This window comes from Ruegeria sp. G12, assembly GCF_056533565.1.
The window spans coordinates 1-223,196 of record NZ_JBQFOO010000002.1; the positions used below are offsets into that span (position 1 = coordinate 1).

The following is a 223,196-nucleotide window of genomic DNA, read 5'->3' on the forward strand; positions in this document are numbered from 1 at the left end:
TAAACACCCGTAACACCACCCGTCCCAATCGTGATAAACTCCTCTGCATACGCAGCAGGCGCGAGAAAAGCAGCCGTGGCGAAGGCGGTGAGGCCGACTTTAACGTTGTTCTTCATTTCTGTTCTCCCTGTCGTCTTTTTTCGGCAGACTTGACGAAAACCGAAGGCAGGCACTTGTGCCGCCCTGGAAACATAAAGCATGTCAGTATTTGATTTTTTCCAAAGTCTCCCAACGAATACGAGGTTTCATTCAGAGACAGCACTTGTCAAGTGTAGCCCCGGCATGCGCCCCCAAAAGCCTCAGTTTTGAAGGTATCCGGTGGATTTTCCCCGTCAGCCAAAGGGGAAGATAACCTTTAGGCGCGCAGTGATCCATGCGAATGTTGAGCCGAGAAATCGAAATAACGCTGGATGTGGTGCCCAAGGAGAGACTCGAACTCTCACGCCCGTGAAGGCGGGGGATTTTGAATCCCCTGCGTCTACCATTCCGCCACTTGGGCCACGCACATTGGATTAGCGCCCAAAAAAGAGAAGGTCCAGAGGCAAAAATAAAGCAGTGAACTGTTTGTTTCTGTGACGGTGGTTGACGGGTCTGCAGGCGCATGGTTTGGCTTGCACGGTTAGAGAACGGGATTTGAGTATCATATGTTACGAGCGCTTTACGATTGGACTATTCGACTAGCCGAACATCCGCATGCCCTTTGGGCGCTGGCGATTGTGGCCTTTATCGAAAGCTCGTTCTTTCCAATTCCCCCCGATGTTCTGATGATCCCAATGATTATCGCGCGGCCTTCGCGCGCCTGGCTGATCGCTGGGGTTGCGCTGGTAGCCTCGGTTCTGGGGGGCTTGCTGGGATACGCCATCGGCGCGTTCGCTTACGAGAGCATCGGTCAACCCATCCTCGAATCCATGGGCAAGGCGCATGCGATGGAGGAGTTCAACACTCGCTTCAATGATTTCGGCTTCTGGGCCGTTCTGGCCGCTGGGGTCACGCCCTTCCCCTACAAGGTCATCACCATCATGTCCGGCTGGACCGGGATGCCGCTTGGTACATTCATCGCAACCTCGATTCTGGCGCGGGCGATGCGGTTCTTTCTGGTGGCTGGTTTGCTGTGGAAATTTGGCGAACCCATCAGGGAATTCATCGAAAAACGTTTGGGCCTGATGTTTACGCTGTTCATCATCTTGCTCTTCGGCGGGTTTTTGGTAGTGCGTTACCTATGACAAAACGAACAAGCTATGTGCTGTTGGCCGCCGGGGGATCGGCGGCAATGCTGCTGGGTGCCTTGGCCTTTCAGTATCTGGGCGGGCTGGCGCCCTGCAAGATGTGCATCTGGCAACGTTATCCGCATGGGGCCGCGGTGTTGATCGGGGCTTTGGCCCTGTCTGCGCCACACGTTCGGCTGCTGCCCGCGCTGGGGGCGATGGCCGCGTTGATCACCGCTGGCATCGGCGTGTTTCATGCGGGGGTCGAGCGTAAATGGTGGGAAGGCCCCTCTAGCTGTACGTCGGGCGATATCGGCGGGTTGTCCACGCAAGAGTTGATGGACCAAATCATGTCCGCCCCGCTGGTGCGCTGCGATGACATCCCGTGGGAGATGCTGGGCCTGTCGATGGCGGGATGGAACGCAGTGATTTCCGCAGGGCTGGCCCTGATTTGGATCGCGGCCTGGCGCGCGCGTTAAGCGTCCAGTTCGGCGTCCCAGTACAGGAAGTCGATCCAGCTGTCGTGCAAGTGGTTCGGCGGGAACTTCCGCCCGATATTGCGCAAGGCCTCGGCATCCGGCTGGCGCGGTGGCTTGCGCAGGGTCATCCCGGCCTGTCGCAGCGATTTCGACCCTTTGCGCAGGTTGCAAGGGCTGCACGCCGCGACCACGTTCTGCCAGCTTGTGACACCGCCGGCGGCGCGCGGCACGACATGGTCAAATGTCAGATCACCCCGGCTGCCGCAGTACTGGCAGCAGAACTCATCCCGCAGAAATAAATTAAAGCGCGTGAAGGCCACGCGCTTTCTGGGTTTTACATAGTCTTTCAAAACAACGACCGAGGGTATTCGGATCTCGGTACTCGGGCTTCGGACGACCTCGTCGTACTCAGCCACGATGTCGACCCTGTCCAGCCAGGCGGCCTTGATCGCCTCTTGCCAGGGCCACAGTGACAGCGGGTAATAGGACAAGGGGCGGTAATCGGCATTCAAAACCAACGCCGGGTGATGCTTGAGCGCACCTGGCTCCCTGACAAATTCGGTCCTGAAGTCTCCGTCCATCGCAGAATCGCTCCTCGCTCTCAGCTGCCCGTTTGTGACACCAGAGCGGGGAGCACCCGCCCCGGCCTTATGATGACTATATATCGTGGTAAAACTCTGACAAGCCCTGATTTTCCACTATATGTCGCAGACTGGGTACGCCTGTTCCGTAACAGACACGTGACAGTTATCCACAGGTTGCGCCTGCTGTGCCCTTCGGGCTATGGGCGGGTCATGTCCTGGTTCATTCGCTTCAACAAACCCTTTGACGTGCTGCCGCAGTTCACCGACCGCGCGAATGCGGAGTCGCCGCGCCGAACCCTGTCGGATTTCATCGACCTGCCCGGCGTCTACCCCGCCGGGCGGCTGGACCGCGACAGCGAGGGGTTGATGCTGCTGACCGATGTCGGGCGGCTGCAGGCGCAGATTTCGGACCCCAAGCACAAGATGGCCAAGACCTATTGGGTGCAGGTCGAGGGCGAGCCCGATGCCGCCGCGCTGAAGGCCCTGCGTGACGGGGTAGAGTTAAAGGACGGCCTGACCCGACCCGCCAAAGTCCGCCAGATCGACGAACCCGAGGGGCTGTGGCCGCGCACCCCGCCGATCCGTGAGCGCAAGACCGTGCCCGACAGTTGGATCGAGTTGACGATACGCGAAGGCAAGAACCGTCAGGTGCGCCGGATGACAGCGGCCGTTGGCCTGCCGACGCTGCGCCTGATCCGCTATCGGACCGGGGATTGGACGCTAGACGATCTGGAGCCGGGTCATTGGGACAGTCTGCCGATGCCTGCGCTAAGCACGGCTCCGCAGCGCAAACGCGACCGTCGGGCTCGGCGGTGACACATTAGGCCCTGATCTGATAGACTGTGGCTATGAAAGTCGCGCCCCAAACTCCTGTTCCGTTGGCCATTCTGGAAGCAGCGTTATATGTTGATGATCTGGACGCCGCCGAACGGTTCTATGGCGAAACGCTTGGGTTGGAGCGCGTTCAGCGCGTCGCGGAACGCCATGTGTTCTACCGGGTCGGCGGTTCCGTTCTGTTGCTGTTCAACGCGGATGAAACGGAGCAACCACCCCAGAACCCGGACCTGCCTGTGCCGCCACACGGCGCACGGGGCGCGGGGCATGTCTGCCTTGTGCTGACACGGGATGAGATCGACCTAATGCGCAAGCACCTGCTGAACTGGAACATTCCCATCGACGCTGAATTCGACTGGCCCAGCGGAGCGCGATCCCTGTACGTGCGCGATCCGGCAGGCAACTCGGTTGAGTTTGCCGAAGCGCACCTATGGGGCTAGGGCAACTCGTAACGCTTTGAGATGCGGTTAACCGGCGTGCCATCACGCAGCGGAACGCCGTAAGCGACGGAATAATCCCGAAACCCCATCTTGTCGTAGTAACTCAGGCCCAGAACGTTGTCCGCCCGGATGGTCGCGTTGATCGCCGTTAGCCCCAGTGCACCGGCTGTTTTCACCGTCTCATCGAACAACGCTCGCCCCGCCCCGCGTAGGACGGGGTGGCGGCGGGTGAAGGTTGCGATATCGGCGCAGGTGTCGGGCAAATCTTCGTGGGTTCCCAGCCATTGGAAACCGGCCACGTCGCCCTGATCATCCAGCGCAACGTGGCAGCAAATCTTGTCGGCCCCGTCCAGATAACTCTGCGCAAACAGGATGTCCGAGAACGGGATTTCATGCGCTGTGGTGCCTCCAGCGGCGATGATGTCATTCAGGATGCGGCAGGCCTCGGCCACATCTTCTCGCATCATCGGGCGGACAGCGATCATGGTCACAGGCTCAGCTTGTCGCGCATGAAGGCCAGCGCCACGCTCAGGCCATCGGGGGCGATGCCGTGGCCGGTGCCTTTCATGACATGGGCGTAGACCTCTTTGAACCCTGCGCCCTGCAGAGCCTCGGCGGCTTCGGGCAGCGATTGCGGCGGCACCACGTCGTCCACATCGCCATGCACCAGCAATACGGGCATCCGGCTGACCACTTCGTCGGGCAGTAGATCGGGTTCCAGCAAACGGCCCGAGAAGGCAACGATCCCCGCCACCGGGTCTTCACGGCGCGGGGCCACGTGCAGGCTCATCATCGTACCCTGAGAGAAACCGAACAGCACGACCTGCTCGGGCAGTACGTCTTCGTCGACCATCAGCGCGTCCAGAAAGGCGTTGAAATCCTCGACCGCCATCTCCATGCCCCGGCGCGCCTCTTCCTCGGACGAGCCGTCGATCCATGGGATCGGGAACCACTGAAATCCGTTGGGCATACCGGGGATCTGCTCGGGCGCATCGGGGGCGACGAACAGCGTGTCGGGCAAATGTTCGCCCAGCGGATCGGCCAAACCCAGAAGGTCGGCGCCGTTCGCGCCATAGCCATGCACGAACACCACGACCGAGCGTGTATCGCCCGAAACCGGCTCTTTTCGGAGCGCATTCAAAACTCGAGTCATCTGATCCCTTCTCGTTCCTTGGCCACCCGGTAATAGGCCCACAGCACCCGCGCCGCAACCGATCGCCAGGGCGACCACGCCTCGGCCATTTGCCGCAACTCTTTGTCCGTGGGCCGCTTGGGCAGACCGTAGAGAATCCGCGCGGCCTCTTGCAGGGCCAGATCGCCAGGCGCGATCACATCGGCCCGACCAAGCGAGAACATGGCGTAGATTTCTGCAGTCCACACGCCGATGCCGGGGACTTCGGTCAAAACCGCCACCAATTCTGCATCAGGAACGTCACGCAAAGCCTTGTAATCAATACGCGCTTCGGCCAGTGCGCGGGCATAGCGGATTTTCTGACGGCTCAACCCCACGGCCCGCAGGTCGTCATCCTTGGCCCACATGATCTTGCGCGGCCCGGTCAATTTCGCGTCTTTCAATCGCTTCCAAATCGCATTGGCCGAGGCCACACTGACCTGCTGGCTGACGATCGCGCTCAGCAACTGGGCAAACCCATCAGGCTTACGGCGCAAGGGCAGCGGGCCGGTCTGATCCATCGCATAAGCCATTCGCGGGCATGCCCCGGCCAGCCATTCGGCCCCTTCGGCAACGCAATCCGGCGTTTCGATGATACGTCCAACGGTCATGCGCTCTCCGCTTTGTGAATTTATCCGCACGTTAGGCGGCTGTGCCACATATGCAAGCCGCTTGTACGCGGGACTTTTCGCGGCTACCCATGGCGCATGACATTGACCACCGCGACCCCGGACAATTCTCAGGCCAAACGCAACGTTGCGGTTCTGGTTGCGGCGCAGTCCATTCTGGGCGCGCAGATGCCGATGATTTTCATCGTCGGAGGGCTGGCCGGTCAATCCCTTGCCAGCAACCCCTGCCTTGCCACCCTGCCGATTTCGCTGATCGTTCTGGGCTCGATGCTGGCGGCCACACCGATCTCGGCCATCATGCAGCGCTGGGGCCGCCGGGCGGGCTTTCTGGTGGGCGCAACCGCAGGGGCCTGTGGTGGACTGGTCGGGGCCTATGGCCTTTTTCTGGGGTCCTTCCCGATCTTCCTGCTGGGCAGCCTGCTGACCGGCATCTACATGAGCGCGCACGGCTTCTACCGGTTCGCCGCCGCCGACACGGCATCCGATGACTTCCGCCCCAAGGCGATCTCTTACGTCATGGCCGGAGGGCTGGCCGCCGCGATCATCGGGCCTCAGATCGTCAAGCTAACTTCACAGGCCTATGTGATCCCGTTTCTAGGCACCTACCTTGCGGTGATCGCGCTGAACGTCTTCGGCTCGGCCCTGTTCTTTTTCCTCGACATTCCAACGCCGCCCAAACCGACCGAAGACACCCCCACAGGCCGCACGCGGCTGGAGTTGCTGAAAACGCCGCGCATTGCCGTGGCCATCATCTGCGCCATGGTGTCTTACGCGTTGATGAACCTGGTGATGACCTCAACGCCCTTGGCTGTCGTGGGTTGCGGGTTTTCGGCCAATGACGCGGCGGATGTTGTCACAAGCCACGTTTTGGCGATGTATATCCCCAGCTTCTTCACCGGACACCTGATCGCGCGGTTCGGGGTGGAAAAGATCGTGGCCCTCGGTCTGGCCATTCTCGCCGGGGCCGGAGTTGTTGCCCTGCAAGGAGTCGAGTTGGGCAATTTCTTCGCCGCTCTGATCCTGCTGGGCATCGGCTGGAACTTTGGTTTTATCGGAGCCACCACCATGCTGGCGGCCTCGCACGAACTTCACGAACGCGGGCGGATGCAGGGCCTGAACGACCTATTGGTGTTTGGCGGAGTAACGGTCGCGTCACTGGCGTCGGGCGGGTTGATGAACTGTTCCGGCGGCTCGCCGGTCGAAGGGTGGACGGCGGTGAATCTAGCCATGATCCCGTTGCTGACATTGGCGGGCGGCGCGTTGCTGTGGCTGGTCCTCAAACCAGCAGACACCAGAACCGCCTGATCACCACCGCCCCGTGGCCGCCATCCACATCAGCGACAATCGTCGGCGCACCTCGCTTTGGATCAGTGCGCCCGAGGCGACCCGATCCGGTCGCGCGATGGCCTGTCGCAAAATCCACTCGGCCTGCCATCCAACATACATCGCCGGACGTGCTTTTCCGGATACGGCACTTCGCTGCGTACGCGTCTTGATCAAACGTTCAAGTGCCGATTGCGCCAAACTCCGTACACCCTCAGGCGTGCCATCCAGTAAGGGAATGCGTCCACGCGCCTCAAGTTCGGGAATAGCCCGCAACCAGTTGGCAACGCCAACGCCGTAGCCGAAATCGCGTACAACCTCTTCATCCGCCGTCCCCAAAGCCTGTGTTGCCGCGACCAACAAAGACCCAGAACTGTGGTTGATATACGCGTCGAAATGTGCCTGATCCTCAAACGGATCACGATAGATATCCCAACGTCTTACGGCCACATATTCATCCAGCATAGCCGCCAAATGCGGCGACAACACACGGGACAGAGGCGTCACGACCTCATGCCGCCGCGCCCTCGGGCCTTCGGCAATCTCCTGCAGCGCATCGCGCCACCATTGCAGGCGCATCTCGGCGATCATGGTCTCTTGCGTTACCCAGGGGGCCCGCGCGACCTCGACATTCAACGCGTAGATCGGGAACAGGATCGGGCGCGCGGAGATCGGTGCTGCCATGACGGCGAGAAACCGGTCAGGGTCGGCCTTGTGCACCAACGCGGCGCAGGCTTTGACGTCTTCGTCAAAGGAAACACTCACTCGGCTGCTGCCTTTTGCGGCCCGCAGTCCCGGACAAGCTTCCACTGTATCGCATCCAGCAGCGCCTCGAACGAGGCGTCCACTATGTTCGCACTAACCCCCACCGTGGACCACCGACGCCCCTGTCCGTCTTCGCTGTCGATGATCACGCGGGTGACGGCCTCGGTGCCGCCCTGCGTTATGCGCACTTTGAAATCGACCAGATGCATGTCGTCCAGTATCCGCGAATATTGCCCCAAATCCTTGGCCAACGCCTTGGCCAGAGCGTTCACCGGGCCCCGGTCGCTGCCCTGTTCGTCATGAGATTCACTGACCGATAGCTTCTTCTCGCCATCCACCTTCACGACAACAACTGCCTCCGACAGGCTGACCATCTTGTTATACTTGTTCTTGCGGCGTTCGACCGTCACTTTATATCGCTTGACCTCGAAGAACTCGGGCAATTGTCCCAACTCATCCCGCGCCAGCAATTCGAAACTGGCCTGCGCGGTGTCGTAGGAATAGCCCTCGGCCTCGCGCTGTTTTATCCGCTCCAGAATACGCCCAAGCGCCGGATCACCGGCTTCGACCGTCAGCCCCGCTTCGGTCAGGCGCTTGCGCAGGTTCGACTGCCCCGCCTGGTTCGACATCGGAATGATCCGCGCATTGCCGACCGTTGCAGGATCGACATGCTCATAGGTCGAAGGGTCCTTGAGAATCGCGCTGGCGTGCAACCCTGCCTTATGCGCAAAGGCTGAAGCCCCGACATAGGCCGACTGCTTGCTGGGCACCCGGTTCAGGATATCGTCCAACATCCGGCTGATCCGTGTCAGCCCGGCCAGCGCATCGGGGCTCACCCCGATCTCAAAGCCCGAGGCATAGGGTTCCTTTAACAACAGCGTCGGGATCAATGCGGTCAGATTGGCATTGCCGCAGCGCTCGCCCAACCCATTCAACGTGCCCTGAATCTGCCGCGCTCCGGCATCCACCGCAGCCAGCGAACAGGCCACCGCGTTTTCCGTATCGTTGTGGGTGTGAATCCCAAGCCGATCACCCGGCAATCCCGCCGCGATCAGGTCCGAGACGATACGCCCAACCTCGGCAGGCAAGGCCCCGCCATTGGTGTCACAAAGAACGACCCACCGCGCGCCCGCGTCCAGCGCAGCGCGACAAACCTGCGTAGCGTAATCGGGATTGTCCCTGTAGCCGTCGAAGAAATGCTCGGCGTCGAACAACGCCTCGCGCCCCTGCGCCACGATATGCGCGACCGAGGCGCGCACGTTTTCGACGTTCTCCTCCAGCGAAATACCCAGCGCATGGGTCACGTGATAGTCATGCGACTTGCCCACCAGACATACCGCCTGCGTCCCTGCATTCATCACCGCAGCCAGCACATCGTCATTCTCAGCCGACCGGCCGGATCGCTTGGTCATCCCAAACGCCGTCAAACGGGCAGAGGTCTTGGGGGCGGTATCGAAAAACGCGCTGTCGGTGGGGTTCGCCCCCGGCCATCCGCCTTCGATGTAATCGACCCCCAGCGAGTCCAAAGCCTGCGCGATCTGCACCTTCTCAGCGGTCGAGAACTGCACGCCCTGCGTTTGCTGCCCGTCCCGCAGCGTGGTGTCGTAGAGGTAAAGGCGCTCTTTGCTCATCAGACTTCTTCCAGCTTGGCCGCGTCGAACCCGGTTCCGGGCACCAGCTCGACACCCTCCTTGCTCATCCGCACTTCCAGCCCGGCGGCAATATACGCGGATTTCAGACGATCAACTTCCGAGAAATCCTTGTTCTGCATCGCCTTTGCCCGCGCATTGGCCAACCGCTCGGCGTGCGAGGTCAAATCGACCGTACCGGTTTCCGCCCAGGCTCCCATCTCCTCCGATAGCAACCCAAGCACCTGCGCGCTGGCCAGCAACACCGCCGCATCCCCCTCCGCCGCGATCCGATGGAGCTCTGCAAGGGCACCCGCCGTGTTCAGGTCATCGCCGAGCGCTGCAATCACCGAGGGTGCCGCGCTGGCGGCGGGCTCGATGCCCGCTGTCAGTGCCCGCCACTTGCGCAGCGTTGCCTCGGCCTCACGCGCCTTATTCTCGGTCCAGTCCATCGGCTTGCGATAATGCGTCTGCAGGAAGACAAACCGGATCACCTCGCCCGGCACGCCTTTCTCCAACAGATCGTGCACGGTGAAGAAATTGCCCAGCGATTTGGACATTTTCTTCCCCTCGACCTGCAGCATTTCGTTATGCATCCAGACCTTTGCGAACTCTCCATTCGGATGAGCGCACCGGCTTTGGGCGATCTCATTCTCATGATGCGGGAACATCAGATCGTTGCCACCGCCGTGAATATCGAAACTCTCGCCCAGCAACTCATAGCTCATGGCCGAGCATTCGATATGCCAACCCGGACGCCCACGACCCCACGGGCTGTCCCACCCCGGAAGCTCGTGCGTCGAGGGCTTCCACAGCACAAAATCCATCGGGTTCTTCTTGTAGGGCGCAACCTCGACCCGAGCACCTGCGATCATGTCATCGACAGACCGGCCCGACAGCTTGCCGTAGTCCTCTTTCCAACTATCGACCGCAAACAGCACATGACCTTCCGCCGCATAGGCATGACCCTTGGCGATCAGATCCTCAATCATCGCGACCATCTGGTCGATATACTGCGTTGCGCGCGGCATCTCGTTCGGCTCCAGCGCGCCCAAAGCGCCCATATCGTGCAGATACCAGCCAATGGTCTCGTCCGAACGTTCCTGAACAAGCTGCTCCAACGACCCCTCGGCCCCGGACTGTTTGCGCGCCAGCGCCGTGGCGTTGATCTTGTCATCCACATCGGTGAAATTGCGCACATAGGTCACGTGATCGGTGCCATAGACGTGCCGCAGCAAGCGGTAGAGAACATCGAACACCACCACAGGCCGCGCGTTGCCCAGATGGGCGCGGTCATAAACGGTGGGTCCGCAGACATACATCCGCACGTTTTCGGGATCAATCGGAACGAAATCTTCCTTCGTCCGCGTCCTCGTATTGTGCAGCTTGATGTGTGTCATCGGTCTTGCTCCTAAAGCTTGCGCGTTGGCGCGGGCTTAGCAACTTGTCTCAGAGATGAAAACGAAAGAAACCGGCCCGCTTGATAAATCAGCAGGTAATGCAGCAGGTAATGATGCAGCTCATGCGGTTCATGCCCCTCGCTTAGCACGAGACGCGCCCAACGCCAAGGCTTGAGTTCGCGCGCGCCGACCGGCACTCTGTCGCTATGAGCCGTGATGCCGTTAACGCAATCTGCCGCGAGTTGCCCGGGGCCGAGTGGTCGGACCCTTGGGGTGGCGGGCATGATGCATGGAAAATCGGGAGCAAGATGTTTGCCTGTATCGGCACGGCAAATGACGGGGTTTCCGTCAAAACGCCCGATGTCGAAACGGCGCAGATGCTGATTGACGCAGGGATCGCGGTCAAAGCGCCTTATTTTCATCGAAGCTGGGTCCGCCTGCCCTTTGACGCCGACTTGGATGAGTTGCGCCACCGTTTAACCGCCTCCTACGATCTGGTGCGCGGGTCTCTGACCAAGAAACTGCAGGCAACACTGCCGCCGCGAAGCTGATTGACAAATCCGATCTGCGGTGCCCCATTCGGCGGTGACTTTACAAGGGGCTAAGGCATGAAATTGTCTCAGCGTATCACTCAGCTTAACGACGGCGGCAGCGACGGGTGGGATGTGTTTTACCGCGCGCGGCGCATGGTCAGCGAAGGTCGTGCGGTGACCGAGCTTACCATCGGCGAGCATGATGTGCTGACCGATCCGTCGATCCTCGAGGCGATGGATATGTCGGCCCGCGCCGGGCATACCGGTTACGCGATGGTGCCGGGAACCGATCTTTTGCGCGACACCGTGGCCGCGCGGGTTCAGATGCGAACCGGCGTGCCGACGACCCGCAACAACGTCATGATCACCCCCGGCGGCCAGTCCGCGCTGTTCGCGTCACATGTGGCGCTGTGTGACCCGGGCGATGTGGGCCTGTTCCTCGACCCGTTTTACGCCACCTATCCCGGCACGATCCGCGGTGCCGGAGCGGTTGCGCGCGCAGTTCAGACCTCTGCCGCGGACGCGTTTCAGCCGCGCGCTGCGCAGATTGACGCGGCCGCAGACGGGGCCGTCTCACTGTTGATCAACACGCCCAACAATCCGACCGGAGCCGTCTATTCACGCCAAACGCTTGAAGACATTTCCGAAATCTGCCGCAAACGCGATCTGTGGCTGATCTCGGATGAGGTCTACGACACTCAGGTCTGGGAGGGCGAGCACATCTCGCCCCGCACCCTGCCCGGCATGGCTGAGCGGACACTGGTGATCGGCTCCATGTCGAAATCCCACGCCATGACTGGCTCGCGTTGCGGTTGGATCGTCGGCCCCGAGGAGGTCATCGACCATTTGATCAACCTCGCCACGCATACCACCTATGGCGTTCCGGGCTTCATTCAGGATGCGGCCAGTTTTGCGCTCAGCTCAGGTACGGCACTCGAGGATAACATCGCCGCCCCCTTCCGCCGCCGCCGGTCCCTGGCCGTAAAACTGCTTGAGGCGCAAAACACCGTCGGGCTGGTCCCAGCGCAGGGCGCGATGTATCTGATGCTGGATGTCCGCGCGACTGGTTTAGACGGCGAAGGTTTCGCCAACGCACTGCTCGACGCGCATTCCATCGCCGTGATGCCGGGTGAAAGCTTCGGCAAGGCCGCCGCCGGACATGTTCGCGTTGCGATGACAGTGGATGATGATCGGTTTGCATCTGCCCTGCAAACCCTGTGCGATTTCGCCACCAAACTGGCCAGCCGTCACGCGGCAGAGTGAGGCGGATCAGAACCGGAACGTGGTGCGCAGGTTAAAGACGTTCGAATCCAGGCTGCCGTTCGAGCGCGTCACATCGTCGAAGTTCTGCCGCAGTGCTTCGCCGCTGATGACGAAGTTATCGGTGATCGGATAAGCAACGCCGATCCCGTAAACAGCCGCAGTATCATTATCGACTGACGTATCGGCCCGCGCCGCGCCCACGACCACATATCCCAGCGCACCGCCGAAATCATACCCGCCGCGCAACTTGACGCTGGTCATGCTGTCCAGACTTCCCTGATTCTGGCTAAGGTTGAGAGATAGGCGGTTGTACTCCAGTTCTCCGCCCAGAACGAAATTACCGAAATCCCGATCATACCCAAGATGCGCGCCAAAGGCCGTGTCATCGCCGCTGGACCCGGCAGGACCACTGGCGTCAGCATATCCAAAGCTGAACCCGGCATAGGCCCCTGTCCAATCCTCGGCCAAAGCCGGTGCGGCGCTTGTCACAGCCATCGCCACAATCAGGGCCGAACAGAGTTTCATACACGTCTCCAAGACACATTGCCCGGGTTTTGGCTGCTTTCGGACATCAGGGAACCACTGCCTTGAACGTGGCCTCTAATTCCCAAAATTCAATTAACATCACAGGTTATTCCAAACTAAGTGATCCAACTATAACAGATTTCTCCCATATCGGGAAAAAAACTCAGACTTTTTCTCAGGTTGCCCGCCGCAACACCGCGTCCCAACAGGTTTTTCGCCTGCAAGTCGCAAACAGAACAGATTACGACGGTCTGTGCCCGGATACTGAAGGCCAGAAGTTGAGGGCATGTATGCACAACGAAGTCTGGAAAATCCGACTGATCAGCCGCACAATCGGGGCAGATCGGGGCCGTGCTGCGCGTGGGCGTCCGTGCGGGGCATAGCATCTGCCACCCCTAGGACTGCTCAACTATCGGATTTCAGACTATGAACGATCAACCCCGGAACACTTCGCGCAGCGGTGGACGCGCCGCGCGCCGCGCTGCCCGCGCCTCTGCCCTGCCCGACCATCTGCGTCCGGTGCGGCCTGGGCTGGAGGGCGGGACATATAAACCGCTGACCCAACCTCAGGTAGAGCGAATCCATCAGGCTGCGCTGCAGGCGCTTGAAACGATCGGGTTGGCCGACGCCCCCCAAAGCGGCATCGACTATTTGGTCGGCGCGGGCTGTACGTTGGGCGATGATGGCCGCATCCGCTTCCCCCGAGCTCTGGTTGAGGACACGATTGCCAAAGCAAACCGCTCGGTCACACTGTTCAGCCGCGATGGCCAAACCGATCTGGACCTATCGGGGTCCAAGGTACATTACGGAACAGCCGGGGCCGCCGTCAGCATCGTCGATGTTCATGGCCGCGAATACCGGGATTCGACCGTGCAGGACCTGCACGATGCGTCGCGGATCAGCGATCAGTTGGACAATATCCACTTCGTTCAACGGCCCATGGTTTGCAGGGATATCCTCAACAATATGGAGATGGACCTGAACACGGTTTACGCTTGCTGTTCAGGGACTTACAAGCATATAGGAACGTCGTTCACCGACCCGAGCTACGTTGCCCCGGCGGTGGAAATGCTGCACATGATCGCGGGTGGCGAGGATAAATGGCGCGCGCGTCCTTTCGTCTCGAACTCGAACTGTTTCGTTGTCCCGCCGATGAAATTCGCGACCGAAAGCTGTCAGGTCATGGAGGAATGCATCAAAGCCGGTATGCCGGTCCTGCTACTGTCCGCCGGAATGGCCGGGGCCACCGCGCCTTCGACAATCGCGGGCGCGATCACCCAGGCGACGGCGGAATGTTTGGCCGGGTTGGTTTATGTAAACGCCGTAAGTCCCGGAGCACCTGCGGTTTTTGGCACATGGCCCTTCGGTCTGGACCTGCGTACGGGGGCCATGTCGGTCGGATCGGGCGAACAGGCGCTACTGAGCGCGGGCTGCGCCCAGATGCACAAGTTTTACAACCTGCCGGGCGGTGCCGCCGCCGGAGCATCGGATTCGAAACTGCCTGACATGCAGGCCGGGTGGGAGCAGATGTGTTCAAACGTCATGACCGGGCTGGCCGGGTTGAACATGGTCTACGAGGCGGCTGGTATGCATGCCTCGCTTCTGGGTTTCTGCCTTGAAAGCCTGATCTTAGGCGACGATCTGATAGGACAGGCGCAGCGCTGTGTCCGGGGGATCGAGGTCAGCGATGAAACGCTAGCGCTGGACCAGATGGCCGAGGTGTGCCTTGGCGGCCCCGGTCACTACCTGGGAACCGACGCGACGCTCAGCCGGATGCAAGCAGACTACGTCTATCCAACGCTCGGCGACCGTACCTCGCCCAAAGAATGGGCCGAGTTGGACAAGCCGGATCTGATTGCAAAAGCCACTGCGCGGAAAGAAGAGATTCTGGCGCGCCCGTCAGCGGCCAAATTCGACCCGCTTCTGGATGCGGAGATTCGCGGCAGGTTCAACATTCACCTGCCCGCGTAACTTATTGAAAAAAGGCGGCCCGAACGAATCCGGGCCGCCGTTTGCGTTAGCCGTTGCTGGGCGGCAACAAGCCTGCCTCTTGCGCAACGGCAATTTCGTCCGCGTCCAAGGCACCGTCGCCATTCGCGTCCATCGCCGAGAAGCCCTCAGCATCCACGTCGGGCAGCACGGCCTGCACTTCTTCAATGGTCAGAACCCCGTCTCCATTTGCGTCGGCTGGGGATTGGGCCGTTGCCAGAGTCGGAAGTGCTGCAACAGCGACGAAAATAGCGGCCAGATTTTGCGGTTTCATTTGTTTGCCTCCTGAATGGATTTTTGATGTTTGCGTCCGGACAGGGATCACAAACACCCAAGCGCCTTGGGGCGTCACCCGTTTTGCGGGATTTCAGAGAATTCGCGCCAATCTTTGCGTGTTTGGCCGAGTCGCATTCGCAACCATCCGCCGCGTGAAATCGGCCTTCGCCCTGTCGGCGGGTCTTACCCGATCCGGCGCAGGTGATCCGGCAAGGCTCTGCCCACGCGTCGCAAAAAGAAAGGGGGCCGAAGCCCCCTGTCAGTTTCGCCATCCAGGCTCATATCGTTGACCGCCCGGTGTTTTTTTGCCTGCGGCCTGGACGTCGTCTGGGACGAGCGCACCCGTCCCCTGAAAGAGTGGGAGGGAGCAAATATTCCGCCCCACCCTGTTCCCGGCCAACACGGGCATGTCGGCCGAGTGGATCAAGGCGAACTTGGTAAGTCTCGGCGCCTTGATCCGTATTCGTCGGGGTCGGTGCCTGTGGCAGCTTTCCGACCCCTGCACCCCGGGTTGCCGGGGCGCTAAACTCAGCTACACCCGCTTGTCGCGCCGCAGGTGTTGCATTTCATGCAGGTACCGTTGCGCACCAGCGTGTAGTTGCCGAGTTTTTTCAAGCAATCTGCACTCAAAGCACAACCCTTTCGAAATTTGGTCGCGGTCGACGCAATTCGCGCTGAAAGACATCAAGCTGAACATATCTCTGTGCCTTTTTAACGTAGTTAACATCAGAGAATGCTCGATGAGCTAGTTGAAGCGCTTCTGTTTCAGTATCCTCCAAGGACACGCCACACTGGAAGAACACAGCTGCCAAATTGGCTTCCAGCTCCTCCGCCGTTGGAGGCAAATTGGACATGCCGTTTGGACCAGAATAAAGCTGAAAGTTCTTTATCTTTCCGCTCTTAGCGTGATGGTCCAAAGCCAAATGACCAATTTCGTGCGCTAAGATAAAGTTTGATAACTTACACCCTTTTCTTGCATTTTCTATAAGTCGTTCGTCCGCACTCAACGTGACATGATCATCAAAAACTATGATTCCAGCTTTCCGCTTGAAGTCTTCGATACCTTCGGTGCGATAAGTTTTAGTCTTCCAGTTGTCGTTTCCTTCACATATGGCATCCCAGGCCTCAGGTACTTTGAAGAAAACACCGTCTTCGTACAGATCGCGCCTCAGCGACAGCATTTCACTGTAGATCTCAACTGCACGATACGTTGTTAGAGTCGGCTTTCTCCGTTTCATCTTTAGCAACCCTCAGCTACACCCGCTTGTTGCGCCGCAGGTGTTGCATTTCATGCAGGTGCCATTGCGCACCAGCGTGTAGTTTCCGCATTCGCCGCACGGATCGCCTTCGTACCCTTGCATCTTCGCTTTGGTGCGGGCGTCCATTCCGGTCGCAACCGCCGTCTCGGCAGGTGCCTCGAACGTGGCGGCGGTTTCTGCCATGCCAGTCAGATCGTTCTGTCCGCCATTGAACACCATCAAGTCTTGCGGCAGACGCTTGCGCAGATAGCCGGTCGAACTGATTTGTTTCAGCACTTCCAAGGACTTGGTCGCCGCACTTTCACTGATTTCCGAGACGTTCGACAAACCGTCCTCTTCGCCCCGACCCAGATCGTCAAAGGTCGCGCCCTCGGGTTTCACATGCGCCAGATCGGTGCGGTCCAGATAGGACACGGCCAGTTCGCGGAAGATGTAATCCAGGATCGATGTCGCGTTCTTGATCGAGTCGTTGCCCTGCACCATCCCAGCCGGTTCGAACTTGGTGAAGGTGAAGGCGTCGACAAACTCTTCCAGCGGCACGCCGTATTGCAGACCGACCGACACGGCGATGGCAAAGTTGTTCATCATCGCCCGGAAGCCAGCGCCTTCCTTGTGCATGTCGATGAATATCTCGCCCAGCTTGCCGTCTTCGAACTCGCCTGTCCGCAGATAGACCTTGTGGCCGCCCACGATCGCCTTCTGGGTATAGCCCTTGCGACGATGGGGCAGTTTCTCGCGATGGCTGCGGATCATTTCTTTGACCACAACCTTCTCGATCACCTTCTCGGCCAGAACGACAGCTTTCTCCTGCGTCGAGCCGCTTTCCAAAACTTCCGCCGCCTCATCGTCATCCTCGACCAGCGCTGCGGCCAGAGGCTGCGACAGTTTCGAGCCGTCACGATAGAGCGCATTGGCTTTCACGCCCAGCGACCAGCTGAGTTCATAAGCCTTCTGGCAATCCTCGATGGTCGCATCATTCGGCATGTTGATCGTTTTCGAGATCGCACCCGAGATGAAGCTCTGCGCGGCGGCCATCATGGTGATGTGGCTATCAACCCCAAGGAAACGCTTGCCTTTCTTGCCGCACGGGTTGGCGCAGTCGAAGATCGAATAGTGCTCTTCCTTCAGATGCGGTGCACCTTCCAGCGTCATGGTTCCGCAGACGTGGTCGTTGGCCGCGTCGATATCCGCCTTGGTAAAGCCCAGATGGCGCAGCAGATCGAAGGTCGGGTCATTCAGCTTGGTCGCCGGGATGCCCAGAACGCCGGTGCAGAAATCCTCACCCAGCGTCCACTGGTTGAAGACGAACCGGATGTCGAAGGCGCTTTCCAGCGCGGCATCCACTTTCGCCAACTCGTTGGGGCCAAAGCCATGACCCGTCAGCGAAGTATGGTTGATCCCCGGCGCGTTGCCGATGGTGCCGTGACCGACGGCATATCCCACGATCTCTTCGATCTGCGCCGACGAATAGCCCAGCTTTTCCAGCGCCGACGGCACCGAGCGGTTGATGATCTTGAAGTAACCGCCACCGGCCAGTTTCTTGAATTTGACCAGCGCAAAGTCCGGCTCGATCCCCGTGGTGTCGCAATCCATCACCAGACCGATGGTGCCGGTCGGCGCGATCACAGTAGCCTGCGCGTTGCGGTAGCCGTTTTTCTCGCCGAGGCTCAGTGCCTCATCCCAAGCGGACATGGCCAGATCGACCAAGCGCTTGTCCGGGCAGTTGCCGTGGTCCAAAGGCACCGGCTTGACGGCCAGTTTCTCATAACCCGTCGCGACGCCCTGCGACGCGCGGCGGTGGTTGCGGATGACGCGCAGCATGTGGTCTGCGTTGCGCTCATAGCCTTTGAACGCGCCCAGCTCACCGGCGATCTCAGCCGAGGTCGCATAGGCCACACCCGTCATAATCGCGGTCAGCGCGCCACAGATGGCCCGACCCTCATCCGAGTCATAGCTGTAGCCCATGTTCATCAGCAGCCCGCCGATGTTGGCATAGCCCAGACCCAACGTGCGGAAGTCGTAAGACAACTGCGCGATTTCCTTCGACGGGAATTGCGCCATGGTCACCGAGATTTCCAGCGTCAGGGTCCACAGGCGCGAAGCGTGCATGTAGTCCGCCGCCTGGAACTCACCATCCTTGAGGAAGGTCAGCAGGTTCATCGAGGCAAGGTTACAGGCCGTGTCGTCCAGGAACATATACTCCGAGCACGGGTTCGAGCCGCGAATCTCGCCATCTTCGGGGCATGTGTGCCATTCATTGACAGTGTCGTGGAACTGGATGCCCGGATCAGCGCAGGCCCACGCGGCGTGGCCGACCTTTTCCCACAGATCGCGCGCCTTGACGGTTTTGGCAACCTTGCCATCGGTCCGGTTGATCAGCTCCCAATCGGCATCTTTCTCGACAGCAGTCAGGAACGCATTGGTTACACGGATCGAGTTGTTCGAGTTCTGGCCCGAAACCGAGCTATAGGCTTCCGAATCCCAGTCCGTGTCGTAGGTCGGGAATTCGATGCTGTCATGACCCTGCTTGGCGTAATCTAGTACGCGCTTGATGTAAGTCTCGGGGATTGCGACCTTTTTGGCCTCGCGAACCGCCTTCTTCAGCGCGTCGTTCTTGTTCGGGTTATAGGCGTCATCGGCGGAGCCGTCCCACGAGCGAATGGCCTCGAAAATGCCGTTCAGCATCTTCTCGTGCATCTTCGATCCGGCAACGATCGAGGCCACTTTCTGTTCTTCGAGCACCTTCCATTCGATGAACTGCTCGATATCGGGGTGATCTGCGTCGACGATCACCATCTTTGCTGCTCGACGGGTTGTCCCGCCTGATTTGATCGCGCCAGCGGCGCGGTCGCCGATCTTGAGGAAGCCCATCAGGCCCGAGGACTTGCCGCCACCTGACAGCGCCTCGCCCTCGGCCCGCAGATGGCTGAAGTTGGTGCCGGTGCCCGAGCCGTATTTGAACAGGCGCGCCTCGCGCACCCACAGGTCCATGATGCCGCCTTCGTTCACCAGATCATCATCGACGGACTGGATGAAGCAGGCGTGCGGCTGCGGATGCTCGTATGCGGATTTCGACTTGGTCAGCTTGCCGGTCTTGTAGTCGACATAATGGTGCCCCTGCGCCGGGCCATCGATACCGTAAGCCCAATGCAGGCCGGTATTGAACCACTGCGGCGAGTTCGGTGCGGCGCGCTGGGTCGCCAGCATATAGCGCATCTCGTCGAAGTAAGCGCGCGCGTCTTCCTCGGTCGAGAAATAGCCGCCCTTCCAGCCCCAGTAAGCCCATGCACCCGCCAGGCGATCAAACACCTGCTTGGACGAGGTTTCGCCCTCGAATTCAGCGCCTTCTGCGGGAACCGAGCGCCACAGAAATTCGGGAACGTCCTTCTCTTTGACCTTTTTCAGCTTGGACGGAACCCCTGCCTTGCGGAAGTACTTTTGCGCGATGACGTCGCTGGCGACCTGGCTCCAGCCTGAGGGGACCTCAATCTCGTCGAGCCGGAACACAATCGTGCCGTCCGGGTTGCGGATTTCGGACGTGGCCGACACGAAATCAAGCTCTGCGTATGCATCCTGCCCTGTCTTAGTAAATTTCCTGTCAATCTTCATGTCCGCCGCCCTATATTCAAAAGCCTTTTGTCCAAGCTTCGAGCCCGAAAATACCGAGCTATCCACCATGCCAAAAATGACGGACGCAGAGGACAGGGCGCTGCCGATAACAGCGCAGAACCGGCTAAGCGGCTGCACGATAGTCTGGTGTGCTTTCCGTCCCTTGCCCTGTACCCATCCCCGGCTTTTCTACCAGATGTAGTGGGGTCACTTTCGGCTCATACAATCTGGCGTATGAACCCATACGAGGTCAACGGCCTTTTTCAGTCATTTTTGAAATCTTTTCGGTTGACCCGACTATCAGAGTGGAACCGGTTTCTTGCGGACACGATTCCTCCACAACTTCATCCACGGCAAAATTCCGCCTATTTTCGAGGGTTCCAGATGAAATTGCCGTTTTTACCAGCATAGTTATCAGCGTTTGATCAACCAGTGGCCGACTGGGTAGGCTTGGACAGAATCACTCCAAACCCGGTGCATTGGCGACCCAAAAACCCTGTGCGATGTGCAAAGAATTGAGGGCAAACAAACAGATGCTGGTATTTCGCTTCATTCCCCTACTGGCTGTTTTAGTGTCCTGTGCACAACAAGATGTGCCGCCTGCGTCACGTAGCGCTGAGTTCGACCAACACCCCAAGCGGTTGTTCGACACTTTCGAAACCGGTTGTTCCGGACCCGGTGAGTCCTTTCGAAAACTCGGCAACCGAACCTATGAGTGCCGTGAATTGTTGCCGCCGGACGCGACTGCCTATCTGATTCTGAACTATGACGGCGACCCGCAAGACCTGCCCCAAAGCGTGATGCGCCTGACATCAACAAAGACTGATGGCGGTTATCGGGTGGATGCGCGGCTTTTCTTCGATGTGCCGCAGAGAAACGGTGCGACGGTAGAGGTGCCCGTAGAAAGCGAGGCCGTGGATCAGGCCTTGGGCGCGCTTTATCAGCACATGGGTGGTTCACCGACGTTGTAGGAAAAGTGGTCGGGGCGGCAGGATTCGAACCTACGACCCCCTGTACCCAAAACAGGTGCGCTACCAGACTGCGCCACGCCCCGGACCGTGCGCCTTCCTAAACGGGCCAATCTGATTTGAAAAGCCCTAACAGGGCCAAATTGCAGGGCCTTGTGAAAAAATCTCATGCCGCATCTGGGTTCCCGGTGTGATCAGGTACCGGGCCGCCAGACCTGCGTTGATTTCCAGTACCGCAAAGACCGACTCGCCCCCTTCGATCATGCTCAGATCGCCGGGAATCGCATTGGCATGCACGCGCGTCACCGTCCCGGTGCGGTCCAGAAAAATCATGTCCAGAGCAATCAGAGTGTTCTTCATCCAGAACGCAACCGGTTGCGGTGGGTCGAACACAAACAACATTCCCGAGCGGCTGGGCAGCGATTCCCGAAACATCAGACCACGCGAGCGTTCCTGCGGCGTAATCGCAAGCTCAACATCAAACCGAATCTGAGACTTGTCGTTGCGCAGATCAACCCGCCCAGCACTGCAGGCGGCCATAGCACCTCCGGCCCAAAGTACTGAAAGCAGAGCCAGAAGTGTCAGACGCAGCCTCATGTTGATCAGTCGTCCAGAGCCGCTTCCCAGGCCAGCACCTGCGCCGCCATGCGCCCGCGTTTGCCGTCGATCACACGCATCGCCAGCGCCTCGCCCGGTTGCAGATCGGCAAGGCCGGACCGGCGCAGAACCTCGATATGCAGGAAAACGTCCTCACCCCGGCCAAACACATTCGCAAAACCGAATCCCTTGCCCTTGTCGAACCATTTGACCCGCGCGGCTTCCAGCGGGGCCGCTGCAATCTCGGCCGGATCCAGTTCGGCAAAGTCCGCCAGCAGCATGGTATCGGCCCGCGCCGGAGGATCGACCGCGATCACCTCAACCGCCTGAACGCCCCGGTCGGTGCGATGGGTCATTATCTCGATCCCGGCCCCGTCAGCGACCGAGCTCTGGCCGAAATTCCGTAACACATTCACATGTAATAGAATATCCGGCCCGCCAGTGTCAGAGACAACAAACCCGTACCCCTTGGCGGGATCGAACCATTTAACGTGTCCACGTACGCGGTACATGCTGTTCATATCGTCAGGCACGGTTGTCCCATCGCGAATTTTATCGTTTCGTTAAGGGTTTGTTGTTTATGGGAATGGCAGGTAAATTCAAGCTGAAAAAATCTTTTGTTTTCCGACCATTGCATTTCGCGACACGTGAACGTCATGGATTCAACCTCTGTACCTGCCACTTGGAACCTGGCGCATCCCTTTGCCACCTGAACCGGTCGTGCAAACGAAACGCACCATCGGCCCAGAATTCGATTTCAGTCGGCGTCAACCTGTACCCGCCCCAGAATGGGGGACGCGGTGGATTGGCACCCAGTTTCGCCGTCACCTTGGCAACCTCGGCCATAAGGGCTGTCCGGCTGCTTAGGGGTTGTGACTGGCGTGAAGCCCACGCCCCCAAACGACTTTTGAGCGACCGCGATGCATAATACTCATCAGCCTTTGGTCCACTTTCGCGGGTGATTGTACCACGAACACGTAGCTGGCGTCTCAAAGATTTCCAATGCATTACAAATGCAGCTTTACCAGCGCTGTCCAACTCGGCCGCCTTGGCACTCTCGTAATTGGTGTAGAACACAAACGCGCCCGGCTCGATTTCCTTCAGCAAAACCATCCGCGCATTTGGCATACCGTCGGAATCAACGGTCGCCAGCGCAATCGCATTCGGGTCATTCGGTTCCGTCTTTTCGGCCTCTTCCAGCCACCGTGCCGCTATTTCAAACGGATCGGTGCCGGCAAAGATGCCATCGCGTTCGCCCATTTCCATCCCCTGGAACGTCCTGAACCGGAGCCTAAGGCGATAACCCGCTGCGGGCAAGAGCGCACGGCCTTGATGCAGCGCATCCAATGGCATAAACCAACGCAACACATCGCGAAGGACAGGCGGAGAACCAAACATGTCAAATCAGTTGATGGCCGGGAAACGCGGCCTCATCATGGGACTGGCCAATGACAAATCAATCGCATGGGGCATTGCCCGCGCCCTGTCCGACGCGGGGGCCGAGCTGGCCTTCTCGTATCAGGGCGATGCGCTGAAAAAGCGGGTTGATCCGCTGGCGGCGCAACTGGGCAGCGAAATCGTACTGCCCTGCGATGTAAGCGACGAAGCGTCGATTGATGCGCTGTTCACATCGCTCGAGGAAAAATGGGGCAAGCTGGATTTTGTCGTCCACGCCATCGGTTTCTCGGACAAGAACGAGCTGCGCGGTCGCTACGTCGACACCAGCCGGGCGAATTTCAAGCTGACGATGGATATCTCGGTTTATTCCTTTACCGCCGTCATGCAGCGCGCCGAGAAAATGATGTCCGAGGGCGGCAGCGCCGTCACGCTGACCTACTACGGCGCGGAACAGGTCATGCCCCATTACAATGTCATGGGCGTCGCCAAGGCCGCGCTTGAAGCTTCGGTCAAGTATCTGGCCGAGGATCTGGGCAAGGACGGCATCCGCGTCAACTCGATCTCGGCCGGTCCGATCAAAACGCTGGCCGCCAGCGGCATCGGTGATTTCCGCTACATTATGAAGTGGAACGAATATAACTCGCCCCTGCGCCGCAACGTGACCATCGATGACGTGGGCAAATCGGCTTTGTACCTGCTGTCCGACCTCAGCAGCGGCGTCACCGGGGAAAACCTGCACGTAGATTCGGGCTATCACATCGTCGGCATGAAAGCCGTCGACGCGCCTGACGTCGAAAAGGGCTAAGATCATGAGCGCCAAGGACCGACTGCCCCACGAAAAAGGCTTCCACATCAGCTGGGACCAAATTCATCGCGACTCGCGCGCCCTCGCCTGGCGCCTGGACGGCCAAGGCCCGGATGATGGCGCATGGAAAGCCGTCGTCGCGATCACCCGCGGCGGCATGGCCCCGGCAATGATCGTCAGCCGTGAACTAGACATTCGCACCGTCGATACGGTCAGCGTGAAATCCTACCACCATCAGGAACAGGGTGAGGCCGAGGTGCTCAAAGCGCCCAACGCCGATCTGATGGGCGACGGCGAAGGTGTCCTGATCATCGACGATCTGGTCGATAGCGGCAAAACGCTGGAACTGGTGCGCGACATGTATCCCAAAGCCCATTTCGCCACCGTCTACGCCAAGCCCAAAGGCCGCCCGATGGTCGACACCTATATCACCGAGGTCAGCCAGGACACCTGGATCTTCTTCCCGTGGGACATGGCATTGCAATATGTCGAGCCCTACCGGGGCACGGACTGACCCCAGTACTTCTTCTGTTCAAAAATACCTCGGAGCGCGAGGCAGAGCCTCGCAAAAGCCCCCTCATGACTCAGACTCGCACCAGCGCCACCTTTCCCCCTCCGGTGATGGAGGCACGGCGCTGGCTCGAAGGCGTCACCTTCCCTGCCGACCGCCCACTGATCAATGTCAGCCAGGCAGCCCCGGTTGATCCGCCGCCGCTGGCGCTGCGGCAGGCCATGGCCGACTTCGCGGTGAACGAAGACAGCGCGCATCTCTATGGTCCTGTTTTGGGCAACGCCGACCTGCGCGCAGCGCTGGCACAGCAGATCGGCGCGCATTACACCGCGCAGATTGCGCCAGAACAGATCGGCATCACCTCGGGGTGCAATCAGGCATTTGCCTCGGTCATCTCTGCCCTCACCGACGAAGGGGATGAGGTCATTCTGCCGACGCCTTGGTATTTCAACCACAAAATGTGGCTGGATATGGCCGGTGTTCACACGGTGGACCTGCCGACCGGCGATGACCTTCTGCCCGACCCCGAAGCCGCGCGGCGCTTGATCACTGACAAAACCCGCGCCATTGCGTTGGTCACGCCGAACAATCCGGGCGGGGTCGAGTACCCCTCGGACCTCGTCAAAGCCTTCTACGATCTGGCTCGCGAAACCGGCATCCGGTTGCTGGTGGACGAAACCTATCGCGATTTCGACAGCCGCAGCGGCCCGCCGCACAACCTGTTCCAGCAACCCGGCTGGGACGAGACGCTCGTTCACCTCTATTCCTTCTCCAAGGCCTATCGCCTGACCGGGCACCGCGTCGGGGCCATCGCCACAAGCGCCGCGCTTTTGGCTGAGGTCGAGAAATTCCTCGATACCGTCGCCATCTGCCCCGGCCAGATCGGACAGTTCGCAGCGCATTGGGGGATGGAAAACCTGTCGCAATGGGTGGCTGGTGAACGTGACGAAATCCTCGATCGGCGCGCGGCGATTGCTGACGGCATGCCAAAGCTGACCGCCAAGGGCTGGCGGTTGCTGGGGCTTGGCGCCTACTTCGCCTATCTGGAACATCCCTACGACATTCCCTCGGACGAACTGGCCCGCCGCTTGGTGGCCGAGGCCGGTATTCTGCTGCTGCCCGGCACCATGTTCATGCCGGACCACGACCCCGCAGGGCAGCGTCAGGTTCGGGTCGCGTTTGCCAACCTTGATCGCGCGGGCATCGACCAATTGTTCGACCGTTTGCAGGCGCTGTCCTTCTAAGCTTGCCCCCCGGCGGCGCGCATCGTATTCAGGGCCGCAACCGACAGGGCAGCAACCTGCCAATAAACAAGAGGGCACCATGGCCGCAGGCGTTAAAAGTCTTTCGAAAACCTTTGTCTGGATTCTGATGGGCCTTCTGTTTCTGGGCCTTGCCGGATTTGGTGCGACCAGCCTGACCGGCACTATCCGCACGGTTGCGCAAGTTGGGGACGAAAGTGTGTCCGTCGATGCCTATGTCCGCGAATTGCAGCGCGAAATCCGCGCGGTTGAGGCACAGACCGGCCAGACCATGCAGATGTCACAGGCGCGCGAACTGGGCCTTGAACAACTCGCCCTGTCGCGGCTGACAGCGGTGGCAGCTCTGGATAATGAGGTCGCACAGCTTGGAATCTCGATTGGCGACGAAAACCTGCAAGAGGAAATCGTCTCAATCCCTGCTTTTCAGGGCGTCAACGGCACGTTCGACCGCGAGACCTATCGCTTCCAACTTGAACAGGCCGGGATGACCGATTCCCAGTTCGAGGATGATCTGCGCAAGGAATCGGCCCGTACCATCGTTCAGGGTGCACTGATGGGCGGGGTGACGATGCCTGCCACGCTGACAGACACTCTGACCGATTACATCGGCGCACGGCGCAGCTTTACCGTTGCAACAGTCGGTGCCGATGCACTGACCACGCCCGTCGCCGACCCCACCGACGCCGAAGTTCAGGCCTTTTACGAAGAAAACACGGATCGCTTCACCCTGCCCCGCACCAAACGCCTGACCTATACCCTTCTCTCGCCCGAGATGTTGGTGGACACGGTCGAGGTCGACGAGGACTCGCTGCGTCGTCTATATGACCAGCGCATCGCCGAGTTCCAGCAGCCCGAACGTCGTCTGGTCGAGCGCCTGAACTTCCCCGATGAAGCGGCTGCAAACGACGCCAAGGCCCAGCTAGAGGTCGGCGGGACGACCTTTGAACAGCTAGTGCGCGACCGGGAACTAGAACTCAGCGATATTGATCTGGGCGATGTGACGCGGGAAGACCTCGGCGATGCTGCGGACGCGGTGTTTGCCGCCGATATTGATGCCGTCGTCGGCCCGCTCCCCTCGGTGTTTGGCCCCGCCCTGTTCCGCATCAACGGATCGCTGGCCGCAAACAACGTGCCGTTTGAGGAAGCCGAGCCTGCCCTGCGCGAAGAACTGGCATCCGACCGCGCCCGCCGCCTTATCGAGGCGCAGTCCGAGGACATCAACGACATGCTGGCCGGTGGCGCGACGCTGGAAGAACTGGCCGCCGAGACCGAAATGGAACTGGGCCAAATCGACTGGACCCGCAACAGCTCGGACAGTGTTGCCGCCTATGACGGCTTCCGCACCGCTGCCGAAGCCGTGCGTGACGGCGATTTCCCCGAGATTGGCTTCCTCGAAGACGGCTCAATCTTCGCGCTGCGTCTGAACGAAACCCTGCCCCGCCGTCCCGAACCGCTGGACAGCGCCCGCGACCGGGTTGCCGCCGCCTGGGTGCAGGAGGAAACCGGCAAGGCCTTGCAGGAACAAGCGAATTCCGTTCTAACACAACTGGCCACAGATGGGGACTTCGCAGAGACCGGTCTGCCCTTCCGTGTTGAAAACGCCCTGACACGGACCGCGTTCCTTGACGATGTTCCGCCAAACTTCATGACCGAAGTCTTTCAGATGGAACCCGGTGAGTTGCGCGTAATTGGCGGAAACGGCGCGGCCATGATCGTACGTCTGGACGAAGTTCTGCCCCCCGCCGAAACCGACGAGCTGCGCCAGATGCAACAGGCGCTTTCCGCCCAGTTGGATCAGGCCTTGGCGCAAAACATCTTCGACGCCTATGTCCGCGATGCCCAGACCCGCGCGCGCCCGGTCATCGACCAGCAGGCCCTGAACGCCGTGCAGGCGAGCTATTAACACGAGGCCCACATGGCGCTGACCCCCGATTTCGACACGTTTGCGCGCGCCTATGAGGCGGGCGAAAATCAGGTCGTTTACACTCGTCTGGCGGCCGATCTGGACACGCCGGTCTCGCTGATGCTCAAGCTGACCGGCGCGCAGAAAGACGCGTTCATGCTGGAATCCGTCACAGGCGGCGAGGTCCGCGGGCGGTATTCGATCATCGGGATGAAGCCCGACCTGATCTGGCGGTGCCGGGGTGAGGCGTCGGAACTGAACCGTTCGGCTCGGTTCGACGCTGACGCCTTTGCGCCGCAGGACGGCTACCCGATGGACAACCTGCGCGCTTTGTTGGCCGAAAGCCGGATTGAGTTGCCTGACGATCTGCCTCAGGCGGCGGCGGGGCTGTTTGGGTATTTGGGCTATGACATGGTGCGGCTGGTCGAGCATTTGCCCGACGTCAACCCCGACCCGCTGGGCCTGCCCGATGCGATCATGCTGCGCCCGTCGGTTGTGGCGGTGCTGGATGGGGTTAAGGGCGAGGTGACCGTTGTGTCCCCCGCATGGGTCAGCGACGGGCAGTCGGCCAAGGCGGCGTATGCGCAGGCCGCTGAACGGGTGATGGACGCGGTCCGCGATCTGGAACGTGCGATGCCCGCCGAAACCCGCGATCTGGGTGATGCCTCTGAGGTCGCGCCGCCGGTGTCGAACTTCACCAAACCGGGCTATATGGAGGCGGTTGAAAAGGCCAAGGAATACATCCGCGCGGGCGACATCTTTCAGGTCGTGCCCGCGCAGCGCTGGACGCAAGATTTCCCGCTGCCGCCCTTTGCGCTCTACCGCTCACTACGGCGCACCAACCCGTCTCCGTTCATGTTCTATTTCAATCACGGCGGTTTTCAGGTCGTGGGCGCAAGCCCCGAGATTCTGGTGCGCGTGTTCGGCAACGAAGTCACCATCCGCCCCATCGCAGGCACCCGCCCCCGCGGCGCAACGCCGGAAGAGGACAAGGCGAACGAGGTCGATCTGCTGGCCGACAAAAAAGAACTGGCCGAGCACCTGATGCTGCTGGACCTTGGCCGCAATGACACGGGCCGCGTGGCCAAGATCGGAACCGTGCGCCCGACCGAGGAATTCATCATCGAACGTTACAGCCACGTCATGCACATCGTGTCCAACGTGGTGGGCGAGTTGGCTGAGGGTAAAGACGCGCTGGATGCCTTCTTTGCCGGGATGCCTGCGGGCACCGTCTCAGGCGCGCCGAAGGTCCGCGCGATGGAGATTATCGACGAGCTAGAGCCCGAAAAGCGTGGTGTCTATGGCGGCGGTGTCGGCTATTTCAGCGCAGGCGGCGACATGGATATGTGCATCGCCCTGCGCACGGCCATCGTGAAAGATCACAAGCTCTATATTCAGGCCGGAGGCGGCGTTGTTTATGACAGCGACCCCGAGGCCGAATACATGGAAACCGTGCACAAATCCAACGCCATCCGCCGCGCTGCTGCGGATGCGGCGCGGTTTACCGGCTCGGGCAACAGCTAAGAAAAGGGCGGTCGGTCCGTTGACCGCCGCCCCTCAAACTGTTTTTCGCAGTCGGTACTACTGAATTTCCCGCATCATGACTGCCGAAATCGGAGCCATCGCCACCCGGCTGCCGCGATCTTCCAGACCCCACAACAACAGGGCCGAAATGGTCTCGGGGCGCACGCGGCCCAGCATCACGACCGTCCCCTCCTGGCCGGCGCGGAAGGCGGCCTGATCCAAGAAGCGGCGCATGATCTTCGGATCCTGCCTCGCGCCATCAATGTCGCGGAACACCACGCCCGAGGGCACACCGTTGCGGGCCGCCAGCTTCTGCACCGTGTTCAGACCATTGTCTTGCGTGATCAGGCCGCGCCCGGTTCCACCGGCAATCGCGGCAACCTGATCGGCCAGTTTACGGTTGCCCTGAATACCGGTGCTGGTCCCTTCCAGAATTCCGACCGTCTCGGGCAGAGTGTCCAGCCAGACGGCCATCGACACCTCGGCATCCTGCGCGCTTGCGGCCTCGGGCAGGTCGGCCATCGCCAGAACTTCGAACCCGGCGGCGCGGTGGCGGGCCATCTTTTCGGCGGCGGCGGGGTCAGATGGACTGACAGCAAAGCTGATCGGATATGGGAAATCCTGCAGCGCCTCGGCCCCGAACGCGCCTTCGTCATCAATCAGAATGATCGACATGAGCGGTTTGGCTTCAGGGTTCTGGAAAGACGCGGCGAACGCTTCAATCGGTTTGCCAACCGGCACTTCGGCAGGTGCTTCGGTTGTGATCGGTTCTTCGTCCCGTTCCGTCAGAGGTACCACCCTGGTTCCAACGGTGGAGTTGCCCTCGGCAGCCTGCTCTCCGCCGATCTGCGGCAAAGCGGCGATCCGGGGCAGCTTGCGCGGCAGCGCGTCTTCGTCGCCTTCAACCGCAATCGGGCTGTTTTCGAACGGGTTCTCTTCCTCAGGCTCCTGCGCGGGTTCCGAGACCTCGGGCAAAGCAACAGGCTCCGGCTGAGGCTCGGGTTCAGGCTGCGGCTCGGGCTCAAGCAAAGCGACCTCGGTCGTTTCCGGCGCGGGCGGCTCAGGTGCCTGATCGATGACAACCGGCTCCACCTCTTTTTCAAGAGAAGCCGGAACCGCAACCGGGGCCGGAGGTGCTACGGGCGCGTCGGTGGCAACGGCAACCTCGGTCGTCTCGGCCAAGTCAGGCTGGTCAAGCGCCTGAACCTCATTCTCCAGCGCGGGTTGGCTGTCGGGGGCCTTTTCGACCCCGGCCAGATCGGCCAGATCATCCGTTTCCTCTTCGGCGACTTTTGGCCCACGGGGCGGCAATTCGACCAGATCGGCGTCTGATCCAGCCGCTGCGACCTCATCCGGCACCTCTGCCGGTTCGACCGGCGCAGGTTCAGGCGCTTTCGTTGCGATCTGGGGTTTGCTGTTCAGCGGAGTGTTCAGTGACAAAACCGCGCCCGCAATCAAAACAACGACCGCGCCAGCGATCATTCCTCCGATAAATCCGCCCATTACTTTTGCCTTTCGCCTCATCTACTGCTCTGCTCATCCCTGCGCCGTCTCCCGCGACGCTCGACCTGATGGTGCGTCGAAGGGGGATGTCCTCTTGACGCTGCCGCACAAGCCTGAGCATGTATGTCCCGACATTATACCGTGGCCCGGGGCTGTACCGCCAGCCCGAAATGCCCAAGCCGAGATAAGTGCCCAAATGCTGCTGCTGATCGACAACTACGACTCGTTTACCTACAATCTGGTACATTATTTGGGCGAACTTGGCGCCGAAATGGTCATTCGCCGGAACGATGCGCTGGATGTGCAGGAAGCGATGGCGATGAACCCCGCTGGCATCCTGCTGAGCCCCGGCCCCTGTGACCCGGATCAGGCCGGGATTTGCCTGGCCCTGACCGAAGCCGCAGCCGAGACCAAAACGCCGCTGATGGGCGTCTGCCTTGGCCATCAAACCATCGGTCAGGTCTTTGGCGGCAAGGTGATCCGCTGCCATGAGATCGTGCATGGCAAGATGGGCACGATGCATCACACCGGCAAAGGCGTGTTCGCCGGGCTGCCCTCGCCATTCGAGGCGACGCGCTATCATTCTCTGATCGTCGAACGCGAAACCCTGCCCGACTGCCTGGAGATCACGGCAGAGCTGGAAGACGGCACGATCATGGGCCTGCAGCACAAAGAGCTTCCGATCCACGGCGTCCAGTTCCATCCAGAATCCATCGCCTCGGAACACGGCCACGCCCTGCTCAAGAATTTCCTACAAGAACTGAAAGTCCCCGCATGAGCGACATTCTAAAACCGCTGATCGGAGCCGCCGCCGACCGGCCCCTGACCCGTGCCGAGGCTGAACAGGCCTTTGGCATTCTGTTCGACGGCCAGGCCACCCCCAGCCAGATCGGCGGTCTGCTGATGGCCATGCGCACGCGCGGTGAAACGGTGGATGAATACGCCGCAGCCGCCGCTGTGATGCGTGCCAAGTGCAACGCGGTTTCGGCCCCGGCCGGTGCGATGGACATTGTGGGCACGGGGGGCGACGGCAAGGGTACGCTGAACATCTCAACCGCGACTGCCTTTGTGGTGGCGGGTGCGGGTGTCACCGTTGCCAAGCACGGCAACCGGAACCTCAGCTCCAAATCCGGGGCGGCGGATGCGTTGGGGCAGATGGGCATCAACGTGATGGTCGGCCCTGAGACCGTGGAAAAGGCGCTGAGCGACGCGGGGATCTGCTTCATGATGGCCCCGATGCATCACCCGGCGATTGCCCATGTGATGCCCTCGCGGCAGGAACTTGGCACACGCACGATCTTCAATATTCTCGGGCCACTGACCAACCCGGCGGGTGTGAAACGCCAACTAACCGGGGCCTTTAGCCGCGAGTTGATACGCCCGATGGCGGAAACGCTGGGCTTGCTGGGCTCGGACCGCGCGTGGCTGGTGCATGGCTCGGACGGTACGGACGAGTTGACGATCACCGGCGTCAGTTGGGTCGCCGCGCTAGAAGACGGTAGGGTCAAAGAGGTGGAACTGCACCCGGAAGACGCGGGATTGCCGGTTCATCCCTTCGACGACATCGTCGGCGGTACTCCCGAGGAAAACGCCAAGGCCTTCCGCGCATTGTTGGACGGCGCACCCTCGGCTTATCGGGACGCTGTATTGCTGAACGCGGCGGCGGCCCTGGTCGTTGCAGAAGCGGCAAACGATTTGCGCGAAGGTGTTGCAAAAGCTGCACAAAGCATAGACAGCGGTAAGGCCAAAGAGAAGATCACCGCCCTGGCCCGCATCACACAGGAAGCCGCATGACCGAGACTGTTCTGGACAAAATCAAAGCCTATAAGCTGGAAGAAGTTGCAGCGGACAAGGCGCAGAAATCGCTGGACGAGGTCGAAGGCGAAGCCCGCAGCGCATCCGAGGTGCGCGGGTTTGCCAAGGCGCTGCAGGCTGCTTCCCGTCGGGGGTACGGCCTGATTGCCGAGGTCAAGAAAGCCAGCCCGTCCAAAGGTCTGATCCGCCCCGATTTTGATCCGCCCGTACTGGCAAAAGCCTACGAAGAAGGCGGCGCGGCCTGCCTGTCCGTTCTGACCGATACGCCCAGTTTCCAGGGGGCCAAGGACTTTCTGACCGAAGCCCGCGCGGCAACGTCGCTCCCCGCGCTGCGCAAGGACTTCATGTACGACCCCTATCAGGTGGTCGAAGCCCGGGCGTTGGGGGCAGACTGTATTCTGATCATCATGGCCTCGGTCGAGGATGAACAGGCCGCCGAACTGGAACAAACCGCCTTTGACTGGGGCATGGATGTTCTGATCGAGGTTCATGACGAGGCCGAACTGGAACGCGCGACACAGCTGAAAAGCCCCTTGATCGGGATAAACAATCGTAATCTCAAGACGTTCGAGACCACTCTTGATACCACGCGGCGGCTATCGAAACTGGTCCCGGGCGACCGGACCATCGTCTGCGAAAGCGGCCTGAGCACGCCCGAGGATCTTTCGGATATCGCTCGCTACGGTGCCCGTTGCTTCTTGATCGGTGAAAGCCTGATGCGGCAGGACGATGTCACCTCGGCGACCCGGCACCTGCTGACTAACCCCCTGATACCCGGAGTGATGTGATGCCGCTGACCCATTTCGACGCGCAAGGACAGGCGCATATGGTGGATGTTTCGGATAAGGCCGTTACGGATCGTGTGGCCGTTGCCGCAGGGCACATCAAAATGGCACAGGAAACTTTTGACCTCATCTCGGAAGGCCGCGCCAAAAAGGGCGATGTCCTGGGCGTTGCACGCCTGGCGGGCATCATGGGGGCAAAAAAGACGCCGGATCTGATCCCGCTCTGCCATCCGCTGCCGGTGACCAAGGTTGCGGTGGAGCTGACCCTCGATCCCGACCTTCCCGGCGTGCAGATCGAGGCGACAGTCAAAACCTCGGGCCAAACCGGGGTTGAGATGGAGGCGCTGACAGCAGCCTCGACCGCCGCGCTGACGGTTTACGATATGACCAAGGCGGTGGACAAAGCGATGGAGATCGGCGGTATCCGCGTTCTTTTGAAAGACGGCGGCAAATCGGGACGTTACGAGGCAACATGATTAGCGTAGAAGAAGCCCGCGCGCTGCTGTTCGATCTGGCGTCACCCCTGCCGGTTGAACATGTTCCGCTGGAGAAATCTACCGGTCGCGTTCTGGCGCAAGACGTGATCGCGACGCTGGATCAACCTCCGTTCGCGGCGTCTTCAATGGACGGATATGCCGTCAAAGCGGCCGAGGTCGAACTGCACGCCATGTTCAAAGTCATAGGCGAGGCGACGGCGGGCCACAGGTTCGACGGGGCCGTTGGTGCAGGACAAGCTGTTCGCATCTTCACCGGGGCCCCCGTCCCGGAAGGTGCGGACTTCATCGTCATTCAAGAAAACGTGGACCAAAACGGCGATCTGATCACAATCAGCGAAACGCCCAGTGCCAAATCCAATATCCGGCATGCTGGTGTGGATTTTACCAAGGGCACACGCGTCCGGGCCCCACGTCTGATCCGGGCTGAAGATGTTGCGTTGATGGCGGCGATGAACATCCCGCAGGTCCCCGTGACGCGAAAACCGGTTGTCGCTTTGATCTCGACCGGGAATGAGCTGGTGATGCCCGGGGAAACGCCGGGCCCCGACCAGATCATCGCATCAAACACCTTTGGCCTTCAGGCCTTGCTAGAAGGTTTGGGGGCCCATGTCAGGGTCTTGCCGATTGCGCGGGACACGATCAGTTCGCTGGAAACGGCCTTTGGTCTGGCCAAAGGGGCCGATCTGGTAGTGACAATTGGCGGAGCCTCAGTTGGTGATTACGATCTGGTCTCGGAGGTATCGCAGAGTTTGGGAATGGAGAGGTCCTTCTACAAAGTCCGCATGCGCCCCGGTAAACCTCTAATGGCGGGTCGGATGGGCGATACGGCGATGGTTGGACTGCCCGGAAATCCTGTCAGTGCAATGATTTGCGGGTATTTGTTCCTTGCACCGATGGTGCGTCGCATCCTGGGGCTGACTCAGGTGCTGCCGCCGCTTCAGCAGGCTGTGCTGTCGGAACCGTTGGATGCAAATGGCCCTCGTGAACATTATATGCGCGCCAACCTGGACGAAAACGGCATCCGCGCCTGTGCGGATCAGGACAGCTCGCTGCTAAGCGTGCTGGCTCAGGCCGATGCGCTGCTGGTGCGTCCCCCGAATGATCCGCCGCTAAAGGTCGGGGATCAGGTTTCATACCTACCAATTTGACATCGCGCCAAATCCGTTGACACAAAACGTGAACATGCGTAGAACAAAAGAAAACGCATGAGCGACGAGGTATGAGCGATGTTGACCAAGAAGCAGTTGGATCTACTGGAATTCATCCACAAACGCGTGCAGGCGGACGGTGTTCCGCCCAGTTTTGATGAAATGAAGGCGGCGCTGGACCTGCGGTCGAAATCCGGCATTCACCGGCTGATCACCGCGCTGGAGGAGCGCGGCTTTATCCGCCGCCTCGCCCACCGCGCCCGCGCCATCGAGATTGTGAAGCTGCCCGAAAGTCTGGGTGGCGAACCCACAGCCGGGTTCAGCCCGCGTGTGATTGAAGGGGACAAGCCCTCTGGCCCGCGCCCCGCCAATTTTGAGCCGGTTTCGGTGGATGCGATGGAATTGCCCGTGATGGGCCGGATCGCCGCCGGTGTTCCGATTGAGGCGATCAGCCATGTCTCGCACCGCGTTGCCGTGCCGGGAACGATGGTGTCGGGCAAAGGGGAGCACTACGCGCTTGAGGTGCGGGGCGACTCGATGATCGACGCCGGTATCAATGATGGCGACGTGGTTGTCATCCGCGAAACTGGCGTTGCCGACAACGGTGACATCGTCGTTGCGCTGGTCGAGGATCAGGAAGCCACGCTGAAACGCTTCTTCCGCCGCGGCAACGCCATCGCGCTGGAAGCCGCGAACCCGGCCTATGAAACGCGGGTCCTGCCCGAGGATAAGGTCAAGGTTCAGGGGCGACTGGTGGGCCTGATCCGCACCTACTGATCCTGTTTCCCGCGTCGGACCGCCGGGGATTTTGGAGACCACAGACGGTGCCCGGTCATCTGGGCGCTTGTCGTCAGCTTTCCACCTGAAAACGCCAGACTGCCGGTTTCAAGCAGGCGCTCGGGGTCGAACAACCCGCATTTGCCCTGCAGGTTCAATGATACTGAGGACACGATGATCTGATCCTCGCGGCATTCATCGAACCCGCGCGCCGCCCGCTTTCCGGTGATGTGAACCAGTTCTTTACCCTTAAGCGCAAAGCGCTGAACCAGCCCATCCTCTCTCGGCCATCGTTGCGAGGCCTGCGCTTGGTCCACACCGTCACCGTCGTTCTCAAGCCACACGGTGGCGACAAAGCCGCTGCCTTTTTCCTTGCTCAGCGCCCGTCCCTGCTGGGTCATGACCCCGACCAACCCACCGGATTCTGCCACCAGAACAACAGGCCGGCTGGTTGGCTGCCACAGCAGCAGCGCGCCAATCACCGGCATAACCCCGACCCACCGCGCCCGGCCCTGCCACAGCGCCAGCCACAAGCCCCCCATCACGAGGACCGGCAAGACAAACCACGGCGGGCTGACGACAAAGCCCTGCGCGCCGTCCAGGCCAGAAACCCACTCGGACACAAAGAGAATCCAGCGCAATCCGACGCTCATTAGGGTCAGGGCCACCGCCTCCAGCCCGAACGGTGCCAAGAGCGCGGCGAGAACAGCAGAGGGGACCACAATGCTGCCCATCACCGGCACGGACAGGATGTTTGCCAGCAAGCCGAAATGCGACATGGTGTTGAAATGCGCAGCTCCAATTGGGGCCGTCGCCAGCCCTGCGATGGCCGAGGACATCAGAACGCCAATGACGGGTTTTAACCATTTCGGGCCGGGCGCGGGGCCCCAGTCGCGCAATGCTCCGAACACGGCGACCAGCGCGGTTGTGGCGGCAAAAGACATCTGGAACCCCGGGCTGAGCAGGGATTCGGGCCTTAGAAATAGGACGATCAGTGCGGCCACGGCGACCGCCCGCAGCGATATCGCGCGGCGGTCGATCAGGACCGCTGCGAACATGACGCTGACCATGATGAACGCGCGCTCTGTCGCGACATTGCCGCCGGACAGCATCAGATAAATGACCGCAGCGGACAAAGCGCAAACGGCCGCGATCTTGCGCACTGGCACGCGCAGGGCCAATGCAGGAATCGCCGACAGGCCAATCCGGCATGCGACAAAGACGAACCCGGTCAGCAGGCCCATATGCAGGCCCGAAATAGCCAGCAAATGGGCAAGGTTTGAAACCCGAAGTGCGTTCAGCGTCTCCTGCCCCATGCCGCTGCGGTCTCCGGTGGTGACCGCGGCCGCAAAGCCCCCGACCTCGCCCGGAAGCACCTCGCGCACCCGGTGCGAGATGGCCATGCGCCATGCTGTGATCCGGACGCCCTCGATCCCATTCTCGGGCGGCGCGACGGTCAGGATCGGTACCCGCGAATATCCCACTGCGCCCAGTCTCTGAAACCAGGCGTGACGGCGGAAATCGAACCCGCCAGGTTCGACCGGCCCCTGCGGTGGCGACAGGTGCGCGGTTGTCATGATCCTTTGGCCCGGGCTGATCGGCCCCGAGCCGCCGTGAACCGACAGGCGGACACGCTGCGGCCTGCGGTCCGGCGGGACATCCCCAATGCGCACCCGGTCCAGCGTCAGCCGCAGCGCGTCCGAGGCGGAACGGTCGATGGCAACGACCCGCCCCTCGACCGGGCCGTAGTATCGCCATGACAAAACCGGTTCTGCCATCTGATGCGCCCGTGCGCCTGCCAGAGCGAACCCGGCGATGACCAGAGCGCCCGCGATCATCGGCGAGCCCCACCCTGACGGTAGAACAAAGCGCAGGCCGATGAGCACCACCGCAAGTGCAACCAGACCGGCGTAGACCAGCCAATCAGGCTCGAACCGCAGGCCGAAATACAGGCCGATGCCAATGGCCAGACAGACCGGAGACCATGGAAACAGATACCCGGCCTGGTACAAAAGCGCGGTCTCGACCCGTGCCAGAACACGCATGGTTGCCCCCGTCTTTCGGGCTGGTTAGATAGTCGCCAAACTATGCCCAACGCGGTTACCAAAAGGTTAATCAACACAATGTCCGATCAGGTCGTCACTCGTTTTGCCCCCTCGCCCACCGGTTTTCTGCATATCGGTGGCGCGCGCACCGCGCTGTTCAACTGGCTGTTTGCGCGCGGGCGCGGCGGTAAGTTCCTGCTGCGGATCGAAGACACCGACCGGGAACGCTCGACTCCTGAGGCCACTGCCGCGATCCTTCAGGGCATGGCGTGGCTGGGGCTGGATCACGATGGCGACGTTATTTCTCAGTTCGAAGGTGCCGCGCGTCACGCCGAGGTCGCGCATCAGTTGCTGGCCGAGGGCAAGGCGTACAAGTGCTTTGCATCGCAAGAAGAAATCACGGCGTTCCGCGAAAACGCCCGGGCCGAGGGCAAATCAACTCTGTTTCGCAGCCCTTGGCGCGACGCTGACCCTTCGACCCATCCGGATGCCCCGTTTGCGATCCGCATAAAAGCCCCGCAAGACGGAGCGACCGTCATCCGCGATCAAGTGCAGGGCGATGTGACCATCCGCAACGATCAACTCGACGACATGATCCTGCTGCGCTCGGACGGAACGCCGGTCTATATGCTGGCCGTTGTAGTGGACGACCACGACATGGGGGTGACACATGTGATCCGCGGCGACGATCACCTGAACAACGCCGCGCGTCAGATGATGATCTATGAAGCGATGGGCTGGGATGTCCCCGTCTGGGCGCACATCCCGCTGATTCACGGGCCTGACGGCAAGAAGCTGTCCAAACGTCACGGAGCACTGGGCGCACAAGAATATCAGGCCATGGGCTATCCCGCCGCTGGTATGCGCAACTATCTGGCGCGATTGGGCTGGAGCCACGGTGACGAGGAATTCTTCACCGACGAGCAAGCCAAAGAATGGTTCGACCTGGGGGGAATCGGCAAAAGCCCCGCGCGTTTCGATCTGAAAAAGCTGGAAAACCTGTGCGGCCAGCATATCGCGATCTCGGATGATGCTGCATTGCGGCAGGAAATCGAAGGATATCTGGCTGCAGCGAACCTGCCGCCTCTCACACAGACACAATCCGGTGATCTGGAACGTGCGATGTATTGCCTCAAGGATCGCGCGCGCACTTTCCCGGAACTGCTTGAAAAGGCTCATTTTGCACTGACAGAACGCCCAATCGCCCCGGATGAGAAGGCGGCTAAGGCCCTTGGCTCAGTATCCGACGGTATACTGGAAGAATTGACGCCGCAGTTGCAAAATGTTAGCTGGTCTCGGAACGAACTGGAGGAGGCCTTGAATTCCTTTGCCGAGGCAAAGGGGCTAAAGTTCGGTAAGCTGGCGGGGCCACTTCGGGCTGTGCTGGCGGGACGCGCGGTTACTCCTTCGGTGTTTGACATGATGCTAGTACTGGGTCGGGATGAAACCTTGGCCCGTCTTTCTGACGCAGCGAATTAAACCCAATCTTCATAATCGGGTAACGCTGCTCCAATAACACCCGGACTGCGCGTCAAACGCGCAGCCGTTGCCCGCTAGGTCGGACAGCGTGCCGAACTGCGCATGAATGAAGAAGGGACAACCATGACTGAAAGCAACAAAACAGCCACTCTGACCGTTCATGGCAAAGAGTATGAGTTGCCGGTCCACTCACCGACCGCTGGCCCTGATGTTGTTGATATCCGCAAGCTGTACAGCGACGCGGGCGTGTTTACCTACGATCCCGGCTTTACCTCGACTGCAAGCTGCGACAGCACCATCACCTATATCGATGGCGAAAAAGGAGAGTTGCTGCACCGGGGCTATCCGATCGACCAACTGGCCGAGAAGTCTCATTTCCTCGAAGTCTGCTATCTGTTGCTGTACGGAGAGCTTCCGGTCGCCAAGGACCTGGAAACATTCGAAACCACCATCACGCGCCACACCATGCTGCACGAGCAGATGCAGTATTTCTATCGCGGGTTCCGCCGCGACGCGCATCCGATGGCGATCATGGTTGGGGTCGTCGGCGCAATGTCGGCCTTCTATCACGACTCGACCGATATCGCCGACCCGCGCCAGCGCGAAATCGCCTCGCACCGGCTGATCGCGAAAATGCCGACCATTGCGGCTTGGGCCTATAAGTATCACACCGGTCAACCCTTCGTGTATCCGCGCAACGATCTGGATTATGCGTCGAACTTCCTGCGCATGTGTTTCAGCGTCCCGGCAGAGGAATACGAGGTTAATCCGATCCTCAGCCGCGCGATGGACCGCATCTTTACCCTGCATGCGGACCACGAGCAGAATGCCTCGACCTCGACCGTGCGTCTGGCGTCGTCCTCGGGTGCGAACCCGTTTGCCTGTATCGCGGCCGGTATCGCCTGTCTCTGGGGTCCGGCTCACGGCGGTGCCAACCAAGCCTGTCTGGAAATGCTGGAAGAGATCGGAAGCGTCGATCGCATCCCTGAATACATTGCGCGCGCCAAGGACAAGAGCGATCCGTTCCGCCTGATGGGTTTTGGCCACCGGGTTTACAAGAACTTCGACCCGCGCGCCAAGGTGATGAAGCAATCGGCGGACGAAGTGCTCGATCTGCTGGGCATCGAGGACAATCCCAAGCTGCAGGTCGCCAAGGAACTGGAACGCGAAGCGCTGGAAGATCCGTATTTCGCCGAGAAGAAGCTGTTCCCGAATGTCGATTTCTACTCGGGTATCATCCTCGAGGCGATGGGCTTCCCGACCTCGATGTTCACGCCGATCTTCGCCCTATCGCGTACGGTTGGCTGGGTCAGCCAGTGGAAAGAGATGATTGCCGATCCGCAGAACAAGATCGGCCGTCCGCGCCAGTTGTATCTGGGCGAAACACTGCGCGACTACGTCGATATCGAAAACCGCTGACACAGTCAGGTACAACGCAAAACCCCGCCATTCGGCGGGGTTTATTTGTTTCTCGGTAGGTGGAAATTCCTGCAACGGCCCGTGAGCGGCGGGCGCGTTCCGGCAGGAAAAATGTCTACTTGGGCATAACCTTGGACAGCGCCTTGATCGCTTCATCCATCTTTTTCTTATTGTCTATGACCTTCTTGTGCAAAGTTCCGAGTTTGGTCGCGATCTTTGACAATTCAATTGTCGCAGGGGCCATCTGCGAGATATTCCCACCCTTTATGATGGAATCGTATTTCACCAAATCCCGGTTGGCCTTCTCCAGTTCCTGCTGCGATTTGTGGTAGGCCGCCGTTGCCGCCTGCATCTTCTTCGCTGCTGCTTCGATTTCCCTAGGGGTCCCCATCTTTTTCTCCTTCAAGTTACCTCTGCTTCGGGGTGTAAACCAGCGTGCCCGCGATAACTGTGATTGAGTTCACGAACGGATTAAAAATTAATCAGGTTTTAGAAAAACATGAAAAAGCAAAGGCTTTGACCAGGGGGCGGCCTTGATCTTCTTACTTCAGAACAGGCTGAGTTGATCTCCGGATTGCGGCGGTTTCGCGAACAGATCACACCGCAGAGGGTCAGACTTTGTGGCCAGTCCAAACCGTTTCACCGCCAGTTTGAAACGCTTGGCGACCATCCCGGCATACTCGCCCTCGCCCCGCATTCTGTGACCCCAGCGCGGGTCATAATCCCGCCCGCCATGCATGTCGCGCAACCGGGACATGACCTTTTCCGAGCGCGCCGGTTCGTGCGCTGCTAGCCACTCCTGCCAAAGGGCCGAGACCTCGCGCGGCAAGCGCAGCATGATCCAACTGGCGGCATCCGCGCCGGCGTCTTTTCCGGCCTGAAGCAAATCCTCCAGCTCATGATCCGTGAGCCCCGGAACAATGGGTGAGGTCATCACGCGGACCGGCACTCCTGCCCCGGTCAAGCGTCGGATCATGGCCAATCGACGCTGCGGCGACGGCGCGCGCGGCTCCATCTGGCGCGAGAGGCCCGCATCCAGCGTTGTCAGAGAAATCCCAACCCGCGCCAGACCTTTGGCGGCCATATCAGCGAGGATATCCAGATCCCGCTCGATCAGCGCACCTTTGGTCACGATCGCAATGGGATGGTTGAAGGCTTGCAGAACCTCCAGGCATGACCTTGTGATCAAACGCGTTTTCTCGACCGGCTGATACGGGTCCGTATTCGTCCCCAGCGCAATGGGCGCGACGCGGTAGGCCCTGGCGGACAGTTCCCGACGCAGGATATCAGCAGCATTTGGTCGCGCGATCAGGCGGGTTTCAAAATCCAGACCGGGGGACAGCCCAAGATAGGCATGACTTGGACGAGCGAAACAGTAGACACACCCATGCTCGCACCCGCGATAGGGGTTGATCGACCGGTCAAACGGCAGATCCGGTGAGCGGTTATAGGTGATCACGCTGCGCGCGATTTCATCCCGAACCTCGGTGCGCAGCGAGGGCAGATCCTCCTCAAGATCCCACCCGTCATCCGCCGCGACGGTGGCAAACCGTTCGAACCGGCCAGCATTATTGGACGCTGTGCCCCGGCCACGGATATTGGGTTGTTGGGTCATTAATTTGTTCGCTTTTTGTTCTAACTCATCAGTAAGCGAAATCGGCTTATCGCACAAGGGGTTCAACGGGGGTCAGTGGAACACGCGGCGGGTCCGGTGCAAATAGCCACCCTTCCCGGAAAGTTGATGAATCCTGAGCCAAATGCAGGATGATCATGCATATGTTTCCATCGAATGCTCAAATAAAGTAACGTATAGGTCGGTCCCGAAACCGCCGAGGTCGCAATCGTCACAGTCAGGCTGCGACGTTTTGGCCAAAACGGAAAAAATGCCACCACGGGCTATGGCCCGCACAGCTCAGGGAAATGCCCATGTCTGAAGAAGAAGACATCGTCCTGTCCGAACTGAACGACGAAGAACTTGTCGAACAGATGTTCGACGATCTTTATGATGGCCTGAAAGAAGAGATCGAAGAAGGCGTGAACATCCTGCTGGAACGCGGATGGATGCCCTACGATGTTTTGACCAAGGCGCTGGTTGGTGGCATGACGATTGTTGGCCATGACTTCCGCGACGGTATCCTGTTCGTGCCCGAGGTTCTGCTGGCCGCCAACGCGATGAAGGGCGGCATGGCGATCCTGAAGCCTCTGCTGGCCGAAACCGGCGCGCCGCGTGTCGGCAAGATGGTGATCGGCACCGTTAAGGGCGACATTCACGACATCGGCAAGAACCTTGTGTCGATGATGATGGAAGGCGCAGGGTTCGAGGTCGTCGATCTGGGCATCAACAATCCCGTCGAAAACTATCTGGAAGCGCTGGAAGCCGAACAACCCGATATTCTGGGCATGTCCGCCCTGCTGACCACCACCATGCCCTATATGAAAGTCGTGATCGACACGATGGTCGAACAGGGCCTGCGGGATGATTACATCGTTCTGGTAGGCGGCGCGCCCCTGAACGAAGAATTCGGCAAGGCCATCGGTGCCGACGGATACTGCCGTGACGCTGCTGTGGCGGTGGAAATGGCAAAGGATTTCGTTTCGCGCAAGCACAACCAACTGGCGGGCTGACGGTACGCAAAAGTCGTTCAAGGGCCGCTCGTCACCGGGCGGCCTTTCTCGTTTCCGCCTACGCGACCTGAAAGAGGACGTTGATATGCAACAGGACCACTTGCCGGATGACGCCAGCCTGACGACTGATGGTTTTCAGGAACAGGGTAAGAAAGGCCAGATCCTGTTGCTGGCCTGTGGCGCTCTGGCGCGTGAGATTCTGGATATCAAAAAACGTAACGGCTGGGATCACATGGCGTTGACCTGCCTTCCAGCGATCCTGCATATCCACCCAGAAAAGATCACGCAGGCCGTGGAAGAGGCCCTGGAAAAGCACCGCGACCAGTACGATCAGATCTTCGTCGTCTACGCCGATTGCGGCACCGGAGGCCTATTGCAAAGCGCGTGTGAACGTCTGGGGGTCGAGATGATCAAAGGCCCGCACTGCTATTCCTTCTTCGAGGGCAACGAGGCTTTCGCGGACCGTGGGGATGATGAAATCACCGCCTTCTACCTGACGGATTTTCTCGCCCGGCAGTTCGATGCGTTTGTCTGGAAACCGATGGGTTTGGAACGGCACCCCGAGCTGCGGGATATGTATTTCGGCAATTACACCAAAGTGGTCTATCAGGCGCAGCTAGATGACCCCGAATTAACTGCGCGGGCAGAAGAGATTGCGGATCGGATGGGTCTTGCCTTTGAACGTCGGCTGACAGGGTATGGCGATCTTGAGGTCACTCTGGCGGATTGGGCCACACGCGGCGCTCAGGACTGACCCGAGTGCAGGATCAGGCGTTTTCCTGCGCCACCTCACGAATGCGTTCGATCATGGCACGCAACCCGTTGGAGCGCTGCGCGGACAGATGATCATTCAGCCCAAGCCGCGCCAGTTCGCCTCCGGCATCGACCTTTTGCACTTCGGTCACGGGCAGGCCATTGTAAAGCGACCTCAGAACCGCGATCAGCCCCCGCACGATCAGCGCGTCGCTGTCGCCGTCGAACCGGAACTCGCCGCCTTCGATCAGCGGATGCAGCCAGACCTGACTGGCGCAGCCATGCACCTTGGTGGCCGGCACTTTGAACGCATCGTCCAGCGGCTCCATCGCTTTGCCCTGCTCGATGACGTGGCGGTACCGGTCTTCCCAGTCCTCCAGAAACTCGAAATCCTCGACGATGTCTTCAAAGGCGGGCGTTGCCATGATGCGGCGGTCCTTCCGTTTCGTTCACAATTTGTGACCTATGCCTAGGATCACCCCCTGTCCAGCCCCCGGCGTGGCTTTTCAAGGCACGGAATTTGCGCTAACCCATTGCTTGAATGAGTGCCAATAGCCGTGGGTCCATGCAAAAATCAGTTTCTGTTCTCGTTATCGCCACGTTGACCCTATCTGCCTGCAGCGGCTGGCGCGACTCGCGGGTGAACCCGTCAAACTGGTTCGGCTCAAGCACCTCTGCGCCGGTCGAAGTATCGCCCGACGATCCAAACCTGCTTGTGCCCCAGCAAAGCCAGGGCGGCGGCTTGTTTACGCGACCCGACGCGGAAGACACAAGCATTCCGATTGCCAAGATTGACGAGTTGCGCATTGATCCAACGCCCACGGGCGCGATCGTTTATGTCTCGGGCACCGCGCAGCGTCAGGGGGCCTATAACGCACGGCTGGTTCTGGTGCCGTCGGAAGAGAACGAAAAGAACGGCGTTCTGGAATACACATTCCGCGTGAACTACCCCAACTATCAGACCGCACAGGGGTCCGAGCGGACACGCATGGTGTCGGACGCCATCAACATCTCAAGGCAGGAATTGGAAAGCGTTCGGCTTGTGCGCGTTGTCGGGCAGCAAAACGCGCTGGAATCGCGGCGGCGTTAAAGCGCGACGACCTTGACCGCCTGCCCTTTTGCCGCCAGCGCGATCTTGCCCTCGCAAAGTTTCAGCGCGTCTTCGCCAAAAACCTCAAACCGCCAGCCGGACATGGCCGGAACCGCGCGCTCACCCGCCGCGATCTGATCCAGTTCGGCGCTTGTGGCGATCAGCTTGGCGGCAACGCCCGAGCTTTCGGTTTTTGACTTGAGCAGGACCCGCAGCAAATCCGCCAGCGCCGGATTGACCTTCAGCTTGTCACGGCTGTTGTCGACCCGGGGCAGATCATCCGCTGGGCAGTTCACGCCTTTTTTGACCGCAGTCAGAATGCCATCGGCAATCGCGCCCTTGCGCGCCTCGCGCAGCAACAGGCGGGACCCGCCTAAGTCGGATTGCGATTTGGGTTTGGTCGAGGCCAGTTCGATCAGCGCATCATCCTTGAAAACCCGGTTGCGGGGGACGTTGTTTTCCTGCGCATAGGCTTCCCGGAAATGCGCCAACTCGCGCACGACCGCCAGAAACTTGGCCGAGTTGGTCCGGGTTTTGATCCGCTTCCACGCATCGGCGGGCTGGATGTCATAGGTGCCGGACTGGGTCAGAATATGCAGTTCCTCGGCCACCCAATGGCTGCGGCGCGTCTTTTCCAGTTCCGCCGCCAGATGTTCGTAGATTTTTCGCAGATGGGTCACATCCGCCAGCGCATAGGTTTTCTGCGCATCCGTCAGGGGACGCCGCGACCAGTCGGTAAAGCGCGAGGTTTTGTCCACCCCCTGCTTGCAAATCTTGCGCACCAGCGTCTCGTACCCGACCTGCTCGCCAAAGCCGCAGACCATCGCGGCGACCTGCGTGTCGAAAAGCGGTTTGGGGAAAACGTTGGCCTCGACCCAGAAAATCTCAAGATCCTGCCGTGCGGCGTGGAACACTTTGACCACGCTTTCATCCCGGAACAGGTCATAAAGCGGGTCCAGTGACAGCCCATCGGCCAAAGGATCGACCAGAACCGCGTTGTCTTCACCCTCGGACGGGACGGCGAGTTGCACCAGACAAAGCTTCGAGTAATAGGTGCGTTCGCGCAGGAACTCGGTATCTACAGTGACATAGGGATGGTCCGAAGCGGCCTTGCAGAAATCGGCCAGCTCTTGCGTCGTCGTCAGGGTTTTCATGCGCCGTACTAGTCTTGCTTTTGTTCTTGGGGTTTGCCCGATTTTTCCTCGTCCCGAGCGGTAAGCGCGACCATAGGACGAATAGCGGCCAAGTGTAAATCACCCTCGGGCGATCAGGGCAGCAGAACAGGCGACCTGTCTCCGATCGCATAACGGCGCAGGACGGCGGGGTACAGCTTGTGTTCCCACACCAGAACGCGGGCAGCCAAGGCATCGGGCGTGTCGCCGGATTCAATGTTTACACGGGCCTGACCCAGAATTGGGCCGTCATCCAGAGCCGCGGTTACCTCGTGCACGGTGCAGCCATGTTCAGCGTCGCCTGCCTCAATCGCGCGGGTATGGGTGCGCAACCCCTTGTATTTTGGCAACAGCGAGGGGTGAATATTCAGCATTCTCCCCTGAAATTGTCGGACGAAATCGCCGGTGAGAACCCTCATGAAGCCGGCCAGACAGACGATATCCGGTTGCGCCTGAAGCAACGGTTTCAGCAGTTCGGCCTCAAACGCGGCACGGTCGCCCTTGTAGGGGCGGTGATCCACGACTGCCGTCGCGATGCCCCGATCCGCCGCCTTCTTCAGCCCCCCGGCCTGCGCGTCATTCGACAGCACCAGACAGGGCCGCGCCGGGTGGTCGCCTTGCATGCTGTCGACCAGCGACACCATGTTGGACCCGCCACCCGAAAGCAGGATCGCGACGCGCTTGTGGCTCACAACAACTTGCCCGAATAGGCGACGCCGGGCGTATCGATGATCGACCCAATGCGCGAGACGGTCTCGCCCGCCTCGGACAGCAGGTTCGTCAGTTCATCTGCCTGATCCTCGGCACAGACGACGATCATGCCAATGCCACAGTTGAAGGTTTTCAGCATCTCGGCCTCGGCAATCCCGCCGGTCTGCGCCATCCAGCCAAAGACCGGCAGCAGGTTCCAGGCGTTCAGGTCGATTTCCGCGCCCAGCCCTTCGGGCAGAACACGCGGCAGGTTTTCGGTCAGGCCGCCGCCGGTAATATGGGCCAACGCATGCACGCCCCCTGCCCGGATCGCGGCCAGAGCGGGCTTCACATACAGGCGCGTCGGCGTCAGCAACGCCTCACCCAACGACCCCTCGCCAAAGGGCGAGGCATCATCCCAGTTCAGGCCCGATATCTCGACCAGCTTGCGCACCAGCGAGTATCCGTTCGAGTGCACACCGTTCGACGCCAGCCCCAGCAGCACATCACCCGCCTGAACCCCGTCGGGCAGATCACCGCCACGTTCCATCGCCCCGACCGAGAACCCGGCCAGATCGAAATCACCATCGGGATACATGCCCGGCATTTCAGCCGTTTCACCGCCGATCAGGGCGCAGTCAGACTGCGCGCAGCCTTCGGCAATCCCTTCGATGATCCGCGCAGCGGTATCGGTGTCCAGCTTGCCGGTCGCGAAATAGTCGAGGAAGAACAGCGGCTCGGCCCCCTGACAGATCAAGTCATTCACGCACATCGCCACCAGATCAATGCCAACGCCATCCACCACGCCGGTATCAATCGCGATCCGCAGCTTTGTGCCGACCCCGTCGGTCGCCCCCACAAGGATCGGGTCGTCATACCCGGCGGCCTTCAGGTCAAACAGCGCACCGAAACCACCCAGACCGCTCATCACTCCGGGCCGGTTGGTGCGCTTGGCAGCGGGCTTGATCCGGTCGACCAACGCGTTGCCTGCATCGATATCCACGCCCGCATCGGCATAGGTGATTCCGTTCTTGCCCGCTGTCATGGCCAATCCCTTTTGAATGCTTTGCGGGCGGGTTAGTCGATTGTGCAACATGTTGCAACGGTCAGGCTTGACGCGGGCGTTCACCGTGATACCCAAGGCGCTCAGGCGGGCCTGTAGCTCAATTGGTTAGAGCAGAGCGCTCATAACGCTTTGGTTGGGGGTTCGAGTCCCTCCGGGCCTACCAGAAGAACCGCCAGATCGTTGATTTCGCTACGTAATGGAAGCTTCCTGCTGTTGGCAGAACTGAGTTCCAGACCCCATTTCTAAGCGTGGACGTACCCGTTGGTCGCCGCACGGGCAAAATGGCCCGAAATACGCTATTCTGATTGGCAGCCATGTACTCATCGCGTGTGCAGCGCGGTTTTACGTGAGGGGGCCGAAATGACAGCAACTGAAAAGCCTGCCGCAAGAAGCTACTTCTCGCCCAAGGCCGTGGTTTTCATTGCCTGGAGCAAGGAAACCGAGAAAGCCGCGCACATTCTGCGCGACATACTGGATGCCCGGGGCCTGTCGGTCTGGATGAGCGAACAGATCACCGCAGGCCGAAAGTTCCGCGAAGAGATCAGGCGATCCGTTCTGGACGCGCACTTGATGCTTGCCATCTTTCCAGAGAAGCCCTCACCCTGGCAGATCGCCGAATCCGGTCTCGCCTATTTCGAGAACAAGCTGATACCGATCGCGATCGACAGCGACGAGGTTATCGAGCCGTTCAGCGAATTCGAGACACACAACCTTCGTTCCGAGGATCTTGAGGCTGGGAAAGGTCACAGCATTGACGCGTTGGAGGCAACCTTGCGCAGCCGAATAGGTGCGCAGCGCAAGGATGTCATCACTCTCGGATTGGTCACGCTCTTGAACCGGGTTTTCCTGTTGGCGGTTCCGTTTGCCGGCGTCCTGGCGATATTGATAGTTGTGGCTCTTGGGTCCCGAGCTCCGTCGGAATACCTTACCGGGCACGTTTGGAGAGCCGGGCACACTGCCTTTGGAGCGATGGTCTATGGCGGGGCGGCATTTGTTGCGTTGATGTTTGCGTGGGCCGCTACTGCGGCCAGCTATTCCGCCCGAAGGTTCGGTTTTGTGGTCGCAAAATCTCTGCTCCGCATCTGGTTCCTCGTCGCCTTTCTTCAATTCTTGTTGGGATCGCTGCTGTGGTACGAAATCCATGAAGCGATTTCAGATCAACTCTGGCTTTTGCTTTCGGTTGCCTTCTTTTTGATGGCGATCATCTTTGCTCTGACTGCCTTTATCTGCCACAGCACAGCATTCCGTAAGGACCGAAATCAGGGACAGATGAAAACGATCCAGACTTCCGTTTTCTGGGGCAACTTCTGCTTCGCTGTTACCTTGGTGCTCTTGACGCTTGTCATTCTTCTGATGAGCCTCCAAACGGATTTCGGCGCTCTCTTTTTCCCTGAAAACTGATGCCATGTCCGGCAGCGGCTCACAGAGTGAAAAATAGAACCAAATACTTATACAGGTTTCGAGGTTACTTCTTGGTCGAAACCGGAGACTACCGTCCGATCACGATATCCGCACACAAACCGCCCAGCCGCTCGCTTTCAGCCAGTCGCAATGTCCCGCCATGCGCGCGGGCGATGTCGGCTACGATGGCCAGCCCAAGGCCCACGCCGCTGCCCTTGTTCTGATTGCGGGCCGGGTCCAGCCGGGTAAAGGGTTTGACGGCTTCGGTGCGCTGCTCGGGCGGGATGCCGGGGCCGTCATCTTCGACCCGGATGCGCATTGATCTGGCGCTGAGGGTCAGGCTGACCTCTGCCTTGCTGCCATACCGGACCGCGTTCCCGATCAGGTTTTCAACGGCGCGGCGGATAGCTGTAGGGCGAAAAGTTGCGGTGCCGTCGCCCTGAATGCTGACCAACTCGGCCTGATAACCGGCCCGCTGCGCGTCATCGACGATCTGACGCAGAAAGGCCTCGGGCTCGACCTCTTCGGGGGCACCTTCGGCGGCTCCTCGGGAAAATTCCAGAAACGCGTCCAGAAGCGACTGCATCTCTGTGACATCCTGTTGCAAGGGTGCGGCTTCGTCCTCGGGTAACATGGACAAGCCAAGCTTCAGGCGCGTCAGCGGGGTACGCAGATCGTGGCTGACACCGGATAACATCAGCGTGCGCTGCTCAATCTGCCGTTCGATCCGGGCGCGCATATCCAGGAACGCATTTCCGGCGGCTCTCACTTCAATCGCGCCACCGGGTGTGTAGGGCACAACGCGCCCACGACCAAACGCCTGCGCCGCGTTGGCCAAACGGGTGATCGGGCGCAACTGGTTGCGCATGTAAAGGAATGAGATTGAGGTCATGACAATGGCAAAGAACACCATCGTCACCATCAACTGATGTGGGGCCGTCGGCGACAAGCGCCGCCTGTCAAAGGTGAGTTCGAGCAGGCCCAGATGTGTCCGGATATACAACCGGACGTCCGCACCGCTGGGCAACGCCACGGCCTGCAGGTCAGGCAGTTGAGAGTGCAAGTCCATTTCGACCTGCGGAGCGATAAAATCATACCAACGCCGTTTGCCGATATCCGGCATTTCGTTGAGCCCCAGAAAACGCACCTTCATTTCCAAAGCAGCCAGATCGGGGCGCACGGCCGCCAGCGCCTGCTGCTGCGTTTCCACATCGGCCATGGCGTTTGTGATCAGATCGACCTCACGCACGGTCGCGCGGACCATCTGCGCTGTCACATCCTCTAAGTGCCGCTGCAGGAAGGCATTTCCGACCACCAGCAGCAGTACGATCACCGGCAGAACCAGAATCAATGCGGCCCGGGCGTACAGGCTGCGCGGCATATAGGGTTTGAGCCATTGCGACGACATAGGCTAAACCTAACGGGCTGCCCCGGCGAGAGGAAGAGGACAAGAATGCAAGCCCCTGACGATTTCAACCCGCCGCCGGGTCAGGCGATCGCATTGCAGCCTGGGCTGCGTCGTATTCTGGCACCGAACCCATCGCCCATGACCTATCGCGGCACAAATACGTATCTGCTGGGGGACAGGGACATCGCCGTGATCGACCCGGGCCCGCTGAACGACGCGCATCTGCGGGCGATTCTGGACGTGCTGCAGCCCGGGCAGCGGATCAGCCACATCTTCGTCACGCACAGCCATTTGGATCACTCGCCACTGGCTGGCCCTCTGTCGGCTCGGACAGGTGCTCCGGTTCTGGCGTTTGGCGGGCCTGAAGCGGGGCGCAGCGACGTCATGACCCAACTGGCCCACAACGGTCTGGCCGGAGGTGGCGAGGGCATCGACACCGCGTTCCGACCGGATATCGAGGTCGCTGATTCACAGGTGATCGAAGGCGATGACTGGCAGCTAGAGGTCATCCACACCCCCGGCCATCTGGGCAATCACATCGCCCTGGCTTGGGGCGATACCTGCTTCACCGCAGATCACGTGATGGGCTGGGCCAGTTCACTGGTCTCGCCCCCTGACGGGGACCTGACCGATTTCATGGCCGCCTGCCACCGCCTACGGGCGCGAGACTGGTCGGCCTTCCACGCCGGACATGGCGCGCCGATCACCGACCCTGCGGGGCGGCTCGACTGGCTGATTCAGCACCGGTTGGGGCGCGAGGCGCAAATTCTGGCGGCCTTGGAACAGGCCCCCGGCGCCGCCCGTCAACTTGCCGAGCGGATCTACACCGACACCCCAGCCGCCCTTCTGCCCGCAGCCGAGCGCAACGTCTTCGCCCACCTTGTTGATCTGACAGGAAAATCTCAGGTAACGCCAAACGGTCCGTTGTCTGCAACTACCGTATTTCACCGCACTGCATGACCCAAAGAAAATTTTCTCGAATCCCGCCTTTCCCCTCTGGACGCCGAAAATCCGGGTTGTTATACGCCCCTCAGTTCCGGCGTAGCTCAGCGGTAGAGCAGTTGACTGTTAATCAATTGGTCGTAGGTTCGATCCCTACCGCCGGAGCCAAAATTCCCCAAATTTCAGGCAGATCGCCGACGCTGGCATCGGGCGAGTTTTTTCGTCGAAAAAACTCTGCAGCACCTCTGGACGTCACAGAAGCAGATTGCTATACGGCGCGAACCGTTCCGGCGTAGCTCAGCGGTAGAGCAGTTGACTGTTAATCAATTGGTCGTAGGTTCGATCCCTACCGCCGGAGCCATTCCTCCCAGACTGTTACTTATTCCATCAGAATATCGCTGAAATCCGCACGCAGGGTGCGTTTCAACACTTTCCCCGTTGCGTTCAGCGGCAAAGCATCCACGAATACAACCTTGTCCGGGACCTGCCATTTGGCGATTTTGCCATCGAAAAAGCCCAGCAATTCGTCTTCGGTCGGCTCTTCGCCCTCGGCCTTTACCGCAACCAGCAGTGGCCGCTCGTCCCATTTCGGGTGCGGCACGCCCACAACCGCAGCGGTGGCGAGTTGAGGATGCGCGACGGCGATGTTTTCCAACTCGACCGAACTGATCCATTCGCCGCCCGATTTGATGATGTCCTTGGACCGGTCGCGGATGGTCATGTAGCCATCGGGGTCAAGGGTCGCCACGTCGCCGGTGGCGAACCAGCCGTCTTGCAGCAAGCCCTCATCCCGCAAGTGGAAGTAGCTGTCGAGAACCCAGTGACCGCGCACCATCAGATCGCCCTGCGTCTCGCCGTCATGCGGAAGGTCGTTACCGTCGTCGTCGACGATCTTCAACTCGACCCCAAAGGGCGGACGCCCCTGATTTTCGCGCAGTTTGTGCTGGGCCTCAATCGGCATCTCCAGATGCTTGGCCATGGGGTAGTTCGTGGTGCCCAGCGGGCTCATCTCACTCATCCCCCAGGCGTGGACGGTGTCAACACCGTAGGTCTCGCGGAAAGTTTCGATCATCGAGGGCGGGCACGCCGCGCCGCCGATCACCGTGCGGTTGAGGCTTTCAAGCTTGGTGCCGCATGTTCCGGCATGGGCAAGCAGGCCTTGCCAGATAGTGGGCACACCCATCGCCAGCGTCACGCCGTAGGTGTCGATCAGATTAACCAGCGCCTCGCCATGCAGGTCCGGCCCCGGCAGCACCATTCTTGAACCGGACATGGCGCAGGCATAGGGAGAGCCCCAGGCGTTGACGTGGAACATTGGCACCACAGGCATCACCACATCCATGGCGGAATAGCCGATCACATCGCGGGTGTTCGACGCAAAGCTGTGCAGCAACGTAGATCGGTGTGAATAAAGAACACCCTTGGGATGCCCCGTCGTACCCGATGTGTAACACAGGCTCGAGGCCGTGTTTTCATCAAAGCTGGGCCACGCAAAACCTTCATCGCCGGTTTCAATCAGTTCATCAAAGAAGATCAGCCCCGGCACCTGAGACAGCGCGGCCTCGTCCCGGGCCCCCATCAGCACAAAATGCTGCACCTCGGTCAGATGCTCTTTCAGAGCGGCGACCAGAGGCAGGAAGGTTGCATCAAAGAACAGAACCCGGTCCTGCGCATGGTTGATGATATAGGTCAGTTGTTCCGGGAACAGGCGCGGGTTGATCGTGTGACAGACAAAGCCCGCGCCCGAGACCGCATAATAGATCTCCAAATGCCGACGGTTGTTCCAGGCCAGCGTGCCGACGCGATCCTGCGGCTTCAAGCCCAGCTTCAACAGCGCAGAACCCATCCGGCGCGCGTTGCGCGCAATCCCGGCCCAGTTGGTCTGAGCCACAGTGCCGTCTGTTTCAACCGAGATGATCTCGGTCTGGCCGTGATAGCGTTCGGCGTGATCAATCAGCGACGAAATCAGCAAGGGCTGCGTCATCATCTGTCCCAGCATGGACATTCCTCCCATCGTCAGCGCGTGGCTGCGCCGGTCTGCCTTGGTCGCGAGCCTGCCAATGTTTCAATTTTCTGACAATATTAGAATGCGGTCAGCCGCGATGGCGCAAAGCGTAATCCACCAGGGCGGCGGTCGATCCATCCTTATCGCTGGCGCTTTCGTCCCCATCCACAATCGGACCCAATGAAGTCGCGAGTTCCTTGCCCAATTCCACGCCCCATTGATCGAACGAGTTGATACCCAACAGAACGCCTTCGACAAACACGCGGTGTTCATACAGCGCAATGATCTGGCCCAGAACAAACGGGGTGAGTTGGGGGTAGATCAATGTGGTTGACGGTCGATTTCCGGGAAACACGCGGTGACGCGCCTGCCGTTCCAGTTCGTCGCCTTCCAGCCCTTTCTCGGCCATGCGGGCACGCGCCTCGTCCAGCGAGCGTCCACGCATCAGCGCCTCGGATTGCGCCAGACAATTGGCGAGCAACAGGCGGTGATGATGGGCCAGTTCGGGCTCGTGGCCCTCTGCTGCGACCATGAATTCGCAGGGGATCACGTCGGTCCCCTGATGGATCAGCTGGTAAAAGGCGTGCTGCCCGTTTGTGCCGGGTTCGCCCCAAACCACCGGGCCAGATGACACGGTCAGCGCGCTGCCATCCATCGCGACGGACTTGCCGTTCGATTCCATCTCTAACTGCTGAAAATACGCAGGCAGTCGCAGCAAGCGTTGATCGTAAGGTAGAACGGCACGGCTGGCATGGCCCAGAACCTGACGGTGCCAGACCCCGACGAGGGCCAGCATGACGGGGACGTTCTCAGCCCATTCGGCGGAGCGGAAATGCAAGTCCATCGCTTGCCCGCCGCGCAGGAACGCATCAAATGCGTTAGAGCCGACGGCAATCATCACCGGCAGGCCAACCGGGCCCCAGACCGAATATCGCCCTCCGACCCAATCGGCGAAACCGAAAACGCGCCCCTCGGGGATGCCGAAAGCCTGCGTCTTGTCCAGCGCACTGGACACGGCGGCGAATTGCGTGGACGGGTCCCCGCCGCCATCCGTCATCCAAGCCCGCGCGGTGCGCGCGTTGGTCATGGTCTCAATCGTGGTGAAGGTTTTCGAGGCCACGATCACCAGCGTCCGCGTCGGGTCCAACTGCCGCAACGTATCCGCGATATGCGCCCCGTCCACGTTCGATACATAGTGCAGCCGCGGCCCATCGTGATACGGAGCCAAAGCATGGGTCGCCATCACCGGCCCCAGATCGGAGCCGCCTATACCGATATTCACAACATCGGTGAAACTGCCCCCTGCCCCGGTAACCGCCCCGCCGCGCACCTCTTCGGCGAAGACCCGCATCCGCTGCAGAGTGTCCAGAACCTCCGGCATGACGTTTTGTCCATCGACCTGAACCGCGCCGCCATCCAGATTGCGCAGCGCGGTGTGCAGCACGGCGCGCCCTTCGGTTTCATTGATCTTCTGGCCGGTGAACATCGCCTCGCGCCGCCCCGCCAGATCGGCCTCGTCGCACAACCGGATCAGGGCGTCGCGCACCGCATGATCAATCTGCGTTTTCGAATAGTCGAACAGCAAATCACCGGTCGAGGCCGAGAAGCCTTGCGCCCTGTTCGGATTGGCATCGAACAAGTCGAGCAAGCGCCGGTCTTGCTGAGATGCGGCCAGAGATTTCAACGTGTCCAGTTGCATGGTCCTACTCCGCCCAATGTACCGTCATGCTGCTCAGCACCGCCGCGATCGGCGCCTGTTCAGGTGGCAGAGACATAGCGCGTTCCAAGGCCTCGCGTTTTGCAGCACCATAGATGATCAGGTGTTTCGACAAGGCCCCATCCAAAACCGGCGCGGTCAGGGTGATGCGCGGTTCGGGTTGAACATCGGTCCGGGCCACCGCCAGCATCGGCGCATGCGCATCCAACGCAGCCTGTATTCCCTCCATCCCCGGGAACAGCGACGCGGTGTGCATATCCTCACCCATTCCCAGCACCAGAACCGACAGCGGCATGACCGGAGCGATCAGGGATTCGATTTCCGCCAAAGCCGATTCAGGGGCGGAACCCGGCACGTACAAAGGAACATATTCCGCAACCGAGGCCCGGTTGGTCAGCAACCTCTCTCGGATCAGGCGTTCATTCGACCGGTCGCTGTCGGCAGGCACGCAACGTTCGTCTGTTGGCAAAACGCGCACGCGGTCCCAGTCCAGGTCAGCGGCGCACAACACGTCAAACACCGGACCCGGAGTCGTGCCGCCCGGAACGGCCAATGCGACCTTGTCGTGGTGCAGCAACGCGGCCTCCAGCTCTCCGGCAAGCGCATTTGCGACATCAATGGCCAACATGTCCTGGTCGGCGTATTCCTGAATTTTCATGGATTTATTCCCTGCCAGCGGCGACCGTCTCGTTTCATCAGCAGTTCGGCGTCGCCGGGGCCTGTACTGCCGCTGTCATAAGGTTTGGGCACATCACCGCGCGCCTGCCAGCCCGCGATGATCGGATCGGTCCAGGCCCAGGCGGCCTCGACCTCGTCCCCGCGCATGAACAGGGTCTGGTTGCCCCGGATCACGTCCATCACCAGCCGTTCGTAGGCATCGGGCGGGTCCTGATTTTCGGGCCCGAGCGCTTCGGCAAAGCTCATGTCCAAAGGTACGTCAACCAACCGCATCCCGCCCTGACCGGGTTCTTTGATGGTCACCTTCAAGGTGATCCCCTCGTTCGGTTGCAAGCGGATCGACAGCACGTTGGCATGCCGCCCGGCGTCTGCCCCAAAGATCGAATGCGGCGCGTCCTTGAACATCACATTGATGACCGACGACCGCGCCACCAGCCGCTTGCCGGTGCGCAGATAGAACGGGGTGCCCGCCCACCGCCAGTTGCTGACATGCGCCCGCAGCGCCACATAGCTTTCGGTGGTCGAGCGCGGATTGCCCACGGTGTCGCGATAGCCCGGCCCGTCCGAGCCTGCCGCGAACTGACCGCGCACGATGTGATGGGGTTCAACCTGATCCAGCGCCCGGATCACTTTCAGCTTCTCGTCCCGCACTGCGTCGGGGTCAAACTTGGCAGGCGGTTCCATTGCGATCAGGCAGAGCAGCTGCATCAGGTGGTTCTGCATCATGTCCCGCATCGCGCCAGCGCGTTCGTAATAGTCCTCGCGCCCGTCGACACCCACGGTTTCGGCGACGGTGATCTGGATGTGGTCGACATACTGGCTGTTCCACAACGGTTCGAACAGCATGTTTCCGAAGCGAACCGCCATCAGGTTCTGAACAGTTTCCTTACCCAGATAATGGTCGATGCGGTAAATCTGGCTTTCATCGAAATGCGCCGCCAGCGTCGCGTTCAGTGCCCGCGCACTTTCCAGATCATGACCGAACGGTTTTTCCACCACGATCCGCGCCTGGTCCGAGGCCAGATCGTGCAGCCTGATCCGCTCGGCCAAAGGGCCGAACAGGCCGGGGCCGACCGAGAAATAGAACGCGCGAATGCGGTTGTCCCGCAGCTTTTCGGCCAGGTCGCCCCACCCATCCCCGGCCATTGCGTCCAGCGGCACGTAGTCGATCCGCTGCAGGAATCCGTTCAGCGCGTCGCTGTCCTTTGCCCGCCGGGGCGCATGCTGGCCCAGCGAATCGGCGACCATCTTGCGAAAGGCGTCCGGTGTATGATCCCCGCGCGCCGCACCGATAATTTGCGCGTCATCCGGCCACTGACCCGCGCAATACCTGCGAAACAAAGCGGGCAGGATCTTTCGCTGCGCCAGATCACCGGTGCCGCCGAAAATGACCAGATCGAATGGATCAACGGGTATGACGCGAGAAACCATGAGTTGTCCTTACCTTGCCCCCATCGCCATGTCCAATGTTAGCGCAATCATGTCCGTTATTTTCTGCCCATCAAAACTCTGTCAGGACCGGCCTGAGGCCCTTACCAATTCCATCGCAAACGACTAAGTCAGAGGCATGACGTCAAAGAACCGGATGCGGGAATGAAAGACAACGCCCCTCAGCTTGCTAATGTCGGCAAGTTTCAAAACAAAATGGTGACAGCGGATGGCCAAACCCGGGCCTCGGTTGCGCTGACAAATCCCGAAACGCTCTGGTTCAACACCGGCACGCTGTGCAACATCGAATGCGTAAACTGCTATATCGCCAGCAGTCCGACCAACGATGCGCTGGTTTACATCACCGCCGATGAGGTCTCGGATTACCTGGACCAGATCGAACAGCGCAACTGGCCCATCCGCGAGATCGGTTTCACCGGTGGCGAGCCCTTTATGAACCCCGAGTTCATCGAGATGACTCGCGCGGCGTTGGCACGGGGGTACGAGGTTCTGATCCTGACCAACGCGATGCAGCCCATGATGCGCCGGAAAATGCGCGAAGGGCTGCTGGATCTGCAGCGCGACTATAACGACAAGCTGACCCTGCGGATTTCGGTCGATCACTATCGCCCCGACCTGCACGATGAAGAACGCGGTGCTGGCAGCTTCGAAAAGACTCTGACGGGGATGGAGTGGTTGCGCGACAACGGCTTCAGCATGGCCGTCGCCGGGCGCACCGTTTGGGGTGACACGGACGCGGACACCCGTAAAGGCTACGCTGCATTCTTCGCCGAACATGACTTTGACATCGACGCCAACAATCCGGGCCAGACCGTCCTGTTCCCCGAGATGGACGAGACCGTCGAAGTACCCGAAATCACCACCGCCTGCTGGAGTATCCTCGACAAATCCCCAAGCGCCGTGATGTGTTCGAACGCGCGCATGGTCGTCAAACGCAAAGGCGCGGACAGGCCTGCGGTTCTGGCCTGCACCCTGCTGCCCTATTCGCCCGAGTTCGAGATGGGCACGACCCTCGCCGAGGCCGAGGCTGACGTGCACTTGAACCACCCGCACTGTGCCAAGTTCTGCGTGTTGGGCGGCGCAAGCTGTTCCGGCTGACCCTCAGTTCAGTTCCGGCGATTTCCAGTATTTTGTGCCAGAGGCTCCGGCAGAAACGCGCCAGCCTTTTTTACTGAGAACAAAGAACGATCGTCCATCGGTGAACCTGATGGTATCGGCGCTGCTATCGTCCCCATACATCGCCCCGGTTTCCGCTGTGGCGTCGTACCCGTGGGCGATAAATTTCTCCAAATTCGCCTGTGTTTCGAACAAGATGACGAACTTGGTTTCAAAACCACCTATGCCAACCGCCGCGCCGACCCCGCCTGTACCCATGTTCATGTAGGTATGCTGATCGGTTTCCATCGATACCGCCACACCGCGACCATACCCTGCTGAGACGGGAAAAATCGTGACCTTGCGGGAATCGAACACCGCATATCCAGCGCTGATCTGATACAGCGCATCCGCTTCGGGATTTTCGGCCAACAACTGGGCGAGCACCTCATCCGCCATAAGATCCAGCTTGGCGCGGGTTTCCTCTGCCGTCGCTTCGTTTGTGACCAGATCGGCTGTGGAGTCGACAGTATTCCCAACCGCATCGACCCCTTTGCCGACAGTCTGCCCGATCTGTTCAGCGCCTTTTTTCAGGTTTCCAAGAAGCCCCTCAGCCAGCGCCGAACCACAAAGCGCACATGCGGCAACCACCGCGAAGCAAAGCCTGATCATTTGGTGTTCCCCCCAACAAGTGCTCATCTCGCGCGATCATAAACAAGCCAGCTTCAAAAGCTACGATCACGTACTTTCATCCATTGGCAGGGAAAATCGTGACTGTAACCGAAATCACTGAACGCTCGGGCAATATATCGCTATGTTCCGCATAGATTGACGTTTGGAAGGCTGCCAAGATGAGATGGTTTTGGGTTATTTGTTTCACAATGCTTGCCGCGCCGCTTTGGGCGCAAGAGCGGCTGGCGTTGGTCATCGGCAATAACCAGTACGATTCGGTGTCGACCCTGCAAAAAGCCGTAGCTGATGCCGAGGCCGTGTCGCAGCGCCTTCGCGGCCTAGGGTTTGAAACCATCGGAGGGCTGAACCTTGACCGGCGCGGCATGAACCAACGAATTTCCGAGTTCACTTCGCGGCTTGAGGCCGGAGATACAGCCTTCGTCTTCTTCGCCGGTCACGGGGTCGAAATTGACGGTGAGAACTACCTGCTGCCCACCGATATCGAAACGCCATTGTCTGGCGAAACGGATTTCGTCAAATCCGAATCCATCGCGCTGTCGAACCTGCTCGACCGGGTGCGGGCCACCGGGGCGCGGACCTCAATCGCGATCATCGACGCCTGCCGCGACAACCCGTTTGAAACCACCGCCGGGCGCAGCATCGGCGGCACGCGCGGTCTGGGCCGGATCAATGCGCCGCAGGGGATGTTCGTGATTTTCTCAGCCGGCGCGGGCCAGATGGCCCTGGACCGGCTGCACGATGACGAGGCCGAGCCGAACTCGGTCTTCACTCGCGCCCTGCTGCCGCGCCTGAGCGAGCCGGGGCTGGAACTGCGCAGCATGGTGGCCGACCTTCGGCGCGAGGTGCGGGATTTGTCCCGAACCGTGCAACATACTCAGATTCCAGCGTATTATGACGAGTTGCTGGGTGAGTTTTATTTTACACCGGCCGTCGGAACTGCGCCCGATGCCGAGATTGCGTCACAACCAGTCGAAAAAATGCGCGCCGATCTGGAACTGGCCCGGTCTGTCGGCACCGCCTCGGCTCTGGACACTTTTCTCAAGAAATATGCGGACCAGTCCACCGACTACACCTATGAAATCGCCCTGCAACTGCGGGCCGGTCTGAGTGAGCCTGTCGCCGCTCCAAAAGTCGATTTACCGGTTCAACCTGCGCCTACCGCCAAAGTGATCACGGATTCCAAAGAGGTCATGCGCGCCACCCAAACCGCCCTGAACGCGTTGGGATGCAGCGCCGGTGGGGCTGACGGGGTTGCAGGTCCCCGGACCCGACAGGCTTTTGCGAACTACCGCAAGGCCAGCAAATCCAATCTCGGGGCCGACGATCTGGGCACCCAACATGCGTTGGAAGAACTGGAAAGCAAAAGCGGCACCATCTGCACCACACCGGCACCGACCACAGCAGCGTCCAGAACCACAGGCGTATCACTGACCGGAAGCTGGAGTTTCAAGGCAACCTGCGCCCTGGTGGTCAAGGTCACGGGTTCGGTGCGCTACGCCCGCGCGGGTGACAACAAATACACCGGCAGCCTGACGGACTCTCTAGGGCAAAAGGCAAATACGGTGGTGTACCTGAACGAACAGGAATTGAACGGAACGGACTACTTCCCTGCGATCACCGTCAATTGGCGCGGCAGGCTGGCCGAGGATGGCAACAGCTTCACCGGACAGGGCTCAACTGGTTGTTCGGTCTACGCCTGGCGCGTTGGCTGAGGGTTTAACTGACGCGAAACTCACCCACCATGTTACGCCACTCCCCGGGCGCGATCATCTTGCGATGGGTGAAGCGGACCGAATGCAGCGGTCCTTCGATCTCTCGCTGCCAGAAATCGATGAAATCGAACAGCTTTGGATGGTCCGGCGCCAGATCGTAATCCTGCCAGATAAACGTGTTCAATACGTGAATGTAATCGGGCATGTGATAGAAGAATTCCGCCGTCGTCAGCCCGTACCCTTTGAGCATCAATTCTGTTTCGCTTTGCTCCATTCAGACCTCCAATTTCGTTCAAGGTCTCTTCAGACTAGCATGAAACCGGCCTAACTCTTATTAAAACAATGTGTTAACGTTACGTGAACAATGATAATGGTCCCCAATTAGGTTGCTTGCTTGCACCTTATGTGCCGGGTCTGATAAGGTGTATCCACAAGATATAGACCCAAGCCAAAGATCGGGCCGTTTACGTGAGCGATACGCCAGAAACCCCAGAAAACATGGATGAAACCCCGCCCGAGCGCCCCGTTTACGACGGCCCGACGGTGTCTATCGAATCCGAGATGCGTACGTCCTATCTGGACTATGCGATGTCGGTCATCGTCTCACGCGCGATCCCCGATCTACGCGATGGCTTGAAGCCTGTGCATCGGCGGATTTTGTACGCCATGCACGAGACCGGGAACACTCATGACAAGGCATACCGTAAATCGGCCCGCCCGGTCGGTGACGTGATGGGTAAGTACCACCCGCATGGCGACAGCGCGATCTATGACGCGTTGGTGCGGATGGCGCAGGATTTCTCGATGTCGCTGCCTTTGCTGGACGGTCAGGGCAACTTTGGCTCGATGGACGGGGATAACCCGGCGGCCATGCGCTATACCGAAGTGCGGATGGACAAACCCGCCGCCGCCCTGCTGGCCGATATCGAAAAAGAGACGGTCGATTTTCAGGATAACTATGACGGCAAGGATCAGGAACCCACTGTCCTGCCCGCACGTTTCCCGAACATGCTGGTCAATGGCGCCGGCGGTATCGCCGTCGGTATGGCCACGAACATTCCCCCGCACAATCTAGGCGAAGTGGTCGACGCCACGCTGGCCTTAATCGACGATCCGGACCTGACCTCGGAACAACTGATCGAATACGTTCCCGGCCCCGATTTTCCGACCGGAGGCGTCATGCTGGGCCGTTCGGGCGCGCGCAAGGCCTATCTTGAGGGTCGTGGCAGCGTCATCATCCGCGCCAAGACGCGCGTCGAAGAAATCCGCCGCGACCGCTACGCCATTGTCGTGGATGAGATCCCCTATCAGGTGAACAAAGCCTCGATGATCGAAAAGATCGCCGAAGCGGTGCGCGAGAAGCGTATCGAAGGCGTGGCCCATGTGCAGGACGAATCCGACCGCAACGGCGTGCGTGTGGTTGTGGAATTGAAACGCGACGCAACGCCTGAGGTAGTGCTGAACCAACTCTATCGTTTCTCGCCGATGCAAACCTCGTTCGGTTGCAACATGCTGGCCCTGAATGGTGGTCGGCCAGAACAGCTGACCCTGCGCCGGTTCCTGACCTCGTTCATCGACTTCCGCGAAGATGTCGTGGCGCGCCGCACCGCCTATGACCTGCGCAAAGCGCGCGAGCGCAGCCATATCCTATGCGGTCTGGCCGTGGCTGTTTCGAATGTGGACGAAGTGGTTGCCACCATCCGGTCCTCTGCCGACGCCGCCGAGGCGCGCGAAAAGCTGATGACCCGCCGCTGGCCTGCGGCCGAGATCGAAGGCTATCTGCGCCTGATCGACGATCCCTTGTCCAAGATGAACGACGACGGCACCTATAACCTGACCGAGGTTCAGGCCCGCGCCATTCTGGAACTGCGCCTGCAGCGCCTGACCCAACTGGGCGTCAAAGAGGTCACGGACGAGCTGGAGCAACTGGCCGCCAAGATCAAGGAATACCTTGATATCCTGTCCTCGCGTGAACGCATCATGTCAATCATCGGCGATGAGCTGCGCGAAGTGCGCGATCAGTTCGCCGTGCCACGCCGCACCGAGATCGTCGACTGGTCCGGCGACATGGAAGACGAAGACCTGATCGAACGCGAAGACATGGTCGTGACCGTCACCTCGGGTGGCTATATCAAGCGCACGCCGCTGGCCGATTTCCGGGCGCAGAAACGCGGCGGCAAGGGCCTGTCGGGGATGCAGACCAAGGAAGAGGATGTTGTTACCACCCTTTTCGTGGCCAACACCCATACGCAACTGCTGTTCTTCACCACCGATGGCATGGTCTACAAGCTCAAGACCTGGCGCCTGCCGCAGTCGGGGCGCACCGGCAAGGGCAAGGCGATCGTCAACATCCTGCCGATCCCGACCGGCGTTTCCATCGCTGCGATCATGCCCGTCGATGTGCCGGATGAAGAGTGGGAGAACTTGCAGATCGTCTTCGCCACCAGCGCGGGCGACGTGCGGCGTAACCGCTTGTCAGACTTCACCAATGTCCGCCGCAACGGCAAGATCGCCATGAAACTGCCCGAGGACGTGGAACTGGTAAACGCCCGCATCTGCTCGGAAGACGAAGACGTGATGCTGGTGACCAATTCGGGGCGCGCGATCCGCTTCCGTACCACCGATGTTCGGGTCTTCAACTCGCGCGAGTCGACCGGTGTACGCGGCATCAAGCTGACCAATGGTGATCGCGTCGTCTCGATGTCCGTGATCCGTCATTTCGAGGCCGGACCTGACGAACGCGCCGCCTATCTCAAGATGCGCCGTGCCGTGGCCGGGATCGCTGATGATGGCGAGACCGATGAGGACGAAGCAACACCCGGCACCATCACGCAGGAACGCTATGCCGAGATGTCGGCGGCCGAGAACCTGATCCTGACCATCACTTCGGGCGGCGCAGGCAAACTAAGTTCCAGCCACGACTACCCAGTCCGCGGACGCGGCGGCATGGGCGTGGCGGCCATGGACAAGGCGATGCGGGGCGGCGAGCTGGTGGCCTCGTTCCCGGTCGAGATCGACGATCAGATCATGCTGGCCACGTCCAAAGGCCAGTCGATCCGAGTGCCCGTCGATGGAATTTCCTTCCGGTCACGCAGCGCCGGTGGCGTCAAGGTCTTCAACACCGGCAAGGGTGAAGAGGTTGTCAGCGTCGCCTGGATCGCCGATCAGGGCGACGAAGAAGCCGAAGAATAGGTTTTCGTGTGGCTTTGTGGGGCAAACCCATGAAGCCACACGGGTTTTCAGCCTTGCCTGACCCGGCTATGGTTCTCGCATGTACGTGTTCATCGCAATTCTGCTGCTCGTCGCCGGGGTCTTTGGCTACCGCTATTGGTCCAGACAACAGGCGCGGTCGAAATTGCTGGTGTCGCCTCTGACCGACCACCAACGTGCGATCATTGACGCCGAAGTGCCAATGATCAAACGCCTTCCGCCGCGTTTTCGGACAGCGCTGGAGGGCAAGGTGAACCTCTTTCTGGATCAGGTCCGCTACTATGGCTGCGATGGCTTGGACGTGACCGAAGAGATGGAGCTGTCCATCGCGGCGCAGGCCTGTCTGCTCGTCGTGAACAGTGATCTGTGGTACGACAATCTGACCACGATCCTGATCTATCCCAACGCCTTCAAATCCCGCCAGCAACGTCACAGCGGTTATGTCGTCACCGAGAAAGAGATCGTACGCACCGGCGAAAGCTGGGATCGCGGGCCGGTGATCCTGTCCTGGGCGCACAGTAAGATGGGCGCGATGAATGACCGCGACGGCCAGAATGTCGTGCTGCACGAATTCGCGCATCAGATTGACGATTTGTCCGGTGGCACAAATGGTGTTCCGATCCTTGGCGAAGGGCAGAGTTTCGCAGAATGGGAGCGCGTGTTCCTGACCGCCTACGACGCCCATGTGCGCGCTGTCGAGACCGGGCAACCGACGGTTATCGACCCCTACGGCGCGGAAGGCCATGAGGAGTTCTTTGCCGTCTCGGTCGAGGTTTTCTTCGAACGCCCCCGCGCCCTAAAGGCCGAAGCCCTGGATGTTTACGACCAATTGTCCAAACTGTTCCGCCTGGACCCGGTGACGTGGCACTGACAGCCAGCGTTCAAAGACCATAAAGCGCGCCGAACTTCGCTTCCAGATAGTCCAGCAAAGGCTCGGGCCCCGGCTCCATCCCGCTAGCGCGTGCGATCACCTCGCGCGGGGCATACAGGCCACCGAATTGCTGCACGTTCTCGCGCAACCAACCGGTCGCGCCGGATGTGTCTCCCTGCGCCAGTTGCGCGTCCAGATCAGGCAAAGCCTTGCGCAGCGCCTGATGCAGGCATCCGGCATAGACGTTGCCCAGCGAGTAGGTCGGGAAGTACCCGAACAGCCCGACCGACCAGTGCACATCCTGCAGGCACCCGTTCGAAGGCTTATCAACCGCATAACCGAAATCGGCCTTGAACCGGTCATTCCACGCGGCCTCCAGATCGCCGACCTGCAAATCGCCCGCCATCAGCGCGCGTTCCAGATCGAATCGCAGCATGATGTGCAGGTTGTACTGCACCTCATCCGCCTCGGTCCGGATGTAGCCATTGTGGACCCGGTTGACCGTGGCGTAGAACGTATCGGCATCCGCAATGCCGAAATCGCCGAAAACGTCGCGCATCTGGCCAAACAGCCAACCGGTGAAAGCGCGAGACCGGCCCAGTTGGTTTTCATAAATCCGGCTTTGACTTTCATGCACACCCATGGAAACCCCGCTGCCCAGCGGCGTCAGCGCATAGGCCGGGTTGATGCCCTGTTCATAGGCAGCATGGCCGACCTCGTGAATGGTCGAGTAGAAGCAGTTGAACGGATCGGTCTCGCTGGTGCGCGTGGTGATCCGCACATCGGACCCGCTGCCGGAACTGAACGGGTGTACGGCCTTGTCCACGCGCCCCCGGTTCAGGTCGTAGCCGAAGGTGGTCGCCAGTTTCTGAGACAGGCGCATCTGGTCCATCTCATTGAAAGACCTGTCAAGCGCGGGCGGCGCGGGACGGTCTAGCAGAGCCCCCCGCAGCGCGACAAGGCGCGGGCGCATCTGATCGAAGATCGCGGCGATCTGGGTGCCGGTTGTGTAGGGTTCATAGTCCTCGACCAGAGCGTCGTAGATGTCGCCGCCTTGCGCCAGCGCGGCCCCTTCTTCGCGCCTGAGCGCAACCACCTCTTCCAGTACCGGCAGGAAGGCGGCGACATCCTCAGCCGCGCGGGCCTGCGCCCATGTTCCTTGCGCGGCCGACGTGACGCGGGCAATGGCTTTTGCCAGATCGGCCGGGACTTTGACGGTGCGCTCATAAGACCGGCGGATTTCACGCAGTTGTGCCTGCCCGGCTTGATCCTCGGATTCCGCCTTATCCAGCCACTCCGCCACACGCGGGTCGGATCGGCGGGCGTGCAAAACCGCCTCGATCGCCGCCATTTCCTCGGCCCGTTGCGGGGCCGCACCACGCGGCATGACCGTTTCCTGATCCCATCCCAGCCGCCCGGCGATCTGCCCAAGGGCCGAGGTTTCGCGCTGAAACGCCATCAGATCGTCAAAAGCTGTCATCGGGTCAGGCTCCACGAAGCGAGGTTGCAATGGGATACGCGGTCAGGAACCGCGCGCGCAGGATCAAGGTCCAGAAGACCACCGCCAGGAATTGGTGCAGAATGGCGATCTGCCAAGGCGCGCCGTAGACGACCGTCACGATCCCCACCACAACCTGCAGCAACAGCGCAGCAAAAGCGGCGTTGAAGGCAAAGCGGGTCTGCGGATGGGCGCTGGTGCCGCCACGCCGCCAGACGACGACGCCGAAGGCCAGCAGAAGATACCCGACGCAGCGGTGTATGAACTGGACCAAGCCGGGGCTCTCAAAGAAGTTCCGCCACATCGGTTCCAGCATCGTCGCGTCGGGCGGCAGGACTTGCCCGCCGATCAGAGGCCAATCGGTGTAAGACCGCCCGGCGTCGATCCCGGCGACAAGCGCGCCAATGAGAATTTGTAAAAAGGCGAAGTGCATCAGGCCGGTCGACAGCGAGAACAGGTTCGCTTCTTTGGCGCGGCGGGCCTGCATCAGGTCGCGCTCGTCCCTGCCCAGCTCAAAGATGTACCACGCAAGGAAACCGAGGATCACGAAGGCCAGCCCAAGGTGGACCGCCAGCCGATAGCTGGCTACGGCGGTCATCCCCTCGCCCTGCGTCACGCCCGAGGCGACCATCCACCAGCCAACTGCGCCCTGCACGCCGCCAAGGATGCCGGGGATCAACAGTTTGCCGTTCCAACCGGTCGGGATTTTCCGTGCTGCAAGGAAGCCAAAGAACCCAACGGCCCAGACCAGACCGATCACCCGGCCCAGTTGACGATGGCCCCATTCCCACCAGTAGATCGTCTTGAAGTCCTCCAGTTCCATCCACTGGTTCTGGATGCGCCACTGGTCGATCTCTTTGTATTTGTCGAACTCAGCCTGCCAGTCGGCCTGGCTCATCGGCGGGATCGCCCCGGTGATCGGACGCCATTCTGTGATCGAGAGGCCACTGTCGGTCAGGCGCGTCAGCCCGCCCACGGCAATCATCACCACAACCAGCGCGAAAAGGATCATCAGCCACACGCGAATGGCACCGCGCGCGCCGCCCCGGCCCCGGTCGATCATGCCGGGTTGCACCGCTTGTTGCTTCTCGGTTTCCGAGACCTCTTCGAAGATGCTGCGCTTACCGCTCATGCCGTCCTCATGTCTTTGAATTGCCTGCAAGCTAGGGCCATGGCGGGACAACGTCCAGACTCAGCCCTTCTCCTTCCAGCGGACCATCTGACGCATGATCCCGTGCAACATCTGCACATCCGCCCGCGTCATCCGCATCCGTGACCACAGATTGCGCAGGTTGACCTTCATCCCTTCGGCCTTTTCCGGCGGGTAGAAGAACCCGGCCTCGTCCAGCCGATCCTCGTAGTGTTCAACCAGCTTCTCAACCTCGATCCCCGTGGCCCAGTCGCCCTTACCCAGATCGGTCGCCTCATGCACCACATCCCCGGTCTGGCGCATCCACTCATAGGCGGTCAGCAACACGCATTGCCCAAGGTTTAATGAGGCATATTCCGGGTTCACCGGGACCGAGATTATGGCGTTGGCCTTGGCAATATCCTCATTCTCAAGCCCTGCCCGTTCTGGCCCGAACAACACGGCCACCTTCTCGCCCGCCGCGACTTTTTCAGCCGCGATCTGCATCGCACGCTCGGGGCTGAAAACCGGCTTGGTCAGGCCGCGCTGCCGCGCGGTGGTGGCAAAGACATAGGTGCGATCCCCCAAAGCACCCGCCAGATCGTCGAACAATTGCGCCTCATCCAGCAGCCGCCCAGCCCCGCTGGACATCGCCACCGCTTTGGGGTTTGGCCACCCGTCGCGCGGGGCCACGATCCGCATCCGGTCCAGCCCGAAATTCCACATCGCCCGTGCGGCGGCACCGATGTTCTCGCCCATCTGCGGGCGCACAAGCACGAAAGACGGCTGGGATATATCGCTGGGCATGGCTTACTCCGAAAATATCCGCCCGCTCTAATCCGCCTGTCTGGTCAGAGCAACCCGATCCCTCTTCTTCTGTTCCCAAATACCCGCTCGGCAGGCAAAAAGTTTGCTTCCCCCACGCAATCCGCTAAACCGCGCCTAAGAACAAACTCCGAAGGACGCGCCATGGACACCCCCGAGCAGCCGCAGATTTACCTGATCACGCCTCCGACAATCACGCTCAGCAGCTTTCCCGATCAACTGGCCCGCGTTCTGGACGGGGCCGAGATTGCGTGTATCCGTCTGGCGCTGGCGGGCAGTGACGAGGACACCATCGCCCGCGCCGCCGATGCCTGCCGTGAGGTCGCCCACGCCCGCGATGTAGCGCTGGTAATCTCGAACCATGTCCTGCTGGCGCAACGGCTGGGGTTGGATGGCGTGCATCTGGACGATGCAGCGCGCTCGGTTCGGGCAGCGCGGAAAGAGCTGGGCGCGGACGCCATTGTCGGAAGCTTTTGCGGTGCGTCCAGCCATGACGGCATGACCGCTGGTGAGATTGGCGTGGATTATGTCGCCTTTGGTCCGGTCGGGGCCTCGTCTCTGGGCGATGGAACGCTGGCCGAGAAAGACCTGTTCCAATGGTGGTCCGAGATGATCGAGGTGCCCGTCGTTGCCGAAGGCGGCCTGACCCCAGAGCTGATCCGCGACCTTGCCCCCTGCACCGATTTCTTCGGCATCGGGGATGAGATCTGGTCGGGTGACGATCCTCTGGCCGCGTTGAAAACGCTGACTTCTGCGATGTCCTAAGCGAACAGAAGCGGTTTGACGATCCAATAAATGCCGACACCCGCGATGAGCATCGAGGCCAGAACCGAGATTCGGCCCCGCAAACGGTGCGAATTGCCGGAGATCAGCGAAGCAACGGCAAATACACCCACGGCTATTGCTATGGTTGTCCCTGCAACTCCGGCCCAGTATCCCAGAATGGCCGGGGGCAAATGATCGGGCGGCACTCCGACTGCAGCAAGGGATTGCGCCAGACCGAAACCAGCAAAAAAACCAACCGCCAAAACCGCCAGCAGTCGCCAAATCTGCACCCGTCGCCAGATCAGATTCCAGAGGGCAAGAACCACAATGGCTGCGGAAAACGTTTGCGCGTCGATGACGAGCGTCAGCGTCGCGACATCGTAAACCGCTAGTCCCATGCCAACCAAAACACCCAAAGACAGGGTTACCAACTGAGTTAAAACCGGCCTGACACGCAGCGACAGAAATACCAACGTCAGGGCGAGCAGGATCAGTTTTGGCCCATTCGGAAAAACGCGTGTGACCCCTTCTGCGAAGAACACCCGCAAGGTCTGTTCCACACTCAGCGAGGCTCCGCCGTGCAGCGGTATCAAGGGGCTGGTCTCTCCAGCGGCAAGATAGGCGGTGTACGGGGCCGAGACATTCTGTTGTCGCAGCACAGCAGGTCCAAACCCCTCGGGCCAGTGCAGGCGCAGGCTCGCCGCCCCATCCGGCAACGCGCCGGTCAAAAGCAGCTTTGAAACCCGCGAGGTCTGCGGATCACCGACCACCGGAATACGCACCCCCTCGTAGGACAGCGCGACCGGCCCTGCGGCATCAACCTGCAAGGTTTGCATCCACGGCAGGACAAACTCTCTGATCTGAGGTTCCAATTCAGACGACACCAGCCTGCGCAGGTTTCGATATTGCGCGTTGTCTACAGGCGCGGCGGGGTCGATCCCGGCCAAAAGTGCCTCGGCATTCAGGCTGAGTTCCAGAAACAGCGTGTCGGATTTGGTCCAGAAATCAATGACCGTCGGCCCCGAGCCTTGCGCGACGCTTTGCTCCGGAAGCGCTGCAAACGCCACAAAAAGACCAAACAGAAAACCCGTAATGCGATTGAGGATGGTCGAAACGACACCACCCGCCATCAAAAACTCTCCACCAAACAAATCAAAATACCAATCATCTGCAGAGATAGTTTAGCCGAATCCGCAGGATGGCAAGTCAAATCAGGCTTTGTCGGGATTCTGCCCTACCGCACTGGTTCGCCCTTGCGCGGGCACCGGGGCTGCGGCATGACTGCGCCATGACGAAGAACAGCGAAATCCTGTGTATCGGGTCTGTCCTTTGGGACGTGATCGGACGTTCAGCCAGCGCCATGCGGCAGGGATCTGACGTGCCCGGGCGCATTACTCGCCTGCCCGGCGGTGTGGCGATGAACATCGCCATGACACTGGTCCGGTTCGGCATGACCCCGACGCTGCTGACCGCAATAGGCCGCGACCCCGAAGGCGATGAGCTTGTGCACGCCTGTTCCAGGCTTGGCATGGTGACGGACCACATCTACCGCTCACAGGACCTGCCGACCGACCGCTATATGGCAGTTGAAGGGGCCAACGGCCTGATCGCCGCAATCGCCGACGCCCATTCGCTTGAGGCGGCGGGCGCGAAAATCCTGCGCCCTCTGATGCATGGACCGCTTGGTTACGAAAACATGCCGTTCGACGGCCCCATCGCGCTGGACGGCAACCTGACCCTGACCCTGCTGGAAGAGATCGCACAAAGCCCGGCTTTCGCCCGCGCCGATCTGCGGGTCGCCCCGGCCTCGCCCGGTAAGGCCGAGCGGTTGCTGCCCTTCCTGAAACACGCCCGCGCGACGCTGTATGTGAACCTCGAAGAGGCCGGGCTACTCTGCCAGCGCGATTTCGCGGATTCCGAAAGCGCCGCCAAGGGCCTGCTGGATCGCGGCGCACTGCGCGTGCTGGTGACGGATGGCGGCAACTCGGCCACCGTCGGCTCGGGCTCTGGCGTGCTGACCCAGACACCCCCATCCGTGCTTGTTACCCGCGTAACGGGTGCGGGCGACACCTTCATGGCGGCCCATATCGCGTCCGAGGCCAGCGGCGCGGATGACGAAACGGCCCTGACCCGCGCCCTGCGCGCCGCCGCAACCTACGTTTCCGGAGAGACCCCACTGTGATCGACATCCATTACTCAGCCGAGGTCCGCGCGGCCAAAGATGCAGGCCAACCCATCGTTGCGCTGGAAAGCACGATAATCACGCACGGCATGCCCTACCCGCAGAACATCGAGGTTGCGGCGCAGGTCGAACAGGACATCCGCGACGCAGGGGCCGTTCCGGCCACGATGGCTGTGATTGATGGCGTACTGAACGTGGGCCTTGAAGCAGATCAGTTGAAGGCGCTTGGGCAGGCGCAGGGCGTCGCCAAAATCTCGCGCGCAGATATGGCCGCTTGCATTTCGACCGGCGGCACCGGGGCGACCACCGTGGCAGCCACCATGATCGCCGCGGACTACGCGGGGATCGAAGTGTTTGCCACCGGCGGTATCGGCGGCGTGCATCAGGGGGCCGAAACCTCATTCGATATCTCGGCTGACCTGCACGAACTGGGCCAAACCCCGGTCACAGTGGTTGCTGCCGGGGCCAAAGCCATCCTCGACCTCGCCAAAACGCTTGAAGTGCTGGAAACACTGGGCGTCCCGGTCATCGCCTTCGGTCAGGACGAATTCCCGGCCTTCTGGTCCGCCAAATCCCCCTACGGCGCCCCGCTGCGCATGGACAGCCCCGAGGCTATAGCCAAAGCCCATGCAACCCGCCGCGCGCTGGGGCTGCCCGGCGGACAACTGATCGCCAATCCGATCCCTGCAGAAGATCAGATCGCAGCTGAGGAGCTGGCCCCGATCATCGCCTCGGCCCAGGCCGATGCCGAAGAACACCGGATCACCGGCAAAGCCGTGACGCCCTACCTGCTGCAACGGATTTTCGAGCTGACCGAGGGCCGTTCCCTGACCGCCAACATCGCGCTGGTGCGCAACAACGCGCGCCTGGCAGCCGGGATTGCCAAAGCACTTGTGAAAGGTGTGTAAACCTGCCCTATTGTACCAACGCCCCGGATTGCTTACCTAATTCCGCAAACCACTCGGAAGCGCAATGAACACACCCTTCGACGAAGAGCCTCACCGCCGCCCCGGCCTGTTTTCACGGCTGCGCGCGTCCTTTCTGACGGGCATCGTCGTCATTGCGCCAGTGTGGCTGACGATCTGGCTGATCTGGTCGGTCGTCGGCTGGATCGACAGCGCGGTTCTGCCGTTGATCCCACAAAGGTTCCAGCCTCATGAATATGTGGGCATCAACCTTCGTGGTGTTGGCGTTGTCATCTTCCTGATCTTCACGATCCTCGTGGGTTGGGTCGCCAAGGGCATTCTAGGCCGGTCTTTCATTTCCTTTACCGAAAGCCTTGTTGACCGGATGCCCGTCGTCCGCTCGGTCTATTCCGGCATCAAGCAGATATCCGAGACGGTCTTTGCCCAGACAGAACGGTCGTTTGAAAAAGCCTGCCTGATCCAATACCCGCGCCGGGGCATCTGGGCGATCGGCTTTGTCTCGACCACCGCAAGGGGCGAGGTCAGCGAACGCGCGGAAACCGCCGGAGAACTGCTCAGTATCTTCGTCCCTACAACACCCAACCCCACATCGGGCTTCCTGCTGTTCTTCCCCGCCGAGGATGTCATCCTTCTGGACATGACCATTGAAGAAGCCGCCAAGCTAGTGATTTCCGCCGGTCTCGTTTACCCCAACGACAAAGATCCGACGCAACCGCCCGAGTGATCAGCCGAACATCGCCGGCAGATCGACGGTACTGTTCTGCCCCAGATCACCTTTGTGTCTGACCAGAAACCCATCCGCCGCATCCCGCCCAGCCTGCTTGAGCTTATGCAGGATCACCGGATTCGGCACGGTTTTGGTGGCAACCGACAGGCTGTTCATCAACTCGTTATCGGCAATCATATGCACCAGAACCCGGCTCATCTCACCGGCCTTCAGCTTGCCCTCTTCCAACAGGCGCTGAACGAAGTTGATCGCGCGCAGCTCGCGGAACAGGGATGAGTTGAAGCTGATCTCGTTGATCCGGTTCTGTATCTGCTGCGGTGTTACCGGAAGCTCATCCCGCTCCAGCGGATTGATGTTCACGATCACCACATCGTCCGGCAGATCGTCGTTGAACAAAGGGTACAGTGCCGGGTTGCCGGTATAGCCGCCGTCCCAATACGCCTCGGTCCTCTGAGATTCGGGATCGTAGATTTCCACCGCCTTGAACAGCGTCGGCAAACAGGCCGAGGCCAAAATCGCCTGGGTCGAAATCTCCTCACCAGTAAACACCCGGATCTTGCCGCTCCGCACGCAGGTTGCGCAAACAAACAGTTGCGGGCCCTGATCGGCACAGACCTCGTCAAAGTTGAACCGGTCCACCACAGATTCCAACGGGTTCGAATAAAACGGTCCGTAAGCATAGGGCGACACCATCCGTGACCACGCATCGCCTATGGAAAATGGCAGCGAATACTCCATCGCCTGCGCGATATGAGCAGGCTCGACCCCGCGAAACCAATTGGCAATGCGCATGTCGCCAATCGCGCCCATCCGCTTCCAGACCTCGTTCAACCGCTCCCGCGCGCCGTCGCGCCCGTTGTGCACCATCCCGGACTTGAACGCCGCCCCGTTCAGCGCCCCCGCCGAGGTTCCGGTAATCGCCGCAACCTCGATATCCTCTTCATCCAGCAGGCGGTCCAGAACACCCCAGGTAAACGCCCCATGCGCCCCGCCGCCTTGCAAAGCCAGATTGATCTTTTTCACAACGCCCGCCCCTTCTTCTGTTCAAAAATACCTCGGGGGTGTGGGGGCAGAGCCCCCACGAGTCATCACAAAGCCGTCCAGCCCCCATCCACGGAAATCGTCGTCCCGGTAATCTGCGCCGCCGCGTCCGAGCACAGGAACACCGTCGTCCCACCCAGTTGCTCTACCGTCGCGAACTCTTTCGAGGGCTGCCGCTGCAACATGACGTTTTTCACCACGTCCTCGCGGCTCATGTTGTATTCCTTCATTGTGTCTGGGATCTGCGCCTCGACCAGAGGCGTCAGCACATAGCCCGGACAGATCGCGTTGCAGGTGACCGGTTCTTGCGCCGTTTCCAGCGCCACAGTCTTCGTCATCCCGACCACCCCGTGCTTGGCCGCAATGTAGGCCGCCTTATATGGCGACGCCGTCAGACCATGCGCCGAGGCGATGTTGACGATCCGGCCCCAGCCCTTTTCCCGCATCATCGGCAGCGCCGCTGCAGAGGTGTGAAAGGCCGAGTTCATGTTGATCGCAATGATCTCGTCCCATTTGTCGACCGGAAACTGATCAATCGGCGACACATGCTGGATACCCGCGTTGTTGACCAGAATATCGCAGGCCCCGGCCTGCTCGATCAGCGCGCGGCACTCATCCCCTTTTGACATGTCCGCCTTGATGTAGCGCGCATTCGTCCCGGTCTCCTTCGCGATTTCGGCGGCTAGCGCGTGATCTTCGTCACGATCCGTGAACGAGTTCAGAACCACGTCGGCCCCAGCTTTTGCCAATTCCCGGGCAACGCCCAGCCCAATCCCCGAATTCGATCCCGTGATGATTGCCGTTCTTCTAGACAGGCTCATGACCGCTCTCCCTTAACATTCTGTCTGCGCCACAGTGCCATGCTGCACCTGCAAAGAAAACTGGGAAACACGTCGCGCCCGGCTGCAATTGGGGCGAAAAAAAACGCCCGCACGAAGCGGGCGTTAAGTTATTGAGGCAGGTTTCATACAGGCAAGAAACCTATCGAGCAGTGAGACCTTTATAAGCAATTCCGCGCCTTCGTCCAAGCTAAAAGTTTGAAAACAAGAAAAATCATCGGTACGATGAATCCCAACAAAATAAGGCCAGAGCAGGATTGTTTCCAAAATGAGCCCGGATTTTCTTCGCCCCGTTCGCTATTTGATCGGGGGAATCGCCACTGTTTTTGCAACTTCGATGGCCCATGCAGAATCGGCTCATGGCATAGCTATGTATGGCGACCCGGCCCTACCACCGGATTTTGTGTCGCTGCCATATGCCAACCCGGACGCGCCCAAGGGCGGCAAGGTCGTTTTCGGAAATACCGGCGGCTATAACAGTCTGAACCCGTTTGTGCAAAAAGGCACCTCTCCGTGGCAGTTACGATTTTGGACCCACGAAGGCCTGATGGGCCGGTCTTGGGACGAACCTTTCACTCTTTACGGGTTGTTAGCCGAATCAGTTGAGACTGCAGAAGACCGGTCTTGGGTCGAATTCACCCTGCGGGAGGAGGCCCGATTCTCGGATGGCAGCCCGGTTACAGTTGATGACGTGATCTGGTCGTATGAGACGCTGGGGACCGAGGGGCATCTGCGCTATCGCGGGCTTTGGGGCAAGATCGACAGCATCGAACAGACCGGCCCGCGCTCGGTCCGGATCACCTTCAACGAACCCGACCGGGAACTGGCCCTGATCGCCGGACTGCGCCCGATCCTGCAGAAGGCGCAGTGGGAGGGGAAGTCGTTCGCCGACGCCCAGTTGCACGACGTGCCAATCGGCAGCGGCCCCTATGTGATCGAAGACTACGAGGCCGGGCGCTACGTGAACCTGCGCCGGAACCCCGACTATTGGGGCGAGGATATCCCCTTCCGGCGCGGCACGATGAACCTGGACGACATGCGGATCGAGTTTTACGGCGACGCCACGGTCCTGTTCGAGGCGTTCAAGGCCGGAGAACTGTCTGCCGTGCGCGAGTTCAATGCCGACAAATGGGACAACCAATACGGCTTCCCCGCCGTTCAACGCGGAGAAGTTGTCAAAACCGAGATACCGCATGGCAAGCCCTCGGGAATGACGGGATTTGTCATGAACACCCGCAAGGTCCCGTTCGATGACTGGCGCGTGCGCGAGGCGTTGGCGCTGGCCTTCAATTTCGAATTCATCAACGACACGATCACAGGCGGCGCGCAGCCAAGGATCACCTCGTATTTCTCGGGCTCTGATCTGGCCATGCAACCCGGCCCGGCCACCGGGCGCGTCGCCGAGTTGTTGCAGCCCTACGCCGATAACCTTCTGCCCGGCACGATTGAGGGCTACACCCAGCCCCAAGGCGACGGGTCGGCCCGCAACCGCAAGAACCTGCGTCAGGCTGCGGCTTTGTTGGCCGAGGCAGGTTGGACCATCCAAGACGGTGTTCTGCGCAATCAGAACGGTGACGCGTTTCAGATGACGGTTCTGCTGCAGCAGGGCGACAGCGACATGCAGACCGCCGTCGAAATCTACAAGCGCGCGCTGGAACGTCTGGGAATTCAGGTCACAACCGAGCAGGTCGACAACGCCCAATACTCCGGTCGCACCGCCGAGTTGGACTTCGACATGACCCCCTTCCGCCGTGCGCTGTCCCTGTCCCCCGGCAACGAACAACGGCTGTATTGGGGCAGCGAGGGCGCAGACATTCAAGGCACGCGGAACCTCATGGGCGTCGCGTCGCCTGCGGTGGACGGGATGATCGACGCCATGCTGGCCTCGGAAACGCACGAGGATTTTGTCGCGGCCACCCGGGCGCTGGACAGGGTTCTGACCGCCGGGCGCTACGTGATCCCGATCTGGAACTTTGACGTGGGGCGCATTGCCCATTCCAGCGCGCTAAAATTCCCTGAAACGTTGCCGATCTATGGCGATGGCCCCCAGTACATGCCCGAGGTTTGGTGGCACGAAGAATGACCCAACCCACCGCGCTGCGATTCCATGCCTCATCCTCCGCCTGCCGGACGCCGACCGCGGTGCAAATCGCTGGCCCCTCCCGTTGTGAAAACTGACGGCCTGATAATCGGCGGAAATCGGCACACGCGCTAAATCGCACTATTTATTGAGGTGTGATAGCGCAAACTCCGCAATTTTTGGGCTTGTCAGCAATGCTTCGTTGAATTGGGCAGAAAATGTACAATCGGTTCACGATTTGAGGCCCTTGCACGGGGTCCCATGCAGTTGGCGCTAAACATGTAAGTAAAAATCTTCTTTTTGCTCAATAGCTAGGCGCAAATCGGCTTTACCACGGCCTGCCGGGAAATGGCGGTCGACCTTGCGCATCCACCGCGGCCCAGCCGCGTTTGGCCAACCTGTCGGGCCTTGCCTTTGGTCTGCGACATTTTGTCATGTCTTCCCCTGCGCTGACCAATACGTACCCTGTTGTGGGGAGAGCAGTCCTGAAACCGCAAAATGGAAAGCTCGCATATGCTGAAATGGACAGATTTGACGCAGGACTGGGATGCGTCCTACGCACGCGCAAAGCGCCGTTTTCCGAACCTGCGCGACAAGGATATGGCGCGCGTACGAAATGACCGAAAGCGCTTTGAGGCTTACCTGGCCGAGCGCCATCAACTTACGGTCAACGAGGCCCGTGAAGAGGTTGAGGATTTTCTGTTTACAGAAGGCCTGAACCGGGAATTGCACCGCGAAGCTTTAAGCAAGTGACGTAACCCACAGGATCGTCGCATCCTCGGGGCTAACCGAGATCACGTTGTGCCCCATACTGCCATCGTAATAAGCGCTGTCGCCCCGGCGCATTTCGACCGGTTCGTAAAACTCGGTAAATAGCTTCACGACCCCCGTCAGGACGTATAGAAACTCTTCCCCGTCGTGGCGTACCCAGCCGTCAAACTCGTCCATCGACCGGGCGCGGACTCGGGCTCGGTAGGGCAACATCTGCTTTTTCGTCAACGTTTCCGCCAACAGCTCATGCTCGTAGGTCGTCGTGGCATGCGCCGTCCCTTCGCCGGTTCGGGTGACGGCCATACGGCCAATCACCTGATCCCGCTGGGGCGGTGTGAAAAGCTGAGGAACCGAAATCTCCAACCCCGTGGCCAGCTTCTTCAGAGCATCATAGGTCGGCGACATCTGCCCGTTTTCGATCTTGCTGAGCGTTGATCGCGCCAGCCCGGCCTGCGTGGCAGCCTGTTCCAGCGTCCAGTTGCGTGCCTTGCGCAGTTCCCGCACCCGCGCGCCAAGGTCAAGCGGCTCGAGTTCCGTGTGAACGCCTGAATCTCGGGCGATGCGGATAAGTGATCTTGGGTCCTGCGTGCTCATGGTCCTGTCTATAGGGCCAGCCGGTCCCGCTTGCAACGCGCCATGCGCCACGATAGCCAGACACAATGCTTTCGATCTTTGAGCAGGGGCCACCGCCGCCCTGCCCCTCACCGTTCAATCTGGCCGCGCACGTCTTGCGCCACGCCGAGCGTTGCCCTGACAAAGCCGCCCTGTCGGTTTTGCGCGTGGACGGGTCCGACGACTGGGCCTATGGCGCGTTGCAGGCGGCTATTCTGGGTACCGGGGCCGGGCTGTTGCAGGCTGGCCTTAAACCCGGCGACATTGCCCTGATGCGGCTGGGGAATACGGTGGATTTTCCGATCGCCTACCTGGGCGCAATTGCCGTGGGCATCGTGCCGGTCCCGACCTCATCGCAACTGACCGAACCGGAAACCGCCCGGATGATCGAGGATTTATCGCCTGCCGCCGTGCTGCGCGACCCATCGGTCGCCTGCGCGCCACACCCCAACCAGATCAATTTGGCGGATCTGACCGCGATGCGAGACCTGCCGCCTGCCAATTTTCAGATGGGTGATCCTGAGCGGCTGGCCTATGTCGTCTACACCTCGGGCACATCCGGCAAACCGCGCGCGGTTGCTCATGCACACCGGGCGATCTGGGCGCGGCAGATGATGGTCGATGGGTGGTATAGCCTACGCGACAGCGACCGACTGTGCCATGCGGGCGCGTTTAACTGGACGTACACTTTGGGCACCGGTCTTATGGACCCTTGGACCATTGGCGCGACGGCGCTGATCCCCGAACCGGGCACGGATATCTCGGCTTTGCCCGCCCTGCTGCGCCAACATCGCGCAACGATCTTCGCTGCCGCCCCCGGCGTTTACCGCAAGATGCTGCAGGGCGCGAACCGGATCGACCTGCCCGCCCTGCGCCACGGCCTATGTGCCGGAGAGAAGCTGTCGCGCCATCTTCACGAGCATTGGCACAAGGCCACCGGAACCGAGTTGTACGAGGCCTATGGGATGTCCGAATGCTCGACCTTCATCTCGTCCAGCCCGGACCATCCGGCGCGGGGCGATGCGTTGGGGCAACCGCAACCCGGCCGCCGTGTGGCAATCCTCGGCCCGGACGGCCCCGTTCCGCAGGGGCACGAGGGCACGATTGCCGTTCACCGCTCTGACCCCGGCCTGATGTTGACCTACCTCAACGCCCCGGACGAGGCACAGTCGCGCATGCAGGGCGACTGGTTCCTTACCGGCGATCAGGGCGCGATGGCCATCGACGGGCAGATCACCTATCTGGGCCGCGACGACGATATGATGAACGCAGGCGGCTACCGCGTTTCCCCGGTCGAGGTCGAAGCTGTCCTGTCCCGCTATCCCGGCATCACGCAGGTCGGTGCCGCCGCAGTCGGGGTCAAAGAAGACACGTTTATCATCGCGGCTTTCTACACCGGGCCGGAAAAACTGGACGAAACGACCCTGCGCGCCTATGTGGAAGCCAATCTGGCCCGCTATAAGCAACCGCGCGCCTTTGTTCATCTTCCCGCCCTGCCCACTGGCGGCAATGGCAAACTCCTGCGCCGCGCCCTGCCGGCCTATTTCAAGGCGTCGACCGAATGACCCAGACCGTAAAGCTCGATATCATGTCCGACCCGATTTGCCCGTGGTGCTATATCGGCAAGACTCATTTGGACAAGGCGCTGGCGGCTGTGCCTGGTCATCCGTTCGTCATCGAATGGCATCCGTTCCAGCTTAACCCTGACATGCCGGACGATGGTATGGACCGGCGGGAGTATCTCGAACGCAAGTTCGGCGGCAAGGAGGGCGCAGTTCGCGCCTATGCGCCGGTTGTGGAACATGCCGAGAATGCTGGCCTGAAGATCGACTTCGAGGGGATGAAACGCACACCGAACACTCTGAACGCCCACCGCCTGATCCACTGGGCGGGGATCGAAGGCAAACAGGGTGCCGTCGTGGACGCGCTGTTCGATGCCTATTTCGTTCAGACCCGCGATATCGGCGACCCGGAGGTTCTGGCCGACATCGCCGACAGCGTCGGGATGGACGCCGCCGTGGTCCTGAAACTGCTGAAATCCGACGCCGACCGCGAAGATATCCGCCAACGCGACACCCATTCACGCGAGATGGGCGTGAATTCAGTTCCCACCTTCATCGTTGCCAATCAACACGCCGTTCCGGGCGCGCAACCTCCTGAATTATGGGAAAAAGTGATTGGCGAGATCATGTCTCAACTTGAGGCTTCCCCTGCAGAATAGCACATAGGTCTGTGCAAAATTCAGGTCTGGTGCAGCCCCATCCGCCGTGATAGCGCGAACGGGTAAGGAGACCTTTATGGCTGACCGCATGTCCAGGGCGGAATTCATCGCGCTGATCGCGATGATGTTCGCCACCATTGCCTTTTCGATCGACTCCATGCTGCCCGCCCTGCCCGAAATCGGGGCCGAGCTCAGCCCGACCGACCTCAACAAGGCGCAGCTGATCCTGACGTCCTTTGTGCTGGGCATGGGGATCGGCACGTTTTTCACGGGGCCGATTTCGGATGCGGTCGGGCGCAAACCGGTGATCTATGGCGGCGCGGCCTTGTACATTCTTGCCTCAGCCGTGGCATGGGCCAGTTCCTCGCTGGAACTGGTGCTGGCCGCGCGTATCGCTCAGGGTCTGGGCGCTGCGGGGCCGCGCGTGGTTGCGATGGCGATTATCCGCGACCTGTTGTCGGGCCGCGAGATGGCGCGCATCATCTCCATCGCGATGATGATCTTCACGCTGGTCCCGGCGATTGCACCGCTGCTGGGCGCAGGCGTTATCGCACTGGTCGGTTGGCGCGGCATCTTCGTGTCCTTCATCCTGTTCGCCTCGGTCATCGTGATCTGGATGGCTTTCCGCCTGCCCGAATCCCTTGCTGTCGAAAACCGCCGCCCATTCCGCCTGCCCCTGATGATCGCTGCGGTGCAAGAGATGTTTGCCCACCCCACCGTGCGCCTCTCGATCCTTGTGCAGACGCTGTGTATGGGGCTGCTGTTTACCATGCTTACCATGGTGCAGCCGATCTTTGACGTTGTGCATGGCCGGGCCGAAAGCTTCCCCTTCTGGTTCGGTTTCGTGGCTCTGATTTCAGGTTCAGCCAGCCTGCTGAACGCCGCGCTGGTCGTGCGTCTTGGCATGCGGCGGATCGTGACCTGGGCGCTTGGCGCGCAAATCGTGATCACAAGCGGCGTTATTATCCTGAACATGACCCCGCTGTCACCCGACGCCTCGTTTGCCCTGTTCGTCATGTGGCAGACCACGGTGTTCTTCATGGCCGGGGTCACCATGGGCAATCTGAACGCCATCGCAATGGAGCCGATGGGCCATATCGCGGGCATGGCGGCCTCGGTCATCGGCTCAATCGCCACGGTTCTAGCGGCAGCGATTGCCGCCCCGGTCGGACTGCTGTTCGACGGATCGATCACGCCGCTGACGACCGGAGTTCTCACCATGTGCGTGCTGGGCTTTGGCCTGATGCTGCATATGGGCCGGATCGAGAACCGGCTGCTGGTTTGAGCCTGTGCAACCTGTCTGAAAAGCGCTAGCCTGCCCCCAATTTCTGGGGGAGGCTTTGATGAGCGATTATTATGATCTGGGCACCTATTCCTGCGCCGTAACAACTGCGTCCCCTGAGGCGCAGATGTGGTTCGACCGGGGGCTAGTCTGGACCTATGGCTATAACCATGACGAGGCGGTGGTCTGTTTCCAGCGCGCCGCCGAGATTGACCCCAACTGCGCCATGGCCCATTGGGGCGTCGCCTATGCCGCAGGTCCGAACTACAACCTGCCATGGGAGTTTCGCGACGAAAACGGACAGCAGAAATCGCTGGCCACTGCCTATGACGCAACCCAAAAGGCGCTGGCCTTGCTCGAGGGGTGCACCCCCGCCGAACAAGCGCTGATCCGCGCCCTGCCCGCGCGGTATCCGCAACGCGATCCGGCTGAGGACATGCACCGCTGGGATTATGACTTTGCCAACGCCATGCGCGCGGCCTTTGCGGCGCAGCCCGATCAACTGGACCTGCGCACGATCTATGTCGAAGCGCTGATGAACCTCACGCCCTGGCAGATGTGGGAATTGAAAACCGGACGGCCCGCCGAAGGGGCCGCCACGCTTGAGGCACAGGAAGCGCTGGAATGGGCGATGGAGAATGATCCGGCAGCCATGTCTCATCCCGGTCTGCTGCATCTTTACGTTCATTTGATGGAGATGTCGCCGACGCCGGAAAAAGCGCTGAAAGCCGGGGATATCCTGCGGACTCTGGTGCCGGATGCCGGGCATCTGGTGCATATGCCGACCCATATCGACGTCCTGTGCGGCCATTATCAGAATGTCGTTCACTGGAACGAAAAGGCGTCAGAGGCCGACCTGAAATACTACGAGCGCGAGGGCGCCTTCAACATTTACACCGGCTATCGCCAGCACAACTACCACTTCGCCATCTACGGCGCGCTGTTCCTTGGCCAGATGGAGCCGGCGCTTCGGGCCAACCAGGGCATCTGGGACACCACGCCCGAAGACATGCTGCGCATCGAAAGCCCGCCCATGGCGGATTATTTCGAAAGCTACATGTCGATGGGCCCGCATATCCTGATCCGCTTTGGCCGCTGGGAAGAGGCCAAGGCGCTGGACCTGCCCTCGGACCCCGACCTGTACCGCACTCTGACCGCGACAACCCACTACGCCCGTGCCATTGCTCATGCAGCAACCGGGCAAGTGGACGAGGCGGAGGCCGAAGAGCAACTGTTCCTCGCCGCAAAAACCTGCGTGCCGGAAACACGTCGGTTGCATAACAACCGGGTCATCGACCTGTTGGACATTGCGGCGGAAATGCTGCGCGGTGAGATCGAGTATCGCAAAGAAAACTACGAGGTCGCCTTTGCCCACCTGCGCCGCTCGGTCGAGTTGGACGACACATTGCCCTATGACGAGCCATGGGGCTGGATGCAGCCCACCCGCCATGCGCTTGGTGCGCTGCTTTTTGAACAGGGTCATGTGGCCGAGGCCGAAGCCGTCTATCGCGAAGACCTCGGCATGGACGGCATCCTCAGCCGCGCCTCGATCCATCCCGACAATGTCTGGAGCTTGAAGGGACTGCACGACTGCCTGAAAGCGCGCGGGGATAGCGCGGAAACCACATTGATCAAACAAAGGCTCGATCTGGCGCTGGCCCGCGCGGACCGGGCCGTTGGTGCATCGTGTTTCTGCGCTCAGGCGGCGATGAAGGCGGCGGAATGAGGGCAGCCGCGCTGCTGGCCATCATCCTCTGCGGGCCGGCCTGGGCGGATCGGCAGTCGTTCCCGCCCGAGGATCAGTCCAGCCGCGATCCCACTCTGGTCGCTTTTCGCGATGACCTTCTGGCCAAAGTCGCCGCGCGTGATCTTGAGGCCGTCGTCGCGGCGGCCTGCCCGGATATCTATTTCAGCCATGTCGAAGAAAGCGGCCCCGACGCGTTCCGCACCAGCCTGATCGTCCCACCCGAGACGCTGCCCGAAGAAGACCGCGATCAGGCGGATGCCATTCGCAATGCCCGCTGGGCTGCGCTGGAAAACACCCTGTCGCAGCCCGGATACTTCGATGATCAGGGCGAATTCTGGATGCCCCACCAATGGCAGATCACCCTGCCCGCATCGCTCGATCCGGCGGTTGCTTATTTCGTGACCGGCGAGAATGTCTCACTCCGCCAAGCCCCGTCGCGCGATGGGGAGCGGCTGGGCGCAATCAGCCACGAGGTTGTTCTGATCTCCGACTATCAGGACGGCGCCGAGTACCAGCAGGTGCGCCTGACCGATGGCGCGCCGGGGTATATTCATAGCGACTTTCTGTGGTCCATGACAGGATATCGCGCAGCGCTGGTGAAGTCGGACGTGGGCACATGGCAGCTTTGTACCTTCGTCAGCGGTGACTAGGCTTTGGCCTTTTTCTTCTGGGCTACAACTTTTTCCGCCAGATCACGGGCGATGGCAAAGGCCCCCTTGATCTTGTCGCTGTCCTTCTTCCAGTCGCGGCGCACGACGATCTTGTTGTCCTTGACCTTGGCCAACCCGCGCTGGTTCTGGATGAATTCGACCAGCCCTTCGGGTGAAGCGAACTTGTCGTTGTGGAACTGGACCGTCGCGCCTTTTGGCCCGCCGTCCAGCTTGGCAATGCCCGCGCGTTTGCACATCGCCTTGATGCGCACGACCAGCATCAGGGTGTTGACCTCTTTCGGCAGCGTGCCGAAACGGTCGATCAACTCGGCGGCGAAACCCTCCAACTCGACCTTGGTCGACAGCGACGACAGACGACGATAGAGGCCGAGACGCACATCCAGATCGGGCACGTAATCTTCGGGGATCAGCACCGGCACGCCCAGATTGATCTGCGGCGCCCATTGGTCGTCAGCGTCTGAAAGGCCCTCCATCTCACCAGCCTTGATCTTGGCAATCGCCTCTTCCAGCATCGATTGATAGAGCTCATAGCCCACATCGCGCATCTGGCCCGACTGCTCCTCGCCCAGCAGGTTGCCCGCGCCGCGAATGTCGAGGTCTTGGCTGGCCAGCGTGAACCCGGCCCCAAGCGTATCCAGCGAGCCCAGAACCCGCAGGCGTTTCTCGGCCGTCGCGGTCAGACGCGCGCGGGGCTTGGTGGTGAGATAGGCGTAGGCACGTGTCTTGGACCGCCCTACCCGTCCGCGGATTTGATAGAGCTGCGCCAACCCGAACATATCCGCCCGATGCACGACCATCGTGTTCGCGGTCGGGATATCCAGCCCGCTTTCCACAATCGTCGTGGCCAGCAGGACATCATACTTGCCGTCGTAAAAGGCGTTCATTCGGTCGTCGAGCTCACCCGCCGCCATCTGTCCATGCGCCACGACATAAGTCAGTTCCGGCAGTTGCTCTTTCAGAAATTCCTCAATCTCGGGCAGGTCCGAGATGCGTGGGACCACGTAGAAACTCTGCCCACCGCGATAATGCTCGCGCAGCAGCGCCTCGCGGATTGTCACCGCGTCGAATTCGCTAACATAAGTGCGGATCGCCAGGCGGTCGATGGGCGGCGTGCCGATGATCGACAGGTCGCGCACACCCGTCAGCGACAGTTGCAGCGTCCGTGGGATCGGCGTGGCGGTCAGCGTCAGGACATGCACGTCCGAGCGCAACTGTTTCAGCCGCTCTTTGTGGCCGACGCCGAAATGCTGTTCTTCGTCGATGATCAGCAGACCCAGATTTTGGAATCGTATCCCCTTGGCCAGCAGTGCATGGGTGCCGATCACGATGTCCACCGTGCCCCGCGCCAGCCCGTCGCGGGTTTGCTGCGCCTCTTTCGCCGAGACAAACCGCGACAATTGCCGCACCTCCAGCGGGAAACCGCGAAAGCGGTCCTTGAACGAGGCCGCATGTTGGCGCGCCAGTAGCGTGGTCGGGGCAATCACCGCCACTTGCACACCGGACATGGCTGCGACAAAGGCCGCACGCATGGCGACTTCGGTTTTGCCAAAGCCCACGTCGCCGCAGATCAGACGATCCATCGGCGCGCCGGAGTGCATGTCCTCCATCACCTCGGAAATCGCGCGCAACTGGTCGTCGGTTTCCTGATAGGGGAAGCGCGCGCTGAACTCCTCCCACGCGTGGGGCGGCGGGTCCATGACGGGGGCCTTGCGCAGCGCGCGTTCAGCGGCGATGCGGATCAGCTTGTCCGCCATCTCGCGGATGCGCTCTTTCAGCTTGGCCTTCTTGGCCTGCCATGCGCCGCCGCCCAACCGGTCCAGCAAGCCTTCGTCATGACCGTATTTCGACAGCAGTTCGATATTTTCGACCGGCAGGTACAGCTTGGCCTGTTCGGCATATTCCAGCAGCAGACATTCATGTGCGGCCCCGGCGGCGGTGACGACCTCCATCCCTTGATAGCGGCCTATGCCGTGATCCACATGCACCACCAGATCGCCGGGCGAGAGCGATTGCGTCTCGGTCAGGAAATTCTCGGCCTTGCGGCGTTTCTTGGGCTGGCGGATCAGGCGGTCGCCGAGAACGTCCTGTTCCGCGATGACCGTCAGGCCGGGCGTTTCGAACCCGTTCTCCAACGCCCAGACGGCCAGATGCAGACCGCGTTTGCCGACACGAGTGCCATCGGCGACGGGGATCGCCTCGGCCAGACCTTCGTCTTCAATCAGGCCCGTCAGACGTTCGCGCGCGCCTTCGGAATAGGATGCGATCAGAACCGGGCCCTTGGCCATCTTGTCGGTAATATGCGCGGCCAGAGCGCCAAACAGGCTGATGCTTTCCTGCTGTCGTTCGGGCGCAAAGTTGCGCCCGATCCGCCCACCCGCGTCGATCACACCCGGCCCGCTGGCTTGCGGCAAAGGGCTGAATTGCAGCACCCGACGATCGCCCACAGCCGCTTCCCACGCCGCATCGTCCAGATACAGCAATCCGGGTGGGGTCGGTTTGTAGACCGTGTCCATGCGCGAGCGGTTTTCCAGCGCCAAACGCCGGGTTTCATACTGATCGGCAATCGTATCCCATCGCGCAAGCCGTGCGGGCGTGACCTGATCGTCGACCGAGACCGTTGCATCCGGCAGATAGTCGAACAGGGTTTCCAGCTTTTCATGGAAAAAGGGCAGCCAGTGTTCGATTCCCTGATGCTTGCGGCCCGCGCTGACCGCCTCGTAGAGCGGATCGTCCGTTCCCGCCGCGCCGAACTCGATGCGATAGTTCTGGCGGAACCGAGTGATCGCCGCGTCGTCCAGAATGACCTCGGAGACCGGCGCGAGTTCCACCACCTGCAGCTTTTCGGTGGTGCGCTGCGAGACCGGATCAAAGCGGCGCGCGCCGTCCAGAACGTCGCCGAACAGGTCCAGCCGGACGGGGCCGGATTCACCCGGCGGGAAGATATCAATGATCCCGCCCCGGATCGCGTAGTCGCCGGGCTCCATCACCGTGGGGCTTTGGGTAAAGCCCATGCGAACAAGGAAGTTGCGCAGCGCGTCTTCGTCGATACGGTGATCGACACGGGCAGTAAACGCCGCCTCGCGCAGCACTTCGCGCGCAGGAACACGCTGGGTCGCTGCGTTCAGCGTGGTCAGCAGGACAAACCGATCCGGCATCTGATGCACCAAAGCGGCCAGCGTCGCCACCCGCGCCGCCGCGATATCGGCATTAGGCGACACCCGGTCGTAGGGCAGACAATCCCAGCCCGGAAACACAAAGACGGGCATGTCGGGCGCAAAGAAGGCCAGCGCCGCACGCATCGCCTCGAGCCGTTTGTCGTCGCGGGCGATATGGCACACACGTCCGGACCGGGCGACCTCGTTCAGGACAAGTTGCGCATCAAACCCCTCGGGGGCACCGCCAACCGTGACATGGTTCGGAGCCTTCATCGCCTTGCCTTTCAGATTTTGCTATCCCAGAACGCCGATAGAGATGTTCTGATACATCCCCCAAAGCGCAGTGACCAGTACCGAGATCATGCCGATGATCTGGGTATACAGCCTGCAGCGCAAAAGAGTCTTGGCCACGCGTTCCAGCGTCAGTTCATGCTGCCGCAGCCGTCGGGCATGAAAGACGTTGACCAGTGTCACGATCACCATGGGAAACAGCAGCAGAAACACGGCCTGCGCGAACTCCATCCCGTAATAAAAACCCAGCATCGCAAGGCCGGTGAAGGCAAAACACAGCAGAGCCAGCAGGATCGTTCCCGACATCTGGACAATATACAGGATACGGTTGGTATTGATCCGCACCAGATCCAGCAGATCGCTTTCGCTCTGCCCCCGGATGCGCCGCGCGCGGATCACCAGATCGTAAGGAACGCCCATCGACCAATGACTGGCCGAGGACCACATCACCGCCAGCACGATCCAGAACCACAGGTTCGAAAAGCTGCGCATATCAATGAGTTCGAAGATCGAAGCGTACCAGTCCAAACCCTGTCCCTTGTTACATTCTCAGTGGGTTCTGTTGCGCCGGCGCGGCCATTGGTACCCTTGAGCCTTCGGCAAATTCATGCCACCCAATGCGGCAATGTTCAAGGAGAACGCGCCATGAAACCGACCATCGCCCCCTATCCTCTGACCCGCTTTCGCCGCGCCCGTCAGTCTCAGGCCATCCGGGGGCTGGTGCGCGAAAATACCCTGACCACCGATGACCTGATCTGGCCGGTCTTTGTGCGCGATGGCGAAGGGATTGAAGAGCCCGTCCCCTCGATGCCCGGCGTCGTGCGCCGCTCGGTTGATCTGATCGCCAAAGCAGCGGTCGAGGCGCAAGCGCTTGGAATCCCCGCGATTTGCATCTTTCCCTACACTGATCCCAGCCTGAAGACCGAAGACTGTGCCGAGGCGTGGAACCCCGATAACCTGTCCAACCGTGCGATCCGCGCGATCAAGGCGGCGGCGCCGGATATCGCCGTGATGACAGACGTGGCGCTGGACCCATACAACATCAACGGCCATGACGGCTATGTCGTGGATGGCGAGATCGTGAACGATCAAACGGTCGAAGCGCTGGTGAAAATGACCCTTGCGCAGGCCGAGGCCGGGGCGGATATCATCGGACCCTCGGACATGATGGACGGCCGCATTGGCGAGATGCGCCGCGCGCTGGAAAGCGCGGGCCACCACAACGTGATGATCCTTAGCTATGCCGCAAAATACGCCAGCGCGTTTTATGGCCCGTTCCGCGATGCGGTGGGAGCCTCTGGCGCTTTGACCGGGGACAAGAATACCTATCAGATGGACCCGGCGAACTCGGACGAGGCGCTGCGCCTGATCGAACGCGACCTGACCGAGGGCGCGGATATGGTGATGATCAAACCGGGCATGCCCTATCTGGACATCTGCCGCCGCGTGAAAGACACGTTCGGCGCGCCGACCTATGCCTATCAGGTCTCCGGCGAATACGCGATGATCCAGGCGGCGGCCCAGAATGGTTGGATTGATGGTGACAAGGTGATGGCGGAGAGCCTGCTGGCCTTCAAGCGGGCGGGTTGCGATGGCATCCTGACCTATTTCGCGCCTCGGGTTGCGCGCGCGCTGCAAGGCTAAAACCCCAGATTGTCGCGATTTATCGCCTATTGAAGCGCCTGCGCCCGCAGCTTTCCCGTGACACGAGGCGGCAATCGGCGTATTCTCGCACATAAGATCGGGATCACCCGGCAAATCAGGCACATATATCAAGAGACAGGAAACATGAGCAGTTCCCAATCCCCACGACTGAGCCGTCGCGGCTTTTCCTTTGGCATGGCCGGGCTGACCCTGACCGCCGCTTGCGGCAACGGCGTCGGCAACTCGAACGCGGCGACAATCGACGCGCGTGTCGATGCGACGCTGACCGAGATGTATTCGCGCTATCCCAACACCGTTGAAATCGCCAACAAAGCCAATGGCATGCTGGTGATGCCTCTGATCACCGAGGCCGGTTTCGTCTTCGGCGGCGGCTACGGTCGTGGCGCGTTGCGCATCAATGGGGCCACGGTCGATTACTACTCGGCGGTCAAAGGCACCGCTGGTTTTCAGATCGGTGCGCAGCAATATGCACACGTTCTGTTCTTCATGACCGAGGACGCGCTGAACGATTTCCGCCGCTCCAGCGGTTGGACCGCCGGGGCCGATATCGGCTATGTGGTCAGCGATCAGGGCGATCAGTTGTCGACCGACACCACAACCTTGCGCACGCCGGTTCTGGCCGCCGTGTTCGGGCAGGCCGGTCTGCAGATCGGCGCGACCGTGGACGGTACCAAATATACCCGCATTATTCCGTAGCACCAAAATACCACCCCCTACGGACCCCGTCGCAGTTGAATCAAGTGCGGCGGGGTTGTTCTTTGCGCCTCACGGCAAAGGTTCCTGCGGCGTTCCTCTTTCGGTCTGCGGTTGCATCCTTTACTCTCGGCGCAAACGATAAATGACCAAGAATGTGGGGCGTCGATGGGTCTTGTGTTTCGCTGGCTGGTGCGGATTGCATCGGGGTTGATCCTGCTGGTTCTGGCAGCGGTAGGCCTTGTGTATTTTCTGGCCAACCAATCCCTGCCCGACTATGATCAAACCCTTGATGTCGCAGGGTTAACCGCCCCGGTCGAGATCATCCGCGACACCGCCAACGTGCCGCATATTCTGGCCGACAACGACCCGGACGTGTTCTTTGGCCTCGGCTACGCCCACGCGCAGGATCGCCTGTGGCAGATGACGGTTCTGCGCCGCACCGCACAGGGCCGCTTGTCCGAAGTCTTCGGTCCGCGCACCGTGCATATCGACAAGCTGCTGCGCCGGTTTGATCTGTACGGGCTGGCCCACCGCTCGGTCGAGGTGCAGGACGATTACACCAAGGCAGCGCTGCAGGCATACGCCGCCGGGGTGAACGCCCGCCTGACCGAGATCAACGAAGAAGCTCTGGGCCGCGGCGCGCCAGAGATGTTCCTGTTCAACGCCCCAGTCTCACCCTGGCAGCCGGGCGACAGTATCGCGGTGATCAAGCTGATGGGGCTGCAACTCTCGGGCCATCTGCAGGATGAAGTTCTGCGCGCCCGCACCTCGTTGATGCTGAACGATCCTGCGCGGCTGGCGGATATCCTGCCAGATGTCCCCGGCCCGGGCATCGCCGCACTGCCGGAATATGCCGCGCTGTTTCCCAACCTGCCCCGCTATGCCGCCGGAACGGATATGCCCGACACGCCCCTGTCGCCTTTTCCCAAACGCGGGCTGGCTGGCGCATCGAACGCCTGGACCGCTGCGCCCTCGCGCTCGGCCAGTGGCGGCACGCTTTTGGCCAATGACCCGCATCTGGGCTTTACCGCGCCGGGCGTGTGGTATCTGGCCCATCTGGGGCTGGCCAAGGGCGGTGTGATCGGCGCGACCATTCCGGGCATACCGGCTGTGATGTCGGGGCGCAGCGATCGGCTGGGATGGGGGCTGACCTCGTCCTATCTGGACGATCAGGACGTGCATATCGAACAGTTGAACCCGGACAACCCCGAGGAATATCTGACCCCGGAAGGGTATAAGGAATTCCAGACCCAACCCTCGATCATCGAGATCAAGGACGAGGCCCCGATTACCCTGACACTGCGCTGGACGGAAAACGGCCCCGTTCTGCCCGGAACGCATTACGATCTGGAGACGATCACCCCGCCGGGCCATGTCGCCTCGCTGTCATGGACGGCGCTCAGCCCGCAGGATACGTCGATGACCGCGTCGATGGCGCTGATGAATTCGGACACGGTGCAAGAAGCAATTGAGGTCGGCGAGAAGTTCATCGCGCCTTCGCAGAACCTGTCGCTGGTCGACAAGAGCACAATCGGGATGAAGCTGATCGGCGCGATGCCCCGGCGCGATCTGCAAAACCAAAGCCGGGGGCGCATCCCGACGCCCGGGTGGCTGACCGAAAACCGCTGGAGCGGCCGCCTTCCCTATGCCGACAACCCTGAATTCGTGGCCCCTGTCGGCGGTGTCCTTGGCAACACCAACAACAAGATCATCGACCGCCCGTTCCCTGAACATGTGTCCTATGAATGGGGTGACACCCAGCGTGTCCACCGTTGGGAACGCCTGATGCAATCGCGCGAGGTGCACACCCGCGACAGTTTCATCGAAGCGCAACTGGACACGGTCAGCTTCACCGCCCGGTCGCTGCTGCCGTTGATCGGGGCCGATCTGTGGTTTACCGGAGCGTCTGCCCCCGAAGGCACTCTGGAAAGCCAACGCCAGATCGCGCTGTCCCTGCTGGCGGAATGGAATGGCGAGATGAACGAGCATCTGCCCGAGCCGCTGATCTACGCCGCTTGGCTGCGCGCGTTGCAGATCAGACTGATCTCCGACGAGCTTGGCCCCTTGGTCAGCGACTACAAACATGTCCAGCCCCTGTTTATCGAGCGTGTGTACCGCGACATCGACGGGGCCTCGGTCTGGTGCGATGTGCGCCAAAGCGCGCCGGTCGAGACCTGCACCGACATGGCGCAACTGGCGCTGGATGACGCGCTGATCTGGATCGCCGAGGAATACGGCGATGCTCTGGAATCCCTGCGGTGGGGCGATGCCCATCAGGCAACGCATGACCATCCGGTTCTGGGCAATGTCCCTGTGCTGAGGTTCTTTGTGAACATCCGTCAGTCGACCAGCGGCGGAGACAATACCTTACTGCGAGGGCGCACCTCGGGCGAAGGCCCCGATCCGTTCCAGAACGTCCACGGCGCGGGCTATCGCGGGGTGTATGACTTTGCCGATCCCGACAGTTCGGTGTTCATCACGGCCACGGGTCAGTCCGGCCACTTCCTGTCGCGCTACTATGACGACCAGGCTCAGCTGTGGCGGCGCGGAGAGTACATCCCGATGTCGCTGGACATCGATCTGGCCCACGCGGCAGCGGTTGGCGTGACTCACCTGGTCCCGCAATAATCCGCCCATTCGGCGACTCCCCGCCCCGTTAGTTGCGGCGTCGTGGACGAGCCAGCCGATTTTCGCCTACCATTGGCGGGCCGATTATGTGGGACCAAGGGGGCGGAAATGACCAGTATTCGGGATACTTTAAACAACCTCGCACGGGATTATGCAATCGCTTGGAGTTCTGGCGAGCCGGACGCGGTTGCCAGTTTCTATGCGCCCGACGGGCAAATTACGATCAATCGGGGCGACCCCATTCAGGGGCGCGCGGCAGTTGCCGAAATGGCGCGCGGGTTTTATGCGGAATTCCCCGATCTGGAAGTTCGCTGTGACATGATGCGTTGGGCCGGGTCCCATGCCATATTTGTCTGGACGCTCGAGGGGCACCATTCCGAGACCGGCAACCTTGTCGTCGCGCGCGGTTGGGAGGAATGGGAGTTGACGCCAGACAATAAGGTCCAAACCTCGCTGGGCTGGTTCGATGCCGACGACTATCAGCGTCAGATCGACGGTAAGTAAGTCAAAGACCCGCGAACTGCGCCGCCTGTTTGTCGGTCCAAAGCACCGTGATCTCGAACCCGTCCTCGGTCTGTTCTTCAGACCGAACCACATCCTGACGGAACAGCCATGCTCGCTTGTCGCCTTCGGCAAAGCTCAGCGTCAGCGTGGCCTCGTGTCGGACGCCCTGCAATTTTGTCGCGATCTCGGCCAGCAAGGGCTCAAGCCCCTCGCCCGTCACCGCTGAAATCGCAAAGATTTCCGGGTCACGGTCTGCCCGAGCCAGCGTCGCATCGCGGTCGTCTGCGCCAAGAAGATCGATCTTGTTCCAGACCTCCAGCCCCGGGCGTTCGTCGTCCACACCCAGCGAGGTCAGAATGGCGTGCACATCTTCGGCCTGCGCCTCGGTTTCTTCGTGGCTGATGTCGCGGACATGCACGATCAGGTCCGCGCCCAGAACCTCTTCCAGCGTGGCGCGGAAGGCGGCGACCAGTTCGGTTGGCAGGTTCGAGATGAAACCCACCGTGTCCGACAGGATCACCTCGGGGCCATCGGGCAATTCGACCCGGCGCATGGTCGGGTCGAGCGTGGCGAACAGCATGTCCTTGGCCATCACCTCGGCCCCGGTCAGGCGGTTGAACAGCGTTGATTTGCCAGCGTTGGTATAGCCCACCAGCGCGACAATCGGATAAGGCACCTTGGCCCGCGCCGCGCGGTGCAGGGTGCGGGTCTTGACCACCTTCTGCAACTGACGCCGCAAGCGCACGAGTTGTTCGTCAATCGCCCGACGGTCAGCCTCGATCTGGGTTTCACCCGGACCGCCGACAAAACCCAATCCACCCCGCTGTCGTTCAAGGTGCGTCCATGCCCGAACCAGCCGCGTGCGCTGATAGCTGAGCGCCGCCATCTCGACCTGCAGCACACCTTCGCGGGTGCGGGCGCGGTCGCTGAAAATCTCTAAAATCAGCCCGGTCCGGTCGAGGATTTTGACCTTCCACGCTTTCTCAAGGTTGCGCTGCTGGACAGGCGTCACCGGCCCGTCGATCAGAACCAGTTCGATCTCGTGGTCGTGCAGACGTTCCCCCAACTCGTCAATCTTGCCACTGCCGAACAGCAACCCCGGCTGGGCGCGTTGGAGGCGCACGATCTCGGACCCGATCACATCCAAATCGGGCAAGGCGGCCGCCAGTGCAACCGCCTCGGCCAGCGCCGGTTCGGGGACACGGCGCTGTTCATCTGACTTGATTTCGGGATGCAACACCCAGGCCCGGGTGCGCGTCCTGTCATGTTCCATCAAGAGGCGTCTTCGCCCTCATACAAGCTGATCGGCTGCGATGGCATGATGGTTGAAATCGCGTGTTTGTAGACCAATTGCGACTGCCCGTCGCGGCGCAACAAAACGCAAAAATTGTCGAACCAAGTGATCACACCCTGCAATTTAACGCCATTGATCAGGAAAATTGTGACCGGGACCTTTGCTTTTCGTACATTGTTCAGGAAGGCGTCCTGAAGATTCTGTCTGTCCGAAGCCATATTTTTATAGTCTCGCCGTTGTTCTTGCTACGCGCTGCGGACCAACGCGCTCCCTCCGGCTGAGTATGGAGTGCTGCGCAGAGATATTCCAGATGAAAAATCAGGTATTAACACCTTAATCTAATCCCGCCAGAGGTTTGGCGTGATCAGGGCAATGATCGCCAGCGTTTCAAGCCGTCCGATCACCATCGCCGCGCACATGGTCAGCTTGGCCCCGCCCGACAGATCGATCAGGCGGATCGGTACGTCTGTGGCCAGTTCAATCAACGGCCCCGTCGTGCTCAGCGCGGCCACGCTAAGCACCATGGCCTGCTCGAACCCCGCGCCCATCATCGCCAGTAGCAGGTTGAACAAGGCCAGCGTTAAGGCGAACATCATCAGGAAGATCCAGGCGATGAACGCGCCATCGCTTTGAATACGCCGGTTGCCTCCGCCGACGCCGCTGACCGATGACGGATGGATCAGCCGATCAATCTCGCGCGCGCCGTTCAGATAGAGCGCGAAGACCCGCAACAACTTGACCCCTCCGGCGGTGGTGGCAACGCCGCCCCCGATCAGGGCCAGCCCCATCAGAACCAGGCCCGGTGTGCCCAACCCCGACAATTGCTGCGCATCGTTCCAGTTCGCGCTTTCGAACCCAGCGGTGGTCAGAAACGCAAGAGCAGTAAACAGCATCCCCCAGATCACCTGAGCGGCCTGTAGCGGCTGCACCTGCCCGCCGATCTCGGCCACACCGGCCAGCACCCGGAAAAACAGCAGCAGCGCAACGCCCAGAACAATCATCAGGCCAATTCGAAACTCGGGATCTTTGTCCAGACGGGCATACCCTGTTGTTGCTGTATCCGCCGAGAAGGTCAGGCGCGACAAGGCGAAGAACAGGAACAAGAACAAGATCGCCTCACCCGTGATCCCGGACTGCGCGCCTTCCAACCCGCCAACGGGTGATATGCCCGAGGTCGCCATGACGGACATGGCATGGCACACCGCCGTCAGCCCCTGCTCGCCAGCGATCATGAGTAGAATGCAAACCACTCCGGTCAAACCGGCATAGACCGGTGCCAAAGTGCGCGTCACGCGCAACAACCGGCCCCGCGGATCAACACGCTCACTTTGCGCAACACCCGAAACCGGGCGGCCGGGCTGGCCGCGGGCGGTGACCTCGAACCCGCCCAGCGAAAGAGGCGCCAGAATAGCGGCGGCCGATATCCACATAAGCAGACCGCCCATCCAGCCCACCAGTGCCCTCCATAAATGAAGTGGTGCGGTCAGACGGTCAGGATTGGGAAACAAATCGGCCCCGGTCGTTGTCAGTGCGCTGACCATGTCGAAATAGGCGTTCAGAAAGGTCGTGGTGCCAAGCGCATCGTGAAACGGGATCGCCAGAAACAGCGGTAGAACGGTGAAACAGCCCAGCAGAACCGCCAGTTGCCCCAATGTCCCGCGCCGGGGCACACGATTCGAGGACGCAAGCGCGATGATCGACACCAAAAACACGCCCAGTAGACCCGAATAGAAGAAGGACCGGGATGTGTCGTGATCATCCAGCACCAGCGCATAAACCGCTGGTATCCACATCGCGACCGAGACAATCCCCCAGATCAGCAGAAACAGCGGCAACCGCCGAAGTAACCCGATCTGCTGTTGTCTCGCGATAGCCATCAGAAGAAATCGATCGAGACCTGCATCAGACGCTCGACCTCGGGCACATCCTTGGCCATGGCAAAGATCGCAATAACGTCTTTCTCGTCAATGCGCAGGCTGCCGGTTGGCCGCAGCACCTCGTCGCCCTTGCGCACGGCACCAACCAGCACGCCTTCGGGAAAGTCGATGTCGCGCAGCTTCTGCCCGGCCATGGGCGAGGTCGACAGGACCTCGGCCTCGATCACCTCGGCCTCGGCATCGCCGATGGAATAGACCTGACGCACGCGGCCATGACGGATATGGCGCAGGATCGAACTGACGGTTGTTGCGCGCGGGTTGATATAGGCGTCGATGCCCAGCGGCCCCATCAGAGCCACCATGCTGGGATCATTGATCAGCGCAATCGCCAGCGCGCAGCCTTCGGCCTTGGCGCGCACGGCGGCCAACATGTTGGTGCGGTCATCGTCGGTCACGGCCAGCATCGCGTCGGCGCGGTCGATACCGGCCTCGCTCAGCAACCCGGCATCCAGCCCGTCGCCGTTCAGAACAATCGTGCGCTCCAATGCCTCGGCGGCCAGTTCCGCGCAATGCCGGTCGCGTTCAACAATCTTGGCGCGGACCCGGCTTTCCCGCTCTTCCAGGGTGCGCGCAACTTCCAGCCCGACATTGCCGCCACCGACGATCACAACGCGGTCTTGCCGCTTTTGGGTTTTGCCGAACACCTCGATGGTGCGGTCCACGTCTTTGACATTGGTAAAGACGTAACATTCATCGCCGACAAAAAGCTGATCTTCGGATTCTGGCGCAAACAGGGTCCCTTCACGCCGCACGCCCACCACGATGGAGCTAAGCGTCGAGAACAGGTCGGTCAACTGCCGCAGAGGGGTGTTCACAATCGGGCAGTCCTCCTCGACCCGTATCCCCAGCAGTTGCGCCTTACCCTCCATGAAAACCTCGGTGTCAAAGGCCGAGGGGGCCGACAGGCGTTGCATCGCGGCTGCGGCCACCTCGCGCTCGGGGCTGATTACCACGTCGATGGGCAGGTGGTCGCGGCGATAGAGGTCCGAGTGGATCGCCTGAAGATAGGATTTCGACCGCAGGCGCGCGATCTTGCGCTGGATCGAGAACACAGAATGCGCCATCTGGCACGTGACCATGTTCACCTCATCCGAATGGGTCGCGGCGATGATCATGTCGGCGTCACGGGCCCCGGCCCGTTCCAGCACATCAGGATAGCTAGCAAAGCCTGCGATCCCCTGCACGTCCAGCGTTTCGGTCGCGCGGCGCACCAGATCGGGGTTGTTGTCCACCACGGTCACATCGTTCAGTTCGCCTGAAAGATGCCGGGCGATCTGCCAGCCGACCTGACCCGCGCCGCAAATAATGACCTTCATATCCCTGGCCCTTCTGCCTGAAATGTTTGAATGACAGATGCCCCCAAGACGGTCAATTGATTTGTCATGCCCGTTTAGCTGGGGCAAGATAAGCGCATGAAAACACTGCTTCGTCTGCTTGTTCCTGTGATGATCCTGTCCTCTTGTGGGCCGCTGTCGCTGTATTACCGCGAGGGCGAAAGCGTTTCGCGGATGCAGGCCGAGACCACGAAATGTCAGGTTGAGGCTTTAAAGGACGCGCCCGTCGCCAATCAGGTCCGCCAAGGCCCGCCCACCTATTGGCCCGGTCGGACCTATTGCGACAGCCGTGGCAGGTGCCACCGCACCGGCGGCTGGTGGCAGCCCGGTCAGATCTACACGGTCGATGTGAACCAGGGCCTGCGCAGCACGGTCGAGGCGCAATGCATGGCCCAGAAAGGCTACCGCCCGATCAGCCTGCCGCCCTGCAAAAGCCGGGTGAAATCGCAGGTGCCCGCGCGCCCGACAACCACGCTGCCGCCGCTTGGATCGCAATCCTGTTTCGTCAAGTTCCAGGACGGCTCGTTTCAGATCATCTCGCCCGGTGTTTCGGGGGCGCAGTTTGCTGGGTCAAGCGTCTCTGCGCCAACCATAGATGGGCAATGATCGCGGCGGCGTAGAACACGATTACGGCCCCGAGCATCCCGCCCTCGCCGCCCCGCCACAGAATGGCCAGCAAAACCGGCGTGCCCAGCAGGTTCCCCGCATTCCCCATCTGCGCCATGGCACCATAGCTGAGGGCCTGCGCCCCTGCCGTTGAATTCAGTTCCGGCACAGCGGCAAAACTTCCGCCCTGCACAAGGCCCAGAACCGCGAACAGGGCGATGCAGACCATTGGCAACGGCAGGCCCAGAAACGCGCCGATGATCGCCCCGATGCCCAGACCAAAGCCCAGAACCGTGACCGCAACGCAGGACATGAACGTCGATAGCAAGGGCACCGCCAGCCATGAAACGACGATACCCGCCAGAGGCATCAGCCCCGCGACCGGACCGCCAACGCCCTCGGGCAGTCGACCGGGCAGGATGGCCAGCAGCGACACGAAGGTCAGTGTGTAAAAGAACCAGCCTATCGCCGGGGCCGAAATGAAGGCCGAGCGATAGGTCTGCACATGCGCTGTGATGAACGCCGCCGGTCCCCAATCGAGGGTCCCCGGATGGCTCAGATCGACATGAATGCGGCAGGCTGCAATTAACCCGGCGATCAGCAGCATAGAAACCCCGTGCAGCACAAAGAAAACAGGCAGGCCAAATTGGGCAACCAAGGGCAATCCGATCCACGCATTCAGGGCGAAGGCTACACCGAAGAAGCTGCTCCACAGAACCATGGCGACGTTTCTTGCCCGACCTTCAGTGATCTGCGCGATCAGGGTCGGTGCCGCGACGACGATCGCCAGATGCGACAACCCTTCGATAACACGGCTGGTCAGCATCAACGCGAAACCCGGCACACTCGCCTGAAACAGCGAAAGACCGCCGCCCAGAACAAGCCCGGCAATCAGCAACCGCGAGGGCCCGATGCGGCCCGCAATGGCCCCGGACATCGCACCCAGAACGGCCCCAATCAGGCTGATGATCGACAAAAGCCAGCCAATCGACCCCGCCTGTTCCGGGTACAGCAAGGCGACCTCGGGGAACGGCACCGCGATTTTGGCGAACTGAGTGGCCGCGCCCAAGCCCGCGCACCACAGCAGGATGACCTTCAAAAAGCTAATCATGCCATGGTTCTATCGGGGCTGCGGCGGTTCAGGAACGCATAAATTATGCGCGTGATCCGCTGACCAGCCGCACCGGTGTTCCATCCGCCAGATAGAGCCGTTCCCAGGTGATCTCACCAGCGCTGATCCGGATGCGGTCATGCACCGCCTCAGACGTCAGAAACGCCTTGGGGCTTGGGGTGTGCAGGTCCCACCAGCCCTCGTCCTTCAACTCGCCTTCCGCCTGACGGATTTCATCGGTTGCAAACTGCCACAGGGACACGCCCAGCAGCGCCCGCTGGCTGGTCTTCCAATCCCGCGCCCGGCTGGGGGAATATGCCAGACATCTATGGCTGGCCTCTTCCACCAGATGCACGCAGTCGCTCGAGCCCATGACCAGCCGCCTTAAAGCCCCATCATCCGCCCGCGCCGGACCAAGTACCGAAAAGACCGCCTGCTGTTGGTCGGGCGACGGCGTTTGGCGACCGCTCTCCCACCTTGAGATCGTGGTTTGATCCACCTCTAACAGATCGGCCAAAGCCGACTGTTTCAGACCGACCGACCGGCGGAGACGCCTGAGACGTCTGCCAAAGGCCGGATAGGCCCGTGCTTGCGTCAGATTGGCCTTGGCCATCACGCTGCCCGGCAGATCACTCTGCCGGTTCCGGTTCGTCAATCTGCGCCACACGCGCACCGGATTTGTTCGAAGTGACAACGCCCAGCGATTTCAGCTTGCGATGCAGCGCGCTGCGCTCCATCCCGACAAAGCTGGCGGTGCGGCTGATATTGCCACCGAAACGGTTGATCTGGGTCAGCAGATACTCCCGCTCGAACGCCTCGCGCGCTTCGCGCAGCGGCAGGGTCGCCAGCGCGCCCGACAGGACCACGCGACCGGATTCGACGGATTTGTCTTCCTCACTGGGCAGTTCGCGGGCCTCGATGGGGCCGCTTCCGTCGCCCAGGATCAGCACACGCTCGATCAGGTTCTTCAACTGCCGCACGTTGCCGGGCCATGTCATCGTCTGAAGCAGAGCGACGGCTTCCTCGGACAGGTCGCGGATCGGCAAGCCCTGGGATTCGTTGCATACTTCAATGAAATGTTGCGCCAGAACCGGAATATCCTCACGCCGGTCCTCAAGCGAGGGCACGTCGATCGGAACGACATTCAGGCGGTGATACAGTTCTTCGCGAAAGCGGTCTGCGCTGATTTCGGCCTCAAGATCCCGGTTGGTCGAGGATATCACGCGCAGATCAACGCGGACCTTGTCGGTGCCACCAACCCGCTGGAATTGCTGATCGACCAGTACCCGCAGGATTTTCGACTGGGTACCCAGTGGCATATCCGCGACCTCATCAAAATAGATCACGCCGCCATGGGCTTCTTCCAGCAGGCCGGATTCAACGCCACGTTCCGCCGATTCCCGCCCGAACAGAACCTCTTCCATCCGCTCAGGCTCAACCCCCGCGCAATTCACCGTCACGAAAGGCGCGTTAGCGCGGTTGGAATGGGCGTGAATATAACGCGCGGCGATTTCCTTGCCGGACCCGGCCGGGCCGCTCAGCATCACGCGCCCGTTCGATTTCGTCACCTTGTCCAACTGCCCCTGCATCGCGCGGAACGAGGCGGACTTGCCGATCATATCCGAATTGCTGACCTCTTTCCGCTTGAGCGAGGCGTTCTCGCGACGCAGGCGCGAGGTTTCCATCGCGCGGCGGATCACAACCATCAACTGATCAATGTTAAAGGGCTTTTCGATAAAGTCGTAAGCCCCCTGTTTGATCGCCGCCACGGCGATTTCGATGTTGCCGTGACCCGAAATGATCACCACCGGCACATCGGGGTTGTCGCGTTTGACCGCCTTCAAGATGTCGATCCCATCCATGCGACTGTCTTTCAGCCAGATATCCAGAATCAACAGCCCCGGTGGTTCGGAATTGATGGCCGCCATACACTCGTCCGAGTTTCCGGCCCGCCGGGTTGAATAGCCTTCGTCCTCCAGAATGTCGGACACCAGTTCGCGAATATCGCGTTCGTCATCTACGATCAGAATGTCGCTCATCTTTGGCCTGCTTTCAGTTTGTTGGTTTTAATTGTCTGCTTTTGTGGCGCGACGGCTGGGGAAAATTCTGCCCCTGGCAAACGGATCACGGCCATCGCGCCGAAATGGTCCTGTCCGTCGAATACGGGCGCATCTTCTAGGGACAGCGCTCCGCCATGTTCTTCGATGATCTTCTTGACGATGGGCAGGCCCAGACCTGTCCCTTCGTCCCGGGTGGTTACGTAAGGCTCAAACAGCCGCGCCCGGTCCTCGGGTAAGCCGATGCCATTATCCGCGATTGTTATGATGGTGCCCGCATCGTCACTGGACACCGCGACCTTGATCTGCGGAGACAGGTTTTCGGGTGCGCCTTTTTGCTTCAAGGTCTCAATGGCTTCGCCCGCGTTCTTGATCAGGTTCGTCAGCGCCTGATTGAGCATCGTCGCGTCAATATCCAACGAGATTGGCTGATCCGGCAGATCCGCGTCGATCTGTACATCCGGCTGACCGGCCTGCTGTAACAGAACCGCCTCGCGCACGAGGGCCACGATGTCCTCTTCCCGCCGGTCCGGTTCTGGCATCCGCGCGAATTTCGAGAATTCATCAACAATGCGTCGCAAGTCATTGGTTTGCCGTACGATTACGTCGGTCATGGATTCCAGACTATCGCAGTCTTCCTCATCCAGTTTGCGCGAGAATTTGCGCTTGATCCGCTCGGCGCTCAGTTGGATCGGGGTCAGAGGGTTCTTGATCTCATGCGCGATGCGACGGGCCACGTCGCCCCAAGCGGCCATCCGCTGGGCGCTGACTAGATCGGTCACGTCGTCAAAGGCCACCACATAGCCTTCCAGCCCGCCATCCTCGCCCCTGCGGGTAGCCATGCGGACCAGCAGATTTTCCAACCGTCCCTTGCGGACGACCTTGATCTCGCCCTGCACCGCCTCTTGCCCGCTTTCCTTGAGGCTTTCGAACAGCTGCAGGAACTCGGGCACTGCGATGCCGATAGCCAGATGCTCTTCACCCCGCGACCAGTCCAGCAGCCGTTCGGCTGAGCGGTTGACGAAGGTCACGCAGCCGTCCGGGTCCACTCCGACCACGCCTGACGTCACAGAGCTAAGTACGGAATCAAACAGGCGGCGGCGGATTTCGATCTGGCGGGTGTTTTGCAGAAGCGTGTCGCGCTGCCCCTTCAACTGCCGAGTCATCTGATTGAAGTACCGGCCCAGCATCGCGATTTCGTCGTCGCTGGCCTCTTCAATGACCTGCACGCTCAAGTCGCCTGCGCCAACCCGCTGCGCCGCCGTGGTCAACCGGCCCACAGGCCGCGACAGACGTTCAGCGAACCACATGCCAAGCGACATGGCGGCGAGGATCAAGATCAGCGCGAAGCCCAGATATAACAGGCCGAATTCGAACAGCACCCTGCCCCGTTCGCTTTCAAGCTGCTGATAGAATTGCGCCGTTTCCTTGGTGTCATCCAGCAGCGTCAGCAACTGGCCGTCGACCTCACGGCTGACATAGAGGTACCGGTCCAGATACGCCTGCAACGGCACCAAAGCCCGGAATTCGCTGTTTGCCCAGTCGGCAATGATCAGCAGGCCCTCGTTTTCGGATTGGGCAATCTGTTCGGAAGTGGGCGGTTCATAGTTGAACAGATAGGACCGATCCCCGCGCGACCGAATCTCGCCGCTGCCGTCGATCACATAAGCCTCACGCAGGCCGCGCTGGATTTGGGACTGGCCTTGGGCCAGAACCTCACGCAGTTCGGCATCTGAGATGTAGAAATCCAGATTGCGGGCATTGTCCAGAAACCGCGCCAGAACGGCGGCGTCTTGCGTCAGACCCTGCCGGTGTTCGGTCTCATAAGCCTCGGCGGCGGTCAGGGACGAGCCCACAACCTGCCGCACGCGGTCGGAGAACCAGCCCTCAAGGCCGATATTCACCGTCAGACCGGCAAAAATCGCAACCGTGACGGTCGGGACCAGTGCCAGCAACGTAAACGCCCCGATCAGCCGCAGGTGCAGGCGCGATCCGGCTGATTTGGCGCGGCGGGCGGCGATCAGAGAGCCAAGTTGACCCAGCACAAGGGCCGCCACGACCAGCACGTAAACCAGATCGGCAAGAAGAATCAGCCGCAGAGTCGGCGCGGTCGCCCCAAGATCAAAGGGACCGATCACCAGATAGGTCGCCAATGCCAGCGCAGGGCCTAGAAGAACCAGCCCCAAGGTGCCGAAATTGCGCAGTTTTCGGGATTTCCGCCACCGATTAATCGCTGGAATCGGCCCGCTCTGTGCCCGGGTTGCCACCGTCTGCCCTCATCCTGATGTGCCGCTTGCGCGGCCTACCGCCATATCTCGTGGTCGTTGCCGGGTGCGAACCCAGATGCCACGCTTTGTGTGGCGATATTACATCAGTTTGCGTCGGCGTGTCACCTGAATATCGAGATCGGTGATTTTTTTTCGCAGCGTATTTCTGTTGATCCCCAGCAAATCCGCACATTTCGCCTGATTTCCGCCAGTTGCGTCCAGCGCGATCTCGATCAGGGGGGCCTCAACTTCGCGCAGAATCCGCTGATAGAGGCCCGGAGGCGGCAGAATATTGCCATGCAGGTCGAAATAACGCCGCAGGTGACGGCCCACGGAGGTTGAGAGTTTCTCACGCTCACCACCCCCAAGAACAGGTTCGGCTTCGGGCTGGCTGCCCAGAACCATCTCAACCTCAGCCTTCGATATCTCGTCGGCCCGGCTGGTCAGGCTCAGGCGGCGAACCGCGTTCTCCAACTGCCGCACGTTGCCCGGCCAGGAATAGCGCCGGACCAGCTCGTCCGCCTCGGGGCTGAGCCAGCGTTTCGATCCGCTTTCACGCTCTTCCCGGACCAGAAAATGCTCGGCCAGCAGGGTGATATCATCCACCCGCTCGCGCAGCGCCGGGACATGAACCGTGGCGCCGCAGAGGCGATAATACAGGTCCTGCCGGATACGACCGCTCTCCATCCCTTCGGTCAGATCGGACTGGCTGGTCGCCATGAATCGTGGAACGTGATCGCCCGGCGTGTCCATCATGCGCACGATACGGGCCTGAATCTCATCGTCGATGTCGGCGATCTCATCAATCAGCAGCGTGCCGCCCCGAACCCGCGCCATGATGCGCGCCGGCCCTTCCAGATCGCGCAGATCGGCCGCTGTGGCCGTGACAAAGGGCAAGGTTCGTCGGTCCGAAAAATCGTGAATAGCCCGCGCGATCAGGGACTTGCCGGTCCCACTTTCACCGGAGATCATCACCGACAGATCGGTGTTCATCACCCGCGCCACCAGCCGGTACAGCGCCTGCATCACCGGGGTCCGCCCGACCAGAGGCAACTCATCGGGGCGCTCACCGCTTTCGTCCATGGGCTCTGGCTGCGACCGCTGTTTTTGCTCCAGCGCGCGGGCGGTGCGCTTCATCAGGTCCGGCAGATCGAAGGGTTTGGGCAGATAGTCGTATGCATCGGCTTCGGCTGCTTGGATCGCCGTCATGATCGTGTTCTGCGCCGAGATCACGATCACCGGCAAACCGGGCCGGTCCTGCGCGATTTTCGGCAGCATTTCCAACCCGTTACCATCCGGCATGACCACGTCCGAGATTACCACATCGCCCTTGCCTTCGCCCACCCAGCGCATCAGCGTTGTCAGCGAGGACGTGGCGTGCACCTTGCAACCGGCGCGCGTCAGGGCCTGTGTCAGAACGGTACGGATTGTGCGGTCGTCATCAGCGACCAGGACTGTGCCATCCATCAGGTGCTCTCCTTCTTATCTTTGGCGTCTTCGCGCGGGGCGCGGCGCAGAGACAGCTTGAACACGGTGCGCCCGGGCACCGATTCTGCCGAAATCCATCCGTCATGGTCCGAGACGATCTTGCTGACCAGCGCCAGCCCAAGCCCGGTGCCGTTTTCCTTGCCCGAGACGAAGGGGTCAAAAATGTCGCTCCGGATATTGTCCGGCAATCCCGGCCCGTCGTCGATGATTTCGATCTGCAACGGCAGCGAATGACCCGACCCGTCACTCCGGCGCAGGCGGAATGAATGCTCGAAATAGGTGCGCAGCCGGATCGTTCCGCCCTTGGCTCCTGCGGCTTCGGACGCGTTTCTGAGCAGGTTCAGCACCACTTGCAGGAACTGGTCCGGGTCGCCGTAGGCCAGCGGCAACGAGGGGTCGTAATCCTCGATGATCGTCATATCCGCGCCGAAGCCCAAGAGGGCCGACCGGCGGGCGCGGTCAAGAACGTCGTGAATGTTGACCGGTTTGAAATCGGGCTGCTGCAGGTTTCCGAACTGCTCGACCTGCTCCAGAAGCTTCACGATCCGGCGGCTTTCGGCGACGATAAGATCAGTCAGTTCAAGGTCTTGCTTCGGGATATTCATGCTGAGCAACTGCGCCGCACCGGTGATGCCAGCCAGCGGGTTCTTGATCTCATGCGCCAGCATCTCGGCCATGCCAATCGCCGATTGCGCTGCTGACTTCACTGTATTGCCGCGCGTCATCCTACCGGCAAGTTCACGCGGCGAGATAATCATGATCATCGACCCGGGATGCCCGACCAGCGGCGCAATCTGCAACGCGCATTGCAGCGGCGCGCGGTTGCCCGACCCGGCGTCCACGTCGTTCACGAACAAGGGTGTGCCCTGTTGGCGGGCACGCAGAAAGGCCTCTTCCAAGGGTGCATCGACCGCGATCTGGTCCCAGACCGGGTGGCCAATGACCGATTTGCGAGACGCGTTCAAAAACCCCTCGCCCGAGGAATTGACGTCAGCGATCCGGTCATCCTCGTCGATGATGAAGGCGGGAACCGGAAGCGAGTTCCAGATGCTCTGATCCGAGTTCATGCTGCCACCTCTGCCGTGCCGCTCAGCGCATCGCCTAGCAGGCGCAGCACCTCATCCGTATCGCGCGAGGTCAGAACGGCGCGGCGTAGGGGCGCGGGCGTGCCGGCCTCGTCCATGTACCAACCCAGATGTTTACGGGCGACGCGCAGGCCCAGATCGGTGCCGTAGAACTCAAGCATCGCCTGATAGTGCCCTTGCACCATCTCGACCAGTGCCCCGCCCGAGGGGATTTGCGGCGCGTCCGAGCCGTAGAGATCATGGCAAATCTGCGCCAGAAGCCAGGGTTTCCCCTGCGCCCCGCGCCCAACCATGACCCCATCCGCCCCGGAGTGCGCCAACGCCGTCCGTGCCGCGTTTGTTTCAACAATATCGCCATTGGCGATCACCGGGATCGAGACCGCCTCCTTCACCGCCCGGATCGCCGCCCAATCGGCGCGGCCCTTGTAGAATTGGCAGCGCGTGCGCCCATGGATCGTGACCATTTGCACACCCGCATCCTGCGCCCTCCGCGCCACGTCCGGCGCGTTGAGCAGTTTGTCATCCCATCCCAGCCGGGTTTTTAGCGTCACCGGCACATCAACAGCAGCGACAACAGCCTCAATCAGCGTCAGCGCGTGGTCTGGTGTTTTCAGCAGCGCCGAGCCGGAATAACCGTTCGTCACCTTCTTGGCCGGGCAACCCATATTGATGTCGATCACCCGCGCACCGCGGTCCGCGACCTGTCGCGCGGCCTCGGCCATCCAGTGCGCCTCGCGACCCGCCAGTTGGACGGCTGTGTTTTCCACATCTGCCGACAATTCCGCGCGTTCGCGCACGCCGGGCTTGGCTTGCACCATCTCTTGACTTGCGACCATCTCGCTCACCACCATGCCCGCGCCGAAGCGCATCACCAGATCGCGAAACGGGCGGTCGGTGATTCCGGCCATCGGGGCCAGCAGAACGGGCGGGGTCAGGTCCTTATCAGCGAGTTGCAGGGTCAACGTGCTTAATCCTTGGGCATTTGAGCGTTAGATATCGAATTCCCGGCATGTGAACAAGAAATCGGCGACTTACAAGCCCGCAAAATCATCAAGTGCACAATTTTTAAGCAGTATGACGCGGGTGATTGCCTCTGCATTCACCGCACCCTAAACAATGCGTGCAAACAGGAGCCACCAACCCATGACAACCGCCGCCATTATTGTCGCCGCCGGACGCGGATTGCGCGCTGGTGGCGAGACGCCGAAACAATGGCGGGCGCTGGGGGGTCACCGCGTGGCGGACTGGACCATCGACAGGTTCCGGGATCAGGTGGATCATATTGTTTTGGTGCTGTCCCCAGACGATGCTGAGGCCTGGGCCGAATTTCGGGGCACCGACCTGATCCTTGCGCCCGGCGGCAGTGACCGGGCCGGGTCGGTGCGGCAGGGCTTGGATGCGCTGAAGGACCGTGGCGTGACAAAGGTTCTGATCCACGATGTTGCCCGCCCCTGCGTCAGCACGCGCATCATTCACGACGTTCTGACCGCGCTTGATACGCACCCTGCCGCTGCGCCCGGATTGGCGGTGACGGATGCTCTCTGGACCGGGGATGAACAGGGTGTCACCGGCACGCGAGACCGAACTGGCCTTTTCGCAGCACAGACCCCGCAAGGGTTTCACTATGACGCTATCGTCGCAGCCCATGCCAGCCATGCCGGAGGGGCTGCAGACGACGTTGAAGTCGCGCGTGCTGTCGGGATGGACGTGGCCATCGTACCGGGCGACGCGGACAACATCAAAATCACCCGACCCGAGGATTTCGCCCGGGCAGAACGCATAATGGGAACGGATATGGATGTAAGGCTGGGCAACGGGTACGACGTGCACCGTTTCGGCGACGGGGACCACGTGATCCTGTGCGGCGTGAAGGTGCCTCACGCCCGAGGGTTACATGGGCATTCGGACGCGGATGTGGGCATGCACGCTGTGACCGACGCGATCTACGGAGCTCTGGCGCAAGGCGATATCGGTCAGCATTTCCCACCCTCGGATCCGCAATGGAAGGATGCGGCCAGCGAGATTTTCCTGCGTCACGCGGTCGAACTGGCCGGGCAGATGGGGTACCGCATTTCGAACGCCGACTGCACTCTGGTTTGCGAATACCCCAAGATCGGGCCGCACGCGCTGGCCATGCGGGCCGAGATGGCGCGGATCATGGGGTTGCGCGACGATCAGGTCTCGGTCAAGGCGACCACATCTGAGAGGCTTGGCTTTACCGGGCGCAGCGAAGGGATCGCCGCGCTGGCCACTGCCTGTCTGGTGAAGGCATGAGCGCCGCCCGCCTGATCGGCACTGTCTGCGGCGTTGGCTATCTGCGCCCCGCGCCCGGAACATGGGGCTCGCTGGCGGCGCTGCCGTTGGCGTGGTTGCTGCATATGCTGGGCGGGTTCCCCCTGCTGGTTCTGGCCACGGTTGCCGTGTTCTTCGGCGGGCTCTGGGCCACCCGCGTGATGACCGAAGGCAAGGACGATCACGACCCGTCCGAGATCGTCATAGACGAGGTCGCCGGTCAGTTTGTAGCGATCTGGGCGGTTTCGTATCCGGCTTGGGCGCATGGGATCGAGGTCACCGCGCTCTGGCCCGGCTGGCTGGCTGGCTTCCTCCTGTTCCGCCTGTTCGACATTACCAAACCCGGCCCCGTTGGCTGGGCCGACCGGCGCAACGACGCGATGGGCGTGATGCTGGACGATGTCATTGCAGGTGTCTTCGCCGCCATCGGTGTCCTGATCCTTGCAGGCATCGCGCATGGAGTAATGGGCCTATGAACGTCTCCGCCCTGCTGGACCGCGCCAAAGAGCAAGGCGTGATGATCGCCACCGCTGAAAGCTGTACGGGCGGTATGGTCGCGGCTGCTATGACAAATATCCCCGGCAGTTCCGCCGTGGTCGAGCGCGGTTTCGTCACCTACACCAACACCGCCAAGCAAGAGATGCTGGGCGTGCACGCCAGCACTCTGGATGCTCATGGCGCAGTGTCCGAACAGGTCGCCCGCGAGATGGCCGAGGGCGCGCTTCGGCACTCCCACGCGCAACTCGCCGTCTCGGTCACCGGGATCGCGGGACCGGGCGGGTCCGAGTACAAGCCCGAGGGGCGGGTCTGTTTCGGACTGGCCTCCGAAGGACAGACCACACGGACCGAGACTGTGGAATTCGGCGCAGTGGGCCGCGACTCTGTCCGCCGCGCAGCGCGGGATCATGCGCTGTCCTTGCTGAATGACGCCCTTTTGCCTTCAGCCTAATTTTTAGTCAAATGACCCCCTGCGGCGCAAATTTAAGCGTCACTTAGAAAAAAGCCGCCAAAACAGGCGGCGCATTCGGGCCTTGCCTCTTTTTTCCGCACCCACTCTCCGCTTCTAACCCGTGGCCATGCGCTCACCGCGCCGGATCGGGACCCGTGCCCATCCGACGCAAACGTAAGAAGAAGAGGAGACCGGCCCATGAACGGAGCCGATACAGCCTGGATCATCGTTGCCACTGCACTGGTCCTGTTCATGACATTGCCGGGGCTTGCCCTGTTCTATGGCGGCCTTGTGCGTGCCCGAAATGTGCTCAGCGTGTTCATGCATTGCTTTTCGATTGCCTGTTTGATGAGCATTCTATGGCTGGTCGCCGGGTATTCCATCGCGTTCGGCGAGGGAGCGTCCGGCCTATGGGGCGGTCTGGGCAAGGCCTTTCTGAACGGTGTGGACGCCGACAGCCTGTCGGGCACCCTGCCAGAGATTCTGTTCTTCGCCTTCCAAATGACCTTTGCCATCATCACCCCGGCCCTGATCGTCGGTGCCTATGTGGAGCGGGTGGGCTTCGGGTTCGTCCTGACCTTCTCGGCCCTGTGGATGCTGCTATGCTATGCGCCGGTCGTCCACTGGATCTGGGGCGGAGGCATCCTGACCGATGGCGGCATTCTGGGTGAGATCGGCGTGCGTGATTTTGCCGGTGGCATCGTGGTGCATGAAACCGCCGGTCTGGCGGCGCTGATCATCGCCGTGATCCTCGGCCCTCGTCGCAATCGCACGACGCCCCCGCACAACCCCGGCTTTGTCATGGTCGGCGCCGCGATGCTGTGGGTCGGTTGGTTCGGCTTCAACGGCGGCTCACAACTGGCCGCTGACGGAGGGGCCGCGATGGCGATGACCGTCACGCATATCTCTGCCGCGACCGCCTCGCTAACATGGGCGCTTTGGGAACGGATCCGGTTCGGCAAGGCGTCGATGGTAGGTCTTGTGACAGGTACGATCGCGGGTCTGGCCTCGATCACCCCGGCCTCGGGTTTTGTCGGCCCGGTGCAGGCGCTGATCATCGGCGCGGTGGCCGGCGTGCTTTGTCAGGAGGCCGTGAATGTCGTCCGAAACAAGCTGAACATCGACGACACGCTGGATGTCTTCGCCGTGCATGGCGTCGGCGGCATCTTCGGCACGTTGATGATCGCGCTTTTCGGCCTTGGCACTTGGACCGCGCAGGTCGGAGGGCTGGTGATCGTGGGTGTCTTTACGTCAGTTGTCACGATTGTGCTGGTCAAGGTGGTTGCTTTGATCACCCCGCTTCGCGTAGACGCTGAGACCGAGACAAACGGGCTCGACCTGTCGGTACACGGGGAACGCGCCTATGATATGAGCAGCTGAGCCCACCTTGGCTGTTGTGCCCGCAAGGGCAAAGCGGACCTCGGACGAGGTCCGCTTTTCTTTTGCCCGCGCTCTCGACTCTGGCCCAAGGGTCGGGCTATCAGCCCGCAACTTGTTTCAGCCCAGAGGTTTGCGCCATGATCCCCAGTTCCTTCCCCGACAGCACCGAAATCGCCCGCCTGACCGCGCGGATGCTGCTAGAGATCAAGGCAGTTCACTTCAATTCGCGCGAGCCCTTCACCCTGGCCTCGGGCCTGCCAAGCCCGACCTATATCGACTGCCGCAAGCTGATCTCGTACCCGCGTATCCGGTCGACCCTGATGGACTTCCTGACCATCACTGTGATGCGCGACGCCGGGTTCGAGGCGTTCGACAATATTGCCGGTGGTGAGACCGCAGGCATCCCCTTTGCCGCCATGGTCGCTGAACGGATGGCGCTGCCGATGACCTATGTGCGCAAAAAACCCAAGGGCTATGGCCGCAACGCGCGCATCGAAGGCGCGATGAGCGAAGGCGAACGTGTTCTGCTGGTCGAGGACCTGACCACCGATGGCGGCAGCAAGTTGTCGTTCGTGGACGCGATCCGCGAAACCGGCGCAACCTGCGGACATACGGCGGTGATTTTCTACTACGGCATTTTCCCCGAGACCGAGAAGACGCTGGGCGACCACGGCGTGAAACTGCATTCGCTCTGCACATGGTGGGATGTTCTGGCCGAGGCGAAGGCGCAGAAAGCCTTTGATCACGAGACACTTGACGGGGTCGAGGCCTTCCTGAATGATCCGCGCGGCTGGCAGGAAGCGCATAAATCGTGATTTTTGACCTGTGGGCAGGTTGTGGATTGTTGATATTCGAATCGGACAATTGCCCGCGCATTTAGTCGGAAATGGCAACCATCACACCAAATGTTGCGGTAGCGTCGCTCTCGTGCGAAACTGGGCGGAAGTTATCCCCATTCGGGTGGGCAGTTATCCCAAAGCAGCGGGCGGTTATCCCAAGTTACCCCCACTCATTTGCAGATAGCTTGCGCCGGGGTTTCGCGTGTAGAACCGCCAGACGGGCAGCGGGGACAAAATGAACGAGATAAGCAGTATCGAGCAGGCAGCGGCACAGATTCAGAATGCCGAAACCATGCCGCATTCAATTGAAGCCGAGCAGCAGCTTCTGGGTGCGATCTTAACCAATAACGATCTGTATGATCGGGTGGCTTCGATCATCGGGGCGGAACATTTCTATGACCCGGTCCATGCCCGTATCTACGAGGTCGCGGCCGCACGCATCGCCAAGAATGCGCTGGCCTCACCCGTGACGCTGAAATCCTTCATGGCCGAGGATGATGGCCTGAAGGAATTGGGCGGACCGGCCTATCTTGTGAAATTGGCCGGGGCCTCGATCAGTGCCTTTGCAGTGCATGATTACGCCCAGATGATCTATGACCTCGCCATCCGGCGCGAATTGATCCGGCTGGGGCGCGATATTTCGGACAAGGCAGCGCGCGTTGAAATCTCAAGCGAGCCCAAGGAACAGATCGTCGAGGCCGAGCAGCAGCTTTACCAGTTATCCGAGCAGGGCCAGACCGAACAAGGGTTTCAATCCTTCCTCAAGGCGGTCACAGAAGCCGTCAACGTCACCAACGAAGCGTACCAGCGTGGTGGTGGCATGGCGGGGATTTCCACCGGTCTGGCCGACTTGGACAAGCAGCTTGGGGGCCTGCACCCCTCGGACTTGATCATCCTTGCGGGTCGTCCCTCGATGGGGAAAACCTCGCTTGCGACCAACGTGGCGTTCAACGTCGCCAAAGCCTATAAGCGCGGCACCAAGCCTGATGGCTCCGAAGGCGCGATTGACGGCGGCGTGGTCGGGTTCTTCTCATTGGAAATGAGCGCCGAACAGCTTGCGGGCCGGGTGCTGGCCGAAGCCTCGGAAATCTCAAGCCACAAGATCCGCCAAGGCGATATGACCGAGTCCGAATTCCGCCGTTTCGTGGATGCCGCCAAGGAACTGGAAGCCTGCCCGCTATTCATCGACGACACGCCTGCCCTGCCGATCTCACAGCTTGCCGCCCGTGCGCGGCGGCTCAAGCGGACCCATGGGCTGGACTTGCTGGTGATCGACTACCTGCAGCTTTGCCGGGGTATGGCCGACAATCGCGTCAACGAAATTGCCGAGATTTCGATGGGCATGAAAGCCATCGCCAAAGAGTTGAACATCCCGGTCATCGCCCTGTCGCAGCTTTCCCGTCAGGTCGAAAGCCGCGACGACAAGCGCCCGCAACTGTCTGATCTGCGGGAATCAGGCTCGATCGAACAGGATGCCGACGTGGTGATGTTTGTGTTCCGCGAGGAATACTACAAAGAGCGTGAGAAGCCCGGCGATCATGAACTGGAGAAGATGGAAGAGTGGAAGCAGGCCATGGAACGCCTGCATGGCAAAGCCGAGGTCATTGTCGGCAAACAGCGCCACGGCCCCATCGGCACGGTCGAACTATCGTTCGAGGCGCAGTTCACCCGCTTTGGCAATCTGGTCAAACCCTGGCAGCAGGGCGGCGAGATCGAGGGATATTGACCTCAAACTGCGTCCAATTTACCGGAATCCAGCGTAATTTTGGCCTGCTGCGTCTCATTGTGGTAAGCTACATGCCAACGTACGTTTCAACCCGGTCGAGGCTCTGGGCATTTGGCGGCAATTATCTCGGAAATACGGTACCGAAACGGTCCGAATTTCTCACCCAGCGGGGATTTCATTGAAATCCGCGTGCAGACAGGTACGGATGTGTCCAACCTGACCGTTGGGGTCTACAATCAGAACGGCACCCTGCGCAGTTCAACGGCGGTCGATAGCGCGCCGATGACCACTGTTGGCGGTTTCGATTACTATGTGGTTTCGGCCCGGATTAACCGGTTTGGTGCAGTTTCTCTGGATGACAATGGCGCGGTCCTGAGCTTTGTCTCATTCGACACGCAGGTCACCGCCACCCAAGGCCCGGCCAGTGGTCTTACGTCAACGCAAGTTGGTTCGAACGGAACGGATGACACCTCGTCGCTGACCTCAACAGACGGGGTAAATTTTGTCGAAAACCCAAATCCAAACCCCGGCGCGCCGTGCTTTACGTCGGGCACGCGCATCACTACCGCCAAGGGTGAGGTTGCGGTGGAACACCTGAAGCCTGGCGACAAGGTCCTGACGCTTGATGGCGGGTATCAGCCCGTCCGGATGATCCTGTCCCGCCCTTTGCGGCTGTCCGAACTGATCAAGACGCCGGAACTGTACCCTGTGCGCGTGGTTTCAGGCGCGTTGGGCCAAGGGCTGCCCCGGCGTGACCTGCTGGTATCCCGACAGCACCGGATGCTGGTATGTTCGGCCATCACGCAGCGGATGTTCGGCACGCGGTCCGTTTTGATCTCGGCGATCCGGCTGACCAGGCTGCCGGGGATCTATGTCGACCGGGACGTTGCCACGATCACCTACCACCATCTTGTGTTTGACCGGCATGTTGTCCTGTTCGCCGAAGGGGCCCCCAGTGAAAGCCTGTTTGCCGGTCCGCAGGCGCTGCAAGCAATGACGGCTGAGGCAAGGGCGGAGCTAACGCTGCTTTTCCCCGAACTGGCGGAAATCGGGCAGGTGGACTCGGCCTGTTACATCCCAAGTGGCCGGCGTCAGAAACAGCTTGTGGCGCGCCACAGCCGGAACAACAAACCCTTGCTGGACCAACACGCCTCCAACTAGAGCGATGCGCGTTGAACTGGAGGGTAAACGATCCGGAGGTCGCTTCCCGTTTGATACTCAGGCCCGGACAATCCATATACGGTTAACCTTGCGTCAGAATCTACCCGGCTGTTTCCCTGTCTGCACGAAACTTTGCGCACATCCAGCCGGAAGCCGCCTATGTCGCACAAAACTCATGCAGAATTGCCCGAAACCCTCTTGACCTGCAGCAATCCGATGTCATGAACAGGCCCATGAGTACTGCACGTTTAACGATCAATCTTCAGGCCGTTGCCAGCAACTGGCGGGCGCTGGATGCAAAGACGGATGTCGAAACCGGTGCCGTGGTTAAGGCCGATGGCTACGGCCTGGGCGCAGGACCTGTGGCGGACGCGCTGGCCGAGGAAGGCGTGCGCAAATTCTTTGTCGCCGTCGCCGAAGAAGGGGCTGCCGTGCGCGAGGCCGTTGGCGACGGCCCGATGATCTGTGTGTTCTCCGGGCATATGGAGGGCGACACAGACCTGCTGCGCGCGCATGACCTGACACCACTGATCAACGCGCCCGAACAGTTTCAGCGCCATGTCGACGCCCTGCCCGACCACGCCTTCGGCATCCAGCTTGACAGCGGCATGAATCGGCTGGGACTGGAACCTCAGGACTGGGCCGAACTCCGGCCCAAAGCCGAGGCGCTGAACCCGGTGGTCGTGATGTCGCACCTGGCCTGCGCGGATGAGCCCGATCATCCGATGAACCGCCAGCAGTTAAACACCTTCCGCGAGATGACCGACGGCGTCACCGCCCCAAGGTCTCTGGCGGCGACCGGCGGCATCCTTCTGGGCCCCGAGTTCCATTTTGACTTCTGCCGCCCTGGCGTGGGGCTCTATGGCGGGATGCCTTTCGAGGGGGCCAAACCGGTGGTCACCGTTGACCTGCCCGTCATCCAGGTCCGCGCGCTCGAAATAGGTGAGACCGTTGGCTACGGCAACACCTGGACCGCGCGCCGCCCCTCGCGGATTGCGACGGTGGCTGCGGGCTATGCAGATGGGCTGCATCGCGCGATTGGCGGCGGTATCGACGCCTTCGCGGGGAATAAGCCCTGCCCTGTTGTGGGCCGCATCTCGATGGACCTGATCACGGTCGATGTGACCGACCTGCCCCACGACCCTGAACGCCTGCGCATTCTGAACGGGCACCAAACTGTCGATGATCTGGCCGAGGCCGCAGGCACCATCGGGTACGAAATCCTGACCTCGCTGGGCAGTCGGTTTTCCCGGGGATACGTGGAATGAACCCCCTGGCCGTGCTGGGCGGGCTTGGTCGCGCTGTTCTGAACATCATGGCCACCTTTGGCCGCGTAGCCCTGTTCTCGCTGGACGCGATTTCCCACATCTTCCGCCCACCCTACTACCCGCGCGAATTTGCCGTGGCGCTGATGAATATCGGCTGGCTGTCCCTACCCGTTGTCGGCCTGACCGCCATCTTCACCGGCGGTGCGCTGGCACTGCAGATTTATGCCGGTGGTGCGCGCTTTAACGCCGAGGCTGTGGTGCCCCAGATCGTCGCTATCGGCATGGTGCGAGAGCTTGGCCCAGTGCTGGTCGGCCTGATGATCGCCGCTCGCGTGACTTCATCTATCGCCGCCGAGATCGCCACGATGAAAGTAACCGAGCAGATCGACGCGCTGGTCACGCTGTCCACGCACCCAATGAAATACCTCACCGCGCCGCGCGTGCTGGCCGCCCTGATCACCGTGCCTGCGCTGGTCGCCATCGGAGACATCATAGGCATCGCGGGCGGTTACATGGTTGCCACTCAAAATCTGGGCTTCAACCCGGCAGCCTACCTAAAAAACACCGTCGATTTCCTTGAGACACGCGACATCGTCTCGTCGCTGGTAAAAGGGGCCGCCTTCGGCGTGATCGCCGCCATTATGGGCTGCTATTACGGCATGTCCTCGGGTCGTGGCGCGCAGGGCGTAGGCCGCGCCACCAAAGGCTCGGTCGAGGCCGCCGCCGTTCTGATCCTAGCCGCCAATTTTGTCCTCACAGGGGTGTTCTTCTCGCTATGATCCGGATGGAGAACGTACATAAGGCCTTTGACGAAAACCACGTCCTGCAGGGTATGAACCTTGAGATTCCCAAGGGTACCTCGATGGTCATCATCGGAGGCTCGGGTACGGGAAAATCGGTGGCGCTGAAATGCATCCTTGGTCTGATCAAGCCCGACAGTGGCATGATTTATGTCGACGGCAAAGACGCATCCAAAGGCGACCGCGACGCCTTTCTGGCCCGGTTCGGGATGCTGTTTCAGGGCGCGGCGTTGTTTGACTCGCTGCCCGTGTGGCAAAACGTGGCCTTCCGCCTGCTGCGCGGTCCGCTGAAACGTCCGCCGGAATACGCCCGCGAAATCGCCATCGAGAAACTACGCCGCGTTGGTCTGAAATCCAACGTCGCCGACCGTTTCCCCTCGGAACTGTCGGGCGGGATGCAGAAACGCGTGGGCCTGGCCCGCGCCATCGCCGCCGAGCCCGAGATCATCTTTTTCGACGAGCCCACCACCGGGCTGGACCCGATCATGTCCGGCGTCATCAACGACCTGATCCGCGAAATCGTGACCGAGATGGGTGCCACCGCGATGACGATCACCCACGACATGAGTTCCGTCCGCGCGATTGCCGACAACGTGGCGATGCTGCATGACGGGGTGATCCAGTGGACCGGACCGGTCGGACAGATGGATGCCTCGGACGATCCGTATTTGGAGCAGTTTATCAGCGGGAGCGCAGAGGGGCCGATTGAGGCGGTGCGGTAGTTGATGCTGTCTTTTCTTCTATTCTTTGCAACTTGGTCTTACCTAATTGTAGCTTTGCAAGTGATGTCCGGCTTTCCCCCATTATACGTGCATTGGGGGGGAGCCCATCAGCGACCGGGCTATAAGAAAGATACGCTCAACTTATTTTTACCCAAAGGCTACCTACTTTTTGCAAGCTTGGGTTTAGTTGTACTGGCAGCGGCAGTCGAAATTCCAATTCTCGCTGCTGTTGCTGCAATCGCACCCGCCTATCTCGGGTTTACAGTCAGAGAATTTCTAAAAAAGGAGTGTGATCTACCCTATCCTTTAATCGATTTTGTTCGTCTTCGTTTACCGCCTTTTGGCCAAGTAACTGATCGATGGCCGATGCTCGTTTTTGATGTTTGGACTGTGGCCTTGTCTCTTGTGATCCCTGCCACCATTCTCTTTCAAGCCCACTTGCACTAGTGGCCGTTAAAAATACGCCTAACCAAACCGCCTTCGGAAAGGCCTTTAATACTGGAGAAATAGCGAATCCAAGAATGCTCCGCCTCGCCACCCTCTCCCTGCTAATCCTCTACCCCATCGCATGGTTCGCGCCGCTGATGCGCGCCGGCCTTCTGCCGATCTTCGGCCTCAGCGAAATCAGCGTCATCACCGGGCTGCAGTCCTTGTGGAAATCAGACATCTTCCTTGCGCTGGTCGTAACCCTCTTCGCCCTCGTCGCGCCCTTTATCAAAACCATCGGCACCGCCCTGATCCAATGGAACCTGCTGGACCCGCGCGTCCAGCCCGCGCTGAACATCCTTGGCAAGCTGGCGATGGCCGATATTTTCCTGATCGCGCTCTACATCACGCTGGCCAAGGGAATCTCTTACGCGACCATTGAAACCGCATGGGGGCTGTACCTGTTCACAGGCTGCATTCTGGCCTCGCTCGCCGTGGGCCATATTACAGAGATGACATTCGGATCACGAAAACCTCAGACGTGATTGATTGAAAACGCATTTCTAAGTATCATTTAGATATTTCGAGCAGCAACGTGTTTGTAGTTCACGGGTCCTCAGCGGATCGTATCGTGCTTTTTGATCGTCCGCTTTGACCCGGTTTCGTATCGGTTAAAGAAGGAGATCGACAATCATGGCCGCCCTTCACTCAGTCACATTGCAATTCCAGAATGCCTTTTTGAAACTTACATTTTTTCTGATCTGCGCCGCGGCTTTATTCGCGGTCACTTCCACTCTGCTCTCGGCTTTCGGCGTCCTACCCTGGCTGTCCATGCAAGCCGGATTGGGCGGGGGTGAGGTCATTGACGCAGGCCTTTATTTCCAGATTGGCCTGACCGCGCTGATCCTGATGCTGGCCTTCTACCTGCCGTCAAGCGCCCGCATGATGGCGCTGGAACGGACTCACCGGAACTTCTCGCTAAACATGCAGGACGTGGCCGGGGCCTATCAGCTTGCCCATGCCGCCGACCGCAGCGGCGCGTTTGCTCTGTCTTCTGAATTCGACGCGGTCAAGGAACGTATGGCGTTTCTGCGTGATCATCCGGATCTGCAGGGGCTTGAGCCGCAGGTGCTGGAACTGGCCGCGCAGATGAGCCAAATCAGTCAGGAACTAGCTGACACTTATGGCGACGCCAAGGTGGACCGCGCGCGCACCTTCCTGAAACAGCGGCAGGAAGAGGTTGAACAATTCCAGCACCGGATCGAAGAGGCTCAAGTCATCCAGCACGAACTGCGCCAGTGGACCCGCGATATCGAGATCGAGGAATCCATCGCCAAATCCCAACTGTCGCGCCTACGGGATGAACTGTTCGACCTGCTGCCCGAACTGTCGGCGCAACTGCAATCCCCCTCGGACGATCGCGATCCCACTGCCTCGAGCGTGGTTGCCATGACCCCGCCGCGCGCGGCCGAATAACCACCCGCCCCGGCGCGTAAGCGCCTGCCGCGGTCGACGGCCCCGCAGGGCCCGAGGCCGCGGCACGCCGCCGGCGGAGATGAATGCCCGCAAGGGCTTGAAGAACCGCCCGTCCTCGGGCACGAATTGCGCCATGGCAAAGACGACTTCTTTCTCCTGCTCGGCCTGTGGCGCAACGCATACCCGGTGGTCCGGGCGCTGCGACGCTTGCGGCGATTGGAACACCATTATTCAGGACGTGCCGCTTTCGGCTGGCCCGGCCAAAAAATCCCTCGGCGGCAAGCGGGGCCAGCCCATCGCACTCACGGACCTGTCGACCGAGGAAACGCCCCCGCCCCGCACCCTCTGCGGGGTCGAGGAACTGGACCGCGTGTTGGGTGGCGGCCTCGTTCCCGCCTCGGCCCTGTTGGTGGGCGGAGATCCCGGCATCGGCAAATCCACCCTGCTGTTGCAGGCCGCTGCGCGTTTTGCCCGGGCGGGAGTGAAAACCGTCTATGTCTCGGGCGAAGAAGCCAGCGCGCAGGTCCGCATGCGCGCCCGCCGTCTGGGGCTTGAGGACGCGCCGGTGCATCTGGCGGCCGAAACCAACCTGCGGGATATCCTGACGACGCTTGAGGCTGAAAAACCTGGCCTTGCCATTATCGACTCGATCCAGACCATGTGGGCCGACAATGTGGACAGCGCGCCGGGCTCGGTGTCACAAGTCCGGGCCGCTGCGCATGAATTGACCACGTTTGCGAAACGACACGGGGTCTCGATCATCATGGTCGGCCATGTCACCAAAGAAGGCCAGATCGCAGGACCGCGCGTGGTGGAACACATGGTTGACACAGTGCTCTATTTCGAGGGCGAACGCGGGCATCAGTTCCGCATCCTGCGCGCGGTCAAGAACCGCTTTGGCCCTGCCGACGAGATCGGCGTCTTCGAAATGACTGGCAAGGGACTGGCCCAAGTCACCAATCCCTCGGCCCTGTTCCTGTCGGAACGCGGCACGCCCAGCCCCGGTTCCGCCGTGTTTGCAGGCATCGAAGGCACCCGCCCCGTTCTGGTTGAATTGCAGGCACTGGTGGCCCCATCCCCCCATTCCCAACCCCGCCGAACGGTTGTTGGCTGGGACAGCGGGCGGCTCGCGATGATCCTCGCGGTGCTCGAAGCGCGGTGCGGAATCCCCTTCGCGGGCCTTGATGTCTATCTAAATGTTGCCGGAGGCCTGAAGGTCAGCGAACCCGCCGCCGACCTCGCCGTGGCCGCCGCATTACTCAGCGCGCGCGAGGATACTGCCCTGCCCGCCGACACCGTCGTTTTCGGAGAAATCTCGCTATCCGGGGCACTTAGACCGGCCCCGCAGACCGAAAACAGGTTGAAAGAAGCGCAAAAACTTGGTTTCACAGCGGCAATTGCTCCGGCAGGTGGCAAAACCGGCACTGTGGCAGGTCTGACACTCACCCGACCCTCTGATTTGGTTGGGTTTGTTGGCGAAACCTTCGGAGCAGGTTAAGGTCGCGCCCTGAGGGGCAGCAAAAAGAACAGGCGAGGGCCATGGAAGGTTTTACAATTATTGACGGGGTTGTGGCCCTGATCATCGTGCTGTCAGGCATTCTGGCCTATTCGCGCGGTTTCATGCGCGAGGTTCTGGCCATCGCAGGCTGGGTCGCCGCCGCCGTTCTGGCCTTTATCTTCGCACCGCAAGCGGTTCCTTTGGTCAAAGAAATCCCGGTTGTCGGGGATTTCCTGCGCGACAGCTGCGAATTGTCGGTCATCACCGGGTTCGCAGCCGTGTTCGCAATCGCGTTGATCGTTGTCAGCATCTTCACCCCGCTGTTCTCGTCGCTGGTGCAGCGTTCGGCTCTGGGTGGTCTGGATCAGGCGCTTGGCTTTTTCTTCGGCATCGCGCGTGGCATCCTGCTGGTTGCCATCGCCTTCTTTGTCTACGACACGGTCATGACTGGTCAGTCCTATACGATTGTGGACGAAAGCCGCTCGGCCAAGGTGTTTGAACAGTTCAGCGGCAAGATCGAAGAACAGAACCCGGAAGAGGCGCTGGGTTGGGTCACAGCGCAGTACGAGGAACTGGTGGCAAGCTGCACCGCAGGCGCGAACCAGTAAGCACTCTCGGCTTCTCGATACGCAAAAGCCCGGTGCGATCCGGGCTTTTTCATTTCAGGTCAGACGAACCCTTCGCCACCGCAAACGGTACAGCGGATGGTCTTGAGCCCAACGCACCCGTCACACCGGCTAAACAGCGGTTTGCCATAGATGTCCCGACTTTTGATAACCTCGCCCGCCCCGTTGCAGATCTGACAAGGCGCACGCCCCTGCCCCCGACAGCGGTGGCACCGCCGCTTGACCGGCTCTTGCTTCTTTGATGGCGGCTTATTCTGCCACATCCCAGTCCGTTTCCTGCACCTGCGACCGGTCGTGATGACCGAACCAACGACATGACAGCACATAAGGCCACACTTGTCATCAACCCCGACCGACAACCGGACTGGCAGAAATACCACCTGCGGCAAAACGTGAATGTGATCCTTTGATGACAGCCGCGCCAATAGGCATTATGTGGAGGCCAAACCGTCACGGAATCGGAGCCCGTACATGTGTGGGATTTTGGGGATCGCAAGCCGGACACATGATGTCTTTGCGGAAATCTATGACGGGCTGCTGATGCTGCAGCACCGGGGTCAGGACGCCTCGGGCATCGTGACCTATAACGGCGAGTTCTTCCGCGAGAAAAAGGCCAACGGTTTAGTCAAGGATGTCTTCAACGCAGGCGACGCAGAAACCCTGTTGGGTCGGGTCGGGATGGGCCATGTCCGCTATCCCACCGCAGGCTCGCTGAGCGCGGCTGAGGCGCAGCCGTTTTTCGTAAACGCGCCCTACGGCATCTATCTAGTTCATAACGGCAATATCACCAACACCGAGGCGCAGCGGGAAAAAGTCACCGGCAAGTACAGCCGGCACCTGCGGACCACCTCGGATTCCGAAATCCTGCTGAACGTTCTGGCCGACAAGGTCGCCGATGCCATTAAGGTGAACGGCAATGCCGACCCGATCCGCAATATCTTTGCCGGTGTGAAGATGACGATGGAACGGGTTCAAGGTGCTTATTCAGCGATCTGCCTGATTGCTGGTGTCGGCATGCTGGCCTTCCGCGATCCTTATGGCATCCGTCCTTTGTCGGTGGCCAAGCGCGAAGCACCGGGGGACGGCGACGACTATGCCTTCGCCTCCGAGGACGTGGCGTTCGGCATCAACGGCTTCGACAAGCTTCGCGACCTGCACCCGGGTGAAGCGATCCTGATCGACCTCGACGGCAACATGCACGAGTTCCAGGCCGTCGAAGGTAAGCTGACCCCCTGTATCTTTGAATATGTCTATCTGGCGCGGCCGGATTCGCTGTTGGATGGCGTGTCGGTCTACAAGACTCAGATGCGCATGGGGCAAACCCTGGCCAAGCAGATCAAGGACTCGGGGCTGGAGATCGACAGGATCATCCCTGTGCCTGACAGCGCCCGCCCTGTTGCGTTGGAGGCCGCCAAGATCACCGGCATCCCCTATCGCGAAGGCCTGGTCAAAAACCGCTATGTCGGGCGCACCTTCATCATGCCCGGTCAGGAAGAGCGGCAAAAATCCGTGCGCCGCAAGCTGAACGCGGTTCCGCTGGAATTCAAGGGCCACAATGTCCTGCTGATCGACGACTCGATCGTGCGCGGCAACACGATCAAGAAGATCGTCCAGATGTGCCGCGAGGCTGGTGCCAAGAAGGTCTATATCGCCAGCGCCTCACCGCCCGTGAAATACCCCAACGTCTACGGCATCGACATGCCTACCAAGCACGAGTTGATCGCCAACGGCAAAGAGATCGAGGAAATCCGGCAGGAACTGGGTGCCGACGCGCTGTTCTACCAACATCTCGACGATCTGATCTGGGCGGCTAAAGAGGGCAATCCGGATATCGAGGCCTTCGATTGCTCCTGTTTTGACGGCAACTACATCACCGGCAGTGTCAGCGAAGACTATCTGGACAGTCTGGAAAACAGCAGCCGGGTCAGCAAAAAGCGCGAAGATATGCAGGTTGTGGGCGGGTCGTGGAATGCGGCCAAGCTGGCTTCTGGCTAAGGGAGGCTGATCGTCAATCTAGCGGCGAATCGTTGCCAGTCTGGCGGGAATGATCGGCGGTGTTTTGGGGTAGTGATCCCTCGCGATATACGTCGATTGGTGGAATTCCGCCACAACCCAGTGATGAACCCGCCGCGATTGCAACGACTTCCTCAAAAGCCTATTTCGCGCTGATGCTTTGCGCATCTTGACGCCTTTCTGTCACCTCCGGGCTTTGGTATCGGGCGCGCAACTGCCACTCACTCGATAAGGGGGTTCGGGCCGCGCCCGATCCACGGAATATGTCAAACGCCACCGTCAAAAGCGCGGCCACGCAGAAGGGCGCGCTAAAGAAGAACTCTGTCTCGGTTCTGGGGATTTTCGGTCCCAAAGCGGACCTGCACGCGCTGATGCGTATGTCCTCGGGGCGGGTGAAAAAGGTCAAGACCGGCAGCCGGGTCGCCTCGGGCAAGGTCATGGCTATTGATGAACAGGGCGTCATGCTGCGACAAAGCGGCCAGACCCTGCGGATCGCCATTCCAGGCAGCTAATCATGCCTTGACGCGTCGCGCGCGGGCGTTCAAACCGCCCTCATGACCGATCAGACCAAAATTGCCCTTATCACCGGGGCCTCTCGCGGGTTGGGCGCGGCGCTGGCCGAAGCGCTGGCACCCGAGTACCACATCGTCGCCGTCGCCCGTACCACCGGCGGGCTTGAGGAGTTGGACGACCGCATTCAGGCCAGGGGCGGTTCTGCCACATTGGCCCCGATGGATATCGCGGACCCGAACGCCATGGCGACCTTGTGCCGGGGCATCCATGACCGTTGGGGAAAGGTCGATCTGTGGCTGCACACGGCTGTCCATACCTCGGCCCTGACGCCTGTGCATTTTGTCGATCCCAAGGAATGGACCAAGGCGGTCAACATCAACGCCAATGCTACATCCGTTCTGATCCCTTACATCGCCCCTCTGCTGGGCGAGGCGGGTCATGCGGTTTTCTTTGACGATCCCAAGGCGGGTGAGAAATTCTATGGCATCTACGGCGCGACCAAGGCCGCGCAGATGGCATTGGCCCGCAGCTGGCAGGCGGAAACCGAACGCACCGGGCCGCGCGTTTCCATCGTCGAACCTGCGCCCATGCCAACCGCAGTGCGTGCGCGGTTTCATCCGGGCGAAGACCGTGAAGGCCTAGCCAATACTGCGGATGAGGCGGCGCGGATAGTGGCGCAGTTGTAGGAATGGCCCTTTGGGCCATGCCCCTGGCGGGGATATTTTTGGCCAGATGAAGTTCGGATCAGGCGATATGGGTACCGTTGCGCCCGGCGAGGTCGACGAAGAATTGCCAGGCGACACGGCCTGAGCGCGCGCCCCGGGTGGCCTGCCATTCGATCGCTTCGGCGCGCAGGGTGTCGGGATCGGTTTTGACGCCGTATGCGGCGCAGTAGCGGTCGATCATGGCGAGGTATTCGTCCTGATCGCAGGGGTGGAAGCCCAGCCACAGGCCGAACCGGTCGGAGAGCGAGACTTTCTCCTCAACCGCCTCGGACGGGTTGATGGCGCTTGAGCGTTCGTTTTCGATCATGTCCCGCGGCATCAGGTGGCGGCGGTTCGATGTCGCATAGAACACCACGTTTTCCGGGCGGCCTTCGATACCGCCATCCAGCACCGCCTTGAGCGATTTGTAGTGCTGGTCATCGTGGCTGAACGACAGGTCATCGCAGAACAGGATGAACCTATGCGGCGCGGCGCGCAGGTGGTTCAGCAGGCGCGCGACCGAACCCATATCCTCACGCTGCAACTCGACCAGCTTCAGGTCGGGATGGTCAGCTTGCAGCGTGCCGTGAACCGCCTTGACGAGGCTGGACTTGCCCATCCCGCGCGCACCCCACAGCAGCGCATTATTGGCCTTGAACCCGGAAGCGAAGCGGCGGGTGTTGTCCAGCAGCGTATCGCGGGACCGGTTGATGCCCACCAACAGGTGCAGATCGACCCGGTTGACCTGCGCGACCGGCTCAAGACGGTCCGGTTCCACATGCCAGACAAAGGCAGAGGCCGCATTGAAATCGGGTGCTGCCAGAGGGGCCGGAGCCATGCGTTCCAACGCGTCGGCGATACGGTTCAGGGCTTGGTCGTCCATTGGGGCCTCCGGCTCGTGTTTTGGCGTTCAAATCACGTTCCATGCGGCGCAACAAGGGCTGGCAACGAAAAAGGCGCGCCATCTGAAGGCGCGCCTGTTCCACTTAAGCGGTTGTTGTTACTTGTCGTCCTCGGCCTCAGCCATAAGGTCCTCATCCGCTTCGGCCTCGTCGTCATAATAACCGTCGGCGCGCAACTGTTCTTCGCGCTTTCGCTCGACGCGGGCGACGAGGAAGATCGACACTTCGTAGAGGCCGTAGACCACCACGAACAGAATGATCTGCGTAATCACATCAGGTGGCGTGACCAAAGCGGCCAGCACCAGAATGGCAACAACTGCGTATTTGCGGACCGAGCCCAGCCCCTCGGCGCTGACCAGCCCGGCCTTGCCCATCAGGGTCAACAAAACCGGCAATTGGAAACACAGACCAAAGGCCACGATGAATTTGATCGTCAGGTTCAGATATTCCTGCGCCGAGCCCTGAAACACCACGCTTAGCGGAGCGGCCGCGGCCTCATCCACCACGGCTTCGCCTTCGGCACCGAATTGCTGGAAGCCCAGGAAGAAGTCATAAGCCAGCGGCGTCACGACATAGAATGCAAAGCTGGCCCCCAACAGGAACATGAAGGGTGAGGCCAGCATGAAGGGCAGAAAGGCGTTCTTCTCGGACTTGTAAAGCCCGGGCGCCACGAAGCGCCACATCTGCATTCCGATATAGGGAAACGCCAGAATGAACCCGCCCAGCAGCGAGACCTTGATGGCGACAAAGAACCCCTCCTGCGGCGAGATGAAGATCAACCCGCAATCCTGCCCGCGATCGGCCAGAACCGCGCACAAAGGATGCGTCAGGAAGTTGAAGATCGGCGTGGCCACCGTGAAGCAGATGATCATGCCAATCAGAAAGGCCACGACGCTGTGAATCAACCGCGTGCGCAGCTCGGTCAGATGCTCGATCAAGGGGGCCGAGGTATCTTCGATCTCGTCGGTTTTGCTCATGTCTTGCTTTCAGTGTCCAGCGCGGCTTCGGCCTCTTCCGCTTTGGCCAGCGCGTCTGCAGCTTCCTTTGCCTTGCGCTCGGCTGCGGCACGGGCGGTTGTGGCCTGAATCTTCTTGGCCTGTTCAGCCCGTTCAGCGGCCAGTTTTCCGGTTTCGCTGTCGGGATCGAACTTGGTCGGGTCGATGCTTTTGGCCATATCCTGCGCCGCCTGTTTCACGCCATCCATCGCACTGCCGACGGGGTTCGCCGCCGTGTTCAGACCTTTCTTGATTTCGTTCACCCCGGCTTCATCCGCCGCCTCGTTCATCGCGTTGGTGAACTCACGCGCCATGCCGCGCGCCTTGCCGACAAAGCGCCCGATATTGCGGAACAGCACCGGCAGGTCCTTTGGCCCCACGACAATCAGGGCGACGATGCCGATGATCAGAAGCTCGGTCCAGCCCAGATCAAACATCTGGACTTAGACCTTGTCTTTCTCGGTCTCGGGTGTGACGTCCTTGGCCAGTTCGGACGCGTCCTGCTCCAGCTCTTCCGAACCGTCTTTGACGCCCTTCTTGAACGCTGTGATGCCCTTGCCCACTTCGCCCATCAGCGAGCTGATCTTGCCGCGGCCAAACAGCACCAGAACCACAACGGCGATCAGCAGCAGGCCGGGAAGGCCGATATTGTTAAGCATGTCTTGTCTCCTTCTGCGTCGGCGCGGGCGCGCCGGGAATATGATCTGAGCCCGTGTCTACGCCCGGACGGCCGTCCGAGAAAGTGAGGCAGATCAAATCCGCGCATGAAAGTGAACGAATCGCGCGTTTTTTGCAGGCTGGCTTTTCTCAACTGACAGGTTTATGTCAGTTGAAGGGGTCTATGACGACGATACCGAAACCAAGGTCAACGGAGAACCACATGACCCATGTCGCAGAAATCGTCACCTTCACCCTCGCCGAAGGCACAACCGCAGACGAGTTCGTGAAACTGAGCCAAGCGTCCGAGGGCTTTGTCCGAACGGCCCCCGGCTTTGCCCACCGCCAGCTGAGTCAGGGCACTGATGGCCGCTGGACGGATTATGTCGTCTGGGCGGATATGAAATCCGCGCAGGATGCGGCTGCCGCCTTCATGCAGCAGGAATGCGCGGCGGCGATGATGGCGGTGATCAACCCAGACAGCGTCCAGATGCGCCATGAGACTGTGCTATGGAACATGACCGCCTGATGGCGGCTCGTGCGGTGTAACATGCGCCGCACGGATCGCCTGTTCGATATCATCCAGATCCTGCGCGACGGCAAACTGCACCGCGCGCAGGACATCGCGGACCGACTCGAGGTGTCGGTCCGCACCATTTATCGCGACATGGACACACTGGTGGCCTCGGGCGTCCCGGTCGAAGGCGAACGCGGCGTGGGCTATATGGTGCGCGAACAGATCACTCTGCCGCCGCTGAACCTGACACCCGAGGAACTCGAAGCCCTGAACCTCGGGATGGCCATCGTGGCCGAAGCAGCCGACCCCGACCTTAAAGCCGCCGCCGAGAGCCTCGCCGACAAGATCGACGCAGTACTGCCGACGCAGGTGGTAGCCCAGGCGGATACATGGAAATTCGCCGTCTACCCTTTTGCCGATGTCGCGCGCGGTTTGGCCCACATGGCCCCGATCCGCGCAGCCATAAAGTCCCGCCAGAAACTGCACCTGTCCTATTGCCGGATCGACGGCGTGCTGACGGACCGAACCATCCGCCCCCTGCACATGGAATATTGGGGCCGCGTCTGGACACTGACCGCATGGTGCGAACTACGTCAGGGCTTCCGCGTCTTCCGCATCGACCTGATCGAAGACGTCACGCCCCTGCCCGAACTGTTCCAAGATGACCCCGGCAAATGTCTCAGCGACTACGACCCAAACGCGTGATCCGCCCTTCATCTGGCCAAAAATATCCCCGCCGGAGGCATGGCCCAAAGGGCCATTCTGGTCACTTCAGGTATGGCTCCGGATCAACCGATTCAAACCCCTCACGCACCTCAAAGTGGACATACGCGTTATCCCCACCCCGTAGTTGCGCAAGCTTCTGGCCGCGCCGGACCCGGTCGCCTTTCTTGACCGTGATCTCTTCGACATTGGCATAGACTGTCAGCAGATCGTTGTTGTGCTTGACCACGATTATCGGCACTTGATCCGCATCAGCGGTGATCGCTGCAACCGTCCCGGCCTCAGCCGCCTGAACAGCGGTTCCGGGCGAGGCTGCGATGTCGATCCCTTCGTTCTTGCCCTTGTCATAGGTCCGAATGATACGCCCCGTCACCGGCAAAGACAGCGCCGAAGAACTGGAGTTGCTGGGTGCCTCAGCCGTCACATCAGGCGGCTCGGCCAGCGGTGCCACATTTTCATCCGGCAAGGGCTGCGTCGCACTTGGCGGCGTGGGCGTCGGCGACCCTTGGCCCGGTTGCGTCACATTTGTCGCCGGCTCAGCCGGAGCGGCGGCTGCCGTCTGGCGCGGTGCGGACTGGTTCTTGACCGGGATCAGAAGGAACTGACCTTCGCGGATGGCGAAATCCGGACCCAGCCCGTTCCATTCGGCCAGCGATTCCACCGGCACCTGATACAAGCGCGAAACCGTATAGGCCGTTTCGCCGCGCTTGACCTTGTGCCGGACCGGCTCGGGGCCAACCGGCGCAGGGGCCGGTGCGGGCGCAGTTCTGGCGGGTTCCAGCGTCGTGGTCTGAACCCCTCCGGACGCTGGGGCCTGATCAATTGCCGCCCCCGCAACGGCAGCAATGTCGACACCACTGCCAGCACCAACCGAACGTGGCAAGGCGACGATTTCACCCTCTCGTAGCTTGTCAGTCGGCTGCAGCCCGTTGAACCTTGCCAATTCACCTTCGGGCAAGCCGACGCGGGCGGCCACATCGCTGACCTTGTCGCCCCGCTGGGCTACGGCCACCTGATAGCTCGGATAAGAGATCACCCCACGCCCGTCCGGTGTCGGGCGGCTGGTGGTTGCGGATTGCGCCGCGTCGGTGGTCGAAAACCCGCCGACCTGACCGCGCAGGTCATAGTCCAACGGCCCCTCGCACCCGGCCAATATGGCCAGGGCTGCCACCCCGGTCGCACAGCGGCGCATCGCTGATTTAGAAACTGCTCTCATAACGTCTGCCCTCAACACCTGCCCCTGTTTTCCGGGGTTCCGGTGACTAAATCGTAAAGCCTGTTACGTTTCATCCTTCCCGAGCCCCTCAATCAGAGGCACGAAACGAACTGCCGTCAATTCGTCGTAGTCCAGACCATCCTCGGTGCGCGTCACCTTGATCAACTGCTGCACCGCATCCGACTGTCCCACGGGTAAGACCATAATACCCCCGATTTTAAGCTGCGCCAAGAGCGGTCCCGGCGGATCTTCGGCGGCGGCGGTCACAATGATCCGATCAAACGGCGCTTGCTCCGGCAAACCGAACGAGCCATCGGACAGCATTGCCGTGACATTGGTTAGCCCTAACTCGCGAAACAGCTTGCCGGTTTCGTTGACCAGCCGCCTGTGGCGTTCGACCGTATAGACCCGGCGCGCCAGCTTGGACAGGATCGCCGCCTGATAGCCCGACCCGGTGCCGACCTCCAACACCGTGTCCCGGGGGCGCACGTCCAGCGCCTGAGTCATCAAGCCAACGACGGAAGGCTGGCTGATCGTCTGCCCGCAGGCAATCGGCAGTGGCATATCCTCATAGGCGCGGTCCGCGAACAGGCCAGTGACGAAGCGGCCGCGATCGACCTGCTCCATTGCCTCAAGAACGCGCGCGTCCCGGACGCCGCGCTTGCGCAGGGCGAACAGGAACTGCATGACGATTTCTGGATCGAGCCCGCTCATTCGATTGACTTCAACGCCCCCAGCACATCATGCGCCGTCAGATCGGCCCGCATCGGCGTGACCGAGATGTAGCCTTCCAGATTTACCGCCGCATCCGTTCCCGGCGCGGTCGGATTGTGCTGATAGCCGCCCTTGATCCACAGGAAACGCCGACCCGAGGGCGAGCTGTGCGGCTCGACCGAGAAATGGGTGTCCTTGCGAAACCCTTGCGGCGCAACGCGGGTGCCTAGGACTTCATCTGCGGGGACAGGTGGGAAATTCACGTTATAGAACAGGCGGTAATCGCCATGCTCTGCCGGTGTTGCGTCCAGAACGCGGCGCACCAGATCGGCCCCGAACCGAGCGGCGGATTCGAACGGGTCTTCCAGACCCAAATTGCGCGGGCCGAAATACTGCGACAGGGCTATGGCAGGAATGCCCTGCAGCGCAGCCTCCATCGCGCCGCCAATTGTGCCGGAATAGAGCGTATTTTCAGCCGAGTTATTCCCCCGGTTGACCCCTGATAACACCAGATCAGGCGGGCAATCGGTCATCACGTCATGCAGGCCAGCCAGAACACAATCGGCCGGAGAGCCCTCGGCGGCAAAGCGGCGCTCATCCAGCTTCGCGATCATCATCGGGCGGGTGTAGCTGATGCAATGCCCGACACCGGATTGCTCGAACGCAGGCGCGACGACCCAGACCTCGCCATCCGGACCGGCCAGCTCGGCGGCAATCGCTTCAAGCGTGATCAAGCCCGGGGCGTTGATCCCGTCATCATTGGTCAGAAGAATACGCATGTGCCCGCTTTACCCCCACGTTTGGCCCTTGATAGACCCGCCCCCGCGCTGCGGCAAGCGACGCAACGGCGCTATCTGCGGCATTCCCGCACCACTTGGGCGGAAATTACTGCTCAGACAGGGAAGACAAAGCAGCGGTCGCGGCGAATGGTCAGCCACATGACCCGTCCCGGCCCCGGCACAAAGACATTTGGCACGGTCGCTTTCAGGATTGATCCGTCATAATCCATGCGGAACTCGACCAAGCTTTCATTGCCAAGGAAGCGCGCGCGTTCGACGACACCCCGTGCAGCCACCCCGTCAGTTGGCGTTGGCAAAGGCCCCTTGCCGTTGCGGTCAAAGTCCAGCTTGACGTGCTGGGGCCGAAAAACGATCTCAACATCCGTTCCGTCCGGATAGCCCGGTGCCAGAAACTGGCCAAAGGGTGTCTGGGCCAGCGCCCCATTCACTTGCGCCTGCAACACATTGACATCACTGAAAAACGCAACCGCAGCCTTATCCGCAGGTCGAGTATAAACGTTATACGGCGCACCCTGCTGCACGATCTTGCCGCGCCGCATCAGGGCGATTTCGTCGGCCATGCGCATTGCCTCTTCCGGTTCATGCGTGACCAGAAGAACGGCGGCGTCTTCTTCCTTGAGGATCGCCAGCGTCTCATCCCGGATACCATCGCGCAGGCGGTTGTCGAGGCCCGAGAACGGTTCATCCATCAGCATGATCCGCGGGCGCGGGGCCAGTGCGCGGGCCAGCGCGACCCGTTGCTGCTCGCCCCCCGACAACTGATGCGGGAAGCCGTCGATGAAGCGCATCAGGTCGACTTTTCGCAGCAGCTCCTCAACCCGCGCGCGTTTCTCGTCCTTACTGCCCCGCAGCCCGAAGGCCACGTTGTTGGCCACGCTCAAATGCGGGAACAGGGCAAAGTCCTGAAACATCAGGCCAATCTCGCGCCGTTCGGGCGGCACCCGAAACACCGTGTCGCAGATCAGCTTGCCGTCGACGTAAATCTCGCCCGAGTCCTGCATCTCGACCCCGGCGATCATGCGCAGGGTCGTGGACTTGCCGCAACCGGACGGCCCCAAAAGACACGTCACCCGCCCCGCCTGAACCGTCAGCGAGACGTCATCCACAACAAGCCGCCCCTCGAACCGGCGGATAATATTGCGAATTTCCAGACGAGGAGGAGTTACGTCTACTGTCACCGATGGGCCCCATTGCCTTTCCCGATTGATTTCATCGGGCTTGGGCGGGGATAGCAACCCCGCCCGTCAGGCGCAAGTGATCAGCAGCATCCGCCCGTGGCAGGCGCGCCCGTAGATTCAAACGGGCTTTCCCCGCCCCAGCCCTCGAAAATGCCGTAATGGGTCGAGAAATCGCCGATAAAGTCGAAATGCCGGGCAAAACGGGTGTTGTTCAGCATCATCCAGGTATTGCCACAGACCGGGAAGACCTTGCCTGTTTCGATCAGGTGGTGATCGTCCAGAACAAATTCGTACGGCGCGTTTGGAACGGTGCCTTTGTAGATCACCGCCTGACCGTAATCCTCGCAGGCTGGTTCCAGTTCGGGCAGCTTGAACAGACGATAGGTCGCCGACAGGAAGTTCAGCGGCGCAACGCGTTCTTCCAACACAGGGTTTTCAATGGTCAGCGGGCGGTGCGTCACCCGGCGCGGATCACCGAAACCGGCTGCGCGCGACATGGACAGGAAGTCATTCCAATAGAGCGCACCGGACAGGCATTCACCGTACAAAACCTCATCCTCGGCCATCGCTTTCGGCACCCGGCGGTCTGCGTAGACGTCCGAGAAGTACATCTCACCCCCGTCCTTCAACAGCCGGTGCGCACCGCGCAGAACGGCGGCCTTGTCGGTGGCAAGGTTTATGACGCAGTTCGACACGATGATATCGAAGCTGCCCGGCTCAAGGTCCAACTCGTCCAACTTTTCGATATAGCCGTGGTGGAATTCGACGTTGCTGGCAGAATGCCCAAAGGCCTGCGCGTGATAGTCCTGATGCGCCCGGGCGACGTCGAGTTGTTCGGGCGTCATATCCACCCCAACGACGCGCCCCGTTTCCCCGACCATCGCCGACAGAGCATAAACATCCCGGCCCGCGCCGCATCCCAGATCGAGGATGTGCATCCCCTCAAGATCCAGCGGTGCGATCAGGCCGCAGCCGTAATAGCGGGTCAGCACGTCATCGTGGATTTTGGACAGGATTTTCTTGACATGATCCGGCATGTCATCGGGCGTACAACACGCATTTGTCTGCAGGTCCGCGCTGCTTTGCAGGACTTCGCCATAGTAGTTCTGCACCGATTCATGCTTCATCGCAGACTTCCCTCCCTATATCCTGAACCGCAGCTAATGCAGAGCGCCCGTCTTCGCAATACGGCGATTGGAACTTTGACAAAAGCGTGAGCGGCCCGGCGCTTATTCCAGCAACTCAAAGTCGACGCTGGCCCGCACCTTGCCGTTGACCTGAATGTCCAGCTTATGCGCCCCCGGAACCAGTTTGAACGTGGTCGCATTGGCTTTTAGCTTGTGCATCTTTTTCAGTTGCAGTTCGCCGCCTTCCAGAACTGCCTGTTTCAGCTTGTGCACTTTGGCCGAGGTTCTTCCGCCAGGTCGCTGAAAGTGAATGATATAATCCACCAGAACCGGCTGCGCATCCGCCCCTTGCAGTGAGACCGAAAACTCCAGCACGTCGCCGATGCGGGCATCCCTCGCAATCTTTACGGCCACCTCCATCTCAGCGTCCGGATCATAGCCGAGCATCTTCATCGCGTCCGGATGCCCGGCCTTGACCAGACCGCGCAAGGTGTGGGAGGTCATCCAATCCAGCTCACCCGCAGTCTGTCGCCCCTCGCTGTGCCACGCCCGCAGGCGGTTCAAAACAAGATCAGGGTCTTTCTTGGTGATATCGTTCAGATGGTTCGCCACCGACCTCGTCACATATCGCGTCCCGTCGCTGTGCAGCCGATCCAGCAAGGGCAACGGGTCCGACACCTCCAACCCAACCGCCTGCCCCCATGGTAGACGCGGCCGCGTGCCTTCGCTGACCAGCCGACGCACGTGATAACTTTCGTGGGTGCACCAGGCCCGCATCCGGTCCAGCACCAGATCGGGCCAGCGGTTCAGAAACGGGCGAATTGCCCATTCCATCGAAAAGCGCTGCGTTAGTTCCTCAAGAACATCCAGCGCCTGTTCGGGTTGTTCGATGCCAACCATCGCCACCCATTCCCCCAAAGGCGCGAAGATGAAATCGCCGAAATCATCATCCGTTTTGCCGGGGTCCAGAGGCGGCGGCAGAGCCTTCAGGATCACCGGGGCGACCTGCGGTAACTCTCCGGGAAAGACCTCCTGCAGGCACTCGGCGATCCACGCGATCCGCTCTTTCAATTCAAGGTTCAAGAGGCGAGACATGACACGAGCTTGAAACGCTTCCGCGTCGAAGGATGGGTCAGCCTGTGCAAACAGACCAGCCAGATAGCGCGTCTTGTCCGCGTTAAACAGCTGATCCTTTAGAGAAAAACCTTGAGCCATCGCTACATCGTCAGATTGGTCGCGCCACCATCCAACAGGATATTCTGCCCGACGATAAACCCTGCCTGTTGCGAGCACAGGAACGCACAGGTCGCTCCGAATTCGGCCCGCGTTCCATAGCGCCGCGCTGGAATGGTTGCGGCCCGTTCCGCCCGCGCATCCTCGACCGAGATGTTTTTCTGCAACGAGACAGCCCCGTCCAAGGCATCCGCCCGGTCGGTGGCATGAATGCCCGGCAGCAGGTTGTTGATCGTCACCCCATGCGGCGCAACCTGACGAGACGTCCCAGCCACATACCCGGTCAGCCCGGTCCGCGCCGCATTCGACAGGCCCAGCACCGCAATCGGCGCGCGGACGGATTGCGAGGTGATATTCACCACCCGGCCCCAACCCTTATCCATCATCCCCGGCAGCAGAGCCTTCATGAAGGCAATCGGCGTCAGCATGTTGGCATCCAGCGCCTTGATGAAATCGTCCCGCTCCCAATCCGACCACATACCCGGAGGCGGACCTCCCGCATTTGTAACAAGGATATCAACGCCCTGCGCGGCGCTTATCACCTGCGCCTGACCGTCGGACGAGGTCACATCACAAGCCACGGTCCGTACATCAACGCCATGGTCCGCGCGCAGGCGCGCGGCCTCACCCTCCAACGCCTCGGCCCCGCGCGCATTCATCACCAGATCAACGCCCGCCGCCGCCAAGGCTTCGGCACAGCCCAGCCCCAGCCCCTTGCTGCTGGCACAGACCAGCGCGTGCTTTCCGCGAATTCCCAAATCCATTCTGATCCTCCCTGTCCTTGCCACACATCTAGCACCGGCCCGGCAAGGAAGACCAGAATTCAGGCTGCGTCAGTAAAAGAACTCTTCCCGAACGATTTTACCGTCGGCAACGTGATAGACGCCAACCTCTTTCATATCAAAGGTTTCGCCGCTTTCCTTCACCTTGCCCTGCACCTCGAAGATCACGGCAAAGCGGTCTTCACCATGCGGGAACGGATCGCTGACCGAAGCACCAGAGACTTCGTGCGCGCCTTCCCACCATTCATGCTTACCCCGGATCGCGTCGCGGCCATGCGTTTCGCGGCCCATACCCTCGAAATCCTGTGCCTCGACCGAAACGGCATCCGCGGCATAGAGTTTCTCGAGGTTCTCCTTGGCACGATCTTCACGGCAGCCTGCGACCAGCTCGTCTGCAATCTCTTTCAAATTCATCGGTCCACTCCATTATTTGTTCACTATATGTTCTTATTGCCATAGGTGTATGATTCGAACCACCCCCTTTGTCTTGCCTCGGCGGGTTTCCCCGCCTATACGCGCGAATATGCTTGATACCTCGAACCAACCCTCTCTGCCGCCCGAGATTGCGCGGCGCCGGACATTCGCCATCATCTCGCACCCCGATGCGGGTAAGACGACGCTGACGGAAAAGTTCCTGCTGTACGGGGGTGCGATCCAAATGGCCGGTCAGGTCCGCGCCAAGGGCGAGGCGCGGCGCACGCGCTCGGACTTTATGCAGATGGAGAAGGATCGGGGCATCTCGGTGTCCGCCTCGGCGATGTCGTTCGATTATGGGAACTTCCGGTTCAATCTGGTGGACACGCCTGGCCACTCGGATTTCTCCGAAGACACCTATCGCACGCTGACCGCGGTGGACGCCGCCGTTATGGTGATCGACGGCGCGAAAGGTGTGGAAAGCCAGACGCAGAAACTGTTCGAGGTCTGCCGCCTGCGCGATCTGCCCATTCTGACCTTCTGTAACAAGATGGACCGCGAAAGCCGCGATACGTTCGAGATCATCGACGAAATTCAGGAAATGCTGGCCATCGACGTCACGCCCGCCGCGTGGCCCATCGGTGTGGGGCGCGATTTCATCGGCTGCTATGACATGCTTCGCGACCGGCTGGAACTGATGGACCGCGCCGACCGTAACAAGGTGGCCGAAAGCATCGAAATCAACGGCTTGGACGATCCGAAACTGGCCGAACACGTCCCCGAACACCTGCTGGAGAAGCTGCTGGAAGAGGTCGAGATGGCGCGCGAACTGCTGCCGAAGCTCGATCCGCAAGCGGTGTTAGAGGGGCACATGACCCCGATCTGGTTCGGCTCGGCCATCAACTCGTTCGGCGTCAAGGAACTGATGGAGGGCATCGGCGCATACGGCCCGCAGCCGCAGGTCCAATCTGCCGAACCCCGCCAGATTGCGCCCGATGAAAAGAAAGTCGCAGGCTTTGTCTTCAAGGTGCAGGCCAATATGGACCCCAAGCACCGTGACAGGGTGGCCTTCGTGCGCATGGCCTCTGGCCATTTCAAGCGCGGCATGAAGCTGACCCATGTGCGCACGAAAAAGCCGATGGCGATCTCGAACCCGGTGCTGTTTCTGGCATCCGACCGGGAACTCGCCGAGGAAGCCTGGGCCGGCGACATCATCGGCATCCCCAACCACGGCCAGTTGCGCATCGGCGACACGCTGACCGAAGGCGAGGCAATCCGGGTCAAGGGCATCCCCTCATTCGCGCCGGAATTGTTGCAAGGGGTGCGGGCTGGTGATCCGATGAAGGCCAAGCATCTGGAAAAGGCGCTGATGCAATTTGCCGAGGAAGGCGCGGCCAAGGTGTTCAAACCCTCGATCGGCTCAGGCTTTATCGTTGGCGTCGTCGGGGCGCTGCAATTCGAAGTGCTCGCCAGCCGGATCGAGATGGAATATGGCCTGCCCGTGCGCTTCGAGGCGTCTCAGTTCACCTCGGCCCGCTGGGTCAGCGGCGACAAGCCCGAGGTCGAGAAATTCGTTAACGCCAACAAGCAGCACATCGCCTATGATCATGACGGCGACATCGTCTATCTAACCCGCCTGCAATGGGACATTGACCGAGTGATCCGCGACTATCCGGCGCTGAATCTCACCGCCACGAAAGAGATGATGACGTGAGGCAACTGGTCGATTGCGCAGCCGGACTCGGCTGTGCAACTCTACGCGCATGAGCGAGGATGATCTGACCTTTCCCGGCGGCCTGCCCGACATGCTGGACAGCTATGAGAACCGGCGCAGCCCGTTTGAATTCGGCACCGACTTGCTGCCCCCTTTAGACGCCGATCTTGCCACATTGACCCAGCACCTTGTTCCGGACAGCGCAACCCAATTGCCCGAGGTAGAAGAAAGAACCTCGTGGGATCGGAAACGCGCACAGATCGCCATCGAGTTCATCGGTAGCTCCAAACTGGCCTTTCTCAACGCCCAACTGATCGCGAACCTACGCAAACGGTCCTACCCGCGCCATGCGCCCGAGTTGTTCTGCCGCCTCTGGGCTGAGCAATCCGACCACCTGTTATCAGCGCTTGACCTGCGCTGGCTAGTGTCCTCGGTTCAGACTTTTGCCGATCATGGTCAGACGCCGACGCAACGCGAGACCGGGCACGCCCTGCGGGTCTTGTTCGGCATGATGAAGCTGTATGAATTTGAGCGTTTGTTCTCTGGGACCGCACCAGAAACACCGTTCAGGTTTCGCAACAAAGTCGGGGCGGACCTGCCCTATGAAATGCGGTCTTTCTCGCTGGAACGGGGCGGTCTGGCCGTCACCCTGATTGCGCCGATCTGGACCAAGGCGCTGACCGACCCGACGATTGCGCCGCTGGTGGATCATCTCATGACCGAGTTGAACAAGGACCCCGGCAGCGTGTTCCGCCGCCTGAAACGGATGCGCGACATACGCCTCGCCCGGCAAGCGCGCGCATGACAACTTGGGGTATCGTCTCCATGGTCCGGGGCGAGACCCGGGATGTTCTGGGCTTCGCGGCGCATCATCTCGATCTGGGCGCGGACTTTATGTACATCTACATGGACGAGCCCAACCGCCGCGCGTTTCGGGCGCTCAGGCAGCATCCGAACGTCAGGGTTCGGATATGCGACGAGGCGTTCTGGCAGAAACGCAAACGCAACCGGCCAGACAAACACCAGATCCGCCAGACCGTTCACGCCACCTTTGCCTATCGCAACACCGGCCTGGACTGGCTGGCTCATATCGACGTGGACGAGTTCCTCTGGCCTTCCGAGCCCATCGCGGACCTATTGAATTCTGTCCCTGAAAACGTCCCCGCCGTCCGGGTCCGCCCGATGGAGGCGATGGCGGGCGGCGAAGACCTTTACAAGGCTCATATCCCCGCCGGACCCGACCGCGAGGCGCTGGTTCAGGAGATCTACCCAAACTACGGCGGGTTCGTTCTGGGCGGGTTTCTGAGCCACGTGCAGGGCAAGCTGATCGTCCGCACCGGGATGGAGAACCTGAACTTCCGCATCCATAACCTGTTCCAGAACAAACAGCTTTTGCCCTGCAAGTTCGAACTGCCGGAGCTGGAGCTATGCCATCGCCACGCACCGGATTGGGACCACTGGCTGGCCAATTACCGATTCCGGATGGAGCGGGGCTCGTATCAGGCCGGAAACTCGCCCAACGCTCCGCGCGAACTGGGCGGGTTAACCAAGCATGAGCTGCACAGCTGGATCGAGGGCGAACACGGCACTGAAGGCCTGCGCCGCTTTTTCGATGAGATGAGCGGTGCTGATCCGGATGTTCGCGCCCGGCTGCAAGCGCATGGGCTGATCCGGCACCGCCCCCTGAATCTGGATGAAAAGATCGCGAAACACTTTCCCGGAAGCTGCTGAATTGTTGCAGAAAATCCCGGTCGGCGATTGATTGCAACAGGTTAAACCCTCTTCATTTGACCCTGCCCCACGTTTTTGTTATGTCCGCCCTCAAGCCGAAATGCGCATCAGGCGCATGGCCATCCGGGCCCGGCATTTTTCTGACGCGCGGGCCAGGTAAAAGTGTCCGCATGAACCGGACATACATGACAAAGTTTAACGAACTGAACCTGAACCCGAAGGTCCTCAAAGCCATTGAGGAAGCCGGATACGAAACCCCCACCCCGATCCAGGAAGGCGCGATTCCCCCTGCGCTGGAAGGGCGCGACGTGCTGGGCATCGCCCAGACCGGGACGGGCAAAACCGCCAGCTTCACGCTGCCAATGATCACGCTGCTTGCCCGGGGCCGGGCGCGGGCGCGGATGCCGCGGTCGCTGGTGCTGTGCCCGACGCGGGAACTGGCTGCACAGGTGGCCGAAAACTTCGACACCTATTCCAAACACCTGAAACTGACCAAGGCGTTGCTGATCGGCGGCGTCAGCTTCAAGGAACAAGACGCGCTGATTGACCGGGGTGTCGACGTGCTGATCGCCACGCCGGGCCGTCTGCTGGACCATTTCGAACGCGGCAAGCTGCTGCTGACCGGCGTTCAGATCATGGTCGTGGATGAGGCCGACCGGATGCTGGATATGGGGTTCATCCCCGATATCGAACGCATCTTCTCGCTGACGCCGTTCACCCGCCAGACCCTGTTCTTCTCGGCCACCATGGCCAAAGAAATCGAGCGGATCACCGACACCTTCCTGTCCGCCCCCGAGCGCGTCGAAGTTGCCCGTCAGGCCACCGCGTCCGAGACCATCGAACAGGGTGTGGTCATGTTCAAGGGCGGTCGCCGCGACCGTGAGGCCAGCGCCAAGCGCAAGACCCTGCGCGCGCTGATCGATGCCGAGGGCGACGCCTGCACCAACGCGATCATCTTCTGCAACCGTAAGACCGATGTAGATATCTGCGCCAAGTCGCTGAAGAAATACGGCTATAACGCCGCCGCGATCCACGGCGATCTGGATCAGTCGCAGCGGATGAAAACGCTGGATGGTTTCCGTGATGGATCACTGCGCCTGCTGGTCGCCTCGGACGTCGCTGCGCGCGGGCTGGATATCCCCTCGGTCAGCCATGTGTTCAATTTCGACGTGCCCGGCCATGCCGAGGATTACGTCCACCGCATCGGCCGCACCGGTCGCGCGGGGCGCGAGGGCAAGGCGATCACGATCTGCTCGGGCCGCGATGAAAAGGCTCTGGATGCGATTGAAAAGCTGATCCAGAAGGACATCCCGCGCCTCGACAACCCGGTCAAGGACGAGCCCAAGGCCGACAAGCCGAAGTTCGAGAAAAAAGTCAAAGAGGCCGAGGGCAAAAAGGACAACAAGAAAGAGCGTGAACCCAAGGGGCGAGGACGAGGTCGCAAGGATGACAATGGCCGGGCTGTGGTGGGCATGGGGGATCACATGCCAAGTTTCATCGCGCTTAGCTTTGATGAACGGCGCGCTGGCTAGAGCACTTTGCGTTTGATTTGAATCGAAATGCGCAAAACGCCTTAAATCGCGAGCACCAGAACCAGAATCGATAGTCCAAGCAAGGCCATCCCGGCGATTTCACGCCGGGTGATGGTCTCGCGAAAAAACAGGATCGAGGCGCCGAGGCTCAGGATCAACTCGACCTGCCCCAGCGCCTTCACATAAGCCGCGTTCTGCAGGGTGAAGGCCAGAAACCAGCAAAACGACCCGCCGAGGCTGGTGAGGCCGACGAATACGCCAGTCGCGCGCGTCTCCCACACCGCGCGCAGTTCGGCCCGGTCGCGCCAGAGCAGCCACAGCCACATGCTGAGGAATTGAAACGTGACAACCGCCGCCAGTGTGATCAGCGCCCGGAACCAGGCGTTTATGTCGCCAAATTCCAGCGAAGCCCCCCGATAACTGACCGCCGAAAAGGCAAACAGCACACCCGAGCCCAGCCCCAATTGAGACGCCCGATTGGTCAGGTGCCGCCACCAAGCCCCGTCACCGCCCGGTGTTTTCGACAGAAGCAGCACGGCCATCAGGCCCAGCAGGATCGCCCCCAGCGCACCTATGGAAACCTCATCGCCAAGGATGAGGAAACCGACGATAGCGGTTTGAATAACCTCGGTTTTCTTGAACGTGATCCCAACGGCAAAGTTGCGCTGCTTGAACAAGGCAACAACGCAGATCGTCGCCAGAATCTGCGCCGTGCCGCCTATCGCCACAAACATCCAGAACCGTACGGTCAGCGGCGGCAACTCGGCCCCTGTCCCCCACAGCACCACCAACAGTCCCAGCACTGCCAACGGCATGGAATAGGCAAAACGCGCAAAAGTCGCGCCGGCGGCTGACAGCTTCACGCTGCTAAGCGATTTCTGCAGCATGAACCGCACCGTCTGGAACGAGGCGGCGGCGATGGTGACGGGAATCCATAAACTCATGAATTCCCTTCTGTCCTCAATTTACGGTTTTGGCCAGAGCGGATGCGCCACCGGGTCTTTCGCCCGCCAGAGGTATTCGCGGAAGATCTGGGCGTAGGATCGGTACACATAGGCCTCGTTACAGGCCAGATACCTGTCTTTGCTCGCCTTGTAGAGCGCGGGTAAACGATACCACGGCGCGGCTGGGTTCATGTGATGAACGACGTGCAGGTTGTTGTTCAGAAAAAGGAAAGCCAAGGGTCCGCGATCTTCGACAATCACTGTCCGGGCGCGCGACTTCTCATGCGCGCGGTGTTCAAGAAAGGTGCGGATTTTGACCAGACCCAGGCCGATATAGGCGGACAGGACGTAGGCCCAGACCGGCATCGCTGAGTGCGAAACAATCCACAAAACGACCGCAACCCCCGGCACATGCAACGCCCATGCCAGCAAAACAGCACGATCTCCGCGCATCGCACCGCGCCCTTCGTCCCGCAGGAAGGTCGCCTGACCGATGGCCGGACCCAGAACGATGCGGCCCAGAAGCGTGTTGTTAGCTTTGTAAAGCTGCCTCTGCCGCCCGCTCAGCCCCGCCCAGACCTGCGGGTCCAGATAATTCGACTCGGGGTCGTCATAGGGATCGGTCAGGTTCGCGTCCAGATGATGCGCCAGGTGCAGGTCCCGAAACCGGTTGAACGGAATGAACAGGGTCAGCGGCAGCGCCATCAGCGCCTCGTTCAACCACTTTTGCCGGAAGGGATGGCCATGCAGCGCCTCATGCGTCAGCGAGGAATGCAGCGCCGCGACCAGACCCATGGCAGGAATTGCCAGCCACACGGACCAAAATGCCAGCCAGAACACCACCGCCAGCCACGCGCCATAGCAGGCCACGATCAGCGCAAAGGTTCCCCATTCGGGCGATCTGGGCGTTGTTGGTTCAGCCATGCCGCCCCCACGAGATCCCCGCCCAGATGCGTTCGTAGATGACATACATCGTCAATCCGATGGCCGTGTTGACCAGCGCGACGGCCCCGCCAACAGCGGCTGAGCCTGTTGCGATCAGGCCGACCAGCGTCATGACCACCAGGCCCATCACATTCCACACGATTGCTTTCACGACAGATCTTCGTCGCGTTTCCATTCCGGACCCCATTCTTATTGTTCTCACAAAAGCGTTATATACGAGCCCGGCCGCTGCATATTCTGAATATGATTAACAAAACTCATCATTCATGATATTTATCATCACATGGATGACAAAATCGACAAACGCGACCGCGCTGCGCAGTTTCGCCTGCGTCTTGCCCGCGCGATGGAGGAGCGCCACGTCAGCCAAAGCGCCCTAGCTCGTAACATCGGCGTCGACCGTTCGACCGTTTCGCAGCTGCTGACCGACGAAGGCGCGCGCCTGCCCAATGCCCATGTGGTGGGCAGTTGCGCCTCGTCGCTCGGGGTCTCGGCAGACTGGCTGCTCAGCCTGTCGGACCGCCCCGAAAGCGCCGCCGAACTGCTGGCCAGTTCCCTAACCATGACCGAGGCTCCCCGCGCGCTGGTCGATGAGCGCATCTTTGAATGGCACCAGCAGGCAGCGGGGTACAAAATCCGTTACGTGCCAGCGACTCTGCCCGATATGTTAAAAACCCGCGCCGTTCTGGAATGGGAATATGCCCCGCATTTGGGCCGGACGGCAGATCAGGCCATTGGGGCATCTTCCGACCGTCTGGCTTGGATGCGCGGCGCACAATCGGATTATGAAATCGCCATGCCGTTGTTCGAAATACGCAGTTTCGCGCACGGGGTCGGATACTATGACGGCCTGCCGTTAGAGGTGCGCCTGGAACAGATCGACCACCTGCTGGATATCTGCGAACAGCTATACCCCCGGCTGCGCATCTATCTGTTCGATGCCAAGCGGCTATACTCGGCCCCAGTCACGATCTTCGGGCCGCTTCTATGCGTTTTCTACGCAGGCAGCCACTATATGGCCTTCCGCGACCGCGACCGGATCGAGCTGTTCACCCGCCATTTCGACACCCTGATCCGCGAGGCTGACATGACCGCCCGCCATTTCCCCGATCATCTGAAACGGTTGCGGGCCGAGGCGGTTGACCTCTCATCCTGACACTTAGGGTATGAAATGCACACGCCTTCTGTATAGTTGACCTGCGCGAACCATCAGACATTCCGCGACAACACGGAGGATGACTGGAATGGACCCACTACAAACCGCTCAATATGCGCGCGCGCTGTACACGGCGCATGGCGACCGGGCCGAGGCGGAAGCCGCCCAGAAAATGCGCGAATGCGAGGCCGCCGGAAACACCGAAGAGGCCAAAAACTGGCAGGCCGTGCGCAGCACGATCCGCCAGATTCGCGGACCCAATCAGGGTTAAACCGGCTTCCGGATCGCAGCACCCGCGCCTTCGGGGTATGGCAGATCAGCCTGCGCCTCTGCGATGCGCGCCATCGCGGCCTCGATCTGCGGTGACGGCGGGCTGGGGCGTCGGGTCTCAAGGCTGACATGCAGCAGAAAGCTCTCGCCGGTCGCAAGCAGCTTGTCGCCTTCGCACATGCTGTGGAACACGTGCAGCTTCTTGCCCTGCCCCAGCAGCATCTGGGTACGCACCTGTATCCTTGCACCTGCATGGGCTTCATCCACATAGCGAATGTGGTTCTCAGCCGTGAAATAGCTACCGCCCGAGGCGATATAGTCCGCATCACAGCCAATGATCTCCATGAACCGGTCTGTGGCGGCAGCAAAAGCCTCAAGGTATTTGGCCTCGTTCATGTGACCATTGTAGTCGGTCCAGTCCAGCGGCACCGCTCGCGACAGGGTCAGGATCGGCTGGCTCAGATCTGCCTGATCCAACGTCGGCAGCGCCCCCGGTTTCAGCAACGCATCATGCTGGTTCAACACCGCCCCGGCCCCGCAATTCTGGGCCTTGAGCGCCCGCATCACACCGACAAGGTTGTTATCCCGGATGCGCTCCAGGTCCCGGATCGAGTGCATCCCCGACTGCGCATCCGACTGATCGGCAATCATATCGACCAATTCATCGGTGAACTCGGGCACATCCATCAGCTTGGTCCAGGGCCATTTCAGAGCGGGCCCGAACTGCGCCATGAAATGCCGCATCCCGGCCTCGCCCCCGGCCACACGGTAGGTCTCGAACAGGCCCATCTGCGCCCAGCGGATGCCAAACCCCATACGGATCGCCTCATCCACTTCTTCGGTTGTGGCGATGCCGTCCTTGACCAGCCAAAGCGCCTCGCGCCAAACGGCTTCGAGGAACCGGTCGGCGATATGTGCATCAATTTCCGTGCGGACATGCAGCGGGAAGAAGCCGACGGAGGTCAGAAAGCCCTTTGCGCGTTCAACCATCTCAGACGCGTTCTTCCCGGTCGGCACCAGTTCAACCAGCGGCAACAGATAAACCGGGTTGAACGGATGCGTCACCACAATCTGCTCAGGCCGCAGCGCGCCCTCTTGCAGTTCCGAAGGCTTGAACCCGCTGGTCGAGGACCCAATGATCGCAGCCGGGTCGCAAACCTCCTGCAACGCTTTGTAAACCTTCTGTTTCAGCTCCAGCCGCTCCGGCACACTCTCTTGAATCCAGACCGCCCCCTCAACGGCTTCACCAATATCGCTATGAAAGCTCAACGCCCCCTCGACCGGCAAAGGCACATCGCTCAACCCCGGCAGAGACCGCCGCGCATTGTCCAATACCTCCCCAATCTTCCGCTCGGCCTCCGGGTCCGGATCAAACACCCGCACATCCCAGCCGTTCAGAAGGAACCGAGCGGCCCACCCACCGCCAATAACGCCACCCCCAACGATCGCCGCTGTTTTCACCCGTTGCCCCTCACGCACAATCCGCCTCTTCATCTGGCCAAAAATATCCCGGGGGTTTGGGGGCTGGCCCCCAATTCCCAGCGTCCTCTCACGCCGCCACCGGCGCCCGCTTCACCAACCCCAACTTCTCGCGCACGGCCTCGGGCCCGATCACCCGTGCGCCCATATTCTCAATGATCGTCCCGGCACGTTCCACCAACTGCCAGTTCTCGGCCAATACACCCTTGTCCAGCCACAGGTTGTCCTCCAACCCCACGCGCACATTGCCCCCGGCCAGCACGGTGGCCGCCACATAAGCCATCTGGTGCCGCCCAAGGGAAAACGCGCTGAACGTCCAATCCTCCGGCACATTATTCACCATCGCCATGAAGGTGTTCAGATCATCCGGCGCACCCCACGGCACCCCCATGCACAGTTGTACCAGAGCGTTCGGCTCCAGAATCCCTTCCTTCACCAACTGCTTGGCAAACCACAGATGCCCGGTGTCAAACGCCTCGATCTCGGGCTTCACACCCGTATCGGTCATCATCTTGCCCATCGCCCGCAACGCGCCGGGGGTGTTGGTCATAACATAATCCGCCTCGGCAAAATTCATCGTGCCGCAGTCCAGGGTGCAAATCTCGGGCAAACACTCGGCAATATGCGCCACCCGCTCAGACGCGCCGATCATATCGGTCCCCTCCGCCACCGGGAACGGAGCTTCCACCCCGCCAAACACAATATCCCCGCCCATCCCCGCGGTTAGGTTCAGCACAACGTCCACATCCGCCTCGCGTATCCGGTCCGTCACCTCGCGATACAGATCCAACCGACGGCTCGGCGCTCCGGTCTCGGGGTCGCGCACATGGCAATGCACCACCGCCGCCCCAGCCTTGGCCGCGGCAATCGCACTTTCGGCAATCTGCGCAGGCGAGCGCGGTACATGTGGGCTGCGATCCTGCGTCCCGCCCGAGCCGGTGACGGCGCAGGTGATAAAGACGTCGCGGTTCATTTCCAGAGGCATGGCGTTTTCCCCAGCTTATACCGGTTTGTCCGTTGGGTTTTCCCCAGACTTCTCCCCGGTTATCGATTTGCGTTCGCGCCCGAGTCTGGCGCAGCCTCGGGGAAACACTTGCCAGAATGCGAATCAGACTTGATGAAATCCGCAAAAAACATTCTCCAACCCGAACATCGCGCCCTGAAAACGGCCGTGCTGGTGCTGGATGACTGCAACACGCTCTGCTTCGCCTCGGCCGTTGATCCGATGCGTGCGGCCAACCGCCTGGCAGACCGCCCCGCTTTTGACTGGGACTATGTCACCGCCACGGCAGAGCCCGCGATGCTGACCAGCGCGCTCAGCGTTCCCGGCATCCCGCTGGCCCGCTTGCAGACCTGCGACCTGATGATCGTGGTCGCCGGGTTCCAACTGGCCCGCCACGCCACCCCCAGCCTGCTCGCCGGGCTGCGCCGGATTGCGGGCACCGGGGCCGCAATGGCCGGAATAGACGGTGGCCCTTGGCTGCTGGCCGAGGCGGGCCTGCTCGACGGTTACGCCGCCACCACCCACTGGGAGGATCTGGAAAACTTCGCCGACCGCTTCCCAAACATCGACGTGCGCCCCGACCGGTTCACGATCTCGGGCAATCGCATGACCTCAGGCGGTGCAATCCCCGCAGTTGACATGATGCTACAGATCATCGCGGCCCGCCACGGTGCGAGCTTCGCCGCCCGCGTCTCGGGCCTGTTCCTGTATGACGGCCCCTCTCAGCCATCGAAACCGCAAAGCCGCACGGGCGCCCCCCACCGCCACACAGCCCTGACTGCCAAAGCAAATGCGCTGATGGAATCCTCGCTCGACGAACCCCTGACTCTCGCCGACATCGCCGACACGCTGGGCACCAGCCCCCGCACCCTGCAGCAACAGTTCCGCCTGCGCCTGAACACCACACCACAAGACCACTACCTGCAACTCAGACTGGCCGAGGCCCGACGTCTGGTCACAGACACAGACCTGCCGCTGATGGATGTCGCGCTGGCCACAGGGTTCGCCTCGCAGTCCAGCTTCGCCCGTGCCTTCCGCACCGCCCACGGCCTCTCAGCCCGCGACCTCAGACAAGAGCGTACCCAACCCACCCATCACTGACCCGATCCTTCTTCATCTGTCCAAAAATATCCCGGGGGAGGCGCGCGGTACGCGCGACGGGGGCAGAGCCCCCTAATACGGCATCGGATGCGCGCGATGGGCCTGCCCAATCTCGTCCAATACCTCAGGCGACAGCTCCAGATCGCGCCCGGCCAGAATATGCTCCAACTGCGCCAAAGAGGTCGCCCCAAAGATCGCCGACATCATGAAAGGCCGCGTCCGACACCACGACAACGCCATATGCACCGGGTCCAGTCCATGCCGCGCGGCGATCTCAAGATAAGCCGCTACCGCATCAAATACCCGCTCGGACTTGCGCCCGCCCATCTCGGGGTTCAGCGACATGCGCGAGGCATCGGGCACCGCCCCGCCCTGATACTTGCCGGTCAGAAACCCTGCGCCAAGCGGTGAAAAGGCCATCAGGCCGACATCCTCGTGCACGCTCAACTCGGCCATATCCGTGTCGAAATGCCGACATAGCAGGGAATACTCGTTCTGAACCGAGGCCACCCGCGGCGCGCCCATCTGCTCGGCCAGACGCAGCCATTGCGCGGTGCCCCAGGCGCTTTCGTTCGACAGACCGAAGGCACGAATATTGCCCTTGTCCACCTGCGCCTGAAGCGCTTGCAGACAGTCCTGCATATTGTCCAGAACCTCGTTCGTATTGTGCCCGGAGGGGGAGTAATTCCAGTTCTGGCGAAACATGTAACTGCCACGATTGGGCCAGTGAAACTGGTAGAGGTCGATATAGCCGGTCTGCAATCGCCGCAATGAGCCCTCGATCGCGCCGGGAATCGTCTGCGCGGTTATCGGCGCGCCGTCGCGGATATGGTTCATCCCTGCGCCGGAATGTTTGGTGGCCAGCACATAATCGCCACGGCGCGAGGGGTTGGCCGCGTTCCAGGTGCCCAGAATCTCTTCGGTGCGCCCGACGGTTTCTTTGGCGACCGGATTCACCGGGTACATCTCGGCGGCGTCGACGAAATTGACGCCCGCGTCCAGCGCCATATCCATCTGGCGATGCGCCTCATCCTCGGACGTTTGCGACCCGAACGTCATAGTACCAAGGCACAGGTCTGACACAGAAATACCCGTGCGGCCAAGCGGCTTCATTTCCATCCTGAACTCTCCTGTTGATCCGCCCGACCGTCCCCTAGGCCTCGGCTTTTTTCTCCCACCGGCCCGATTCCTCGGACCAGTATTGCGCCGAACAGCCCGCGCCGGTCAGCGCCTTCCATTGGTCCCGCGCGTGCTGTTTGGCCTCGTCGTCATTGCCGTCGAACAGGATGCACACCCGTTCCAGCGCCGCCACTTCGTCCGGTGCGACCGGTGCGCCATCAACGGCCATCACGCATGCCGGGTCATTGGCGGCGTCGGGCCCGGTGGTCAGCAGGATCGGCTGCGCCGCATCATGCGGGCCGCCAGCCCGACCATGCGGCAGGAACCCGTCTTCGGGCCCCAGCCACAGCTTTTCGTCCAGCCAGTCCATCCGCGCCGGATCGGTGCCCCGCACGGCGATCCTCCACCCGGCCTGCCGGGCCTTGTCCAGCAGCACGGGCAAGGTGTGCTCCAGCGGCTGGCGGGTCAGGTGGTAGAAATAGACGGCCCCCATCCGGTTACTCGAAATTGTCCTGCACGAACCGGCTCAACGCGCGCACGCCCCAGCCTGTGGCTCCCTTGGGCGCATAGGAGGTCTCGGCAGACACCGAGGCCACGCCCGCGATATCGAGGTGAATCCACGGCGTTTCCTCTTTCACGAACCGCTGCAGGAACTGCGCCGCCGTGATCGAACCCGCAGGCCGTCCGCCCACGTTCTTCATATCCGCAATCCGGGATTTGAGTAGCTTGTCATAAGCATCGCCCAACGGCATCCGCCACGCGCCTTCATCCTCGGCTTTGGCCGATTTCAGGAAGGCATCGCAAAAGGTATCGTTGTTCGAGAAGACACCGGCATTCTCATGGCCTAGGCCAATGATGATCGCGCCGGTGAGCGTTGCCAGATCAATCATACCGACCGGCGCGAACCGATCCTGCGCGTACCACATAACATCGCACAGAACCAAGCGGCCCTCAGCGTCGGTGTTGATGATCTCGACGGTATCGCCTTTCATCGACTTTACCACATCGCCGGGACGGGTGGCGTTGCCTGAGGGCATGTTCTCGACCAGCCCAACCAGCCCCACGACATTGGCCTTGGCCTTGCGTTTAGCCAGCGCGCGCATAGTACCCGCAACGACGCCTGCGCCGCCCATATCCATGGTCATGTCTTCCATTCCACCCGCCGGTTTCAGCGAGATGCCGCCGGTGTCAAACACCACACCCTTCCCGATCAAAGCCAGCGGCGCATCGTCCTTGTCGCCGCCCTTCCACTGCATCACAACCACTTTCGACGGGCTGTCCGAGCCCTGTCCGACGCTCAGCAGGGTTCGCATACCGAGTTCGGCCAGCTTGTCTTCTTCCAGAACCTCAACCTCAAGCCCCAGCGATTTCATCTCGTCCAGACGGTCGGCGAATTCGGTGGTGGTCAGCACATTCGCAGGCTCGTTGGTCAGGTCGCGGGTCATGCGCACGCCATCGGCAACGGCGTAAAGCGGGGCAAAGGCGGCTTCGGCCTCGTCATGTTTCGAATGGCTGATCGTGACCGTTCCCGGGTCTTCGCTGTCCTTGGTCTTGTGCACATCGAAGTCATAGCTGCGCAGCGCGACGCCCATCGCCAGATCCTCGGTCCGGATCTGATTGCCCGCCATCACCAGCATGTCCTTGCCGCCCGCCAACTTGGCCAGCGAAGCCCCGGCCTTGCGCGCCTCGGCCGGTTCAGGACGGCGCGGAAGAACCAGAATGTCGAGCGCATCGGCCTCCATCCCCGCAGGCCACGCCAGCGAGATCACGTCACCGGTCTTGGCCTTGCCGAACTTTTCGCTTTCGACCAGCCGGGCGACGGCCCCCTTGGTCAGACGATTGGCGCGGCGGGCGGCGGGGCCCATCTTGCCCTCGGACGGGATGATGACCACCACACGCCCGGCGGCCTGCGCCATAGCGTCGACGTCAAAGGCCTGAAAACGGATTGATACCAGACTGCTCATTGCAAACTCCTGAAATTCTGTTCCCCAAGACCTAGCCCGCACCGCGCGGCTTGACCAGATAGCAGTTTTCCCCCGTCCGCATTTGCAGTAAGGTCGCGCAAAAATAACTGGCAGGTCCGGGGGAAAAGACGTGGCACGAAACGGCAGGCACGCGCCGTCGCGCATATTCAGATGCGGGGACGATTCTGGCCTGAACGCCCGTTTTCCAAGCCCCACGGGGGCATTCCCGTGATCCTTGACCGTTACTTCGCCCGCCGCTTTCTGCAAAGCTTCTTCGTCATCGGCGGCATTTTCCTGACCTTGATGATTCTGATCGACCTGATCGAACAGGTCCGCCGCTTCGACGATGTCGACCTGTCCTTCGGGCAATTGCTGCAACTGAGTCTACTGAACACCCCCGCCGCGATCAGCGAGATGCTGCCCCTGCTGGTGATCCTAGCGACCATCGCGCTGTTCGTCGGCCTGGCACGCAGCTCCGAACTTGTGGTAACGCGCGCCATCGGGCGGTCGGGCATCCGCGCTCTGGTTGCGCCGGTTCTGTTGGCCCTGACCATAGGCGCGCTGGCCGTGGCGCTGCTGAACCCGATCGCCGCCGCCACGTCCGAAGAGTTTCAGCGCCTGTCGGATTCCTATCGTAACAATGGCAGTTCCGCCCTGTCGATCAGCAGCGAGGGGCTGTGGCTGCGGCAGAGCGCCGAAAACGGTCAGGCGGTGATCCACGCACGAGGGACCTCGAACGGGGACAGTCTTGGGCTGGACGACGTGACCATCATCACCTTCGCCCGCGACGGCAAGCCAACCCAGCAGATCATCGCCGACCGGGCCCAGCTTGACGACGGCAAATGGGTGCTGACCAACGCCAAGGTCTGGAATCTGGAAGAAGGCCAGAACCCCGAGTTCAACTCGGCCCAGCACGAACGGCTCGACCTGCCGACATCGCTGACGCGCGACCGCATTCTGGACACGTTGGGTCAGAAGAACTCGGTCTCGGTCTACGATCTTCCGCAATTGATCAAAGACCTGCGCGAAGCCGGGTTTTCGACCAAGCAGTATGAGGTTTGGTTGCAGGTTCAGCTTGCCCGTCCGATCTTTCTGGTGTCGATGGTCCTGATCGGGGCCGCCTTCACCATGCGGCACGTGCGCTTTGGCGGCACTGGCATCGCAGTGTTGACGGCGGTGTTGCTGGGCTTCGCCATCTACTTCGTGCGCAACTTTGCGCAAATCCTTGGGGAAAACGGACAATTGCCCATCTATGTCGCAGCCTGGGCCCCGCCCTTTGCCGCAATTCTGCTGTCACTCGGCCTGCTTTTACATGCGGAGGATGGCTGATGCGGCACATCCTTACCCTGCTGTTGACAAGCGCGATGGCCTTGTCTGTTCCCGCTAGCCTTGCCGCCCAGACCACCCCGGCTGAGGCCGAGCAGGAACAGGACCAGCCCGCCCTGCTGGTCGCTGACCGTGTTTTCATCACCAATGACCGCAAGCTAGTGGCCGAAGGCAATGTCGAGGCATTTCAGGGCGATACCAAACTGTCCGCTCAGCGTGTGGTCTATGATCAGGAAACCGGAGAGCTTGTTCTCGAAGGCCCCATCCGAATTGATCAGGGCGGGCAATCGACCCTGCTGGCGAATTCGGGTGAGTTGGACAGCGGCATCCAGAACGGCTTGCTTATTGGCGCGCGGATGGTGTTCGATCAGCAGGTTCAGATCGCCTCGGTTCAGGCGAAACGGGCGGCGGGACGGTACACCCAGTTCAGCAAGGTCTCGGCCACGTCCTGCCATGTGTGCGAGAACGGACGACCGCCCCTCTGGCAGATCAGGGCGCGCAAAGTCACGCATGACCAATTGGAACGCCAGCTTTATTTTGAAGGTGCGCAATTGCGGGTTCTGGACCTTCCAGTGTTCTACTTCCCTTACCTGCGCCTGCCGGACCCGACGCTGGACCGCGCGACCGGGTTTCTGGTTCCGTCAATCCGCAGCACCTCGCAACTGGGAACCGGGGTTCAGGTTCCGTACTTCTTCAAGATTGGCGATCACAGGGACCTGACGTTGACCCCTTACGTGTCATCCAGAACCAAGACGCTGGGCTACCGCTACCGCCAGGCTTTCGTGAACGGTCGTATTCAGATCGAGGGCGCATTCACCCGCGACGACATCCAGCCGGATCAGGATCGCGGGTATCTGTTTGCAAACGGCTCTTTCAACCTGAAGAACGACTACCGCCTGTCCTTCAACCTGCGCACAACCTCAGATGACGCGTACCTTGCTGACTACGGACTGCCAGATTTTGACCGTTTGCGCAGTGAAATCGCGCTGGAACGGATCAAACGGGACACTGCATTCAGAACAAGCTTCATCCACTACGAGACCCTGCGCGACAGTGAGGATCAGGACGAAATACCGTCCCGTATCTTCGATCTGAACTACGAAAAACGCTTCTTCCCCAATGCAGTAGGCGGCGAAGTTCGCCTTGCCTTTATCGGCCATGCCCATGAACGCACCAGCGACACCGATATCATTGGGCGGGACATTGCGCGGGCCACATTCGACGCCGAGTGGCTGCGCAGTTGGACCTTTGCGTCCGGTCTGCGGGCGGATGCGCAGTTCGGGGCCTCGGTCGATACATTCGACATCCACAACGACAGCCAATTTCCCGATCAGGTCACACGATCCACCCCACGCGCGGCCCTGACCCTGCGCTACCCGATGACCCGGCGCGAAAAATCCGGGGCGACCCAGTTTCTCGAGCCGATCACGCAGGTCGGATGGACCCATGTCTCGAACACCGATGTGCCCAACGACGAAAGCACCTTTCAGGAATTCGATCAGGGCAACCTGCTATCCCTGTCCCGCTTCCCGGCAGAGGACCAGCGAGAGGATGGCACCACCGCCGTCCTGGGCGTGAACTGGGCCCGGTACGCAGCAGGCGGCTGGCAGGCTCTGGCGACGGTCGGTCAGGTGTTTCGGGCGGACGCGGACCCGAACTTCAACCTGACCTCGGGATTGCAGGGCACGTCGTCCGATGTGCTGCTGGCGGGGCAGATCAAAACCGCCAACGGCTGGTCTCTGGCAGGCCGCGGTCTGCTAAACGGCGATTTCAGCTTTGCCAAAGCAGAACTGCGCGGCGGTTGGCAACAGGAAGGTGCCAGATTGGTCGGCAGCTATATCTGGCAGGAGCCCGACCCGGCTGAGAACCTGAACGAAGAGATTTCCGAACTGCTGCTGCTGGGCAGCTATCAGGTGGATCAAAACTGGCGGACCGGGGGCCTCGCCCGTTATGATCTGAGCGAGTCCGAACCCCTTCGTCTGGGGCTGGATGTGACCTATCAGAACGAATGCGTTCAGGTTAACATGTCTGTCAGTCGTCGCTTTACTTCAACATCGACTATTGAGCCTTCGACAGAATTCGGCTTTACCCTGTCGCTAACAGGATACGCCCTTGAAGGCGGTGGTAAGACATACAAGAGAACATGCAGTTGATATCAGGTATCTTCAGGTTTCTTCGTTCACGCCAGCGCAAAGCGATCGCGCCGGTCCTGGCCACGGCGCTGGTCGCAGGTGTCACATCTCAGGGGACAGCACAAAGCCTGTTTTCGCCGGCGATCCGAGTAAATCAAGACATCGTCACATGGTACGAGCTGGAACAGCGCCAGCAGTTCCTGAACGCTCTGGGCGCACCCGGAGGGACCGAGGCCGAAGTGCGTCAGGCCCTGATCGACGACCGCCTGCGCAAACAGGCTATGCGCGAGGCTGGTATCCAGGCCGCCGCCGAGGATGTGCAGGTCGGGATAGATGAATTTGCGTCCCGAGGGCAGCTTTCGACCGAGCAGTTCCTGCAACTGCTGGCCGATCAGGGTGTTGATCCCGAAACGGTCCGCGATTTTGTAGCCGATCAGCTTTCGTGGCGCGACTATATCAGCGCTCGCTTCCTGTCACAGGCCCGACCGACACAGGACGAAATCAACCGCGCGCTTGGGCAAACCGGTGGTGGAGGGCTGCAGGTCCTGCTTTCCGAGGTCATCATACCGGTGAACCCGCAGACGGTGGCACAAACCGAGCTTCTGGCAGAAGAAATCTCGCAATTGGAAGGGTTCGATGCCTTTGCCGCTGCCGCAACCCAGTATTCCGCCGCAGCAACCCGCAACGATGGCGGTCGGCTGGACTGGCTGAACATCTCGAGCCTGCCGCCCGCACTGCAGCCGGTGATCCTGGGCCTGAAGGACGGAGAGATCACCGATCCACTCAGCCTGCCGAACGCTGTGGCGCTGTTCCAGATGCGCGGCCTGCGCGAAGTATCGACCGGCGCGCCGCGTTTCTCTGAAATCGACTATGCCATCTATTACCTGCCCGGCGGTCGCAGCGCCGAAGGCCTCGCCTCGGCCGCGCGGCTGCGGGAAGAAGTCGACACCTGCGATGACCTTTACGGCATCGCTAAGGACCAGCCCGCCGACGTGCTGGAGCGGATCACCGCCAGCCCCTCGGAAATCCCCCGCGACGTGGCGCTTGAACTGGCCAAACTGGACCGGAATGAGGTCTCGACAGCCCTGACCCGCAACAACGGGCAGACGCTGATGTTCCTGATGCTCTGCAACCGGACCCGCGATCTGGGCGAGGAAACCTCGCGCGAGGATGTGGCCAACGCCCTGACCCAGCAGCGCCTGCAGGCGTTTTCCGAAAGCTTGCTGGAACAGCTGCGGGCCGACGCCACCATCATCGAGCAATGACCGCCCCAATCGCGCTAAGCTGCGGTGATCCCGCCGGTATCGGCCCCGAGATCACAGCAAAAGCTTGGGACGCCCTGCGCGGCACCTGCCCGTTTTTCTATATCGGAGACGCGTCCCATCTACCCACAGGCACACCAACCCAACAAATCAGCGATGCCTCGCAGGCCATCGCGGCCTGCGCTTCGGCCCTGCCCGTTCTGCATAAGGCGTTTCCGGTGCAGAACACCCCGGGCCAACCCGCCCCGGAAAACGCGGCCTCAGTAATCGAAGCCATCGAAACCGGCGTCGCGCTAGTACAATCTGGGGCTGCATCGACCCTGTGCACGGCCCCGATCCATAAGAAAGCTCTGATCGACGGGGCCGGTTTCTCCTATCCCGGACATACCGAGTTTCTGGCCGCCCTCGCTGGCCAAAACCGCGTGGTGATGATGCTGGCCAGCGAACAGTTGCTCGTTGTCCCCGCCACGATCCACATCGCCCTGTCCGACGTGCCCCGCCAATTGACGCCGGACCTGCTGCTGGACACCATTGCCATCACCGCCGACGGCCTGCGCCGCCAGTTCGGCATCCCCCACCCGCGCCTCGCCGTGGCCGGGCTGAACCCGCACGCCGGTGAAGGCGGCAAAATGGGGACCGAGGAACTGGACTGGATCGCCCCGCTGCTGGCCGACCTGCAGCCCGATGGCTACACCGTCACCGGCCCGCATCCCGCCGACACCATGTTCCACGCCGCCGCCCGCGCCCGCTATGACGCGGCCATCGCCATGTATCACGATCAGGCCCTGATCCCGATCAAAACCCTGGATTTCGACCGCGGCGTGAACGTGACCCTTGGCCTGCCCTTCATCCGCACCTCACCCGACCACGGTACCGCGCTCGACATAGCGGGCCAAGGCATCGCCAACCCGACCAGCCTGATCGAGGCCCTGAAACTCGCCCACCGCATGGCCCAAACCCGCTGATGCTTCACCTGTCTGAAAATATCCCCGCCGGAGGCAAAAAACCTCTGGCGCACCGCCCCCAACCCACGCCACGATAACGGCATGAGCGCCATCGACACCCTCCCTCCGCTGCGCGAAGTCATCGCCGCCCACCAGTTGTCTGCCCGCAAATCGCTGGGGCAGAACTTTCTGCTGGACCTCAACTTGACCGCCAAGATCGCCCGGCAGGCCGGGGACCTGACCGAATGTGACGTGCTCGAGATCGGCCCCGGCCCCGGTGGCCTGACCCGGGGGTTGCTGTCCGAGGGCGCACGCAAGGTCGTCGCGGTGGAAAAAGACACCCGCTGCATCGCCGCCCTGAACGAGATCGCCGCCGCATACCCAGGCAGGCTCGAGGTGATCAACGGAGACGCGCTTGAAATCGACCCGCTGGCGCTCTTGACCCCACCGATCCGCATCGCGGCCAACCTGCCCTACAACGTGGGGACCGAGCTGCTGGTGCGTTGGCTTACCCCACCCGAATGGCCGCCCTTCTGGCAAAGCCTGACTCTGATGTTCCAGCGCGAGGTCGCTGAACGCATCGTCGCCCAGCCCGGCAGCAAGGCCTATGGGCGTCTGGCAATTCTGGCCCAATGGCGCGCAGATGCCCGCATCGCCATGTCCTTGCCGCCCGGAGCTTTCACGCCACCGCCCAAGGTCTCCAGCGCGGTCGTACACCTGACCGCCCTGCCCGAACCCCGCTACCCAGCCGACGCCGATACCCTGTCACGCGTCGTCGCTGCCGCCTTCAACCAGCGCCGCAAAATGCTGCGCGCCTCGCTGAAAGGCGTGGCCCCGGATATCGAAGACCGGCTGACCACCGCAGGGATCAAACCCACGGAACGGGCCGAGCAGGTCCCGCTTGAAGCGTTTTGCGCGCTCGCGCGGGAAATCCGCAAACCCTGAACGCAAAAAACCCGGCGCATCGACCGGGGTTTTTTGACGTATTTGTCTGGCGATTTACTCAGCGGCTTCTGACGTGTCGCCGTTATCGCTGGTGGCCTCTTCCTTGGCCGGTGCCGCTTTGGGTTTGCGGGTGCGCGGGCGGCGGGGCTGCTTTTCCTTGCGCTCGGCAGGCTCGCCATCGGCAGGTTTGTTCTGGCTTTCCGGCGTCTCGACCAGACCGCTTTCGGGCGCGGCCGTAGGCTCGGCAAAATCCATCACATCGGGCTGCGGGGCCTCGGCCGGGTCGGCCTGACGAGCGGCTTCGCGTTCCTGACGCTCGGCACGTTCGCGGTCGCGTTCGGCCTGACGTTCGCGGTTCTGACGCTCCTGCTCTTCGCGGCGCGCTTCAATCTCGCGCTGCGCTTCGCTCAGCATCCGCAGGTAATGCTCGGCGTGCTGCTGGAAATTCTCAGCCGCCACACGGTCATTCGACAACTGAGCGTCACGTGCCAGCTGATTGTATTTATCAATGATTTGTTGCGGCGTGCCACGCACTTTGCCCTCGGGGCCCGAGCTGTCAAAGACCCGGTTTACGACGTTGCCGCCGGAAGGACGATTGCGGTTATTCTTGGCCCGCGAGCGGGATTTAGAAGATCTCATCTTACTTTACGTCAGCCTTGTCGTTCACTGTCGATCAACCCGTAACTTGCACTGCTCAGAAGCTTGTCCCGTACCGTGTCATCGACTTTTTGGGCTTGGCGTCAGGGGTGTGCTGGAACGGCGTCAACCTCTCCGACTATTCCTGAGTAAACATGTCCGGCCCCCACAGACAAGAGGGTAATCGCCAATTTCGCAGGTTTTTTACATTCAACGGCGATTTTTGGCCTCAATCCTGCCGATCAACCCGGCATTGTTGCACCAACGACGCGATCCCTGCCGTCCAGATCGGGGATCACGCGGATATCTGCCAGCCCTGCCGCATCAAACAGCGCCGAGACATATTTTGCCTGCGTCGGGCCGATCTCGACCAGAATTCGCCCTCCCTGGGCCAAATAATCCGGCGCGTCGGCGGCTATGCGACGATATGCATCAAGCCCATCGCCCTCGTCGGTAAGCGCCAGTCGGGGTTCATGATCGCGAACTTCGGGCGACAGGTCATGCATTTCCGCCAGCGAGATATAAGGCGGGTTCGAAACGATCAGATCGAACGTGCCGCCCACCGCTGCAAACCAGTCCGATTTGCGGATTTCGACGCGGTCCTGCACCGCATGCAACACGGCATTGGCGCTGGCCTGCAGGCACGCGGCTTCGCTTAAATCCACCCCCAAACCCGATGCACTGGCCCGTTCCGCCAGCAAGGTGATCAGAATGCAGCCCGACCCGACGCCAAGGTCCAAAACATGGTCAAACGGCTGGCTGAGGGCGGCTTCAACCAGCGCCTCGGTCTCGGGCCGCGGGTCCAGCACGTCGCCGCTGACGCGGAAGCGGCGACCGTAGAACTCGCGCTCGCCCAACAGGTGCGACACCGGCACGCGGATTGCGCGGAGGGAAACCAACTGGTCGTACCGCTCGGCGATGTCCGGCGACAGTTCCTCGGGCGCGATCAGAGTTACGCGGCTGGCCTCGATCCGCGCAGCATGGGCCAGCAAGACGCGTGCATCCCGCGCCGGGTCCTCGACGCCTGCGGCACGCAAACGTGCCGTCGCAGCCACCATGGCCTGAGCTGCTGTCAACGCCGCAATCATTGCGCCATCTCCGCCAGCAGCCGCGCCTGATCATCCGCAGTCAACGCGTCGATCACCTCATCCAGATCGCCCTGCATCACCTGATCCAGTTTATAGAGCGTCAGGTTGATGCGGTGATCCGTCATGCGGCCTTGCGGGAAATTATATGTCCTGATCCGTTCTGACCGGTCGCCCGAGCCCACCTGACTGGCGCGATCGGCTGAGCGTTCGCTGTCGATCCGCTGCCGTTCCAGATCATAGAGGCGGGTTTTCAGCACCTGCATTGCAATCTCGCGGTTGCGGTGTTGGGATTTCTCGGAACTCGTCACCACGATGCCGCTGGGCAGGTGCGTGATCCGCACCGCCGAGTCGGTGGTGTTCACATGCTGCCCGCCCGCGCCCGAGGACCGCATCGTGTCGATGCGGATGTCATTGGCGTCGATCTGAATGTCCACATCTTCGGCCTCGGGCAGAACCGCCACCGTAGCCGCCGAGGTATGTATGCGACCGCCACTTTCGGTTTCGGGCACGCGCTGCACCCGATGCACGCCGGATTCGTATTTCATCCGGGCAAAGACGTTGTCGCCCTTGATATGGGCCACCACCTCTTTGATGCCACCAAGATCAGACGCTTGTTCCTCAATGATCTCGAACTGCCAGCCCCGCGCTTCGGCATAGCGCTGATACATCCGCAGCAGATCACCCGCGAACAGCGCCGCCTCATCGCCCCCGGTGCCAGGGCGGATCTCCAGCATCGCCGGGCGCGCATCCGCCGCGTCCTTGGGCAGCAGCGCCAGTTGCAAAGCATGCTCGGCCTCGGGGATCCGTGCCTGAAGCGTGGGGATTTCCTCTTCCGCCAGTTCCTTCATGTCCGGGTCGGCCAGCATCGCTTCGGCCTCGGCCAGATCGGCGACCAGTTGCCGCCACGCGGTGATCTGATCGACCACCGGCTTAAGGTCGGAATACTCCTTGGCCAGCGTCGCGATATCCCCGCCCGAAGCCCCATCGGCCATGGCCGCTTCGAGGTACTGGAATCGCTGTGTTATCTGTTCAAGGCGTTCTTCGGGGATCATCCGGGCGGTGTCTCTCAATCCGGGGCTTTGGTCAAGGGCCGTCGCTGTGCTAAGCTGCCGCGCATGAAACGAATTGCTCTTGTTTTAGCGCTGTGCGCAGCCCCTGCGATGGCCGATGTCTACGGGCCGAATGGTAAGGTTCAGGACTGTTATTGCACTGACAAGGCCGGCAGCCGCGTGGAACTGGGTGAGATGATCTGCCTGCAGGTCGATGGCCGCATGTTCATGGCGCAATGCCAGATGTCGCTGAACGTGCCCATGTGGCGCGAGGTGCAGGAGGGATGCTTGTCATCCGGTTTGCAGTCGGAGTGGCCCGAGCTTGAACCCTCGGCCCTCTCCCACGACGCAACCTAGTCAATCAAAGGTCTTGCCACCGGCTGAGTTGGTGCCGTTTTCTTTTGCGCCAGATCGTCATTTCTTGGAACGCTGTCATGACTGCGCCAAAGGCCAACGAAGCAACAACCAGCCGCAGGATAAGGCAGGACGGCGGGGTTCTGAGAATGTACATTGGTACCCCCCATAGGCCGCCAAACATTAGCGGGTCCCAGAACAGTCGTGAGGCCCTACTGCGATAGAAATCCGGTATCGGTTCAAACCCGGCTTTTCTGAGAAATCTGATAATCGGTGCGGGGTTACCGCGTTCTTGCAGACCGGCATATTCCAGTTCTGCGGTGGCACGTTGGAACTTTCTTTCATAATTGCTCATATTACCCATATGGGTATTTTGGCGCGCCTTTTCAACCTATTGGAGATTTTGCAACCACCCATCCACCCGCGCCGCGTTCACCCCGAAATCCCTGCGACCAAACCGCAACCGGCCATAAACGCGCAGGATGTCTCCGTCCTGCTGCGCCGTGGTATAGTCCGGAAATCCAATAACCTTGGTGCGCGTGACGTAGGTGATCATCTCATCCTCAACCGACCCCGCCAGCACGGTGGTTCGCGGCGCAGCGCGGGCGATGGCGTCAAGTGCCTCCAGCCCGTTCGGGCCGGTCTCAACGACCCGCAGCACCCCGCCGGGCATATCCCGGTTCGTGTCTCCTACCGGAGCGACATGCCAGCGATCAGGGTCAGACGGGGCTAGACGGATATACACCCCCAGCAAAACCACTCCCCCCAAAACCAGCAACAGCAGCACTTTTTTCATCCCTGACCCCGTCCCCTTTGCCCCAAACTATTTGGAAAGCGTACTGAGGCACACCACCCTACCGCGACGTCACACCGGGCAGGATGCACAACAGTTCGAACAGCAGGTTGGCGGCGGTCAGCGCCGTGTTGCCCGACGGATCATAGGGCGGAGAGACCTCGACCAGATCGCAGCCCACCACATTCGCCCCCGCCAATGCGTGGATCAGTTGCAGCGCCTGTGGAGTGGTCAAGCCGCCAATCTCGGGCGTACCGGTGCCGGGGGCATAGGCCGGGTCCAGGCTGTCAATGTCATAGGTGATGTAGAGCGGGTGATTGCCGACCTCTTTCCGGATCATCGTTCCGATGCCGGTCAGGTTCTGCTGCCACACCTCCCACGCCGGGAACTGTTTGAAGCCCCAACCCTTCGCCTCGGCAAAGTCGCTGGCGGCGTAGCCTGAGCCCCGGATGCCGATCTGATAGGTCTTGTCGGGGACGATCAGACCTTCCTCATAGGCGCGGCGGAAGACGGTGCCGTGGGTTTCACGCTCACCGAACATCTCGTCATTCACATCCGCATGGGCGTCCACATGGACCAGCGCCACGGGGCCATGTTTGGCCACCACAGCCCGCAGGATCGGCAGGGTGATCGAATGGTCGCCGCCCATCGCCACAGGGGTCACATCCTGCGTCAGAATGCCGTCATAGCTTTCGCGGATGATCTTCAGGCTATCGGCCAGCGAAAACGTGTTGATCGCCAGATCGCCGATATCGGCAATCTGCAGGCTGTCGAACGGGGCCGCCCCGTTGGCCATGTTATAAGGCCGGATCATCGCGCTTTCGCTGCGGATTTGTTTGGGCCCGAACCGGGTGCCCGACCGCCAAGAGGTGCCGATGTCCATCGGAATGCCCAATACCGCCACATCCAGCCCCTCAAGCGAGGACGCCTGCGGCAGCCGCATGAACGTATTCGGCCCGGAAAACCGCGCCAGATCGTTGCCACTGATGGGTTGGTTAAACTCGGTCATGCCCAGATGCCTCCTGTCCGGTCTTTTGGTTAACGTGATAGCGGAAGGATGGCTAACCAACGGTTAAGGCACCAGCTTGTTCCACCCCAGCAGGCAAATAATCTGCGTCGCCACATGCGCCCCGGCAATCGCCGTCGCGCCCGAGGTGTCATAGGGCGGAGACACCTCGACCACGTCGCCGCCCTTGATGTTGATTCCGGCGATGTCGCGCAGAATGATCTGCGCCTGGATCGAGGACAAACCGCCCCAAACTGGCGTCCCTGTGCCGGGCGCAAATGCCGGGTCCAAGCCGTCGATGTCAAAGCTCAGATAGACCGGGCTGTCACCGAGGATACCCCTGATCTTTTGCGCCACCGCAGCTGGGCCGCTTTCATAAACCTCGCGCGCGTCGATGATGTTGACGCCTAGCGTGTCCTCGTTCGTGGTCCGTATCCCCACCTGGACCGAGCGCTTGGGGTCCACGATCCCCGACTTCACCGCCTTGTAGAACATCGTTCCATGGTCCACGCGGGACATGTCATCATCGGCCCAGGTGTCGGTATGCGCATCGAATTGCAGCAGAGACATCGGCCCGTATTTCTCGGCATAGGCCTTCAGGATCGGGAAGCTGACATAGTGATCCCCACCCAACGCAACCGAGGCGACATCGGCCGCCAGAATGGTGCGGATGTGATCGGTCAGCGTGTCGGGAAAAGCCGGGATATTGGCATAGTCAAACGCCAGATCCCCATAGTCGATGACTGCCAGTTCGTTCAGCGCCTTGAATGGCCAGCCATAGGGCTCATCCGGCGATTGCAGGGTGCTCGCCTCGCGGATGGCACGAGGCCCAAGCCGGGTGCCGGGTCTATTGGTCACCGCCTGATCGAACGGGATACCGGTCACGGCAATATCTGCGCCTGTCAGGTCCTTGGTGTAAAGGCGGCGCAGGAACGAGGTCGCTCCGCCAAAGGTGTTCTCGTACGAGACGCCTTTCAGTTCGGGGTTGGTGAACGCCTCATCAACGTAGTTCTTCGAATCTTCCAGTGCCATGCTCTTGCCTCATCAGCCCAAAGGCTGCGCCTTTTCGACGATCCGCGCGAAGAAGGAGGCCCCAACCGGCGCGATATCGTCATTGAAATTATACTTTGGATGATGCAGCCCCGCGCCCTTACCCTGACCCAGAAACAGGTATGCCCCAGGTCGTTCCTGCAGCATGTAGGAAAAATCCTCGGCCCCCATATCGCGCCCCATATTGTCGACCACACGCTCGGGTCCTGAGACATCGCGCGCGACATCAGCGGCAAACGCTGCCTTCTCGGCGTCATTGATCGTGGCCGGATAGCCCACCTGATAATCCAGCACCGCCTCGACCCCGTACGAGGCCGCCTGCCCCGCCACGATCTGCTCCATCCGCTCCATCACCATCTTTTGCACCGCTGGATCGAAGGTGCGGACCGTACCGTTCAGGTAAGCCGTATCGGGGATCACGTTGTTGACGGTGCCGGTGTGGATCTGCGTGACCGAAACCACCAGATCTTCGACCGCATAGTGGTTCCGGCTGACGATCGTCTGGATCGCCTGCGCGATCCCGCACGCCGCCATTACAGGGTCGCGGGTTTCATGCGGCATAGCCCCGTGGCCACCGACGCCCTGTATGTTTATGTCAAACGTATCCACTGCCGCCATGATCGGCCCCGGTGCAGTATAGAATGCGCCCTCGGGATTGCCGGGATCGTTGTGCAGACCGTAGACCTGAGAGATGTCGAACCGATCCATGATGCCCTCTTCGACCATCACACCGGCCCCGCCGCCCTCTTCCTCGGCAGGTTGAAAGATCAGCGCGACACGGCCCGCGAAATTCCGCGTCTCTGCTAGGTACCGCGCAGCCCCCAGCAACATAGTGGTGTGCCCGTCATGGCCACAGGCATGCATCTTGCCGGCGTTTTTCGAGGCATAGGGCACGCCGGTCTCTTCGGGGATCGGCAACGCATCCATATCGGCGCGCAAGCCAATCGTGGGCCCCTCACCCTGCCCGTTGATAATCGCGACCATGCCGGTTTTGGCGATCCCCTCGTGCAACTCATCCACCCCAAAGTCGCGCAGCCGATCCGCCACGAAGGCCGCGGTTTCATGACATTCGAACTCCAGTTCCGGGATGGTATGCAGGTGCTGCCGCCACGCAGCCATATCATCGGCGTAATCGGCAATTCGGTTGACGACGGGCATCTGGGGTGGACTCCTGTTCCAGTCTGCGGAATGGATGCATCTGACACCGGAACGAAAGGGTTCGCAATGGCCGAAAATCCGCTGATCCACGACTCGGATGCTGGGATCGAGCGTCTGCTGGAAATCATGCGCCGACTGCGCGACCCCAATACCGGCTGCCCGTGGGACATCGAACAGGATTTCGGCACCATCGCCCCCTACACGATCGAAGAAGCCTATGAGGTCGCCGACGCTATCGAACGCGAAGCCTATGACGAGCTGAAGGGCGAGTTGGGCGACCTGCTGTTTCAATCCGTCTTCCACGCGCAAATGGCTGCCGAGGCCGGGCATTTCACCTTTCAGGACGTGGTGCGCAGCATGTCCGACAAGATGGTCACCCGGCATCCGCATGTGTTCGGCGACGAATCCCGCGAGAAATCGGCGGAACAGCAAACGGTTGATTGGGAAACCATCAAGGCCGCCGAACGCGCAGGCAAGGAACAAAAAGGCGCTTTGGACGGCGTGGCCGCCAACCTGCCCGCCTTGCTGCGTGCCCATAAGCTGCAGAAGCGCGCCGCCCGCGTGGGGTTCGACTGGCCCGATGCCAGCCATGTGCTGGCCAAGATCACCGAGGAAGCTGCGGAACTGGAAGAGGCCCGCAACAGCAAGGACGCCGACGCCCTTGAAGATGAGTTCGGGGATCTGCTGTTCGTCATGGTCAATCTGGGCCGCCATCTAGGCATCGAACCCGAGGCCGCCCTGCGCCGCACCAACGCCAAATTCACCCGCAGGTTCGAACAGGTTGAGGCCCGGCTGGCTGCGCGGGGCAAGCTGCCAACGGATAGCACCCTGGAAGAAATGGATGCGCTCTGGGATGAGGTCAAAACCGAGGAACACCGCGCCAACGGCAAACTCCCGCCGGTAAGCACGGCTGCTGACACGTAAAACGGGTGGACAAGCGGGGCGGCACTTGCGAGTGTCCGCGCTCTACGCCCTCCGGGAGACAGGCCATGGCACCGCGCAAGATCATCATAGACACCGATCCCGGGCAGGACGATGCCGTCGCCATCCTGCTGGCCCTTGCCAGCCCGGAAGAGATCGAGGTGCTGGGCATCACCGCCGTCGCCGGAAACGTGCCGCTAGAACTGACCGCCAAGAACGCGCGCATTGTGTGTGAACTGGCCGGTCATACCGACATTCCCGTCTATGCAGGGTGCGACCGCCCTCTGAATCGTCCGCTGGTTACGGCGGAGCATGTGCATGGGAAGACAGGGCTGGACGGGCCGGTTCTGCCCGACCCTCAGATGCCGTTGGCCGATGGGCACGGGGTGGATTTCATAATCGACACCTTGCGCGCGCAGGAGCCGGGGACAGTGACGCTCTGCCCGCTGGGGCCCCTGACCAATATCGCGACCGCCTTTCAGAAAGCACCCGATATCGTTGATCGGGTTCAGGAAATTGTGCTGATGGGTGGCGCGTATTTCGAGGTTGGGAACATCACTCCGGCGGCTGAGTTCAACATCTATGTCGACCCGGAAGCCGCTGATATCGTGTTTAAATCCGGCGCTCATATCGTGGTCATGCCTTTGGATGTCACCCATGATGCGCTGGTCACCCCACATCGCAACGACGCGTTCCGAGCGCTGGAGTCCAAAGTAGGACATGCCGTCGCCGAGATGACCGATTTCTTCGAACGCTTCGACAAGGAAAAATATGGCTCGGAAGGCGCCCCGCTGCACGACCCCTGCGTCACTGCGTATCTGATCCGCCCCGAACTGTTCTCGGGCCGCCACATCAATGTTGAGATTGAAACCCAGTCAGAATTGACCCTGGGCATGACAGTGGCGGACTGGTGGCGGGTCACGGACCGCGCGCCAAATGCCATGTTCATGGGCGACGTAGACGCTCAGGGCTTCTTCGACTTGCTAACAGAAAGACTGGCCCGACTATGAGCGCTGCACTCCGCCTCGCCCGCCCCGAAGATCTGGACCGCCTGATGGCGCTTGTGTCGGCCTTTCACGCTGAACAGGGCATCGAACAAGACGCAGACCAGCGCCGCGATGCGTTGTTGCCACTGCTCAAGGGCATCCCCCACGGCTGCGTCTATCTGATCGGTCCGGGGCGTGCGCCGCTTGGCTACATCATCCTGACCTTCGGCTGGTCGGTCGAATTCGGAGGGATGGACGGCTTCGTCGACGAAATCTACATCCGCCCCGCCGTTCGCGGCCGCGGGATCGCGACCGAGGTTTTGCTGGATCTCCCCAAAGCGCTGGCCGAGGCCGGTCTGACCGCCCTGCATCTGGAAGTGGACCGTAAGAACGAGTCAGCGCAAAAGCTGTACCTGAGTACCGGTTTCAAACCCCGCGACCGGTATATGCTAATGAGCCGGAAGCTCTGACAGCATCACTGACAGGACAAAGTCGGATCAGCGCGATTCCCCGCGGAAGATCATCGACTGATTGTAGCTCATCTCATGAACCGGATCGTCCGCCGACACCTTCTGTCCGGTGATCGGGTATGTGCCGGGCGCTGAGCAGGCCGCCAGAAAAACAGTGCTGATAACTGATGCAACAAGAATGAATTTCGAACCAGTCATGATGTTCCCCTTTTCTGTAATAGCGTCAGGATAGGAAACAGTGCGCCTTGGCTAATAGGTAAAAGTTCACACAAAAGTTATATAAAATCTTCTGCGCTGAGGCTTATTGATGATTTTCGGCTGAAAAACAAAGGCTAAGGGAAACAATAAATTTCACATCTTCTTCGCTGGACCCGCGTTTCCGAAGCAAAAATTTCACCCAAAAAGAGACGGGAGAACAGCATCTTCCCGCAAAGCGAGAGCATAATTCTAATCATGCTCAAAGAAAACGCCGGCCCGCTTGGGGCGGTCCGGCGCTCTGGCTTCCATGTTGATCTGCTGGCACTCAGCGCTTGAGGATCGACGCCCCCGCATATTCCGCGACCTCGCCCAGCGACTCCTCAATACGGATCAGCTGGTTGTATTTGGCCAACCGGTCCGACCGCGCCAGCGAGCCGGTTTTGATCTGACCGCAGTTCGTCGCCACCGCCAGATCGGCAATCGTAGCGTCCTCGGTCTCGCCCGAGCGGTGGGACATCACGTTGGTATACCGCGCGCGGTGGGCCATATCGACAGCGCGGAGCGTCTCGGTCAGCGAGCCGATCTGGTTCACCTTGACCAGCATCGAGTTCGCACAACCGCGGTCGATCCCTTCGGCCAGACGTTCCGGGTTGGTCACGAACAGGTCGTCGCCTACCAGTTGTACTTCATTACCGATAGCGTCCGTCAGGGCTTTCCAGCCGTCCCAGTCATCCTCGGACATGCCGTCCTCGATCGAGATGATCGGGTAATCGTTGACCAGCGCGGCCAGATAAGCGGCGTTTTCGTCGGATGTCAGCGAAATGCCCTCGCCTGCCAGAACGTATTTGCCGTCCTTGAAATACTCGGTCGCGGCGCAATCGAGGGCCAGATGGATTTCCTCACCCGGCTTGTAGCCTGCCTTTTCGATGGACTTCAGGATGAAATCCAGCGCCTCGCGCGTGCTGGCAATGTTCGGGGCAAAGCCGCCCTCGTCGCCCACACCGGTGGCCAGACCCGCCGCCGACAGTTCCTTCTTCAGCGTGTGGAAAACCTCGGAGCCAATGCGCACCGCCTCGCGGATATTGCTGGCCGAGGTCGGCATGATCATGAATTCCTGAATATCGATCGGGTTGTCCGCGTGTTCACCGCCATTGATGATGTTCATCATCGGCACCGGCAGAACCCGCGCCGAAGTACCGCCAACATAACGATACAGAGGCTGCGTGGTGAAATCCGCCGCTGCCTTGGCCGTGGCCAGTGAGACACCCAGAATGGCGTTTGCACCCAGACGGCCCTTGTTCTCGGTCCCGTCCAACTCGATCATCGCTTGGTCGATGGCCACCTGCTCGGTCGCGTCGAAACCCACCAGTTCCTCGGCAATCTCCCCGTTCACGGCGGCCACGGCTTCCAGAACGCCCTTGCCCATGTACCGCGCTTTGTCACCGTCGCGCTTTTCCACCGCCTCATAGGCCCCGGTCGACGCGCCCGAGGGCACGGCGGCGCGGCCCATGGTGCCGTCTTCCAGAATCACGTCCACCTCGACCGTCGGGTTGCCCCGGCTGTCCAGAATTTCGCGTGCGTGGATGTCGATGATCGTGCTCATGAGGCCGTCCCTATGGCTGCATTCGGTTGCACGCGTCATAGCAGCAACCGGCGAAAAGTAAACCGGTCATGTTATCGCTAACACTCATATTTGCAGCCTTTAGGGCTAACACGCGCCTGTTTGCGCCAACAGCGATCAGGCGGTGGCCATCTGCCGCGCCAGACGGCGTTCGCGGACAAAGGTGTAAAGACCCGACCCGATGATCAGCGTCGCCCCGGCCAGCGTCATCGTATCGGGGCGTTCGTTGAACATCAGCACGCCCGCAATCATCGAAAAAACCAACCGCGTATAGCGGAAGGGCATCATGGCTGAGGCCTCGCCCACCCGCATCGCCGCAACGATGCCGTAATAGCCCAACATGCTGAAGATCACCGCCGCCAGATAAGGACCGACCTGCGCCGATTGAATCGGAGCATAAGATTGCCCTGTCGAAACCATCAGCACAGCCCCCGCCAGGATTGCGGCAACGTAAGCTTGCATCGCCACGACCGAGGACGCCACACGCGCATCAATTTTGCGGGTGATCAGGTCGCGCGCAGCGATCAGGAACACGGTCGCGACAACCAAGAGTGTTTCGGGCTGGAATCCGTCGAGGCCCGGACGAATGATCATCAACACTCCGATAAAGCCGACACCAATCGCGCTCCACCGCCGCCAGCCTACTATTTCGCCTAGAAATAACGCAGCACCCATTGTCACAGCCAGCGGCAGCGCCTGAAACACAGCGGCAACCGTGGACAGATCGATCAAAGACAACGCGGTCACAAACAGCACCGCGCCCACGCCCTCGGACGTAGCGCGCGCAAGCGGCAGCAAGGCCCACGCAGCGGGATCGAAGATCCGCTTGCGCGTGGTCAGCGACATCAGCGCAAAGGCCAAACCGCAGAAAACGCCCAACGCAATCAGAATCTGCCCGGTCGGCACAGTTGCCGACAGGTGCTTGATAAACATATCCTCGATTGCAAAAGCTGCCATCGATCCGACAAGCAGCAGAATGCCGTTTACGTTGTTCATGTATTTGTCCGCAGGAACCGGCGGCCTCATTTGCCGTCCGTCAAAACAGCTAAGCCGCATGCATATTTAGGAAGCAAGCGTAATCACATCGCCACTGATGAATTATCTTGCTGAGACCAATCGCGTTTTGTGATGGATCAGTCCCGTTTGAGCGGCACCCCGTACAGCTCTAACCGGTGGCCTTTCAACTGATACCCCAGCTTTTCCGCGATCTTTTCCTGTAGCGCTTCGATCTCGGGGTCGACAAATTCGATCACTTTGCCGGACTGCATGTCGATCAGATGGTCATGGTGGTCCCGCTCGGCATCTTCGTAGCGCGCGCGCCCGTCGCCGAACTCCAGACGTTCAAGAATTCCGGCCTCTTCGAAAAGTTTCACCGTGCGATACACAGTGGCAATCGAAATCCCGGAATCTATGGCCGAGGCGCGCCCGTACAGTTCTTCGACATCCGGATGGTCCTCGCTCAGTTCCAGAACCTGCGCGATGGTCCGCCGCTGGCCAGTCATGCGCAGCCCTTTGGCTTCGCAGCGCGCGATGATCGAATCCTTCATGATGCCCCTCAGGAACTACTCGGGTTTCTGTCTTAGTATGTCTGCGCGCCCAGCGCCACAGGGATTCGTTTGAAACGGCAAGGGTTTCAGGCGCTGCGCCGCAAATCTGCCCAGACCGGCAGATGGTCCGAGGCGATATGGGCCGGGCGGTCTTCGTGCACGCCATGCGCCAAGGCTTCGACCCCCTGTCCCAACGCGATCCGGTCCAGCGCGCCCAATGGCTGCGCCGCCGGAAAGCTGGGCCTGGGCGGCAAAAACCGCATCTCGGGCGCGAGGTTGTCCAGCACCGGTTGGCGCGACCATTCGTTGAAATCACCCGCCCAGACCGTCGGCATCCTGTCCAGCGCTGAATCGCATCGCCGAAGATGCGAGATTTGCTGACGCCGCGACGCAGGGATCAGCCCCAGGTGCAGCCCCATGACCCGCAACGGCCCGATCAGTGTGTCGAACTCGACCCGCACCGCACCGCGCGGCTCTAACCCCGGCAATTCGTGATGTGCTGTCTGCCGAACCGAGATACCCTGACCCCGCCAGATCACAGCGTTGCCATGCCACCCCAGGCTGCCCGCACCGCCCAGATCCACAATCTGCCACCCCGCCTCATCAAGCATGAAATGCGGCAGCGCCGCGGGGCGGGGCGGCAGGCGTTTGTCGGCCTCTTGCAAGACCACGATGTCGGCCTGCATCTTGTCCAGAACCTGCAGGATGCGCTGTGGCTGACGGCGGAAATCCAACCCGACGCATTTCTGAATATTGTAGCTGGCAAGGCGCAGGGTACGGGAACTGGTCATCGGCATCCGGTTTAACAATCAAATGCAAGGGTGCCAAACTCAACGCCCGGCGCAACCTGATTTTGCTATACCTCGCGTTTTCGTCACATCGGCGCGGGGAACTTCATCCAACGCCCACAGAAACGACATAAAACCGTGTACAGATCATCCTGCACCGCTAAACTGCGCCAAAAAAGGGAATGCAGGTTTTGGACGCCAACTCCAGGTTCGCCACCATGGTCATCGCCGATATTTCGGGAAGCACACCGCTGTATCAGGCTGTGGGCGATGATGAGGCGCAGCGGCTGCTTCAGCTTGAAATCGACCGGCTGCGGACTGTGATGCTGGAATTTGGCGGCATACCCGTGGGCCAGAAAGGCGACGATGTCCTCAGCTATTTTGACGACCCGAATGCGGCGGTTTATGCGACCCTGCAGATGATTGAACGCCCAGCCGAAGCGCCGGTCTCTGTTCATGTCGGCGTGCATAGCGGGCCAATCGTCGTGGCCGAGCGTGGTATCTATGGCGAGGCCGTCAACGTCACCGCCCGCCTGTCCACCGCCGCAAACCCGCGCGAGGCTTGTATCAGCGACGACGTCGCCTCGATGCTGTCACCCGAACTTCGGCAGCTTCTCAAGCCGCTTGGCGGGCTCACCCTGAAAGGGCTGAGCGAGCCGGTCACCGCATATTCGCTGGTCAACTCTGTGCTGGACCCGTCAACGCAAACCCGTTTGCCGCTGGATTTCGGCCGGACCGAAAGCAACCTGCAGGGTGGCGATACCCTGACTTTGATTCTCAGCTACAAAGACCGTGCCTGGCGCTGCCGGAACGATGGTGAGTTTAAACTGGGCCGGTCGTCCGACTGCGACGTCGTGCTGCCGCAGCCATGGGTTTCAAGGCTGCATGCAGTTCTGAGCATGAAAAGCGGCAAGCTGTTTCTGACGGATCGCAGCACATCGGGCACCTATGTAAAATCGGAAGGCGGCCAGGAAATCCAACTGAAACGCGAAACGATCATGCTGACCAGCAGCGGTCTGATTTCGCCCACCCTGCCCATCGAACAGTCCGAAGCCTGTTTGCGATTTGACCTTATCGGTCGCCCTCAGGTTCCGCAGAACGTGGCCTGAACCACCTCGTTTACCGTAGGGGGCCGTGCCAAGTCGGTCTGGTCCGGTTGATCCTCGTAAGGTTTGGTAAGCACGGTATTCAGCCGGTGAAACGGTGCATAGTCTCCGGCAACTGCGGCCTCGATCATCTGTTCGATCCGGTGATTGCGCGGGATGTAGGCCGGGTTGGCGGAGGCCATGACTTGATGCGGGTCGTCCTCGCGCTGAAGCCGCGCCTGCCAGCCCTCTGACCAGCTATCAAACGCATCGGGATCGGTGAACTGGTCCCGCGTATTATCGCTGCCCAAAGCCCGGAACGTATTGGTGAAATCGGCCTGATTCTGCGCCATTCGGGTCAGCAGGTCCGAGATCATCTCAAGGTCGTCCTCCTCGGCCGTCGCCAGACCGATCTTCGCGCGGAACCGGGCCAGCCAGTTCTGCTGCAGCAGGTCGGGCATGGCGTGGACGATCTCGGTCGCTTCCTCGACTGCGGCCTCTTTGTCTTCATATTGCTGGATCAGAGCCGTCGCCAGTTGGGCGAGGTTCCACACGGCAATGTCGGGCTGGTTGGAATAGGCATAACGCCCCATCCGGTCAATCGAGCTGTAGACCGTGTTGGGGTGATAGCTGTCCATGAAGGCGCAAGGCCCGTAGTCGATGGTCTCACCGGCAATCGAGCAATTGTCGGTGTTCATCACCCCGTGAATGAAGCCGACGTTCATCCACCCGGCGATCAGCCGCGCCTGCGCATCCCGCACCGCGCGCAGCAGGCCCATCGGTCCTTCGGCCTCTGGGTAGTGGCGCGCAATGGCATAGTCGGTCAGGCGTCGCAGGCTATCCAACTGACCGCGCGCGGCAAAGACCTGAAACGTGCCCACCCGCAGGTGGCTTTGCGCCACGCGGGTCAGAACCGCACCTGGCATCGGGCCTTCACGCAGAACCACCTCACCCGTTTCAACGGCGGCGAGTGCACGCGTGGTTGGGACGCCCAGCGCATGCATGGCCTCGGACACCACGTATTCCCTGAGGACAGGCCCCAGCCACGCCCGCCCGTCTCCCTGTCGCGAGAACGGCGTGGGGCCGGAACCCTTAAGCTGAATGTCGCGGCGGATGCCGTCGGTTCCCACGGTCTCGCCCAACAGCACCGCGCGCCCGTCGCCAAGCTGCGGGTTATAGTGCCCAAACTGATGCCCGGAATAAAGCTGCGCCAGCGGCTCGGCCCCTCTTGGCAGGGTGTTCCCGGAGAAGGCCTCGGCCATCTCCTGCACGTCACCAGGAGAGACCCGCAAAAGCCGCGCGAGGTTCTCGTTGAACGCGATCATCTGCGGCGCGCGCACCGGAACAGGGGCTTGCCGTGCGAAAAATCCGTCCGGCAGGCGGGCATAGGAGTTGTCAAAGGGGATCGTCAGGGTCATGTCGCAAACATATGCCCCCTGTGTATGATTGCCATAGCGGATCGCGCGCGTGCGTGCATAATCGCCCAGACCCACGAGGACTCCATGACCGCTGACCAGATCATCGACCACCTGAACCTGCAACAACACCCCGAGGGCGGCTGGTTCAAAGAGACATGGCGCGCCGACAATCCGGGCCGCGCCACCGGGACCTGTATCTACTTTCTGCTCAAGGCCGGGGAAAGCAGCCACTGGCACCGGGTCGATGCGACTGAGATTTGGCTTTTTCATGCGGGCGCGTCGCTGGTCCTGTCGCTGAGCGAAACCGACAAAGGGCCCGCCTCGGATCATCTGCTGACCCCCGACTTGTCGCAAGGCGCACCGCAAGTGATCGTGCCCGAAGGCCATTGGCAGGCGGCGCGTAGTACCGGAGACTATACTCTGGTCAGTTGCACCGTATCTCCGGGGTTCGAGTTCGGCGGATTCGAACTGGCCGCGCCGGGTTTCGATATTCCGAAGGGTTGACAGATGGATCACCGCGCCCTGATCGCCGCAATACCGCCCGAGGCAAAGGACTGTCTGCAGAGACGGTCCGACTGGGCGGGCTTGAAGCATCTTGCGCTGTATTTCGGGGCGCTGGCCGCAACAAGTGGCGGGATCACGGCGCAAATCCCTCTCTGGCCGCTGCTCATCCTGCCGCAGGGAATTCTGTTGGTCTTCCTGTTCACACTCAGCCACGAATGCACCCATAAGACCCCGTTCAGAACCGAGAGGCTGAATGACGCCGTCGGGCATCTAGTCTCGGTACCGATCGCCCTGCCCTTTACGTGGTTCCGCTATTTCCATCTCGCGCATCACAAATGGACCAATCATCCGCAAAATGACCCCGAGTTGGACGGCAAACCGCGCCCGGACAGTTGGCGCAGCCTGATCCTCTATCTCAGCGGTTGGCCCTATTGGTCCGGCATGGCGCAAACCCTTCTGCGTAACGCTGCGAGAAAGATCGACGCGCCCTACCTTCCAGCCCGCCAGCATCGCGCCATCCGGACCGAGGCGAGGGTTCTTCTGGCGCTATACACCCTTACTACGCTCAGCCTGTTCTATACCTCGGCCGTGTTCTGGCTCTGGCTGCTGCCGGTGCTGATCGGTCAGCCTTTTTTGCGCCTCTATTTGCTGGCGGAACATGGGCTGTGCCCACCCGTGGCCAACATGCTGGAAAACTCACGCACGACATTCACCAACCGGATCGTCCGGTTCGTGGCGTGGAATATGCCCTATCATGCGGAACATCACGCCTTCCCGAACGTGCCGTTCCACCAGCTACCCACCTTCCACGACTGGACGCGGGCGCATCTGAAATCCACCTCTGACGGGTATACCGAATTTGCGGCTGACTACACGCGTGCTTTGAACAACTAAGCCCGCGCTATTCCTTACGCTCTTTGGCGCGTAGAATTGCGGTGATCAGCGGAACCAGCAAGGCGGGCAAAGATCCCAGAGGGTTCGCGCCAATGCTTTTCACCGCCTGAACGACCTCACGCGCTTCGACCGCCATTTCTTCCAACTCATCCTCGATATCGGCGATGGCCATGTCGCGCACCTCGACCGCCGGGGCGATCTCGTCTTCGACATTCGTGCGTTTGGCAAACAGCACAAGCAGAACGGCCAGCATCAGATTGGCGAGTGACAGAACGGCTGCAGACGCCCCCGAAGACATCCAGGTTTTCAGCATAAAGAACAGCGCGACATCCAACAGGACCAGACCCGCCAAAGCCGAGATTCCAGCCAAAACCATCAGAATGGTCTGCTGCTGCACAACAGCGAAACGGCGGCGTGCGATAAGGCGTTCGGTGCGGTAGATCGTTGTCAGATTTTTGCTGAGTCTGTTCATGTCCCGTATCCTAACTGCGCACCCGGCCAACGACATATCCGAGGCTAAAGGCAACCAGCAGCGCGGTGATCGGGTACTGCTTTTGCAGCCAGCCGAATTCTTCGACGACATCCTCGCCCAGCGCCGCGGCCTTTTTCAGGTCTATGCCGTGTTCTTCCAGCAGCTTTCGAATCTCGTCCGCCGTTTTCAAAGGCGGTGAGGCTTCGGGCTCAGGACGTTCCTCAGCCTTTGCTTCCAACGTCGCGTTGCGCGCCCGAAGCGCGTTCAACTCAGCTTCCAGTTCCGCCTTGGTCGCCATACGTACCTACCTTCAATATGCCCGGATCAGACCATACCCTAACCCTTGCACATCATTGCGGTTTTTTGAACTGCTGTTCTGCGGCGGCCCCCGCAGACCGGTTCAGACAGCGCGATCCATCGACACCGAACTGACAACCCCGCCACCCACCAAGGCCCGCACGCCGGTCGTACCGGGGCACGAGGTCGGCAACCCCCGCGCCACGCGCACAGCAAGATAGGCAAAGGCCTGTGCTTCCAGCATGTCGCCGTCCAGACCAACGGTCTCGACCGGCTCGACCGGGCAGTCCAGCGCGACCCGCAGCATCTCCATCAGCACCGGGTTGTGACGCCCGCCGCCTGTCACCAGCAACCGCGCAGGCGGCTTGGGGCAATGCTCCATCCCCTGTACTACGCCGGCGGCGCACATGCCGGTCAGCGTGGCGACCGCATCGGAATCGCTGAGTTCCTGCACCAGCCCGATCATCTCGGCAAAGTCGTTACGGTCCAGCGATTTCGGCGGCATGCGGGTGAAGAACGGCTCGGCCAGGAATAGCTCTAGCGCGCCGGTCTCGACCGTCCCGCCGCGCGCCACAGCGCCGTCGCGGTCCATCGGCAGACCCAGTCGCGCTTGCATCAGATCATCGACTGGCGCATTGGCCGGGCCGGTGTCAAAAGCCAGCAGCGCCCCCGGCATCTCGGGTCCGTCAAAGGATGGGTCCACATAGGTCAGGTTGCCAACCCCGCCGAGGTTCAGAAAGCACAGAGGTTCCTGTGCGCCGATCCACTTGGCGCAGGCGAAATGGAAGAACGGCGCAAGCGGCGCGCCCTCGCCGCCCATTTTCACATCGTCACTGCGAAAGTCCCACACCACTGGCAAGCCCAGCGCTTGTGCCAGACCAAATCCATCGCCCACCTGCAGCGTGCCCCGCCCGCGCGGCTCATGCGCAAGGGTCTGGCCGTGAAAGCCGATTAAGTCGACGTCTTCGAATTCCGACAACGCCTCTGCATGGGCCAGCGTCACCAATTCCTCCGCCGCGTCGACCTGAGGCCCGTTCCACTGCCCAAGGGCGGCGCGCAGTTGGGTGCGCTCGGCCTCAGAATACGCGCGATAGCCGCTGTCGCCGAACCCCAATATCCGGTGCCCGTCCGTTTCCACCACGGCGGCATCCACCCCGTCCAGCGAGGTACCAGACATCGCGCCCAGCGCCCGGATCGCCTTGTTTGTCTTGATGGCCAGGCCCACGCTCTTCTCCTGTTTGGTGATGTGGATTTTCGCAGGGGTTTTACACCCTTGGGTTGCGATCTGACCAAACTGCAACCTATCCGCAGCCTATGGCAAGGGCCTTGCGCTGCATCCTTCAGCTTTTTTCGCCGCCTGCGCCTCGGGATCAACACCAAGGCCCCAATCCCATTGCAGAAAACCGATTTCTGCGCCAGCATTGACGGTGGGCAAGACACAAATACCGATCGTGTGATGAGCAAGAATGGGACAGCCTGAGACGTCAAAATCAACGCGCACGGTTGAAAACCGGAACTACCAGCTGATCTTCTGGTCAGGCGCACTGGCAACCATCGGGACGCAACTGGTCAACCCGCGTCTGGTGCTGCCGTTCCTGTATCTCGCCCTGGGCGCACCCACCTTTATCGCAGGGCTGCTGCTGCCCTGCGTCACTGGCGCGCGGCTGATCGCCGAGATTTTTGTCTCGCCCTTCATCAATCGCGTCACCCGGGCGAAGCTGGCCGTCTATGTGCCCAACATCCTGACCGGAGTGATCCTGTCCATCGTCGCGCTGTTTGCGACCAACCTGCCGCAGCTGATGGTCGTTTTGCTGTTCCTTGCGACGGCGGCGATCATGGGGCTGTGTCAGGGGCTGGCCAGCCTTGGCACCAGCCAGATCTATGGCGTGTCTGTACCGGATGCCAAGCGCAATCGGATGGTGTTTGCGCAGGCCACGATCTCGGGCGCTTTAGCGATTGTCGCTGTCTGGGTAACCAAGGACCTTCTGGTCTCGGACCAGCCCATGCAGCGCCATATCGTTGTCATGTGGTGCGGCGTTGTCGCCATGTTTGCCGCCGGCATCAGCTTTGCCGGTGTGCGCATCTTCGAGGAGGACCAGCCGCCCAGACCTACCCCCGCCAAGAAGCCCAAACCAATGGCCGAACTGGCGACCGGCTTCAAAACCGGCATGGGCTATCCCTGGTATCGCAAGTTCCTGTTCACCCGGCTGCTGTTTGTGACGGTCGAACTGGCCATGCCCTTCTACACCATCCACGCCGCCACCTATCACGTGGGCACCAAACACTCGCTGAGTTACTTCGTGATCGGGGCCAGCGCCGGTGTCGTGATCGGCTCGATCATCTGGGGTTGGCTCAGCGGCCGGATCTCGGTGAAGCCGGTGATGTGGCTGGGATGCCTGATCTCGGCACTGTCGGCGGTCTTGGCGTTGGGGTTCACCTTCATGGGCTATGCGCAGAACGTCTGGCTGTACGCGGCGGTGATCCTTTTGTTGTCGCTCGGCGGCAATGGCGTGATCTATGGCCGCTACCTGTACATCATCGAAATGACCAAAGAGACCGAGCGCCCCTATCTCGTCGCCCTCGGAGATGTCACCGCCGGGCTGGTCGGCATCGCCTTTGCGGCGGCTCTCGGGGCCGTGGCGCATCTGCATGACCCGATCACGCCGATCTTTGCGTTGGCGGCGTTGAACTTGATTGCGATGGTGTTTGCCTTCCGCCTGCCGCCGACCAAAAGCTGACCTCTGCACGTTAAAACGGGCAAATGCACCTTTTACTTGGCATTGCACGGCCCTATACGTTGCCGCGCAACATCAACCCAAAGGGCACGATATGACCTACCACCCCAAATCGGATTTCATCGCCACGATGATCGAGCGCGGCTTTCTCGCCGACTGCACCGATTGTCAGGGCCTTGACGACGCGTTGATCAGTGGGGTGCAAACTGCCTATATCGGCTATGACGCCACCGCGCAGTCACTGCATGTGGGGCACCTGATGAACATCATGGTGCTGCGCTGGCTGCAGAAAACCGGCCACAAACCGATCACCCTGATGGGCGGCGGCACCACCAAGGTGGGCGATCCCTCGTTCCGCTCGGATGAGCGCCCCCTGCTGGGCCCCGAACAGATCGACGCCAATATCGCCGGAATGCAGAAGGTGTTCGCCAAGTACCTGTCCTATGACGACAGCGAAACCGGCGCGCTGATGCTGAACAATGCGGAATGGCTGGACAGCCTGAACTACCTCGATTTCCTGCGCGATATCGGGCGGCATTTCTCGGTCAACCGGATGCTTTCCTTCGAGTCGGTGAAATCGCGTCTGGACCGCGAACAATCGCTGTCTTTCCTCGAATTCAACTACATGATCCTGCAGGCCTATGACTTCCTCGAACTAAACCGCCGATATAGCTGCGTTCTGCAGATGGGCGGCTCGGACCAGTGGGGCAACATCGTCAACGGCATCGACCTGACCCGCCGGGTGCTGGATCAGGAAATCTATGGCCTGACCACGCCACTGCTGACCACCAGCGATGGCCGCAAGATGGGCAAATCCCAAGGCGGAGCCGTCTGGCTGAACGGCGATATGCTGAGTGCCTATGAGTTCTGGCAGTTCTGGCGCAACACCACTGACGCCGATGTTGGCCGGTTCCTGAAAATCTTCACCGAACTGCCCGTCGACGAGTGCGACCGTCTGGCCGCGCTGCAAGGGTCCGAGATCAACGAGGCCAAAATCCGCCTCGCCAACGAAGTCACCAACCTGCTGCACGGGGCCGAGGCCGCAGCCACGGCTGAGGCCACCGCCCGCGAAGTGTTCGAAAAAGGCGGCGTGGGTGAGGACCTTCCAACCCTGACGCTGAACGCCGAAGACCTGCCCGCCTCGATCGTGCAGATCATCGTCAAATCCGGCCTCGCCAAATCCGGCAAAGAGGCCAAACGCCTGATCGCCGAGAACGGAGCCAAGCTGGACGACGCCCCCCTGACCGATGCAGGGCTGATGATCGACGCGGGCGCGCTGTCCTCGCCCATCAAGCTGAGCGCTGGCAAGAAGCGGCACGCGCTGGTGCAGTTGGGCTAAGCGGTTCGACTACCAACACAGCAACGGCCACCCCTTGGGTGGCCGTTGTGGTTTCAGAAGGATGCGGGTCAAACCGGCTCAGCGCTTGCCGCCGCCCTTACCGGGCTTGCCGCCACCGCCTTCATCATCATTGGCGTTGTTGCCGCGTCCGGGGCTACTGCCTTCCGAGCCGTTCCCGTGCCCGTTATTGCCCTTGCCGCCGCCTTTACCCTTGCCGGGGCCGTCGCCGCCTTTACCGCCACCTTTCCCTTTGCCGGGTCCGTCGCCGCCCTTGCCGCCGCCTTTGCCGGGTTTGCCATCGCCTGGCTTGCCACCGCCATCACCCGGCTCATCACCGCCACCATCACCGGGGCCGTCGTTGCCACCTCCGTCACCGGGACCATCATTGCCACCACCGTCGCCGGGGCCATCGTTGCCACCACCGCCTCCGGGACCATCGTTACCACCGCCGTCGCCGGGATTGTCATTGCTGCCACCGCCAGCATCCGCAACTTGACCGGCCCCCGGCGTGTTGCGATCAGAACTCCGATCCTCACCAAGAGTGCTGGCCGCGTTCGAAATGCTTGCCGTCGGCAGGTCAGTCAACAACGCGGCCAGTCCGGGGCATTGCGCTCCGGTCACGGTCAGGGTTGTTTCGAAATCAGACCGGCTCTGAAGCCGCTCCAAGAAGCTTGGTGTGACCTGCGCGCAGTCGCACAGGGCCGCATAATCACCCGCATTGGCGTAATCCCGCGCAGTTTTCCAGTTGCAGGTCTCAGGTGCTGCAGACGCGCTGCTCACCATCAGAATTCCCATGAATGGCACAGCAGTAAGCGCGCCCAATTTCTGCTTTGTACTCTTCGACATTTCAGCACCTCGTGACCAAAAGACGCCCGATGTGATCGGGCAGTTCAGCACCGAAATGGCGATGTCGCGTGAAGCCCCGCTAAAGGGTTTCTGAGGATATATTTAGAATCCACTGGCCCAGCGGCTGAGACCATCAAACCTATGGACACAGAGCGTTTAAATCAGTTATTGAACAATCGTTCATATACCTGCGAGGAGCCCGCCATGCACCTATCCGACACCGCCGCCATCATCACCGGAGGGGCGTCCGGTCTGGGTGAGGCCACGGCGCGCTACTTCGCAGCCCAGGGCGCGCAGGTCACATTGCTTGACCGGGATGCGACGCGCGGCACGCAGGTTGCCGCAGAAATCAACGGGCATTTTGCGCAAACAGATGTGACGCATGAGCCGTCCGTTGCCGAGGCGATTGCCCATGCGATGGAAAAAATGGGCAAGATCACCGCCGCCGTGAACTGCGCAGGCATCGCCATTGGTGCTAAGACAGTGGGCAAGGACGGGCCACACCCGCTGGACGCGTTCCAGCGCACTATCGACATCAACCTGGTCGGCAGCTTCAACGTCTCGCGCCTGGCCGCCGCCGAGATGGCAAAGAACGAGCCCGACGCGGACGGCGCGCGTGGTGTCATCATCAACACCGCCTCGATCGCCGCGTTTGACGGTCAAAAGGGTCAGGCGGCTTATGCGGCGTCAAAAGGCGGCGTCGTGGGCATGACACTGCCGATGGCCCGCGATCTGGCCTCGACCGGCATTCGGGTGATGGCCATCGCGCCGGGCATCTTCATGACGCCAATGCTGGCCGGTCTGCCCGAGGAAGTACAGCAACAACTCGCCGCCGATGTCCCCAACCCGCCGCGCCTTGGCGACCCAAGCGAGTACGGGCGGCTGGCCGGGTTCATCGTCGAGATGGGCTATCTGAACGGCGAGGTCATCCGCATCGACGGCGCGCTACGGATGCGCTGACCCAAGCACTCGCGCCTGCCCCCAATCGGCCAATGCCTCAATCACCGGGCGCAAGGCCCGTCCTTTGTCGGTCAGGCTGTATTCCACCCGCGGCGGAACCTCGGGAAACACCTTGCGATGTACGATCCCGTCCGCCTCAAGTTCGCGCAACTGTTTGGTCAGGCTGCGTTGCGTCACAGTCCCCAGCGCCCGCGACAAGGCGTTGAACCGCATCGTGCCGCCCAAAAGGTGATAGATAACAAGCCCTTTCCACTTGCCAGAAATCTGCTCCAACCCGGCCTCAACCGGGCATCCGCCACTGCAGTCATATCTGTCGAACCGTTCCATTTCGGAGCCCCATATCAGTATCCAAAAGGTACCTACCTGCACAAATAGTGCGTACTTGCGCTAGATATATCAATGCCACATAAGCCGGGTCGTCACAACTCAACCCGAAAGGACAGACGATGGCCCTGACCATTCTCGCCCAGATCACCGCCCACCCCGGCAAAGAGGACCTTGTCCGCGCAGAGCTGGAAAAGCTGATCCCCATCACCCGCGCCGAGGAAGGGTGCCTGCAGTATGACCTACATACCGACAACACAAACCCCAGCTTCTTTGTGTTCTACGAAAACTGGCAGAGCCGCGATCTGTGGCAAACCCACATGAACGCCCCGCATCTGGCCGCCTATATGCAAGCGACCGACGGTGCCGTTGCCGATTTTACGCTGAACGAGATGAGCAAGACCGACTAACGCTGTGTAGTGAACCCCGGGGCGGCCTCAGGCCCCCTCGGCCTTCTCTTCCAACAACAGCCATTCCTCCTCGGCCGCTGACAGCTTTTCCTGCCGCTCAACCAGCGCCTCGGTCGCTTTCTGAAACTTGACCGGCTCTCGCGTGAACAGTTCAGGGTCTGACATAAGTTCCTCAAGCTTGCCGATTTCGGCCTCAAGGCGCGTAATTTCCGCAGGCAGCTTCTCAAGCCGGTGCTTTTCCGAGAATGAAAGCCCCACCTTCGGCTTCGCCTCTTGCGTTATCTTCGGCTTTGAAGCCTTTGTTTTCTCTTCTTTCTTCTCGAAAACATCACCGCGTTGCGCAATATAGTCGGTCCATCCTCCAGCATAGACCGTCGCCCGGCCATTGCCCTCCATCGCGATGGTCGTCGTCGCCACCCGGTCAAGAAAATCCCGATCGTGGCTGACCAGCAGAACGGTACCATCGTAGTCGTCCAGCAGTTCCTGCAACAAATCCAGCGTTTCGACATCCAGATCGTTCGTCGGTTCGTCCAACACCAGCAGGTTTGAAGGCTTGGCCATCAGCTTCGCCAGCAACAATCGCGCTTTTTCCCCACCTGACAAGGACTTAACAGCGGCTCTTGCCTGCCGTTCGTCAAACAGAAACTCCTTGAGATAGCCAACCACATGCTTCGGCTGCCCGCCCACCATGACCTGATCGGCCTTGCCCGATACCCGCATCTCAGGGTCACCGGTCAGGCTGTCCCACAGGGTCATCTCGAGATCGAGCTGCGCACGGGTCTGATCAAAAACGGCAATCTCAAGATTGGTGCCCAGCGTGACCGTGCCCGTGTCCGGAGCCTCTTGCCCCAGCAACATCTTCAGCAGCGTCGTCTTGCCTACGCCGTTCGGCCCGACAAAGGCCAAACGATCGCCGCGCTGCGCCAACAGGTTGAAGTTGCGCACGATCTGCTGATCGCCAAAGGCTTTCGAAACACCTTTGGCCTCGATCACCTTGCGGCCCGACTTTGGGCCGGATTCCAGCGACATGGCCGCCGATCCCTGCCGCTTGATCTGCGCCGCTTTCTCGGCCCGCAAGGCCTGTAGCGCACGCACCCGGCCCTGATTGCGCTTGCGACGGGCGCTGATGCCTTCGACGGCCCATTTGGCCTCGGACTTGATCAGCCGGTTCAGCTTGTGCCGCTGCTGGTCTTCTTCTTCCCAAACCTTGTCACGCCAGGCCTCGAACGCTTCAAACCCCTGTTCCTGCCGCCGGACGACGCCCCGATCAATCCACAGCGTCGCGCGAGTCAAAGCGCGCAAAAACGCCCTGTCGTGCGAGATCAGAACAAACGCCGCCCGCGTCGCGCCCAACTCACGCTCCAACCAGGCGATGGCCTCAATGTCCAAATGGTTTGTCGGCTCGTCCAACAGCATCAGATCCGGCGCTTCCGCCATCAACTTGGCCAGCGCCGCCCGCCGCCGCTCCCCGCCCGAGGCGGTCTCGACCGCGCGTGACGGATCGAATTTCAACCCCTCGCCCGCGCGTTCGACCTTGTACAACTCTCCGGGCTCCAACCCGCTTGAGGCGTAATCGCCCAAGGTCGCGAACCCCTCCATGCTGGGGTCCTGCTCCATATACCCAACGGATTTCCCTGGCGGAATCACGATGTCGCCCCGGTCCGCTTCGACCAGACCGGCCATCACTTTCATCAATGTAGATTTGCCCGACCCGTTGCGCCCCACCAGCGCCACACGGTCACCGGGCTGCACCACCAGATCAAGCTCGGAAAACACCGGATCACCCCCGAAGGTCAGGGAAATGCCGGACATCTGCAACAAAGGAATTCTCGCCATGCCCGCCAGCTAAACCCGCAAGGCAGGCGCGTCAACGCCCACACCTTCTTCTCGTTAAAAATACGGAATTACCCGGCCACCGCCCGCAGCAAACGCTTCCGTGCCGGGGGGATCGCCCCGATCTCAAGCCCGGTAAACACATGCAGCGTGTTCATGTGCCGATCCACCACCGCATGATCACTGACCCAGCCGCCCATCATCAGATAGGTGCGCAGAAGCGGAGGCATCTTCAGCATCGCCTTCTTCGCATCCGGCCTGCGCCGCAAACGGGCCGCGAACCGGAACACATCCGGTGCCTTGACCCGCGGCAACCAGCGCTTGGGCCCCAGATGCCGGTGCTTGAGCATGGCGAACGCGTCCAGATACTGCCCGGTCTCGGTTCCCGCGAACGAGGAACAGCCGAACAACATCTCGACCCCGTTCTGATCCACGTAAGCCGTCATCGCGCCCCACGCGACACGCAGAATATCAGGGTCAGTCCAGTCCGGATGGATGCAGAACCGGCCCATTTCCACCATTCGTCCGCTGAAATCCTTGAGGGACGACAGATCATAAAACTGTGCGGAATAGCTGCGCCCGATCTCGGCCCCATGTTCCATCACCAGCATACGAAAGCAGCAGACCAGTTGCCCGGCTGACCGCATGTCCTCAACCAGAACATGGGCGCACGCAGCATCGAAACCGTCCTGATCGACCTGACGGGTGCCAAAGGCCAGCGTCCGCAGGCGCTGTGCCGCCGCCACATCCGCGGCCGACTGGGCCAGACGGGCGCGATAGCGCCCTTTGCTCAACAAAACTGCCGTTGTAATGGTCGCATCCTCCACGGTTGCTGACCTGTTGTCGTCCTTGTCGTTTGGGTAACACATGACATGTGACCGCCATGTGACCTAAGCAAGGGACCGGCCTGTTTTAGTTGGCACCCGGAATATTTGCTGGGTTGAAGTTACCGATGTTACCCAGCAACTGCCGCAGGAAGCCTTTGTCCTGAACGCTCGACTCGGTCACGCGGCGCTCAAGCGGAATGACAAGGCCATCCTCAAGGCCGAAACGTTCGATATTACGGACAACGCCGCGCTGGTCGAAACTGATAGCGACCAGCTCGCGCGAGACAACCTCGGGCCGCTTGGGGCCGTAGTGGCGAACCCGCGAGCGGACGTAATAGTATCCGGAATCTTTGACTACGCCCGACGCACCGGGCGCGCCGATGGCCTCGGCCACGCTGTCGCGGGTGTCCTTGCCAACCTGAATTTCGGCCAGCTGGTCCGCAGGTGGCACATATCCGTGATTCTGGAAGACAGGTGAGCAAGCCCCGGCAATACCCAGGCCCACAATAATGACCAGCGATTTCGCAGCCGGTTTAAACCTGTTTACAACCTTCAACATACGCACCCTCTTGCCTTGGCCTGTCACGGCTTCTATCCGATTACAGAAACCGCTGCCACGGTTCAACACAGGAAAGACTCTATGATGACTAACGTCACATCACTTCGGGTGGCCGATCTGCCGCAAAACGCCCCCACGCCCTTTGATCTGCGCCCGGGCGCGCAGGCGCTGGAAGCGCTGAAAAACGATCTTAACCTGCTGGGCCTGCGCAAACTCAGCTTTGTGGGTCAGGTCCGCGCGCAGGGCAAACGCGACTGGGAGTTGACCGGCAAGCTGGGTGCAACCGTGATTCAGCCCTGCGTCGTTACGCTGGAGCCGGTCACGACCCGGATCGACATCCCGGTGTCCCGCCTGTTTCTGGCCGACTGGACCGACCCGGACGAAGACGAGTTCGAAATCCCCGAAGGCGACGAGACCGAGCCTTTGGGTCCCGAGATCGACCCCGCGCAGGTGATGACCGAAGCGCTATCCCTCGCCCTGCCCCAATACCCGCGCAAGGATGGCGCGGAACTCGGTCAGGCCGACTATACCGAACCGGGCAAACAGGCGATGACGGACGAAGACGCCAAGCCCTTTGCCGGGTTGGCAGGATTGCGCGACGCGCTCAAAAAAGACGAGTGACAGGGCGCTGATTTCCTGTCATAGCAGGCGGTCAGAAAAATCGCTTGAACATACCGAGAATCGCAGTATTTTCGCGCGCTCATCGGATTTTGGGTTGGACATTGCGGGGCTCGTCCCCTAAACGCGCGTCAAACCACGATAAAACGAACTACGAAACCCGGGCTGGCAGCGAATCTGCCGCCCCCAGTCAGACAAAGGTTGAGACCATGGCCGTCCAACAGAACAAAGTTTCCAAGTCGCGTCGCAACAACCGCCGCGCACACGACGCTCTGGTTGCTGCAAACCCGAACGAATGCCCGAACTGCGGTGAACTGAAGCGCCCCCACCACGTTTGTGCATCCTGCGGCCACTATGATGATCGCGAAGTCGTCGCACAGGCCGACGAAATCGATCTGGACGAAGACGCAGCCTAAGCCTGATCGAGCGCAGGCCAAGGCATGACTGAACAACCCTCGCACGCCGGTCGGATCACCATCTCGGTAGACGCTATGGGTGGGGACGCGGGTCCCGCAGTCGTTGTTGCAGGCATTGCGAATTCGGCCAAAAAGAACCCCGATATCAGGTTTCTGCTGCACGGTCCGGAACAGACCTTGCGCAAGCTTGTCGCCAAACGGCGTGTCCTTGATGGGCGCGTCGTTTTTCGTGATTGCCCCGATGTGGTCACGATGGAGGACAAGCCCAGCCAGGTTGTGCGCAACGGCAAGCAGACCTCGATGTGGTCCACGCTTGAGGTGGTGCGTCAGGGCGAAGCACACGGCGCGGTGTCCTGCGGCAATACCGGCGCGCTGATGGCGCTGTCGATGATGCGCCTGCGCAAGCTGCCGGGCGTGAACCGCCCCGCCATCGCCATTCTGTGGCCTTCGCGGAACCCGCAGGGGTTCAACGTGATGCTGGATGTTGGCGCCGATGTCCGGGCCGATGCCAAGGACCTGCTGCAATATGCGCTGATGGGGGCCTCTTACGCCCGCAATGGTATGGCGCTGAATCGCCCCCGGATCGGCCTGCTGAACGTAGGTACCGAGGAACACAAAGGCCGGGCCGAATTGAAAGAGGCACATTCCCTGATTGCCGATTTTGCCGATCCCGCAAATTTCGATTTTGTGGGCTTTGTCGAAGGCAGCGATATTCCCGGTGATAAGGCAGATGTGATCATAACAGACGGGTTTACTGGTAACGTCGCCATCAAGACAGGTGAAGGCACCGCCAGCCTGATCGGCGATCTGCTGCGGCAGGCGTTCAAGTATTCGCCCCTGTCCCGTTTGGCTTCGGTTCTGGCCATCACGTCGCTAAACCGGCTGAAAAAACGCATCGATCCACGCCGGGTGAACGGCGGTGTTTTCCTTGGCCTGAATGGCACCGTGGTCAAATCGCATGGCGGCGCGGACGCGACCGGCGTGTCGGCAGCAGTCAAGCTGGCGTTCACCTTGGCCCAGTCAGGATTTGCCGAAAAATTGGCGGCACGGGTTGCATCAACGGCCCAGCTTGCCCAAGATGCCGCGCAATCTGCGCCGCAGACCGAAAAATAACAAAAAGGCAGTACCCCAACATGGCAGGCCGTTCAGTTGTTGTAGGTGTCGGGCATTATTTGCCTGAACGAGTTGTCCCGAATTCCGAGTTTGAAAAGACGCTGGACACAACCGATGAATGGATTCGGACACGCTCGGGGATTGAACGCCGCCACTTTGCCGCAGATGGCCAAACAACGTCGGATCTAGCAACCCACGCGGCCGAGGCGGCGCTGGCCGATGCGGGGCTGACGGCGGATGATATCGACGCCATCGTTCTGGCCACTTCGACCGCCGATCTGACCTTTCCGTCTGCGGCGACGATGGTTCAGGCCCGGCTGGGCATGACCAAAGGATTTGCTTTCGACGTTCAGGCCGTGTGCGCCGGATTCGTCTTTGCACTCAGCAACGCCGATGCTCTGATCCTGTCGGGTCAAGCCAAACGCGTTCTGGTGATCGGGGCCGAGACGTTTTCCCGAATCATGGACTGGACCGACCGATCCACCTGCGTCCTGTTCGGCGACGGCGCGGGCGCGCTAGTGCTTGAAGCGCAGGAGAGTGCAGGCACCCCCGCGGATCGCGGCATTCTGGCAACCGATCTGAATTCGGACGGACGCTACAAGGACCTGCTCTATGTCGACGGCGGTGTGTCGACTCATACGACCGGGCACCTGCGGATGCAGGGCAATCAGGTCTTCCGCCATGCCGTTGAAAAGCTTGCAAAAACCGCTGAAACCGCCTTGGAACGCGCGGGTCTCAGCAGCGCTGATGTTGACTGGGTCGTGCCGCATCAGGCCAATATCCGCATCATTCAGGGCACCGCGAAAAAGATGGGCCTGCCGATGGAGAACGTGGTGGTCACCGTGCAGGATCACGGCAATACCTCTGCCGCCTCGATCCCTCTGGCCCTTTCGGTGGGCAAGGAACGCGGGCAGATCAAGCAGGGCGATCTGATCGTGACCGAGGCCATCGGCGGCGGTCTGGCCTGGGGCGCGGTGGCGCTGCGCTGGTAACAGGCGCAATCCGGCTTACACAGCCGCCTGCAATTCATTGATATTGACAGCGAATTTCCCCTGACCCTATTCTTTCCTATCAACAGGGGAATTGGCATGGGCGACAAAACACTGACCCGAATGGATCTGAGCGAGGCTGTCTTTCGTGAGGTAGGCCTCTCACGCAACGAAAGCGCGCAATTGGTCGAAAGCGTTCTGAACCACATGTCCGACGCGCTTGTGCGCGGCGAGCAGGTCAAGATTTCATCCTTCGGCACGTTCAGCGTTCGGGACAAAACCGCCCGCATCGGCCGCAACCCCAAAACCGGCGAAGAGGTTCCGATTCAACCCCGCCGCGTTCTGACCTTCCGCCCGTCGCACCTGATGAAGGATCGCGTCGCCGCCGGGAACCGCAAGTAAGTCAGAGGTCTCGTAGAGATGAGCAAGTCCCCCGACGCGTTTCGCACGATCAGTGAGGTTGCGGACTGGCTGGGAGTGCAGGCCCATGTGCTGCGATTCTGGGAAAGTCGGTTCAGTCAGGTCAAACCCGTGAAACGCGCCGGTGGGCGGCGGTATTACCGGCCCAACGACATGCGCCTGCTGGGGGGCATCAAGAAGCTGCTGCACGAGGATGGCATCACCATCAAAGGCGTGCAGCGCATCCTGCGCGAACAGGGTGTGGCCCATGTCGCCGCCCTGTCCCAGCCGCTGGACGAACCTGCCGAGGCGGACGCCACAGTGGTTCCCTTCGCCGCGAAACAACCCGCCGCGGCCGAGCAAATCCATATGGATCTGGACGAACCTTCGACGCCACAGGCCGCGCCAGAACACCCAAGCCCCGCCGCTGCATCTGCGGACCCTGCGCCGGCAGAGCCGGAGCTGGACACCGCCCCACTGCTGGGTGGTGTCGCGTCGCTGGCCTGGAACCGCGACGAGTATGACGATGCGCTTCTGGCCCGAATCGCACCGATTGCGCGGGACCTGCGCACATGGCTGGATCGGGTGGAAACCAAGGTGGCCGGATAGGAAAAAAGGCATTGTTTTCCTCTTGCCCCTGCCGGGAAAATCTTTATGAACAGCCCAACGTCGGGCTATGGCGCAGCCTGGTAGCGCGTCCGTCTGGGGGACGGAAGGTCGCAGGTTCGAGTCCTGCTAGCCCGACCAAATCACACCGACGTTTATGGCACACAGGCCAGATCCCGCTCTGGCACATGAGGGGATCGGAATGACCGGCGTATGCCCGAACCAGCAGCTTGAGGCGATGATCGCGCGAGGTGAGATCACGGCCAGCCCCGAGATCATCCCGGCTCAAGTTCAGCCCGCCAGCCTTGATTTACGCCTGGGAACAGTGGCTTACCGTGTTCGCGCGTCGTTCCTTGCGGGCGAAAACCGTTCGGTCGCCGACCGTCTGGCCGAGTTCGAAATGCACCGCATCGACATCACCGACGGCGCGGTTCTGGAAAAAGGCTGCGTCTATCTGGTGCCGCTGATGGAATCGCTAGCCTTGCCCGATGATGTCAGCGCCGTGGCCAACGCCAAAAGCTCGACCGGGCGGCTGGACCTGCTGACCCGCACCATCACCGATGGCGGGGCCGAATTTGACCGGGTGCCCGCAGGATACACCGGGCCTTTGTACGCCGAGATTTGCCCGCGCTCCTTCTCGGTCCTCGTCCGCCCCGGCATGCGCCTAAACCAGATCCGGTTCCGGCAGGGTCAGGCGGTTCTGACCGACGCGGAACTGACCGCGTTGCATATGGACTCGCCCCTTGTGGATGGGCCTGCGGTGATTCAGGACGGGTTGGGCTTTTCAGTCGACCTGCAACTGCCCGACACAGATCTGGTCGGCTATCGCGCCAAGCCGCATACCGGCGTCATCGACCTGGACCGGATCGGCGAATACGACCCGCAGGAATACTGGGAAGAGGTGCGCACCAATGATGGCCGCATCATCCTGGACCCCGGCGCGTTCTACATCCTCGTCAGTCGCGAGGCGGTGCATATCCCGCCGATGTATGCCGCCGAGATGGCCCCTTATCTGGCGATGGTCGGGGAGTTCCGGGTGCATTACGCGGGTTTCTTCGATCCCGGTTTCGGCCACGCCGCCGCCGGTGGTGCAGGCTCGCGCGGCGTGCTTGAGGTCCGCTGCCACGAAGCACCGTTTGTGCTGGAACACGGTCAGGTTGTCGGGCGGCTGGTCTATGAGAAGATGGCCGAGATGCCAACGCAGCTATACGGCGCAGGCATTGCGTCGAATTATCAGGGCCAGGGCCTGAAACTGTCGAAGCATTTCAAGGCTGGTTAGAATTTCATGAACCGGCGCATCTGGCGGGTCATCCGTTGCGCCTGTTTCATGTTCTGCTTTTGCCGCTTGGAGCTGTCCGCCACCTGACGCTTGGCTTCCGGATCGCGCGGGGCTTGCCCCGGTTTGCCCGTCCGACTGGCCATGTCAAAGCCCTTGTCCACGCCACGTGTCACCAGTCGCCGTATGACCTGACGCACGATCATGTCGATGATCCGGTTCGCGTTCATTGTTCAACTCCGTTTGCTGGGACACAACTTAAGGGGTCTTTGCGGTGGAAAAAGGGCCGGTTGGCTATTCTTCCTCGAAAAGTTCCGTCTGATCCTCGTCTGCTTCATCTTCGCGGCCCTCTCCCAGCGGAATCGCCCCCGGGGGCGGACGGTTTTCCAGCAGCCCTGCGGCGCGCAATTCCTTGAGCCCCGGCAAGTCGCGCGCATTTTCCAGCCCGAAGTGATCCAGAAACTGCGGCGTCACCACGAAAGTCACCGGACGACCCGGCGTCATGCGGCGGCGGCCCAGCCTGATCCACTCCATTTCCAGCAACTGGTCGATGGTGCCGCGCGAGACGGACACGCCGCGAATTTCCTCGATCTCGGCTCGGGTGCAGGGCTGATGATAGGCGACAATGGCGAGCGTTTCGATGGCGGCGCGGCTCAGCTTGCGGGTCTCAACCGTTTCCTTCTGCATCAGGAAACCTAGGTCTGGTGCCGTTCGGATCGCCCAGGCCTCGCCCACACGGACCACACGCACACCGCGCCCTTCATAGCGTTTTTGCAGCAATTCAACCGCTTGCGCCGCGTCGCTGCCATGGGGCATCCGGGCCTCAAGATCGGCCACGGTGACAGGCTCGGCGCTGGCGAACAGCACCGCTTCGACCATGCGCTCCTGTTCGGCCAAGGGGGGCGCTTCGAACAGCGTGCCGGTCTCTTCGGGGGCGTCAGTCACGGGTTTCGGTCCTTTTCCGCAGATGGATCGGAGCGAAGGTCTCGCTCTGCTTGATCTCCATATGTCCTTCCTTCACCAGTTCCAGCGAGGCCGCAAAGGTCGCCGCCGTGGCCGAGCGTTTGCGCACCGGATCAGCATCCCAGCCATCGGGCAGATAGGTCTCCATATCCGTCCAGGTCCCTGCAAACCCGATCAGCGGGCGCATCCGTTCCAGCGCCTGTTCCATCGTGAACACCGCGTCGCGGTCCATCACGAAGGGGCGGAATTCGTCGCGGGTGCGGATGCGGGCATAGCCCTGCATCAGATCCAGCAGCGTGGCGGAATAGGTCACGGTGCGGATGCGGGTCACGTCCTCGCCCTGCCCGCGCTTGAAGAAATCGCGCCCCAACTGATCGCGGGCCATCAGCCGCGCGGCGACGTCCCGCATGGCCTGCAGACGTTCAAGCTGGAACGCCAGATGGGCGGCCAGTTCTTCGCCCGAGGGGCCTTCGTCATCCGGGTCGGGTGGCAGCAGCAGGCGGGATTTCAGAAATGCCAGCCAGGCGGCCATGACCAGATAATCGGCGGCCAGTTCGATCCGCAGCGCGCGGGCCTTTTCGACAAAGGCCAGATATTGCTGTGCCAGCGCCAGAACCGAGATTTTCCGTAGGTCGACCTTTTGCGTCCGCGACAGGGTCAGCAGCACGTCCAGCGGGCCTTCGAACCCGTCGACGTCAACGATCAGCGCTTCGGCCGCAAGACGATCTGCGACCGAGACCGGGTCTTCGCTGAAAAGGTTATCGTTCATATACCTGCCCGCCCATTCGGGCAGATAGTTCCGCCTCGGCGGCTTGGATGTCAAGTTCCTGCGGGGCTTTGCGCATGGCCAGCGCACGTTCCGCGCGGGTTTGTGCCATGTCCGACATCTGACCTGCGGCTTCCAGCACTTCGGCGCGTTCCGCAAAGCTTCCATTGCAGTGCAGGACAACATCGCACCCCGCTTGCAATGCCTGCCGCGACAGGTCCGCGGCGGACCCGCTGAGCGCCTTCATCGAGATGTCGTCGGTCATGATCAGGCCTTCGAAGCCGATCACCTCGCGGATCACCTGCATCATCGGTGCTGAGATTGTTGCCGGCGTCGAGTCGATCTGTTCGAACACCAGATGCGCTGTCATCCCCATGGGCAGATCGTTCAGCGCGCGGAACGGCGCAAAGTCCGTCTCAGTCAGCTCTTCCAACGACAGGTCAACGCGTGGCAAGTCGAAATGGGTGTCCAGCGTCGCACGGCCATGGCCGGGCATGTGCTTCACAACGGGCAAAACCCCGCCGTCCAGATGGGCCTTGGCCACCGCGCGCCCGATCTTTCCGATCTGGTCCGCGTCACTGCCGTAGCAGCGGTTTCGGAGAAAAGCATGGGTGTCGACCCACGCCACATCAGCCGTGGGGGCACAATTGCTATCGATGCCCAGTTCGAACAGTTCGTGGGCAATCAGACGATAACGCAGATACATGGCCCGTTCGGCCTGATCCCCTGCGCGGTCCGCGTGATCCAGCGGGGGCAACCATTCGCGGGCCAGAGGCGCGCGCAAGCGTTGCACACGCCCGCCCTCCTGATCAATGGTGATGGGGCAATTGCGGCCAACTGCCTCGCGGAAATCGTCGCACAGGGCACGGACCTGATCGGCAGTGTCGATATTGCGGGCAAACAGAATGAACCCGAACGGGTTCATCTGGCGGAACATGGCGCGTTCCTCATCACTCAGGCGCAAACCTTCGGCATCGGTGATCGCTGCACCGAAATTCACCGAACGGCCACCGGGATGCAATCGGCCCCCTGTGCCACCAGCGCGGCGCAGAACTGGCGCGAGTCGCTCAGGTCATCGAAGCCCAGCACGCGCAGGCGATAGAACGTGCGCCCGCCGCTTGAGGTTTTTTGGATAACGCGTTGTTTTCCATCCATATACTCGCCAAATCGGCCGTTAAGCCTCGCCCACTCGGACTTCGCAACATCCACGCTTTCGTAAGCGCCCAACTGGGCCAGACGTGTCCCGTTGTTGAGGGTGTCGGGATCAACATCCAGACCCACGGCCGTTTTGACGGCGGCATTGATTGCGTCCTCGGCAGGCGCGCTGCGCAGGCTACGGGCCGGGCGCGTATGGGGCCGCAGAGACCGCCGTACACCGGGCAGCGCCGCCAGTTCCGGATCCGGTAGCGAGGCCGCCAGATCGGCGGGATCAATGGCAGGTTCCTCTTCGGGCAACGCCAGCGCGGCAACTTGGACGCCCTCGTCCTGCGACTGTTCCTGTTTCGCCGCCTCTCCGGCCAGTTCCGCGACCAGAGCGTCAACGGCGTTCTGCCGTAACTCAGCCGCTTCACGGTTCGAGATCGGCTCTTCAATCACATGCACCGCTTGTGTCGGCTTCAGTTCACCTGCAGGCAGGTCCTCATCTGTCAGGGACACCGGACGCGGTGCCAGGATCAGGCGATCTGCCGGGGCCGCAGCCGAACCTTCAGCCGCCACTGCATTCACCGCGAGGCCCTGATGGTCCGCAGGGGTGCCGCCGGGCTTTTCGGGCTGAATACGCATCGGTCCCTCTGCCGCGCGTACAACCGGAACGCCGCTAACATCCCGCATGACCAGCTTGTAACCCCAAACGCCAACCCCAACGACCAGCGCCACCGAGGCAACCGCACCCAGCACATTGACCGCACGCCCCAGACTAAAAGACCGCGCTGGCGCGGTGTGGTCCTGCATGTCGTCGGGATACTCATACGCATCCTGCGCATGGGGTTGATTCGTGTACTGCGCGTGCTCGGGACTTTCCTGCCCCGAGTAATCGTAACTCGTCATATCCGCCTCACCGCCCGTTTCGCGCCGTAAAAATTGGGCGCGCGGGTCATTTCTTGCCTACCTCGTACCGGCGGTTCGGGCGATATTGGCTACCGCATCTCCTGCGCCGGAGTAACGCCAAGAATACCCAAGCCCGCTGAAATCACAACAGAAACGGCCCGGGCCAATGCGATTTTTGACTGGCTTGTGGCAACATCGCCATCCTGGATGAAACGCAGCTGCGTTTCGTCATTGCCCTTGTTCCACAGCGCGTGGAAATCACCTGCGAGTTCATACAGGTAGAAAGCAACCCGGTGCGGTTCATTGGTGCGGGCGGCAATTTCGACCAGACGCGGCCATTCGGCCAGCTTCTTGGCAACCGCCAGTTCGGACGGGTGGTCGATCTTGCCCCTGTCAGACGCGACGAGGGTCGTATCCTGCGCGTCAATCCCGGCCTCAGCCGCGCGGCGCAGCACGCTCATGACGCGGGCATGGGCGTATTGCACGTAGAACACCGGGTTCTCGCGGCTTTGTTCCAGCACCTTGTCGAAATCGAAATCCAACGAAGCATCGTTGCGCCGTGTCAGCATCACAAAGCGGGTAACATCCGGCCCAACCTGCTCCAACACGTCGCGCAGCGTGATGAACGTCCCTGCCCGTTTCGACATCTTGAACGGCTCGCCATTCTTGAACAACTTCACCAACTGCGTCAGCTTGATGTCGAAGGACACCCGCTTTTCGCTGTCCAGGGCAGCCACAATCGCCTTCATCCGTTTGACATAGCCGCCGTGATCGGCCCCAAACACGTCGATGATGACATCAAAACCACGTTTGATCTTGTCATAGTGATAAGCCAGATCGGGCGCGAAATAGGTCCAGCCGCCATCCGATTTCTGCACCGGGCGGTCAACATCGTCGCCATATTCGGTCGCCTTGAACAGCATCTGTTCGCGCGGCTCCCAATCCTCGGGCGGAGCTTTGCCCTTGGGCGGTTCCAGCACGCCGCGATAGACCAGCCCCATCTCTTTGAGCTCTTCCAGCGTCTTTTCGATCTTGCCGCTGTCATAATACGACCGCTCGGACGTCCAGACATCCATCTGAACCCCCAGCATGCCCAGATCTTCGCGGATCTGCCGCATCATTTCGTCAATGGTGAAATCGCGGAAGGTGACAAGCCAGTCGGCCTCGGGCTTGTCGATCATGCTGTCGCCGAACTTCTCTTTCAGCGCTTCGCCCACCGACACGAGGTAGTCGCCGGGGTACAGCCCCTCTTTCACCTCGAATTCCAGCCCGTTGGCCTCGCGGTAACGTTCATAAGCCGACCGCGCCAGCACATCGACCTGCCCGCCGCCATCATTGACCCAGTATTCCCGGGTGACGTCGAACCCGGCATAATCCAGCAGACCCGCCAGCGCATCGCCAAACACCGCGCCCCGGCAATGGCCCACATGCAGCGGTCCGGTTGGGTTGGCCGAGACAAATTCCACATTCGCAGTCTTGCCCGCTCCCATGTCGGACTTGCCGTAATCCGTGCCCTTTTCCAGAACCGATCCCACAATGCCCTGCCAGACCGGCAGCGCCAACCGCAGGTTCAAAAACCCGGGGCCTGCGACCTCAGCGCTGGTGATCCGGTCATCCGCCGCCAGCTTACCTGCCAGAGCTTCGGCGATATCGCGAGGCTTCATTCCGGCGGGCTTGGCCAACACCATCGCCGCGTTGGTCGCCATGTCGCCATGCGCCGCATCGCGCGGAGGTTCGACCGCCACATTGTCAAAGCTCAACCCCTCGGGCAGCGCGCCTTCGGACTGCATTTTTGCCAGCGCGTCCAGTACAAGGGCGCGGATCTCGGAAAACAGGTTCATTTCGAATGTCCTTCTGCTTGCCGGGCGGTTTAACACGCAAAGCGCCAAGGTCAATGGACGCCTAAAGTTTGAGCTTGGTTCAGCCGCGCAGACCGGTAATGTCAAATTTGCAATTCAACCGCCGGAGCCCCAAATGATGCGCCTTGCCCTGCCCCTTTCCCTGTTGCTGACCGCCACTTCTGTCTGGGCCGAAATGCCCGCGCCGCAGGGCCATGTGATCCTGACGCTGGGCGGCGCGGTTGACGAAACCAACCTGCCCGCGCGCGGCGAAAATGACGGCGGTTTGCTTGGGTTTCTTGAGGTCACCCATGACGGGGCCGCCGGTTTTGACGCCGCGATTCTGGACGGGCTTGCGCAGGTCGAGATCACCATCCCCTATGGCCCGCCGGACAACCAGCGCGACTATACTTTCACGGGCCCGCTGCTGTCCGAAGTGATGAAGATGGCCGGTGCCGAGGGTAAAACCGCGCTGCCCATGGCGATGGACGGCTATCAGGCGGAAATTCCGTGGCAGAGCATTGAGACACACCAACCCATCGTAGCAACCCATGCCGACGGCGCGCCGATGGGCATCGGCGGCTATGGTCCAACGATGATCGTCTTCCCTCCTACCGAGGATGCCGACCTTGCCCAGACACAGGCGGGCCAGCAGGTCTGGGCCATCGCCTACATCGCGATCGAATGATCTCCGGTCAGCCGGGCATGGTCCTGCAAGGCAAACCTGTCGGTCATGCCCGCGATATAGTCCGAAACGATGCGGGCGAGCGCCGTTTCGCCTTGGGCCGCTTCGATGTCCGCATGCCAGCGCGCGGGCATTTGCCTTGGGTCGCTCAGATAAATCGGGAATAGCTCCTGAACGACCTTGCTGACCTCGGCCCGCACCTGCATCACCGCAGGCGCGCGGTACATTCGGGCAAAGAGAAAAGCGCGAATTTCTTTCAGTTGCGCCCAAAGACCGGCAGAGAACTGTACGACCGGGTAGCCCAGATGACGGATCTCCTCGACCGATTGCGCACCTGAGGCCTGGATCAGGTTTCGGGAGGCATCAATGACATCCGACACCATAACACCGAACACCCTGCGCAACGCCTCATGCCGCCGCCGATAGGCGTCAAGGCCGGGATATTTGCGATCCACCTCGGCATAGCAGTCGCCGACGATGGGCAGTTGCTCGATCTCGGCATCTGAAAAGAGCCCCGCCCGCAGCCCGTCCAGCAAATCGTGGTTGTTATAAGCTATGTCATCCGACAGCGCCGCCACCTGCGCCTCGGCACTGGCATGGGTGTGCAGTTCCAGATCAAAAACGCCATTGCACTCGGCCAGCGCCCAGGGCAGTTCCCCCGACACGGGGCCATTGTGCTTGGCGATGCCTTCAAGGCACTCCCATGTCAGATTACAGCCGTCGAATTCCGCATAGTGCCTTTCCAGTTTCGTGACGATCCGGATCGCCTGCGCATTGTGATCGAAACCGCCATACGGCTGCATCAAAGCATGCAGAGCGTCCTCACCCGTATGACCAAACGGCGTGTGCCCCAGATCATGCGCCAATGCCACAGCTTCAGTCAGTTCCGGATTCAGTCCCAAGGCCCCGGCAATGGTCCGCGCGACCTGCGCCACTTCAATGGAATGGGTCAGACGGGTGCGGTAGCTATCGCCTTCATGCTCGACAAACACCTGCGTCTTGTGCTTGAGCCGCCGAAAGGCGCTTGCGTGAATGATCCTGTCCCGGTCGCGCTGAAAGCAGGACCGGAAACTGCTCTCCTCTTCCGGCACCAGCCGCCCCCTCGCGCGGCCCGGATCCGAGGCAAAACCCGCTCGCTCCACTCGTCTTGTCCTTGTCGCCTGTCGTCAGGTTTCATATATTGTACCGTGGTTCAGAAATAAACCTTTGGAGTCTGGCATGAATCTGCCCCCGACAGTCACAGAACGCGCCTTTGATCGTCTGGCTGAGATTGGCGCAGCAGATCAAGGGCAAGCCCTGCGCGTGGCGGTGGAAGGCGGTGGATGTTCCGGTTTTCAATACGAAATCGCTCTGGACACCCCGAAAGAAGACGACCTGATCCTTGAGGGCAAGGGCCAGAAGGTAATCGTCGATTCAATCTCTTTGCCGTTTCTGGAAAACGCCGTGATTGATTTTACGCAGGAACTGATCGGAGCGCGATTTGTGATCGAGAATCCGAACGCCACCTCGTCCTGCGGCTGCGGCACCTCTTTTTCGATGTAGCGCCGATGGGGGCTTTGCCCCCACACCCCCAGGATATTTTTAGACAGATGAAGCAGGGATCCGCTCTCCGACCAATCCATCGGAGAGCTTCACCTGTCGCGGTCATCGGCGTCCCCGCCTGTACCGCCTGATCTTCTTCACTCAAAATGGTTAAAGATCCGTTTCTTCATCTGTCTAAAAATATCCCGGAGCGCGAGGCAGAGCCTCGCAAATCCGCCCAACACTTGCCGCTGGGGTTTGAATGAGCGATAGGTTGCCACAAGCCAACGGAGGACCGCGCATGAAAATCGCCACGTTCAATATCAACGGCATCAAGGCGCGGGTCGAGGCTCTGCCCCGTTGGCTCGACGATGCGCAGCCCGACGTCGTGTTGCTGCAAGAGATCAAGTCGATCGATGAAAACTTCCCGCGCGAGATATTTGAAGATCGCGGCTACAACGTAGAAAGCCACGGGCAGAAGAGTTTCAACGGCGTGGCGATCCTGTCCAAACTGCCTTTGGAAGACGTCTCACGCGGGCTACCGGGGGATGACGAGGACGAACAGGCGCGGTGGATTGAGGCCACCGTCATTGGCAAAAAGCCCCTGCGTATTTGCGGGCTGTATCTGCCCAACGGCAATCCTGTTCCCGGCCCAAAATATGATTACAAATTGGCATGGATGGAGCGTCTGTATGATCGCGCCCGCGATCTTTTGTCGACAGAAGAACCGGCCCTTATGGCAGGTGACTACAACATCATTCCGCAAGCAGAAGACGCGAAGCGCCCGGATGACTGGCGCGAGGATGCGTTGTTCCGACCGGAAAGCCGCACTGCGTTCCGCAAGATTCTGAACCTCGGGTACACCGAGGCGTTTCGGGCGCACACGCAGGGGCCCGGGCATTACTCATTCTGGGATTACCAGGCCGGGGCATGGAACAAGAATGACGGTATTCGCATCGACCACTTCCTGCTGACCCCGCAGGCTGCCGATCTGATGCGGGATTGCCGGATTGATGCCGAGGTGCGCGGTCATGAGAAGCCCTCGGACCATGTTCCGGTGTGGGTCGATCTGGATCTGTAAGGGCTCAAACGGTCGCGTCGTAGCGATAAATCCACTCATAGCGTCGGGACAGGCGCGGGCCGATTACCGTTAACGCCGCCTGAGCTGCCAGCCGAGCCGCCCCGGTCAGGTGGAAATTGCGGGTATTGGCGTTAGCTGCCTCTACGACCTTTTGTGCACGCAGCCGTCGTGTTTGCTCATAGGCGGCAAGCGCGCGGGTCACGCCGGATTGTTCCTTGAAAGATCGCGCAAATATCCACGCATCTTCAAGTGCCAAACATGCCCCCTGCGCCATGAAAGGCAGCGTTGGATGGGCTGCATCGCCTAACAGGGCCAGCCGTCCGTTCTGCCATTTTTCGGCGACCGGGCGCAGGAATAGCGCCCACAGATGCGCCTCGTCCACTTTGGCGAGAATGTCCCGTACCGGCCCACCGAAATCGGCAAAGCGCGCGCGCAAGTCGTCCGGGTCGCCGGGGCGGCGCCAGCCTTCTTCCTGCCAATCCGAGCGTTCTTCGATCGCCACGATGTTCAGCAGGCGTTGATCACGTAAGGGATAGGTCACAACGTGGCGGTGCGGACCCATTGTCAGCGTCGCTTTCGGGGTTTGTTCTCGCTGTTCCCAAGGAATTGTCGCGCGCCAGGCGACCTGATGGGTGAATTCCGGAGCCTCGGGACCATTCAGGATAGGCCGGATGATGCTACGCCCGCCATCCGCAGCTATGGCGCATTCAGCGCGCAGCCTTTCGCCATCGTCCAGAACCACCTCAGCCTCGGCGGGGTGTTTGATCACCTGTGTCACGCGGGCACCCAGACGGATATCGACACCGGCCTGCTGCGCCGCCGTGTGCAGCAGATCCAGCAGATCGGCGCGGTGGTAGTAGTAGGTCGGCCCGGCAGATGGGCCTGGCAGACGGCTGATCAGGCGGCCTTTGCGGTAGTCCCGCAACAGGGTGCCATGCGATCTTTGCCCCGCTTCGGGGACGTCGCTCACCACACCCAGCGCACGCAGGATGCACATGCCGTTGGCGCTGATCTGCAGCCCTGCGCCCACCTCGGTCAGGGCTGGGGCCTGCTCCAACACCGTGACTTTAGCGCCCGATTGTCGCAACGCCAGCGCGGCGGCCAGTCCGCCAATCCCACCGCCGATGACACAGAATTTCAGCCTGTCGATCTTCATGGCACCGCCTTAACGCAAAAACGCCAGAGCGACAGGCCCCGGCGTTTCCGTTTTACCAAGTTTCCCAGCGATCAATCGTCGCGGTGGACTTTTTCGCGGCGCTCGTGACGCTCTTGCGCTTCAAGCGTCATGGTTGCGATCGGCCGTGCGTCCAGACGTTTCAGGGAAATGGGATCGCCGGTCTTTTCGCAGTACCCGTATTCGCCTTCGTCGATCCGGCGCAGGGCTGCATCAATCTTGGCGACCAGCTTGCGCTGACGGTCCCGCGTGCGCAGTTCCAGGGCCCGGTCGGTTTCTTCGCTGGCCCGATCTGCAACATCGGGAATGTTCCGGGTATTGTCCTGAAGCCCTTCGATCGTGTCGCGGCTGCCTGCTAACAGTTCATTTTTCCAATCCAGCAGCTTGCGGCGGAAATACTCAAGCTGTTGATCGTTCATAAACGGTTCATCTTCGGCCGGGCGATAATCTTCCGGCAGAAAAACTTCCTGCTTCATCTTTGCTCCCTCGGTATGGCCAGAAACGTCGTTGGTTGCGGTCGTTTCACCTGACATTTGGCACCCCCTTCTGCGCTGCATGTATCCGACGCGCGTGGGAATGTCACTACACAAACGTAGCGCAAACGCGCCGTCACAAGAACCGGTCTAAATATGAGACTTTTACAAACAAAACCTTGTTTTTCTGTGAACTTTATCGGGCCATTTCTGGGCGTCCTACAACCCATGCGGCACCCGGCCAAAAGCGAATCAAGCAAAACGGATTGAAGTCGCTGCAAAATTCACCAAACACGACGCAGGGACCCGGGTTGTCAAAAACCTTGGCTCTCTGTAACCCGGAAACCACAATTCTGCCCGCACATCACGCGAATCCACACGAGGGGCCTATGACCGCACGTTTTCAAGGCACAGCCGAATATGTCGCCACCGACGATCTGACCATTGCCGTGAACGCAGCCGTCACGCTGGAGCGTCCGCTGTTGGTCAAGGGCGAGCCCGGAACCGGCAAGACCGAACTGGCGCGGCAGGTGGCCGGGGCGTTGAGCCTGAAGATGATCGAGTGGAACGTCAAATCCACCACCCGCGCCCAACAGGGCTTGTACGAATATGACGCGGTGAGCCGGCTGCGCGATAGCCAATTGGGCGAGGAACGCGTGCATGACGTGTCGAACTATATCCGCAAGGGCAAGCTGTGGCAGGCGTTCGAGGCAGACGAAAAAGTCGTTCTGCTGATCGATGAGATCGACAAGGCCGATATCGAGTTTCCCAACGACCTGCTGCAGGAGCTCGATAAGATGGAGTTCCACGTCTACGAGACCGGTCAGACGATCCGCGCCAAGCACCGCCCCATCGTCATCATCACCTCGAACAATGAAAAGGAACTGCCCGACGCGTTCCTGCGCCGCTGTTTCTTCCACTATATCCGCTTTCCGGATGAGGCCACAATGCGCCGGATCGTCGAAGTACACCACCCCGGCATCAAGGACGCGCTACTGACCACCGCCCTGACCCAGTTCTATGAAATCCGCGAGACGCAGGGGTTGAAGAAAAAGCCCTCGACCTCGGAAGTTCTGGATTGGCTGAAACTGCTGCTGGCCGAGGATCTGACGTCTGAGGACCTCAAGCGCGACGGAGCGAATGCACTGCCCAAGCTGCATGGAGCATTACTGAAGAACGAACAGGATGTGCACCTGTTTGAGCGGCTGGCGTTTATGGCACGATCCAAGCGATAGCGACGGCCTGACCGGCGCGCGGGGATCACGGCTTGCCTTAAGGCGGGCTGAATGCAAGCATTGTGCATGGCCCACCGCTCGGGTCCCGGCACCACAACAGCAGAGCAGGACGTCCTTTGGCCGACAATTTGACAATCCGCCCCCTGCGGCCCGAGGACCGAGAGCCATGGGCCGAAATGTGGCACGACTATCTGGCGTTTTACGAAACCTCGGTGCCGGATGAGATTTACGATTCCACCTTTTCGCGCCTGCTGGGCGATGATCTGCATGATTTTTCGTGCTTCGTGGCCGACCTGAACGGGCAGCTTGTGGGGCTGACCCATTACCTGTTTCACCGCCACGCGTGGAAGGTGGAAAACGTCTGCTATCTGCAGGACCTGTTTGCCCGCCCCGAGGCGCGCGGAACCGGCGTCGGGCGGGCGTTGATCCAGGCAGTTTATGATGAGGCAGACCGTCAAGGCGCGCCCTCGGTCTATTGGCTGACGCAGGATTTCAACCACACGGCCCGGCAATTGTACGACCGGATCGGCAAGAAGTCGCCCTTTATACGGTACAACCGCTCATGAAGCGGTGGGGCGCATTCCTTCTGGTGGCTGCGGTTTCGGCCTGTACGCAGGTGGACCGGATCGAGCTACCGACCCGCGTGAACGTCGCCGAAATATCGCTGCCCCCTGCCAAGAGTTTCGCCCGCGCGTATCCCACCGCCCCGGCGCGGTCGAACAAGAACATCGCCGCCGATTTCGTTTCGCTGCATTTCGAACTTGAAAGCGGAGCCCCCCTACCTGTTTTCACCCGCTTTGAAACGCCCGTCACCCTGCGCCTGACCGGCACACCGACCCCAAGCATGCAGCGGGACCTGACCCGCCTGCTGAACCGCATTCGGCGCGAAGCGGGGATCGACATCCGTCAGATCGACGAGGGTCAGGCTAACATCACCGTCGAGGCGGTCAGTCAGGAGCAAATCCACCGCGTTCTGCCGAACGCCGCCTGCTTTGTCGTTCCCAACGCTTCAAGCCTGGAAGAATACCGCCGCGACAGGCGCAAAGCCAAAAGCAGTTGGACCGAGTTGCGCCGCCGCGAGCGGCTGGGCATCTTCATCCCCTATGACGTCAGTCCGCAGGAAATGCGCGATTGCCTGCATGAGGAAATCGCGCAGGCGCTGGGGCCACTGAACGACCTGTATCACCTGCCGGATTCAGTGTTCAACGATGACAACATCCACACCGTTCTGACCGGGTTTGACATGCTGATCCTGCGCGCGGCCTACGCGCCCGAATTGCAGACCGGTATGTCGCGCGAAGAGGTTGCGGCTGTCATCCCCGGCGTTCTTCGCCGATTGAACCCGAGGGGAGAGAACCTTCCAGTGCAGCCGTTCTCGGAAACCCCACGGGAATGGATTGAGGCAATCCAGAAATCGGTTGGGGCTGGGCCGGGCTCTCCGCGGCAGATGCGGGCGGTCAAAAAGGCCGCGAGGATCGGTCAGCAGATGGGCTGGACGGACCACCGCCGCGCCTATCCCCACTATCTGATGGGTCGCATGGTACAGTTCGATGACCCAGAGGAAGCACAGCGTCAGTTTCAGATCGCCCTGCAATATTTGCGCGCCACACCTGGAACCGAGGTACACCAGGCCCATGTCACCACCCAGACCGCAGCCTATGCGCTGGCGAAAGGTGACGGCCCCGCCGCGTTGCCCGATCTGGATCGGGCGATCGGCGTGATGACGCGGGCCGAGAATGCATCCATCCTCGCCACTCTGCTGTTGTTGAAATCCGAGGCGCTTCGGCAATCGGGCCGAATACAGGAAGCACGCGCCGTCAGGCTGGACAGTCTAGGGTGGGCGCGCTACGGCTTCGGCTCGGATCTGGTGGCACAGTCGCTGACTCAGGACGTTGCGGCCAGAGCTCCGGCAAACAGCAGCAGAGGTGGATGAAACACACATGTTAGTGGTTCTGGGAATGGCGCTTATCGGGGCGATCCTGGGCGCTTTGACCGCACGCAAACGCAACGGCAACGCGGCGGACATGGCGCAATATGCCGCCGGTTATGGCATTGCCTTTGCGCTGGTGGGCCTCATAATCTCGATGGTGTTGGTGCGACTGGTGGTCTGACGCGATGTTTCTGCCGTTCTTCGAAAACCTTCGTAAAGCAGGCATTCCCGTATCGCTGCGGGAATACCTGACCTTTCTGGAAGGTATGAAGAAGGGCCTCGCCACCTATGATGTCGAGGCGTTCTACTACCTCGCCCGCGTCTCGATGGTGAAGGACGAGCGCAACATCGACAAGTTCGACCGCGCCTTTGCCGCCAGTTTCGAAGGGCTGGATCAGATCAGCTTCGATCAGGTGCTGGAAGCGGTCGATATCCCGTCGGACTGGCTGGCCAAGATGGCCGAGAAACACCTCAGCGAGGAAGAAAAGGCCGAGATCGAAGCGCTTGGCGGTTTCGACAAGCTGATGGAGACGCTGCGCGAACGGCTGAAGGACCAGCAAGGCCGCCATCAGGGCGGTAACAAGTGGATCGGCACCGCCGGAACCAGCCCCTTTGGCGCCTATGGTTACAACCCCGAAGGGGTGCGCGTCGGGCAAAAAGAAAGCCGCCACCAGCGCGCTGTCAAGGTCTGGGACAAGCGTGAATTCAAGAACCTGGACGACACAGTTGAACTGGGCACCCGGAATATCAAGGTTGCCTTGAAACGCCTGCGCCGCTGGGCGCGCGAAGGGGCCGCCGAAGAGTTGGATCTTGATGGCACCATCCGCGCAACCGCCGAGCATGGCTATCTGGACGTCAAAACCCGCCCCGAACGCCACAATGCGGTGAAGGTTCTGTTGTTCCTCGATGTGGGCGGTTCGATGGACGCGCATATCCGAGTGGTCGAGGAATTGTTCTCGGCCGCGCGGACCGAGTTCAAGCATCTGGAGTATTATTACTTCCACAACTGCCTCTATGAAGGCGTCTGGCGTGACAACCGCCGCCGCTGGGATCAGCAAACGCCCACACACGAGGTCCTGCGCACCTATGGCGCAGATTATAAATGCATCTTTGTCGGCGACGCCTCGATGAGCCCCTACGAGATTGCCTATCCCGGTGGCGCGAACGAGCACTGGAACCAGGAGGCCGGTCAGGTTTGGCTGCAGCGGGCGCGCGATCAGTGGGCATCAAACCTGTGGATCAACCCCGTGCCCGAGAAGTACTGGGGCTACACCCAGTCCATCGGCATGATGCGCGAGATTTTCGAGGATCGGATGGTACCGATGACTCTGGCAGGGTTGGAACAGGGGATGCGGGAACTGACGCGCTGAGGCAAGTCGGCATTGGCCCGGCCTTCGCCCCCGACACCCGATTTCATTAAATGAAATCGGACCGGAAACTTTTGAAGTTTCCGGGGCCCCGTCGGTGAGATCTGTTTTCTCTCGAAATTTTCGGGACAGCTATAGTTGCCCTCAGGCCGCGAAGAAGCCATATCCTTCTTATGCTGCGCCTAACCCCGATCCTGCTGGCCATCGCATATGCCGTCGTGATGTACCGGATTTCCGTCTGGCGCACCCATCGCGAACTGGACGCCAAATCGACCGAACTGGCCGATCCGGCACTCAAGCGTATGACCGATCGGCTGGCTGCCGCTTTGGATGTGGAACGGGTGCCGGTTTATATCTACGAGATCGACCCGGTAAACGGTCTGGCTGCGCCGGATGGGCGGATATTCATCACGCGTGGGTTCTACCGCAAGTTCCGCAACGGAGAGGTCTCGGCCGAGGAAATGGCCAGCGTAATCGCGCATGAATTGGGCCATGTCGCCTTGGGCCACGCGCGGCGGCGGATGATTGATTTTTCCGGGCAGAACGCCATGCGGACGGCATTGATTATGGTGCTGAATCGGTTCATTCCGTTCATTGGCGCGCTAATTGCCAACGCTCTGACCTCGCTTTTGGCGTCGCGTCTGTCGCGGGCGGATGAGTATGAGGCAGACGAGTACGCTGCTGCCCTGCTGACCAAGGCCGGGATTGGCATAGGGCCGCAGAAATCGCTGTTTCACAAGTTAGAAGACCTGACGCAGCAGCGGGCGGGTGTTGTTCCGGCGTGGTTGATGAGCCACCCCAAGACGGATGAGCGGATTGCGGCGCTTGAGGTGCTTGAACGGCGTTGGGCTGGTGGCTGATTACAGCGCAGCGAGAGGCCAGCCTCTCGCGCTCTCCGGGATATTTTTGGCCAGATGAAGGGGATTCTGTTTAGTGCGACAGGGCTTTGCCCAGACGCGGCAGGCGGGCTTTTTTCATTAGGACGCGCAGGGTCCATTGGTTGCCGGACAGGCGGTTGGCTTCATCCAGAACGCGGGTGGCGAGATGTGTCATACCGCCGGGATCGGCAAGCCAGAACTCGTGCAGAAGACCGTCGGGGTCGCGTCGGTTGAGGCCTTCTTCGGTAAGGATGTTTCTGGGGAAGTCCTTTGCGTTGACTGTCACGATGATATCTGCCGAGCCCGCGATGGCCGTGGCCAGAACATGGATATCCGCGCCGTCGGGCAGCCAGAGCCGTTGTTCCAGACTTGGCGGGGCGGCGCGTTTCGCCTCGGGCCACTGTGACTGGACCAGTGCGATTTCAGCGCGGGCTTGCGCCTCGCCTTCGGGTCCGAGTTTTCGGGCGGCGCGGGCCCATTCTTCGAGGATGCGCTGAGACCAGAGCGGGGTGAAATGGCCGAGGCTGGCAGCGCCCAGCAGCATCTCTCGCATCACCGTGGGGTAGATGACGCAGGTGTCCAGAACCGCCTTCACAGCCGGTAGAACACAGCTTTGAGGTAGCCGCTTTCGGCCAGTTGCGGCAGTTGAGGGTGGTCCGGTCCGGCAAAGCCGGTGTGGATCAGCTGCGCCTGTCGTCCGGCGCGGCCAATCCCGCGGGATGAGGCGTCGCGGAAGCGGCCCAGATCAGCCGCGTGAGAGCAGGAGCAGAGCCCCAGATAGCCGCCCGGTTTGACCAAAGGCGCGGCAAGGCGGGCTATGCGTTCATAGGCGCGCAGGCCTGCATCCAGCGCTTGTTTTGATGGGGCGAAGGCTGGCGGGTCGCAGATCACCACGTCGAATTGCGCGCCTTCTTCCCCCAGTTGGGTTAGGACATCGAAGGCGTCGCCTTGGCGGGTTTGGAACCGGTCGGCGCAGCCCGAGGCCTCGGCACCTTTGGTCGCCAAGTCCAGCGCGGCGGCAGAGCCATCGACCGAAAGCGCCTGTGCGGCCCCTCCGGCCAGCATGGCCAGAGCGAAGCCCCCAACATGGCTGAACACGTCCAAAATCTGCGCGCCAGGATGCACCAGCCGAGCGGCGAAGGCGTGGTTGGGGCGCTGGTCGTAGAACAGGCCGGTTTTCTGGCCGCCGGTCAGGTCGGCCATGTAGGTCGCGCCGTTCATGGGCACCGGCAGAGGGGCATCGGGAATTGTTCCGCGCAGGGTTTGGTTCACATCGTCCAACCCCTCCAGCCCGCGTGTGCGACCCGAGGCGTTCTTCAAAACGGTGGTAGCACCTGTCACCTTGACCAGCGCGTCCGTCAGCGTTTCCAAATGCGCCTCGGCCCATGCGGCGTTGGGTTGGATGACGCAGGTATCGCCGAAACGGTCGATGATCACACCGGGCAGGCCATCGGCCTCGGCGTGGATCAGGCGGTAGTAGGGCGCTTCGAACAATTGTTCCCGCATTTCAAGCGCACGACGCAGGCGGGTTTCGAACCACTCGGCGTTCAGGTCGGCCTGAAGGTTTCGGTCCAAAACGCGGCACATGATCTTTGACTCGGGGTTGACCGCGACCAGCGCAATGGGCGCGCGTTTGTCATCCTCCAGAATGGCAAGTGACCCAGCGGCGATCTTGCGGGTACGGCGGTCGGTGACGATGTCGTTGGCGTAGACCCAAGGGAAGCCGTGGCGCAGGCCGCGCGCGTTGGCTTTGGGTTTCAGGCGGATGCGGGGGCGGTCAGCGGCTTGGGTCATGACGCCCTCATAATCCTGAACTGCGCGGTGGGAAAGCCCCGTTAACGGGGACGGCTGCGCCAGCCGCCGCGCCGTTTCGGGGCTTGCGCAGCTTGCAGACCCTCGGCCAACACCTGCGTCATCGGGTGATCGGCGTCCTGCGCGGAATAGGCCGCGTGCAAATCGGCCAGCGCCTGTTTCTGGTCCTGCCCGTCCGGCAGGCTGAGCGCCCAGTCCAGAAAGATGCTGCGGCATTCGGGCAAGGTGATGCCCTCGATGCGGTAGGCCTCGCGGATCAGGCCCTTGGGATCGTTGGGATCACTGCTGCGCGCCATCTTCGCCCCTTTTGATCACGCTGCCGATCAGAGCGGCGGCGGTGGTGTAACTGTCCTGCAATGCGGCCTGCAGTTCGTCCACCCGTTCGAACCCGGTGGCGCGGCACAGAAAGGCCGCGCCACCCTCGCCGATCTTGTCGGCCTCGATCACCTTGCCGGACAACAGCCGCGCGGCGCATTGCACGGACCAGCATAGGTCGTAACTGTCCTTCAGCGTTTGCGCCTGCGCGACATCCAGAAGACCGGCAGCGACGACCCCGTCGAGCCCGGACTGCACGTCGCGTTGCGATATGCCTGCCAACAGGGCTCCGGTCTCGGCCATCAACTCGATATCCATCATCCGACCGGGGCCGTTCTTGGCATCCCAAACACCGGCGGGCGATTTGGCGGCGGCCAGTCGGATTCGCATCTCGGCCACTTCGCGCAGAACCTTGTCCTTGTCGCGCGGGTGAGACAGGAATTCAGCCCGAAACCCTTCGATATCCCCGGCCAAAGCCGGATCGCCCGCCACAACATGGGCGCGGGTCAGGGCGAGGTGTTCCCAGACCCAAGCCTCTTCCTGCTGATAGTGGGTGAAGCTGGCCCAGCTGGTCGCCACCGGGCCCTGATTGCCCGAGGGGCGCAGGCGCATGTCGACCTCGTACAGACGCCCCTGCGACATCGGGGCGGACAGCGCCGTGATCAGCGCCTGCGTGAACCGCGCATAATAGGTACGTGTTGCCAGGGGGCGCGGGCCGTCGGACATATCCTGATCCAACGGGTCGTAGATCACGATCATGTCCAGATCGGATTGCGAGTTGATCCGCCCTGCCCCCAGCGACCCCATGCCCAGAACCGCAGCGCCTCGTCCCGGAGCGGGGCCGTGCTTGCGGGCGAAATTCTCGGAAACATGCGGCAGGATCGCGGCGATGACCGCCCGTGCCAGATCGGCATACTGTCCCCCCGCCTGCGCCCCGTCGATCAATCCGCGCAGATGATGCACGCCGATGCGGAAGTGCCATTCCTTGCACCAGCGTCGCGCGAAATCGAGTTGTGTTTCGTAGTCGGATTCCTGCGCCAGCGCCTGTGCCAGTTCGGTCTGCAACGCCACCTGCCCCGGCCAGTCGGCAAAGAAACTGCCGCCGATCACCGCATCAAACACCGAAGCGTTGCGCGACAGATGCGAGGCCAGGGCGTGCGAGGTGCCCACGATGTCGATCAGTAAGTCGATCAGGTGGGGGTTGGCCTCGAAAAGGGAAAAAAGCTGAACGCCTGCGGGCAGTCCGGCGAGGAACCCGTCGAGCGCCATCAGCGCCTCCTCGGGTTGGGCGGTTTTGGCAAGGCGCGACAGAAGTTCGGGCTTGAGGCGGTCGAAAATGCGCCTGCCCCGTTGGGTGCGAAGCGCAGGATAGGTTGCCCAGCGGGCGAGGATACCTTTGTCGAACTCGACCTCCTGCGCGGGCGTCGGGGTGGCACCGGGGCCGGGCGCGAAGAACCCTTCGGTCAGATCGTGCACCTCGGTCAGGCGTCGGGTCAGGTCCTGGGTAAACTGGGCGCTGCTGAGGCCCATCAAGCAGGCAACGCGTTCGATCCCATCTTGGGAATTGGGCACTTTATGGGTCTGGGCGTCGTGGATCATCTGGATACGGTGTTCGACCTCGCGGTGGGCGCGGTAGTGATCGGTCAGCTTGGCGGCGACCTCATCGGGCACCCAACTCTTGGCGGCCAGCGCGGCCAGCCCCGGAACCGTACCGCGCACGCGTAGGTCGGGGTCGCGACCACCTGCGATCAACTGGCGTGTCTGGGTGAAGAACTCGATCTCTCGGATACCGCCCTGCCCCAGCTTCATGTCATGACCCGGGATAGACAGGGTGCCGCCCGTCCCTTTGTTCTCGCGAATGCGAAGGCGCATGTCGTGGGCGTCCTGAATGGCGGCGAAATCCAGATGGCGACGCCAGACGAACGGGCGCAGCGCATCCAGAAACCTTTGCCCCGCCACAACGTCCCCGGCGCAGGGCCGCGCCTTGATGTAAGCGGCGCGTTCCCAAGTGCGGCCGAGGCTTTCGTAATACCGCTCCGCCGCCTCCATCGCCATGCAGACCGGCGTCACCGCCGGATCAGGGCGCAGGCGCAGATCGGTGCGAAAGACATAGCCATCCGCCGTCTTGTCGCTGAGCGTGGCACAGAAATTGCGCGTGGCGCGGACCATGCCGTGGCGGGCCTCGTAGAAATCATCGGGGTCAAACCGCGTCTCGTCGAACAAAACGATCAGGTCGATATCTGAGCTGTAATTCAACTCATGCGCGCCCATTTTCCCCATGGCGAGGATCACCATCCCGGCCGCGGTTTCGACATCCTCCTCGGTCATGCCGGGCAGTTTCTTGCGGCGGATCAGGGCGGCGATCTCGGCCTTGGCCGCCACATCCGCGGCTAGCGCCCCGAAATCCGTCAGTGCCGCTGTCACCTTTTCCAAGGGCCAGGCCGCGGCGATATCCGCCAGTGCGGTCAGCAAAGCCAACCGGCGCTTGGCTTGCCGCAGCCCCGGCTTCAACTGATCGGGCGGCAGGGCCCGTGCCGCCGCCATGACATCCGCCAACGCCTGATCCGGGCTGTGCAGCGCTTGTGGCAGCCAGTCTTTCTCGCGCTCGATCAGGCCTTTCAGATAGGGGCTGGACCCTGCCGTTCCGGCAATCAGATCACCCTGTTCTGCGGTCAGATCAGGCATCAAAGCACGGGCTTCTTCCCCCAAGGCTTGATCAAAGGCGTGCGGTAGACGGTGAATAGCAAGAGCGTCAGTCATATGCGCAACCTGCGCATCGCCATGGGGCGGCGTCAATGGGGCAATCTGGTCAGGCCTGTTCGACCGGAGTGTCCTGGCTGAAGCTGTTGACCCAGACATTGTGTCGGCGTTCCCAGAGTGATGAGATCAGCATCGCCTCCCACCCCGGCGCGTCGGGCCGCAGATAGTCGGCGCGGTAGGACAACAGCACGATATCGGGTGTCAGGACCCGCAGCTTTTCTTGGCTTAGTCTGAACTCGGCCATTGTCGGTGCATCGGCGAACTGCCCCACGTGATCGTCCCGATTGGCAAAACCGGACGGGTACACGCCCAGAAAATCCGCGCTCAGCAACGCGCGATCCGCTTGTGCGTTCCCATCGACCAATGCCATCCAAACCTGCTTTTCCAGATCGAGGATTGCACCAAGGGTCGGGGCGGGCTTTTTGTCATCCGTATCCATACGGGCAGCCTGCGTGTGATGCGCCAAATCGTCAACCAGATCGCAGGATGTAAATCTTTTTCACATTGACCTCTTGCAACACCCCAACGGAACCCCATCTAGACAATGTGAAAGGAATTTACATCAACCCTGGAGAGCCCAAATGACCGCACTGTCCGAACCCGCCGCCCCTTCGAATCCGGGATGGTTCCACCGTGCCGAGGCCTGGATGGACGACAAAGGCAAAGGTGCCTGGATCGCAGCCATGGTCCTTGGTTTCATCTTCTTCTGGCCCGTCGGCCTGGCCCTTTTGGCCTATATGATCTGGAGCAAACGCATGTTCAGCAAGTCCTGCAGCCGCCGCAAATCCTGGCACAGCCACATGAGCGCGATGAAACCGTCGGGCAACAGCGCGTTTGACGCTTACAAGGCCGATACACTGGCGCGGCTGGAACGCGAACAGCAGGACTTTGAAGCCTTCCTGCACCGCCTGCGCGAGGCTAAGGACAAGGCCGAGTTCGACCAGTTCATGGATGAACGCGCCCGTGAAAACCACGACGAAGCGGACAAAGACGAACCTGCCTGATCCCTCTTGCCCTGTCCCACCAAATCGGGACAGGGTATCGCCAACTGCCCATCTGGAAATCAAACCATGAATCACCTGCCCGATCCCGACAGCCAGCCCGAGTTCTACCGGTCCGTGACGACCAAGCGCTTTGTCGCATGGCTGTTCGATATCGCCTTTATCTCGCTGCTATGTATCGTGCCGATTTTCCTGACCTTCGGTATGGGGCTGTTCTTCCTGCCGCTGATCTACGGTGTGATCAGCTTTGTCTACCGGGTGATCACCATTTCCAACGGCTCTGCCACGCTGGGCATGCGCTTTATGGGAATCGAACTGCGCGACGCCTTTGGCGAGCGCATGGATATGGGCAAAGCCGTGGCCCATACTGCCGGGTACTTCATCAGCATGGCGTTTTTCGTGGTCCAGATCGTCTCGATCATCATGATGCTGACCAGCGCCCGCTGTCAGGGCCTGACCGACGCCTTCCTTGGCACCGTGATGATCAACCAGCGCGCCTGATCTGCGCCACAGTTAATCTCTTGGCGGCACAAAAAACCGTTGCTATCATCCGGTCTCAGGAAACACGAGACCTTCATGCGACACACGCTGCCAATCGCGCCACAGTTCTATGTGACGGCACCTCAGCCCTGCCCTTATCTTGAGGGCAGGATGGAGCGTAAGCTGTTCACCGCACTGCAGGGCGAAGGCGCGGATCAGTTGAACAACTCTCTGTCACAACAAGGGTTTCGCCGGTCCCAGAACGTGCTCTACCGCCCGTCCTGCACCGATTGCGCGGCGTGCCTGTCGGCCCGGATCGACGTGTCGGCCTTTCGCCCGCGTAAAAGCCAGAAACGGGCTGCAAAGCGCAATTCCTACCTGCAGCGGCGCGCCACGTCGCCCTGGGCCACGGACGAACAGTTCGAGTTGTTCCGCCGCTATCTGGATACCCGCCACGCCGATGGCGGCATGGCTGACATGGACGTGTTCGAGTTCGCGGCGATGATCGAGGAAACCCCGATCCGCAGCCGCGTGGTGGAATATGTGGACCCCGAAACCGGCAATCTGATCGCCGTCAGCCTGACCGACGTTCTGGATGACGGGTTGAGTATGGTCTATTCCTTCTACGATCCGCACCAGCCCCAGAACTCGCTGGGCACGTATATGATCCTTGATCACATCGACATCGCGCGCGAGGCTGGCCTGCCTTACGTCTATCTCGGTTATTGGGTCCCCGGCAGCCCGAAGATGGGGTACAAGGCCAAGTTCGCGGGGCTTGAGGTTTACATTCAGGGCAACTGGCAAAAGATCAAAGACCCCGAGGCCTTTACCGGCACAGCCCACCATCCGCTGTCGACCGCTCCGATCGCCGAGCAGGTGGCCAGTATCCAACTGCCGGACCGCCACCCCACCAAGGGCTGATCCCCATATGAAACAATCCCTGCACGCCGTCACCCTTGTGGTGCCGGACTATGATGACGCGATCGCGTTCTATACCCGGACGCTGGATTTCGAGCTAACGCAGGACATTGATCTGGGCGGCGGGAAACGCTGGGTTCGGGTTGCGCCGCCCGGATCGGACGGCGCGTCGCTGCTGTTGGCCAAGGCCGACGGGACAAATCAGAACGCCGCCATCGGCAACCAGACCGGCGGGCGTGTGGGCTTCTTCCTGCAGACGGATGACTTCCACCGCGACCATGTTGCGATGCTGGCCAAGGGGGTCGAGTTCGAGGAAGAACCCCGGCACGAACCCTACGGAACCGTCGCAGTCTGGCGCGATCCGTTTGGCAATCGCTGGGACCTGATCATGCTCAAAGACTGATCCAAGTCCCTGTAGTAAAATAGTTTTTCTGATTCTAGCCCAAATTTCCTGACCCCAAGCAATCACTTCTGCACAATTTTATTGCAAAAATGTGAACTCGCATATTTTTTAAGCAGTTGAAAACTGACGCAACGTCACCAAATACTTTGAACCCGCTCGGCAGAGCGTGCGTTTCGATTACGACCGGCACAGCCGGACTTCACGGACATAATGATTTCGGCACCGGATCCCCGATCCGGCGCGCTGAGTGCGATAAGGGGAAGACAAATGAAATACGCCGCCCGCAGAGTGCTGTCTGCAAACCTGACGACGCAGATCATGCTGGCCCTCGCCTTGGGGTCTATTCTTGGCATTACGCTGAATTACCTTGATATTCCGGCCCTTGAAAACGGCCTGACCAACGGCCTGTTCGCCATGGTCGGTCAGATGTTCCTGAACGCCCTGCAAATGCTTGTGGTGCCGCTGGTGGTCTTCTCGCTGCTCTGCGGCGTGGTCGGGATCGGAGACGTCAAAGTGCTTGGCCGCATCGGCGGCCTGACCTTCGTCACCTACCTTGTGACAACCGCGCTGGCGGTCACCACCGCGCTTGTTTTCGCCAATATCATCAACCCCGGCAGCGGGTTTGAGAGCATGCATCTGGCGGATCACAATGTTGCCGTTAACTCGGCGGAATCGGCCTGGCAGATTCTGGCCAACATCGTGCCGAAGAACCCGGTTCATGCGCTGGCCAATGGCGAGATGCTGCAGATCATCTTCTACGTCATCGTCGTGGGCGTTGCGGTTCTGATGATCGGCAGCCGCGCCAAAGCCTTTGTCGAAGGATGCGAGTTCATGAACGATCTGGCGATGAAGATCGTTGAAATCGTCATGGCCTTCGCCCCCATCGGCGTGTTTTGCCTGATCGCCAGAACCTTCGCGATGGAAGGCTTCGGCCTGTTCTTACCTGTGATGGGCTATCTGACCACGATCAGCCTGACTCTGGTGTTCCACCTCTGCGTTACGCTGATGGCCCTGCTTTATGTGTTCACCGGCCTCAGCCCGCTGGCGTTCCTGCGGAAAATGCGCTCGGCACAGGTGTTCGCGTTCTCGACCTCAAGCTCGAACGCCACGATCCCGGCCAGCATGCAGTGCGTGACACAGCGGATCGGCGTTGACCGCTCGGTCGCCTCGTTCGGGGTACCGCTGGGCGCGACGATCAACATGGATGGCACCGCGATCATGCATGGCGTGGCGACCGTGTTCCTGGCCAATGCCTATGGGATTGATCTGGGCCTTGGTGGCTACATGACCATCATCTCGATCTCGGTTCTGGCTTCGATCGGCACCGCAGGCGTTCCGGGCGTGGGCATCGTGATGCTGGCCATGGTGCTGAACCAGCTGGGCATGCCACTGGACGGTATCGCGATCATCCTGGCCGTTGACCGTATCCTCGACATGATGCGGACCGTGGTGAACATCACCGGTGATGCGGTCGTCACAACAATCGTGGCCGACCGGGTGGGCAAGCTGGACCGCACCGTTTTCAACGACCCCGAGGCTGGTAAAAGGGACCTGTCTCAACTGGAAATCGACCACGAGGCCGAGCTTGAATTTGCAAAACTGACCCACGCAAAACCAAGCTGATAAACCAACAGCCCGGAGGCCAAACGGCCTCTGGGCTTTTTTCTTTGCACCGCAGCGCGCAGCGCTGCCGGGCCCAACCAGAGGAGGCACGCCAAAGGCGTGTTGACGATGGGCGGGAGCTTTCCCCTAGCTCCGAGGCCGAATATCCTCACCAAAGAACACCAGCGTCCCGTCCTCGTCCAGAACATGAAACTCGCGCTGCAGATAGGGCTGATCGAACGGAGGCCGCACACGCCCCTTCGGCAAGTCCTCCAGATCAGGCAACAGGCTTTCATACAGCGCGTCGATCCCCTCGACATCAATGTAGAACGACTGGTTGTCCCCAAGCGGCTTGCCGTCATCGCGGGGTGGGCATTCCAGCAGCCGAATGGCAACCGGCCCGCGTGACAGATAGGCGTAGTTTTCCTGTTGAAAGCCGCAGGTGAAGCCCAGACGGTCACAGTAAAACTCAATCTGCGTCTTCAATGACGTACACAGAACAAATGGCGTCAGTTGCAGTATCTTTGACATGGCAGCTCCCGTGTTGCCCAGTGACAGACTAACACGTTTCAGTCCAACAGATCGTCCTGCCGTATCCCGGCCCGCTCATAGTGGTGTGGCAGCACACGCCCGTAAAGCTGCTGTGTCCGCTCGATCCCGCCACACATCCCTTCCGCCTCGACAAATGAGAATATCCCCACATACCGGCTGCGCGCACCCTTGACCGGAGCAACCCGATGCAGCGCGTATCTGCCCTTGAATATCTGCAGGTCACCCGGCTGCAACTCCAACTCGCGCACGCGAGACCGGTTTCCGTCCAGGATTGAGGTCACGGCCCCAAAGTTCTCATCCTCAGCGCTTCGCAAGTTCGGGACGTATTCAAAGCAGCCGCCGGCTTCCCCGTTCTGAATGGCCAGGGTAACCGTGTAATTGTTCGTATCGAAGTGCCACGGGAACCCCTGCCCTTCCTCGACCACGTTGATGATGACGTCCGCCAGTGGATCGTCATAGCGAAAGAACCGGTCTTCTGCTTCGTTCAGGGCATCACGGACAAACGGCATGAACCCGTCAAACTCGTAAATCCGACGCAGCGGTCCGGATTTGGGAAAGTTATCCGCTGGCACAAAGGCATTTGAACGATCGTAGAAGCGGCGGATCGGATGGCCGATCCCAAGCCGCGGGTCGTCTTTGGAGAAATAGGCGTTTGTTCTGTTGAAGGACCGGTGGGCTTTGGACGCCACCTCATCGGCTTCACGCACCAACACTTCCAACCCGGCCTCATGAACAAAGCCCGGCAGAACGGCGCATCCGTCCCGATCCAACTCCCGCCGCAAGTCCGCTATCATCTGATCATAGGCCCGCGAGTCCGGCCGATCGATCGGGTATCGGCCCAGATCCACCAAATCCATCAACATAATCCGCCTCCGTGAACTGACTTGTCAGGAACAGCGTGACTCGGACAAATGGGCATCTCATGTCAATTTGGGACATTACGTTGACGCATTTCGACATGCGCAAATTCGCCACAACATGCCTGCATTCGCGGAAATTCCGCAGATGCGGCAATCTGCGCAAGAAAATGTCGCAAAATTCACCCCTCCGGTTAGAAAATTGGGTCATTTGCCTGTTGACGCCCCCATCGCCCGGTCATAATGTCCCCCGCAAGCAGAAAAGGAGCCTCTGGCGATGAAAGCGCTAGTCGTAATCGTAGGAACCACGCGCATGGGCCGGTAACGGTAAACCATAATCGAACCCATGCGCCTCCGAAAAAATCTCGGGGGCTTTTTTTATGCAGAACGCAAGACACATGTCGCGAACGGAGCAAAGCAGATGACACGTGAGATGACCGGCGCAAAGATGGTGGTACAGGCCCTTAAGGATCAGGGCGTGGACACGGTATTCGGATACCCCGGCGGCGCCGTGCTACCGATCTATGACGAAATCTTTCTGCAAAACGACATTCGCCACATTCTGGTGCGCCACGAACAGGGTGCCGTGCACGCCGCCGAAGGCTACGCGCGCTCGACCGGCAAACCCGGCGTTGCGCTGGTGACTTCCGGCCCTGGCGCGACCAACGCGGTGACCGGACTGACTGACGCATTGCTGGATTCGATCCCGATTGTTGTTCTGACCGGTCAGGTCCCGACCTTCATGATCGGCTCGGACGCGTTTCAAGAGGCCGATACCGTGGGCATCACCCGCCCCTGCACCAAGCATAACTGGCTGGTGAAGGACACCGATTCCCTGGCCCAGACGATGCACGAGGCTTTCCACGTTGCCAAATCAGGCCGTCCCGGTCCAGTGCTGATCGACATTCCGAAAGACGTCCAGTTTGCATCCGGCGAATACAGCCCGCCCAAGCCTTCGACCTCGCACTATCAGCCTGCGCTGAAAGGCGATCTGGAAGAGATCACCGAACTGGTTGCCGCAATGGAGACAGCCAAGAAACCGGTGTTCTATACGGGCGGTGGCGTCATCAACTCAGGCCCGGCGGCCAGCCAGTTGCTGCGCGAGTTGGTGGATTCGACCGGTTTCCCCATCACCTCGACCCTGATGGGATTGGGTGCCTACCCTGCGTCAGGTAAAAACTGGCTGGGGATGCTGGGCATGCATGGTCTCTACGAGGCCAACATGGCGATGCACGACTGCGACCTGATGATCAATATCGGCGCGCGGTTCGACGACCGGATTACGGGCCGGATTGATGCGTTCTCGCCGAACTCGAAGAAAGTGCATATCGACATCGACCCCTCGTCGATCAACAAGGTCATCCGCGTCGACATCCCGATTGTGGGCGACGTGGCACACGTTCTGGAAGACGTTTTGAAGGTCTGGAAGGCACGCGGGCGTAAGACCGATGCCGCGAATGTGCAGCAGTGGCAGAACCAGATCAGCGAATGGCGTAAGATCAACTGCCTTGCCTTCACCAACAGCGAAAAGTCGATCAAGCCGCAATACGCGTTGCAGCGGCTTGAGGAACTGACCAAGAAGCACGACCGCTACATCACCACCGAGGTCGGCCAACATCAGATGTGGGCCGCGCAGTATCTGGGCTTCGAAGACCCCAACCGCTGGATGACCTCGGGCGGGCTGGGCACGATGGGCTACGGTTTTCCGGCCTCGATCGGCGTGCAAATGGCACACCCGGACGCGCTGGTGATCAACGTGGCAGGTGAGGCGTCATGGCTGATGAACATGCAGGAAATGGGCACCGCTGTGCAGTACCGCCTGCCGGTGAAGCAGTTCATCCTGAACAACGAACGCCTCGGCATGGTGCGCCAGTGGCAGGAGTTGCTGCATGGTGAGCGCTACTCGCATTCGTGGTCCGAAGCCCTGCCCGATTTCGTCAAACTGGCCGAGGCTTTCGGGGCCAAGGGCATCATGATCAGCGATCCCGCCGATCTGGACGACGCGATTATGGAGATGATCAACTACGACGGCCCGGTGATCTTCGATTGTCTGGTCGAGAAGCACGAGAACTGCTTCCCGATGATCCCCTCGGGCAAAGCCCACAACGAAATGCTGCTGGGCGAGGCCGAAACGCAGGGCGTGATCGACTCCAAAGGTTCGGTATTGGTTTGACCAATACCGACAAACATAGCCTGAGATCGTCGGAGCGCGAGGAATATGTCGAGTATATGTTCCTCGCCCAACTTTGCTCATATGGCTGGTCGGTCGACAGATTCGTCGAGGTTTCCCGAGCGCAGACTGATGCCCACGGATATGATCTAGTCCTATCGTGTGAAGGGGTCACACGTCATGTACAACTCAAAGCGAGTAAAGCGGACGGTTCAACTCGAAGCCAAAAAATCAACTTGGCCCTGACGCAAAAGCCAAGTGGTTGCGTTGTATGGATAAAGGTGGATCCAAACTCTCTAAAACCTGAAGTTTTTGGATGGTTCGGCAACTCTGCCGGCGAACCTCTGTTGGACTTAGGCGACAAGGTCGCCAAACACACAAAAGCAAACTCATCCGGAATAAAGTCTGAGCGACCTAATGTTAGAGAAGTGAATTGGAACCGCTTCAGTAAAATCAATCAAATAGAAGAGTTGTTTTCAAACCTCTTCGACACTCCAGATAACGAGGTGACTTGATGTCTGCCCTACAAATCAAAAAAGGCTCTACCCGCCACTCGGCCTATAACCTACGGCCCACGTTTTCTGACGTTCAGGAGCGGCACACCATCGCCGTTCTAGTCGAAAACGAACCCGGTGTTCTGGCCCGCGTGATCGGCCTTTTCTCGGGCCGTGGTTATAACATCGAAAGCCTGACCGTGGCCGAGGTTGACCATACCGGCCACCTGAGCCGCATCACCATCGTCACCACCGGAACCCCGCAGGTGATCGAGCAGATCAAGGCGCAGTTGGGTCGGATCGTTACGGTTCACGATGTTCACGACTTGACGGTCGAGGGCCCCTCGGTCGAGCGGGAACTTGCGATCATCAAGGTGGTTGGTGAAGGCGACAAACGAGTCGAGGCGCTGCGGCTGGCCGATATCTTCCGCGCCAATGTGGTGGACAGCACTCTGAACTCTTTCATCTTCGAAATCACCGGCGCACCCGACAAGATCGACGCCTTCGCCGATCTGATGCGGCCGCTGGGTCTGGTCGAGGTCGCCCGCACCGGTGTTGCCGCCCTCTTGCGTGGCGACTGACCTAAAATTTCATGCGCCTTCGGCTGGCTGACCAGCCGAAGGTTTCCAATTCCTGTCACAAATACACTTCAACCCATCTGGCACGCCGACGGACATGTGCAGAAAATGCGTGCTTTTTGGCCCACTTCCACAATAAAGCTCAGACAAAATCGCGCAAAACTGTTGCCTTTGACCTGCAGCGCGTTAGCTTGCTTTCCGCAGCGGTAGAAGGGGAAACGTTGCAGGGGTTCATCTTTATGATTTCTGACGCGCGTTCGGTCTGTTGATCGACGTCGTTTTGGTTTTTCCTCAGAGTTGGAAGCAAGGCCTGGGATAGTATGACCGACCATATTCGCAGCCCGGCGGAACTGCGCGCCATGTTTGGCTCGAATCTCAAGCGGTTGGTGCGGCGGTACCCGACCGTCTCGGGGCTATGTCGGCAGTTGGGCATCAATCGGACCCAGTTCAATCGTTACCTGACCGGCGAAAGCTTTCCACGCCCCGAGGTTCTGGATCGCATCTGCCGGTTTTTTGACGTCGATGCCCGCATTCTGCTGACCGATCTGGATGACATTCCGCGGCCCGTGGATCATCCGGCAGCGTCGCTTTTGACCGAGTTTTTGGGCTCGGGTTCCGACTCATCGCACAATGCCGGGTTTCAGTCGGGTTTTTATCGTGTAACCGAACGCGGCGGTGGCGGCACACTGAACCTGTTATACGCAAAGCGGTTGCCTCAATGCACGCTGGTCCGCGGGTACGCGCCCCGCTCAACCATGCCCCGCGCGTTACCCAAAGCGCGCGAGATAAAGGGCATCGCCGCCAGTACCGCAGGGCAAACCTATATCCTGTTGTCCCGCCGCAATGGTGAGAACAGCCATCTTTATCTGATTTCCAGGTCGCCAAATGACGCCGGTCAGGTCTGGAGTGGCAAGCTGATTGCAATGTCAAACCCGCCGAATGGCGGTACACAAACACGCCTGATCGATGTGCACCATCTTGGGCAAAACGCGAAAACCGTGCTTGGCGCCGCCCGCAATGCGGCGAACCAAGAGGTCGGCATATTGGCAACCAACGAAGGTTGAACGCGAGTGGCGCTAGCCTTCGGCGACCTCAGAACCCTGCGTGATCTGGCGGTACAGGTGCCAACTGGCATGCCCCAATAGCGGTAGCACCAGAAACAGGCCCAGAAACCACGGGATCATCGACACGAACGTCACGACTGCTATAAGTGCCCCCCACCCCAGCATGACGGGCAGATTGGCCGCGACATAGGAATAGCTGGAGATCATCGCCGTCACGAAATCCAGCTCTCGATCCAGAAGCATCGGGATCGACAGAACGCTGAGCATATACAAAAGCGTTGCAAATATAGCCCCGACTGCTGTGCCTACGGCCAGCATTGTCAGACCGTTCAAGGTCCAGAACACTTCCAGTGACGAAGACACGTTGGTCATCGTCGACAGGCCCATGAACAGAGCAAAGATCATGTGCCCGAGGAAGAACCAGAACAGAAACATGACAACGATAATGGCGCAGATCGACGGCAATTGACGGCGGCTTTGCTGCACAACGACGCCAAAGATCGAGCCCATATCCAGCGGCTCACCCTGCTCAAGCCTATGAGAAACCTCATACAGACCCACCGCCGCAAACGGGCCGATCAGAGGGAAACCGATGGCTGCAAGAACCAGCCAGAACGTTGTTCCGGTCTGAATCGTGACCCAGGCCATCGCCCATCCGGCCAGAACATAAAACCCCGCAAAGATCAGCCCGAACAGCGGGGCACGGCGAAAATCGCCCCAGGCCTGTTGCAAGGCTGTGCGCAGCATAGCCGTATCAGCCGGGCGCATCTCAGGCACGCCAAAGGGTTTGTCCATGTGTCTCCTCCTCCCGTTCCGGCGTTATGGCATCGCCGGTCTTCTTTCCGGCCATTTCGTCGCCGCGTGATAGGCCGCCCCTATCGAAAGCAGGCGTGCGTCTGCCCCGCGTGGGCCGAAGATCTGCACACCCATCGGCAATCCGTTGGCACCAAAGCCTGCGGGCGCGGCCAGACAGGGCAGCCCAATCAGGCTGACAGGAACCGTCACCTGCATCCAGCGATGATAGGTATCCATTTCCTGCCCAGCAATCCGGGTCGGGTATTCGGCTTCGAT

At 60.6% G+C, this 223,196-nt stretch carries 224 protein-coding genes, 6 tRNA genes and 1 pseudogene (1 of these 231 running past the window's edge); 119 read left to right on the forward strand and 112 right to left on the reverse strand.

Annotated elements, in window-relative coordinates:
- Positions 1-116, reverse strand: a pseudogene (locus ACR0JN_RS03795) (TAXI family TRAP transporter solute-binding subunit); the annotation flags it as partial.
- A gap of 297 nt (positions 117-413) precedes the next feature.
- Positions 414-499, reverse strand: a tRNA-Leu gene (locus tag ACR0JN_RS03800).
- Positions 500-644: 145 nt separating this feature from the next.
- Between ACR0JN_RS03800 and ACR0JN_RS03805 the strand changes: the two genes are divergently transcribed.
- Together ACR0JN_RS03805 and ACR0JN_RS03810 are read left to right on the forward strand one after the other, a co-directional pair.
- Positions 645-1,223: a YqaA family protein gene (locus ACR0JN_RS03805; protein ID WP_480815537.1), complete on the forward strand. Its 579-nt coding sequence runs from the start codon at positions 645-647 to the stop codon at positions 1,221-1,223.
- Positions 1,220-1,684: a disulfide bond formation protein B gene (locus tag ACR0JN_RS03810; protein WP_480884373.1), complete on the forward strand. Its 465-nt coding sequence runs from the start codon at positions 1,220-1,222 to the stop codon at positions 1,682-1,684. The genes ACR0JN_RS03805 and ACR0JN_RS03810 overlap by 4 nt, the downstream gene beginning before the upstream one ends.
- Here ACR0JN_RS03810 and ACR0JN_RS03815 read toward each other — a convergent pair.
- Positions 1,681-2,265: an HNH endonuclease gene (locus tag ACR0JN_RS03815; RefSeq protein WP_480815535.1), complete on the reverse strand. Its 585-nt coding sequence runs from the start codon at positions 2,263-2,265 to the stop codon at positions 1,681-1,683. The genes ACR0JN_RS03810 and ACR0JN_RS03815 overlap by 4 nt on opposite strands.
- Before the next feature lie 213 nt (positions 2,266-2,478).
- Between ACR0JN_RS03815 and ACR0JN_RS03820 the strand changes: the two genes are divergently transcribed.
- Entirely contained in the window at positions 2,479-3,084 is a 606-nt protein-coding gene (locus ACR0JN_RS03820; protein ID WP_480884375.1) for an rRNA large subunit pseudouridine synthase E, read from the forward strand.
- Positions 3,085-3,116: 32 nt separating this feature from the next.
- Entirely contained in the window at positions 3,117-3,542 is a 426-nt protein-coding gene (locus tag ACR0JN_RS03825) for a VOC family protein (RefSeq protein ID WP_480884376.1), read from the forward strand.
- Here the strand turns inward: ACR0JN_RS03825 and ACR0JN_RS03830 are convergent.
- The 3 genes from ACR0JN_RS03830 to ACR0JN_RS03840 are packed head-to-tail and all read right to left on the reverse strand — an operon-like array spanning position 3,539 to position 5,324.
- Positions 3,539-4,027: an N-acetyltransferase family protein gene (locus tag ACR0JN_RS03830; RefSeq protein ID WP_480884378.1), complete on the reverse strand. Its 489-nt coding sequence runs from the start codon at positions 4,025-4,027 to the stop codon at positions 3,539-3,541. The genes ACR0JN_RS03825 and ACR0JN_RS03830 overlap by 4 nt on opposite strands.
- 2 nt (positions 4,028-4,029) lie before the next feature.
- Entirely contained in the window at positions 4,030-4,695 is a 666-nt protein-coding gene (locus ACR0JN_RS03835) for an alpha/beta hydrolase (protein WP_480815531.1), read from the reverse strand.
- A complete protein-coding gene (locus ACR0JN_RS03840) occupies positions 4,692-5,324 on the reverse strand; it encodes a DNA-3-methyladenine glycosylase family protein (RefSeq protein ID WP_480884380.1) in 633 nt (210 codons plus the stop codon). Before ACR0JN_RS03840 ends, ACR0JN_RS03835 begins: the two co-directional genes overlap by 4 nt.
- A gap of 96 nt (positions 5,325-5,420) precedes the next feature.
- Here ACR0JN_RS03840 and ACR0JN_RS03845 point away from each other — a divergent pair, with 96 nt between their 5' ends.
- Positions 5,421-6,647, forward strand: a complete 1,227-nt coding sequence (locus ACR0JN_RS03845) for an MFS transporter (RefSeq protein WP_480884382.1) — start codon at positions 5,421-5,423, stop codon at positions 6,645-6,647.
- On the opposite strand, the gene ACR0JN_RS03850 is transcribed toward ACR0JN_RS03845, so the two are convergent.
- Genes ACR0JN_RS03850 through cysS form a run of 3 tightly spaced genes read right to left on the reverse strand, consistent with a single transcriptional unit; the run spans position 6,648 to position 10,458 of the window.
- A complete protein-coding gene (locus ACR0JN_RS03850; RefSeq protein WP_480884384.1) occupies positions 6,648-7,430 on the reverse strand; it encodes a squalene/phytoene synthase family protein in 783 nt (260 codons plus the stop codon).
- Positions 7,427-9,061 carry a citramalate synthase gene (gene cimA, locus ACR0JN_RS03855; RefSeq protein WP_480884386.1) on the reverse strand — a complete coding sequence of 545 codons (1,635 nt, stop codon included), beginning with the start codon at positions 9,059-9,061 and terminating at the stop codon, positions 7,427-7,429. The genes ACR0JN_RS03850 and cimA overlap by 4 nt, the downstream gene beginning before the upstream one ends.
- Complete coding sequence (cysS, locus tag ACR0JN_RS03860; RefSeq protein ID WP_480884388.1) at positions 9,061-10,458, reverse strand: cysteine--tRNA ligase; 1,398 nt, start codon at positions 10,456-10,458, stop codon at positions 9,061-9,063. The genes cimA and cysS overlap by 1 nt, the downstream gene beginning before the upstream one ends.
- Positions 10,459-10,664: 206 nt before the next feature.
- On the opposite strand from cysS, the gene ACR0JN_RS03865 reads away from it, so the two are divergent.
- Together ACR0JN_RS03865 and ACR0JN_RS03870 are read left to right on the forward strand one after the other, a co-directional pair.
- On the forward strand, positions 10,665-11,009 hold the full coding sequence (locus ACR0JN_RS03865; RefSeq protein WP_480884390.1) for an MmcQ/YjbR family DNA-binding protein: 345 nt from the start codon (positions 10,665-10,667) through the stop codon (positions 11,007-11,009).
- Between the two features lie 57 nt (positions 11,010-11,066).
- Positions 11,067-12,254, forward strand: a complete 1,188-nt coding sequence (locus ACR0JN_RS03870; RefSeq protein ID WP_480884392.1) for a pyridoxal phosphate-dependent aminotransferase — start codon at positions 11,067-11,069, stop codon at positions 12,252-12,254.
- Positions 12,255-12,260: 6 nt separating this feature from the next.
- Here the strand turns inward: ACR0JN_RS03870 and ACR0JN_RS03875 are convergent, their stop codons facing one another.
- On the reverse strand, positions 12,261-12,779 hold the full coding sequence (locus tag ACR0JN_RS03875; protein WP_480884394.1) for an outer membrane protein: 519 nt from the start codon (positions 12,777-12,779) through the stop codon (positions 12,261-12,263).
- A gap of 426 nt (positions 12,780-13,205) precedes the next feature.
- Here ACR0JN_RS03875 and ACR0JN_RS03880 point away from each other — a divergent pair, with 426 nt between their 5' ends.
- Positions 13,206-14,750 (forward strand): trimethylamine methyltransferase family protein, encoded by a 1,545-nt coding sequence (locus ACR0JN_RS03880; protein ID WP_480884396.1) that lies wholly within the window; start codon positions 13,206-13,208, stop codon positions 14,748-14,750.
- 46 nt (positions 14,751-14,796) lie between these two features.
- On the opposite strand, the gene ACR0JN_RS03885 is transcribed toward ACR0JN_RS03880, so the two are convergent.
- From ACR0JN_RS03885 to ACR0JN_RS03895, 3 genes are all read right to left on the reverse strand, one after another.
- Positions 14,797-15,042: an EF-hand domain-containing protein gene (locus tag ACR0JN_RS03885; protein WP_480884398.1), complete on the reverse strand. Its 246-nt coding sequence runs from the start codon at positions 15,040-15,042 to the stop codon at positions 14,797-14,799.
- 628 nt (positions 15,043-15,670) lie between these two features.
- A complete protein-coding gene (locus tag ACR0JN_RS03890) occupies positions 15,671-16,282 on the reverse strand; it encodes a hypothetical protein (protein ID WP_480884399.1) in 612 nt (203 codons plus the stop codon).
- Positions 16,283-16,294: 12 nt separating this feature from the next.
- Positions 16,295-19,912: a vitamin B12-dependent ribonucleotide reductase gene (locus ACR0JN_RS03895; protein ID WP_480884401.1), complete on the reverse strand. Its 3,618-nt coding sequence runs from the start codon at positions 19,910-19,912 to the stop codon at positions 16,295-16,297.
- A 479-nt stretch (positions 19,913-20,391) separates the two neighbouring features.
- Here ACR0JN_RS03895 and ACR0JN_RS03900 point away from each other — a divergent pair, with 479 nt between their 5' ends.
- Positions 20,392-20,883 carry a hypothetical protein gene (locus tag ACR0JN_RS03900; RefSeq protein WP_480884403.1) on the forward strand — a complete coding sequence of 164 codons (492 nt, stop codon included), beginning with the start codon at positions 20,392-20,394 and terminating at the stop codon, positions 20,881-20,883.
- 6 nt (positions 20,884-20,889) lie between these two features.
- Here ACR0JN_RS03900 and ACR0JN_RS03905 read toward each other — a convergent pair.
- The 4 genes from ACR0JN_RS03905 to pdxH all read right to left on the reverse strand — a co-directional run bounded on the left by ACR0JN_RS03905 (position 20,890) and on the right by pdxH (position 22,737).
- Positions 20,890-20,966 (reverse strand) — tRNA-Pro (locus ACR0JN_RS03905).
- Between the two features lie 43 nt (positions 20,967-21,009).
- The gene (locus ACR0JN_RS03910; protein ID WP_480884405.1) at positions 21,010-21,420 is read right to left on the reverse strand and encodes a DUF192 domain-containing protein; all 411 of its coding nucleotides are present in this window, start codon (positions 21,418-21,420) and stop codon (positions 21,010-21,012) included.
- A 62-nt stretch (positions 21,421-21,482) separates the two neighbouring features.
- The gene (locus tag ACR0JN_RS03915) at positions 21,483-21,989 is read right to left on the reverse strand and encodes a cold-shock protein (RefSeq protein ID WP_480885003.1); all 507 of its coding nucleotides are present in this window, start codon (positions 21,987-21,989) and stop codon (positions 21,483-21,485) included.
- 142 nt (positions 21,990-22,131) lie between these two features.
- Positions 22,132-22,737 carry a pyridoxamine 5'-phosphate oxidase gene (gene pdxH, locus ACR0JN_RS03920; protein ID WP_480885004.1) on the reverse strand — a complete coding sequence of 202 codons (606 nt, stop codon included), beginning with the start codon at positions 22,735-22,737 and terminating at the stop codon, positions 22,132-22,134.
- Between the two features lie 136 nt (positions 22,738-22,873).
- Between pdxH and fabI the strand changes: the two genes are divergently transcribed.
- The 5 genes from fabI (at position 22,874) to trpE (ending at position 28,880) form a co-directional block, all read left to right on the forward strand.
- Positions 22,874-23,680, forward strand: a complete 807-nt coding sequence (gene fabI, locus ACR0JN_RS03925) for an enoyl-ACP reductase FabI (RefSeq protein ID WP_480815516.1) — start codon at positions 22,874-22,876, stop codon at positions 23,678-23,680.
- 4 nt (positions 23,681-23,684) lie between these two features.
- Positions 23,685-24,194 carry a xanthine phosphoribosyltransferase gene (gpt, locus tag ACR0JN_RS03930; protein WP_480884407.1) on the forward strand — a complete coding sequence of 170 codons (510 nt, stop codon included), beginning with the start codon at positions 23,685-23,687 and terminating at the stop codon, positions 24,192-24,194.
- 65 nt (positions 24,195-24,259) lie between these two features.
- Positions 24,260-25,435 (forward strand): aminotransferase, encoded by a 1,176-nt coding sequence (locus tag ACR0JN_RS03935; protein WP_480884409.1) that lies wholly within the window; start codon positions 24,260-24,262, stop codon positions 25,433-25,435.
- Between the two features lie 79 nt (positions 25,436-25,514).
- Positions 25,515-27,356: a peptidyl-prolyl cis-trans isomerase gene (locus tag ACR0JN_RS03940; protein WP_480884411.1), complete on the forward strand. Its 1,842-nt coding sequence runs from the start codon at positions 25,515-25,517 to the stop codon at positions 27,354-27,356.
- A 12-nt stretch (positions 27,357-27,368) separates the two neighbouring features.
- Positions 27,369-28,880 carry an anthranilate synthase component I gene (trpE, locus tag ACR0JN_RS03945; RefSeq protein WP_480884413.1) on the forward strand — a complete coding sequence of 504 codons (1,512 nt, stop codon included), beginning with the start codon at positions 27,369-27,371 and terminating at the stop codon, positions 28,878-28,880.
- A 57-nt stretch (positions 28,881-28,937) separates the two neighbouring features.
- On the opposite strand, the gene ACR0JN_RS03950 is transcribed toward trpE, so the two are convergent.
- Entirely contained in the window at positions 28,938-30,383 is a 1,446-nt protein-coding gene (locus ACR0JN_RS03950; RefSeq protein WP_480884415.1) for a divergent polysaccharide deacetylase family protein, read from the reverse strand.
- Positions 30,384-30,579: 196 nt separating this feature from the next.
- On the opposite strand from ACR0JN_RS03950, the gene ACR0JN_RS03955 reads away from it, so the two are divergent.
- The 6 genes from ACR0JN_RS03955 (at position 30,580) to lexA (ending at position 35,405) form a co-directional block, all read left to right on the forward strand.
- Positions 30,580-31,161 carry an anthranilate synthase component II gene (locus tag ACR0JN_RS03955; protein WP_480815510.1) on the forward strand — a complete coding sequence of 194 codons (582 nt, stop codon included), beginning with the start codon at positions 30,580-30,582 and terminating at the stop codon, positions 31,159-31,161.
- Positions 31,158-32,177: an anthranilate phosphoribosyltransferase gene (gene trpD, locus ACR0JN_RS03960; protein WP_480884417.1), complete on the forward strand. Its 1,020-nt coding sequence runs from the start codon at positions 31,158-31,160 to the stop codon at positions 32,175-32,177. The genes ACR0JN_RS03955 and trpD overlap by 4 nt, the downstream gene beginning before the upstream one ends.
- Positions 32,174-32,986, forward strand: coding sequence for an indole-3-glycerol phosphate synthase TrpC (trpC, locus tag ACR0JN_RS03965; protein WP_480884419.1), 813 nt, complete (start codon positions 32,174-32,176; stop codon positions 32,984-32,986). Before trpD ends, trpC begins: the two co-directional genes overlap by 4 nt.
- Positions 32,986-33,459 (forward strand): cyclic pyranopterin monophosphate synthase MoaC, encoded by a 474-nt coding sequence (gene moaC / locus ACR0JN_RS03970; protein ID WP_480884420.1) that lies wholly within the window; start codon positions 32,986-32,988, stop codon positions 33,457-33,459. The genes trpC and moaC overlap by 1 nt, the downstream gene beginning before the upstream one ends.
- Positions 33,456-34,628 (forward strand): molybdopterin molybdotransferase MoeA, encoded by a 1,173-nt coding sequence (locus ACR0JN_RS03975; RefSeq protein ID WP_480884422.1) that lies wholly within the window; start codon positions 33,456-33,458, stop codon positions 34,626-34,628. Before moaC ends, ACR0JN_RS03975 begins: the two co-directional genes overlap by 4 nt.
- A 78-nt stretch (positions 34,629-34,706) precedes the next feature.
- The gene (gene lexA, locus ACR0JN_RS03980) at positions 34,707-35,405 is read left to right on the forward strand and encodes a transcriptional repressor LexA (RefSeq protein WP_480815505.1); all 699 of its coding nucleotides are present in this window, start codon (positions 34,707-34,709) and stop codon (positions 35,403-35,405) included.
- Here lexA and ACR0JN_RS03985 read toward each other — a convergent pair.
- Positions 35,399-37,450 (reverse strand): ComEC/Rec2 family competence protein, encoded by a 2,052-nt coding sequence (locus tag ACR0JN_RS03985; protein WP_480884424.1) that lies wholly within the window; start codon positions 37,448-37,450, stop codon positions 35,399-35,401. The two genes, lexA and ACR0JN_RS03985, sit on opposite strands and share 7 nt — an antisense overlap.
- A gap of 78 nt (positions 37,451-37,528) precedes the next feature.
- Here ACR0JN_RS03985 and gltX point away from each other — a divergent pair, with 78 nt between their 5' ends.
- Positions 37,529-38,929, forward strand: a complete 1,401-nt coding sequence (gene gltX, locus ACR0JN_RS03990; RefSeq protein ID WP_480884426.1) for a glutamate--tRNA ligase — start codon at positions 37,529-37,531, stop codon at positions 38,927-38,929.
- Between the two features lie 123 nt (positions 38,930-39,052).
- Positions 39,053-40,348 (forward strand): citrate synthase, encoded by a 1,296-nt coding sequence (gltA, locus tag ACR0JN_RS03995; protein WP_480884427.1) that lies wholly within the window; start codon positions 39,053-39,055, stop codon positions 40,346-40,348.
- 115 nt (positions 40,349-40,463) lie between these two features.
- Here the strand turns inward: gltA and ACR0JN_RS04000 are convergent, their stop codons facing one another.
- Both ACR0JN_RS04000 and ACR0JN_RS04005 read right to left on the reverse strand, forming a co-directional pair.
- Positions 40,464-40,754 carry a hypothetical protein gene (locus ACR0JN_RS04000; RefSeq protein ID WP_480884428.1) on the reverse strand — a complete coding sequence of 97 codons (291 nt, stop codon included), beginning with the start codon at positions 40,752-40,754 and terminating at the stop codon, positions 40,464-40,466.
- Positions 40,755-40,895: 141 nt separating this feature from the next.
- Complete coding sequence (locus ACR0JN_RS04005; protein WP_480884429.1) at positions 40,896-41,963, reverse strand: PA0069 family radical SAM protein; 1,068 nt, start codon at positions 41,961-41,963, stop codon at positions 40,896-40,898.
- Between the two features lie 311 nt (positions 41,964-42,274).
- Here ACR0JN_RS04005 and ACR0JN_RS04010 point away from each other — a divergent pair, with 311 nt between their 5' ends.
- Together ACR0JN_RS04010 and ACR0JN_RS04015 are read left to right on the forward strand one after the other, a co-directional pair.
- The gene (locus ACR0JN_RS04010; RefSeq protein ID WP_480815499.1) at positions 42,275-42,973 is read left to right on the forward strand and encodes a corrinoid protein; all 699 of its coding nucleotides are present in this window, start codon (positions 42,275-42,277) and stop codon (positions 42,971-42,973) included.
- A gap of 85 nt (positions 42,974-43,058) precedes the next feature.
- Positions 43,059-43,727, forward strand: coding sequence for a DUF1638 domain-containing protein (locus ACR0JN_RS04015; protein WP_480884430.1), 669 nt, complete (start codon positions 43,059-43,061; stop codon positions 43,725-43,727).
- 13 nt (positions 43,728-43,740) lie between these two features.
- Here ACR0JN_RS04015 and ACR0JN_RS04020 read toward each other — a convergent pair whose 3' ends face one another.
- Positions 43,741-44,151 carry a SufE family protein gene (locus tag ACR0JN_RS04020; RefSeq protein WP_480884431.1) on the reverse strand — a complete coding sequence of 137 codons (411 nt, stop codon included), beginning with the start codon at positions 44,149-44,151 and terminating at the stop codon, positions 43,741-43,743.
- A gap of 140 nt (positions 44,152-44,291) precedes the next feature.
- Here ACR0JN_RS04020 and ACR0JN_RS04025 point away from each other — a divergent pair, with 140 nt between their 5' ends.
- The gene (locus tag ACR0JN_RS04025) at positions 44,292-44,816 is read left to right on the forward strand and encodes a hypothetical protein (RefSeq protein WP_480884432.1); all 525 of its coding nucleotides are present in this window, start codon (positions 44,292-44,294) and stop codon (positions 44,814-44,816) included.
- On the opposite strand, the gene rnd is transcribed toward ACR0JN_RS04025, so the two are convergent.
- The 3 genes from rnd to purM form a co-directional block, all read right to left on the reverse strand.
- Entirely contained in the window at positions 44,813-45,970 is a 1,158-nt protein-coding gene (gene rnd, locus ACR0JN_RS04030; protein ID WP_480884433.1) for a ribonuclease D, read from the reverse strand. The two genes, ACR0JN_RS04025 and rnd, sit on opposite strands and share 4 nt — an antisense overlap.
- Positions 45,971-46,083: 113 nt before the next feature.
- Positions 46,084-46,680: a phosphoribosylglycinamide formyltransferase gene (purN, locus tag ACR0JN_RS04035; RefSeq protein ID WP_480884434.1), complete on the reverse strand. Its 597-nt coding sequence runs from the start codon at positions 46,678-46,680 to the stop codon at positions 46,084-46,086.
- Entirely contained in the window at positions 46,677-47,723 is a 1,047-nt protein-coding gene (purM, locus tag ACR0JN_RS04040) for a phosphoribosylformylglycinamidine cyclo-ligase (RefSeq protein WP_480884435.1), read from the reverse strand. Before purM ends, purN begins: the two co-directional genes overlap by 4 nt.
- Positions 47,724-47,830: 107 nt before the next feature.
- On the opposite strand from purM, the gene ACR0JN_RS04045 reads away from it, so the two are divergent.
- Positions 47,831-47,907: transfer RNA gene (locus ACR0JN_RS04045), tRNA-Ile, on the forward strand.
- 197 nt (positions 47,908-48,104) lie between these two features.
- Entirely contained in the window at positions 48,105-49,145 is a 1,041-nt protein-coding gene (locus ACR0JN_RS04050; RefSeq protein ID WP_480884436.1) for a toll/interleukin-1 receptor domain-containing protein, read from the forward strand.
- Positions 49,146-49,233: 88 nt separating this feature from the next.
- On the opposite strand, the gene ACR0JN_RS04055 is transcribed toward ACR0JN_RS04050, so the two are convergent.
- Positions 49,234-50,553, reverse strand: a complete 1,320-nt coding sequence (locus ACR0JN_RS04055) for an ATP-binding protein (RefSeq protein ID WP_480884437.1) — start codon at positions 50,551-50,553, stop codon at positions 49,234-49,236.
- Between the two features lie 45 nt (positions 50,554-50,598).
- Here ACR0JN_RS04055 and ACR0JN_RS04060 point away from each other — a divergent pair, with 45 nt between their 5' ends.
- The 3 genes from ACR0JN_RS04060 (at position 50,599) to ACR0JN_RS04070 (ending at position 51,856) form a co-directional block, all read left to right on the forward strand.
- Complete coding sequence (locus ACR0JN_RS04060; protein WP_480884438.1) at positions 50,599-51,513, forward strand: MBL fold metallo-hydrolase; 915 nt, start codon at positions 50,599-50,601, stop codon at positions 51,511-51,513.
- Between the two features lie 75 nt (positions 51,514-51,588).
- Positions 51,589-51,663, forward strand: a tRNA-Asn gene (locus ACR0JN_RS04065).
- A gap of 118 nt (positions 51,664-51,781) precedes the next feature.
- Positions 51,782-51,856, forward strand: a tRNA-Asn gene (locus tag ACR0JN_RS04070).
- 18 nt (positions 51,857-51,874) lie between these two features.
- Here ACR0JN_RS04070 and ACR0JN_RS04075 read toward each other — a convergent pair.
- The 4 genes from ACR0JN_RS04075 to zwf form a co-directional block, all read right to left on the reverse strand.
- Positions 51,875-53,494: a long-chain-fatty-acid--CoA ligase gene (locus tag ACR0JN_RS04075; protein ID WP_480884439.1), complete on the reverse strand. Its 1,620-nt coding sequence runs from the start codon at positions 53,492-53,494 to the stop codon at positions 51,875-51,877.
- 94 nt (positions 53,495-53,588) lie between these two features.
- On the reverse strand, positions 53,589-55,199 hold the full coding sequence (pgi, locus tag ACR0JN_RS04080; RefSeq protein WP_480884440.1) for a glucose-6-phosphate isomerase: 1,611 nt from the start codon (positions 55,197-55,199) through the stop codon (positions 53,589-53,591).
- Between the two features lie 4 nt (positions 55,200-55,203).
- The gene (gene pgl / locus ACR0JN_RS04085; protein ID WP_480815487.1) at positions 55,204-55,875 is read right to left on the reverse strand and encodes a 6-phosphogluconolactonase; all 672 of its coding nucleotides are present in this window, start codon (positions 55,873-55,875) and stop codon (positions 55,204-55,206) included.
- Positions 55,872-57,326 (reverse strand): glucose-6-phosphate dehydrogenase, encoded by a 1,455-nt coding sequence (zwf, locus tag ACR0JN_RS04090; RefSeq protein WP_480815486.1) that lies wholly within the window; start codon positions 57,324-57,326, stop codon positions 55,872-55,874. Before zwf ends, pgl begins: the two co-directional genes overlap by 4 nt.
- A gap of 162 nt (positions 57,327-57,488) precedes the next feature.
- Between zwf and ACR0JN_RS04095 the strand changes: the two genes are divergently transcribed.
- A complete protein-coding gene (locus tag ACR0JN_RS04095; RefSeq protein ID WP_480884441.1) occupies positions 57,489-58,442 on the forward strand; it encodes a radical SAM protein in 954 nt (317 codons plus the stop codon).
- A gap of 3 nt (positions 58,443-58,445) precedes the next feature.
- On the opposite strand, the gene ACR0JN_RS04100 is transcribed toward ACR0JN_RS04095, so the two are convergent.
- The gene (locus ACR0JN_RS04100) at positions 58,446-59,111 is read right to left on the reverse strand and encodes a lipid-binding SYLF domain-containing protein (RefSeq protein ID WP_480884442.1); all 666 of its coding nucleotides are present in this window, start codon (positions 59,109-59,111) and stop codon (positions 58,446-58,448) included.
- Between the two features lie 209 nt (positions 59,112-59,320).
- On the opposite strand from ACR0JN_RS04100, the gene ACR0JN_RS04105 reads away from it, so the two are divergent.
- The gene (locus ACR0JN_RS04105; protein ID WP_480884443.1) at positions 59,321-60,844 is read left to right on the forward strand and encodes a caspase family protein; all 1,524 of its coding nucleotides are present in this window, start codon (positions 59,321-59,323) and stop codon (positions 60,842-60,844) included.
- Positions 60,845-60,848: 4 nt separating this feature from the next.
- Here the strand turns inward: ACR0JN_RS04105 and ACR0JN_RS04110 are convergent, their stop codons facing one another.
- Positions 60,849-61,118 (reverse strand): usg protein, encoded by a 270-nt coding sequence (locus ACR0JN_RS04110; RefSeq protein WP_480614810.1) that lies wholly within the window; start codon positions 61,116-61,118, stop codon positions 60,849-60,851.
- A 194-nt stretch (positions 61,119-61,312) separates the two neighbouring features.
- On the opposite strand from ACR0JN_RS04110, the gene gyrA reads away from it, so the two are divergent.
- Positions 61,313-64,036, forward strand: coding sequence for a DNA gyrase subunit A (gyrA, locus tag ACR0JN_RS04115; protein ID WP_480884444.1), 2,724 nt, complete (start codon positions 61,313-61,315; stop codon positions 64,034-64,036).
- 79 nt (positions 64,037-64,115) lie between these two features.
- Positions 64,116-64,925: a M90 family metallopeptidase gene (locus ACR0JN_RS04120; protein WP_480884445.1), complete on the forward strand. Its 810-nt coding sequence runs from the start codon at positions 64,116-64,118 to the stop codon at positions 64,923-64,925.
- Between the two features lie 10 nt (positions 64,926-64,935).
- On the opposite strand, the gene ACR0JN_RS04125 is transcribed toward ACR0JN_RS04120, so the two are convergent.
- The 3 genes from ACR0JN_RS04125 to ACR0JN_RS04135 are packed head-to-tail and all read right to left on the reverse strand — an operon-like array spanning position 64,936 to position 68,359.
- A complete protein-coding gene (locus ACR0JN_RS04125) occupies positions 64,936-66,405 on the reverse strand; it encodes a carboxypeptidase M32 (protein WP_480884446.1) in 1,470 nt (489 codons plus the stop codon).
- Between the two features lie 4 nt (positions 66,406-66,409).
- Positions 66,410-67,555, reverse strand: coding sequence for a heme A synthase (gene ctaA / locus ACR0JN_RS04130; protein ID WP_480884447.1), 1,146 nt, complete (start codon positions 67,553-67,555; stop codon positions 66,410-66,412).
- Between the two features lie 60 nt (positions 67,556-67,615).
- Positions 67,616-68,359 (reverse strand): RNA methyltransferase, encoded by a 744-nt coding sequence (locus tag ACR0JN_RS04135; protein ID WP_480884448.1) that lies wholly within the window; start codon positions 68,357-68,359, stop codon positions 67,616-67,618.
- A 162-nt stretch (positions 68,360-68,521) separates the two neighbouring features.
- On the opposite strand from ACR0JN_RS04135, the gene ACR0JN_RS04140 reads away from it, so the two are divergent.
- Entirely contained in the window at positions 68,522-69,142 is a 621-nt protein-coding gene (locus ACR0JN_RS04140; RefSeq protein ID WP_480884449.1) for a thiamine phosphate synthase, read from the forward strand.
- Here ACR0JN_RS04140 and ACR0JN_RS04145 read toward each other — a convergent pair.
- A complete protein-coding gene (locus ACR0JN_RS04145; RefSeq protein ID WP_480884450.1) occupies positions 69,139-70,272 on the reverse strand; it encodes a HupE/UreJ family protein in 1,134 nt (377 codons plus the stop codon). The two genes, ACR0JN_RS04140 and ACR0JN_RS04145, sit on opposite strands and share 4 nt — an antisense overlap.
- Positions 70,273-70,430: 158 nt before the next feature.
- Between ACR0JN_RS04145 and ACR0JN_RS04150 the strand changes: the two genes are divergently transcribed.
- From ACR0JN_RS04150 to ACR0JN_RS04160, 3 genes are all read left to right on the forward strand, one after another.
- Entirely contained in the window at positions 70,431-71,324 is an 894-nt protein-coding gene (locus ACR0JN_RS04150) for a PfkB family carbohydrate kinase (RefSeq protein ID WP_480884451.1), read from the forward strand.
- Positions 71,321-72,232 carry a pseudouridine-5'-phosphate glycosidase gene (locus ACR0JN_RS04155; RefSeq protein ID WP_480884452.1) on the forward strand — a complete coding sequence of 304 codons (912 nt, stop codon included), beginning with the start codon at positions 71,321-71,323 and terminating at the stop codon, positions 72,230-72,232. The genes ACR0JN_RS04150 and ACR0JN_RS04155 overlap by 4 nt, the downstream gene beginning before the upstream one ends.
- A gap of 64 nt (positions 72,233-72,296) precedes the next feature.
- Positions 72,297-72,974, forward strand: coding sequence for a DUF502 domain-containing protein (locus ACR0JN_RS04160; protein WP_480815473.1), 678 nt, complete (start codon positions 72,297-72,299; stop codon positions 72,972-72,974).
- On the opposite strand, the gene ACR0JN_RS04165 is transcribed toward ACR0JN_RS04160, so the two are convergent.
- Positions 72,975-74,000 carry a patatin-like phospholipase family protein gene (locus ACR0JN_RS04165; protein WP_480884453.1) on the reverse strand — a complete coding sequence of 342 codons (1,026 nt, stop codon included), beginning with the start codon at positions 73,998-74,000 and terminating at the stop codon, positions 72,975-72,977. It abuts the gene before it with no gap.
- Positions 74,001-74,065: 65 nt separating this feature from the next.
- On the reverse strand, positions 74,066-74,839 hold the full coding sequence (locus ACR0JN_RS04170) for a 3-hydroxybutyrate dehydrogenase (RefSeq protein WP_480884454.1): 774 nt from the start codon (positions 74,837-74,839) through the stop codon (positions 74,066-74,068).
- A gap of 286 nt (positions 74,840-75,125) precedes the next feature.
- Here ACR0JN_RS04170 and ACR0JN_RS04175 point away from each other — a divergent pair, with 286 nt between their 5' ends.
- Entirely contained in the window at positions 75,126-76,940 is a 1,815-nt protein-coding gene (locus tag ACR0JN_RS04175) for an extracellular solute-binding protein (RefSeq protein WP_480884455.1), read from the forward strand.
- A 510-nt stretch (positions 76,941-77,450) separates the two neighbouring features.
- Entirely contained in the window at positions 77,451-77,690 is a 240-nt protein-coding gene (locus ACR0JN_RS04180) for a hypothetical protein (RefSeq protein ID WP_480815469.1), read from the forward strand.
- Here the strand turns inward: ACR0JN_RS04180 and ACR0JN_RS04185 are convergent.
- Positions 77,679-78,302: a helix-turn-helix domain-containing protein gene (locus ACR0JN_RS04185; RefSeq protein ID WP_480884456.1), complete on the reverse strand. Its 624-nt coding sequence runs from the start codon at positions 78,300-78,302 to the stop codon at positions 77,679-77,681. The two genes, ACR0JN_RS04180 and ACR0JN_RS04185, sit on opposite strands and share 12 nt — an antisense overlap.
- A 65-nt stretch (positions 78,303-78,367) precedes the next feature.
- Here ACR0JN_RS04185 and ACR0JN_RS04190 point away from each other — a divergent pair, with 65 nt between their 5' ends.
- From ACR0JN_RS04190 to ACR0JN_RS04210, 5 genes are all read left to right on the forward strand, one after another.
- A complete protein-coding gene (locus ACR0JN_RS04190; protein ID WP_480884457.1) occupies positions 78,368-79,885 on the forward strand; it encodes a class I adenylate-forming enzyme family protein in 1,518 nt (505 codons plus the stop codon).
- On the forward strand, positions 79,882-80,541 hold the full coding sequence (locus tag ACR0JN_RS04195) for a DsbA family oxidoreductase (RefSeq protein ID WP_480884458.1): 660 nt from the start codon (positions 79,882-79,884) through the stop codon (positions 80,539-80,541). The genes ACR0JN_RS04190 and ACR0JN_RS04195 overlap by 4 nt, the downstream gene beginning before the upstream one ends.
- Positions 80,542-80,617: 76 nt before the next feature.
- Positions 80,618-81,826 carry an MFS transporter gene (locus tag ACR0JN_RS04200; RefSeq protein ID WP_480884459.1) on the forward strand — a complete coding sequence of 403 codons (1,209 nt, stop codon included), beginning with the start codon at positions 80,618-80,620 and terminating at the stop codon, positions 81,824-81,826.
- A 58-nt stretch (positions 81,827-81,884) separates the two neighbouring features.
- A complete protein-coding gene (locus tag ACR0JN_RS04205; RefSeq protein WP_480884460.1) occupies positions 81,885-83,549 on the forward strand; it encodes a tetratricopeptide repeat protein in 1,665 nt (554 codons plus the stop codon).
- Positions 83,546-84,220 (forward strand): SH3 domain-containing protein, encoded by a 675-nt coding sequence (locus tag ACR0JN_RS04210; RefSeq protein WP_480884461.1) that lies wholly within the window; start codon positions 83,546-83,548, stop codon positions 84,218-84,220. The genes ACR0JN_RS04205 and ACR0JN_RS04210 overlap by 4 nt, the downstream gene beginning before the upstream one ends.
- Here ACR0JN_RS04210 and mfd read toward each other — a convergent pair.
- Entirely contained in the window at positions 84,217-87,669 is a 3,453-nt protein-coding gene (gene mfd, locus ACR0JN_RS04215; protein WP_480884462.1) for a transcription-repair coupling factor, read from the reverse strand. The two genes, ACR0JN_RS04210 and mfd, sit on opposite strands and share 4 nt — an antisense overlap.
- A gap of 21 nt (positions 87,670-87,690) precedes the next feature.
- Positions 87,691-88,215 (reverse strand): component of SufBCD complex, encoded by a 525-nt coding sequence (locus ACR0JN_RS04220; protein ID WP_480815461.1) that lies wholly within the window; start codon positions 88,213-88,215, stop codon positions 87,691-87,693.
- A gap of 117 nt (positions 88,216-88,332) precedes the next feature.
- On the opposite strand from ACR0JN_RS04220, the gene hemB reads away from it, so the two are divergent.
- The 4 genes from hemB to ACR0JN_RS04240 all read left to right on the forward strand — a co-directional run bounded on the left by hemB (position 88,333) and on the right by ACR0JN_RS04240 (position 93,180).
- Entirely contained in the window at positions 88,333-89,331 is a 999-nt protein-coding gene (hemB, locus tag ACR0JN_RS04225) for a porphobilinogen synthase (protein ID WP_480884463.1), read from the forward strand.
- 144 nt (positions 89,332-89,475) lie between these two features.
- Positions 89,476-90,048 carry a lipid-binding SYLF domain-containing protein gene (locus tag ACR0JN_RS04230; RefSeq protein WP_480815459.1) on the forward strand — a complete coding sequence of 191 codons (573 nt, stop codon included), beginning with the start codon at positions 89,476-89,478 and terminating at the stop codon, positions 90,046-90,048.
- A gap of 165 nt (positions 90,049-90,213) precedes the next feature.
- Positions 90,214-92,676, forward strand: a complete 2,463-nt coding sequence (locus tag ACR0JN_RS04235) for a penicillin acylase family protein (protein ID WP_480884464.1) — start codon at positions 90,214-90,216, stop codon at positions 92,674-92,676.
- Positions 92,677-92,784: 108 nt separating this feature from the next.
- A complete protein-coding gene (locus tag ACR0JN_RS04240; RefSeq protein WP_480884465.1) occupies positions 92,785-93,180 on the forward strand; it encodes an SgcJ/EcaC family oxidoreductase in 396 nt (131 codons plus the stop codon).
- A 1-nt stretch (position 93,181) separates the two neighbouring features.
- Here the strand turns inward: ACR0JN_RS04240 and hflX are convergent, their stop codons facing one another.
- The 4 genes from hflX to trkA form a co-directional block, all read right to left on the reverse strand.
- The gene (gene hflX / locus ACR0JN_RS04245) at positions 93,182-94,453 is read right to left on the reverse strand and encodes a GTPase HflX (protein ID WP_480884466.1); all 1,272 of its coding nucleotides are present in this window, start codon (positions 94,451-94,453) and stop codon (positions 93,182-93,184) included.
- Positions 94,453-94,692, reverse strand: coding sequence for an RNA chaperone Hfq (gene hfq, locus ACR0JN_RS04250; RefSeq protein ID WP_010440340.1), 240 nt, complete (start codon positions 94,690-94,692; stop codon positions 94,453-94,455). Before hfq ends, hflX begins: the two co-directional genes overlap by 1 nt.
- Before the next feature lie 120 nt (positions 94,693-94,812).
- Entirely contained in the window at positions 94,813-96,351 is a 1,539-nt protein-coding gene (locus ACR0JN_RS04255) for a TrkH family potassium uptake protein (RefSeq protein ID WP_480884467.1), read from the reverse strand.
- On the reverse strand, positions 96,351-97,727 hold the full coding sequence (gene trkA / locus ACR0JN_RS04260; protein ID WP_480815454.1) for a Trk system potassium transporter TrkA: 1,377 nt from the start codon (positions 97,725-97,727) through the stop codon (positions 96,351-96,353). The genes ACR0JN_RS04255 and trkA overlap by 1 nt, the downstream gene beginning before the upstream one ends.
- Positions 97,728-97,823: 96 nt before the next feature.
- Here trkA and ACR0JN_RS04265 point away from each other — a divergent pair, with 96 nt between their 5' ends.
- Positions 97,824-98,351, forward strand: a complete 528-nt coding sequence (locus tag ACR0JN_RS04265; protein ID WP_480884468.1) for a hypothetical protein — start codon at positions 97,824-97,826, stop codon at positions 98,349-98,351.
- On the opposite strand, the gene ACR0JN_RS04270 is transcribed toward ACR0JN_RS04265, so the two are convergent.
- The 7 genes from ACR0JN_RS04270 to dusB form a co-directional block, all read right to left on the reverse strand.
- Positions 98,278-99,462, reverse strand: coding sequence for an MFS transporter (locus ACR0JN_RS04270; RefSeq protein WP_480884469.1), 1,185 nt, complete (start codon positions 99,460-99,462; stop codon positions 98,278-98,280). The genes ACR0JN_RS04265 and ACR0JN_RS04270 overlap by 74 nt on opposite strands.
- A gap of 43 nt (positions 99,463-99,505) precedes the next feature.
- A complete protein-coding gene (locus ACR0JN_RS04275) occupies positions 99,506-100,117 on the reverse strand; it encodes a helix-turn-helix transcriptional regulator (protein WP_480815451.1) in 612 nt (203 codons plus the stop codon).
- Positions 100,092-101,501: a nitrogen assimilation response regulator NtrX gene (gene ntrX, locus ACR0JN_RS04280; RefSeq protein ID WP_480815450.1), complete on the reverse strand. Its 1,410-nt coding sequence runs from the start codon at positions 101,499-101,501 to the stop codon at positions 100,092-100,094. Before ntrX ends, ACR0JN_RS04275 begins: the two co-directional genes overlap by 26 nt.
- Positions 101,498-103,786: a sensor histidine kinase NtrY-like gene (locus ACR0JN_RS04285; protein ID WP_480884470.1), complete on the reverse strand. Its 2,289-nt coding sequence runs from the start codon at positions 103,784-103,786 to the stop codon at positions 101,498-101,500. The genes ntrX and ACR0JN_RS04285 overlap by 4 nt, the downstream gene beginning before the upstream one ends.
- A gap of 99 nt (positions 103,787-103,885) precedes the next feature.
- Entirely contained in the window at positions 103,886-105,253 is a 1,368-nt protein-coding gene (locus tag ACR0JN_RS04290; protein WP_480815448.1) for a response regulator, read from the reverse strand.
- Positions 105,253-106,341 (reverse strand): two-component system sensor histidine kinase NtrB, encoded by a 1,089-nt coding sequence (locus ACR0JN_RS04295; protein ID WP_480884471.1) that lies wholly within the window; start codon positions 106,339-106,341, stop codon positions 105,253-105,255. The genes ACR0JN_RS04290 and ACR0JN_RS04295 overlap by 1 nt, the downstream gene beginning before the upstream one ends.
- Complete coding sequence (dusB, locus tag ACR0JN_RS04300) at positions 106,338-107,321, reverse strand: tRNA dihydrouridine synthase DusB (protein WP_480884472.1); 984 nt, start codon at positions 107,319-107,321, stop codon at positions 106,338-106,340. Before dusB ends, ACR0JN_RS04295 begins: the two co-directional genes overlap by 4 nt.
- A 181-nt stretch (positions 107,322-107,502) precedes the next feature.
- Here dusB and ACR0JN_RS04305 point away from each other — a divergent pair, with 181 nt between their 5' ends.
- From ACR0JN_RS04305 to ACR0JN_RS04390, 18 genes are all read left to right on the forward strand, one after another.
- On the forward strand, positions 107,503-108,633 hold the full coding sequence (locus ACR0JN_RS04305; protein ID WP_480884473.1) for a bifunctional 2-C-methyl-D-erythritol 4-phosphate cytidylyltransferase/2-C-methyl-D-erythritol 2,4-cyclodiphosphate synthase: 1,131 nt from the start codon (positions 107,503-107,505) through the stop codon (positions 108,631-108,633).
- On the forward strand, positions 108,630-109,127 hold the full coding sequence (locus ACR0JN_RS04310; protein WP_480884474.1) for a phosphatidylglycerophosphatase A family protein: 498 nt from the start codon (positions 108,630-108,632) through the stop codon (positions 109,125-109,127). Before ACR0JN_RS04305 ends, ACR0JN_RS04310 begins: the two co-directional genes overlap by 4 nt.
- Entirely contained in the window at positions 109,124-109,600 is a 477-nt protein-coding gene (locus tag ACR0JN_RS04315) for a CinA family protein (RefSeq protein ID WP_480884475.1), read from the forward strand. The genes ACR0JN_RS04310 and ACR0JN_RS04315 overlap by 4 nt, the downstream gene beginning before the upstream one ends.
- 198 nt (positions 109,601-109,798) lie before the next feature.
- Positions 109,799-110,980: an ammonium transporter gene (locus ACR0JN_RS04320; RefSeq protein ID WP_480884476.1), complete on the forward strand. Its 1,182-nt coding sequence runs from the start codon at positions 109,799-109,801 to the stop codon at positions 110,978-110,980.
- A 137-nt stretch (positions 110,981-111,117) separates the two neighbouring features.
- Positions 111,118-111,795, forward strand: a complete 678-nt coding sequence (locus tag ACR0JN_RS04325; protein ID WP_480884477.1) for an orotate phosphoribosyltransferase — start codon at positions 111,118-111,120, stop codon at positions 111,793-111,795.
- Positions 111,796-112,054: 259 nt separating this feature from the next.
- Positions 112,055-113,545 carry a replicative DNA helicase gene (locus ACR0JN_RS04330; RefSeq protein WP_480815441.1) on the forward strand — a complete coding sequence of 497 codons (1,491 nt, stop codon included), beginning with the start codon at positions 112,055-112,057 and terminating at the stop codon, positions 113,543-113,545.
- Between the two features lie 111 nt (positions 113,546-113,656).
- On the forward strand, positions 113,657-114,706 hold the full coding sequence (locus tag ACR0JN_RS04335) for a Hint domain-containing protein (protein WP_480884478.1): 1,050 nt from the start codon (positions 113,657-113,659) through the stop codon (positions 114,704-114,706).
- 233 nt (positions 114,707-114,939) lie between these two features.
- On the forward strand, positions 114,940-115,974 hold the full coding sequence (alr, locus tag ACR0JN_RS04340; protein WP_480884479.1) for an alanine racemase: 1,035 nt from the start codon (positions 114,940-114,942) through the stop codon (positions 115,972-115,974).
- Positions 115,971-116,753 (forward strand): MlaE family ABC transporter permease, encoded by a 783-nt coding sequence (locus tag ACR0JN_RS04345; RefSeq protein ID WP_480884480.1) that lies wholly within the window; start codon positions 115,971-115,973, stop codon positions 116,751-116,753. The genes alr and ACR0JN_RS04345 overlap by 4 nt, the downstream gene beginning before the upstream one ends.
- Positions 116,750-117,496 (forward strand): ABC transporter ATP-binding protein, encoded by a 747-nt coding sequence (locus ACR0JN_RS04350; RefSeq protein ID WP_480815437.1) that lies wholly within the window; start codon positions 116,750-116,752, stop codon positions 117,494-117,496. The genes ACR0JN_RS04345 and ACR0JN_RS04350 overlap by 4 nt, the downstream gene beginning before the upstream one ends.
- A gap of 3 nt (positions 117,497-117,499) precedes the next feature.
- Complete coding sequence (locus ACR0JN_RS04355; RefSeq protein ID WP_480815436.1) at positions 117,500-117,943, forward strand: hypothetical protein; 444 nt, start codon at positions 117,500-117,502, stop codon at positions 117,941-117,943.
- 74 nt (positions 117,944-118,017) lie between these two features.
- A complete protein-coding gene (locus ACR0JN_RS04360) occupies positions 118,018-118,467 on the forward strand; it encodes a paraquat-inducible protein A (protein ID WP_480815435.1) in 450 nt (149 codons plus the stop codon).
- A 148-nt stretch (positions 118,468-118,615) separates the two neighbouring features.
- On the forward strand, positions 118,616-119,398 hold the full coding sequence (locus tag ACR0JN_RS04365) for a DNA repair protein (RefSeq protein ID WP_480884481.1): 783 nt from the start codon (positions 118,616-118,618) through the stop codon (positions 119,396-119,398).
- Positions 119,399-119,531: 133 nt separating this feature from the next.
- The gene (gene radA / locus ACR0JN_RS04370) at positions 119,532-120,896 is read left to right on the forward strand and encodes a DNA repair protein RadA (protein ID WP_480884482.1); all 1,365 of its coding nucleotides are present in this window, start codon (positions 119,532-119,534) and stop codon (positions 120,894-120,896) included.
- A gap of 41 nt (positions 120,897-120,937) precedes the next feature.
- Entirely contained in the window at positions 120,938-121,504 is a 567-nt protein-coding gene (locus ACR0JN_RS04375; protein ID WP_480815432.1) for a CvpA family protein, read from the forward strand.
- 489 nt (positions 121,505-121,993) lie between these two features.
- Positions 121,994-123,517, forward strand: a complete 1,524-nt coding sequence (purF, locus tag ACR0JN_RS04380) for an amidophosphoribosyltransferase (RefSeq protein ID WP_480884483.1) — start codon at positions 121,994-121,996, stop codon at positions 123,515-123,517.
- Positions 123,518-123,798: 281 nt separating this feature from the next.
- Complete coding sequence (locus ACR0JN_RS04385; protein ID WP_480815430.1) at positions 123,799-124,047, forward strand: hypothetical protein; 249 nt, start codon at positions 123,799-123,801, stop codon at positions 124,045-124,047.
- A gap of 42 nt (positions 124,048-124,089) precedes the next feature.
- Positions 124,090-124,734: an SDR family NAD(P)-dependent oxidoreductase gene (locus ACR0JN_RS04390; protein ID WP_480884484.1), complete on the forward strand. Its 645-nt coding sequence runs from the start codon at positions 124,090-124,092 to the stop codon at positions 124,732-124,734.
- A gap of 58 nt (positions 124,735-124,792) precedes the next feature.
- Here the strand turns inward: ACR0JN_RS04390 and ACR0JN_RS04395 are convergent, their stop codons facing one another.
- The 4 genes from ACR0JN_RS04395 to ACR0JN_RS04410 form a co-directional block, all read right to left on the reverse strand.
- On the reverse strand, positions 124,793-125,635 hold the full coding sequence (locus ACR0JN_RS04395; protein ID WP_480884485.1) for an ATP-binding protein: 843 nt from the start codon (positions 125,633-125,635) through the stop codon (positions 124,793-124,795).
- Positions 125,636-125,752: 117 nt separating this feature from the next.
- A complete protein-coding gene (tatC, locus tag ACR0JN_RS04400; RefSeq protein WP_480815427.1) occupies positions 125,753-126,631 on the reverse strand; it encodes a twin-arginine translocase subunit TatC in 879 nt (292 codons plus the stop codon).
- Positions 126,628-127,086 carry a Sec-independent protein translocase protein TatB gene (gene tatB / locus ACR0JN_RS04405; protein WP_480884486.1) on the reverse strand — a complete coding sequence of 153 codons (459 nt, stop codon included), beginning with the start codon at positions 127,084-127,086 and terminating at the stop codon, positions 126,628-126,630. Before tatB ends, tatC begins: the two co-directional genes overlap by 4 nt.
- Before the next feature lie 6 nt (positions 127,087-127,092).
- Positions 127,093-127,308, reverse strand: coding sequence for a twin-arginine translocase TatA/TatE family subunit (locus tag ACR0JN_RS04410; RefSeq protein ID WP_117868756.1), 216 nt, complete (start codon positions 127,306-127,308; stop codon positions 127,093-127,095).
- 221 nt (positions 127,309-127,529) lie between these two features.
- Between ACR0JN_RS04410 and ACR0JN_RS04415 the strand changes: the two genes are divergently transcribed.
- Entirely contained in the window at positions 127,530-127,835 is a 306-nt protein-coding gene (locus ACR0JN_RS04415) for a hypothetical protein (RefSeq protein WP_480815425.1), read from the forward strand.
- Between the two features lie 21 nt (positions 127,836-127,856).
- Entirely contained in the window at positions 127,857-128,528 is a 672-nt protein-coding gene (locus tag ACR0JN_RS04420; protein ID WP_480884487.1) for a helix-turn-helix transcriptional regulator, read from the forward strand.
- 61 nt (positions 128,529-128,589) lie between these two features.
- On the opposite strand, the gene ACR0JN_RS04425 is transcribed toward ACR0JN_RS04420, so the two are convergent.
- The 8 genes from ACR0JN_RS04425 to ACR0JN_RS04460 all read right to left on the reverse strand — a co-directional run bounded on the left by ACR0JN_RS04425 (position 128,590) and on the right by ACR0JN_RS04460 (position 136,010).
- On the reverse strand, positions 128,590-129,762 hold the full coding sequence (locus tag ACR0JN_RS04425; protein WP_480884488.1) for a peptidoglycan DD-metalloendopeptidase family protein: 1,173 nt from the start codon (positions 129,760-129,762) through the stop codon (positions 128,590-128,592).
- Positions 129,763-129,825: 63 nt separating this feature from the next.
- On the reverse strand, positions 129,826-130,476 hold the full coding sequence (locus ACR0JN_RS04430) for a protein-L-isoaspartate(D-aspartate) O-methyltransferase (protein ID WP_480614631.1): 651 nt from the start codon (positions 130,474-130,476) through the stop codon (positions 129,826-129,828).
- On the reverse strand, positions 130,473-131,255 hold the full coding sequence (gene surE / locus ACR0JN_RS04435) for a 5'/3'-nucleotidase SurE (RefSeq protein ID WP_480884489.1): 783 nt from the start codon (positions 131,253-131,255) through the stop codon (positions 130,473-130,475). The genes ACR0JN_RS04430 and surE overlap by 4 nt, the downstream gene beginning before the upstream one ends.
- Positions 131,256-131,368: 113 nt before the next feature.
- Entirely contained in the window at positions 131,369-132,454 is a 1,086-nt protein-coding gene (locus ACR0JN_RS04440) for an ABC transporter ATP-binding protein (protein ID WP_480815421.1), read from the reverse strand.
- A gap of 80 nt (positions 132,455-132,534) precedes the next feature.
- A complete protein-coding gene (locus ACR0JN_RS04445; RefSeq protein WP_480884490.1) occupies positions 132,535-133,581 on the reverse strand; it encodes a methyltransferase domain-containing protein in 1,047 nt (348 codons plus the stop codon).
- A 102-nt stretch (positions 133,582-133,683) separates the two neighbouring features.
- Complete coding sequence (locus tag ACR0JN_RS04450; RefSeq protein ID WP_480884491.1) at positions 133,684-134,796, reverse strand: hypothetical protein; 1,113 nt, start codon at positions 134,794-134,796, stop codon at positions 133,684-133,686.
- 2 nt (positions 134,797-134,798) lie between these two features.
- The gene (locus ACR0JN_RS04455; RefSeq protein ID WP_480884492.1) at positions 134,799-135,578 is read right to left on the reverse strand and encodes an SDR family oxidoreductase; all 780 of its coding nucleotides are present in this window, start codon (positions 135,576-135,578) and stop codon (positions 134,799-134,801) included.
- A 69-nt stretch (positions 135,579-135,647) separates the two neighbouring features.
- Positions 135,648-136,010: a SnoaL-like domain-containing protein gene (locus ACR0JN_RS04460; protein ID WP_480884493.1), complete on the reverse strand. Its 363-nt coding sequence runs from the start codon at positions 136,008-136,010 to the stop codon at positions 135,648-135,650.
- A gap of 109 nt (positions 136,011-136,119) precedes the next feature.
- On the opposite strand from ACR0JN_RS04460, the gene ACR0JN_RS04465 reads away from it, so the two are divergent.
- The 4 genes from ACR0JN_RS04465 (at position 136,120) to ACR0JN_RS04480 (ending at position 140,987) form a co-directional block, all read left to right on the forward strand.
- The gene (locus ACR0JN_RS04465; RefSeq protein ID WP_480884494.1) at positions 136,120-137,724 is read left to right on the forward strand and encodes a peptide chain release factor 3; all 1,605 of its coding nucleotides are present in this window, start codon (positions 136,120-136,122) and stop codon (positions 137,722-137,724) included.
- 49 nt (positions 137,725-137,773) lie between these two features.
- Positions 137,774-138,529 carry a hypothetical protein gene (locus ACR0JN_RS04470; protein WP_480884495.1) on the forward strand — a complete coding sequence of 252 codons (756 nt, stop codon included), beginning with the start codon at positions 137,774-137,776 and terminating at the stop codon, positions 138,527-138,529.
- Positions 138,526-139,455 (forward strand): glycosyltransferase family 2 protein, encoded by a 930-nt coding sequence (locus ACR0JN_RS04475; RefSeq protein WP_480884496.1) that lies wholly within the window; start codon positions 138,526-138,528, stop codon positions 139,453-139,455. The genes ACR0JN_RS04470 and ACR0JN_RS04475 overlap by 4 nt, the downstream gene beginning before the upstream one ends.
- Positions 139,456-139,640: 185 nt before the next feature.
- Complete coding sequence (locus ACR0JN_RS04480; RefSeq protein WP_480884497.1) at positions 139,641-140,987, forward strand: DEAD/DEAH box helicase; 1,347 nt, start codon at positions 139,641-139,643, stop codon at positions 140,985-140,987.
- Positions 140,988-141,028: 41 nt separating this feature from the next.
- Here the strand turns inward: ACR0JN_RS04480 and ACR0JN_RS04485 are convergent, their stop codons facing one another.
- From ACR0JN_RS04485 to ACR0JN_RS04495, 3 genes are read right to left on the reverse strand one after another with little or no spacing between them, the layout of a single operon-like run.
- On the reverse strand, positions 141,029-141,931 hold the full coding sequence (locus tag ACR0JN_RS04485; RefSeq protein WP_480884498.1) for an EamA family transporter: 903 nt from the start codon (positions 141,929-141,931) through the stop codon (positions 141,029-141,031).
- Between the two features lie 21 nt (positions 141,932-141,952).
- A complete protein-coding gene (locus ACR0JN_RS04490; protein ID WP_480884499.1) occupies positions 141,953-142,855 on the reverse strand; it encodes a fatty acid desaturase in 903 nt (300 codons plus the stop codon).
- Positions 142,848-143,051, reverse strand: coding sequence for a DUF2061 domain-containing protein (locus ACR0JN_RS04495; protein WP_480884500.1), 204 nt, complete (start codon positions 143,049-143,051; stop codon positions 142,848-142,850). The genes ACR0JN_RS04490 and ACR0JN_RS04495 overlap by 8 nt, the downstream gene beginning before the upstream one ends.
- Before the next feature lie 108 nt (positions 143,052-143,159).
- Between ACR0JN_RS04495 and ACR0JN_RS04500 the strand changes: the two genes are divergently transcribed.
- Both ACR0JN_RS04500 and ACR0JN_RS04505 read left to right on the forward strand, forming a co-directional pair.
- The gene (locus ACR0JN_RS04500) at positions 143,160-144,032 is read left to right on the forward strand and encodes a helix-turn-helix domain-containing protein (protein ID WP_480884501.1); all 873 of its coding nucleotides are present in this window, start codon (positions 143,160-143,162) and stop codon (positions 144,030-144,032) included.
- Between the two features lie 88 nt (positions 144,033-144,120).
- Entirely contained in the window at positions 144,121-144,303 is a 183-nt protein-coding gene (locus ACR0JN_RS04505) for a hypothetical protein (protein WP_480815408.1), read from the forward strand.
- Here the strand turns inward: ACR0JN_RS04505 and ACR0JN_RS04510 are convergent.
- Positions 144,300-145,796 carry a carnitine 3-dehydrogenase gene (locus ACR0JN_RS04510; RefSeq protein ID WP_480884502.1) on the reverse strand — a complete coding sequence of 499 codons (1,497 nt, stop codon included), beginning with the start codon at positions 145,794-145,796 and terminating at the stop codon, positions 144,300-144,302. The two genes, ACR0JN_RS04505 and ACR0JN_RS04510, sit on opposite strands and share 4 nt — an antisense overlap.
- A 55-nt stretch (positions 145,797-145,851) precedes the next feature.
- On the reverse strand, positions 145,852-146,766 hold the full coding sequence (gene bcoG / locus ACR0JN_RS04515) for a 3-dehydrocarnitine:acetyl-CoA trimethylamine transferase BcoG (protein ID WP_480884503.1): 915 nt from the start codon (positions 146,764-146,766) through the stop codon (positions 145,852-145,854).
- A 132-nt stretch (positions 146,767-146,898) separates the two neighbouring features.
- On the opposite strand from bcoG, the gene ACR0JN_RS04520 reads away from it, so the two are divergent.
- The gene (locus ACR0JN_RS04520) at positions 146,899-147,885 is read left to right on the forward strand and encodes a GlxA family transcriptional regulator (protein WP_480884504.1); all 987 of its coding nucleotides are present in this window, start codon (positions 146,899-146,901) and stop codon (positions 147,883-147,885) included.
- A gap of 72 nt (positions 147,886-147,957) precedes the next feature.
- On the opposite strand, the gene ACR0JN_RS04525 is transcribed toward ACR0JN_RS04520, so the two are convergent.
- The 3 genes from ACR0JN_RS04525 to ACR0JN_RS04535 are packed head-to-tail and all read right to left on the reverse strand — an operon-like array spanning position 147,958 to position 150,968.
- Positions 147,958-149,004, reverse strand: coding sequence for an aldo/keto reductase (locus tag ACR0JN_RS04525; protein WP_480884505.1), 1,047 nt, complete (start codon positions 149,002-149,004; stop codon positions 147,958-147,960).
- A 34-nt stretch (positions 149,005-149,038) separates the two neighbouring features.
- Positions 149,039-149,497: a DNA polymerase III subunit chi gene (locus ACR0JN_RS04530; RefSeq protein ID WP_480884506.1), complete on the reverse strand. Its 459-nt coding sequence runs from the start codon at positions 149,495-149,497 to the stop codon at positions 149,039-149,041.
- Positions 149,498-149,501: 4 nt separating this feature from the next.
- Positions 149,502-150,968, reverse strand: coding sequence for a leucyl aminopeptidase (locus ACR0JN_RS04535; protein ID WP_480884507.1), 1,467 nt, complete (start codon positions 150,966-150,968; stop codon positions 149,502-149,504).
- A gap of 228 nt (positions 150,969-151,196) precedes the next feature.
- Here ACR0JN_RS04535 and lptG point away from each other — a divergent pair, with 228 nt between their 5' ends.
- The 5 genes from lptG (at position 151,197) to rsmA (ending at position 157,577) form a co-directional block, all read left to right on the forward strand.
- Positions 151,197-152,297: an LPS export ABC transporter permease LptG gene (lptG, locus tag ACR0JN_RS04540; RefSeq protein ID WP_480884508.1), complete on the forward strand. Its 1,101-nt coding sequence runs from the start codon at positions 151,197-151,199 to the stop codon at positions 152,295-152,297.
- Positions 152,297-154,447: an LPS-assembly protein LptD gene (locus ACR0JN_RS04545; protein WP_480884509.1), complete on the forward strand. Its 2,151-nt coding sequence runs from the start codon at positions 152,297-152,299 to the stop codon at positions 154,445-154,447. The genes lptG and ACR0JN_RS04545 overlap by 1 nt, the downstream gene beginning before the upstream one ends.
- Entirely contained in the window at positions 154,438-155,691 is a 1,254-nt protein-coding gene (locus ACR0JN_RS04550; RefSeq protein WP_480884510.1) for a peptidylprolyl isomerase, read from the forward strand. Before ACR0JN_RS04545 ends, ACR0JN_RS04550 begins: the two co-directional genes overlap by 10 nt.
- Positions 155,688-156,653: a 4-hydroxythreonine-4-phosphate dehydrogenase PdxA gene (gene pdxA / locus ACR0JN_RS04555; RefSeq protein WP_480884511.1), complete on the forward strand. Its 966-nt coding sequence runs from the start codon at positions 155,688-155,690 to the stop codon at positions 156,651-156,653. The genes ACR0JN_RS04550 and pdxA overlap by 4 nt, the downstream gene beginning before the upstream one ends.
- A gap of 81 nt (positions 156,654-156,734) precedes the next feature.
- Entirely contained in the window at positions 156,735-157,577 is an 843-nt protein-coding gene (gene rsmA / locus ACR0JN_RS04560) for a 16S rRNA (adenine(1518)-N(6)/adenine(1519)-N(6))-dimethyltransferase RsmA (RefSeq protein WP_480884512.1), read from the forward strand.
- A gap of 54 nt (positions 157,578-157,631) precedes the next feature.
- Here the strand turns inward: rsmA and ACR0JN_RS04565 are convergent, their stop codons facing one another.
- From ACR0JN_RS04565 to prfA, 3 genes are all read right to left on the reverse strand, one after another.
- Positions 157,632-158,216: a DUF4167 domain-containing protein gene (locus ACR0JN_RS04565; RefSeq protein ID WP_480815396.1), complete on the reverse strand. Its 585-nt coding sequence runs from the start codon at positions 158,214-158,216 to the stop codon at positions 157,632-157,634.
- A gap of 239 nt (positions 158,217-158,455) precedes the next feature.
- Positions 158,456-159,301 carry a peptide chain release factor N(5)-glutamine methyltransferase gene (prmC, locus tag ACR0JN_RS04570; protein ID WP_480815395.1) on the reverse strand — a complete coding sequence of 282 codons (846 nt, stop codon included), beginning with the start codon at positions 159,299-159,301 and terminating at the stop codon, positions 158,456-158,458.
- The gene (prfA, locus tag ACR0JN_RS04575; protein ID WP_480885005.1) at positions 159,298-160,353 is read right to left on the reverse strand and encodes a peptide chain release factor 1; all 1,056 of its coding nucleotides are present in this window, start codon (positions 160,351-160,353) and stop codon (positions 159,298-159,300) included. The genes prmC and prfA overlap by 4 nt, the downstream gene beginning before the upstream one ends.
- A 63-nt stretch (positions 160,354-160,416) precedes the next feature.
- On the opposite strand from prfA, the gene ACR0JN_RS04580 reads away from it, so the two are divergent.
- A complete protein-coding gene (locus ACR0JN_RS04580; RefSeq protein ID WP_480884513.1) occupies positions 160,417-160,707 on the forward strand; it encodes a hypothetical protein in 291 nt (96 codons plus the stop codon).
- A 4-nt stretch (positions 160,708-160,711) separates the two neighbouring features.
- On the opposite strand, the gene ACR0JN_RS04585 is transcribed toward ACR0JN_RS04580, so the two are convergent.
- The 5 genes from ACR0JN_RS04585 to ACR0JN_RS04605 all read right to left on the reverse strand — a co-directional run bounded on the left by ACR0JN_RS04585 (position 160,712) and on the right by ACR0JN_RS04605 (position 164,711).
- Complete coding sequence (locus tag ACR0JN_RS04585; protein WP_480884514.1) at positions 160,712-161,068, reverse strand: DUF6404 family protein; 357 nt, start codon at positions 161,066-161,068, stop codon at positions 160,712-160,714.
- Positions 161,069-161,095: 27 nt separating this feature from the next.
- Positions 161,096-161,500 (reverse strand): DUF1499 domain-containing protein, encoded by a 405-nt coding sequence (locus ACR0JN_RS04590; protein WP_480884515.1) that lies wholly within the window; start codon positions 161,498-161,500, stop codon positions 161,096-161,098.
- 58 nt (positions 161,501-161,558) lie between these two features.
- The gene (speB, locus tag ACR0JN_RS04595) at positions 161,559-162,506 is read right to left on the reverse strand and encodes an agmatinase (RefSeq protein ID WP_480884516.1); all 948 of its coding nucleotides are present in this window, start codon (positions 162,504-162,506) and stop codon (positions 161,559-161,561) included.
- Positions 162,507-162,569: 63 nt separating this feature from the next.
- Positions 162,570-163,535, reverse strand: a complete 966-nt coding sequence (gene speB, locus ACR0JN_RS04600) for an agmatinase (protein WP_480815390.1) — start codon at positions 163,533-163,535, stop codon at positions 162,570-162,572.
- Between the two features lie 12 nt (positions 163,536-163,547).
- A complete protein-coding gene (locus tag ACR0JN_RS04605) occupies positions 163,548-164,711 on the reverse strand; it encodes a M20 aminoacylase family protein (RefSeq protein WP_480884517.1) in 1,164 nt (387 codons plus the stop codon).
- 66 nt (positions 164,712-164,777) lie between these two features.
- Here ACR0JN_RS04605 and mazG point away from each other — a divergent pair, with 66 nt between their 5' ends.
- From mazG to ACR0JN_RS04620, 3 genes are all read left to right on the forward strand, one after another.
- The gene (mazG, locus tag ACR0JN_RS04610; RefSeq protein WP_480884518.1) at positions 164,778-165,635 is read left to right on the forward strand and encodes a nucleoside triphosphate pyrophosphohydrolase; all 858 of its coding nucleotides are present in this window, start codon (positions 164,778-164,780) and stop codon (positions 165,633-165,635) included.
- 65 nt (positions 165,636-165,700) lie between these two features.
- Positions 165,701-166,642: a nucleoside hydrolase gene (locus ACR0JN_RS04615; RefSeq protein ID WP_480884519.1), complete on the forward strand. Its 942-nt coding sequence runs from the start codon at positions 165,701-165,703 to the stop codon at positions 166,640-166,642.
- Positions 166,639-167,088, forward strand: coding sequence for a GNAT family N-acetyltransferase (locus ACR0JN_RS04620; protein ID WP_480884520.1), 450 nt, complete (start codon positions 166,639-166,641; stop codon positions 167,086-167,088). The genes ACR0JN_RS04615 and ACR0JN_RS04620 overlap by 4 nt, the downstream gene beginning before the upstream one ends.
- A 27-nt stretch (positions 167,089-167,115) precedes the next feature.
- Here the strand turns inward: ACR0JN_RS04620 and ACR0JN_RS04625 are convergent, their stop codons facing one another.
- From ACR0JN_RS04625 to ACR0JN_RS04645, 5 genes are all read right to left on the reverse strand, one after another.
- Complete coding sequence (locus ACR0JN_RS04625) at positions 167,116-167,286, reverse strand: hypothetical protein (RefSeq protein WP_480815385.1); 171 nt, start codon at positions 167,284-167,286, stop codon at positions 167,116-167,118.
- A 325-nt stretch (positions 167,287-167,611) separates the two neighbouring features.
- Positions 167,612-168,889, reverse strand: a complete 1,278-nt coding sequence (gene eno / locus ACR0JN_RS04630) for a phosphopyruvate hydratase (protein ID WP_480884521.1) — start codon at positions 168,887-168,889, stop codon at positions 167,612-167,614.
- Between the two features lie 135 nt (positions 168,890-169,024).
- A complete protein-coding gene (locus ACR0JN_RS04635; protein WP_480884522.1) occupies positions 169,025-169,903 on the reverse strand; it encodes a DMT family transporter in 879 nt (292 codons plus the stop codon).
- A 137-nt stretch (positions 169,904-170,040) separates the two neighbouring features.
- Positions 170,041-170,454 carry a Fur family transcriptional regulator gene (locus tag ACR0JN_RS04640; RefSeq protein WP_480884523.1) on the reverse strand — a complete coding sequence of 138 codons (414 nt, stop codon included), beginning with the start codon at positions 170,452-170,454 and terminating at the stop codon, positions 170,041-170,043.
- A gap of 86 nt (positions 170,455-170,540) precedes the next feature.
- Entirely contained in the window at positions 170,541-171,245 is a 705-nt protein-coding gene (locus tag ACR0JN_RS04645; RefSeq protein WP_480884524.1) for an endonuclease/exonuclease/phosphatase family protein, read from the reverse strand.
- Positions 171,246-171,433: 188 nt separating this feature from the next.
- Here ACR0JN_RS04645 and ACR0JN_RS04650 point away from each other — a divergent pair, with 188 nt between their 5' ends.
- A complete protein-coding gene (locus ACR0JN_RS04650) occupies positions 171,434-172,351 on the forward strand; it encodes an adenylate/guanylate cyclase domain-containing protein (protein WP_480884525.1) in 918 nt (305 codons plus the stop codon).
- Here the strand turns inward: ACR0JN_RS04650 and ACR0JN_RS04655 are convergent.
- Positions 172,327-173,745, reverse strand: a complete 1,419-nt coding sequence (locus tag ACR0JN_RS04655) for a protein adenylyltransferase SelO (RefSeq protein WP_480884526.1) — start codon at positions 173,743-173,745, stop codon at positions 172,327-172,329. The genes ACR0JN_RS04650 and ACR0JN_RS04655 overlap by 25 nt on opposite strands.
- A gap of 84 nt (positions 173,746-173,829) precedes the next feature.
- On the opposite strand from ACR0JN_RS04655, the gene ACR0JN_RS04660 reads away from it, so the two are divergent.
- Positions 173,830-174,249 carry a cupin domain-containing protein gene (locus ACR0JN_RS04660; protein ID WP_480884527.1) on the forward strand — a complete coding sequence of 140 codons (420 nt, stop codon included), beginning with the start codon at positions 173,830-173,832 and terminating at the stop codon, positions 174,247-174,249.
- A 3-nt stretch (positions 174,250-174,252) separates the two neighbouring features.
- Positions 174,253-175,143, forward strand: a complete 891-nt coding sequence (locus tag ACR0JN_RS04665) for a fatty acid desaturase (RefSeq protein WP_480884528.1) — start codon at positions 174,253-174,255, stop codon at positions 175,141-175,143.
- Positions 175,144-175,150: 7 nt separating this feature from the next.
- Here the strand turns inward: ACR0JN_RS04665 and ACR0JN_RS04670 are convergent, their stop codons facing one another.
- From ACR0JN_RS04670 to ACR0JN_RS04680, 3 genes are all read right to left on the reverse strand, one after another.
- Positions 175,151-175,615 carry a hypothetical protein gene (locus tag ACR0JN_RS04670; RefSeq protein WP_480884529.1) on the reverse strand — a complete coding sequence of 155 codons (465 nt, stop codon included), beginning with the start codon at positions 175,613-175,615 and terminating at the stop codon, positions 175,151-175,153.
- A gap of 10 nt (positions 175,616-175,625) precedes the next feature.
- Entirely contained in the window at positions 175,626-175,913 is a 288-nt protein-coding gene (locus ACR0JN_RS04675) for a hypothetical protein (protein WP_480884530.1), read from the reverse strand.
- Positions 175,914-176,015: 102 nt separating this feature from the next.
- Entirely contained in the window at positions 176,016-177,089 is a 1,074-nt protein-coding gene (locus ACR0JN_RS04680; RefSeq protein ID WP_480885006.1) for an anhydro-N-acetylmuramic acid kinase, read from the reverse strand.
- Between the two features lie 289 nt (positions 177,090-177,378).
- On the opposite strand from ACR0JN_RS04680, the gene ACR0JN_RS04685 reads away from it, so the two are divergent.
- The gene (locus ACR0JN_RS04685; protein ID WP_480884531.1) at positions 177,379-178,650 is read left to right on the forward strand and encodes an MFS transporter; all 1,272 of its coding nucleotides are present in this window, start codon (positions 177,379-177,381) and stop codon (positions 178,648-178,650) included.
- A 91-nt stretch (positions 178,651-178,741) separates the two neighbouring features.
- A complete protein-coding gene (tyrS, locus tag ACR0JN_RS04690) occupies positions 178,742-179,986 on the forward strand; it encodes a tyrosine--tRNA ligase (protein WP_480884532.1) in 1,245 nt (414 codons plus the stop codon).
- A 78-nt stretch (positions 179,987-180,064) separates the two neighbouring features.
- Here the strand turns inward: tyrS and ACR0JN_RS04695 are convergent, their stop codons facing one another.
- Entirely contained in the window at positions 180,065-180,832 is a 768-nt protein-coding gene (locus ACR0JN_RS04695) for a hypothetical protein (RefSeq protein ID WP_480884533.1), read from the reverse strand.
- Between the two features lie 204 nt (positions 180,833-181,036).
- Here ACR0JN_RS04695 and ACR0JN_RS04700 point away from each other — a divergent pair, with 204 nt between their 5' ends.
- Complete coding sequence (locus tag ACR0JN_RS04700; protein WP_480884534.1) at positions 181,037-181,792, forward strand: 3-hydroxyacyl-CoA dehydrogenase; 756 nt, start codon at positions 181,037-181,039, stop codon at positions 181,790-181,792.
- Here the strand turns inward: ACR0JN_RS04700 and ACR0JN_RS04705 are convergent.
- Positions 181,778-182,119 carry a winged helix-turn-helix transcriptional regulator gene (locus ACR0JN_RS04705; RefSeq protein WP_480884535.1) on the reverse strand — a complete coding sequence of 114 codons (342 nt, stop codon included), beginning with the start codon at positions 182,117-182,119 and terminating at the stop codon, positions 181,778-181,780. The genes ACR0JN_RS04700 and ACR0JN_RS04705 overlap by 15 nt on opposite strands.
- A gap of 119 nt (positions 182,120-182,238) precedes the next feature.
- Between ACR0JN_RS04705 and ACR0JN_RS04710 the strand changes: the two genes are divergently transcribed.
- On the forward strand, positions 182,239-182,526 hold the full coding sequence (locus ACR0JN_RS04710) for a putative quinol monooxygenase (protein WP_480884536.1): 288 nt from the start codon (positions 182,239-182,241) through the stop codon (positions 182,524-182,526).
- Between the two features lie 27 nt (positions 182,527-182,553).
- Here the strand turns inward: ACR0JN_RS04710 and ACR0JN_RS04715 are convergent, their stop codons facing one another.
- The 3 genes from ACR0JN_RS04715 to ACR0JN_RS04725 form a co-directional block, all read right to left on the reverse strand.
- Positions 182,554-184,362 carry an ABC-F family ATP-binding cassette domain-containing protein gene (locus ACR0JN_RS04715; RefSeq protein ID WP_480884537.1) on the reverse strand — a complete coding sequence of 603 codons (1,809 nt, stop codon included), beginning with the start codon at positions 184,360-184,362 and terminating at the stop codon, positions 182,554-182,556.
- Between the two features lie 68 nt (positions 184,363-184,430).
- On the reverse strand, positions 184,431-185,228 hold the full coding sequence (locus ACR0JN_RS04720) for a GNAT family N-acetyltransferase (RefSeq protein WP_480884538.1): 798 nt from the start codon (positions 185,226-185,228) through the stop codon (positions 184,431-184,433).
- Between the two features lie 43 nt (positions 185,229-185,271).
- The gene (locus ACR0JN_RS04725; protein WP_480884539.1) at positions 185,272-185,745 is read right to left on the reverse strand and encodes an outer membrane protein assembly factor BamE; all 474 of its coding nucleotides are present in this window, start codon (positions 185,743-185,745) and stop codon (positions 185,272-185,274) included.
- Positions 185,746-185,829: 84 nt separating this feature from the next.
- On the opposite strand from ACR0JN_RS04725, the gene ACR0JN_RS04730 reads away from it, so the two are divergent.
- The 8 genes from ACR0JN_RS04730 to ACR0JN_RS04765 all read left to right on the forward strand — a co-directional run bounded on the left by ACR0JN_RS04730 (position 185,830) and on the right by ACR0JN_RS04765 (position 191,165).
- The gene (locus tag ACR0JN_RS04730; RefSeq protein WP_480885007.1) at positions 185,830-186,366 is read left to right on the forward strand and encodes a YceD family protein; all 537 of its coding nucleotides are present in this window, start codon (positions 185,830-185,832) and stop codon (positions 186,364-186,366) included.
- Positions 186,367-186,572: 206 nt separating this feature from the next.
- Positions 186,573-186,779, forward strand: coding sequence for a 50S ribosomal protein L32 (gene rpmF, locus ACR0JN_RS04735; RefSeq protein ID WP_008756996.1), 207 nt, complete (start codon positions 186,573-186,575; stop codon positions 186,777-186,779).
- Between the two features lie 24 nt (positions 186,780-186,803).
- A complete protein-coding gene (gene plsX, locus ACR0JN_RS04740; protein ID WP_480884540.1) occupies positions 186,804-187,892 on the forward strand; it encodes a phosphate acyltransferase PlsX in 1,089 nt (362 codons plus the stop codon).
- Positions 187,893-187,912: 20 nt separating this feature from the next.
- Positions 187,913-188,884 (forward strand): beta-ketoacyl-ACP synthase III, encoded by a 972-nt coding sequence (locus ACR0JN_RS04745; protein ID WP_480884541.1) that lies wholly within the window; start codon positions 187,913-187,915, stop codon positions 188,882-188,884.
- Between the two features lie 96 nt (positions 188,885-188,980).
- The gene (gene ihfA / locus ACR0JN_RS04750; protein WP_008755922.1) at positions 188,981-189,283 is read left to right on the forward strand and encodes an integration host factor subunit alpha; all 303 of its coding nucleotides are present in this window, start codon (positions 188,981-188,983) and stop codon (positions 189,281-189,283) included.
- Positions 189,284-189,301: 18 nt separating this feature from the next.
- The gene (locus ACR0JN_RS04755; protein ID WP_480884542.1) at positions 189,302-189,889 is read left to right on the forward strand and encodes a MerR family transcriptional regulator; all 588 of its coding nucleotides are present in this window, start codon (positions 189,302-189,304) and stop codon (positions 189,887-189,889) included.
- Between the two features lie 61 nt (positions 189,890-189,950).
- Positions 189,951-190,027, forward strand: a tRNA-Pro gene (locus ACR0JN_RS04760).
- Between the two features lie 61 nt (positions 190,028-190,088).
- Positions 190,089-191,165: a 2'-deoxycytidine 5'-triphosphate deaminase gene (locus ACR0JN_RS04765; RefSeq protein ID WP_480884543.1), complete on the forward strand. Its 1,077-nt coding sequence runs from the start codon at positions 190,089-190,091 to the stop codon at positions 191,163-191,165.
- On the opposite strand, the gene ACR0JN_RS04770 is transcribed toward ACR0JN_RS04765, so the two are convergent.
- The 6 genes from ACR0JN_RS04770 to argS form a co-directional block, all read right to left on the reverse strand.
- Positions 191,162-191,392 carry a hypothetical protein gene (locus ACR0JN_RS04770; protein WP_480815362.1) on the reverse strand — a complete coding sequence of 77 codons (231 nt, stop codon included), beginning with the start codon at positions 191,390-191,392 and terminating at the stop codon, positions 191,162-191,164. The genes ACR0JN_RS04765 and ACR0JN_RS04770 overlap by 4 nt on opposite strands.
- 64 nt (positions 191,393-191,456) lie before the next feature.
- Complete coding sequence (scpB, locus tag ACR0JN_RS04775) at positions 191,457-192,107, reverse strand: SMC-Scp complex subunit ScpB (RefSeq protein WP_480815361.1); 651 nt, start codon at positions 192,105-192,107, stop codon at positions 191,457-191,459.
- The gene (locus ACR0JN_RS04780) at positions 192,100-192,894 is read right to left on the reverse strand and encodes a segregation and condensation protein A (protein WP_480884544.1); all 795 of its coding nucleotides are present in this window, start codon (positions 192,892-192,894) and stop codon (positions 192,100-192,102) included. The genes scpB and ACR0JN_RS04780 overlap by 8 nt, the downstream gene beginning before the upstream one ends.
- Positions 192,884-193,891 carry a beta-N-acetylhexosaminidase gene (gene nagZ, locus ACR0JN_RS04785; RefSeq protein WP_480884545.1) on the reverse strand — a complete coding sequence of 336 codons (1,008 nt, stop codon included), beginning with the start codon at positions 193,889-193,891 and terminating at the stop codon, positions 192,884-192,886. Before nagZ ends, ACR0JN_RS04780 begins: the two co-directional genes overlap by 11 nt.
- Positions 193,888-194,937 (reverse strand): SPOR domain-containing protein, encoded by a 1,050-nt coding sequence (locus tag ACR0JN_RS04790; RefSeq protein ID WP_480884546.1) that lies wholly within the window; start codon positions 194,935-194,937, stop codon positions 193,888-193,890. The genes nagZ and ACR0JN_RS04790 overlap by 4 nt, the downstream gene beginning before the upstream one ends.
- Positions 194,938-195,026: 89 nt before the next feature.
- Entirely contained in the window at positions 195,027-196,778 is a 1,752-nt protein-coding gene (argS, locus tag ACR0JN_RS04795) for an arginine--tRNA ligase (RefSeq protein ID WP_480884547.1), read from the reverse strand.
- Positions 196,779-196,911: 133 nt separating this feature from the next.
- Between argS and ACR0JN_RS04800 the strand changes: the two genes are divergently transcribed.
- A complete protein-coding gene (locus ACR0JN_RS04800) occupies positions 196,912-197,463 on the forward strand; it encodes a putative pterin-binding protein (protein ID WP_480884548.1) in 552 nt (183 codons plus the stop codon).
- On the opposite strand, the gene ACR0JN_RS04805 is transcribed toward ACR0JN_RS04800, so the two are convergent.
- Entirely contained in the window at positions 197,445-198,602 is a 1,158-nt protein-coding gene (locus tag ACR0JN_RS04805) for a deoxyguanosinetriphosphate triphosphohydrolase (RefSeq protein ID WP_480884549.1), read from the reverse strand. The genes ACR0JN_RS04800 and ACR0JN_RS04805 overlap by 19 nt on opposite strands.
- Before the next feature lie 76 nt (positions 198,603-198,678).
- On the opposite strand from ACR0JN_RS04805, the gene ACR0JN_RS04810 reads away from it, so the two are divergent.
- Positions 198,679-199,002, forward strand: a complete 324-nt coding sequence (locus tag ACR0JN_RS04810) for a HesB/IscA family protein (RefSeq protein WP_480613884.1) — start codon at positions 198,679-198,681, stop codon at positions 199,000-199,002.
- A gap of 280 nt (positions 199,003-199,282) precedes the next feature.
- On the forward strand, positions 199,283-200,062 hold the full coding sequence (xth, locus tag ACR0JN_RS04815; RefSeq protein ID WP_480884550.1) for an exodeoxyribonuclease III: 780 nt from the start codon (positions 199,283-199,285) through the stop codon (positions 200,060-200,062).
- Between the two features lie 4 nt (positions 200,063-200,066).
- Here xth and ACR0JN_RS04820 read toward each other — a convergent pair whose 3' ends face one another.
- Positions 200,067-201,218 (reverse strand): FAD-dependent monooxygenase, encoded by a 1,152-nt coding sequence (locus ACR0JN_RS04820; protein WP_480884551.1) that lies wholly within the window; start codon positions 201,216-201,218, stop codon positions 200,067-200,069.
- 71 nt (positions 201,219-201,289) lie between these two features.
- A complete protein-coding gene (gene dksA / locus ACR0JN_RS04825) occupies positions 201,290-201,712 on the reverse strand; it encodes an RNA polymerase-binding protein DksA (protein WP_480815352.1) in 423 nt (140 codons plus the stop codon).
- Between the two features lie 386 nt (positions 201,713-202,098).
- Between dksA and ACR0JN_RS04830 the strand changes: the two genes are divergently transcribed.
- From ACR0JN_RS04830 to ACR0JN_RS04855, 6 genes are all read left to right on the forward strand, one after another.
- Complete coding sequence (locus ACR0JN_RS04830) at positions 202,099-202,944, forward strand: AAA family ATPase (RefSeq protein WP_480815351.1); 846 nt, start codon at positions 202,099-202,101, stop codon at positions 202,942-202,944.
- Positions 202,945-203,060: 116 nt separating this feature from the next.
- Positions 203,061-203,510 carry an N-acetyltransferase family protein gene (locus tag ACR0JN_RS04835; protein ID WP_480884552.1) on the forward strand — a complete coding sequence of 150 codons (450 nt, stop codon included), beginning with the start codon at positions 203,061-203,063 and terminating at the stop codon, positions 203,508-203,510.
- Entirely contained in the window at positions 203,507-204,877 is a 1,371-nt protein-coding gene (locus tag ACR0JN_RS04840; RefSeq protein ID WP_480884553.1) for a DUF2927 domain-containing protein, read from the forward strand. Before ACR0JN_RS04835 ends, ACR0JN_RS04840 begins: the two co-directional genes overlap by 4 nt.
- A gap of 7 nt (positions 204,878-204,884) precedes the next feature.
- Positions 204,885-205,055: a hypothetical protein gene (locus ACR0JN_RS04845; RefSeq protein ID WP_480613870.1), complete on the forward strand. Its 171-nt coding sequence runs from the start codon at positions 204,885-204,887 to the stop codon at positions 205,053-205,055.
- A gap of 4 nt (positions 205,056-205,059) precedes the next feature.
- Positions 205,060-206,244, forward strand: a complete 1,185-nt coding sequence (locus ACR0JN_RS04850) for a vWA domain-containing protein (RefSeq protein ID WP_480884554.1) — start codon at positions 205,060-205,062, stop codon at positions 206,242-206,244.
- A 170-nt stretch (positions 206,245-206,414) separates the two neighbouring features.
- Positions 206,415-207,101, forward strand: coding sequence for a M48 family metallopeptidase (locus ACR0JN_RS04855; RefSeq protein ID WP_480884555.1), 687 nt, complete (start codon positions 206,415-206,417; stop codon positions 207,099-207,101).
- A gap of 70 nt (positions 207,102-207,171) precedes the next feature.
- Here the strand turns inward: ACR0JN_RS04855 and ACR0JN_RS04860 are convergent, their stop codons facing one another.
- The 5 genes from ACR0JN_RS04860 to ACR0JN_RS04880 are packed head-to-tail and all read right to left on the reverse strand — an operon-like array spanning position 207,172 to position 212,445.
- Positions 207,172-207,714: an RSP_2648 family PIN domain-containing protein gene (locus tag ACR0JN_RS04860; protein ID WP_480884556.1), complete on the reverse strand. Its 543-nt coding sequence runs from the start codon at positions 207,712-207,714 to the stop codon at positions 207,172-207,174.
- Complete coding sequence (locus ACR0JN_RS04865) at positions 207,711-208,913, reverse strand: RSP_2647 family RNA methyltransferase (protein ID WP_480884557.1); 1,203 nt, start codon at positions 208,911-208,913, stop codon at positions 207,711-207,713. Before ACR0JN_RS04865 ends, ACR0JN_RS04860 begins: the two co-directional genes overlap by 4 nt.
- 41 nt (positions 208,914-208,954) lie before the next feature.
- A complete protein-coding gene (locus tag ACR0JN_RS04870) occupies positions 208,955-209,227 on the reverse strand; it encodes a hypothetical protein (protein WP_480815344.1) in 273 nt (90 codons plus the stop codon).
- A complete protein-coding gene (locus tag ACR0JN_RS04875) occupies positions 209,211-212,006 on the reverse strand; it encodes a [protein-PII] uridylyltransferase family protein (RefSeq protein WP_480884558.1) in 2,796 nt (931 codons plus the stop codon). The genes ACR0JN_RS04870 and ACR0JN_RS04875 overlap by 17 nt, the downstream gene beginning before the upstream one ends.
- Positions 212,007-212,055: 49 nt before the next feature.
- Positions 212,056-212,445 (reverse strand): DUF4440 domain-containing protein, encoded by a 390-nt coding sequence (locus ACR0JN_RS04880; RefSeq protein WP_480884559.1) that lies wholly within the window; start codon positions 212,443-212,445, stop codon positions 212,056-212,058.
- A 142-nt stretch (positions 212,446-212,587) separates the two neighbouring features.
- On the opposite strand from ACR0JN_RS04880, the gene ACR0JN_RS04885 reads away from it, so the two are divergent.
- From ACR0JN_RS04885 to ACR0JN_RS04905, 5 genes are all read left to right on the forward strand, one after another.
- The gene (locus ACR0JN_RS04885; RefSeq protein WP_480884560.1) at positions 212,588-213,010 is read left to right on the forward strand and encodes a DUF2852 domain-containing protein; all 423 of its coding nucleotides are present in this window, start codon (positions 212,588-212,590) and stop codon (positions 213,008-213,010) included.
- Positions 213,011-213,076: 66 nt separating this feature from the next.
- Positions 213,077-213,508 carry an RDD family protein gene (locus ACR0JN_RS04890; protein ID WP_480815340.1) on the forward strand — a complete coding sequence of 144 codons (432 nt, stop codon included), beginning with the start codon at positions 213,077-213,079 and terminating at the stop codon, positions 213,506-213,508.
- Between the two features lie 75 nt (positions 213,509-213,583).
- A complete protein-coding gene (locus tag ACR0JN_RS04895) occupies positions 213,584-214,408 on the forward strand; it encodes an arginyltransferase (RefSeq protein ID WP_480884561.1) in 825 nt (274 codons plus the stop codon).
- 7 nt (positions 214,409-214,415) lie between these two features.
- Positions 214,416-214,808, forward strand: coding sequence for a VOC family protein (locus ACR0JN_RS04900; protein WP_480884562.1), 393 nt, complete (start codon positions 214,416-214,418; stop codon positions 214,806-214,808).
- A gap of 267 nt (positions 214,809-215,075) precedes the next feature.
- Positions 215,076-216,431, forward strand: a complete 1,356-nt coding sequence (locus tag ACR0JN_RS04905) for a dicarboxylate/amino acid:cation symporter (RefSeq protein ID WP_480884563.1) — start codon at positions 215,076-215,078, stop codon at positions 216,429-216,431.
- Between the two features lie 126 nt (positions 216,432-216,557).
- On the opposite strand, the gene ACR0JN_RS04910 is transcribed toward ACR0JN_RS04905, so the two are convergent.
- Both ACR0JN_RS04910 and ACR0JN_RS04915 read right to left on the reverse strand, forming a co-directional pair.
- A complete protein-coding gene (locus ACR0JN_RS04910) occupies positions 216,558-216,941 on the reverse strand; it encodes a bleomycin resistance protein (protein ID WP_480884564.1) in 384 nt (127 codons plus the stop codon).
- A gap of 38 nt (positions 216,942-216,979) precedes the next feature.
- Positions 216,980-217,825: a HalD/BesD family halogenase gene (locus ACR0JN_RS04915; RefSeq protein ID WP_480884565.1), complete on the reverse strand. Its 846-nt coding sequence runs from the start codon at positions 217,823-217,825 to the stop codon at positions 216,980-216,982.
- Positions 217,826-218,240: 415 nt separating this feature from the next.
- On the opposite strand from ACR0JN_RS04915, the gene ACR0JN_RS04920 reads away from it, so the two are divergent.
- The 4 genes from ACR0JN_RS04920 (at position 218,241) to ACR0JN_RS04935 (ending at position 222,125) form a co-directional block, all read left to right on the forward strand.
- Positions 218,241-219,992 carry an acetolactate synthase 3 large subunit gene (locus ACR0JN_RS04920; protein WP_480884566.1) on the forward strand — a complete coding sequence of 584 codons (1,752 nt, stop codon included), beginning with the start codon at positions 218,241-218,243 and terminating at the stop codon, positions 219,990-219,992.
- Positions 219,989-220,504: a hypothetical protein gene (locus ACR0JN_RS04925; protein WP_480884567.1), complete on the forward strand. Its 516-nt coding sequence runs from the start codon at positions 219,989-219,991 to the stop codon at positions 220,502-220,504. The genes ACR0JN_RS04920 and ACR0JN_RS04925 overlap by 4 nt, the downstream gene beginning before the upstream one ends.
- Positions 220,504-221,064, forward strand: a complete 561-nt coding sequence (ilvN, locus tag ACR0JN_RS04930) for an acetolactate synthase small subunit (protein WP_480815333.1) — start codon at positions 220,504-220,506, stop codon at positions 221,062-221,064. Before ACR0JN_RS04925 ends, ilvN begins: the two co-directional genes overlap by 1 nt.
- Positions 221,065-221,381: 317 nt before the next feature.
- The gene (locus ACR0JN_RS04935; protein WP_480884568.1) at positions 221,382-222,125 is read left to right on the forward strand and encodes a helix-turn-helix domain-containing protein; all 744 of its coding nucleotides are present in this window, start codon (positions 221,382-221,384) and stop codon (positions 222,123-222,125) included.
- A gap of 12 nt (positions 222,126-222,137) precedes the next feature.
- Here the strand turns inward: ACR0JN_RS04935 and ACR0JN_RS04940 are convergent, their stop codons facing one another.
- Complete coding sequence (locus ACR0JN_RS04940; protein ID WP_480884569.1) at positions 222,138-222,920, reverse strand: DUF2189 domain-containing protein; 783 nt, start codon at positions 222,918-222,920, stop codon at positions 222,138-222,140.
- 24 nt (positions 222,921-222,944) lie between these two features.
- Positions 222,945-223,196 carry the end of an amidase gene (locus ACR0JN_RS04945; protein ID WP_480884570.1) on the reverse strand. Its footprint extends 1,149 nt past the window's final position, so only the last 252 of its 1,401 coding nucleotides appear in the window; its start codon lies off the right edge, out of view — the gene reads right to left on this strand; the stop codon is at positions 222,945-222,947.

Coding starts and splice junctions, on each gene's coding strand:
- ACR0JN_RS03885 (WP_480884398.1), bottom strand. CDS start 15,042: ATGAAACCGCAAAATCTGGCCGCTATTTTCGTCGCTGTTGCAGCACTT.
- ACR0JN_RS04120 (WP_480884445.1), top strand. CDS start 64,116: ATGTACGTGTTCATCGCAATTCTGCTGCTCGTCGCCGGGGTCTTTGGC.
- ACR0JN_RS04495 (WP_480884500.1), bottom strand. CDS start 143,051: ATGGAAACGCGACGAAGATCTGTCGTGAAAGCAATCGTGTGGAATGTG.
- ACR0JN_RS04350 (WP_480815437.1), top strand. CDS start 116,750: ATGATCCGGATGGAGAACGTACATAAGGCCTTTGACGAAAACCACGTC.
- ACR0JN_RS04545 (WP_480884509.1), top strand. CDS start 152,297: ATGCGGCACATCCTTACCCTGCTGTTGACAAGCGCGATGGCCTTGTCT.
- ACR0JN_RS04305 (WP_480884473.1), top strand. CDS start 107,503: ATGACAACCGCCGCCATTATTGTCGCCGCCGGACGCGGATTGCGCGCT.
- cysS (WP_480884388.1), bottom strand. CDS start 10,458: ATGACACACATCAAGCTGCACAATACGAGGACGCGGACGAAGGAAGAT.
- ilvN (WP_480815333.1), top strand. CDS start 220,504: ATGTCTGCCCTACAAATCAAAAAAGGCTCTACCCGCCACTCGGCCTAT.
- ACR0JN_RS04415 (WP_480815425.1), top strand. CDS start 127,530: ATGACCCATGTCGCAGAAATCGTCACCTTCACCCTCGCCGAAGGCACA.
- ACR0JN_RS04410 (WP_117868756.1), bottom strand. CDS start 127,308: ATGCTTAACAATATCGGCCTTCCCGGCCTGCTGCTGATCGCCGTTGTG.
- ACR0JN_RS04830 (WP_480815351.1), top strand. CDS start 202,099: ATGACCGCACGTTTTCAAGGCACAGCCGAATATGTCGCCACCGACGAT.
- ACR0JN_RS04125 (WP_480884446.1), bottom strand. CDS start 66,405: ATGACAGCTTTTGACGATCTGATGGCGTTTCAGCGCGAAACCTCGGCC.
- ACR0JN_RS04200 (WP_480884459.1), top strand. CDS start 80,618: ATGGCTGACCGCATGTCCAGGGCGGAATTCATCGCGCTGATCGCGATG.
- ACR0JN_RS04870 (WP_480815344.1), bottom strand. CDS start 209,227: ATGGCGCGCAGCAGTGATCCCAACGATCCCAAGGGCCTGATCCGCGAG.
- ACR0JN_RS03915 (WP_480885003.1), bottom strand. CDS start 21,989: ATGTACCGCGTACGTGGACACGTTAAATGGTTCGATCCCGCCAAGGGG.
- ACR0JN_RS04395 (WP_480884485.1), bottom strand. CDS start 125,635: ATGGACGACCAAGCCCTGAACCGTATCGCCGACGCGTTGGAACGCATG.
- ACR0JN_RS04175 (WP_480884455.1), top strand. CDS start 75,126: ATGAGCCCGGATTTTCTTCGCCCCGTTCGCTATTTGATCGGGGGAATC.
- ACR0JN_RS04140 (WP_480884449.1), top strand. CDS start 68,522: ATGGACACCCCCGAGCAGCCGCAGATTTACCTGATCACGCCTCCGACA.
- ACR0JN_RS03810 (WP_480884373.1), top strand. CDS start 1,220: ATGACAAAACGAACAAGCTATGTGCTGTTGGCCGCCGGGGGATCGGCG.
- ACR0JN_RS04675 (WP_480884530.1), bottom strand. CDS start 175,913: ATGGCGACCAAGGCGGAACTGGAAGCTGAGTTGAACGCGCTTCGGGCG.
- surE (WP_480884489.1), bottom strand. CDS start 131,255: ATGCGTATTCTTCTGACCAATGATGACGGGATCAACGCCCCGGGCTTG.
- ACR0JN_RS03820 (WP_480884375.1), top strand. CDS start 2,479: ATGTCCTGGTTCATTCGCTTCAACAAACCCTTTGACGTGCTGCCGCAG.
- ACR0JN_RS04850 (WP_480884554.1), top strand. CDS start 205,060: ATGTTTCTGCCGTTCTTCGAAAACCTTCGTAAAGCAGGCATTCCCGTA.
- ACR0JN_RS04880 (WP_480884559.1), bottom strand. CDS start 212,445: ATGGATACGGATGACAAAAAGCCCGCCCCGACCCTTGGTGCAATCCTC.
- ACR0JN_RS03840 (WP_480884380.1), bottom strand. CDS start 5,324: ATGACCGTTGGACGTATCATCGAAACGCCGGATTGCGTTGCCGAAGGG.
- ACR0JN_RS04160 (WP_480815473.1), top strand. CDS start 72,297: ATGAACACACCCTTCGACGAAGAGCCTCACCGCCGCCCCGGCCTGTTT.
- ACR0JN_RS04365 (WP_480884481.1), top strand. CDS start 118,616: ATGGCCGCCCTTCACTCAGTCACATTGCAATTCCAGAATGCCTTTTTG.
- ACR0JN_RS04865 (WP_480884557.1), bottom strand. CDS start 208,913: ATGACCCAAGCCGCTGACCGCCCCCGCATCCGCCTGAAACCCAAAGCC.
- ACR0JN_RS04770 (WP_480815362.1), bottom strand. CDS start 191,392: ATGAACGCGAACCGGATCATCGACATGATCGTGCGTCAGGTCATACGG.
- hemB (WP_480884463.1), top strand. CDS start 88,333: ATGAAACCGACCATCGCCCCCTATCCTCTGACCCGCTTTCGCCGCGCC.
- ACR0JN_RS04100 (WP_480884442.1), bottom strand. CDS start 59,111: ATGATCAGGCTTTGCTTCGCGGTGGTTGCCGCATGTGCGCTTTGTGGT.
- ACR0JN_RS04820 (WP_480884551.1), bottom strand. CDS start 201,218: ATGAAGATCGACAGGCTGAAATTCTGTGTCATCGGCGGTGGGATTGGC.
- ACR0JN_RS04655 (WP_480884526.1), bottom strand. CDS start 173,745: ATGACCCTGACGATCCCCTTTGACAACTCCTATGCCCGCCTGCCGGAC.
- ACR0JN_RS03830 (WP_480884378.1), bottom strand. CDS start 4,027: ATGATCGCTGTCCGCCCGATGATGCGAGAAGATGTGGCCGAGGCCTGC.
- ACR0JN_RS04510 (WP_480884502.1), bottom strand. CDS start 145,796: ATGAAGAGGCGGATTGTGCGTGAGGGGCAACGGGTGAAAACAGCGGCG.
- ACR0JN_RS04135 (WP_480884448.1), bottom strand. CDS start 68,359: ATGCCCAGCGATATATCCCAGCCGTCTTTCGTGCTTGTGCGCCCGCAG.
- ACR0JN_RS04635 (WP_480884522.1), bottom strand. CDS start 169,903: ATGAACAACGTAAACGGCATTCTGCTGCTTGTCGGATCGATGGCAGCT.
- ACR0JN_RS04915 (WP_480884565.1), bottom strand. CDS start 217,825: ATGTTGATGGATTTGGTGGATCTGGGCCGATACCCGATCGATCGGCCG.
- ACR0JN_RS04050 (WP_480884436.1), top strand. CDS start 48,105: ATGACAGCAACTGAAAAGCCTGCCGCAAGAAGCTACTTCTCGCCCAAG.
- ACR0JN_RS04590 (WP_480884515.1), bottom strand. CDS start 161,500: ATGAAAAAAGTGCTGCTGTTGCTGGTTTTGGGGGGAGTGGTTTTGCTG.
- ACR0JN_RS04445 (WP_480884490.1), bottom strand. CDS start 133,581: ATGAAGCATGAATCGGTGCAGAACTACTATGGCGAAGTCCTGCAAAGC.
- ACR0JN_RS04605 (WP_480884517.1), bottom strand. CDS start 164,711: ATGCCCGTCGTCAACCGAATTGCCGATTACGCCGATGATATGGCTGCG.
- eno (WP_480884521.1), bottom strand. CDS start 168,889: ATGAGCACGATCATCGACATCCACGCACGCGAAATTCTGGACAGCCGG.
- moaC (WP_480884420.1), top strand. CDS start 32,986: ATGCCGCTGACCCATTTCGACGCGCAAGGACAGGCGCATATGGTGGAT.
- rnd (WP_480884433.1), bottom strand. CDS start 45,970: ATGAAAACCCTGACGACGACGCAAGAGCTGGCCGATTTCTGCAAGGCC.
- ACR0JN_RS04665 (WP_480884528.1), top strand. CDS start 174,253: ATGGATCACCGCGCCCTGATCGCCGCAATACCGCCCGAGGCAAAGGAC.
- ACR0JN_RS04660 (WP_480884527.1), top strand. CDS start 173,830: ATGACCGCTGACCAGATCATCGACCACCTGAACCTGCAACAACACCCC.
- tatB (WP_480884486.1), bottom strand. CDS start 127,086: ATGTTTGATCTGGGCTGGACCGAGCTTCTGATCATCGGCATCGTCGCC.
- ACR0JN_RS04010 (WP_480815499.1), top strand. CDS start 42,275: ATGTCTGAAGAAGAAGACATCGTCCTGTCCGAACTGAACGACGAAGAA.
- ACR0JN_RS04075 (WP_480884439.1), bottom strand. CDS start 53,494: ATGCTGGGACAGATGATGACGCAGCCCTTGCTGATTTCGTCGCTGATT.
- ACR0JN_RS04485 (WP_480884498.1), bottom strand. CDS start 141,931: ATGAGTTTATGGATTCCCGTCACCATCGCCGCCGCCTCGTTCCAGACG.
- speB (WP_480884516.1), bottom strand. CDS start 162,506: ATGACCGAGTTTAACCAACCCATCAGTGGCAACGATCTGGCGCGGTTT.
- ACR0JN_RS04450 (WP_480884491.1), bottom strand. CDS start 134,796: ATGGCTCAAGGTTTTTCTCTAAAGGATCAGCTGTTTAACGCGGACAAG.
- plsX (WP_480884540.1), top strand. CDS start 186,804: ATGACTGAACAACCCTCGCACGCCGGTCGGATCACCATCTCGGTAGAC.
- ACR0JN_RS04020 (WP_480884431.1), bottom strand. CDS start 44,151: ATGGCAACGCCCGCCTTTGAAGACATCGTCGAGGATTTCGAGTTTCTG.
- ACR0JN_RS03875 (WP_480884394.1), bottom strand. CDS start 12,779: ATGAAACTCTGTTCGGCCCTGATTGTGGCGATGGCTGTGACAAGCGCC.
- ACR0JN_RS04715 (WP_480884537.1), bottom strand. CDS start 184,362: ATGGCGAGAATTCCTTTGTTGCAGATGTCCGGCATTTCCCTGACCTTC.
- ACR0JN_RS04150 (WP_480884451.1), top strand. CDS start 70,431: ATGACGAAGAACAGCGAAATCCTGTGTATCGGGTCTGTCCTTTGGGAC.
- ACR0JN_RS04330 (WP_480815441.1), top strand. CDS start 112,055: ATGAACGAGATAAGCAGTATCGAGCAGGCAGCGGCACAGATTCAGAAT.
- ACR0JN_RS04550 (WP_480884510.1), top strand. CDS start 154,438: ATGCAGTTGATATCAGGTATCTTCAGGTTTCTTCGTTCACGCCAGCGC.
- ACR0JN_RS03895 (WP_480884401.1), bottom strand. CDS start 19,912: ATGAAGATTGACAGGAAATTTACTAAGACAGGGCAGGATGCATACGCA.
- trkA (WP_480815454.1), bottom strand. CDS start 97,727: ATGAAGGTCATTATTTGCGGCGCGGGTCAGGTCGGCTGGCAGATCGCC.
- pgl (WP_480815487.1), bottom strand. CDS start 55,875: ATGAAAATTCAGGAATACGCCGACCAGGACATGTTGGCCATTGATGTC.
- ACR0JN_RS04680 (WP_480885006.1), bottom strand. CDS start 177,089: ATGTCTGGTACCTCGCTGGACGGGGTGGATGCCGCCGTGGTGGAAACG.
- purF (WP_480884483.1), top strand. CDS start 121,994: ATGTGTGGGATTTTGGGGATCGCAAGCCGGACACATGATGTCTTTGCG.
- ACR0JN_RS04455 (WP_480884492.1), bottom strand. CDS start 135,578: ATGGATTTGGGAATTCGCGGAAAGCACGCGCTGGTCTGTGCCAGCAGC.
- ACR0JN_RS04755 (WP_480884542.1), top strand. CDS start 189,302: ATGAGCAAGTCCCCCGACGCGTTTCGCACGATCAGTGAGGTTGCGGAC.
- ACR0JN_RS04800 (WP_480884548.1), top strand. CDS start 196,912: ATGATGCGCCTTGCCCTGCCCCTTTCCCTGTTGCTGACCGCCACTTCT.
- ACR0JN_RS04810 (WP_480613884.1), top strand. CDS start 198,679: ATGAATCTGCCCCCGACAGTCACAGAACGCGCCTTTGATCGTCTGGCT.
- ACR0JN_RS04855 (WP_480884555.1), top strand. CDS start 206,415: ATGCTGCGCCTAACCCCGATCCTGCTGGCCATCGCATATGCCGTCGTG.
- ACR0JN_RS04620 (WP_480884520.1), top strand. CDS start 166,639: ATGAGCGCTGCACTCCGCCTCGCCCGCCCCGAAGATCTGGACCGCCTG.
- prfA (WP_480885005.1), bottom strand. CDS start 160,353: ATGATCCCCGAAGAACGCCTTGAACAGATAACACAGCGATTCCAGTAC.
- radA (WP_480884482.1), top strand. CDS start 119,532: ATGGCAAAGACGACTTCTTTCTCCTGCTCGGCCTGTGGCGCAACGCAT.
- mfd (WP_480884462.1), bottom strand. CDS start 87,669: ATGAAGGCTCCGAACCATGTCACGGTTGGCGGTGCCCCCGAGGGGTTT.
- ACR0JN_RS04465 (WP_480884494.1), top strand. CDS start 136,120: ATGCTTGATACCTCGAACCAACCCTCTCTGCCGCCCGAGATTGCGCGG.
- ACR0JN_RS03910 (WP_480884405.1), bottom strand. CDS start 21,420: ATGGCCGCCTGCAGTGCTGGGCGGGTTGATCTGCGCAACGACAAGTCT.
- alr (WP_480884479.1), top strand. CDS start 114,940: ATGAGTACTGCACGTTTAACGATCAATCTTCAGGCCGTTGCCAGCAAC.
- ACR0JN_RS04315 (WP_480884475.1), top strand. CDS start 109,124: ATGAACGTCTCCGCCCTGCTGGACCGCGCCAAAGAGCAAGGCGTGATG.
- ACR0JN_RS04170 (WP_480884454.1), bottom strand. CDS start 74,839: ATGAGCCTGTCTAGAAGAACGGCAATCATCACGGGATCGAATTCGGGG.
- ACR0JN_RS03935 (WP_480884409.1), top strand. CDS start 24,260: ATGACTCAGACTCGCACCAGCGCCACCTTTCCCCCTCCGGTGATGGAG.
- ACR0JN_RS04015 (WP_480884430.1), top strand. CDS start 43,059: ATGCAACAGGACCACTTGCCGGATGACGCCAGCCTGACGACTGATGGT.
- trpC (WP_480884419.1), top strand. CDS start 32,174: ATGACCGAGACTGTTCTGGACAAAATCAAAGCCTATAAGCTGGAAGAA.
- ACR0JN_RS03975 (WP_480884422.1), top strand. CDS start 33,456: ATGATTAGCGTAGAAGAAGCCCGCGCGCTGCTGTTCGATCTGGCGTCA.
- ACR0JN_RS04460 (WP_480884493.1), bottom strand. CDS start 136,010: ATGAATTTGAAAGAGATTGCAGACGAGCTGGTCGCAGGCTGCCGTGAA.
- ACR0JN_RS04530 (WP_480884506.1), bottom strand. CDS start 149,497: ATGGGGGCCGTCTATTTCTACCACCTGACCCGCCAGCCGCTGGAGCAC.
- ACR0JN_RS04385 (WP_480815430.1), top strand. CDS start 123,799: ATGTCAAACGCCACCGTCAAAAGCGCGGCCACGCAGAAGGGCGCGCTA.
- ACR0JN_RS04640 (WP_480884523.1), bottom strand. CDS start 170,454: ATGAAGGATTCGATCATCGCGCGCTGCGAAGCCAAAGGGCTGCGCATG.
- ACR0JN_RS04615 (WP_480884519.1), top strand. CDS start 165,701: ATGGCACCGCGCAAGATCATCATAGACACCGATCCCGGGCAGGACGAT.
- ACR0JN_RS04505 (WP_480815408.1), top strand. CDS start 144,121: ATGGACCCACTACAAACCGCTCAATATGCGCGCGCGCTGTACACGGCG.
- ACR0JN_RS04645 (WP_480884524.1), bottom strand. CDS start 171,245: ATGACCAGTTCCCGTACCCTGCGCCTTGCCAGCTACAATATTCAGAAA.
- ACR0JN_RS04480 (WP_480884497.1), top strand. CDS start 139,641: ATGACAAAGTTTAACGAACTGAACCTGAACCCGAAGGTCCTCAAAGCC.
- ACR0JN_RS04470 (WP_480884495.1), top strand. CDS start 137,774: ATGAGCGAGGATGATCTGACCTTTCCCGGCGGCCTGCCCGACATGCTG.
- tatC (WP_480815427.1), bottom strand. CDS start 126,631: ATGAGCAAAACCGACGAGATCGAAGATACCTCGGCCCCCTTGATCGAG.
- ACR0JN_RS03890 (WP_480884399.1), bottom strand. CDS start 16,282: ATGAAACGGAGAAAGCCGACTCTAACAACGTATCGTGCAGTTGAGATC.
- zwf (WP_480815486.1), bottom strand. CDS start 57,326: ATGGTTTCTCGCGTCATACCCGTTGATCCATTCGATCTGGTCATTTTC.
- ACR0JN_RS04625 (WP_480815385.1), bottom strand. CDS start 167,286: ATGACTGGTTCGAAATTCATTCTTGTTGCATCAGTTATCAGCACTGTT.
- ACR0JN_RS04525 (WP_480884505.1), bottom strand. CDS start 149,004: ATGGAAATGAAGCCGCTTGGCCGCACGGGTATTTCTGTGTCAGACCTG.
- tyrS (WP_480884532.1), top strand. CDS start 178,742: ATGACCTACCACCCCAAATCGGATTTCATCGCCACGATGATCGAGCGC.
- ACR0JN_RS04900 (WP_480884562.1), top strand. CDS start 214,416: ATGAAACAATCCCTGCACGCCGTCACCCTTGTGGTGCCGGACTATGAT.
- fabI (WP_480815516.1), top strand. CDS start 22,874: ATGTCAAATCAGTTGATGGCCGGGAAACGCGGCCTCATCATGGGACTG.
- argS (WP_480884547.1), bottom strand. CDS start 196,778: ATGAACCTGTTTTCCGAGATCCGCGCCCTTGTACTGGACGCGCTGGCA.
- ACR0JN_RS04695 (WP_480884533.1), bottom strand. CDS start 180,832: ATGTCGAAGAGTACAAAGCAGAAATTGGGCGCGCTTACTGCTGTGCCA.
- ACR0JN_RS04705 (WP_480884535.1), bottom strand. CDS start 182,119: ATGGAACGGTTCGACAGATATGACTGCAGTGGCGGATGCCCGGTTGAG.
- ACR0JN_RS04535 (WP_480884507.1), bottom strand. CDS start 150,968: ATGAGCAGTCTGGTATCAATCCGTTTTCAGGCCTTTGACGTCGACGCT.
- ACR0JN_RS04110 (WP_480614810.1), bottom strand. CDS start 61,118: ATGGAGCAAAGCGAAACAGAATTGATGCTCAAAGGGTACGGGCTGACG.
- ACR0JN_RS03835 (WP_480815531.1), bottom strand. CDS start 4,695: ATGACTCGAGTTTTGAATGCGCTCCGAAAAGAGCCGGTTTCGGGCGAT.
- ACR0JN_RS04700 (WP_480884534.1), top strand. CDS start 181,037: ATGCACCTATCCGACACCGCCGCCATCATCACCGGAGGGGCGTCCGGT.
- purM (WP_480884435.1), bottom strand. CDS start 47,723: ATGACAGCGGGCAAGAACGGAATCACCTATGCCGATGCGGGCGTGGAT.
- ACR0JN_RS04325 (WP_480884477.1), top strand. CDS start 111,118: ATGATCCCCAGTTCCTTCCCCGACAGCACCGAAATCGCCCGCCTGACC.
- ACR0JN_RS04185 (WP_480884456.1), bottom strand. CDS start 78,302: ATGAGCACGCAGGACCCAAGATCACTTATCCGCATCGCCCGAGATTCA.
- ctaA (WP_480884447.1), bottom strand. CDS start 67,555: ATGAGCGGTAAGCGCAGCATCTTCGAAGAGGTCTCGGAAACCGAGAAG.
- ACR0JN_RS04585 (WP_480884514.1), bottom strand. CDS start 161,068: ATGGGTAATATGAGCAATTATGAAAGAAAGTTCCAACGTGCCACCGCA.
- ACR0JN_RS04920 (WP_480884566.1), top strand. CDS start 218,241: ATGACACGTGAGATGACCGGCGCAAAGATGGTGGTACAGGCCCTTAAG.
- ACR0JN_RS04025 (WP_480884432.1), top strand. CDS start 44,292: ATGCAAAAATCAGTTTCTGTTCTCGTTATCGCCACGTTGACCCTATCT.
- ACR0JN_RS04145 (WP_480884450.1), bottom strand. CDS start 70,272: ATGGCGGGTGGTGTCGTTTCGACCATCCTCAATCGCATTACGGGTTTT.
- hfq (WP_010440340.1), bottom strand. CDS start 94,692: ATGGCTTCGGACAGACAGAATCTTCAGGACGCCTTCCTGAACAATGTA.
- ACR0JN_RS04180 (WP_480815469.1), top strand. CDS start 77,451: ATGCTGAAATGGACAGATTTGACGCAGGACTGGGATGCGTCCTACGCA.
- ACR0JN_RS04580 (WP_480884513.1), top strand. CDS start 160,417: ATGAAACGAATTGCTCTTGTTTTAGCGCTGTGCGCAGCCCCTGCGATG.
- ACR0JN_RS04345 (WP_480884480.1), top strand. CDS start 115,971: ATGAACCCCCTGGCCGTGCTGGGCGGGCTTGGTCGCGCTGTTCTGAAC.
- ACR0JN_RS04765 (WP_480884543.1), top strand. CDS start 190,089: ATGACCGGCGTATGCCCGAACCAGCAGCTTGAGGCGATGATCGCGCGA.
- ACR0JN_RS04500 (WP_480884501.1), top strand. CDS start 143,160: ATGGATGACAAAATCGACAAACGCGACCGCGCTGCGCAGTTTCGCCTG.
- ACR0JN_RS04670 (WP_480884529.1), bottom strand. CDS start 175,615: ATGAACAGACTCAGCAAAAATCTGACAACGATCTACCGCACCGAACGC.
- ACR0JN_RS04320 (WP_480884476.1), top strand. CDS start 109,799: ATGAACGGAGCCGATACAGCCTGGATCATCGTTGCCACTGCACTGGTC.
- ACR0JN_RS04935 (WP_480884568.1), top strand. CDS start 221,382: ATGACCGACCATATTCGCAGCCCGGCGGAACTGCGCGCCATGTTTGGC.
- ACR0JN_RS04910 (WP_480884564.1), bottom strand. CDS start 216,941: ATGTCAAAGATACTGCAACTGACGCCATTTGTTCTGTGTACGTCATTG.
- ACR0JN_RS03870 (WP_480884392.1), top strand. CDS start 11,067: ATGAAATTGTCTCAGCGTATCACTCAGCTTAACGACGGCGGCAGCGAC.
- ACR0JN_RS04745 (WP_480884541.1), top strand. CDS start 187,913: ATGGCAGGCCGTTCAGTTGTTGTAGGTGTCGGGCATTATTTGCCTGAA.
- ACR0JN_RS03825 (WP_480884376.1), top strand. CDS start 3,117: ATGAAAGTCGCGCCCCAAACTCCTGTTCCGTTGGCCATTCTGGAAGCA.
- ACR0JN_RS03940 (WP_480884411.1), top strand. CDS start 25,515: ATGGCCGCAGGCGTTAAAAGTCTTTCGAAAACCTTTGTCTGGATTCTG.
- ACR0JN_RS04055 (WP_480884437.1), bottom strand. CDS start 50,553: ATGTCGTCGCAATGGCTCAAACCCTATATGCCGCGCAGCCTGTACGCC.
- ACR0JN_RS04205 (WP_480884460.1), top strand. CDS start 81,885: ATGAGCGATTATTATGATCTGGGCACCTATTCCTGCGCCGTAACAACT.
- ACR0JN_RS04780 (WP_480884544.1), bottom strand. CDS start 192,894: ATGAACGATAACCTTTTCAGCGAAGACCCGGTCTCGGTCGCAGATCGT.
- xth (WP_480884550.1), top strand. CDS start 199,283: ATGAAAATCGCCACGTTCAATATCAACGGCATCAAGGCGCGGGTCGAG.
- ACR0JN_RS04240 (WP_480884465.1), top strand. CDS start 92,785: ATGACCAGTATTCGGGATACTTTAAACAACCTCGCACGGGATTATGCA.
- gpt (WP_480884407.1), top strand. CDS start 23,685: ATGAGCGCCAAGGACCGACTGCCCCACGAAAAAGGCTTCCACATCAGC.
- ACR0JN_RS04890 (WP_480815340.1), top strand. CDS start 213,077: ATGAATCACCTGCCCGATCCCGACAGCCAGCCCGAGTTCTACCGGTCC.
- ACR0JN_RS04905 (WP_480884563.1), top strand. CDS start 215,076: ATGAAATACGCCGCCCGCAGAGTGCTGTCTGCAAACCTGACGACGCAG.
- lexA (WP_480815505.1), top strand. CDS start 34,707: ATGTTGACCAAGAAGCAGTTGGATCTACTGGAATTCATCCACAAACGC.
- ACR0JN_RS04060 (WP_480884438.1), top strand. CDS start 50,599: ATGCAAGCCCCTGACGATTTCAACCCGCCGCCGGGTCAGGCGATCGCA.
- ACR0JN_RS04730 (WP_480885007.1), top strand. CDS start 185,830: ATGACTAACGTCACATCACTTCGGGTGGCCGATCTGCCGCAAAACGCC.
- ACR0JN_RS04710 (WP_480884536.1), top strand. CDS start 182,239: ATGGCCCTGACCATTCTCGCCCAGATCACCGCCCACCCCGGCAAAGAG.
- ACR0JN_RS04845 (WP_480613870.1), top strand. CDS start 204,885: ATGTTAGTGGTTCTGGGAATGGCGCTTATCGGGGCGATCCTGGGCGCT.
- cimA (WP_480884386.1), bottom strand. CDS start 9,061: ATGAGCAAAGAGCGCCTTTACCTCTACGACACCACGCTGCGGGACGGG.
- ACR0JN_RS03805 (WP_480815537.1), top strand. CDS start 645: ATGTTACGAGCGCTTTACGATTGGACTATTCGACTAGCCGAACATCCG.
- ihfA (WP_008755922.1), top strand. CDS start 188,981: ATGGGCGACAAAACACTGACCCGAATGGATCTGAGCGAGGCTGTCTTT.
- trpD (WP_480884417.1), top strand. CDS start 31,158: ATGAGCGACATTCTAAAACCGCTGATCGGAGCCGCCGCCGACCGGCCC.
- ACR0JN_RS04490 (WP_480884499.1), bottom strand. CDS start 142,855: ATGGCTGAACCAACAACGCCCAGATCGCCCGAATGGGGAACCTTTGCG.
- ACR0JN_RS04290 (WP_480815448.1), bottom strand. CDS start 105,253: ATGGATGGCACAGTCCTGGTCGCTGATGACGACCGCACAATCCGTACC.
- ACR0JN_RS04005 (WP_480884429.1), bottom strand. CDS start 41,963: ATGACCCAACAACCCAATATCCGTGGCCGGGGCACAGCGTCCAATAAT.
- gltX (WP_480884426.1), top strand. CDS start 37,529: ATGTCCGATCAGGTCGTCACTCGTTTTGCCCCCTCGCCCACCGGTTTT.
- ACR0JN_RS04390 (WP_480884484.1), top strand. CDS start 124,090: ATGACCGATCAGACCAAAATTGCCCTTATCACCGGGGCCTCTCGCGGG.
- ACR0JN_RS03955 (WP_480815510.1), top strand. CDS start 30,580: ATGCTGCTGCTGATCGACAACTACGACTCGTTTACCTACAATCTGGTA.
- ACR0JN_RS04295 (WP_480884471.1), bottom strand. CDS start 106,341: ATGAACTCGGATCAGAGCATCTGGAACTCGCTTCCGGTTCCCGCCTTC.
- ACR0JN_RS04355 (WP_480815436.1), top strand. CDS start 117,500: ATGCTGTCTTTTCTTCTATTCTTTGCAACTTGGTCTTACCTAATTGTA.
- ACR0JN_RS04230 (WP_480815459.1), top strand. CDS start 89,476: ATGAGCAGTTCCCAATCCCCACGACTGAGCCGTCGCGGCTTTTCCTTT.
- ACR0JN_RS04375 (WP_480815432.1), top strand. CDS start 120,938: ATGGAAGGTTTTACAATTATTGACGGGGTTGTGGCCCTGATCATCGTG.
- trpE (WP_480884413.1), top strand. CDS start 27,369: ATGGCGCTGACCCCCGATTTCGACACGTTTGCGCGCGCCTATGAGGCG.
- ACR0JN_RS04430 (WP_480614631.1), bottom strand. CDS start 130,476: ATGAGCGGGCTCGATCCAGAAATCGTCATGCAGTTCCTGTTCGCCCTG.
- ACR0JN_RS04425 (WP_480884488.1), bottom strand. CDS start 129,762: ATGAGAGCAGTTTCTAAATCAGCGATGCGCCGCTGTGCGACCGGGGTG.
- pdxA (WP_480884511.1), top strand. CDS start 155,688: ATGACCGCCCCAATCGCGCTAAGCTGCGGTGATCCCGCCGGTATCGGC.
- ACR0JN_RS04360 (WP_480815435.1), top strand. CDS start 118,018: ATGCTCCGCCTCGCCACCCTCTCCCTGCTAATCCTCTACCCCATCGCA.
- ACR0JN_RS04095 (WP_480884441.1), top strand. CDS start 57,489: ATGAAAGACAACGCCCCTCAGCTTGCTAATGTCGGCAAGTTTCAAAAC.
- ACR0JN_RS04840 (WP_480884553.1), top strand. CDS start 203,507: ATGAAGCGGTGGGGCGCATTCCTTCTGGTGGCTGCGGTTTCGGCCTGT.
- ACR0JN_RS03880 (WP_480884396.1), top strand. CDS start 13,206: ATGAACGATCAACCCCGGAACACTTCGCGCAGCGGTGGACGCGCCGCG.
- ACR0JN_RS04210 (WP_480884461.1), top strand. CDS start 83,546: ATGAGGGCAGCCGCGCTGCTGGCCATCATCCTCTGCGGGCCGGCCTGG.
- speB (WP_480815390.1), bottom strand. CDS start 163,535: ATGGCACTGGAAGATTCGAAGAACTACGTTGATGAGGCGTTCACCAAC.
- dksA (WP_480815352.1), bottom strand. CDS start 201,712: ATGAAGCAGGAAGTTTTTCTGCCGGAAGATTATCGCCCGGCCGAAGAT.
- ntrX (WP_480815450.1), bottom strand. CDS start 101,501: ATGAGCGACATTCTGATCGTAGATGACGAACGCGATATTCGCGAACTG.
- ACR0JN_RS04520 (WP_480884504.1), top strand. CDS start 146,899: ATGAAATCCGCAAAAAACATTCTCCAACCCGAACATCGCGCCCTGAAA.
- ACR0JN_RS04310 (WP_480884474.1), top strand. CDS start 108,630: ATGAGCGCCGCCCGCCTGATCGGCACTGTCTGCGGCGTTGGCTATCTG.
- ACR0JN_RS04105 (WP_480884443.1), top strand. CDS start 59,321: ATGCTTGCCGCGCCGCTTTGGGCGCAAGAGCGGCTGGCGTTGGTCATC.
- ACR0JN_RS04190 (WP_480884457.1), top strand. CDS start 78,368: ATGCTTTCGATCTTTGAGCAGGGGCCACCGCCGCCCTGCCCCTCACCG.
- ACR0JN_RS04685 (WP_480884531.1), top strand. CDS start 177,379: ATGGGACAGCCTGAGACGTCAAAATCAACGCGCACGGTTGAAAACCGG.
- gltA (WP_480884427.1), top strand. CDS start 39,053: ATGACTGAAAGCAACAAAACAGCCACTCTGACCGTTCATGGCAAAGAG.
- ACR0JN_RS04255 (WP_480884467.1), bottom strand. CDS start 96,351: ATGGCTATCGCGAGACAACAGCAGATCGGGTTACTTCGGCGGTTGCCG.
- ACR0JN_RS04885 (WP_480884560.1), top strand. CDS start 212,588: ATGACCGCACTGTCCGAACCCGCCGCCCCTTCGAATCCGGGATGGTTC.
- ACR0JN_RS04790 (WP_480884546.1), bottom strand. CDS start 194,937: ATGACGAGTTACGATTACTCGGGGCAGGAAAGTCCCGAGCACGCGCAG.
- ACR0JN_RS03865 (WP_480884390.1), top strand. CDS start 10,665: ATGAGCCGTGATGCCGTTAACGCAATCTGCCGCGAGTTGCCCGGGGCC.
- rpmF (WP_008756996.1), top strand. CDS start 186,573: ATGGCCGTCCAACAGAACAAAGTTTCCAAGTCGCGTCGCAACAACCGC.
- pgi (WP_480884440.1), bottom strand. CDS start 55,199: ATGCAACTGGACACGTTGAAATCTCTGGCCGCATCTCAGCAAGACCGG.
- ACR0JN_RS04720 (WP_480884538.1), bottom strand. CDS start 185,228: ATGTGTTACCCAAACGACAAGGACGACAACAGGTCAGCAACCGTGGAG.
- prmC (WP_480815395.1), bottom strand. CDS start 159,301: ATGATTGCGGCGTTGACAGCAGCTCAGGCCATGGTGGCTGCGACGGCA.
- ACR0JN_RS04895 (WP_480884561.1), top strand. CDS start 213,584: ATGCGACACACGCTGCCAATCGCGCCACAGTTCTATGTGACGGCACCT.
- ACR0JN_RS04420 (WP_480884487.1), top strand. CDS start 127,857: ATGCGCCGCACGGATCGCCTGTTCGATATCATCCAGATCCTGCGCGAC.
- ACR0JN_RS04270 (WP_480884469.1), bottom strand. CDS start 99,462: ATGATTAGCTTTTTGAAGGTCATCCTGCTGTGGTGCGCGGGCTTGGGC.
- ACR0JN_RS04265 (WP_480884468.1), top strand. CDS start 97,824: ATGAAAACACTGCTTCGTCTGCTTGTTCCTGTGATGATCCTGTCCTCT.
- bcoG (WP_480884503.1), bottom strand. CDS start 146,766: ATGCCTCTGGAAATGAACCGCGACGTCTTTATCACCTGCGCCGTCACC.
- ACR0JN_RS04940 (WP_480884569.1), bottom strand. CDS start 222,920: ATGGACAAACCCTTTGGCGTGCCTGAGATGCGCCCGGCTGATACGGCT.
- ACR0JN_RS03985 (WP_480884424.1), bottom strand. CDS start 37,450: ATGCGTGTTCTGGCACGGGTCGAGACCGCGCTTTTGTACCAGGCCGGG.
- mazG (WP_480884518.1), top strand. CDS start 164,778: ATGGCCGAAAATCCGCTGATCCACGACTCGGATGCTGGGATCGAGCGT.
- ACR0JN_RS04875 (WP_480884558.1), bottom strand. CDS start 212,006: ATGACTGACGCTCTTGCTATTCACCGTCTACCGCACGCCTTTGATCAA.
- ACR0JN_RS04475 (WP_480884496.1), top strand. CDS start 138,526: ATGACAACTTGGGGTATCGTCTCCATGGTCCGGGGCGAGACCCGGGAT.
- ACR0JN_RS04725 (WP_480884539.1), bottom strand. CDS start 185,745: ATGTTGAAGGTTGTAAACAGGTTTAAACCGGCTGCGAAATCGCTGGTC.
- pdxH (WP_480885004.1), bottom strand. CDS start 22,737: ATGGGCGAACGCGATGGCATCTTTGCCGGCACCGATCCGTTTGAAATA.
- ACR0JN_RS03845 (WP_480884382.1), top strand. CDS start 5,421: ATGACATTGACCACCGCGACCCCGGACAATTCTCAGGCCAAACGCAAC.
- ACR0JN_RS04565 (WP_480815396.1), bottom strand. CDS start 158,216: ATGAGATCTTCTAAATCCCGCTCGCGGGCCAAGAATAACCGCAATCGT.
- ACR0JN_RS03950 (WP_480884415.1), bottom strand. CDS start 30,383: ATGGGCGGATTTATCGGAGGAATGATCGCTGGCGCGGTCGTTGTTTTG.
- hflX (WP_480884466.1), bottom strand. CDS start 94,453: ATGGAACATGACAGGACGCGCACCCGGGCCTGGGTGTTGCATCCCGAA.
- ACR0JN_RS04235 (WP_480884464.1), top strand. CDS start 90,214: ATGGGTCTTGTGTTTCGCTGGCTGGTGCGGATTGCATCGGGGTTGATC.
- ACR0JN_RS03815 (WP_480815535.1), bottom strand. CDS start 2,265: ATGGACGGAGACTTCAGGACCGAATTTGTCAGGGAGCCAGGTGCGCTC.
- rsmA (WP_480884512.1), top strand. CDS start 156,735: ATGAGCGCCATCGACACCCTCCCTCCGCTGCGCGAAGTCATCGCCGCC.
- ACR0JN_RS04195 (WP_480884458.1), top strand. CDS start 79,882: ATGACCCAGACCGTAAAGCTCGATATCATGTCCGACCCGATTTGCCCG.